This window comes from Pontibacillus sp. HN14 (assembly GCF_021129245.1).
GTDB lineage: Bacteria > Bacillota > Bacilli > Bacillales > BH030062 > Pontibacillus.
The window spans coordinates 1-230,686 of record NZ_JAJOLR010000005.1 but is presented as its reverse complement, the minus strand read 5'-3'; the positions used below and the strand labels follow the sequence as shown (position 1 = coordinate 230,686).

The following is a 230,686-nucleotide window of genomic DNA, read 5'->3' as shown; positions in this document are numbered from 1 at the left end:
TCTTCTCAAAAGAAAGGTCCGGTGCTTCCATACGATAGGCTTTCGCAATCGCGATACCGTTAGAAGCGGCAATACCTTTAATGCTGCTCATGAATTATTCCCCCAGGTTTTCTTTTTTCATTGCGTCAGCAACGCCATTAAGAGCTTCTTCTTCGTCAGAACCTTCTGCTGTCACTTTTACTTCAGCGCCAGATGGGATTCCTAAAGACATAATGCCCATAATGGATTTAAGGTTAACGGATTTACCATTGTACTCTAAGTTAACGTCAGCTTTATATTGACCAGCCGTCTGGACTAGAACAGTGGCAGGGCGTGCGTGAACGCCATCCTCTGATGTGATCGTCATAGTTTGTTCTACCATACAGATACCTCCTGATCTTTTTCTATAAATTTTAATATGAACACATTACTCTACTTTACCCTTTTTGCACAGGTTTTTTCAAGACACCTGCAAGAATTGCTGTAACAATTGAACCAATTAATACAGCTGCGATGTATAACGCACCGCCTAGAAGAGCATTTCCGGCTTCGCCACCAGTCTTAACCGCTCCCGTAAGAATTACGATAATACCGCCGTGAGGGGCAAGAAGGTGCAGGTTGAACAAGTACACAAGTCCACCTGTAATGGTCGAACCAACAACAGAAGCTGGGATAACACGTCCAGGGTCAGCTGCTGCGAATGGGATTACGCCTTCTGTAATGAACGTTGCGCCCATTGCGTAAGCTGTTTTACCTGTTTCTCTTTCTTGTGCAGAGAATTTATTTCTAAAGAACGTTGTAGCTAGAGCAAGACCTAACGGAGGAACCATACCGCCAGCCATAGCAGCTGCAATTGGCATTGTGTTTCCAGCGTCAAGCATGGCGATACCGAATGTGTAAGCCGCTTTGTTTACAGGGCCACCCATATCAACAGCCATCATACCACCAATAATTAATCCGACAACAATTCCGAATGAACCAAGACTATCTAATCCATCTCTTAATGCCGTATAAATGGATACAAGGAATGGATTGACTAGAAGCATAAGGATACCAGTTGAGAATAGACCAAGTACAGGATAGAGAAGTACAGGTTTTAATCCGTCTAATACATCTGGTAATACTTTTAAACCTTTTTGAATCAGTAGCATTAAATAACCAGCTAAGAAACCAGCAAGTAAACCGCCTAAGAAACCAGAACCACCATCAGCAGCGCCTGTAGTTGTGGCAATTAAACCACCAACCATACCAGGAGCAAGTCCAGGACGTCCAGCAATGCTTTGAGCGATGAAACCAGCTAGGACAGGAACAAGTAGGTAGAAGGCTTTCCCGCCACCAATGATGCTTAGCATTTCTGCAAAGCGATTGTACTGATCACTCTCTGGATCAGCTGCGTTAATACCGAATAAGAACGATAAGGCAATTAAGATACCGCCACCAACAACGAATGGAAGCATATTCGAAACACCGTTCATTAAGTGCTTATAAATCCCTGTTTTCTCTCCGCTTCCTTCGCCATCTTCACTTGATGACTGGCCGCTTCCTTGATACGTTGGAGCGTCGCCTTCTTTTGCTTTGGTGATTAATTCTTTCGGTTCGTGAATTCCTTTTGCAACGGGAACCATGACAACAGGTTTTCCTTTAAAGCGGTCCGTTTGCACCTCGATGTCTGCTGCAACAATGACTCCGCTAGCACGCTCGATATCTTGTGATGTTAGAGCATTCTTCACACCGCTAGAGCCGTTCGTTTCAACTTTGATTTTGACGCCCATTTCTTTAGCCGTTTCTTTTAGCTTATCAGCGGCCATATAGGTATGAGCGATACCAGTAGGACAAGCGGTAACAGCAATAACATAAGGCTCTTCATCAGATGAAGCATCTTGATTCTGGCTTTCATTTGCTGCTTCTTCTGCTTCCGCTTCTTCTTCGTCGCTGTTTGCTTTTTCTTTCGCATCAATAAGCTCAACAATTTCGTCTCTTGATTCTGCGTTTAAAAGCTTTTGACGGAACTCAGTATCCATTAATAATGATGATAGGCTTGAAAGCGTTTCTAAGTGAGCCTGGTTCGCTCCTTCAGAAGCTGCAATCATAAAGAATAAGTGCGTTGGTTGACCGTCTAGAGACTCATAGTCCGCGCCTTCTTGTGAGCGTGCGAATGCGATCGCTGGCTCTTTAACGGCTGCTGTTTTAGCGTGAGGAATGGCAACGCCTTCCCCGATTCCTGTCGTACTTTGCTCTTCACGAGCTAAGATAGCTTGCTTAAATTCTTCCTTATCATTTAACCGGCCAGCTTCATCTAGTTTCGAAACCAGCTCGTCAATGACATCAGCTTTTGAACTTGATTCAAGCTCTAAAATCATCGTGTCTTGTTTTAACAAGTCTGTAATTTTCACGTTGATGCCCTCCCTCTAGTTTAAATCCTCAATCGTAATCTCTTTTCTAAGTTGTTCCACAAATTCACGTGTGGCTAAGTCGTCACTAAATGCTGTTGCGCTTCCACAAGCTACGCCATTGGCAAAAGCTTCTGTTAAGCTGTTTGTTTTGACATATTCGGCTAAAAATCCTGATACAACCGAGTCACCTGCTCCAACAGAGTTTTTCACTTCTCCTTTTGGAACGTTTGCGTAATAAGCATGGTCTTTATTTACTAAGATTGCACCATCTCCGCCCATTGAAACAATGACGTTCGTAGCTCCCTCAGCTACTAGTTGTTTAGCGAAGGTGATAGCTTTTAGTGGAGAATCAATGGTTGTATCAAATAATTCACCTAGTTCATGATGGTTTGGCTTCAGCAAGAAGGTAGGTGTGCCAACTAGTTCTTCTAGAGCTTTTCCAGAAGTATCAGCGATGAAATGAGCTCCTTTATCAGCACATCTCTTAGCCATTTCATTGTAGAAGTTAGCTGGTATTGTTTTTGGAATGCTACCTGCAACAACTAGATAGTCATCTTTCTCTAATCTGTTGACCTGGTCTAGCAGTTGCTGTTGCTGTGCTTCTGTAATAGAAGGTCCTGGGCCATTGATTTCAGATTCTTGGTTGGATTTTAGTTTCACGTTAATACGTGTATATTGATCCGTATCAATGAACTGGTGTTTAACCTCTTCTGATTCAAGGAAATTCTGAATGAATTGCCCTGTGAAACCACCGATAAATCCAAGTGCCGTGTTCGTGATGTCCAGTCGTTTTAGTACACGGGAAACATTGATGCCTTTTCCACCAGGGTAGTAGTACGTCGTTGTCGCACGGTTCAAATCACCTTCATTAAATTCATCAACGTGCATGATGTAATCTATAGAAGGGTTTAAGGTGACGGTATAAATCATGATGACACAACCTTTACGTTTGTTTTCGCTTGATAAGGTGATAATCGTTCTGGGTCTTTCTCATCTGTGATCAGGGTTGCTTCTTGGAGTGAAGCAATGCTTGCAAATGATAGTTCATTTAATTTAGAAGCATCGCCTAGAACAAATCTTTCTTGAGACAACGTTAATACGGTTTGCTTAACGAGTGCTTCTTCTGGGTCAGGAGTTGTATACCCGTGAGAAGGATGAACCCCGTTTACGCCTAGAAAGCACTTATCAAACCTGTATTGTTGAAGGCTATGCGTCGCGCCTCGTCCGATCAATGCTCTCGTTTTATGTTTTACAAATCCGCCAGTTAAATACGTGAGGACCTGATTTTCCGTTAGTTCTTCTAGTAAGGTAACACCGTTTGTCACAACGGTGAGTTTACGCCCTTTTAAAAAGGGAATCATTTGGTATGTTGTTGTACCGGCATCTAGAAAAATACAATCACCGTCTCTTATGAGAGAAGCTGCTTCCTGAGCGATCGCCACCTTTTCATCTAGATTTTGAGCTGCCTTTTCGCGTATGCTTAACTCCTCACTTGCTTGATTCAGGCAAGAGGCACCGCCGTGAACCCTTTTGAGCTTGTTCGCATTCTCTAGCTGACTTAAGTCACGCCGAATGGTTGACTCAGAAGCACCTGTTTCGTGAACCAGGTCTTGGATCTTTACTGTCTGATAACGCTCAAGCTGTTCTAATATGATTTCATGACGTGTTGGTGTAAGCATGGTGTGACCTCCGAAACGAATGTAAAATGAGTTCTTACTATTAATATAAAGGAAGCCCTTTCATAAACGCAATCAAAAACATTCAAAATCAATCAAAATATATCAAAAACGATCAGAACCTTCAATGGAAAAGTTATGGAATCTCCGAAAAATCTTCAAAACGAGATACTTTAGGGGAGTAAAGGGTGTCTGGCACCCTTTACTCCCCTAAAGTGTTTCTGTTAATAAAAGGTTGCTGTGGGTAGGGTTTTATGCTACATTATCCTTAGGTATTAGAGCGTTTTAGGAGGTGGATCAGATGTACATGGTAACGTTGGTATTACTTGCGATTGATGCACTCGCAATGATCGTGTTAGTTCTTCTTCAATCAGGTAAAAGCGCTGGTCTTTCAGGGGCGATCTCTGGGGGAGCTGAACAATTATTTGGTAAGCAAAAAGCACGCGGTATCGATGCTTTTATGCATAAAGCAACAATTGTAACGGCTGTTCTGTTTTTTGTCCTTACATTTTTACTTGGGTATATTCTTAACCAATAAGCAACGGGCTTCCCGTTGCTTATTTTTTTATGGTTTTGGGAAGATGGACTGTGGAAAGAGGGTGTGCACTGTCTAAAGAGATGGCGGGCTGTAGAAAGAGGGTTTGCACTGTCTGAAGAGCGGACGCACTGTCTAAAGAGAGATCGGTCTGTAGAAAGGCGTGGAGGCAGTGAAGAAAAAGTAGATAGAACTGAAGAAAGAGGGTGCGCACTGTCTAAAGAGAAGGTGGATTGAAGAAAGAGCAGGAGCACTGTTTAAAGAGAGATCGGTCTCTAGAAAGGCGTGGAGGCAGTGAAGAAAAAGTAGATAGAACTGTAGAAAGAGGGTTTGGACTGTCTAAAGAGAGGGCGGACTGAAGAAAGACGGTGCGCACTGTCTAAAGAGAGGGCGCACTGAAGAAAGAGCCCGAGCACTGTCTAAAGCGAAGACGCACTGTAGAAAGGTGTAATTGCAATGAAGAAAAGTGGTTCGCACTGAAGAAAGAGCCCGAGCACTGTCTAAAGGAGAATCGGAATGTAGAAACCACAGTCCGCAGTGAAGAAAAAGCTGCTCTCACTGGAGAAAGAACCACAAGCTTTGTAGAAAGAGTGATCGCAGTGAATAAACAGACACCGGAGTGTCGAATAGATCCAGTCTCACTTCTCAAAGATCGCACCTCACTTAAATGAAATGGAATGGTTTTCACGAAAAAATTTAAGGGAATTGAGTTTTAGGGTTCCTGACATGTGGACTTTGTTTATGCTAAATGATTCATTTCGTGGTACCATGAAATCATTCTCATTCCCACTAACTATTTCCTCTGTTGAATCAGAACAACGGGTAAAACTAAACAGACTACAACATGAGCCAGAAGGAGCTGTCTTTAAGATGCAAATCAAACTACCAGAACCATTCACGTTTGAAGCGGGAAATCGCGCGGTATTATTATTACATGGATTTACGGGTCATTCTGCGGATGTACGCATGCTTGGCCGTTATTTGGAGAAGAAAGGGTATACCACCCATGCACCTATTTATAAAGGTCATGGCCAGCCTCCGGAGGAGTTGGTGAAAACGACTCCTGAAGACTGGTGGAAAAGTGCTAAAGAAGGTTTTGAGCACCTTCGTGACCTGGGATATGAAGAAATTGCAATTGCTGGATTATCTCTCGGTGGAGCCCTCGGTCTTAAACTGACGTATACGAATCAGGTGAAGGGGATTACCACGATGTGTACACCGATGTTCTTTGACAATGAAGAACAACTAACGAAGAGCTTCAAGCAGTTCGTAAGAGAATTTAAACAGTTAGAGAAGAAATCAGAAGAAACAATTGAACAGGAAATGAATGAGTTATTAGATGATTCCACACAAACTTTTAAAGAGTTAGGCAAGTTGATTAAAGAAGTTCACGATGAAGTGGACACGATTTACGCTCCGACATTAGTCATTCAGGCTGAACAAGACGAAGTGATTAACACAGATAGTGCCAACTATATTTATGATCAAGTGGAAACGGATCATAAGGATATTAAATGGTATAAAGAATCTGGACATGCTATTACGCTGGACAAAGAGCGTGATCAACTTCACGAAGATATTTACAACTTCTTAGAATCACTTGATTGGACAGTGGAATAATAGATAACACTATAAGAATAAGGATTCCTAGAAGGACGGTGGATATAGTGAGTGACCAGTTAAAGAAACAGGTACTCGAATACTTCCATGAACATGACTCTAAGCCTCTATCCGTACAGGAGATTGAAGAGTTGGTCGAGCATGGAAGTGCAGAAGATTTTACAACATTAATGAAGGCTTTAAATCAATTAGAAGAAGAAGGAGAGCTTGTACGAACACGTAAGAATCGTTATGGGCTTCCTGAAAAGATGAATTTAGTTCGCGGTAAGATTCAGATGCATGCAAAAGGATTCGCGTTTTTAATACCTGATGAAGATGATAAGGATGATGTGTACATACACCATTCTGATCTTCAATCTGCGATGAATAATGACCGGGTTCTTGTGCGCGTGGATTCAAAAGGTGACGAAGGAAAACGCCCTGAAGGAATTGTGATTCGTATTTTAGAACGAAGCACACAAGAAATCGTGGGTACGTATGATGACAATGGTTATTTCGGATTCGTAATTGCAGATGACAAACGTATTCCGAATGATATCTTTATTCCGAAGACAGCCACAAATGGAGCGGTTGATGGGCATAAGGTTATTGTTCGTTTAACGAAGTATCCAGAAGGTCGAATGAGCGCCGAAGGAGAAGTGATCCAGATTCTTGGCCATAAGAATGACCCAGGGATTGATATCCTGGCGATTATTCATAAACACGGGATTCAGTCAGATTTCCCTCAAGAAGTTCTGGAGCAGGCAACGAATACCCCTGATGAAATTGATCCTTCAGAGATCAAAAATCGCCGTGACTTACGTGATGAACAAATTGTAACGATAGACGGCGCGGATGCGAAAGACTTAGATGACGCGATTTCTTGCCGTAAGCTGGATAACGGTAACTATCACCTTGGTGTTCACATCGCAGACGTAAGTTACTATGTAGAAGAAGGTTCACCGATTGATAAAGAGGCTCGTGACAGAGGGACAAGTACGTACCTTGTGGACCGAGTGATTCCGATGATTCCTCATCGTTTATCAAACGGCATTTGTTCTTTAAACCCACAAGTTGATCGCCTTACCCTTTCTTGTGAGATGGAGATCGACTCAAATGGTGAGGTTGTTAATCACGAGATCTTTCAGAGTGTGATTAAAACGAACGAACGTATGACGTATGCTGATGTAAAAAGCATCTTAGTGGATGACGATGAAGAACTGAAAGAGCGTTATGAAACCCTTGTGCCGATGTTTAAAGATATGGAGAACCTAGCGTCGATCCTACGTAAAAAGCGTATGGAGCGCGGCGCGATTGACTTCGATTTCAAAGAAGCGAAAGTTCTGGTTGATGATGAAGGCACAGCACAAGATGTTATTTTACGTGAGCGTTCTGTAGCTGAACGTTTAATTGAAGAATTTATGCTAGCGGCAAACGAAACGGTTGATGAGCACTTCCACTGGATGGATGTTCCGTTTATTCACCGTGTTCACGAAGAGCCGGATGAATCAAAGCTACAGCATTTCTTTGAGTTTATTACAAACTTCGGTTACTCCGTTAAAGGGGTTTCCAATGATGTTCATCCGAAAGCATTGCAGGAACTACTTGAAGCGGTGAAAGGCACGCATGAAGATATGGTGATCTCTAAACTGATGCTTCGCTCCATGCAGCAAGCTCGTTATGATGAGAACAACCTTGGCCACTTTGGTCTTTCTTCACCATTCTACACTCACTTCACATCACCGATTCGACGCTATCCTGACTTAATTGTACACCGCTTAATTCGCACGTACATTATTGAAGGAAAGCTCGATCAGCAGACGAGAAAGCATTGGAAGGAAGAAATTCCGGAAATCGCTCGTCATTCATCTGATCGTGAGCGTCGTTCCGTAGATGCAGAACGGGAAACGGATGATCTTAAGAAAGCAGAGTTCATGCAAGATAAGATTGGTCAGGAATTTGAAGGTGTTGTAAGTTCTGTAACTGGGTTTGGGTTATTTGTTGAATTGCCAAATACCGTAGAAGGACTTGTGCACGTTAGTTATCTGACGGATGATTATTATCATTTTGATGAACGCTCTTATGCAATGATCGGAGAGAAAACCGGTAAGGTCTTCCGAATTGGTGATGAAGTAACCGTTCGTGTTGAGAAAGTAGACCTTGAAGAACGGGTCGTTGACTTTGAACTGGTTGGTATGGCTCCGCCAGAAAAGAATCGATCTTCAAGACCCGATCGTCCGAAAGTTATTCATGCAAAACGTAAAGACAAACCGAACGGTCCTAAAAAGGATAAGCGCCAGGGTGAAGGTCGTGGCCAAAAAGATCAGAAGGGCTCAAAAGGGAAGAAAGGCAGTAAGCCATTCTACCAGAATAAAGGGGTCCCTAAAGGTAAGAAAAAAGGCAAGAAAAAATAACAAAAAGACAGGTAACTGCTCTATTGGCAGTTACCTGTCTTATGTTCATGAAGCTTAAACCCATATAAGAGCCAAGGGTCTTGTGTTTCAAAAGCATCGATTGAAAACGTATCTGCAGCTTCTTTCGAAACATCTATCCAAGCTCCGTAAATCTCTTCGTGTTTTGACCATTCATGAAGAATCGTTTCAAAGAGTCCTGGTTGCTGGAAGTGATCATTCCAGAAATACTTTGTATTAAGGTAGAGGTTTCCTTTTTGATCTATTTTACAGAAAAGGAAACGGGTTTGATCTTCATTTACGTAAAACGTGCCATCTTGAAGGTATTCATCTGTTAACAATGAATCATCAAATGGCAGAGGATAATAGGCTTCGTAAGGGAATGCCCCTAGCGCATTCTCTTTTAATGATTGAAGAAATTGTCGCTTTTCTTGAACGGACTCAATCGTGTCCCATACCTTCCCCTTAGTCCCTTTTACGAGTGAAGGATCTTTAAGGATGAAAGGGTGAAGAGTCGTGATGTGGGGCAGATCAAGTTTCGTTAAGGCCTTCCGCGCAGAGAAGTTATGGAGCTGAGTATTGGCGCTGATAAATTCAATTGAAGGAATCGTTCTCAGCTCTTCAATTATCGCCCGTAGAATTTCGGTTCCGTATCCTTTGCCCCGATATCGGATGTCGGTTCGTAAGCGTCCGAGCATGGCAAATTTATTAGAAAAGATCGTGTAACCTGATATGGCAATCATTTGATCCTGATCAAAAAGTCCATACATAACGTTATTTTCACGTTCAAGGAGGTTATGGAAGATGCGTACAACATAGTCATCTTCCATGCCAGTCTGCATGTTTTGTAGAGCGTTATAGTCGTCTGCTGTTAACTTTCGAAGCGTTACTAATTCTGTTTCCATAGGGTCACCCACTTCCGATGTTCATTTTTCCCAATTTAAATAGTCGCACAATGACAACTTATTTGTCTATTAGAAAGTCTGATGCGCCCATTATAATTGGAATTGAGGCCATTTTTTGATACAATATTGTTTACGCAAAATGAGGAGGATATACGCTTATGCCTAAAGGTAAAGGAAATGCAATCGCACAAAATAAAAAAGCCAGTCATGATTTCTTTATAGAGGATACATTCGAAGCCGGCATTGTTCTGAAAGGGACGGAGATTAAGTCTATTCGAGCTGGCAGAGTGAATATGAAAGACAGCTTCGCACGTGTGAATAAGGGGGAAGTGTTCCTTCATAATATGCATATCTCTCCTTATGAACAGGGAAATCAGTTTAACCACGAACCTACAAGAATGCGGAAGCTTCTTCTTCATCGTAAAGAGATCAACCGCTTAATTGGTGAAACACAACAGCAAGGGTATTCCTTAGTTCCATTAAAAATGTATATAAAAAATGGAGTTGCAAAAGTTTTGCTTGGTCTTGGTAAGGGTAAGAAGAAATATGATAAGCGTGAAGACTTGAAACGTAAACAAGCAAAACGCGATATTGACCGCGCGATAAAAAATAGCGGATATTAACTTACAAAAGATACCAATTCATATCCGTTGCTAAAATCGCATTTTATGTTATACTAAGTATTGTCGTTGAAACGATACGGCATATAAATGGTGAGCCATTCAGAGCTCATCTTCCGTTAAAGGAACCATTTACATGGGGACGTTACGGATTCGACAGGGATAGGTCGTGCTCTAGTAGCGGGCCGATTGGCGACTCGTAAAGCGCCATGCCAATAATAACTGGCAAAGAAAACAATTTCTCTCTAGCAGCTGCATAAGCTGATCTAGAGGATCCTTCCTGCCATCGCCCATGTGGTAGATTGAAGGGTCTCAAACTTAAGTGGGCTACGCGTTCATTCGCCACCTTAGGATGAACGAAGAGACCAATAAGGTTAGCTGCAAGGAAGCCTGTCAGTAGGTCGAATTGTTAGCGAAATATAATATGCTGACTACGCTCGTAGAAGCTATTGTAACGATATCTCTGGACGTGGGTTCGACTCCCACCGTCTCCACCAATACATAATTGGTGGTTTTTTTATGTCTTATAATTTGGTTATGTCGTTTATTGGAATGAAATTCTTCGCAATCGAATAAATGTTAAGGTCCAGCACAAGTTTTCCATTTAGGAAGCTTGTGCTTTTTTGTGTTTGTAAGAACATCTCTTTTACTACCAATAAGGGATTTATCGAAAAGGGGAACGATCAATTTAGGGACAGTCCTCTTCCCGGAAAGCGCGCAAAGGTGAAAGTCTCAATATATTCCTTTAAAATGGAGGTAGGAAAAAAATCGGGATTTTATACTTATATCCTATAGGTATCTTCCAAAGGGAGGCTAAACATGACGAACGTCAGCGATAAGGGAACATTATCAACAGAACAAAGAGAGCAACTACTCGGTGTATTGCAAGAACGCTTCGAAAAGAATATGAACCGCCATAGTGAACTGAGCTGGAGTGAAGTTCAAGCAAAACTTGAAGCTCATCATGACAAGTTATGGGTGATCCATGAGATGGAGAGGACGGGCGGTGAACCAGATGTTGTCGGCTATGATCATGACCAACAAGTGTACGTTTTCTTTGATTGTTCACTGGAGAGTCCTAAGGGTCGAAGAAGTGTTTGTTATGATCGTCAAGCATTGGAATCGAGAAAGAAACATAAGCCTGAAACCAGTGCGATGGAATTGGCAGCTTCTATAGGGATTGAAATTTTAGACGAAGAACAATATCGGGCCTTACAGGAGCTTGGAGATTTTGACAAGAAGACTTCAAGCTGGATTAGAACACCTGATGATATAAGAGACCGCGGTGGCGCGTTATTTTGTGATTTTCGTTATGGGCATGTGTTCGTTTACCATAACGGAGCTGAGTCTTATTATGCTTCTAGGGGCTTCAGGGGAGTAGTAAAGGTTTAAGCTTAAATAGAGTCTATTTTAAAACGAAACATTGACACCATGGTCATTCTTCTATAAGATACTAACATAATAAGGATACATTCATGGAAGAGAAGAGTAGGCTGTTGATTTCGTCTTTAGAGAGTCACTGGGTGGTGGAAAGTGATGACGAATAATAGTTGAAGATCATCTCTGAGAAATTCTGCTGAAACGTAAGAGTAGGCAGAATCGGTTACAAGCCGTTATGTTGAAACAAAGTGTCACGCTTTTTTGGCGTGAAATTTGGGTGGTACCACGGATAGATCCGTCCCTGTTTATGACAGGGGCGGATTTTTTTGTTTAGGTAAAAAATCAGGTAGTCATAAATTGAAAGAGGTGTAGATATGCGGAGTGTAAACACGAAGGAAGTGGCAGTTGAGCGCGAGAATCGCGTGAAGCATTATTGGAACACAAAAAATGTGTTCAGACGATCTATGGAAGAACGAGCTGGCGCTGAGACGTTTGTCTTTTATGAAGGGCCGCCTACTGCGAATGGATTGCCTCATGCGGGACACGTTCTAGGTCGTGTGATTAAGGACTTTGTGGGACGCTATAAAACGATGCAGGGCTATCAGGTTCTCCGTAAAGGGGGATGGGACACACATGGACTTCCAGTTGAACTCGAAGTGGAGAAGCAGCTTGGGATCTCAGGTAAACAAGAGATCGAAGAATATGGTGTAGAGAAATTTATTGAGAAATGTAAGGAAAGTGTCTTCAACTATGAGAAAGAGTGGCGGGAGTTTACAGAATCCATTGGGTACTGGCTCGATATGGATGATCCGTATGTCACGCTACAGGACCGTTATATTGAGAGCGTTTGGTACATTTTGAGTGACCTTCATAAGCGGAACTTGCTTTCGAAGGGCCATAGGGTGACTCCGTATTGTCCGAGTTGCCAAACTACGTTAAGTTCTCACGAAGTGGCTCAAGGGTATGAAGATGTGAAAGATTTATCTGCTACCGCTAAGTTCAAAATAAAAGGAACTGATCATGAATTCTTCCTTGGATGGACTACCACTCCTTGGACATTACCAGCCAATGTAGCTTTAGCCGTCTCTAAAGATTTGGATTATGTAAAAGTCCGAAGCGGAGAAGAAATTTATATTGTGGCAGAAGCGCTAGCTGAGAAACATTTTGGTGAAGATTATGAAGTAGTTTCTACCCATAAAGGTAGCGAATTTAATGGAATGGAATACATAGCTCCTTTCCCATTCGTGAAACCTGAGCGTGGTCATTTTGTAGTGGAAGCTGATTTCGTTAATGCCGAAAGCGGAACGGGAATTGTTCACATCGCTCCTGCTTATGGTGAAGATGACTATAATCTCGTTAAAGAACATAACCTTTCGTTCTTTAATGTTGTAGATGGTCAGGGGCGTTATACCTCCGATATTCCTCCATTCGAAGGACGTTTTGTGAAAGATTGTGATGTTGATATTGTGAAATACCTGGCTGGAGAAGGGCTTCTTTTCCATAAGGAGAAATATGAGCACAGCTATCCTCATTGTTGGCGTTGTGATTCTCCGTTGCTGTACTACGCAATCGAGAGTTGGTTCATTAAAACAACGGAATTGAAAGATAAATTCCTAGAGAACAATCAAACGGTTGAGTGGTACCCAAATCACATTAAGGATGGACGATTTGGTAATTTCCTTGAGAATATGGTGGACTGGAATATTGGACGTAACCGTTTCTGGGGAACTCCTCTCCCGATTTGGATGTGTCAAGACTGTGATCATCAGTATGCTCCAAGCAGTAAGAAAGATCTGCAGGATAAAGCCATTGGTGATATTGGGGATGTTGAGCTTCATAAACCTTATGTCGACCGTGTAGAGGTGAAATGTGAGAAGTGTGAGGGAACGATGAAGCGTGTTCCTGAAGTGATTGATGTGTGGTTTGATTCAGGTTCCATGCCATTTGCTCAGCAACATTATCCATTTGAAAATGAGGAGCAATTTGAGAAACAATTCCCGGCAGATGTGATTTGTGAAGGAATTGACCAGACGCGTGGATGGTTCTATAGTCTTCTTGCTGTATCAACGTTGTTTACAGGAAGGGCTCCGTATAAGCGTGTTCTCTCAACTGGTCATATCTTGGATGAAGAGGGACGTAAAATGTCCAAGAGTAAAGGTAACGCACTGAATCCTACTGACGTCGTCCATAAGTTTGGAGCTGACTCGTTTAGGTGGGCATTACTTGCAGATAGTGCGCCATGGAATAACAAACGTTTCTCAGAACGAGTTGTGCTTGAGGCAAAGTCTAAGGTTATTGACACCCTAGTTAACATCCATGGGTTCTACACGCTTTATGCGACGATCGATCACTACACCTATGATAAGAATGATCAAGGAGAGGCTACTCTTTTAGATCACTGGGTGCTTTCAAGGTTACAAACGGTCACGAAGGCTGTTGAGGAAGCTCTTGAGGACTATGACTTTACGAAAGCAGCTAAGCAATTGGAGAAGTATGTGGATGAAGTAAGTAACTGGTATATCCGTCGTTCCAGAGATCGTTTCTGGGAAGAAGGGATGTCAGAATCTAAAAAGGCAGCTTACCATACGCTTCATAAAGTACTGAGCCAGTTAAGTCAGTTAATGGCGCCGTTTATACCATTCTTGGCTGAGGATATTTATGAGAACCTAACGGGTGAGAGTGTTCACTTATCCGATTTCCCTGAAGTGGATACGGCCTTACGTAACCCTAAGCTTGAAGAGGATATGGCCTCTGTTCTTCAGGTCGTTGAACTGGCAAGGGGAGTTCGGAACACGGAAGCCATTAAGACGAAACAACCTTTAGCTGAACTTGTGGTGATTCCTGTTAATCCAGACCAGGGAGAAGCTTTAGACAAATACAGTGATATCATTCGTGACGAGATTAATGTGAAAGAAGTTGTCATTAAACAATCGTCTATGGAATTTGTTCGTTATGAAGTGAAGTTGAACTTCCGTCAAGCAGGTCCTGTACTAGGGAAAAACGTCGGAAGCGTGAAGAAATACCTCGAATCCCTTACGGATGAACAAGCAGCTAAGGTCGTTGAAGACGGTAAAGTCCTTGTGCCTGTAGGTGAGGAAGAGGTTGAGGTACCTATTGACCTTCTTAACGTTGAGCGCGTAGCTGATGCAGGACTTTCTATGGCATCTAATCAAGATTTCCACGTCTTATTAGATACGGCAATCACTGAAGAGCTTCGACTTGAAGGACTTGCTCGAGAAGTCATTCGCGCGATTCAGGATGAGCGGAAGCAACTTGATCTTCCTATTGAGCTGCGAGTGAATCTTTCTCTTAATGGGGACGAAGATGTGCAGAAAGCCATTAAGGAAAACGAAGAGTTAATTCGTGAAAATGTACTTGTAAAGAACTTAACGCTTGGAGAAGTTGATGAGATGAAAGAGGTTACTCTTGGAGATCATCAGCTTAAACTGGCACTAGAGAAGTAATACGGTTTCCATAATAAAGACCCTCTCCTTTTGTTAGGAGAGGGTCTTTTCCATTTAACTGAAAAAACGCTTCATCTTAGCCAAAGTATTCCCTGATGAAGTGCTGGTTTCATGGAAAGCAACGTGGCCATCTGGACGGATGAAAAGCGTATGACCTTTGCGCATGCCTACGTGCTTTTGGAGATCATGATGAACATCATAAATAATAGGAAGTTCATGGTCAGGATTTGATGAAACCGTCCCTCCCCTTGCTACTAGATAAACGGTGACTAGATCTTGATACGTTTCTTTGACCTTTGAAGCGAAGTCATAGGCATAATCAATAACGGCTTCGTCTTGCGCGTCGTCAATGTAGATTAGGCACAGATGACCATGTCTTCGTATGAAAGGATACAATCGTTCATCTGTTGTTCCATCAAAGAAGAGTAAATAGTCCGGGACCCGGTCCCCAGCTTGCAGGGCCTTTTTAGAAAGAGAAGGGTCTCTTAAGGAACGATTTTGCGTAGTTTTATCATAATCGTTATAAACATGAGACATGTGATTCGCTACTCTTTGTTGGACCCAGTTTTGGGTTAACGCCCATTTTCCGGCCCAATTTCGAATCTTGCCTATCGTTCCTTCTAATAAGACAACTCTAAGCATAGCGGACGTTTCCCACAGAACATCCTTTCCTATAGGATACCGTTCGTGATGATAACTATTTAAAAAGGAGTCATGGGCATGCCCCTCAAGGACTGCTCTAATTTTCCAACCCAAATTTACCGCGTCCTGAAGGCCTAGGTTCATTCCTTGCCCTCCGATAGGGTTGTGGATATGAGCGGCATCTCCAACAAAGAAGATTCTTTCCTTTCGATAAGTAGTGACTTGTCTATGAGCTGTCCCGAAATAGGTGAGCCATTTTGGATTTTCGACTTGTAGCGGTTCAGGTAAGATCGTGTCCAGGCTCTCTTGGAGGTCATGTAATGAAAGGTGGTCTTGCCGGGGCTCACCCTGTTTGGAGCGGTCCAGTCCTACCACCCTGTAACTACCGTCTTTATAGGGAAAGAAAGCAGCTGCGCCCCTGTCATTTAAGAATACATTTATATAGATATCGTTAAAGGCAGGAACATCTACATCCCCGAGGAAGAAGGTGAAGCCGTCGTCTTGTCCTTCGAACTCAACATCGAGCACTTCACGAACTTTACTATGTGCCCCGTCGCAAGCCATGAGGTACTTTGCGTGGTATTCGCGAGTTTCTCCATTATGTTCTGCTTTCACATAAACGCCATCTGAATGTTGGGTGACTTCAATGACCTCATGTTCTCTCTTAATTGACTTCCCTGACCGGTTTAGGTGCTTTTCCAGAATTTCTTCGGTTTCACTTTGAGGGATAATCAGAATGTAAGGGTAGCGGCTTTGTATATGATAGAGTTCTTCCACGGAGGGAGTTGTATCTCCAAGATGTAGCTTCGTCCCAGGGCCAGGGTACCCTCGTTCTAAGAAAGGTTTGTGGACGTTTAATAGTTCGAACATTTCAAGTGTGCGAGCTTGGATACCTAAAGCTTTTGAAAGAGTTGAAGGCTCAGACCTTTTCTCTAAACAGATCCAATCCACGCCTTCTTTCTCTAACGCGTTTGCTGCCATTAGTCCCGCTGGTCCAGCTCCGATGATCAGAACATCTGTATGCGTAATAGAAGTCATGAAAGTTTCTCCTTTCGTGAGAAGGTTATATAGTATAGTCTACCCGTTTGACAGAAGAAAAGTTACATACAATGGGCTCTGAAAAAGGAAGAGCTTTTAGATATCCAAAATAAAATCCTCAACCCTATCGCAGGATGAGGATTTTATTAACTGCTCAATAGGACTAATTCAAAGCATTTTTCGATCGTTTGGCTTCAGGAGGGCGATGTGTCACAAACTCCAAAAACGCTTCAGCTGCTAATGTAAAATGATGTTTCTTGTAAATAGCGTACAAGGAGCGTTTCAGATTAAGTTCTGGGAGATATAGTTGTTCAAGTGTACCAAGTCTTAGTTCTTTCTCAACAGCTGCTTTTGAAATAATGGATATCCCCATGCCGGATTCGACCGCAGATTTAATGGATTCTGTTGATTCGAGTTCCATCACAACTTGTAGTTTTGAGGGATTAAGTTGGTTCTGGCGTAGCGATTCTTCTATAACTTGCCTTGTCCCAGACCCCACCTCTCTTGAAATAAAAGGGAGGGAGAACAGCTCATTCGTTGAAAGAGAAGAACCAGAATAATAATTGGGTTTTGAAATGACGATTAATTCATCGCTTTGAAAAGCCTTTTGCAGAAATTCAGGATAAGCAATCATTGATTCGATGAAACCGATGTGCAATTCCCCGCCATTTAATTTGTCTATGATTTGCTCTGAATTATAGATCTTAAGGGTTATGTTAATTTGAGGATAGGCTTGTTGAAAGGCCCCAAACATGTAGGGGAGGATATGCTCACCAATAGTTAAACTAGCTCCTATAACCAGATTTCCATGTACGCTTCCTGAAAGGTGCTGAATGTCCCGTTTGATGTCATTCACTTGATTTAAGATGCTCTCAGCGGATTTGAATAACAACTCTCCCGCCGGAGTTAAGTAGACTTGTTTGGTCGTCCGCTTGAATAATTCGGTTTCAAGAGAATCCTCTAATTGGCGCACATGCAAACTTACGCTAGGTTGTGACATATGAAGGCTTTTTGCCGTTTCAGAAAAGTTCTTTTTTAAAGCGGCGGTGTAAAAAACTTTTAAATGCGAAAAATTCAATAAGACCCTCCCCCTTCTAGAACCTGTTTCCATAACCATTCGCTCTTACCTTAAAAAAACCTCCTTAAAATTACAAAGTGAAATAAGTAAGGATGGATAAGAGGACAGAAGTTATGAGCATAGCTATCAAAGGGCGTAAAGCTCTCGTTCTAATAGATTTGAAACTTACATTAAGTCCTAAACCAACCATGGCCATTGTCAAAATAAAAGTAGTAGCGTTGCCGATGAATGCAATCACTTTTTCACTAAGAGTGATATATTCTCCTACAATAAAGCTCCCAAACAAACTCATTCCAATAAAACCGATTAAAAACCACGGGAAGGGAACGTTTGAGTCTTCGCTAGATTGACTTGAACCCTTTTTCTTCATCCAAAACATTAGTAAGAAGCATAAAGGGACAAGAAGAAAAACTCTCCCTAGTTTAGATAATAAGGCCATAGCTAATCCTTCTTCACCGGCAGGAGCTCCTGCCAATGCAACGTGGGCGATTTCATGAAGACTGATCCCTGCCCATACCCCGTAGTCTGTCATGCTGATAGGCAACAAGGGGCGGACGAGTGTGTAAAGAATAGCGAAGATCGTTCCTGCAAGGGCGATCATCCCAACTCCAATCGCAGTATCTTCCTCTTTGGATTTTATAATGGGCGAAACAGCAGCAATGGCAGCTGCTCCACAAACCCCTGTACCTACTCCTAATAATAAAGCGACAGTCATGTCTGCTTTTATCCATTTCGCAATAAGCAAGGTAAGTGCAATGGCAAATACAATGGTAGCTGTTCCTCTTAACAATAAAGGCAAGCCTTCGCTCATGATGACGCCAATATTCAACTTTAATCCGTATAAAATGATTGCTAGCCTTAGGAGTTTCTTAGCTGAAAATTCAATCCCAACTCGTAAATGTTCGGGGTAATCCCATATTTGCCTACATGCTATAGCTATAAGAATTGAGCAAGCGAGGGGGCCAACAAGAGAGAACCCTCGTAGTTCGGATAAACCATAACCCAGGACGGCGATAAAGAACGTAAACAGAACCCCTCCAAGCATTGATGTTGAAAATAAGCCTTTTTTAGGTAGTGCATGAACGGCCGTAGTCTTTTGTGTGGCGTGTTCCATTAATGAGTTCCTCCTTATAATATTTTAAGCGCTTACAATTACATTAGCATAGAATTTAGCTGTCACTTATACAGATTCTATATGTCACTTATAGAGGAGAATGATAACCGTACACTCAAATACACCCGTTTGATCAGGTGACAAAGAAACAAAATCAGAAACTATTGAATAATTAGAAAATTAATGGTTTAATAAGTGTAATTGGTTGGGTCACTAAACCATTATGAATATAAGAGGGGGATGGGTATGAGGGTTTTAGTTAGTGAAGTAATTTGGCAGGAGGGAATAGATGAATTAAAGGACCAGGGGTTTGAGGTTGTGTACGATGAGGAGCTTTGGACTGATCGGGAACGCTTGGTAAGGTCTGTTAAAGAATTTGATGGTTTAATTGTTCGAAACCAAACGAAAGTAGATGAAGAATTACTTCAGTCAGGAGAGAAGTTGAAGGTAATCGGAAGACTGGGAGTCGGGCTTGATAATATAAATATAAAAGCAGCGAAAGAAAAGGGCATAGATGTGGTATTCGCTAAAAACGCCAATGCAACATCAGTGGCCGAATATGTGATGAGTGCAATACTTAGTTCTAACCGATCCCTTTTTACAGCCTCGCAGGATGTTTTAAAAGGTACATGGGATAGAAGAAGGCATACAGGTGGAGAAATATATGAGAAAACAATAGGGCTGATCGGTCTTGGTGAAATAGCCCACCGTGTGGCTAAAAGGGCGAAAGTATTTGGTATGGATGTAGTGGGGTATGACCCTTTCATTACAGAGTATGAACATATTGTTGCCGAGACCGGAGTCAATGTTAAGAATTCCTTAGAAGAAGTTCTTGCTATTTCTGATTTTGTTTCTATTCATGTTCCATTAAATCCGTCGACTACCTATCTTTTAAATTCAAAAACCCTAAAAGAAATGAAACCGAATGCTTTCCTTATTAATACGTCAAGGGGTGGTATAGTCGATGAAGAAGCTTTAGCAAAAGCCTTACGGGAAAAGCATATCGGAGGGGCTTTTTTGGATGTGCTTGAAAAAGAGCCCATTGATTCAGAGCATCCTTTATTGTTACAGCCAGATGCCATCATTACCCCGCATATTGCAGGCCTCACGAATGAATCACAAGTTAGGACATCAGTGTTAGTTGCTAAAGAAGTATCTAAAATATTAAAGGGTAGTCCTTCCTTGTGTGTCGTATAATTTAAATAGGGAGAGATACACATGGAACCAGTGGAGTTTAAGAGAAAAGGAATTTCCGAACAAGTAGCAGACCATATAAAAAAAAGGATTATGAATAAAGAATATCAACCTGGCGATAAAATTCCAGGGGAGAGAGAAATGGCTACCCAATTAGAAGTAAGTAGAAATACAGTACGGGAAGCGTATAAGATATTAGAAGCTTATGGATACTTGGTCATTAAACACGGTACAGGAATATTTATTGCAGCAGAAGACGAACAAATTAGAAAGATGACTTCTTTTTTCTTTGTGTCAGAAGACCATATAAAAGACTTGTTTGCTATTCGCAATATTTTAGAAATCAATGCGGTCGAATGGGCTGTTAACCGTGCTAGTGAAGAGCAAATGAGTCAACTGGAGAGAATAGTAGAAAGGGCGGAATCAGTTATAACGGAAGAGACAGACTATGATGAGCTGTCTAATCTTGATCATGAATTTCATTTAAATTTAGCTACTATTTCAGATAATATCGTTTTGGTAAGGGTCATGCACAACTTAATAGATCTGTTGCATGAGACTCGTTTTCAGTCGAATAAGATTGAAGGCCGCGCCCGTAAGTCAGTTAAAGAGCATCGGGAAATCGTTCAAGCGATGAAAGATAAGGATCCATCAAAGGCTCGGGACAAGATGAAATACCATTTAGAAAGTGTGGAGAACTCAATTACAAGTCATTTAACCGAAGAGGAGAGGTAAGATGCGAATATTTTCTTCTGAAAGGCTTCACATGTTCTCGAGACAAGTATTATCAGAACTTGGCGTAAGAGAAGATCACGGCGATGTCGTAGCTGAGGCACTCGTTCGAGCAAATTTAGAGGGCGTGGATAGTCATGGTGTTAGTCGCTTGTCTGTTTATTGTAAACGTCTCAAGGATGGACGGATTAAAGCTTCACCATCCATAAGAGCTGATCAGAGCGGTGCTTCTGTCTTGATGGTGGACGGTGACAATGGACTTGGTCATGTGGTGAGTTATGAAGGGCTTCACAGAGGAATGGAGATGGCGAAAGAAACTGGGCTAGCCGGTGTTGCTATTAAAAATAGTAACCATTTCGGAACGGCCTCCTTCTATTGCCAGAAAGCAATTGAAGAGGGGCTAGCAGCCATTGCCTTTACAAATTCTCCTCCTGGGATTGCACCTTGGGGAGGTAGGGCCGCTTTTTTTGGGACAAATCCAATTGGTTTTGGATTTCCGACAGGGAATGAATCCCCTATTGTGATCGATTTATCTACTAGTGTGGTAGCTCGAGGGAAGATTATCTTGGCAAACAAGGAGCATGAGGAAATTCCTGAGGGATGGGCGGTTAATGAGTTGGGTGAGAATACCACGGACCCTGCAGAAGCGCTAAAAGGAGCGGTCTTACCCCTCGGTGGAGCTAAGGGGTCTGCTTTGGCTCTTGCTGTTGAAGTTTTAACGGGTGTTCTTTCCGGAGCAGCCTTTGGACCGAACGTAAACAGTATGTATAATAACTCAAATGAGCAACCCTCTAATATCGGACACTTCTTTATCTTGATGGACATAGAAAAATTTATGACTCTTGAAACATTTGAAGAAACGATTAATGAATTGCTTCTAGAAATGAAAGCTACACCGAAGGCCCCGGGGGTAGAGGATATTCGATACCCTGGAGAAAGAAGGAGAAAAGAGTACTTAAAAAGGTCTCTGGAAGGAATCCCCTTATCTGAGGATGTAATCGAAGAGTTAACGAGTCTTGGAAAGGAATTTGGGGTTTCTTTTCCGGATGAACTTAAGTGTATTCAATAAAAGGAGCATTAGCTCCTTTTTTAGTTTCGTATATGCCAACAGAAAAAAGCTGCCTTCTCTTATGGGAGAAGACAGCTTTTTTCTGTGTTTTTAAGCACTTCTGTATAATTTCGTCATAACAAATTCACGATGACCGAGCGCTTCAGCACTTGTGAGTCGGCCGTTTACAGTACGATAAAGATAGTCCATTAGGCTATCACCTGCGTCGGTTAAAGACAGCTCTCTAGTTAATAGTCCTTTAACGTCGACGTCAATATGTTCACTCATAGTCCCCGCTGTATAAGGGTTGGCTGTTACTTTAATGACCGGCTCAATGGGATTCCCAATAATATTCCCTTGTCCAGTTGGGAAGAAATGAACGACTGCACCAGCTGCAGCCATAAGGGTGATACACTCCGCAGCGGCTGAAGATGTATCCATAAAGTAAAGGCCAGCCCCATTAGATGGCGCTTCTGCAGGGTCTAAGACGCCAACTACTTCTTTTGTACCGGTTTTGGCAATGTTCCCAAGCGCTTTTTCCTCGATGGTTGATAGACCACCAGCAATATTCCCTTGAGTGGGTTGAGAACCAAGAAGGTCAACACCTTTTGATTCAATTTCTCCCACATAGTCATTGTAAACCGCCATAAATTTCTCTTTAAGTTCAGGAGTTGCCATGCGATCTGCTATTAAATGCTCTCCACCTGTTAACTCTGATGTCTCTCCGAAGAATACGGTCGCTCCTGCGTCCACAAGTCGATCAACGGCTTGGGATACAGTTGGGCATGATCCCATCCCTGTTGTTGTATCAGATTCACCACATTTAATACTTACCGTTAAATCACTTAGCTCGATTGGTTCACGTTGCAATTCGGATGCCCACTGCACGTATTCTTTCGCTTTCCAAGAAGCGTTCTTCACCGTTTCGAGATCGCCATTTCCTTCGATAGAGAAGTAAGAAACTGGCTTCCCTGTCTCAGCTATTCCTTCGGCAATCTTTTTTGACCAATTTTCTTCAATACCAATCACGACAACAGCAGCTACATTCGGATTTGCCCCAACCCCAATCATTGTACGGAAATGAAGATCTAGATCTTCACCGTATTGAAGTCTTCCATATGCGTGCGGAAGGGCTAACGTACCTTTGACATTATTCGCAACGGCTTCGCAAGCTGCGTTTGAGATATCATCCACAGGTAAAAGAATGACATGATTTCTAATTCCGACTTTCCCGTTTTCTCTTCTGTAACCGTATAAGGGTTGATTCATCTTACCACCTCGCCGTTTTCATATTATGAGTGTGTACATAATCGCCTACTTGCCAATCAGTAGTTGTAAGACCGATGGGCACTCCATATTTGACGACTTCTTCTCCAGTAGATAATGGTTGTAGGGCTATTTTGTGCCCTAAAGGGATGGTACCTTTTGAAGTGACTTCTACTGTTGAGTCATCCTCCATGTAAACGCCGATTACTTTTTCCCCTTCTTGGATTTCGTTTGTGGCTACACCTACGTGATCCCCTTTATGGTGGATTAGAAATTTGTGAGTTTGTACATGTTGACTGGATGATTCTTTTTCGCTCGTTGCAACTCCAGAATTATAACTTTTCCCCATGATTTCAGCTCCTTAAAAGTAAGTAAAAGGAAATATCCTTATTGTTGGTTAGGTGACCCAACCAATTTATGATTCAATTAAATTAAACCACCAATACTATGAAAAATCAATAAGTTATCTGATTTTTTTTAAAATTCAACATTTTTAACTAAAGACTGATTTTTTTCTTCATTAATAGTCATTACATTTCCTCATATATATAGTTTTTTAATAACTTGTATTACAAAAATGTATACAGATAATTGTTAGATAATATTGAATAATCTAACAACTAGTGGTTTAATAAACGTTAATGAATGGTTGAGCCACTGAAAAGTAATTTGTAAGCGATTACATCGCACCGCTCATCGTTTGGTCTTGTAGTAAGTATTCAGATGCAATAGTCGAAGGGGATTTAAAAAGGGGAGGTAATATAAATGAAAGTCAACGTACTGAGTTTAATGATGGTTTTAATGGTAACTATTTTGATTACAGGGTGCAGTGCAGGTTCCGCGGTTTCTAAGTATCCATCTAAACAAATTACCTATAGTATTCCTTTCAATCCTGGTGGACAATCAGACATTGAAGCAAGAAGACAACAGCCAATGCTTGAGGAGATATTAGATCAAAAAGTAGTTATTACGTATAAGGATGGGGGCGGAGGTGCTATTGGATGGTCAGAACTAGTCGGGAAGCGTCCAGATGGTTATTTCATAACAGGGATTAACATACCTCATATCGTGTTACAACCTCTAGCAAGGGATAGTGCTGGTTACGAAACTGAGGAAATTAATCCTGTAGCGATTTTCCAAGCCACACCAATCGCGCTCGCCGTTTCAAAAGATAGTAGTATTGAAAGCTTAAGTGACTTTATAGATCAAGCGAAAAAAAATCCTGGAGGGCTAACGGTGGCAGGTTCCGGAACGTATTCGGGGCATCATATCACTCTTATGCAATTGCAGGACTTGGCTGATTTTAAAGCTGAATATGTTCCTTTCAGCGGGGCTGCACCATCCATTCAAGCATTTTTAGGTGGGAATACGGATGCTGTCTTAGTTAATTCAAGTGATTTAGTGAAATACCAAGATGACATGAAAGTGTTAGGGATTGGATCTGAAGGTACATTTGAACCAATGCCAGATATCCCTACATTTAAAGACCTTGGCTATAACATGACTGCTTCGATTGATCGTGGAGTAGCGGTTCCACCAAAGACGGATGAGGAGATCATTAAAAAATTAGAAGATGCATTTCTCGAAATTGCCAATGATGAAAAGGTGAAGAAAGAAATGATTAAAGAAGGATTTATCCCAAAATCCATGGGTGCTGATGAATCTCAAGAGTATATCAATCAAAAAGTAGAAGAAATGAAACCTTTAGTAGAGAAATATAGTGAATAATCATAAGAGAAAGGGGGGGCATGAATGTTCGAATTTCTTCCGCAAATCATAAATGCTTTGCTTCAACCAATTAATATCCTGCTTATGATTGCAGGTGTAGTAGGGGGAATCGTTGTTGGAGCTTTGCCTGGACTAACGACTACGATGGCATTAGCTTTATTGTTACCTTTTACATTCACAATGTCTGCAGAAACAGCGTTAATTACATTAGGGGGATTGTATATAGGGGGGATTTATGGAGGATGTATATCAGCTATCTTAATCAACACGCCAGGTACACCTTCTGCTATAGCAACAACCTTTGATGGGTATCCGTTAACCAAGAAGGGTATGGCGGAAAAAGCCCTCAAAACAGCAGCCATTAGTTCGGGGATCGGCGGGGTGCTTGGTGGTATCGCTTTATTATTTCTGACAGGCCCTCTTGCAACTTTGGCATTACGTTTTGGCCCTCCGGAGTACTTTTGGATCGCTATTTTGGGTCTTACTATGATAGCTACCCTTTCAAGTGGCTCCCTATTAAAAGGCTTAATAGGGGGTGGAATAGGGTTGATGCTTAGTACAATTGGTCTTGCACCAGTTGGAGGAGAGGCACGATATTCATTTGGGTTTGCCCCACTACAAGCAGGTTTGGAACTGATTGTAGTGCTTATCGCCTTTTTTTGTTTGCCTGAAGTAATCGGAATGGTTGAAAAGGCGGTCTCAAAAAAAGCGAGTGAAGGAAATGAAAATCACCAATCTAGTATGAAATCTATGTTTCTATATATTATAAAGCGCCCCATTCTAGTTTTACGTTCTTCTATTATCGGTTTTTTTACTGGGATTATCCCCGGTGCAGGAGGGAATGTAGCAGCTCTCCTTTCTTATGATTCTGCTGTTCGTTTCTCAAAGAACAAAAATGAGTTTGGGAAAGGAAACGTAGATGGGGTAGTGGCTTCTGAATCCTCCAATAATTCAGAAGTTGGCGGATCTCTTGTACCTCTGCTCGCTCTAGGGATTCCCGGAGCTCCCCCTGCGGCTATTATGTTGGGGGCGCTTATGATCCAAGGTATTAGACCTGGGCCTAATCTTTTTGTAGAACACGGAGCTCTTATTTACACTTTTTTAATATCTTTTATCATTGCTAACGTTGTTATGTTATTTTCTGGAATTATTGGAGCGCGCTATATTGGGAAGGTATTAAATTTGCCTACATTTTATCTTGCACCAAGCATTCTGTTTCTAACAATTATTGGAGCATATGCTATACGAAATAACGTACTAGATGTATTTTTTATGCTTGGCTTTGGTATACTCGCTTACTATTTAAAGAAGGTTGGTTTTAACCCTGCTCCAATTGTACTTGGTTTAATTTTGGGGCCTATTGCTGAAGAGGGGCTAGCCCAATCAATCATGATTGGTGGTGCGCAAGGAAACATTTGGGGGATGTTCTTTGGACGTCCGATTTCCTTAATCTTAATCATTATGTGTATAATTTCGTTATTATCTCCTTTATATAGCTATTTTAAAGGAACAAAGGACCAAAATGAATCTGATAGCAGGAAGGAGAGTCGAAATGAGGCGATTTAATAAAGAGACAGTTATAGCCTCTGTACTGGTGTTCATCTTTTCATATGCTTATTATGAAGCAAGGCAGCTAAGTGAAATGAGTGGTATCTTTCCTGAAGTGATAAGTTTGATCTCCTTAATACTAAGTATTTTATACCTTGTTAAGAGTTTCTGGATACCAGTGACAAATCGACCATTTGAAGGGGTGGATAAGGAGAAGATCTATGCAGTCATAGGCGGAATGGTCCTCTACGGGATTGGATTATGGTATGTAGGCTTCCTTATTACCAGCCTGTTTATTGTGACAATGCTAGTCTTTCTATTGCAAGATGAGGGGTCAAAGAAACAAAAGTGGGTAAAGGCAGGGACTAGTTCAACACTTATATGTGGAGGGTTTTATTTGCTCTTTCGCTTTGTGTTTTTGGTACCTTTGCCTAATGGACAAATTTTTTATAATTTATTTGGAATATAATACGAAAAGCACTCATACCTCAAAGGATGAGTGCTTTTTTATATTCACGGTAAGTTAGCTTATTGGAAAACCTTAAGAATTCTCATTAAAGTTTAAAAAGTTTACAATGAAGAAAGGAGCATATTTTATATACGAACGACAAAGGAGCAGATAGTATGAACTCAATTGCCTCTGCCATTGTGAAAGCAAATAAAGGTTTGCTTTTCTTTTGGTTAGCTATTGTTATTGTGTTTGGTTATTTTGCATTAGACCTTCCATCAAAGCTTGAGGGGGATGGCTTCCGTACGGCTGGGGAGTATGAAGAGGTGGAGGAGACGCTGAATGAACAGTTTGGCTTCCCGAAATCTTCTATTCTTCTCTTATTTGAGGAAGAAGGAAGTGCGTTTCAGGAAACAATCCAAGGTGTTCTTGATGAGGCGCAGGATATCCCTGCTATTTCGTCCGTCACTTCTCCATTAAAGGATGAGACCATGATGGAAGAGGATACTGCCTATGCCTCTTTAAATATGGATGAAGATCCTGAAGATATGAAGAAGGTCATTGAAGACGTACGTTCTATTGCAGATGAATACAAGGGTGTTTCTGTTACTGGAGCGCCAGTTATATCTGAAGACATTAATAAAGCGAGTCAGGAAGATTTAAAAACAGCTGAACTAATTGGTCTTCCAGTGGCTTTACTTGTTTTACTTTTGGCGTTTGGTAGTGTAGTAGCTTCCATTGTACCGGTTATCGTAGGTGGTATGACGGTCGTAATAGCATTTGGTGTTCTAACTGTGCTTGGAGATAGTGTGAATTTATCTGTCTTCCTTCTCAATGTTGTGCCCATGATCGGTCTAGCTTTAAGTATAGATTTTGCGTTGTTATTTATTAACCGCTACCGTGAAGAACTACTAGATAACGAGCCTGCTGCCGCTATACGCACAACAATTCTGACAGCAGGACGATCGATTCTCTTCTCAGCGATGTGTGTGTTCATTGGACTTGGTGCGATGATGGTTATCCAGATTGATATCTTTCAAACGATTGCTCTTGGTGGAATGGTCGTTGTGCTGATTGCTGTGTTGACGGCCCTTACGCTGTTGCCCTCCATCTTATTCTTATTAGGGCACCATATAAATAAGTGGAAAGTGATTCGGGTGGATCAGTCTTCTGTAGGGCGTTGGCGTACGTTTGCTCGTTGGGTGATGAAGAGACCAATTCTTATTACACTTGTTGCTTTGGCCATTCTTATCGTAGGGATCGTTCCATTAAAGAATATGAACCTTTCGATCCCGACGATTGAGTCCCTACCTGAAAGCTATGAATCAAGAGCAGCCTATGAAGATATTGAAGATACTTTCCTGTCGCCTGATCAAAGTCAAGTTTATATAGTGGCTGAACGCGACGGGGATTGGCTAAGTCAAGAAGGATTAGAAGACTGGAAGACTCTAGAGGAAGAGGCTAGTGGGGAAGATCTTGTAGATTCTGTAGCTACTTTATTTAAAGTAAGTGAAATAGATTCAAGTGAGGAGTTATATCAAGCTCTTCAACAAGAACAAACAAAAGAGCAGCTTCAGCCTGCTATTGATCGTTTTGTGAAAGGGGATCAACTCTTACTTCCGGTAACAATCGATGCTAAAGCTGATGCTGACAAAGCTCAAGCGTTAATGAGAGATTGGATTGATCAAGATTGGGCGGTCGATGTTAGTATAGGAGGTCAACCGAAGTTCAACCAGGAAATTTATGACGAGATTTACGACAAAGTAGGAATCAGTATTGCGATTATTCTTATCTCTACCTTTACGATATTAATGCTTGCCTTTAAGTCCATTTTGATTCCACTTAAGGCGATTTTAATGAATATTGTCGGGCTGACGTCTACATTTGGAATTCTCGTTCTCCTGTTCCAAAATGGTTTGTTTGGATTAGAGGAAACTGATATTGCGCTCGTCCTGCCTGTCCTTGTCTTTAGTCTTGTGTTTGGATTAAGCATGGATTACGAAGTCTTTCTTATTTCGCGAATTCATGAATTTTACCAAGAGACAAAAGACAATCATCATTCCACAGTGGAAGGGCTCGCTAATACGAGTAAGATTATTACCTCAGCTGCCCTCATTATGATTGTGATCACAGGAGCCTTCGCGTTTACAAACGTAATGCCAGTGAAACAAATCGGTATAGGAATTGCCATAGCCATCTTTATTGATGCGACCATCATCCGGCTACTCCTTGTGCCGAGTCTGATGAAGCTATTGGGTGATTTAAACTGGTGGTTTCCCTTTCAGAAAAAGCAACGGTCGAAGGTAAAAGATAATTCCCATTCAGGGTAAAAAAAGCACAAGTCCTTTAAAGGACTTGTGCTTTTTATGGATTTATTCAGTACTCGAAGAAGAGTGAATGTTTCTGTAGCTTTAGGCTGAGTGCAAGGTGGAGCGGAAACCTGACATATCTGGACTCTAGAAACTGTTTAACCCTTCCTGACAAGGAAATGGGGTAACCCCCGAGCAACCCTCAAGCACTCATCAAGGCCCCGTGGATCGGAAAAAGGAGTGTTTCTGTTTAACGAGGGTATGATAAGAAAGCAAACCTTTTGAAATGAAGAACTTTTATTTCTAAGCATTTAGATTTATCTTTCCGATCGGAGTTGGTACACTAACTAATGCTCTAGAAAGAGATTTGGAAAAAACAAGTCTTTGACATAGAGAATAAAATCTTATAAGTTATAAACATCAAAGCCGATTAAAATGATAGGAATAATTATAAATAAAAAAGGAGGCATACAAATGGGTCGTTTATTTCGTGGTTATATTAATACTTCACTCATTGTGAAGATTACGATTGCACTTATATTAGGTATTATTACCGGCCTTGTCTTTGGAGAGGGTACGTCTGTTCTTTCTCCATTAGGCGACTTATTAATGCGTTTATTACAATTCATCATCATCCCGCTTATTTTCTTTACATTAATTGTGGGTGTTAACCAGACCAAGTTAGGTAACCTTGGGCGCATGGGAGGGAAGATGTTCCTTTACTATGCTGTTACCTCTGCTTTGGCGATCGTGGTTGGGCTTCTGGTAGCTAATCTATTTGAACCGGGTTCTGGTATTACTGTTGAGACATCAGAAACGGTGGAAGCAAATGATTATCCTGGTGTGGCCAGCGTGCTCTTAAACATTATTCCAAGTAATATCGTAACAGCCTTTTCTGAGATGAATTTATTAGGTATTATCTTTACCTCTTTAGTATTTGGTATTGCGATTTCTGCTATTCGGAATTCTGATGAACATGGAGAACTAGGGGAGCATGTTTATAAGCTCTTTAACGGATTAAATGAAGCTACCTTTAAAGTGATGAACGTGATTCTTCAAATTATTCCAATAGGGATCTTTGCTATTATTGCTCAAACCGTTGGAAATCAAGGAATAAACACGATTCTTGAACTTGGAAACATGGTGCTTGTCCTTTATGTGGCTATTCTTGTTCAGATTGTGCTTTATACGATTCTGATGATTACGTTTAAAATGAGTCCACGGGAATTCTTCTCCCAAGCGAGAACGCCTATGATTACGGCGTTTGTTACACAGAGTAGCTCAGGAACATTACCTGTGACGCTAAATGCAGCGAATCGCTTAGGGTTATCAAAGAGTCTGTACGGATTTAGTCTGCCACTTGGAGCAACGATGAACATGGACGGAGCAGCGATTCGTATTGCTGTATCCGCCGTGTTTGCGGCAAACTACACAGATACGACTCTTGGTTTTACAGGAATGCTTATGATTGTAATTGTTGGTACATTGGCTTCAATCGGCACAGCAGGTGTGCCTGGCGCCGGCATCGTCATGATCGCTACAGTATTTACTCAAGTTGGGTTACCAATGGAAGCTGTTGCGGTTCTAACGTCTATTGATGTTCTTGTTGGAATGGGTGCGACTGCACTGAACGTAACTGGCGACTTAGTTGGAACATCCATTGTTAACCAATCAGAGAAAAAGCATCAAACCGAAGCATCTGCGTAAAAGAAAAAACGAGGCTCTCGATATCGAGAGCCTCGTTTTTTTATGATTGTCTTTCTAACGGGAGAGTCATGCAGCGTATCCCGCCTCCTCCTTTTTCGAGTTCGTCAACTTCTACCTCAATGAGCTTTTTCTTCTTTAATTTTGGATGATTACGAATGATCTTTTTATTGGCCTTCGTACTGATTAAAAGTGTTTCAGGGTCTAGGTTTAAGAAATTAATATCAGCTACGGTGTGCTTAATGTCATTCGTCCATTCCACCTCAAATCCATGTCTGAATAAGAATTCTTCCATCATTAGATAACGGTCATGTGTTTCTGTAAGGATGCGAACCGGTAAATATCTCATATAACTTTTGGCAATCAATACATCTGCTGCGGCTACATTTGCATTCATATCCATGTGCAATGTGTCAGGGCGGCGTGGTAAGTCAATCACACCAATTTCAGAGAATCCAGCTTGAAAGATCTGGTCTTTCATTCTTTCCACTGCTTCATAACTTGATCGAAGACCGGTATTCAAAAAGACCGCATCTTTGTTTAGGACCATAACATCACCAAACTCTAATGCATTTCCGTTATTATTTGCTGTGACTTTAAAGCGCTCAGGCCCAAACCAATCGAGAAATAGAAAGTGAGATTGTATATATTCAGGGCGACGCATGGAGGTCCCCGGTTCGCCTGGGACAAGTGTATTCCCAAAGACACAGGCCAAATCACGAGTAAAGACACGATTAATTAATTGGTGGCTTAGGTGTGCATCTTGTCTTGATAAATGTTTGGAATAGTCAATAACGTGAATCCCGTGTTCCTTCATAGCATCCACCATGTTATGAAAGTGTTCTTGAGCTTTCTTTTGACTTACGGGTTTCTCCCACTGCACGTCAGTAGCCGTTTGAGCGTCAGGGACATCTAAGGTTGACGGGGAACAAACGAGTACAGACTTCAGTTGATCGTACTCATTCCAACAGTTGAGTGATATGTTCATAATAAACCTCCAAATGTTGATTTTGCTCCTTACTATTGCCCGAATTAGCGAATCCATTCCTTCGTTACATAATCCCAATGGTTTATCAAACACTAATACGACTAACGGTTTGGGAGGAGGAGGCAGATGTCAGAAAAGGATAAAGAAGGTCATTTATCGTGGTGGCAAATGTCCCTCATTGGTATTGGGTGTATTATTGGAACAGGGTATTTCCTTGGAGCGAGTATTAGTATCCAAAAAGCAGGATGGTCTGTTTTAATAGCATATTTATTAGCAGGGATGGGGACATGGATTGTGTTTAATTGTTTAGCTAAAATGACGGCTCATCATCCGGAGAAAGGGTCTTTTCGTACATATGCCAAGCAGGCCTATGGAAATTGGGCAGGGTTTAGTAATGGATGGGTCTACTGGTCGTCTGAAATGCTTATTATGGGGAGTCAGTTAACGGCCCTTGGAATCTTTGCTCAATTCTGGTTTCCATCGGTTCCCCTATGGGTTTTTTCAGCCGTCTTTTCTGGGATCGGACTTTTTGTCATTCTTCTTGGAGTAGAAAAGGTAGAAAAAATGGAGAATCTGTTTGGTGTTATGAAAGCAGCTGCGATCATTATGTTTATTCTAATAGCTGGTGCAGCATTGGTTGGTTTCATTGATATAACAGAGGAGATAAATGGGGGAGAAAAGAGGGCTCAATGGTTTGCCAATGGACCTAAAGGGCTATGGATCGCTTTGTTATATGCCTTCTATGCATTTGGAGGAATAGAGGTGATGGGGCTTATGGCAAGAGAGCTGAAGGAGCCGAAAGAAGCCCCGAAATCAGGACAGATTATGCTGGTTGCCTTAACGACTCTATATGTCCTTTCAATCTTTCTCGTGCTGAAACTGACTCCACTTGCTTCTATAAATGGAGATGAAAGTCCATTTTTAACAGCGCTAGCTCAATACAACATTCCTTTTGTAGCCCATTTGTTTACTGCTGTTCTTATCATTGCCGGTTTCTCTACTATGGTAGCTTCTTTATATGCAGTCACAACGATGCTTGTCACGTTAGCTGAAGAGGGTGATGCGCCAAAACGCTTTGCTAAAGAAGGGAAGTGGCGTGTCCCAATCCCTGCCTTTCTTTTGGTGACGTTCTTTGTGGTCATATCCATCATTATTGCCTTGTTGTTACCGGAGAAGCTGTTTGAGTACATCACAACAGCAGCAGGGTTAATGCTTCTTTACACATGGGTATTTATTTTATTTTCTTATAAGAAGCTGATGGGAGAGGGAAGGAAGGATCGTTTGTTGTTTATGGGTTCTCTTCTTTTAATCTTCTTTGCTATAACCGGTACCTTTTGGGATGATGTCAGCCGAAAAGGATTCTTTGTAAGCTTACTATTCCTTTTGGTGATCGCCGGTGCTACTTGGATTAGAAGCAAAAAGGGTAAAAGGCAGAACAGTCTTACTCCACCCGGAAATGGGGATGAATGAGATCCATCCCCTCGGGAGGTTAAGAACGTAAACTTTTCCATTTACTCTTCATTCTCATAAAGGGACATTTCGATAGAGTTGAATCATCATCATGCAGGAAATACTGTTTCCATTCGTAATTCTCTTCCTGCCCATACCACATGAGGCTTGGATGGGCTTTTATTCCATCATAATCCACAAGACGTTTTCGGATCACTTTTTTAAGCTTCTGTCCTAAAGAAGTAGAAGCATTAATTTCATCAAAGACCCACCTAGGTTGAAAGGCGATTAAGAAATTTGAGGAGTACCGGCTTTTTCTCGAGACATGGGCTGGTGTAGCACAAAAAGCAAAATAGGGCTCGCCATCAAAACAGAACTCCCATGAAGGGTCATGGGGGTCTTGTGGAATGTGTTCTGGCCAAGGTGCATCGTCAAGCTGATGGACAACGCTTAGCACCTTCCAGAAACATTGTTCATACTCATAAACAGATGTATGGGTCTCTAGAAGTTCCCTTGTATCACACAGTAACACTAAAGATGCATACATCCCTGTGTCCCGTGATATCGTTCCGTATTCTTTAAGGAGTGACGCAATGACTCTGGCCGCATCTTCATCTTTTGGAGAAGGACAAAATCCAAATCGAAGCATGTCTCCAACAAACCCTTGTTTACCTGGGACGCAAGGGTAAGGATGTTCCGTGCTCAGCATCATAGAGGTGAAGTCATGATAAGCCTCCCGTTGCCATTCCTCTAATTCTGTAAACTGTTCTTCAATCAAACTCTTGGTATACAAACTCACTTCTGTTAACAACCTCTCCTAAAGGATTTACACGGTTATCCTATTAAAGTAAGGAGAGATGGGTGTCTGTCTATCCGCCAACTATAAGCCTGAAAGCCTGTATTCCAAAGTAAAGACCAAAGCCGATTAAAACCAAACCAGATAGGATAGAAATGATTTGTTGAATGGTAGGTGTCACGAGCCTTCTCGTGCCTGTTGCAAGAGCAGCCATTGTGATATCCCATATGGTAATACCGAGGAAAATACCTGAACTGTAGATCAGGATTTGTATAGCACCATATTGATCTGTGGTTTGAGCTAGTATTGATCCATAGATGCCGAGCCAGAACAGAATACTTAACGGATTTGAGATAGCCATTAAAAAGCCTGTCCGAAAAGATTTTCCCAGTGTTTCTCCTCTAGTTTCTGTTCTTTCTAGTGTAGGAGCTTTAGATTTAGCAATACTTTCTACCCCTGTATAACAAAGGACAAAGAATCCAAAGGACCACAAAAATGCTCTTAGAATAGGGGTATCAATAAACTGAGCTACTCCGAAATAAATGAGGAGCATAAACACGCCATCTGCAACCATCCCGCCTACGCCTATTAGCCATGCATGCCAGAAGCCAAACCGGATCCCCTTATCGAGTTGGGCAGCATTAATTGGTCCCATCGGTGCAGAAAGAGACAGTCCGAGTAATAGGTAACTAACAAAGATATTCATAAAGACCCACCTTGTCCATTTCTTACTAATTAGTCTATTCGACAATCATTGATTTATATCCCTCTTTGAGAAAACACCTTATTTGTAACCAGTCCTTCTTCACTTCGTATACAATGAGGTGAAGGAGGTGACAATCTTGAAGGTTATGCAATGGTTAAAACGGATCGCAGGTTGGGGCATCCTTATCTTATCTTTCATAACAGGCCTGACAATTGTGATTAACGAAGGCCAGACGATTGGGATGAAGATCATCCAATATGTTTTCTTTAGTGCGCTCCCTGTATCGCTAGGGTTTCTTTTAGCGAAGGGACGAGAGCGTCTGAAGGATTCGTGGTTTATGTACTTAAGAGTGTATACGTTTGTTACATTACTCTTTCCTGCTTATATGTTTATCATTGAATATGGTTTCATTGATTATAAAGCCGCCCTTAAAACATCTAATGATATTCATTTTGACACCAATTCTGCTCAGTGGATCATAAGTGTGAAGATTCTACTACTTTCAGGGTTAGCGATCCTTTTCTCCGTTCTGTATATAAAAGGTTTCAAATCACTGAAAGGATATGAAATCGGATTGTTCTTTCTCTTATTTGTTTTAAATCCTTTTGTTATGTTTCTCACCAAGGATGATTACCGAGCGATTCGCGATGAGCAGATTGTGTTCTCCCAATTTGGTAATAAAGAAATAATCGGTTGGGATGAGGTTGAAAAAGCTGAACTAGACCCGTATGTCTCAGGTGGGATAGGAGAAGGTAGTGAAGAGTCATTTAAATGGGAGTTTAGTTTTCAAACAAAGAATGGCAAGGTCTATACGTTTGATAATTTCTATTACAATGAGCGTGATGTGAAACAAAGCTTCCAATTGCAAAAGAAGATTGACCAAGAAGGAATCCAACTTACAATTGTTATGTTAGATGAGAATGAATGGGAGCAGTTGAACTCAGAAGATCGTGACGATTCTTCTCTTAGAGATCAGTTTTATGATTTGATCTTTTATGACCCTGTGCAAGATGAATATTCTATTTAGGAGGACATGAAGATGAAGGTGTTAGGGTATCGCTATGGGGAAGTATCGGAACACAGCGAGGCAATGGTGGATTTTCTGCAGAATAAGCTTGGCTTGAAGAATTCCTGGGAGGATACAGAAGACTACCGGGGCGGGATCTTTAAGGCTGGCGAGAGCTGGCTTGAATTCTGGCATAAGAATGAATGCATGAACGCTTTAACGATGCTCCAGATCGTTGTTGATGAAGGAGATGACTTTGCGTCTTTTGCAAAAGAACAAGGTGTCGAAATACATGGACCAATTGAGGAGAACGGGGAGAAGATCTATTCGGTACAAGCTCCAAATGGCATGCCCGTTACCATTGTATCGTCACAAACATAGAAAAGCCCCTCTTTCATTAGGCTCTTTTATAGTTTAGTGTTATTATTTTAAAGGCTTGTTCAATACCAAGAGCTGAGACATTTAAGTGTAGATGGGGCCGTCTTTATTGACTAGTGCTTGGGGTGTCTGGGGAACGACTCGCTTTCCGCGGGCGAGCTGTCGAGCCTCCTCGGGCAAAAATCGTGCCCTGCGGGGTCTCGTCGACCTCTTTCTCCCGCAGGAGTCTCCCCGTTCCCCAGACACCCCTTATCTAAGTTTGATGAGACGGCCCTCCAGCTGTGGGTGGTCGCGTAGATTCAACTCTATTTTCTAATATGGCATGTTTTCCGTTCTTCTAAATATGGCAAAGGTGGTTCGGGAAATTGCGAGACTCCTGCGGCAGAAGGAGCCAGTCCAGTTCCAGCGTGGAGGACCTAGCGAGACAAGTCATCTTTTTTCCAAAGGCTTATCGCCTTTTCCAAAAAGCTGTCTTGTCCGTACGGTCCTAGGCACCACGCTTGCACATTTCTATCTAGGGGAGACCCCACAGAGAGCGCAAGCGAACGAGGAGGCTTTTAAGGGAATAATGAAGTTCGACTAAGACCGTCACGTCAATCGCCAACGTCGAACGACCCCACCTCGTGTGGGGCCGCGGAAAGCGAGTGATTTCCCGAACCACCTTACGCGCAGACTAACGCTAGAAACATTCTCACTTTCCGGTACTCCATATTAGGGACTTATATATAACGTGTAAAAAATCAACAACCAACTTTAGCAGAGCCTTCATTTAAGAGGGGCTTTTCGTTTTCTAGGATTGTGAAGTTTCCAGGGCGTCTAATTCCTGCTTAATAAATGTCATGAGGTCCTGAATCGTTTCTGCAGAGAAATCAAAACGGATGCCAGCTGTCTGATAGACTTCAGGCAGTGATTTAGTGTTTCCAAGGGATAAGGCATTCTTATAATTTTCTAAAGCTTGTTTCGGATTCTCTTTGTATTGCTTATACATTTGAACGGCTCCAAGCTGAGCAATCACATATTCAACATAGTAAAATGGCACTTCAAAAATGTGGAGCACCTTTAACCAACTGTTCTCAAGCGTCTCTTCATGCTCAGACCAATCGACTCTCTCTGTGCCAAAATTTTGTTTTAATTCTTTAAATTTAGCATTTCGCTCCACGGCTGTATGGTTTGGGTGTTCATACATCCAGTGTTGTAGTTGATCAATCACGATACCACCAGGAAGGAAATGGATAATTCCTTCTAACTGTTCCCGCTTGGCACGCAACAGATCTTCCTCATCGTCATAGAAGTGATCCCAATAGTCCATTGTAAGAAGTTCCATCGTCATACTGGCAAGTTCAGCACTTTCCATTGGTGCCTCACGATAGGAAGGGAGCTTGATATCCTCGCTTCGATGGTTATGAATGCAGTGTCCCATTTCGTGAAGAAGGGTGATCATATCGTCATGGGAAGTGTCAGCATTCATGAAAATAAACGACGACTGGGATAGTGGTAGAAAGTCGCAAAATCCTCCAGGTGCTTTTCCTTTTCGAGTATCAAGATCGAGTGTGCCCTTCTTCTGCATATCTGTTAATAAACTTGCGAAGGAAGCATCCAATTTGGTGAAAATGGATGAGGACTTCTCAATTAGCTCTTCCGTTGTATGAAATGGTTTAAGTGGACTTTGCCCTGCAGGAGATGCACTTAAGTCCCACGGTTTCAATGTATCTACTTGAAGTCTTTCTTTCTCTTTCTCCATTAGTTCATTTTTTAGAGGGACCACATGCTCACGAATGGACTCAGCTAGCTGTTTACAGTCTTCCGGGGTGTAATCAAATCGTTCATATTCTTTAAACATATAGTCTGTAAACGTGTTTAGTCCTGCGTTCGTTGTCTTCTTCTGACGTAACGCTATGAGCTCATCCATAATGGATTGAAGAGAATCTTTATGCTTTAATCGCACGTCATTTATACTTGTAAAAGCTTGTTTTCTTACGTCACGGTTGGAGTCTTGTAGATAAGAGCTCATCAGACTAAGTGTTTTCTCCTCACCGTACCAATCTACTGTTAAACTTCCTGTAATTTCGAAATACTGGTTCGTCAATCGATCTTCTTCTACTTCTAGATCGATATTTTCTTCTCGGAATAAATCCAATGCATTTTCTTTCATTTTCATAAATCGCCCATATGTATCCTGGTCTAATTCATCTTTATAAGGTGTATCGATAAATTTCTGATCTAATAACGCCTGATATCGCTTTAGAAGTGGTTCAATCTTCTCCTGATCGCGCTCGACCTTTTCTTTGGCCACTTGGCTATCGCTATGACTTTGAAAGTCGATGTAGTGTCCCCTTAATCCTTCATTAATGGCATCAAAAATTTGAGCCTGATCGAGGATCCACGACTCTAGTTTTTCCACAGAATCTATAGGTTCCTGTACGAGGCGCTCGAATTCTGTTTCGATGGTTTCTGGTTTTGAGAAATCAAAGCGTTCTTGATAAAAAGTAGACATTCTATATTTCCCCCTTTATAAGTACTTCTGCATTTTATCATAAAACAGAAAATTCCAAAATCAAACTTGTAAAATACTCCTTGAAATAGGAAAACTCCTATTTAAAGGGATGTGTATCGCTTACATAGTTGAAGAGATCGCTAGCCTCTTTTTATGAGAATGAATAGGATATACAAAACTTTGTATAAAAATTTAAATAAAGGTATTCACAATGATTATTTATGTGTTATTATACATTATATCTAATAAACATACATTCACAGGGGGACTAACAATGAAGAAACTTGCACTTATTCTATCAATAGTAGCAACGATGGCTGTACTCTCAGCTTGCGGGAGTTCTGAAGCAGCAAATGGAGAAGGAGAGAACGGAAAGAAGACAATCGTTATGGGTACATCAGCTGATTATAAACCATTTGAATTCATAGATACGGCAAACAGTGATGAAATTGTAGGGTTTGACATTGATATTGCTAAACATATAACAGACGAACTGGGTTATGAATTGAAGATTGAAAACATGGACTTTAGCGGATTGATTGCAGCACTTAATAGTAACAAAGTAGATTTTGTCTTTGCCGGAATGTCGCCGAATGAAAAACGCGAAAAGCAAGTAGATTTCTCTGATATCTATTACGAAGCACACAATGCTGTGATTTCTATGGAGGATGCTTCTATTAAAGAGTTAGGAGATTTGGAAGGGAAGAAGATCGGGGTACAGCTCGGTTCGATTCAAGAAGATAAAGCCAAAGAACTTCAAGAAGAATATGATGGAATTGAAGTGATTCAGCGTGACCTGATCCCTCAACTCGTAGAGGAGCTAAAGACAGGACGCATTGATGCAGCCATCATTGAAGATAGTGTCACTAGCGGTTATTTAGAGAAGAATGAAAAGCTAACTCAGTTTATTATGGATCCAAATGCATCAAAAGGTTCAGCAGCTGCTTTCCCAGAGGATAGTGAGCTTGTAGAAGAGTTTAATAAAGAAATTGAGAAAATGAAAGAAAGCGGAAAAATGGATGAGTTAATCAAGAAGTGGTTTGAAAACGGAGGAAAGTCCGAATAAGGCAAGGAGCTGAGTGATATGGAAGAGATCATCCCATCCATTCCCTTTATTTTAGAGGGAATTCTAATAACATTAAAATTTGTACTACTATCTGCTGTAATAGGATTCATTCTAGGAATTGGAGTGGCTCTTGCGAAGCTTGGTAACAACAAATTCTTAGGCAAACTGGCAGGTGCTTATACAGCTTTCTTCAGAGGGACTCCTCTGATCCTGCAGCTTGTTTATATCTATTATGTCATTCCACAATTGACACCATGGAATATTGAGCCGTTTGTAGCAGGGGTGATTGCTTTCTCCCTAAACTCAGCTGCATACATTTCTGAAATCATAAGAGCAGGTATCCAATCTGTTGATAAAGGCCAATTTGAAGCAGCTAAAGCTCTGAATATCCCTTATTTTAAAGCGATGCGTAAAATCATACTGCCTCAGGCAATCAAACACATCTTACCTGCTTTAATGAATGAAGGAATCATGTTACTAAAAGAGTCAGCTGTTATTTCTGTCATTGGGGTTTCAGATATTATGCGCAGAGGGCAAATTGTAGCAGCGGACACATACAACTATATTGGTGCCTTAACCATCCCATTAATCTTGTACTTCCTTATGGTTCGGGTATTAGAAATGTACGGATCCAGAGTAGAAAGAAGGTTGAGTTACAGTGATTAAAGTTAATCAATTATCGAAAACATTTAAAAAGACGCCTGTTTTAAATTCTATTACGACTGAGATTAATAAGAAAGAAGTCGTGGCTGTCATTGGACCTTCTGGGTCTGGTAAATCAACGTTTCTTCGTTGTTTAAATGGATTAGAACAGCCAACAGAAGGACAAGTCTATATTGATGGAACCCAGCTAAATGAGCAAAATGTGACTCAAATTCGCGAGAAGACAGGAATGGTGTTTCAGCATTTTCACCTCTTTCCTCATATGACTGTACTTCAAAATATTACGTTCGCTCCTATGGAGACACATGGGAAGAGCAAGAAAGAAGCTGAAGAGAATGCCATGAAGCTTCTTAACACGGTTGGGTTATCAGATAAAGCACACAGTTATCCGAATCAACTATCAGGTGGGCAAAAACAAAGAGTAGCGATCGCTAGAGCTCTTGCCATGCACCCTGAGATTATGCTGTTTGATGAGCCAACTTCAGCGCTTGACCCAGAGATGGTAAAAGAAGTCTTAGATGTGATGAAACAACTCGCAAGCACTGGAATGACGATGGTTATTGTGACACACGAAATGGCATTTGCCCGTGAAGTAGCCGATCGTATTATCTTCCTTGATCAGGGAGCGGTCGTAGAAGAAACAACCCCCCTCCAGTTCTTTAATCATCCTTCTACTGAAAGAGCACAATCTTTCTTACAGAAAGTATTGTAAGCATAAGAAAAGCCCTCTATTAAGAAATAGAGGGCTTTTTCGTGTTATCCCATACAAAGGCTTTTGTATTCTTAGAATTAGTTAGCGCTTTGTAGTGCTTCTTCAAGCTGATATGTGCGAACTTTGCGTGGAAGGAAGCTGCGAATTTCATCTTCGTTGAAGCCAACTTGCATACGCTTCTCATCAAGCATAATCGGGCGCTTTAAGATGCTTGGATTTTGCTCGATCAGTTCATAAAGTTCACGCATAGAAAGATCATCTAAATCGACATCTAATTCTTTAAAGACCTTAGAACGTTCAGAGATAATCTCTTTTGTTCCATCCTCTGTCATACGAACAATTTCTTTCACTTCGTCTGCAGATAAAGGCTCAGAAAAGATGTTGCGTTCTGTGTACTCTAAGTTATGCTCTTCAAACCAAGCTTTCGCTTTACGGCAAGATGTGCAACTTGGAGATAAATAAAGTGTAATCATGCAATGAACCTCCTATTGGTCATTTGAATGTTACCTTACTTTCTAACAATACATTATATGGATTTAAAAAATGTAAGCTGACTTACATTCCCTAGTATACCACTTGGTATGGAACTGTTCAAAATGATATTCTTCCCAAAAAGAAGGGAATTTGTTCCTCAACTATTAATGTAATTGTAGAAGAAAGGCATAGGCTATATTTCATGTATATGCTTGTCCTATACCCGTTTTTTCACCAAGGTATGCACTGATGGCACACCCGGCTGTTTCAGTTACAAATTGATTATAACATAATACCTTTAGTTTGAGATAGTTAAATTCATACTATTTTACATTGGCATGGGTACTTTAAGTCATTGTGCTTTACTGGATGAATCTATATAAACGGAAGGATGGAAAAGATTTGTAAATACAGGTTTATACAAGTGGATTCAGGGTACACATAATGCGTGGTGAAGCGCTTTCAGTGGTAGTTGTGTATAAACCACAAAATTTGCGAGTGAAGTTTGTTACTCGGCCACGTTGTGGTATAGGTCGTATAGAAGTTATAATTTTCTTAATAGAAAAACATTTAGCACAATAAATGTATTCCTTTAATCAAAAGAAAACGTTACATCAACGGTGAAGGGGTGTGGTGGTCGTGGAAGCGTTAAGTAAGAATTTCTTCTTATTATTATCCAATAGTTCAGTGCTTGATAAGATGGCCAAGAAATGGGGGCCGCGTTTGGGTGCGGATAAGATTGTGGGGGGAGAGTCGTTTGACCAGGCCATTCCATTAATCCAACAGTTGAATAGTCAGGGGCTGCACGTAACGGTGGATCACCTCGGAGAGTACGTTAACTCTAAGGCGGAAGCCAGAGAGCGTACAGAGGAATGTATAAGTACAATCCAGGCTATTCATAATCATCAGTTGAATACGCAGCTCAGTTTAAAATTGACCTCTCTTGGACTTGATATCAGTCACGATCTCGTCTATGAAAATATGACGCGCATATTAGAAGCAGCTAAACAATATGATGTGGTTGTAACAATCGATATGGAGGATTCCTCACGAACAGAGAAGACGTTGGAATTGTATAAACACTTCAAGACAGAGTATGACAACTTGGGTACAGTCATTCAATCGTATCTGTTCCGTTCAAACCAAGATGTTGAGGAATTAAGTGATTACAATGCTTATCTCCGCCTGGTAAAAGGGGCTTATAAAGAATCAGGAAAAGTTGCTTTTACAGAAAAATCAATGGTGGATGACAATCTGAAGAAGTTGATTGCTAAGCATTTATTAAATGGGAATTATACCGCTATCGCTTCACATGATGAGGCAATGATTGAGTTTACAAAAGAATTTGTAGAGAAGAACAACATTCCTAAAGATCAATTTGAGTTCCAAATGCTTTATGGCATGAGAAATCAAATGCAACTTGATCTTTTGAAGGAAGGTTACAAAGTTCGGGTCTATCTCCCATATGGAGAAGACTGGTATGGATACTTTATGAGAAGGTTAGCAGAGCGCCCAGCGAACATCGCTTTTGCGGTGAAAGGGCTCTTTAGTAAATAAATTAGCTACTGCTTGAATAACGAAGAGAAAGGGGAAATGATTGATGGTACAACCGTACAAACACGAACCATTCACAGATTTCACAGTTAAAGAAAATAAGAAAGCTTTTGAGGATGCGCTACAGCAGGTGAAAAGCCAACTAGGTCAGGATCACCATTTGCTAGTGGACGGAGAACGCATCTTAACGGATGATAGAATCGTTTCCACAAATCCAGCGAACACTGAACAAGTTGTTGGACGTGTATCAAAGGCTACACAAGAACTTGCAGAAAAAGCCATGCAAGCAGCTTCTAACTCGTTTGAGTCTTGGAGAAAATGGTCTGCTGAAGCTCGTGCAGGACTTTTACTTCGCGCCTCAGCTATTATGCGTCGACGTAAACATGAACTTTCCGCTTATCTCGTTTATGAAGTAGGTAAGCCTTGGAAAGAGGCGGATGCAGATACAGCTGAAGCTATTGACTTCTTAGAATATTATGCGCGTCAAATGCTTGAAATTGATAAAGGAAAGCATGTAGAAAGCCGTCCTGGTGAGCGCAACCGTTATGTTTACCAACCAATTGGGGTAACGGTCGTTATTCCACCATGGAATCTTGCACTTGCTATTATGGCAGGAACAACAGTGGCACCTCTTGTAGCAGGTAACACAGTGGTTATGAAACCAGCAAGTAATAGCCCGGTAATCGCGGCGAAATTTGTTGAAATTTTAGAAGAAGCCGGACTTCCTAAAGGTGTTCTAAACTTCGTACCAGGCAGCGGCGGCGAAGTTGGGGACTATCTGATTGAGCATCCAAAGACGGCTTTAATTTCCTTTACAGGTTCTAGAGATGTAGGCCTTCGTATTATGGAAAAAGCTTCTGTCCGACAGAATGGCCAAAACCACCTTAAGCAAGTTATTGCTGAAATGGGTGGTAAGGACACCGTTGTGGTTGACAAAGAAGCAAACATCGAAACGGCTGTTGAGGCAATCGTTGTTTCAGCGTTCGGATTCTCAGGTCAGAAATGTTCTTCTGGTTCCCGTGCTGTCGTACACCAAGATGTATACGATGAAGTACTAGAACGTGTTGTAGCTCGTACGAAAGAACTTTCTGTAGGTAACGCAGCAGAGTCAAATGTGTATATGGGACCAGTTGTAGACCAATCAGCATATGAGAAGATCATGTCTTATATGGAAGTTGGTAAAGAAGAAGGACGTCTCATGACAGGTGGTAAAGGCGACGATTCCAAAGGTTACTTTATTGAGCCGACGGTATTCGCTGACCTTGCTCCAGAGTCACGTATGCAACAAGAAGAGATCTTCGGTCCTGTTGTTTGCTTTACCAAAGCTAAAGATTTCGATGACGCGATCGAGATTGCAAACAATACAGAATACGGTTTAACAGGAGCGGTTATTTCTGATAATCGCCAGCATTTAGAAATTGCTGCTCGCGACTTCCATGTTGGTAACCTTTACTTTAATCGTAATTGTACTGGAGCTATTGTTGGGTATCAGCCATTCGGTGGTTTCAAGATGTCAGGTACTGACTCTAAAGCAGGAGGACCTGATTATATCGCTCTTCACATGCAAGCTAAAACAATTTCCGAAATGTATTAATAGAAAAAAGCTTCTCACTTTGGTGAGAAGCTTTTTTTTCATTAGTGATGTTTATTGGCTAGGATAGTCGCAATATTCCACGATCGTTCCTTCTGTATCTGCTGGGTTTACATATATTAATCTTCTTCCGTGCTTATTCGTACGCAAGCTTCCTTCTAGTATGCGGATGCCTTTTTCTTCTAGTTCTTTTATGGCTTCATCCAGATCATCTACTTGATAAGCCACATGGTGAACGCCTTTTCCTTTTTGTTTGATGAACCGTGCAATAGGTGAAGTTGTATTATTCGTTGGCATTAAGAGCTCGGTGCGGAATCCATTTACATCCATTATGGCGATTTCACTTTCAACTCCAGTGGCTTCACTACGGTAATGGTCAATCATCGTTGCGCCCAATACATTTTCATAAAAATGAATACTTTCTTCTATATTTCGAACGGCTACGCCGATATGGTCCAAATGTTTCTCCATGTTCATTCTCCTCGTTTTATTAGTGGAACCATTGTATCATACTGTCTTTGTCTACTGTTTATAGAGCTTCTTTATTCATCACAATATCAGAAATTATAAACAGAATATTAAAAAGACTAGTAATACTCTGCAACATTGCCTTTCCCTTTTATGAGAAAAGTCGCTATAATGAACATTAGGTTTTCTTGTTCGACTCTGCTGTTGAAAGGTAAGGGATTAACTATGGATCAAAAGGAGCTCATTCTTCAAACAGAAGATATACACAAAGCGACTGAGTTTATTAGTTCGAAGCTTGATAAACCAGTCATTGTCGAAAATAAAAATTTTGAATTAATTGCCTACAGTTCCTCATTCGAAGAGTTTGATCAAACGCAACAAAAAACGATTCTATCTAAGAAGTGTCCTGTCTTTATTATTGATCGGCTGAAGAAAGAGGGGATTGTTCAAAAGTTAGAAAGTAAACCTGAGCCTATTCGCATTGAACCTATTGAAGAGCTAGGGTTCTATCAGAGAATTGTAATTGCTGCGAAACATCTTGGTCATACTATGGGGTATATTTGGGTGCAGGAATCTACGTCTTTGTTAAAAGAGGAAGATTTGATCTTTTTAGAAGAAATTACGTCCCATATCGGAAAACTCATTTATGATGCTTATTCGAGAGTCAATGTTAAAGAGGGACGTAAGGATGAACTGTTATGGAAATTAATCCATCATGAATATGGGAGTGAAACTCAGTTTAGACACGATGCGAAACTAGTGAAGCTTCGTCTCCCGGAGCGTTGTGTGGTTTTAATCTTCTCCATAACGGATCCCCAATACAATGATTTGCTAGGTACGTTAAAAGAACTAGTAATCCACTCTCCACTGCGAAAAGACATTCAGTTTCTAAAGACGGAGTTTCAAATTGTCATGTTTGTTCACGGGCGAGCAGGGGCTCCTTTTAGTGCCACCGATACGGCAAGGACTTTTATTGACGAGGTTAAGCAGAACTTGGACGGGGAGTCTTTTTATTACTTTATGATTGGGCTTGGGAAAGAGTATACGAAGTTAATTGATATCCGAAAGAGTTTTCTAGAAGCACTTGAGGTTATTGAAACGGCTAACTTTATTGAGCCTCGGCCAGAAACGATGCCAAGAGAGTTTGCAAAATTAGGTGTTTACAGATACCTGGCCACACTTTACGAAAAGAATAGCTCGGAAGATTATTTCAGTGAAGATCTGCTAGAACTGATGAAAAAGGATACAGAAGGACAAACGAACCTTTTACAAACCCTCGAAGTGTACTTAGCCAATAATGGGAAAGCAAAGCAGACCGCTGCTGAACTGTTTATTCACCCCAACACATTGAACTATAGGCTGAAACAAATATTAGACTTAACCAATATTAATTTACAGGACTTTAATATGAAAAGTTATTTATATACAGAGTTGCTTTTGCTCAATAATGTGCCAGGCTATTATAAGCGTTACCAGGAAGCCATATCGGTTCATTTGAAGAAATAGAAAGCGGATGCCCATAAGCATCCGCTTTTTTCATTGCTATAAATCCAGATCTTCTGTAATCTTATCAATCATTTCTTTGAGTCGATCTGCCTCATCGAAAATTTCTTTATCCTTCTCGTCGTAGATAGCTGAGGTATATTCCGTAATGGCCTCTTTTCGTTTCTTAAGAAGATCCTGGATCTCCCCTTTTTGTTCAAACGTAATGATTTCTTTTTCTAATAATCGGTCAAGAGTATTATTAATCCGCCAAAATTCTTGGTCTTTTACACTTTGGAAATTGGCATATAAATTACGAAGGTCTGTGGACATTCCTACAGAATCCCAGTTTAAGTTGTTATGATTTCCTGCTGACCAAAAGCGCCATGTTGTTTTCGAGATGGTTTCCTTCCAGGATTTCATCACTTCCTCGTCTAATTGTTGAGGGTTGTCCACTGATGTGTAGGCCCCACCACCAGCTTCGGCGACTTCTTTAAGTTGTTGATTCGCTTCTGTGTCTACCTGGAAACCGATGATATGGACTTCAACATCCATTCCTTGATTCGTAGCTCCTTTGGCAGCCTCCACAGGATTTCCTCCACAAGTTTCTTTTCCATCACTCACAATATAGATGAAGTTTTTGGTTTCGTCTGTGCTATTTTCTTTTAAGTCAGAAGTAGCCTGCTGAATGGCACCAGCTAAAGGAGTCCAACCTTTAGCGGAGAAAGAATCCATGGAATCTGTGAATGTATCGTTGTTGTAGGTCGATAAGGGATAGACGGATTCAATACTTTTACATGACACGTCTTTATCTTGTTCCTTTTCAGATCCTTTGTGTCCAAATACGTAGAGAGAAGCCTGTACATCTTCTGGAAGTTCGCTAGCAAAAGATTGAACGGCTTCTTTCGCTGCAGTCATTTTCTTCTCGCTATTAATTTCTTTCTTCATACTTCCGCTAGAATCAATCAGCATAGCAACATTCACCTTGTCGGGGCGATTGTTTAATTCCTCTTCGGTTACGTCTTGAAGAAGGCGACCGTCTGGGAGTTTTAAAGATTCATAGGTGACTTTAAAATCCTGGACGGGAGAAAAAGCTTGATCGTAATTGGCTCTTAGACCGTTTAGAAGGGAGGTAGCCCATTGTTCGGCCGTCCATTCTTCTGTGTCCTTCGTTTGAACTTCCTCTATGTAATCCGATATTGCTAGTTCCGTGGCCTGTTCAGAATCATCTTGGTCAGCTGATTCTGATTCTGGCACATACGATTTATACATTTCACCTGCTTCATTATGAATGAAGGCTTCTCCATCCTTCTCAAAAGAAATGGCTTCTGCTGTCTGAGCTTCATTAGAAGATGATTCTGCTTGTGTATTGGTTGTCTGTTCCTGTTCCTGTTCTTCTGGGGTGGAAGAGGAATCAGATTGGCAGGCTGTAAGAAGGAAACATAAGCATGCCAGGGAACGTAAAATTTTCAAAAAACCACTCCTCTCTTCGTCACTTATTCCATACCCTATGCAAGGAAGAATATTCTATTATTTTACAAGATTCCCTAATAGTATGCCTGAACGTTCGTCATCCATAAAGGGGTAAGAGTCCTAAAATGACTTATATTATATACATGTTTCTCCATATCAATAACATGGGAAAAGTATCCATATAGCGTTACATATTAGGATAGAAAGAAGGGGAAGCATGACAAACAAGAATCATGAGAATGAGAAGAATGAACAGTTAGAGCAGCATAAGGTGGATGATCATGGAAAGGATATGACAACGAACCAGGGGACAAAGGTTTCTGAAGATGAATTTTCTTTAAAAGCGGGAGCACGTGGTCCGACATTAATGGAAGACTTTCATTTTAGAGAGAAAATGACTCACTTTGATCATGAGCGTATTCCTGAGCGAGCTGTACACGCACGAGGATATGCTGCACACGGAGAATTTGAAGTATACGAATCGATGAAAGAACTCACAAGTGCTCACTTCCTGCAAGATCCTTCTGTGAAAACTCCAGTCTTTGTACGCTTCTCGACAGTTGCAGGTTCCAAAGGGTCATCTGAAACGGTTCGAGACGTAAGAGGCTTTTCGACAAAGTTTTATACCCAGGAAGGGAACTTTGATCTGGTTGGTAACAATATTCCTGTCTTCTTTATTCAGGACGCCATTAAATTTCCTGATTTAGTTCATGCTCTTAAGCCTGAACCCCATAATGGGATGCCACAAGCTGCTTCTGCCCATGATACGTTCTGGGATTTTATTGCGAACAATCAAGAATCGGCTCATATGGCTATGTGGGCGATGTCTGATCGTTCGATTCCTCGTAGTTTTCGCATGATGGAAGGGTTCGGAGTTCACACGTTCCGGTTTGTGAACGAGGAAGGAAAAGCCCGTTTCATTAAGTTCCATTGGAAGCCAAAGCTTGGTGTGCACTCATTAGTATGGGACGAAGCCCAGAAGATTTCTGGTAAGGATGCAGACTTTCATCGTGGTGATTTATACATGGCGATCGAAAACGGTGATTATCCTGAGTGGGAATTAGGTGTTCAGGTCATCGAGGAAGAAGATGAATTTAAGTTTGATTTTGATGTACTCGATCCTACAAAAGTGTGGCCTGAGGAAGAAGTTCCTGTAAAGATTATTGGGAAGATGACGTTAAATCGTAACGTTGATAATGTTTTTGCGGAGACCGAACAAGTCGCGTTTCATCCTGGGCATGTAGTGCCTGGCATTGATTTCTCTAACGATCCATTGCTTCAAGGGCGACTATTCTCTTACACGGATACTCAGTTAACTCGTTTAGGTGGGCCGAACTTCCACGAGTTACCGATCAACAAGCCGGTTTGTCCATTTCATAACAATCAGCGAGACGGGATGCACCGTCAAACGATTAACCGGGGCCAAGTAGCCTATCACAAGAATTCACTTGCTCAAAATACTCCGACTCCTGCAGCGCCAGAAGCTGGGGGGTACAAGCATTATGAAGAAAAAGTAGAAGGTCGTAAAGTTCGTTCAAGAAGTGAAAGTTTTAAAGACCACTTCTCCCAAGCCACAATGTTTTGGAATAGTATGAGTGAGCCTGAAAAAGGTCATATCACACAAGCCTTTAGCTTTGAGCTGGGTAAAGTGGGAGATGAATCTGTTAGGCAGCAAGTTGTTGATATGTTAGCCAATATAAATCTGTCTTTAGCACAAGAGGTAGCTAATAATATTGGGGTGAAATCACCTGAAGAAGGTGGTTCAAATGTTACGAAATCTTCGCCGGCATTAAGTCAAATGCAAAGTAATTATAAACCTGATACGCGCAAAATTGCTGTCTTAGTAGGGGAAGATTTTGATGGGGGAGAACTTGAACAAATTCTTGAAAGTCTTAAATCTGATGGCATTCAATCTGCGATCATCGGGGAAACGTTTGGAGAGCAGAAAGGGAAAGATGGTAAATCGTTTGAAGTACAGCATACCTTCTTAACCGCTGACTCTGTATTATTTGATGGCATCTTCGTTGTAGGTGGCGAAAGCGTAAGCAAAAAGTTCCGTAGCGATGCTAATGCGTTTATGCATGAGGCCTTCTCTCATTTTAAACCAATTGGAGCTAGTCAGAAAGGAACTGAATGGTTGAAAGAAGAAGGGTTAGCAGGGCATGCCGGTGTCATTACAGGGGAAGACTCAACCCAGTTTGCGAAAGAGTTCAGCAAGGCTATTGCTGCTCACCGCCATTGGGATCGACAAATCCTATAAGGAAAAAGCTTGAAAGGAATTCGTCTTTTTTGACGGATTCCTTTTTCAAGTGAAATAAAGGAAACCTTTATTATTAGGATTTCCAAGTACCGGGAATAGGTGGTTGTTCGATTACCGAGGTTCTGATCTATTTAAGTGCGATATGATTCTAGTGTTTCTAATGCCCACTGGCACCATTCTACATACATTTTAGCGTATCGTTTCCCAAATTCAGAAGTCAGATAGCTACCAATATGAAGGTAATTCGGAGGACCGTCTTCTCCGTAATGTTCCTGTTGCCATTTCGAGGTGCCATCTAATATAGCTTTTTCCCTTGCTAAAATTCTTTCAAGCAAAGCGATAGCTTCATCAATAGTGATTGCTTGAAATGCTGAAACGCGAAGCAGAAACTCGTCTTTTATCTTGGCAGGTTTGATGGCTTCTTCCATCATCCATTCAATCAAACGTTTTTCCCCTTTTGGGGTGATTGTATATAACTTCTTATTTGGGCTTCCTTCTTGGACGATTGTTTCAAATGTGACAAGCTCTTCATCTCGCATTTTGTTCAACTCTTGATACACTTGTGAATGAGTAGAATTCCAAAAATAGATGTGCTGTGTCTTAAATGTGCTATGTAAGTCATAGCCAGAATGAGGTTCTTTCGTCAACAATCCGAGAAGGGCATATCTTATGGCCACAGTCTACCTCTCCCTTTACTCAACTTGCTACATCTATTATACGCTAGATTAAGTAAAGGGAAAATAGAGGCATGTGTTCCTTATGTTTATTCTTCCCAGGAAACAGGGAAAGTGAGTACTAAGAATTAATATTAGGAGGCTAACCATGTCTGAGAAACGATTAAGTGAACTTGTACAAGGGGAGAATTATTCTGCACAAGAACTAGACAGTTTTGTTTCTACAACAGATGCTGTGCTTCTATCTAGTAATGAGAACCAACTCTTTACAGAGCCTGATCGGGAGTATAAAGTAACAGGCGAATTTGCAGGTTTCTTTGAGCACTCTTCTGATAATGGCGAGAAATATTATCGGAATAAAAAAGCTTATATTGTGGAGAAAGTATAAAGAACATAAGGAAAACAAATGATAAAAAGGACTTAATCTGTTGGGATTAAGTCCTTTTTTAGGTATAATAGGTCTTTCGATTATACAAGCAAGGGAGGGGAAGGGTATGACCCAACGCCAAAATCGCGTGCCTTACTATCTTCAAGTAAAACACAGCATTATTGAAAACATTAAAAATCAGAGCTGGAAGCCCGGTGAAAAAATACCTTCTGAAAATCAGCTTATGCAGGAATATCAAGTGAGTCGTTCTACCATCAGGCAAGCGATTACTCAATTAGCTCAAGAAGGGATACTCGAAACAAAACGAGGGAAATCTACGACCGTTAAGAAGAAGCCATCGGATCATGTGAAAAATCCAGGCGTTATTCAACGAGAAAAAGGAACTGAATTCAGTGTCCAAATCATACGAAACGTTCATGGGAAGAAAATGGACTATGCAAAAAAGATGTTAGGTCTTTCGGAAGAACAAGCCGTCTACATGTATGAGCGTTTGCGCTTGGCAGATGGAGTCCCGATCGCCTTTCAACAACTTTTTATACCTGAACACATCGTAGAGAGTTTGACGGACGAGGATTTGCTCGTTTTTGATTTCCATGCTCATCTAGAAGAGAAGGGAATGCAGCCAAACTATTCTAAAGAATATGTTTCAGCCTCTCTTGCGAATACATATGAAGCTGACTTCCTCGGCATCGTAGCAGGGGACCCGTTAGTTGATATGACAAGAATTACACTAGGGATCGACCAGTCTCCTCTGGAATATTGCAGAACCAAATATTTGCCAACTTTCTTTGATTTTACTGTAGAAACACGAGGATAACGCTTTAGTCTTTAGGCTAAAGCGTTTTTTTATGAGCGATGTGAGGGGGAGCGGAAGTTATGGATAAGAATCGAGCGGAGGGGAGTGGCTCAAGTGGGCGGGCGCGGCTCAAGTTAGCTAGAATTGGCTCGTGCGGGGGAGCAACGGCTCAAGCTTGTGGGGAACGGCTTAAGAAAATCGCATAACGGCTCAAGAGGAAAAAATAACGACTTAAGTCAGGGGAGAGAGGCTTAAGTGGGGCGGAAGCGGCTTAAGTTAGGCAGAATTGGCTCGAATCAGTTGGTAGCGGCCCAAGTTCAAGGAAGGGAGCGAGAGCCACATTAGCACCCTATTCAATGAAATATAACCTAAGAATTCTATAAGATTCTCAGAAAAGGAAATGTAAGGAATGAAACTTGCGAACACATATCATACATGTTAGTATAAGTTTTGTGCTTATTCGGACATGTTAGTTACATAGATAAGCATGAAACTTATGAAACTACTACAATACTTTGGGGGAATATACGCATGAAAGCACTAAAAAGAATACTCCCGGCACTTTTTATCGGAATGTTACTTGTGCTGGCAGCTTGTGGAAATGATTCCAGTTCAGGAGATGGGGATGGATCTGATAAGGAAGATAAAACCATCGAAATTGGCTTGAATAACTGGGCAGAGAACGTGGCAGTTTCGAATATGTGGAAGATTATTTTAGAAGATGAAGGATATTCAGTTAAATTAAATATGACAGAAAAAGGGCCTTTATATCAGGCGCTTGAATCAGATGATTTAGACCTTGCATTAGAAGTATGGTTACCACACACAGATGAAGCTTTCTATGAAGATTACAAAGAAGATGTGGATTTCCATAAAGATCAACCTTGGTTTAATGGTACGACTCTAGGACTTGCAGTACCTAGTTATGTAGATGTAAATAGCATTGAAGAATTAAACGACAATAAAGATTTGTTTGAAGATGGTAAGATTTATGGGATCGACCCAGGCTCAAGTCTTATGGGCTTAACGGATGAAGCTCTTGATGAATATGGTTTAGATTACACTACGGCTTCTTCTTCAGGACCGGCTATGACGACTCAACTTGGAGAATCGATTCGTAAAGAAGAACCAATCCTAGTAACGCTTTGGAAGCCTCACTGGGTGTTTGCGGAATACGAGCTTAAGTTCTTAGAAGATCCAAAGAATGTATATGGCGATGAAGAAAATATTATTTGGATGTCCCGTCAAGGTTTCACAGACGACTTTCCTGAAGTGACAGAGTATATCAACACTTGGGAAATGGACGATCAACAGCTAGGAAGCTTAATGAACATGGTAAAAGAAGCTGATGAGCCAGCTGAAGGGGCTCAGAAATGGGTAGATGAGAACGAAGAACTGATTAACGAATGGTTAGGAAAATAACAAATGCACACAAAAAAGGACTTTTCCCTTAAGGAAAAGTCCTTTTTTCTATTTATCCAACTGTTCCGTACTTTTTGGCACGCTGATCATCTTTGTGGTCTTTAACCACAAGGACAGCGTGGATGGCACCAGGAATAACCCCTAAAATGGTAAGTATTAAGTTGATGATGGCTTGAACGGGTTTTCCTACAAACAAGACCGCAATGGGTGGTAATAGAATAGCAAGTAGGTATAACATGTTTTCCCTCCCGATGGAATGTCTTCTTGCGATTTATTTCTATATTACCCGCTGTTCACAAAGTTAATCTGACTTCATTTCATAATAGACTTACTAGATTATAGGTTTTAACCCTCTTTTTTACGGTTACATAGATAGTACGCAGAAACTCAATAGCCCGATAAGGAGTGGAGTTTAATTATGACATTACAAAAAGACTTAAAGAAACTAGAAAATTTCTATGCAGAAAAACCTGAACGAGTACTTACAATGTACTTAAATACAGATTTAGCTGACCCTGAACAACAGGGCGGTGAATGGAAGATCCATTTCAAAAATGGAATGAATAACTTTGAACATTACTTGCAAGAGAGCGGAGACAAGGATGAATTAAAAAACTTCCGTAATCTAAAAGAACAATTAGAAACATATGTGACAGACTATGAACGTGATCTTTCTAAAAGTTTAATTGTTTTTGCGTCAACAGACGGTTCCCTATGGCACGCTCAGCCCGTGCAAATGCCGGTTAAAACAGAGTTCTTCTGGGAAGAAGCACCTGTATTGGATCAAATGCATGAGCTTCATAAAGAGTTCCCTAAAACCGGGGTTGTGCTTGTTCAGCAGAACGACGTGAAGGTCATTGAAGCTGAATTAGGTGCAGTAGATGACATCAAATATTATGAATTAGATCTTAATACAGAAGATTGGCGCTTACACACTGGTCCTCACCATGCCCAACCTTCTATGGGTTCAGGTGGGAAAAACCCAGGTAAAGAAAAATTTGAAGACCGCTACCGTGCTAATCAGCAGCGCTGGTATAAGAGCCTTGCGCCTACATTAGACAAATTAGCAAAAGATGGACAGTGGGAACGTATTTATCTGGTAGGTAACCAGGACGAAACGGATGAAATCCAAGCTCATATGAATAAGCCTATTGATGAGCATGTTCCAAAGAACCTTCTTGAGCATGAAGAAACTCACGTGCTTAACGAAGTGGTATTGTAATAAAGAAAGAAAAAACTCTGCAACAGTGAGTTGCAGAGTTTTTTCTTGTTTTCCTACATAGATGAAGTGACAGATTTTTCTAAAGCGTGCCACCAGCACCTTTCTTAAAAAAATCTTGAAAATATGATAAAATAATAATTATTAAAAATGAGCTTGAAGGAGAAATAAGATGTATATCGTTGACTCTACTGTGGTGGTTCCAGAGGAAAAAGCAGATGAATTAATAGAGATTTATCAAAACCGATCAAAGAGCGTTGATCAATGGGAAGGTTTTCGCTCTTTTCAACTTCTTCAAAACGACAAAAAGCCTGGGGAATTAACTGTTCATATGGAATGGGAATCCAAGGCTCATTATATGAAATGGGCAACAAGTGAGGAGTTCCAGAAAATACACGAACTGGAGAAGAATTATCCTGACAAAGCGCTTGCTAACATTCCTCCGAAAGTTAAAAAGTTTAAAGTGGTGGCGGAATGAAAGCTTCAGAACGAGAACACATTGTTGATCAAATCGTGAACGAAATCTATGAGGCGTATCCTTTTTTATGGGAACGTTTCGGTGAAAATGGTCGAAAACGAACAAAAGAGGATAATTATCACCATTTAGACCATCTCTCAACAACATACGAAATGGGAGAAGAGCAGTTTTTTATGGATTATACGAAGTGGTTGCAAACGGTATTAACAAGCCGCGATGTAGGCACGGAATTAATTATTGATAATTATGAGCGGTTGTATCGACACCTTGAGGGGCTTGAAGATCATGATGAACAAAAAGCCTATCAGTCCTATCTAAAGAATGGTATTGAATTTTTGAGAGCAACAAATGAGTAAGGGGTGAGGAGATGGACGATTTTTCTAAGCTTGCAAAGTTATTTCTTGAAGGAAATGAAGATGATGCCGTTCACTATTTGTCCCAAATGGGGACAACACCAAATCGGCTTCATCTGTACGAGCAATTCCTTACTCCGACTATGTATCACATTGGGGATCTTTGGGAGCGCAATGAGATTTCCGTAGCGGATGAGCACTTAGCTACAGCTGTATGTGATTTTGTCCTTTCTCAGCTTGATAGTATGAAGAAGCGTGCATCCGAACAGAATGCTAGTAAGGTATTGTTATTTGGCATTGAAGAAGAACAACATTATCTGGGGTTAAAAATGGTCGCTTCTACTTTTAGAGAGTATGGGTGGAATGTCAGGTATCTTGGACCGAACCTGCCCCTTGATCACGCACTGAAACAAGTGAATCGATATAAACCAGATGTGGTTGGAGTATCAGCTGCTTTGTCTTATCGACTCCCAGTTCTAAAAGAAGTGATTGAACATTTAACTCGCCTTGAGTGGTCGCCGACAGTGTTAATAGGAGGCCGAATGGCGAAAGAATATGATTTAAGTTCATTTGCTTCTGAACGGGTTGTTGTGATGAAAGATTTACATCAATTAGAAACATGGATAGAGGGGAATGAAGAAGACATTAATGCGACAAGTTAACAATCACTTTCCAGTTCCCTCCCTAACCATTAATAAAAAATATACGATTCTTGAATACACGCAAGAAGCGAGTGAGATGTTTCATCTGACTCCTTCTTTATGGGAAATCATAGAAGAAGCTAGTCATAAGAAAGTAAAGGATTGGATTGTTCCCACTCTGCCTAAAGTTAAAGTGGAGGTTAATGTCATTACCGCCTCTAAACAAGTCGAACTTGTGGATCTTTATGTGAAATGGGCAAATGATCTACAGGCTGAAATTATGATCATTCCTAAAGAAGGGCAGAACCAGCACGTAAGTAAGATGCTGGACCGATTGCAAAATCGTTTAAATGAAACAAATTTCGAGCTGTTAGAAGAAAAAGAAAAGCTAGAAGATGCGATTCATCAAAATAATTTGTTATCTGCTCCCTTCATTCAGCTTACTTCAGAAATCTCCTTGATTCCTTTGTTTGGTGATATTTCAGAAGAGAAGCTATTTACGATTAAAGATCAAGTACTTTTGAAGGCCCATACGCATGAAACAGATTGTTTATTGTTTGATTTTACAGCTGTAGGAGAAATGCACCAAGACGGGGTATCTGTGCTGAAAGACATCTTCACGAGTTTACTTTACATGGGTAAGAAGATTGTGATTGTAGGGATTAAACCATCTCAAGCCCAACGGCTCCATCATTTACAAATTCGTTTTAACTTATCATTTGTTACTTCATTACAAGAAGCCCTCCATCGATATGGAGCATAAGAGAAGCCTTTTTTCTATCGAAGAAAAAAGGCTTATTTTTATGCCTTTACTATAATAAATGGCTCTATTAAAGTTATAGTTTTTCCTTATAAGACTGCTTAACAGAACAAATACTAAAAAAATCCGCACAAATATGTTTTACTACTATACTAAAATGGAAATATATATGTAATTCGATTAACAATACGCGTTTACGACCTAATAATGGAATTTCCACTATCGTTTGAAAATGTTTTTGTCTCATGTAGCTTTTGGTAAGTTCATATACTTGCATAAAGGAGGGAAATTCCATGGGGAGCAAAGCGATTTATATTTATACCCGGTCCGGATGCGATGAAAGCCAGTCATTGAAAGAATACCTATCAGCTGATCAAATACCATATCATGAGATTGATATTAGTCATTCCAATGATTTAGAAAGTGAATTACTTGGGATCACAGGCACAAACATTACACCGGCCATCATCGTGGACAAAAAGAGTATGTTTGGGAAAAAGAAGCGTGCCGTGTTTTCGGGATATGTCACGAATAAATCTACTATTAACCGGGTTATTCATTAATAAAGCGCCCTTTCCTAAAAGAGCTAATTAGGAAAGGGCGCTTTTACCATTCATTTTATAAACAGGGAGAAGGTGAGCCATACAACACTCAGGCTTATGATCAGACTAGACGCTACATAGAGTAGGGCTTCCTTTATTCTGTTGGTTTGCAAGAGCTGAATGGTCTCCTTTCCAAAAGTCGAAAAGGTTGTAAAAGCTCCGCAAAACCCTACACCTGCGAGTTGCCAGATGGACTCTGGAAGAACCTCTTTTGTTCTAAGTACAATGAATCCAGCTAAGAGCAACGAACCAACTATATTGGCTAGCCAAGTTCCATAAGGAATCGAACCCTTTGAATTAAAGAAGTCACTTAAAAAGAATCGACAAAGAGCACCGAGTCCGCCTCCTAGCGCTACATAGGCAAACATCATTTTACATGCTCCTTTCGACTGTGAGCAGTAAAGAATCCTAGCCAGCTTAAGGTTAATCCTCCTGCAAGGCTAATAAGCACATACATCAATGCTAGAATGTGCGAAGTATGGAGCCATAGCTGTAAGGTTTCGGTGGAGAAAGTTGAAAAGGTTGTAAATGATCCAATCAGTCCTGTACTGATTCCAACCTTAACAGAAGAAGAAAACTTGCTCATAAGAGTTGGGTGAGTGCTTAGATAAGTAAGGATAAAGCAGCCAATGAGGTTAACAAGAAGCGTCTCGTATGGAAACACAGACGCCTCTTCAATCCACAAAGAGACGATGAATCGTAAAGAAGACCCCACAGCACCTCCTATAAAAATCGCAAGGTACATAAACATGGTTTTATCGTTCACTCCCTTTTATAGAGAAGAGAGTCGAATCCCTTCTTATTTACATGCCGGACATTTTCCATAAATCTCAAATTTATGATTTTCTACATCATAGTCTTTTAGTTCACCTGAGACCTGTTGCATCGGGCAAGTGTGAATTTCTTTTGTTTTCCCGCAATCTAGACAAATGAAATGATGGTGGTGCTTGGACTCACATTTCATACGGAAGTGCTTTTCACCCTCAAGATCTGTTACCTCTAACAATTCTAACTCAACGAACAAGTGTAGATTGCGGTAGATCGTATCGAAACTAATACCTGGGTATTTATCTTCCATCATTGCTTTCACATCACGAGCTGTTCGGTAACCATTTTGTTCATAGAAAAAGCGTAACAGATCTTCCCGTTTATCTGTATACTTATGACCTTTTTCTTTTAATTCTTCAAGTGCTTGATTTAAATTCACGTTTTCACCCTCTTTGTACGTGTACGTTGGATTCCTTTCTTCACAAGGATGGTCACTACTAAGATTAAGATAGACGTTAAAACGATGGTGCCACCGGGAGGAATTTCGAAATAATAGCCGAAGATGAGCCCGCTAATCACCGAAATTTCACCAAATACAATCGATAAAAGAATGGCTTGCTTAAATCCGCGGGCAATCCGAATACTCGCAGCTACAGGTAAGGTCATGAGAGCTGATACCAGTAAGACCCCAACAATTCGGATAGAAGCAGCAATAACCAGAGCTGTTAAGACGATAAAAAGGAAATGAATGCGTCTTGCATGAATACCTGAAACAACAGCGTGTTCTTCGTCAAACGAGAGCATAAACAATTCTTTATAGAATAAACCAATGAGCGCCGTAACCACAACAGCTACAATAAGAATTGTCCATAAATCTTGACGACTGACAGCTGTCACAGAACCGAATAAATAATTGAATAAATCTGTATTAAAACCATTGGCAAGAGAGATAAAGATAACACTTAAGCCAACCCCGCCTGATAATATAATTGGAATCGCTAATTCTTGATAGGCTTTGTACACGCGTCTGAGTTGTTCAATGAAGACAGAGCCGATAACGGAGAAACTCATTCCGGCATAGAAGGGACTAATCCCAACACCGAATTTCTTATCAAGCATAAGACCAAAGGCAATGCCAGATAAGGTCACATGGGAAAGGGCATCCGCAATTAAAGAAAGTCTCCTAACAACAACGAACGTTCCTAAGAGCGGTCCAATGAACCCGATCAGTAACCCTGTATATAGTGCGTTTCTTAAAAATTCATATTGTAAAAAGCTTGATAACATAAAGATTCCTCCACTAATGGTCGTGGGTCACAGCGTGAACGGGGTGACCGTATATATTTGATAGATCTTGATCATTTAAATCATTAAATGACTCTGGATCACCGTGAAAATGGATTTGTTTGTTCAGGCAGGCTATATCGCTTGCGTATGAAGTCATTGTACCGATGTCATGAGTAACAAGAAGTAAGGTAATCCCTTTATTTCTGTTTAAATCAGCGAGCATTTTATAAAAGCGATGCACATTTTCTGTGTCTACTCCGACCGTCGGCTCATCTAAGATTAAGAAATCAGGCTCGCTGACAAGAGCTCTGGCGATAAAGATACGCTGCTGTTGTCCACCTGATAGGTCGCCAATATTCTGATAAAGGTAGTCACTCATACCAACCAACTCTACGGCTTCTTTAATCTTTTCCTCGTGTTTTTTCTTAAAGAATCGAAAATAACCAACTTTAGATGTTAAACCCATTGATACAACTTCATAGACAGTTGCTGGGAAACCACTATTAAAACTGTTGGCCTTCTGAGAGACAAAGCCAATTCGGTCCCATTCTTTAAATTTATCTATAGGCTTTCCGAATAAGTTAATCTCTCCTCGTTTTTGGTGCATGAGTCCAAGGATCAGTTTAATTAACGTGGTTTTTCCTGAGCCGTTTGGGCCAACTAGGCCAACAAAGCTACCTGGCTGAATGGTAAAGTCAATGTGCTCTAGTACATCTCTTTGTTCATAGGAATAACTGACATCTTTAATATCTAATACGGGTGTAGGCAATGTGATGGAACCTCCTTCTATTTGCTATTTAACGCGGTTTTAAGCACATCAAGATTATCGCGCATTAAGTCAAAGTAATTGTCCCCTTCATCAATATCTTCCTGGGTTCGTACCGAAAGATTATGAATGGATAAAGCCTTGGCGCCGATTTCGTTCTGGATAATGGTTGCCACCTGATTGGAAACATTTTGTTCAAAGATCATATAGTTCATATTTTCCTTCTTACCTAATTCAATTAAATGCTCAATGTCTTGTTGTGACGGCTCACTGCTTGGGGAAATACCGTTTACAGAGATTTGTTCAACCCCGTATCGTTCCTCCCAATACCCATAAGCTCCGTGCGCTACGAGAAATTGCTTCTTATCTGCCTGAGCAACGGCTTTTTGAAAGTCTTCGTTAAGCTGGGTGAGTTGTTGGTTCAAATGTTTAAAGTTTTGTTCATATACTTCTTTATCTTCTGGATTTAATTCTATTAATTCTTCTTTAATATACTGAGCCAGTTCTTGAGCACGAACAGGATCAAGCCAAATATGTGGATCTTTATCTCCGTGGGTGTGTCCTTCATGAGCGGATTTTTCTTCATGACCTTCTCCGTGAGCAAATAGAGATTCATGAGTTCCTAGTTCTGCAAGCGTTACATCTTCTCCCTCTAGCGCATCCGCAGCGCTTTCTGCAAACCCCTCAAGCCCAGCACCTAAATAGAAGAAAGCATCACTCTCAGCTAAATGGGCCATCGTTTTAGCGGTGGGTTCGAATGTATGAGCGTCTGCTCCTGGTGGATAGATGGTTTCTACGTCAACTGTATTACCACCTATCTCTTCTGTGAAATATTCAATGGGATAAATTGATGTATAGATCGTTAAATCTTCTATAGATGATTCATTATGATTATTAGATGAACAAGCAGTGACTAGAAGCAAGACACTTCCCATAACTAAACTTGTAATCATTTTCTTCATTCTCTTATTCTCTCCTTTAAAAGGTTCCTTAACACAAAACCTTAGTTATTGTATCGTAACGATTCCGATTTGTAAATAAGAATGATTCCGATTTAATAGGGAGGGATAAAAAAACCACCTCTATGACTGAGAGGTGGTAGTAAAATCATGTGTTATGAGCTCATTTTCCGTAACTTACGTAGACGTAATGTTCCCAAAAGAGCAAGCAGACTAATGCAAAAGGAAGAGAGAAACAATCCGTTGTAGCCGCTTCCTACAACTTGATGAAGACCAGAAAGCATAGATTGTCTTATCTCTTCATCTTGTATAACTTCAAATGTACTCTTAATGGATTGGTAATCTTTTTCTTGAAGACCTTCTCCCTCAGGCATATAAAAGGTGACGCCTGCTTGAGCTGGTACAGCTTCATTAGGTAAATGATTGTACACCTTCTCTTCTACGTTCGTGAGTGACCTGGCTAGAAAGCCTGCATACATGGTTGGTCCAATCGTCATGCCGAGCTGACGAAACAAAGAGGTGGTGCCAAGAGCGATCCCTTTCCGCTCTGAAGTATTCTCTGTAGCTAGTACATTAATCGGAGCACCGAGCATCATACCAAACCCTGCACCAACAAATGAACTGGCGACCGCCATTTGCCACAAGGATTCAACCCATAGAGGGAATAGTAAAAATCCTGTTAAAGCAAGTAAACTTGCAGTGACTAATGTATAAATAGGTCCTTTTTTATCGACTAACGTCCCGCCTCCGCCAGCACCTATACCGGATGCAAGAGCAAGAGGAGTAAACCAATACCCGGCTTGTTCACGGGGGATATTCAAATATTGCTCGATGAAACCTGGAATAAAGATCACTGAAGCGAGAATCATCCCTGAGAAGGAGGCCAATAACAATGTCCACCGGAAAGTAGGAGTCTTCATTAAGGTCATGGGCAGGATGGGTTCGCGAGTTGCTCCTACACGCTTTTCTACTTGGAAAAGCACAGCGAACAACACGATAGCTAATAGAAAGAAGGTAAAGAAAGTCGGCTTTAAAAGGCTTTTAAAAAGGTCCTCTCCTTCTAATAAAGTCAAACTATACATAAGAGACAGGACGGCTGTAGTAAGGAAAACGATACCCGCCCAATCCATTTTTTCTTTAACAAGTTCTTGTTCTTCTTTGATAAAACGTCCACCAATAATTAAGAGAAGAACGGATATAGGAATGTTAATCAAGAACAGCCAATGCCAGTTTCCTGTCGCTTGGAGAATAATAGCTCCAAGGTTTGGTCCTAAAATGGCAGCAATCCCATTCATCCCGCCGATTAGTCCAAGGGCACGCCCTTGTTTATCTTTTGGAAATGTATTTAATACATAGGAGCTCGCTATAATAAAGATGCCCCCGCCCCCTAATGATTGCAAGAACCGAGAGGCTAGGAAGAGAGGGAAGGTAGGGCTTAAAGCGACACATAAAGACCCTATACCAAATAGAGCTACCTCAATCATAAATAAACGTTTACGCCCAAACTGATCGGATAACTTTCCTACAATGGGAACGGATATGGCTAATCCTAATGTATATAATGTTATGGTCCATGAACCCCAGGTCGCACTAACGTCAAAGGCGTAAATGAGAGTAGTGAGTGAAGCAGTAATGATGCCGTTATCTAATGCAGCCATAAAGACGCCAATGGCAAATACGAAAAGCGCTCCTTTTAGTTGACGGTTCATGTGGTCCCTCCTAGAAAAAATAGTGTGAAAACGTTTCATTGAACTATAGCAAATAGTAGCAATAAATGATGCCAAAATCAATGTACTCTCATAAGCGGATGGAGACAGGAAGCATAAAATCTCCTGTTTAGGATATACCAATAAGGGTATATTTTGAGTGGATCATATTTTATGAAGGAGGCATTACCATGTTCCATTATACAGTAGAAACATCTAAAAGCTTAGATGAAGCGGTGGACGCGCTTCAGACACAGTTGAAGGAAGAAAAGTTCGGTGTACTCTGGGATTTTAATGTGAAGGATACATTACAGAGTAAAGGTTTTGATTTTAATACAACCTATAGAATCCTAGAAGTATGTAACCCTGGGGAAGCGAAGAACATTCTTGAGAAGAATGCTTTAGCGAGTTATTTCCTTCCTTGTAAGGTGGTTGTATACGAACAAGATGGAAGTACGAAAATGGGTATGCCAAAACCTACTTCTTTAATTGGATTCTTAGAAGATGAAGAACTGAATGATCAAGCAAAGGATATTGAAGAGCGAATGGCTGCTTGTATGGATAAGGCAGCACAGTAATAAATACCCCTAACAAGTATTAAAAAGGAAACGAATAATGAGAGGTCAGCAATCTTATGGTTGCTGATCTTTTTTAATGTTTAAAGTTTGACTAAAATACTTAACGGGGGTATAGTAATATATAAATTAAGCAAAATAAGGAAGTGAACCGATGGATCACTCTATGTTACCTGAAGATAGCGGGAAACAACCTGTAACCCCCCGTACTGATGAAGAAAAACAAAAAGTACTAAATCGTTTGAAACGAATTGAGGGGCAAGTTCGTGGAATTCAAAAAATGATCGAAGAAGATCGGTATTGTGTCGATGTTCTCGTACAAATATCAGCGATTAACGCTGCACTCAAGAAAGTTGGCTTTTCTTTAATGGAGAGACACACAAACCACTGTGTAGCGGATGCCATTCATAAAGGAAATGGTGATGAAGCCATTCAAGAACTCATTAAAGTAATGGAGCAGTTCTCGAAGTCCTAAGGAGGGTCTTCTATGAGTAGTGAAGAAAAACAAATGAATGTAGGTATTACAGGTATGACCTGTGCAGCCTGCTCTACGCGCATAGAAAAGGTATTAAATAAAATGGACGGCGTCGAGGCAAGGGTAAATCTTGCTATGGAAACCGCTCAAATTGAGTACAATCCAGATGAAGTTAACACCTCAGATATTACTGCCCGAATTGAAAAGCTAGGTTACGGTGTCCAGATGGAAAAAGTAGAATTAGATATTTACGGTATGACGTGTGCAGCTTGTTCATCACGTATTGAGAAAGTACTCAATAAAATGAATGGGATTCAAACGGCGACAGTGAATCTGGCTAATGAAACGGGCGTTGTGGAATATCAATCAGGAGTGCAAGACCTAAGTTCAATTATAGCTAAGATCCAAAAGCTTGGTTATGATGCAGAGCCTCGTGTAGATGCTGATGAAAAGTCATCTCAGAAAGAACAAGAGTTGAAGATGAAAAGAGTGAAACTTCTTATATCGGCTCTCTTATCTCTTCCTCTTCTCTATACGATGTTTGAGCATTTATTCGGCTTACCTGTCCCATCCTTACTCATGAATCCGTGGGTGCAGTTTGCACTAGCAACTCCGGTTCAGTTTATTATCGGATGGCAGTTTTATGAAGGGGCTTATAAGAACCTGAAGAATAAGACGGCAAATATGGATGTGCTCGTTGCCCTTGGAACAAGCGCTGCTTATTTTTATAGTTTATCAGAAGCGATTCAGGCAACGATCGGGGCAACAAATACCCCTCACTTGTATTTTGAAACAAGCGCCGTCCTTATAACGCTCATCCTTTTAGGTAAATACTTTGAAGCCATCGCTAAAGGACGTACGACGCAAGCTATTTCATCTCTCCTCAATCTACAAGCGAAAGAGGCTACGGTCATTCGGAACGGAGAAGAAATGAAGCTTCCGATTGAACAAGTCGTTGTAGGAGATCACATACGGGTACGTCCAGGTGAGAAGGTTCCTGTAGATGGAACCGTGATAGAGGGCCAAACGTCAATAGATGAATCAATGATTACGGGGGAATCCATACCTGTTGAAAAAGGGACTGGAGAAGCCGTCATTGGTTCTACCATAAATAAGAACGGAACCATTACACTAGAGGCAACGAAAGTTGGGAAAGATACAGCTCTGGCTGGAATCATTAAAGTAGTGGAAGAGGCTCAAGGCTCAAAAGCTCCCATTCAACGCATGGCTGATGTGATTTCAAGTTATTTCGTTCCGATTGTGGTAGGGATAGCCCTTGTGACTTTTATCGTCTGGATAGCCATAGTGGATCCTGGTAATTTGCCAGCAGCTCTTGAGGCATCTATAGCTGTCCTAGTAATTGCTTGCCCTTGTGCGCTTGGATTGGCTACACCAACTTCCATTATGGTTGGAACGGGGAAAGCAGCTGAACAGGGAATCTTATTTAAAGGCGGGGAGCACTTAGAATCCACTCACCACGTCCAGACAATTGTATTCGATAAAACGGGCACCATAACAAATGGTAAGCCTGTGGTTACAGATTTCGATGGAAATAAAGATGCATTACGATTAGTAGCAGCTGCTGAGAATAGTTCAGAGCACCCGTTAGCTCAAGCCATTGTTCAATATGTGAAAGATAAAGGCGTTCATATTCCAAAAGCAGAATCCTTTGAGGCCATTCCAGGACATGGTATAAAAGCTGTAGTGGAAGGCAAACGTGTATTAATTGGAACAAGGAAGTTATTTGAGGAAGAAAATGTGGAATATAGCTCATACAAGGAGAAAATGGTTGAGCTTGAACATGACGGAAAGACAGCCATGCTCCTGAGTGTGGATGGGAAGTCAAGTGGGATTATTGCCGTAGCTGATACAGTGAAGGATTCAGCGGCTCGAGCTTTAGCTGAGTTAAAAGAGCAAGGGATCGAACTTGTTATGTTAACAGGTGATAACGAAAGAACCGCTCAAGCGATCGCCTCACAGGTAGGAATTGATCGCGTAATTGCCGAAGTTGTTCCAGAGCGAAAGGCAGAAGAAGTGCGTAAGCTTCAGGAGAGCGGTAAATCTGTAGCGATGGTCGGGGATGGTATTAATGATGCACCAGCTCTTGTGGTAGCCGATATAGGGATTGCAATCGGAACAGGGACTGATGTAGCGATTGAAGCTGCCGATGTAACGATCCTTGGAGGAGAACTTTCTCTTATACCAAAGGCCATTCGTATTAGTCATCAAACGATGAAGAATATAAAACAGAATCTTTTCTGGGCTTTAGCTTATAATACTGCCGGAATTCCTGTAGCAGCCTTAGGGTTATTAGCTCCATGGATCGCAGGTGCTGCGATGGCATTTAGTTCAGTGAGTGTTGTTTCTAACTCCCTTCGATTGAAGAGAGTTAAAATATAAATATATTTTAGGAAGGATGAGTAGCATGCAAATTACATTAGCCGTTCATGGCATGACTTGTGGCCATTGCGAAAAAGCAGTTAAGGGAGCCGTTGAGGAACTTAACGGGATCCAAGGTGTAGAGGTTCATTTAGATACAAACAAAGTAGACGTTACGTACGATGATGTTTATGTATCAAAAGAACAAATCGAATCAGCAATTGAAGAACAAGGGTACGACGTTGTTTCGTAAGGTTACTATAAAATGAATACTCTTAAAGAGTAATGAAGCGGAATCGTTGATGATTCCGCTTTTTTTATTGGACCGCTTAATTACAACTGATTATAAGAGTATTTTTTTAATAATTAATATAATTTATTGTTGTAATGAGGTTTCTTATTGGATGGGGGTGGGAATAAGGAAAGTAGAATAGGGAGACCCCCGTACAAAAGGAGAGGATACATAGTGAGTGAGAAGAGAAAGACACTGACGACTGAAGGTGGCGTTCCTGTAGGCGATAATCAGAATTCAATGACAGCAGGTTACCGTGGTCCTACCATTATTCAAGATGTTCACTTATTTGAGAAGCTTGCCCATTTTAACCGTGAGCGTATTCCTGAGCGCGTTGTGCATGCGAATGGTGCAGGTGCATTTGGTTATTTTGAAGTAACAAATGATCTTTCTAAGTATACAAAAGCAGATTTCTTATCTGAAGTAGGCAAGAGAACTGACATGCTTGCGCGCTTCTCTACAGTAGGTGGAGAGAAAGGGTCTGCTGATACAGCACGTGACCCGCGTGGTTTTTCTCTTAAGTTTTATACAGAAGAGGGGAACTACGATCTTGTTGGGAACAATACACCGGTCTTCTTTATCCGTGACGCGATTAAATTCCCAGATTTCATTCATACTCAAAAACGTGATCCTCAAACGAACTTGAAAGACCCTGATATGGCTTGGGATTTCTGGTCTCTATCACCAGAATCTCTACACCAGGTTACCATTCTTTATTCCGATCGCGGTGTACCTGCGACGTTCCGTCATATGCATGGGTATGGAAGCCATACGTTTAAATGGACGAATGCAGAAGGCGAATCTGTTTGGGTGAAGTACCACATTCGTACAGACCAAGGATATAAAACGTTAGATGAAGACACTGCTGTCAAAATTGCAGGTGAAAACCCTGATTACAAAACAGAGGATCTATTTACTTCGATTGAAAAAGAAGATTATCCTTCATGGACGATGTATGTACAAATTATGCCTCTAGAAGATGCAGATACGTATGGAATTGATCCATTTGATGTGACCAAAGTGTGGCCTCACGATGACTATCCATTAATCGAAGTAGGGAAAATGGTTCTGAATCGTAATCCGAAGAACTACTTTACAGACATTGAACAAGCTGCATTCAGCCCTGGTAACTTTGTTCCAGGAATCGACGTGTCACCGGATAAAATGCTTCAAGGCCGTATATTTGCTTATGCTGATGCCCATCGCTATCGTTTAGGGGCGAATTATGAAACATTGCCTGTAAACCGACCAAAAGTTGAAGTGAATAACTATCAACGTGACGGAGCCATGCGCTTTGATGATAATGGCGGAGGTTCTAAAAACTATGAGCCAAATAGTTACGATGGACCTGTGGAAGACCCGAGTGTGAAGCAGGCTACTTATCCTGTTTCAGGCCTAGCGGATAGCACTCCATATGATCATGCCGACCATTATACTCAACCAGGTAACTTATATCGCCTGATGAGTGAAGATGAGAAACAACGCCTTGTTTCTAATATTGTTGGTTCCATGAAAGAAGTGCGTAAAGAAGAAATCCAGCTACGCCAAATTAAACATTTTTATAAGGCTGATCCTGATTATGGTGAACGTGTTGCCAATGCTTTAGGATTAAAAGTACCTGAAGAAGTAAAATAAATGGCTCTTACCTAAAAAGGTGCCCCTACGGGGCACCTTTTTTTATGCGTTTGCGTAATGTTGCATGACTTTAGGCACATAGGCCTTTGTTTCTTCAAAAGGAGGAATGCCGCCATACCGATCCACATTCCCAGGCCCCGCGTTATAAGCTGCGAGTGCTAGTTCCGTATCCTCGTCGTAACGATCAAGCATTTGTCGAAGATACTTGGCCCCACCTTGGATGTTCTGCTGTGGGTCAAAAGCATTTTGAATGCCCAATCCTTTCGCTGTCGAAGGCATAAGTTGCATTAACCCTTGTGCCCCGGCCTGACTCTGTGCAGTTGGGTTATAGTTAGATTCTTGTTTAATAACGGCATGAAGTAGCTTTGGATCTAGATTATATTGCTTTGATGCCTCATCAATATAAGATTGATAGTTTTCCGAGCTCCCTTTAATAGGGAGAGAGCTATAGGGTGCGGAAGCCATGGGAGGAGGCCCGCTCACTTTTTCAGTTGAAGGCATTATAGCCGAAGACTTAGACATCTCACTCTCGAGTAATTGAGTAAATAGTGATGAAGTCGAAAAAGTAGAGGAGGACCCACTACCTAGCGTCCGGATGGCTTGCAACTGGGCGAATTGTTGCCACATTTTTATGTTCAAAGAACCACCTCTTGCATGTATATTGGTATCTCTATTATAAAGGATTTTTAGAAGTATGTGGAAAATAATTTGAGGTTGAATGAAAATAGAGCTATCCCAAAGATTACGGTCATTTGAGATAGCCCTGTGGCTCCAAACTAGGAGGGGGCGTTCGACGTTGGCACAGGAAGTGGCGGTATTAGTTGAACTTCCACTTGGTCTATGGCCTGCCTGCGCTTTTCTGGTGTCCAGCTCCAGCTCCTAGCCCCTAGCGTCATAAGCAAGCTGACTGCAGTCCGCTGCGCGAACTTTCGTCAGCTTGCTTATGCGTACGGGGCTAAACAGTCGCCTGCGCTTTTCTAGTTATAAGGCAATTGATTCGTATATCCACTAAATTGTTGATAGGTTTGTTGCATTTTTTGTTGGTCGGCGGCTTCGATGCTGTACCAGCCGTTTTTGAACATGAGGTTGTATAGGTTTCTTTGGCAGTCTTGGGATTCGTTGAAGATGGTTGAGACGTCTTGGTAAAGGTGGTCGCAACTTGCTTCGTTCATGGCTGTGCAGTAAGAATCCGTCATGTATTTTTCTGTTGCTAACATATCGTTGATAAAGTCACGTTCATTCATTTGAGCATTTTTTGGAACAGATGTTTCAGGGTTTTGTACTTTTTGGCTTGGTTGTTGGTTCATGACTTTGGTCCTCCTTTCTAGTTTAAAGGCTGGTTGTTTTGGGTTGGGGCTGGGTTTTCGTTTAGGTGCTTCAAAAGCGTTTCATAGTGACGTTGGTGCATTTGTCCAGCTTGGTCCAGCGCTGCTTTTAGTTCAGGATTTTGGCAGAATCCTGCGAAAAAGTGAGCTTTCTTAGAAGCCATCAGGTTCCATGAAAGCATGTCAGAAATATAAAGTTGATCCTTGGTGCTCACCATTGTTGGCGGTTGAGGCATAATGTTCATTTGATTTTGTGCGTTGGTTTGGTTTTGTTGCATAAGTGGTACCTCCTTACATAAGACATATTTTTCAAACTTAGATTTCCACAGTTTTAAAGTCTTATCCATGAATTCTGGGATATCTATAGATGCACATGTCAGAATTGGGCGAAAATTATACACGATTTAAATTTTGAATGGTAAAATAGAAGTAGGCATAAAGTGTAACGACTTCATGAGTTTGAATAGGTAGGAGGTCATCATGTGGAACAGGTATTGCGTAATTTCTTTTTGTTCCTTTCTAAAAATAAAGCATTTACGAAAATGGCTAGAAAATACGGTCTCAGATTCGGAGCAGCTCGTTTCGTAGCCGGGGAGACGATGAGTAATACGGCAAAAGTAATTCAAGAGTTAAACGCTAAAGGGATGGACGTTACCATCGATCATCTTGGAGAATTTGTAGACAACGAGGCAGAAGCCAAGCAGCGAACGGAGGAATGTATTGAAGCTATTCGAGTCATTTCAGAGCAACAATTGCATTCTCAGCTGTCTTTGAAAATGACTTCAATGGGGCTCGATGTGTCTGAAGAATTAGTGCTTAAAAATATGCGCAGGATCCTGGATGCGGGTAAGGAATACAATGTTTTTGTCACAATTGACATGGAGGATTACGAACGGTGTGGGAAGACGCTTGAAATCTTTAAACAATTAAAATCCGAGTATGATGGAATCGGTACTGTTCTGCAAGCTTATTTGTATAGAACGGTTGAGGATATCGAAGAATTGAATGCTTATAATCCGAATTTGCGATTAGTAAAGGGAGCTTATAAGGAATCCCCGAAAGTTGCTTTTCCTGCGAAGCAAGATGTGGATCTTAACTTTAAGAAGATTATTAAGATGCATATGTTAAACGGAAATTATACGGCAGTGGCTACACATGATGATCAAATGATTGAATACACGAAACATATTGAAAAAGAATACAATATCCCAAGAGACCAGTTCGAGTTCCAAATGTTGTATGGAATCCGTACGGAGAGACAGGAAGAGCTTGTAGCTGAAGGGTATCGAATGAGAGTCTATGTCCCTTATGGAGACGATTGGTATGGTTATTTCATGAGACGCTTAGCAGAGAGGCCTGCTAACGTTGCCTTTGTCGTAAAAGGTGTCATTGGGAAATAACTTAAGAAAGGACCGGTTTTGAAAGACCGGTCCAAAGCTTTGTAAAAGAATAGAAAATTGTCTGCAAAAAGGATTGCGAAATGTCTGAAAATAATTTATAGTAAAAGTAGAATTAGATCGAATGAGGATCTATTTATTTTTTCGCCGTAAAATGAATGAGTATTCATTCAAATGATAGGGGGAGCTGAAATGAATCGAACAATCAGGCGTGCAGCTGTATTAGGCTCGGGTGTAATGGGAGCTGGTATTGCTGCTCACTTGGCAAACGTAGGAATATCAACCATTATGCTCGATATTGTACCTCGGGAGCTGACAGCGAAAGAGGCGAATGCAGGGCTTACATTAGAAGATCGACAAGTACGAAATCGAATCAGTCAAGCTGGCAAACAAGGACTATTAAAGCAAAAGCCATCTCCTTTAACGAGTAAAAACAATTTAGATCTTATAGAGGTGGGGAACCTTGAGGATGATCTAGAACGTTTAGGTGAAGTTGACTGGATTATTGAAGTTGTAGTTGAGAATTTAGAAGTGAAACAAAAGGTATTTGCTTCTGTTGACGAGTACCGTAAACAAGGAGCAATTGTAAGTTCAAATACATCAGGGATATCTGTTGAGGCTATGGCTGAAGGTCGTTCAGAAGATTTCCAGAAACATTTCCTCGGCACTCATTTCTTTAACCCGCCTCGTTACTTGAAACTATTAGAGGTCATTCCTACCAAGAATACGGATTCAGATGTGCTTCAATTCATGAAGTCATTTGGTGAAGATGTATTAGGGAAAGGTGTGGTTGAAGCAAAAGATACGCCTAACTTTATTGCAAACCGAATCGGCACATATGGACTGCTTGTTACAGTAAGAGAAATGATGAGCGGTGGATATAGTGTAGGGGAAGTGGATTCTGTTACCGGACCGATGATCGGCCGTCCAAAAAGCGCTACGTTCCGCACGCTTGATGTGGTTGGCCTTGATACTTTCCTTCATGTCGCAAAGAACGTGTACGACAAAGTAGAAGGTGAAGAAAAGGATGTATTTGATCCTCCTGCCTTTATGAAAACAATGCAAGAAAAAGGGTGGATCGGAGCGAAAGCAGGCCAAGGATTTTTCGTGAAGAAAAAAGGGGAAAAAGGTAGCGTTATTTATGAATTAAACCCTGAAACCCTAGAATATGAAGATCGCAAGAAATTAAAGACAAAAGCAACTGAAATGGTAAAGCAAGAGAAAGGCCCTAAACGAAAGTTGAAAGCACTTGTTTCAGCCAAAGGTGATCGTGCAGGAGACTTGGTATGGAACGTTGTGAAGCCTGTTTTAATTTACTCTGCTCAACTGGCTGGTGAAATTGCTGATGACCTCCCTAGTATTGATGATGCCATGAAGTGGGGATTCGGCTGGGAACTAGGCCCATTTGAAATGTGGGATGCCATTGGTGTTGAGAAGTCCGTGGCTCGCATGAAAGAAGAAGGAGAAGAAGTTCCTCAATGGGTGGAAGAGATGCTCGCTAAAGGCATTTCATCATTCTATAAGAAAGAAAATGGAAACGTTTACTTTTACCATAATGGGGAGTACAAACAACAATCCTTTAATGATAAAGAAATTCACCTGAAACGTCATAAAGAAGTTCATGGCGTCATTAAGAGCAATAAAGGAGCTAGTTTAATTGATATTGGAGATGATGTTGCTTTACTTGAGTTCCACTCCCAGAGTAACGCAATTGGTTTAGATATTATCCAAATGATTAACTATGCTGTAGAAGAAGTGGGTCGAAATTATAAAGGTCTTGTGATTGGAAACCAGGCAAAGAATTTCTGCGTTGGTGCTAATCTAGGCATGATTTTAATGGAGGCACAGGATTATAACTTCATTGAAATTGAAATGGTTGTGAAGCAATTCCAGCAGGCTATGATGAATATTAAGTATTCAGACAAACCTGTTGTTGCTGCGCCATTTGGCATGACACTTGGTGGAGGAACAGAGGTTACGTTACCAGCAAGTGCCGTTCAAGCATCACAAGAAACCTATATGGGGCTTGTTGAACCAGGAGTTGGTCTCATACCTGGTGGTGGTGGAAACAAAGAACTTTACATTAAGCATTTGCGAGGCATCCCGAAATCAGTTGATTTTGACTTGCAAAAAGTCGCAAACGAAGTGTTCGAAAAGATCGCTACTGCCAAAGTCTCTACATCGGGAGAAGAGGCAAAAGATCTTGGTTTCTTAGATCAACGAGATGCCATTAGCGTGAATGGAGATCACCTAATCCATGATGCAAAACAAAAGGTTCTAGGTCTTGCCAAGGCAGGCTATAAAGCACCGAAACGTGAGAAAATCCCTGTAGTGGGCGAGGCAGGTTATGCAACGATGCTACTTGGAGCTAAAACGATGGGCTTTGGTGGATACGCCTCAGAACACGATATCAAAATTGCTCAAAAGCTCGCTTATGTGTTGGCTGGAGGCCAAGTCGCTCAAGGGACGCTTGTTGATGAACAGTACTTATTAGATTTGGAAAGAGAAGCATTCTTAAGTTTAGTTGGGGAACCGAAATCTCAGCAACGAATGCAACAAATGTTAGTTAAAGGAAAACCACTACGCAACTAAACAGATAGGGGGAAGTATTGTGAAGGAAGCTGTAATCGTTGCAGGTGCCAGGACGCCTGTTGGAAAAGCTAAAAAAGGAACGCTTGCAAATACGCGTCCAGATGATCTTGCCGCTCTGACCATTCAAGAGACATTAAGGCGGGCAGAAGGGTATGACGGTAATATCGATGACGTTATTATCGGCTGTGCCATACCGGAAGCGGAGCAGGGCACAAATATGGCCCGAAATATTGCCGGATTAGCAGGTTTACCGAATGATGTACCTGGTATAACCATTAATCGTTACTGCTCAAGCGGACTTCAAAGCATAGCTTATGCATCTGAACGTATTATGTTAGGACATAGCGATTCAATCATTGCTGGTGGTGCAGAGTCTATGAGTCTAGTACCTGTCCCTGGGCATGTGGTAAAGCCTAACGTAAAACTTGTTGAGAATGCGCCAGGTTACTACATGGGCATGGGATACACGGCAGAAGAAGTTGCGAAGCGCTTTGGTATAACACGAGAAGAGCAGGATGCATTTGCGGTGAGGAGTCATGAACGGGCTGCTCGTGCCATTAAAGAAGGAAAATTTGAAGACGAAATTGTACCAGTCGATGTTATGCACCGCTTTGTAGGGGCTGATAACAAACAGCACGAAAAGCAATTAACGTTTAGTGTGGATGAAGGCGTCAGAAGCGGCACGAATATGGAAGCACTCGCTAAACTGCGACCTGCCTTTTCAGTAGGTGGTTCCGTAACAGCGGGGAACTCGTCTCAAATGAGTGATGGAGCAGCATCTGTATTAGTCATGGAAAGAGGAAAAGCAGAAGCAGAAGGCTTAACACCTCTTGTTAAATTCCGTTCATTCGCCGTTGCTGGTGTAGAACCAGAAATTATGGGTGTAGGGCCTGTGAAAGCCATTCCAAAAGCGTTAAAGCTTGCTGGTTTGAGCCAATCAGATATTGGACTATTTGAGTTAAACGAAGCATTCGCATCACAGTCTATACAAGTCATTCGTGAACTTGGACTTGATGAAGAAAAAGTAAATGTTAACGGTGGAGCCATTGCTTTAGGTCATCCACTTGGGTGTTCAGGTACTAAACTGACTTTAAGCTTGATTCATGAAATGAAGCGTCGAAATGAACAGTTTGGTGTTGTCACAATGTGTATCGGTGGCGGAATGGGTGCTGCCGGAGTCTTTGAACTTATATAAGGGGGAAACCATAATGAGTGAAACAAAGGAAAGAGTATTTAAAGGTGGAAGCTTTTTAGTTGAAGATTTACAGGCAGAAGATATTATTACGCCAGAAGACTTTACAGATGAGCATAAAATGATTGCTAAGACTGCAGAGGATTTTGTTTTAGGTGAAGTGGTTCCAAAGATTGAGAACCTTGAAAATCATGAATTTGAGCATTCTGTTGCCTTACTTAAGAAAGCGGGAGAACTAGGCTTACTAGGAGTAGATGTACCAGAAGAATATGGTGGTCTTAACCTTGATAAGATTAGTTCATCTCTTATTACTGAGAAATTCTCAAGAGCTGGTGGCTTCTCCGTTACACACGGTGCTCACGTAGGTATTGGTTCACTTCCGATCGTATTCTTTGGTAATGAAGAACAAAAGAAAAAGTACCTTCCTCTCCTTGCTACAGGTGAAAAAATTGCTGCCTACGCTCTAACTGAACCAGGCTCTGGATCGGATGCATTAGGAGCGAAAACGACAGCTAAATTAAATGAAGCGGGTACGCACTATGTGTTAAATGGAGAGAAACAGTGGATTACAAACTCAGCGTTCGCTGATGTATTCGTTGTTTACGCGAAAATCGATGGAGATAAATTCACAGCCTTTATCGTAGAACGAGACTATGGTGGCGTTTCTACAGGACCTGAAGAGAAGAAAATGGGGATTAAGAGTTCCAGTACTCGTACCCTGATCTTAGAAGATGCAGAAGTTCCAGTCGAAAATGTTTTAGGCGAAATTGGTCGAGGTCATGTGATTGCCTTTAACATTCTAAATGTTGGGCGTTATAAGCTAGCTATTGGTGGTGTTGGTAGTTCAAAACGCGCTCTTGAACTTGCCGTTAAATACGCGAATGAAAGAAAGCAGTTCAAAACGCCAATCTCTAGCTTCCCGCTTACACAGGAAAAGCTAGGCACCATGGCTGCTAATACGTATGCAAACGAAAGTGCGGTTTATCGAACTGTAGGTCTCTTTGAACAGCGAATGGGTAAACTAACTGATGAGCAATTGAAGGACGGAAAAGCAATCGCTGAAGCGATTGCTGAGTATGCAATTGAGTGTTCGTTAACGAAGGTATTTGGTACTGAACTGCTGGATTACGTTACGGATGAAGCGGTTCAAATCCATGGCGGATATGGATTTATGGCTGAATATGAGGTTGAGAGAATGTATCGTGACTCTCGAATTAACCGAATTTTCGAGGGTACAAATGAAATCAACCGCATGATCGTTCCAGGTACACTATTGAAGAAAGCTATGAAAGGTGAACTACCTCTTCTTCAAAAAGCTCAAACGTTACAAGAAGAGCTTATGATGATGATGCCAGAAGAGCCAGGTACAGAAACATTAGAACAAGAGAAATACTTGTTAAAGAACGCTAAGAAAATAGGCCTCTTAGCAGCAGGATTAGCAGCTCAGAAATTCGGTGAGAAACTTGAGCAAGAACAAGAACTTCTTGTTAACATCGCAGATATTGTAGGGGAGATCTACAATATGGAATCAGCAATCTTACGTACAGAGAAAGCTATTCAATCAAGCGGTGAAGAGAAAAACATGCAAAAGTTAGCTATGACTCAAGTTTATACACAAGAATCATTCAATCGCATTGAAGCACATGCGAAAGAAACGCTAATTGCAAGCGAAGAAGGAGATTCCCTGCGCATGATGCTATCAGCCCTTCGCAAACTAACGCGTCACACACCAACAAACGTTATCAAGAAAAAACGTGAAGTTGCAGCTAAAGTAATTCAAGAAGAGAAATACGTCCTATAATTGACCAACCCAAAACCCTCCCATTTGTTTGATCAAATGGGAGGGTTTGTTTTTCATATAAGCTTACTTAGCATAGGACTTGAAGCTGTGCTTTGTTAATTTGGATGAGGTCATAGCCTCTTAGCAATGGAATATGTCAATTGTGCATGTTTTTGTTAATCCCTATTTGGCAGAAGTGGTTCGGAAAATTGCGAGACTCCTGCGGCATGAGGAAGCTGTCTTGTCCGTACGGTCCTAGGCGCCACGCTTGCACATAATTTTACCCTATGGATTTGTTGTCTAATAATTAGGAAGCTACGGTAAAATATGATAAAATAATGGCACATATTATAAAAAAGGAGGTCCTTCTATGGCGTTAACGGTTTACTGGTACCCACAATGTGGTACGTGTAAAAAAGCGAAGAAATGGTTGGATGACCAAAACATCTCTTACGAAACGATACATATAGTTGAACATCCACCATCTGAAGATCAGCTAAAAACGTTAATTGAACAAAGTGGCTTACCAGCAAAGAAGTTTTTCAATACGAGTGGCAAGAAATATCGTGAACTCGGCATGAAGGACAAACTTCAAGATGCGACTGAAGCCGATATGAGATCTTGGCTAGCATATGATGGTATGTTGATCAAGCGGCCCATAGTTACAGATGGAAATCAAGTAACAGTTGGGTTTAAAGAAGAAACGTTTGAAAATACTTGGAAGTCTTGATGAAGTAAAACATCTGGCTCTTTGAGCCATGTTTAATACATTTAAAATGTAAAAGTAAAATGGAGGGTTATGAATGAGCGTACCAAAAGAGTTGTATTATTCAGAAGAACACGAATGGGTGAAAGTAGAAGGAGACAAAGTACGTATTGGTATTACAGACCATGCACAATCAGAACTAGGTGATATCGTATTCGTTGAACTACCTGAAGTAGGAGATACAATTGAAGCAGATGAACCTTTTGGTAGCGTTGAATCTGTAAAAACCGTTTCCGAACTTTATGCGCCGATCTCTGGTAAAGTTGTAGGCATCAATGGTGAGCTTGACGATAGTCCTGAGTTTGTAAACGAAGCGCCATATGATAAAGCTTGGATGGTTATTGTAGAACCATCTGACCAGTCGCAAATTGAGAAATTAATGTCAGCTGATAAATATCAAGAAATGATTGCTGAAGACTAATATTGGCATCATACTATCCTCAATCGTAGGACACCTTAAGCACAAGGGGTGAACTAAGATGGAGAATAATCGTCAGTCTTCCGCACCACGAACTCGGTCTGCAACAGTACCGGGAGCGAAGGTTACGAACACCACTAAGCACAAGCAACAGAAGCAATCGTGGAGAGGGACAAGTGATCCTTCTCGCGTTGATAAGTATGTAGATTGTGATGAAGAAAACGGTTGGTGTTAAGGGAAATGGCAGTGGGGCTCCACTGCCATTTCTTTATCTATATGTTCATCATCAGGAATTTTATTTATATCAATAGCGGCCTATTTTTTATTATTTTTGCGGTGAAGTGAGAATTTATAATCCAAATCACATATAGTAATAAGAAACACTTACGTTGGAAAAAAGACAGGTGGTTGCGATGAACGAAATCAGTGCACTTGAAAAAGTGATTATCGTAGAGGGCAAAACTGATAAACAGCAGATTCAAAAAGTAATTAATGAAGATGTTGAGATTATATGCACAAATGGAACATTAGGGGTAGAGCGGCTAGAACAGCTTATTTTGGACTATGACCTGGATCATAAAGACGTCTTTATACTAGTTGATGAAGACCATTCAGGTCACAAGTTACGAAAGCAACTCTCTTTCGAACTTCCTCATGCTGAGCATATTTATATAGATCGTTCATTTAGAGAAGTGGCTGCTACTCCAGAAGCAGAGTTAGCTTCAGCTTTAGTAAGCAGAAGTATATCGGTTGATCCTATTTTTTTAACATAGTTAGGTGGTTTTCTTTGCAAACAGTATCTGACCAACCTTTAAACCAGTTCACTCAAAGTGAAAATGATGTTGATTTTCTTTTTATTCATAGCCCCTTTTGTGGGACTTGTCATTTGGCAAGAAAGATGTTGGAGACAGTAGAGGCGATAAAAGAAGTCCCTCTCAGTGAATTGAATGCAGCCGTTCACCCAGATTTTATGTGGGAATACCAAATAGAAAGTGTCCCATGTCTTTTAATACTTCGCAAAGGAACGACGCTCGAGAAATTGTATGCATTTCACTCAGTGCCTTATCTCTATGAAAAAATGAATTATTATCAGCTATAATAAGAGGCTGTCCAATAGGACAGCCTCTTCTGTATGTCTGCAGTTATTGGCGAAAGATGATTTCCCGAGAAATAATTAGGCGAATCGTGTCTGTAGCTTCTGTAGAACTACAGTAATGTACCAATGGTTTTCATGACTTCCATTACGTCTGCTTTATCTCCAAAGGTTGCTTCAATCATCCCTTGCTGATTAATAACTACAGTTGTAGGGACGCCTGTACATCCGTAAAGGTCATAAATTTCACGTCCTCGATCAATCAAGGTAGGTTGAGACAGAAATTTATTAGCAAACGCAATACCTTCTTCAGCGTTTCTTTCTCTTCCGGTTACATTAATCGTCATCATTTTGACTTCATTTCGATTTAAGGACTGATAAAAGTGTTCTTTCTTTGGAAGGTCTCTTGAACAGTCTGGACACCACGAAGTAAAAAAAGTTAGAACGATTACTTTACCTAAATCTTGTTCCAACTCATATTGACTACCATCTGTAGCTGGAAGTGTGAAGTGAGGTGCTCTCATGTTGCTTGCCTCCTTAACCTATAAATATTGACTCATTAACTACCACCATGCTAACATATATCCTAACTTTATATCGATTTCAGATCTTATCTGGAGAGGTGGAGGGACTGGCCCTTTGAAACCCGGCAACCATCCTGTTTTTTAGGAACGGTGCTAATTCCTGCGAAGCGAAAGCTTTGGGTGATAAGAGAGTTGACGTGATTTGCGTTTCCCTCTCTTTGGGAAACGTTTTTTTATATTTATGTAGTAGAAAGTGATTATTGTGTAGGTTGACGCTCGCGTAAAGAGTTTAGTGGGTAAATTCTGAATGAAACGAATTGAGTGAAAGTTTTATATTGACTGAATGTTAAAGCGCATGCTAGAATTCTTTCTAGACTTAAAAGAGTTAAAGCGTTAATTGAATAAAGGATTTTACTCTTATCACGAGAGGTGGAGGGACTGGCCCTTTGAAGCCCGGCAACCATCAAACTTTGTTTGAAAGGTGCCAAATCCTGCTAAGCATAGCTTAGACAGATGAGAGGACGAATCGGTTTAGATAAACCTTTCTGTCCTCGTGTGGGATAGGAAGGTTTTTTTATTAGGGACCCATATTTGAAGAGGGTAGGGTCTGGGCGTTATTGCTTTTGAAAAGGAGGAACAACCGTGATCTCAATCAAGAATTTACAGAAAGTTTTCAAATCTGGTACAAACCAAGTTCAAGCGGTTGATGATGTGAATTTGAACATCGAAAAAGGAGAAATTTACGGAGTAATCGGATATAGCGGTGCTGGTAAAAGTACTTTTATTCGCTTGCTTAACCGACTAGAGGATCCAACAAGCGGTGAGATTGTAATAGACGGGGAAGACATAGCCAACCTTAGAGCAGGACAGTTACGGAAAGCAAGGCAGGAAATTGGAATGGTATTTCAGCACTTTAACCTTCTTTGGTCTCGCACTGTCAGAGAGAATATTGCTTTTCCTTTAGAAATAGCAGGTACACCAAAACAGGAGCGTCAAGAGCGTGTAGATGAGTTGATTAAACTCGTCGGTTTAACAGGAAGAGAAGATGCTTATCCTTCACAACTAAGCGGGGGTCAAAAGCAACGTGTCGGTATTGCCAGGGCGCTGGCTAACAGGCCAAAAGTTCTCTTATGTGATGAAGCAACCTCTGCCTTAGATCCTGAGACAACGGATCAAATCTTAGATCTGTTAGTAAACATTAACGAACAGTTAGATTTAACGATTATCCTCATTACTCATGAAATGCACGTTATTCGTAAAATTTCACATAGGGTCGCGGTCATGGAAGAAGGAAAGGTTGTGGAAGAAGGGGATGTATTAGACGTCTTCCTTCATCCTAAAGAGAAAGTTACGAAACGCTTCGTAGAGCAAATAATGGGTGACCAGGAGCAAGATGACACCATGGAAACGATGCTAGCTGAGTATCAAACTGGGCAAGTCGTTCGTTTGCACTTTGTGGGTGAGAAAACCAATCAGGCTCTCATTAGTGAAGTATCGAGGGAGTTTCCTTCCGTAAGCTTTAATATCTTGCAAGGGAAGATCACTCAGACTAAAAAGGGTGCTTATGGAACTCTGTTTGTTCACATCGATGGAACAGATGAAGATATCAAGAAAGCCATCCAGTATATATCAGAAACGTCTGTCGAAGTTGAGGTGAATCATAATGTTTCATGAGTTATTTCCAAACGCTAATATAGAAGATCTTGTCACTGCTACGAAAGAAACCTTATATATGACTGCTCTCTCAGTAGTAGGGACCTTTATATTAGGACTGCTACTTGGTCTTCTGCTTTACTTAACATCAAAGCAGAACATATGGGCAAATAAACCATTGAACTTTATCGTCGCTACGATTGTAAACGTGTTTCGAGCGATTCCGTTCATTATATTAATTTTACTCTTATTCCCTTTCACTGAGTTTTTAATTGGGACAATTAGAGGGCCGAATGCGGCGCTTCCAGCTTTAATTATTGGTGCAGCTCCTTTCTACGGTCGTCTCGTAGAAATAGCTCTTAAAGAAGTAGATAAGGGAGTGATCGAAGCTGCTAAATCGATGGGAGCTAAGACATCGACGATTATATTTAAAGTGTTGCTTCCGGAATCGATGCCAGCCCTTGTTTCGGGGATTACGGTAACATCTATTAATTTAATTAGCTATTCAGCCATGGCCGGAGTTATTGGAGCCGGTGGCCTTGGAGACCTGGCTTACCTTAAAGGGTTCCAGCGCTGGGATTTCGATGTTGTCTTCTTAGCAACGATATTAATTGTCATTATTGTATTCCTATTCCAATTTGTTGGAGATTTTATATCAAATAAATTAGATAAACGATAAAAAGGAGAGAAAAAGAATGAAGAAGTTTTTAACGTTATTCCTTAGTGCTTTATTTATTTTCGCACTTGCAGCTTGTGGATCAGCTGAAGAGGACTCAAGTAGCAATGGCTCAGAAGATTCTGGCTCAGAAGATTTGGAAAAAGTGGTTATTGGTGCTTCAAGTACACCGCACGCAGAAATCTTAGAGAAAGCTAAGCCGATTTTAAAAGATAAGGGAATTGACCTTCAGATCGATACCTATACGGAATATATCCTTCCGAATAAAGATTTGGCTAGTGGGGCAATTGATGCGAACTATTTCCAACACACGCCTTATTTAAAAGAACAGAAAGAAGAATTTGACTACGATTTCACAAGCCTTGGACCTGTTCACAATGAACCAATGGGCGTATATTCAAAGAACATTACGGATATAGATGAGATTCCAGAAGGCACTGAAGTGATTATGCGTCGTTCTGAATCTGAGCATGGTCGTATTCTTTCATTATTCGAAAAGCAGGGTCTAATTACGTTGAAGGAAGGCGTAGAGAAGAAATCAGCTAAAATTGATGATATTGCAGAAAACCCTAAAAATCTGAAATTCAGTCCCGATGTTGATGCCGGTCTTCTACCGCAGAACTATGAGAGAGAAGAAGATGCACTTGTAGCCATTAATACAAACTATGCAATCGAAGCAGGTTTAAACCCGACTGAAGATTCCTTGTTTATTGAAGGGGACGACTCCCCATACGCGAACCTTCTTGTGACTAGAACAGAAAACAAAGATAGTGAAGCTTTACAAACTGTTTTAGAAGTTCTTCAATCAGAAGAAATTCGTACATTCATTAAAGAAGAATATAATGGAGCTATTGTACCTGTGAAATAATTAAAACCATCTACTCCCTCCTTGGATAGAATGTAAACTCATCGCTCATAATAGTGGTAGTTACTTTTATCCTGGGAGGGATTTTTTATGGAACAACATCAAGCACAGAACTCAACGGAAAAAGCGTTACTTACGTACAAGCATGGTATGGGATTATTCCAAAAAGAAATGCCAGACTTGGCTCATCATTTTAGTGAATTTTCGGAGGCTTGCTTTAAAGAAGGCAAGATCTCAAAAAAAGATAAACAATTGATGGCTTTAGCTATTGCAGTTGTAGCTCAAGATGAATATTGCATGATCTATCATTCTAAGGGTTGTCTTGATAATGGAGCCACAAAAGAAGAGATGATGGAAGCGTGCGGTGTGGCAGCAGCTTTTGGAGGAGGAGCAGCTTTAAGTCAAGCTGTAACTCTGGTAAATGAGAGTATTCAGGAACTGCATTAATATCTGAAAATTGCATAAATGAGAGTAAGTAAGAGCAATTTCGATGTATTTTAGGGTACGAAAAGGTATCGCTTTTAGGTTTTGTAAATTGTCAAACCACCCTTTAAATCGCGTTTATATGGACTTTGTTCTGGGAATAAGGTTTATGCTAAACTAAATTGGAAAACAATTGAAGGGATGGATTCACTATTAGTGACCAATTGAACTTAAACTACACAAGTGAGATGGAAAAGGCGATGCATCAGTCTCACGGAATAGGCTATCAAGAGTATAGTCGCCGAATCGACCAACGTTTAAAGGTAGAGCAGCGTAGGGAAGCAGAGTACCAAGCAAGTCGGCAAATTGTAGCAGAAGTTGATCGGCAAATCCATCGATAAATATTGTTTATAAAAGGCTTTACTTATAAATTGTAGCAGGCGAACGTTTTCGCCTGTTTATTTTTTTTGGCCTAAGTGTAGCATTTTAGCTAAATCAGCCAGGGGCAGGTGGTTTTCAATCTGATGGTTTTGTTGTTACTATATTATATAGGAAGTTTATAGGCGAAAATCACGTTTTAAACCCCTCATAAGTTTCCACTACCTTGATAGGGATAACTTATAATACCGCGTGGTAAAAAGTTGATATTACTTTCGAAATGATTTAAAATTATAATGAGAATAGATTGAGAATCGATACATTTTTCGTATCCTTAATTTACGATAGTTAGAAACCATATTGGAGGTATCAAAATGGCAGGATCAACACTAGAAATTAAAGATCTTCATGTAGAAATTGAAGGTAAACAAATCTTAAAGGGTGTAAACCTTACAATAAATGGTGGCGAATTCCATGCTGTCATGGGTCCAAACGGAACAGGTAAATCCACGCTTGCATCTGCAGTCATGGGTCATCCTAAGTACGAGATCACGGGTGGAAGCATTCACCTAGACGGCAAAGACGTACTAGAAATGGAAGTAGACGAGCGTGCTCAAGCTGGCCTTTTCTTAGCTATGCAGTACCCAAGTGAAATTAGTGGTGTAACAAACTCTGATTTCCTTCGTTCTTCTATTAATGCTCGCCGTGAGGAAGGCGACGAAATCAACCTTATGAAGTTCATCAAAGAAATGGACGGAAATATGGATGAACTTGAAATGGATAAAAACATGGCACAGCGTTACCTGAATGAAGGTTTCTCTGGCGGTGAGAAGAAACGTAATGAGATTCTTCAGCTTATGATGCTTAAGCCAGCTATCGCAATCCTTGATGAGATTGACTCTGGTCTTGATATCGACGCACTTAAAGTGGTTTCTAAAGGTATTAACAAAATGCGTGATGAAGCATTCGGTTGCCTAATCATTACTCACTATCAGCGTCTGTTAGACTACATCACACCAGATAAAGTACACGTAATGATGCAAGGTCGCGTAGTGAAATCAGGTGGTCCTGAATTAGCTAAGCGACTAGAAGAAGAAGGCTATGACTGGATCAAGCAAGAACTAGGCATTGAAGACGAAACAGTAGGTCAAGAAGCGTAATCAGTTAGGAGGGATATCATGACTGTTGAAACACAACAACTTCCATTCGATAAACAATATGTCAGCCAATTTTCAGAGAAACGAAATGAACCTAAATGGATGACAGACCTTCGTGTAAACGCGTTGGAACAAGCTGATACGCTCCCAATGCCGAAGCCTGATAAAACGAAAATTGATAAATGGAACTTTTCTCGTTTTAAACATGAGGCACAAGGTCAAACGATTTCTTCACTAGAAGAATTACCGCAAAAGATTCAAAGTTTCCTTGATGTAGAGAAGAAAGAGCAGAACCTTGTGATTCAGCGTAACCATACGGTGGCTTACTCTTCTTTATCTCAGGATTTAAAAGATAAAGGTGTCGTGTTCACGGACATCTTCACTGCATTATCGGAACACAGTGAGCTTGTTCAAAAGTATTACATGACAGATGGTGTTATGGTAGATGAGAATCGCCTTACAGCGCTGCATGCAGCACTTATGAACGGCGGGGTATTTGTTTATGTACCTAAAAATGTTGTAATTGAAGAACCAATTCAGTCTATTTTCTGGCAAGAAGATGATGAGGCGGCGCTTTATAACCATATCCTTGTGGTAGCTGAAGAAGGAAGTTCCCTAACGTATGTTGAGAACTATATCAGCGATAATGAAGCACAAGAAACGGTAGCCAATATCGTTACAGAAGTCATTGCAAAAGGAAATTCTAAGGTTTCCTTCGGTGCAGTTGATAACTTTGCAAAAGGTACAACAACTTATGTGAACCGTCGTGGTGTAGCTGAACGTGATGCTCAGATTCAGTGGGCGCTTGGTCAGATGAACGATGGGAACACCGTATCTGAAAACGTTACGTATTTAATGGGCGATGGCGCTCATGCTAATGCGAAGACGGTAACAGTGGGCCGAGGAGAACAAAAGCAGAACTTCACTGCGAAAATCGTTCACTATGGCAAAGACACAGATGGGTATATCCTTCAGCACGGCGTTATGAAAGAAAGTGCTAGCTCAATCTTTAACGGAATCGGTAAGATTGAAAATGGCGCTTCTAAATCGAACGCAGAACAAGAATCTCGTGTTCTTATGCTAAGTGATAAGGCTCGTGGTGATGCAAACCCAATCCTTCTTATCGAAGAAGATGATGTAACAGCAGGTCACGCAGCATCTGTTGGTCGCGTTGATCCAGTACAGCTTTACTATCTAATGAGTCGTGGTATTCCACAACATGAAGCAGAACGTCTTGTTATTCACGGTTTCCTTGCACCTGTTGTAAACCAACTTCCAATCGAAGCGGTGAAGAATCAACTACGTGATGTGATTGAAAGGAAAGTATACTAATGGATATTAACCAGGTTCGTAAGCAGTTCCCGATCTTAGATCAGGAAGTAAACGGACATCCATTGGTTTATTTAGATAGTGCAGCAACATCCCAAAAGCCTCAATCAGTGATTGAGGCAGTGGATGAGTACTATCGAGGCTACAACTCTAACGTACACCGAGGTGTTCACACTCTTGGTACGCGAGCTACAGATGGTTACGAGGGTGCCCGAGAAAAGGTTCGTAAATTTATTAATGCAAACAGTACGGAAGAAGTGATCTTCACTCGAGGAACAACGACTTCCATTAACACGGTTGCTTATAGTTACGGACGAAATAACCTCCAAGAGGGTGATGAAATTGTCATCACTCCGATGGAGCATCATAGTAATATCATTCCTTGGCAACAAACAGCAAAGGCTACTGGAGCTACTCTTAAGTACATTCCTCTTCAGGAAGATGGAACGATTTCTCTAGAAGATGTAAAAGAGACGATTACAGCTAATACGAAGATCGTAGCCATGATGCATGTATCAAATGTGCTTGGTACGATTAACCCTATTAAAGAGATCGCGGAAATTGCACATGAAAATGGAGCAGTTATGTTGGTGGATGGAGCTCAAAGTGCACCGCATATGCGTATTGATGTGCAAGAATTAGATTGCGATTTCTTCGCCTTTTCTGGTCATAAGATGGGAGGCCCAACAGGCATTGGTGTACTTTATGGGAAGAAATCTCTTCTTCAAGACATGGAACCTGTTGAGTTTGGTGGCGAAATGATCGATTTCGTAGGACTGTATGATTCTACGTGGAAAGAGCTTCCTTGGAAGTTTGAAGGGGGTACACCGATAATTGCAGGAGCAATTGGATTAGGTGCTTCCATTGATTTCTTAGAAGAAGTGGGACTTGATGAAATTGAAGCCCATGAGAAGCGGTTAGCTCAATACGCTATGGATCGACTGCAAACCATTGAAGGTGTTACCATTTATGGACCAGAAGATCGTGCTGGGCTGATTACATTTAATTTAGATGATGTTCACCCACATGATGTTGCTACTGTATTGGATGCGGAAGGCATTGCCGTACGTGCTGGGCACCACTGTGCTCAACCGTTAATGAAATGGTTAAATGTCTCAGCGACAGCTCGTGCTAGCTTCTATGTATACAATACAGAGGAAGACATCGATGCATTTGTCGATGGATTACAAAAGACAAAGGAGTTTTTCGGAGATGTCTTTTAATAATCTCGACCAATTATACAGACAAGTGATTATGGACCACTACAAGAATCCTCGTAATAAGGGAGCTCTTGAAGGGGACCATTTAACTGTAGATATGAATAACCCTACTTGCGGTGATCGCATTCAGCTACAGCTGCAAGTAGAGGATGGCATTGTTCAAGAAGCGAAGTTTGACGGTGAAGGTTGTTCGATCTCTATGTCTTCAGCTTCAATGATGACCCAAGCCATTAAAGGCAAAAGCGTTGATGAAGCTGTAAAGATGTCTCACGTTTTCTCTGATATTATGCAAGGGAAAGAAATTAGTGAAGACATGGAAGATGAGTTAGGTGACATTCAAGCGTTACAAGGCGTTTCTAAATTCCCTGCACGTATTAAATGTGCAACCTTAGCGTGGAAAGCAATGGAAAAAGGTGTAGACGAAAAGGAATAAGTTTTTGTGATATACCACCTAAAGGAGGTTTTGACCGATGGCTAAAAAAGCACCTGAGGTCGGCGAGTATAAGTACGGGTTTCATGACAAAGACGTTTCGATTTTCCGCACAGAGCGTGGACTGACTGAAGAAATTGTACGTGAGATCTCTAGACAGAAAGATGAGCCAGAGTGGATGCTTGATTTCCGCTTAAAAGCTCTTAAACAATTCTATAAGATGCCAATGCCACAATGGGGCGGCGACTTAAACGAATTAGACTTTGATGAGATTACGTATTACGTAAAACCATCTGAGAAGTCTGAACGTTCTTGGGATGAGGTACCTGATGAGATTAAGCAAACGTTTGATAAATTAGGTATTCCTGAGGCAGAACAAAAGTATCTTGCAGGTGTATCCGCTCAGTATGAATCTGAAGTTGTATACCACAACATGCAGGAAGACTTAGAAGAACAAGGAATCATATTCAAAGACACGGATACAGCTCTTAAAGAAGATGAAGAGATCTTCCGTGAGCACTTTGGTAAAGTGATTCCACCTGCAGATAACAAGTTCTCGGCACTAAACTCTGCAGTATGGTCTGGTGGTTCTTTCATTTACGTACCAAAAGGCGTAAAAGTTGAAACACCACTACAAGCCTACTTCCGTATTAACTCGGAAAATATGGGTCAGTTTGAGCGTACGTTAATTATTGTGGATGAAGGTGCTTCTGTACACTATGTAGAAGGTTGTACAGCACCTGTGTATACAACAAACTCTCTTCACAGTGCAGTTGTTGAGATTAATGTCAAAAAAGGCGGTTACTGCCGTTATACAACTATCCAAAACTGGGCAAACAACGTTTATAACTTGGTTACAAAACGTGCGGTTGCTGAAGAGAATGCAACAATGGAATGGATCGACGGTAACTTAGGTTCTAAGTTAACGATGAAATATCCGTCTGTTGTTCTTAAAGGCGAAGGCGCACGCGGTATGACTCTTTCAATTGCCCTTGCTGGTAAGGGACAACACCAAGATGCTGGTGCGAAAATGATTCACTTAGCACCAAATACGTCTTCTACAATCGTATCCAAATCCATCTCTAAACAAGGTGGTAACGTAACGTATCGTGGTATTGTTCAATTCGGTCGTAAAGCGGAAGGTGCCCGTTCTAACGTTGAATGTGACACGCTGATTATGGATAACAAATCTAAATCAGATACAATCCCTTACAACGAGATTATGAACGAAAACATCTCTCTTGAGCACGAAGCGAAAGTTTCTAAAGTTTCTGAAGAGCAGCTGTTCTATCTAATGAGCCGCGGACTTTCTGAAGAAGAAGCGACAGAAATGATCGTAATGGGCTTCATCGAGCCATTCACGAAAGAACTTCCAATGGAATACGCAGTCGAAATGAACCGTCTGATCAAATTCGAAATGGAAGGTTCAATCGGTTAAGCTGTATTCGTTATAAACGAATAGACTTTATAAGAGGACGAAATCAACCCGATTTCGTCCTCTTTTTGTATGGCTCTGTTTGATATTGGGATCTCTATGCTGAGGTAGTTGAGTGGAAATCGGGCCGTTACTACATTTGATGAGTGCTTGGGCTTGCCCGGGGACAACTCGCTTTCCTGCGGGGAGCTCGGAAGCCTCCTCAGACGGCAGGCCGCCTTCCGAGGTCTTCCCTAGGCTCTTTACCCCGCGGGAATCTCGTCGTCCCCGGGCAAGCCCTGCCTTCATTTGAATAACGGCCCCGCAGCTTAAGTGAGAGTCACCATTCCATTATTAATTTGGAGTGTTGGTTCGGGAAATCGCGAGACTCCTGCGGCAAGTGGAGCCAGCCTAGTTCCAGCGTGGAGGGCCTAGCGAGACAAGCTATCTTTTTTCCAAAGGCTTATCACCTTTTCCAAACCTCGTGTGGGGCCGCGGAAACCGAACCACCTTACACCCAGACTAAAGCTAACGGAAACATTCTCTCAACTTAAGGAGGACCATATATGATGGCTTATGTGGAACACGTGGCTTTCCTCATGTTTTTAAACTGAAAAAGGTGGTAAGATAATGATAGAATGAGTAATTGTTTATGGAAAGGAATTGTGTGTGTTGGTTGCTCTTATCATGTTGATTATAGGTTTTTTCACAGCTTTTGTTGGCAGTATTGCAGGCATTGGCGGAGGTACCATTTTAGTCCCGTCTATGCTGTTTTTACACAATATATCTGATGCATTTGAGTGGGCGACCCCACAGAAGATTGTAGGGATCTCAGTAGTCGTGATGATCTTTACTGGACTTTCTTCAACGATTGCGTACTGGAAAAGTAGGCGCATTGACTATAAGACCGGATTGATTTTTTTAGTTGGATGTTTGCCTGGTGGTGTGTTTGGATCTTGGTTTAATCAATTTGTTGAGAAGGATTTGTTCTCCATAGCTTTTGGAGCTCTTATGATTGTTATATCCCTGTTATTCTTCTTACCAAGACCTAAACGATCAGAACCATCTACAGAAGAGAAGAAGCTTCATATTCAGCGTTCTTTCACGTTGAATGAAACCACCTATCATTATCAGATTCCTGTCATTGGTGGGTTTTTTATGGCATTCTTTGTGGGATCCTTGTCGGGCTTATTTGGTATTGGCGGCGGTTCTCTTATGGTGCCTGCTATGATACTTCTGTTTGGTTTGCCAGCTCATGTGGCAACAGCAACTTCCATGTTTATTATATTCTTTCTTAGTATTTCAAGCTCAAGTACCCACATTCTTTTGGGGCATGTTCCGTGGATTTATACGTTATGTTTTATACCTGGTGCCTGGATTGGTGGGACAATGGGGGCAAAGGTAAACCAAAGAATGAATGGGAAAACGGTGGAATGGATTTTACGAATCATTCTCATTTTAATCGGTATTCGCTTAATTTGGGATGGAATTAGGTAAGGAGTCGATTAGATGAAGGAAAACATTTATCTTTATTATACAAACGATTTACATAGCCATTTTGAGAATTGGCCTCGTATTGTGGGGCATTGGAAAGATCGGAAGAATCATCATAAGAAAATGGATGAAGATATGTTTCTATTAGATGTAGGAGACCATGTTGATCGGTTTCATCCTATTTCAGAAGCGATGATGGGGAAAGCAAATATTGATTTATTGAATAAAGCAGGTTATAACTGGGTTACTTTAGGGAATAACGAAGGGATTACTTTAAGACACGAGGATTTATACTCGTTATATGATGAAGCTCAATTTGACGTAATCTGTGCAAACTTATCAGCAACCCATAACCTTGATCCAGCGTGGTTAAAGCCTTATACCATTCAGACGACTTCACAAGGCACAAGAATTGCCGTCATTGGTTTAACAGCGCCTTTTTACTCCTTTTACAAGCAGTTAGGGTGGGAAGTGGTTTCTCCATTTGATAAGCTTGACGCCTTAATAGAAGAGGTGGAAGAGGAGTCGGATATTATAGTGTTATTGTCGCACCTTGGTATTAATGATGATGAAGAGATTGCAAATCGTTACCCTGCCATAGACGTGATTATTGGGGGTCATACCCACCATTTATTTAAAGATGGTGAATTTATTAATGGAACGCTTTTATCCGCAGCGGGTAAGCACGGAATGTACGTGGGTCAAGTTGCTTTAGTATGGGATCAGGATAATAAAGAAGTAGCTCGTAAGTCTGCCAGTGCTTATTCTCTAGAAACGCAAAGTGAAGATCAGGAAACGAAGCAGATAATTGAAGATTACGCAAATAAAGCTTCTGGCATGTTACATGAAACGGTGACCCATTTAAGCCAAGATCAAAATGCCAATTGGTTTCAAACGTCTGAGCTAATGAAACGTTTTGTAGAGACACTGCAAAAGTGGACAGACGCAGATGTTGCGATGTTAAATGCTGGTGTCTTGCTAGAAGGGTTTCCTCAAGGGCCTGTTACAAGAGGAGCGATCCATCAGAAATGTCCTCATCCCATGAATCCTTGTAAAGTTGAGCTACGAGGAGATCAGCTTATGGAAGTTATTCGTCAGGCTCATGCTAAACGTTTTATGGAACTGAAACTAAAAGGCTTTGGGTTTCGGGGTGAAGTAATTGGGCGTATGGTCTTTGCAGGAATAGAAGTGCAAAGCGAAAAGGCTCAAGACGGCCAGGAATACGTAACAAGTGTCATGATTGAAGGGGAGAAGATTGATCCGACCCACACGTATTCGGTGGCTACTGGTGATACGTTTACGTTTGGACGTCTTTTGCCGGAGATCGCGAATAGCCCGAAAAAAGAATACTTTATGCCAGAGTTACTGCGTGATCTATTACGAGAAACACTAAAGCAAATGCCTTAAATCATGCACTTTCTTTTGCTGCTTTCATAAATTGTAGCAGAAGGGAGTGGATTACAATGGTTACGGTCGAACCGATATGGATTGAGGGAGTGCCATTTACAGCTGTTTCTGTTGTTTTGCCAAAGACGAATTTATTAGTCGTTACTCATGATAAAGGCTACATCATGTGCGGAGCTTTAGATGTGGATTTATTAAATGAAAAGCTGTCTGATCGAAATATTGTAGCGGGAAGAGCGGTAGGAGTACGCACAATACAAGATCTTTTGGAAGCTCCTTTAGAGAAAATCACAATAGGCTCAAAAGCTTTCGGTTGGGAAGAGGGAATGATTGGGAAAGAGGCTATGTTAAAGTTGGCGAAAGATGACGACTAATCAAGGCCTGTCCGGGGGAGTTTGAGGTTCAGGTTCTCTCGGTTTACATAAGTGGAAGAATACTGAGATAAGCTTTATATAAGGTTGGGGTGTTATGAGATTACTATCAACGTTTTCTTTAGAAGCAGGTCATGAACTCGCTAAGCCGATTCATAATGACAAAGGGAAGGTTCTGATCCATTCGGGTGTATTATTAACAAATAAGATGATTGAACGGCTAAATGATTACGGAGTTACCTATGTTTACATAGAAGATGAGGCCACAAATGATATTGTGACGGAGTTCCCCATTTCAGATCAGGTCCGTAATCAAGCGATTGACCGCATTACGGATACGTTTGATAAGATTAAGTCATCAAATATTAAAGATTCATTTATCTTCGATCGTACAGGGGAAAAGATGAAAGATGTAGTCCGGAAGATCCTATCAGATATTCAGGGTCACAAGAAGGCTGTCTCGTTGCTTTCAGATGTATTTACATACGATGACTATATTTTCACTCATTCTCTTAATGTAACAATTTATACATTAGCGTTAGGCACGGAACTTGGGTTACCTTCTAAGAAGTTAGAAGAGCTTGGGTTTGGCGCGATTTTGCATGATGTTGGGAAGGTGAAAGTTCCAAGAGAAGTTTTGCTCAAACCTGGAAAGTTGAATGATGAAGAATTTAAACTTATTAAAGAGCATTCAGAGGCCGGCTTTAATATCCTCCGGGCGGCCCCGAGTGTGTCCTTGGTCGCTGCACACTGTGCTTATCAACATCATGAAAGACTTGATGGTTCTGGTTATCCACGGGGGTTGTGCGATAAAGATATTCATTACTATGCTAAGATTTTGGCAATCGCAGATGTCTTTGATGCCGTCACAAGTAACCGAGTCTACAGAAGAGCTATGCTTCCTCATGAAGGTCTAGAGATTTTATATGCCGGTTCTGGCACGAAGTTTGATTTACATATGATTCAAGCATTTAGGAGAAGTGTAGCGGTTTATCCGAACGGATTAAGTGTCACATTAAGTGATGGGCGAAAAGGGGTAGTTTCTAGACAAAACACTGAAGTTAGTGACCGGCCTCACATAAGGATATTAGAAGAGAACGGAAAAGCTGTCGTTCCTTATTATGAGGTAGATTTAGGAAAGGAACTCAATCTCATGATTACGGAATGTGATACGACGTTGGTTGGAAAAACAAAATAAACAGTCAATCCCTGTCCTCATCTTGCATAAGAATGAGGAGAGGGGGTTTTTAATATGGGGAGAAATAGGCGAAAGGGAACAATGGCACCACCTCCAGCCAGACAAATCTTTATCATTACATTTATGTTTTTTCTCATAAGCACATTTGTTAGCTTATGGATTATAAATAAAGGAATTGAACCTAAGATTATGGAAATCGCAGAAGCCAGAACAGAACAATTTGCCAAAGAAGCCATTGCAGAAACCGTCAGTAAAAAGATGGCTGAGGATTTGAATGTTAATGATCTCGTTCAATATACGTATGATGATCAAGGGAATGTTGTTTCAGCCGGATTTAATTCGGCTGCCATTAACAAAGTCACTCGAGATACCCTATTTCGCGTTAATCAATACTTAACAAGGTTAGGAGAGGGAGAAGATCCTGATCCTGGCATTTCCTATGACGTGGACTATGATCAACCAGAAGAAACAAATTCAGAAATTGTGCAAGACAAGCGGACGATTGCACGCATTCCTTTAGGGCAAGCCACAGGGAACACGCTATTATCAAATTTAGGACCAGAAATTCCTGTTCATTTTACGTATATCGGAAATGTAAAGGCGGATGCGGTGAAAGAAGAAAAAGAATACGGAATCAATATGCTTGTTGTGGATATAGATCTGAAAGTTGAAGTCAACTTACAGGTTTTATTACCGTTTTCGACTAAATTAATTACGGTAGATACAGAAGTTCCTATTGCTCATAACGTCATTATTGGAAAGGTACCTGATTTTTATAATGGCGGTGGCGGTGGGATGAATCCTTCTATCGAAGTTCCAACAAACCCCTTGCCAGGACCTTAAAATCTTGTTATGATAATACATGTCTTACACAAAAATTAAATTTCATCTACCCTTATCATATCGATGAGGTAGAGGTGCATTTAGCATAAGTAACCAGTTTGAGGATGACAACAATGAGAACTGGCGAAAGGGCTACTTGCCGAAGCGTAACGAAGCGTCAATCTTTCTTACGCTGGTGCATTCCCGAATAGAGAATGTACTGTCATGCAAACCGGACGTTGGATTGCATGATGCGCTACTGATCGAGATGGAGGATAACAATATTATTTGCTATAAAACAGCAGGTAATGATAGGTTATTTTCTCTATCATTATTTGCTGTTTTTTTATTTCCTCTTACTCTTCTGCATTTTAAAGCCAGATTACCACACCAATCTGAGCTCGACAGTACTTGCGTCGTCATGTCCATCGTTCCTTTCCTTCAAGAGACATCAGGCCTGTAACACGAAGGAGACGAATAACTCAACAACACGGAGGGAACGAAAAGATGGAAGGAACGATTTACTCACTTATTCCACCACTAGTTATGCTTGTCTTAGTTCTTGTGACAAGACGAGTACTCATTTCATTAGGAGTTGGCATTTTACTAGGTGCTTTTATGCTCCACGACTTTTCCTTGTCCGCAACCTTATCTGAAGTATGGAAGCAATTCTATACCATTTTCTATGTGGACGGTGCCCTTAATTTAGGGAATTTATTCTTACTCAGCTTTTTACTATTACTAGGGATTACCACAGCGTTTATGACAGCTTCTGGTGGTAGTCGTGCTTTCGGAGAATGGGCCATCCAACGTGTGAAAACACGAAAAGGTGCTCAAGCCATGCCAGCTGTACTAGGTATTATTATTTTCATTGATGACTACTTCAATAGTTTGGCCATTGGTTCTGTAGCACGACCTTTAACGGACCGTTATAAAGTATCAAGAGCAAAGCTTGCTTATTTGATTGACTCTACTTCAGCACCGATTACGGTTATTTCTCCGATTTCAAGCTGGGGTGCTTATATTATTGGAACCATTGGAACTATTATTGCTACCAATGAGCTAACCCAATTTAGTGGCTTAGAAGCCTTTGTTAAAATGATTCCAATGAACCTATATGTATTCGCTGCTATTTTACTTGTGTTCTTAACGATCTATCGCAAATTCGATATCGGCGCTATGAAGAAGCATGAGCAAAAAGCAGAATATAATGGGGAATTGGTTGACCAATCAAAAGATGTTCCTGGTGATTTAAACAATGAATTTAAAGACGTTCAAAGCGGACGCGTTTACCATCTTATTGTACCCATTATCGTATTAATTCTAGCTACGATTGTCGCAATGGTGATTACAGGCATTCAAGGGACAGAGGGGAACGTAACGATTCTTGAAATCTTCAAGAATACAAATGTGAACCGTTCATTGTTTGCTGGCGGCCTATTTGCAGCTCTTAGTGGATTTGTTCTGTATGTTGCTCAACCTGGAGATAAATCATCTCTTGGAAAAGTGGGATTAGAAGGTTCTAAAGCAATGCTGCCTGCTATTTATATTTTGGTCTTTGCTTGGATGATCGGAGCGATTATTGGTGAACTTGAAACAGGGGAGTTTTTAGCGAATCAATTTGAATCCTTAAATATTAATCCGTCTTACTTGCCATTGCTTGTTTTCTTAGTATCTGGTGGTATGGCCTTCTCAACAGGAACTTCTTGGGGAACATTTGGGATTATGCTTCCGATAGCAGGTAATATTGCAGCAAACACAGATGTCAGCATGTTCTTGCCTGCTTTAGCAGCCGTGTTAGCCGGAAGTGTGTTTGGGGATCACTGTTCACCGATCTCAGATACATCCATCCTATCTTCTACAGGTGCAGGGTCGAACCACATTGATCACGTTATGACGCAGTTGCCATATGCACTAATTAGTGCCGGAGCCACTGCTGTTGGATACATGGTTTATGGCATGACATCTAGCGCATTCCTATCCCTTGTGATTACCCTTCTACTTGTAGTGCTTATAGTATTTGCTGTTAATCCAAAAGGGAAACCTTCAGAAGTAAACGAATCGAAAACTGCTTAAAGATCAAAAAGTCCGTTATGTATCATACATAACGGACTTTTTTTATGGAATTTAGGAGATGACATACCTGTTGCAAATCCTTGGAGGATCACCGAAAAGATGACGTAATGGTAATGAATGTATTTAGAGAAAAAGTGTAGGACAAAAAGCCTAAATGTAAATATCTGAAAATTTTAAATATTACTTTACAAGCTGTGATGGGGTGGTTAAAATAAAGACAGCTATTAGTTAGAAAAGTCTGAAAAAAGAAAAAGATTACACATTCTCCTGGGTCAATATGCATAAGCTTGTAACGCAGGAGATGACTGTAGAAGGGGAGGGCTATTCATGGAAAAACGTGCTCAATGGGGAACACGCGTTGGATTTTTGCTAGCAGCAATGGGTTCAGCGATTGGACTCGGTAATATTTGGAGATTCCCGGCGACAGCTTACGAAAACGGCGGAGGTGCTTTCTTCTTACCTTATTTATTTGCACTTCTAACGGCCGGAATTCCACTATTAATCATGGAGTACACAATCGGTCATAAATACCGTGGTTCTGCACCTAAATCTTTAGGGAGAATGCGGAAAGGGTTTGAATGGATTGGTTGGTGGCAAGTTGCGATCTCATTTGTTATTTCTACTTATTATGCTGTTATTATCGCCTGGGCGGTTCTTTACGCAGGCTATGCTTTAAATGGTGCATGGGGGGATGATACGACATCATTCTTCGGAGGAGACTTTCTAAATGCCACAGAACCTGGTGTTATGGGTGGCATGAATATGAAAGTTCTTATCCCACTTGCGATCGTGTGGATTATTACATTAACGTTTCTTGGTATGGGAGTTAAGAAAGGTATTGAACTGGCGAACAAGATTTTCATTCCAACACTTGTGGTCTTATTCTTAATTATTGTTGTACGTGCTTTAACACTTGATGGAGCGGTCGATGGTCTACAGGCTTTCTTCCAACCAAATTGGGACGCGATTGGGGATCCTGCTGTTTGGGTTGCTGCATATGGACAGATTTTCTTCAGTCTATCCATCGCTTTTGCAATTATGATTACGTATTCTTCTTATTTACCAAAGAAATCTGATATCACAAACAACGCCTTTATTACCGGTTTTGCGAACTCATCTTTTGAATTATTAGCTGGTATTGGTGTATTTGCAGCTCTTGGATTTATGGCTATGCAAACAGGTCAGGAAGTTACGGATGTTGTAGATGGTGGTATTGGTCTAGCGTTTATGGTCTTCCCACAAATTATTAATGAAATGCCTGTATTATCAGGGTTCTTCGGTTTCTTATTCTTTGCTTCTCTTGTGTTAGCAGGGTTGTCTTCATTAATTTCGATTACGGAAACCTATGTAGCTGGTGTTCAGGAGAAGTTCAACTTATCCCGTGGAACAGCTGTTGCGATCGGTGGGGGATTATCAGCCGTTATTTCTCTTCTATACGCAACTAAGGGAGGTCTATTCTACCTAGACACGGTTGACCACTTTATTAACAGTTACGGCGTAGCACTTGCTGGATTGTTTGAAGTTGTCGCTGTTGCCTGGTTTGCGAAAGAACTTAAGAATCTCCAAGCCCATGCGAATAGTCTGTCCGATATTATGTTAGGGTACTGGTGGAGATTTTGCCTAAGTATCATTACTCCGGTTGTATTAGGTTATATGTTATTACAAAACCTACGTGTGGAACTTATGAAAAACTACGCGGATTATCCAATTGAATTCTTGTTCTACTTTGGATGGGTGGTTGCCATTGGGGCTATGTTCGTTGGTGCCTTAATGACGGTACGGAAATGGCCAAACAATGAACTGGCTATGCCAACAGAATCAAAAGATGAGAAGGAGGTTGGCTAAACATGAGCTGGATTATCATGTTTGTAATTGGTGCAGTTGTGATCTGGGGAGGTTTAATTGCCAGCATTGTTCGCGCTGTAAAAGCATCTAAATAAAATAAAGGAAATCCCTCTACGCACAAGCGTTAGAGGGATTTGTTATTTTTTCAATTGGCGTGTTTGGCGCTCCCACAGTTTCAAATGAGGGTAGGGGTCAAAAGACCACTCTGAATGGCCATTATCTTTATACATACCATAGTGAAGATGAGGAGGGAACTTCCCGGATGTTCCAGGCGGTCCGTATCCCGATGCACCTACATATCCAATGACATCTCCTGGTTTAACCACTTGCCCGACGTTTACATTTTTCTCAAATCCGTTTAAATGGGCAAAATAATGGTATATATTATGGATATCTCGTACACCGATTCTCCATCCCCCGAATTTGTTCCATCCTTTCATCTCAATTACCCCGTACGAGGTAGCGCGAACAGGGACTCCATAATTCGCAAAAATATCTGTCCCTTCATGAATGCGTCGACCTCCAAAACCTCTAGGGTCCCCCCATGTGTTTTTGTAACTGTAATTGTGATTCAGTGGGACGGGAAAGATGTGTTGGCCTAAATCGATGGTTTTCTCTGTCTTAAATACTTTTGCTGTATTCATAATCGTTTGTACGGATAAATCTCTTTCATAATAATTCCATAGCGCAATCTTTATGTCTTGCTTAGATGTACCAAATCCACTCATCCATTGTGAGAAGGAAACGAGGATATCGGCATCATTAGTTCGGTCAGCAAGGTCATCCCCATTTCCGTCTTGCCCTATTCCTTGGAATAGTTCGATTTCTGAGATAGGAAGGGCATCTTTTTGACTTGGATTTGTGGCACCATTCCACATTTCTCTAGGAATGGTAATGGCGATTACACCTTCAGATGCTGGTTCTTTTTGAATGTTGCGCTCATATTGGTCGACCGCAGCAAGATAGTACCATGGAATTTGAGTAAGGGACTCCATTGTTTTATATAAGTTCATACGTTGTGCTTTAACATCTGGCTTTTGCTCTTCAGCCCATGTTTGGTGAGGGAGAAGGGTTAGCAATAAGACCAATGCTACAATGCGTTTCATGATAATTCACCTCCAAGTGAAGGGTTATAACAGTAGTTTGCGAAAGCTTGAGGGTAAACATAAGTGGTAAATGTTAATAATAGAAGAGGGTTAAAAGCGTGATAAAGGGACTGTTTGTGATAAACAGTCCCTTCTTGAAACATATTCAAACTCGATAAGTTACTGATTCATTCCCTGTCCTTGAGGGACGTCACGCTTATCTTTTTTAGATTTTGTTTCATCATTGTACATCGCTTCACCTTGTGGTGACTTACGCATTTCTTTAATTGTTGATTCAAGCATGTTACGGTAGTTCTTATCGCTTGTTTTCATATTACTTAAAGATGCTAAATCCTTATACATGTTCTTCTGGTCGGTTACATACACTTCGAAGTACCGTGGTACAGTCGAAATTGCTGTTTTCTTCGCAATATCAGCTGCACGATCGCGGTCTACATCGTCTTCTTTCGTGTAGGCGATGAGTACTTCTGAATCCGTAACTAACGTAGCTGCATCTTTAAATGCGTTAGACTGAAGCATGTAACGAGTGATTAAGTCACTAACAGCTTCGCGGTTCATAATACCATAACGTACTTCGCCGAGCTTATCGACTTCACCACGTGAGTAGCGATTGTAACCAAGGCGTTGGGATGAGTTGTTGTTGGTACCCATGTTCTCAACTGATTGATAATTGTAGTTCTTGTTCTTGTTGAGCTCGGGACTATCATAGCCTACGTTCGTGCCGTACCCATCGTTATTTCTATCCATTGCACCCTGGTCTGTGTTGTCAGCACCACAACCTGTTACAACTAAAGTAGTTGCAAGGGCTGATGCTGCAATCCATGATTTGTAATTCAATGGAAACCCTCCTCTAGCATAATGTTGTCTCTCCCTCATCTATAGCTTTAGTCATTATGAAAAGTTCATGCTAGAAAATATTGAGTAAACAAGAAAAGTAAAAGTCAAAATATCCAAAATATGATACACTATAAGCACTATTAAGAGGTGATCGACGTGGTAGAAATTCAAGGAAAGAATTATCAGGTTGTTCTGGACGAAAAAGAGGGCTTCCAAGAAGAAGCGGTTAAGGAAAGATTTAGCGATATTTTAAGTAAATATGATTTTATCGTTGGAGATTGGGGATATGGACAGCTTCGTTTGAAAGGTTTTTATGACGATCAAAATCCTAAGTCTACATTTGATACAAAAATCAGCACGCTAGACGATTATATGTACGAATACTGTAACTTTGGTTGCGCTCATTTCGTTTTAAAGAAAACAGATAAGTAAAAAGGATATGGAAAAAAGCAGGGCAAGCGTATTCGCCCTGCTTTTTTTATTGTTCTTGCGATGGTTTTACTTCTTCGCCTGGGTGGTCATGTGTTGGGTGAGAGCCTGGATCTAAGCGCTGTAAATCTTTATGCAACGATTTATTCTCATAGTTAAAGGCGCTATAATACCTCTGACCAGGCCGCCAGGGTGTGCTTTTATTTTCAACAGGTTGATCTTTATTTCGTGGCGCGCCGTAAGGCCCTTCTGGCATTTGCTCAGGAATTAAATAATTTCGCATGGCTTCTACATTAGCGAAATCGGAGTACTTCTCTTTGTCTTCTTTAGACATAAAAATCCCCCTCCTATGGAATGTAGTGTTCCAAAGAGAGGGGGATTTTACTCGTTTACACGACTTCCCGTAAGAAGTCTCTTAATTCTTCTGCTTCCACTTCTGTTAAATTGAAGGCATGCTCCAGGTGTCCATCTTCCTCAACCTCTGACTGACTTAAAAGAGCGTAATGGTTGCTTTGTAAATTGATCACCATTTTCTTATCTTCATACTTCTTCGAAGAGGTAATGGCTAAATCGTATCGATGGCTCTCTCCCATAAAGCTTACAAAGCGTGTAGAAGTGCTTTCTTCTTGATCGGTAAGAATAAGTCGATCTTCTTTCATGCTTGTGCTCCTTCCTTAACAAATCTTATTATTCGTTAACTAATAAGTGTGGCTTGCGGTCTAAGTGGTGGTTGGCTTTAATGAAGCGGACCGTTCCGGTTTTAGCGCGCATCACAATGGAATCTGTCTCAGAAAGATCATTTCCTAAGAATTTAACCCCTTTTAGTAATTCTCCTTCTGTAACACCCGTAGCTGCAAAGATTGCGTCGTCACTTTTTACAAGGTCATCAAGAGTAAGAAGCTGACGTGGGTCACTAAGTCCCATTTCAATACAGCGATTTGTTTCTTCATCATTCTGAGGAACTAAACGAGCTTGCATGTCTCCATCTAAGCATTTTACAGCAGCAGCTGAAATAACACCCTCCGGTGCACCGCCTGTTCCAACAAAGATATCTACTCCCGTGTGAGGCAAGCAAGTAGCGATGGATGCCCCTACGTCACCGTCTCCGAATAGTTTTACGCGTGCTCCTTTAGCACGAACGCGTTCGACGAGCTCTTCGTGACGTGGACGTTCTTGGATAATGACTGTTAAATCGTGAATACGTTTATTATTGGCTTTTGCCACAATATCAATCGTTTTTTCGATTGGATCATCTAAACTAATTTTTCCTTTTGCATTCTTTCCGACTGCAATTTTCTCCATATACATATCCGGAGCGTGAAGAAGAGCACCGCGATCAGCAGCTGCAATGACTGCCATAGCGTTATTATGTCCTTTTGCTACGATATTTGTACCTTCTAATGGGTCAACAGCAATATCTACAGCAGGACCTTGCCCATTTCCTAATTCTTCGCCAATGTATAACATAGGGGCTTCATCTAGTTCCCCTTCCCCTATTACGACTGTTCCTTGCATCGTAATGGAATCAAACATGGCTCTCATGGCAGAAGTGGCAGCATCATCTGCTTCATTCTTCTTACCTCTTCCCATCCATTGAGCTGAGCTCACTGCTGCGGCTTCGGTTACACGTACAAGTTCTAGAGCTAATTCGCGATCCATTTCATTTCCTCCGATACTTTAAATTCCTTCTATATCATAGCAAAATAACAGCACAATTTAAATGGAATTTGTATTTTGTCGATTTGTGATATCATGAAATAAGATTGTATGGGAAGTTTGCAAGGGAGGGCATATCCATGTATTTTGTTGATCGAAGTAAAATAGAAGAAACATTACAGCATCTGGATTTCTTGATAGGAGTTTATGAAAGACAAAGCTTTGAAGGGGAAACTGGCGCATTAGCGCTTGAACGTCTTGCCCAGATGAGTATAGAATCGGTAATTGATGTAGGGAATATGATGATCGATGGCTTCATTATGCGGGACCCAGGAAGCTATAATGATATTATTGACATCTTAATGGATGAAAAGGTGATTCCTAAAGAGGATGAAGACTGTTATAAGACACTTATAGCTCTACGGAAGCCACTTATTCAAGACTACGTAAACATTGAACCAGAAACGATTCACCAAACGCTTGAAAAAAGTAAAGCAGCAATCGGTCACTACAGTGAACATGTTCGTTACTATTTAAATAACGAATTAGGTCCTGTTTCTGCATTTTCGAACTCCTAATGATTAAAGAGGTGATACAGCAATGGACAAAACATACAAAGGATATTTAATCGACTTAGATGGAACTATGTACAGAGGAACAGAACGAGTGGAAGCAGCATCTGATTTCGTGAAGGCTTTACGTGAAAAGGGGATTCCTCATTTATTTGTAACCAACAATTCTTCTCGTCGGCCTGATCAAGTAGCGGATAAATTAAATACGTTTGATATTCCTGCCGAAGCAGAACAAATTTATACGACTAGTATGGCTACAGCATCCTATATTCGTGCCGAGAAGCCAGATGCAAAGGTGTATGCAATGGGGGAAGTAGGATTGATGCATGCTTTAGAAAATGAGGGCCTTACAATAGCCGATGAAGATTGCGACTATGTTGTGATGGGAATGGACCGAGAGCTGAGTTATGAGAAGTTTGCTAAGGCTTGCTTAAATGTAAGAGCAGGGGCTACCTTCTTATCTACGAATGGGGATATTGCGATTCCGACGGAGAGAGGGATGCTTCCGGGAAATGGTTCTATAACTTCTGTTGTGACTGTATCTACTGGAGTAGAGCCGACCTTTATCGGTAAGCCGGAGTCTATTATTATGGAACAAGCTATGCAAGCGATCAACCTAAAACGTGAAGAGACACTAATGGTTGGAGATAACTATCATACCGATATTTTAGCTGGTATTAATGCTGGCATGGATACGCTTCATGTCCAGACAGGGGTAACCACGAAGGAGCAGTTATCTCAATATGACCAGCAACCTACGTACACCATTCAAACGTTAGATGAATGGATACCACATTTATAAAAAAGAAGCTTTCCGGATATCCGGAAAGCTTCTTTTTTTACTTTATATGACTTATTAATATTCTTCGTTGGCATCGCTATGAGCTAGGCGGCTTGAGGCTGCAGCTGCAATAGCTCCCACGATGTCATCTAAAAAGGTATGACACCCATTCGATTTATCATTTAATTTTTCAAGAATTCCCGGTTTTTGTTTATCAATATAGCCGTAGTTTGTGAATCCGATTGATCCGTACACGTTTACTATGGATAATGCAATCACTTCATCAATACCATATAAGCTCTCATCTGTTTCAATTGTTTCCTGAAGAGGGGATTGAAGCATCTTTTTCTCAGCAAGAATATCAAGTTCAATACCAGTTAAGATGGCATTCTGAACCTCTCGTTTCGCAATGACGCGGTTTACGTTGTGTAAGCATTCTTCCATCTCCAGATTATCGTGATACTTAGATTGAAGATAGTGTACGAGCTCTGCAATGTCATCTAATGTTACGCCGCGTTCTTTTAATAGTTCACGTGCTTTCTGTTCTAATTGTGTCATTTTTTCTTTTGCCATGATTATCACCTATTTCTTAAGTATCGAGTATATCCATACTATTACCTATATCGTATGGTATGAAACTAATTGAAAAACGTGCATGAGATCCAATCATGCTTATCGTTATCATACATATCTATATAGATAAGAGCAACTAAAAGGGTGGTAGGTTATATGAGAGACCAACTTCATCAACAATATCAGGTATACCTCGGTAAAGAGATACAAGAAAATGGGCTGTTTGGTTATGAAGGAAACGACGGATATTATTTCTTAATTCCTTATGAAGAAGGAATGGATGACGAGGTATTTGAGCAACGTTCGATTAGTGAATTTATAAGGAATCAAGGAACGCCTCAGATTGGACTCCCTCTTTTTACAACAGAGGGAAAATTATATACAAATGTGGATGGTCAAAACTATATGTTTGTCCAGGTCCCTTGGGGGGCCACGAGTGACTCAAATGGTCGGTGGCTTACGACTCTTCATGAAGCCGGGAATCAATATCCTTATCAACCCCAACACATTTCAAGATATGGCCAATGGAAATCCTTATGGGAAGACAAAGTTGATGCTTGGTTTGAGCAGTATAAGGTTCAATGGAACGAACGCCCCTGTTCATCTATGAGAAGGCTATTTATTGAAACGTTTCCGTACGTGGAGGGGTTATCAGAATGTGCAATCCAATACTTGCAAGAAAGTGAACAAGATTGGAGATATGAATCGAACGACCAGGGCACCTTCACCTTTCAACGCCTTCATCCTTCCATGATGTCCCAAACCATTTGGCCTCATACATTAGTATATGATCACCCGGCGAGGGATCTTGCTGAATGGATCCGCTACTCTTTGTTAGAGAACGGGAACCAGGCTTACCCTCCTATTCGATCAATGCTTGATGAATATGAAAGTACTCGTCCTTTATCCGTATTTAGCTGGCGTTTAATTTATGCAAGGCTTATTTATCCCGTTCATCTCTTTGATGTCTTAGAACGTACACTAAGTGCGGGAGAAAGGGAGCAGAATGACCTTGAACAAGAATATCGTGGATTGCTTCAGAAGCAAGATCAATATGAGAAACAATTGAAAGAATTCTTTAATGGTGTGCATATTGATTATAAACGTCTTCGGATTCCTATTCTGGATTGGTGAGTAAGAGGAGAGGGTGGAATTGTCCAAGGTACGGATAGGAGCATTTCATCCCATTTATACAGCCTTCTGAAAAAGAAATGATAAGACTCTTCATGCTATAATGGCAACTACTATAGCAATAGAGGAGGATCTAGATGTCAAAACCATTTGTTTATATTACTAGGAAGCTGCCTGAATCGGTGATTGAAGCTTTTGAGTCTGTTTTTAAGATTGAAATGTGGCCAGAAGAAGAAGTACCTGTTGAAAGAGGTGTGCTATTAGAGAAGGTTCAACATGCTGATGCGTTAATTACTATGTTAAGTGACCAGGTTAATCACGAGATATTTGAAAAACAAACCAATCTAAAAGTGGTTGCAAACCTTGCTGTTGGATATGACAATATTGATTTAAACGCTGCCAAGGAAGCAGGAGTTGTGGTAACAAACACACCGGACGTATTAACAGATACAACAGCGGATTTAACATTTGGATTACTTCTAGCTACAGCAAGACGCTTAATGGAAGCAGAACGATATGTAAAAAATAACTCTTGGGAAAACTGGGCTCCTCTCTTAATGGCGGGGCAAGATGTTCATCATAAAACCATTGGTATCGTAGGGATGGGACGAATTGGAGAAACGGTTGCTAAACGAGCTACTGGTTTTGAAATGGAGATCCTCTATCATAACCGCAGTCGTAAAAGGGAAGCGGAAGAAAAAATCGGGGCTACTTATGTAGGATTTGAAGAGCTGCTGAAACGATCTGATTTTGTGGTATGTTTAGCACCATTAACTGAGGAAACGAAGGGGATGTTTAATAAAGAAGCGTTTGAACGAATGAAAAGTCGAGCTATATTCATTAATGCTTCTCGTGGAGCTTTGGTTGATGAAGAAGCACTGTACGATGCTATTCACCAAAACGTGATAGCAGGTGCGGGCTTAGATGTCTTCAAGAATGAACCCATCTCTGCGGATCATCCCCTGTTAACTTTAGAGCAAGTTGTAGCTACCCCTCACATTGGCTCAGCTTCTGAAGAGACAAGGAAAACGATGATGACGCTTTGCCTTGATAATATTCAACACGTCCTGAATGGAAAAGAGGCAAAAACTCCAGTAGGAGCAGGTTAAGGTTGGCGCCTCATTCATAATACTAATTGTATATACATTCAGATGTGAATAGTTTATTGGATGATAAGAAATTTAGATACATGTGACCTAAAACGGCAGGGATATAGCAGGCTGGTGATAAATGGGTGTATTAGATTTTTCGAACTATTATTGAATTACTTGAACTCTCTCTTTTATAATGGTGTTTATATATACAATAGTATACCAGCATGAGGGGGAGGAAAGAGATGTCATTAACGAAAAAAATCTTACTTGGAATGGGACTAGGTGTATTAGTAGGATTACTGCTAAACAGCTTAGACCCTTCCATTTATGATAACACTCAAAAATACCTACTTTATCCAGTAGGTCAACTATTTGTAAGCCTGATTAAGATGCTTGTTGTACCGATTGTCGTTGTTTCATTAATTCTTGGGACTTCAGGAATTAGTGATCCGAAAAAGTTAGGGAGAATCGGAATCAAAACGGTTTTATTCTTCCTTGTCACTACAGCGATTGCCCTCACCTTAGCCTTAGGGTTGGGCTCGTTCTTTCAACCAGGTGCTGGTGGGTCAGCGATGCAAGGTGGGGACTTTGAAGCAAGTGAAGCTCCGCCAGTTGTAGATACGCTCATTAATATCATCCCTTCGAACCCACTTGACGCTATGGTGAAAGGGGACATGCTTCAGGTTATAGCCTTTTCAATCTTTATTGGTATTGGATTATCACGAATCGGAACTCGAGGCAAAGACTTATATAGATTAGTGGAGCAAGCGAATGAAGTCTTAATGTATCTTGTTCAACTCGTTATGAAGTTTGCTCCTTATGGTGCATTTGCTTTAATTGCTGATGCAATTGGTTCACAAGGCAGTGACTCGTTATTGAAGATGGTGAAATATCTGGCCGTAGTCTTACTAGCCCTACTGATTCACCTTGTAGTCACATATGGATCTGCTATTGCGTTACTAGGTAAGATGAATCCAATTCAATTCTTCAAGAACTTCTCGCCAGCAATGGTGGTTGCTTTTAGTACATCAAGTAGTTCAGGTACATTACCAGTATCTATGAAAACTGTTCAAAATAAGCTGAATGTGCCAAAACCGATAAGCAGTTTCGTCCAGCCGCTTGGGGCAACGATTAACATGGACGGTACAGCCATTATGCAAGGTGTAGCAACTATGTTCATCGCTCAGATGTATGGTGTTGACCTTGCCTTTAGTGATCTGGTAACAGTTGTTCTGACAGCAACGCTTGCAAGTATCGGAACAGCAGGTGCCCCAGGAGTTGGTTTAATCATGCTTTCCATGGTTCTAACTTCAGTTGGCCTCCCTGTAGAAGCGATCTCACTTGTTCTTGCAGTTGACCGTCTGATCGATATGTGTCGTACAGCCGTAAACGTAACAGGCGATGCAACAGCAGCGGTCATTATCGCACGCTCCGAAGCAGGCCGCGAAGACGAAATTCCAGTAGTACAAGAGCAACAACAGGCATAATAAAAGCTGTTCTCCCCTGTTGGGAGAACAGCTTTTTTCTACCCTTTGCTCCTAATCCCACAAGTTTTCGTTAGCTTAGAATGAGCGTAAGGTGGGCCTGGAAACCACCCGCTTTCCTGTGGCTCACCTAGGCTCTTCCGCCCAAGAGAGTCTCGCAGTTTCCAGGCCCACCTTTGCCATAATAGGGTGAACTGAAACATTCTCTCAGTTCTCGAGTGTTAGACAGTCCTCCCCCTATAAGGGAACAAATATTAAAAGGCCTTTAATAAACCAACTATAGAAGAAAAGAAAAACATAAAAAAAGCTTGTAGAATCATCTACAAGCTCGTTCATATAGTGAATAGCCAAATACTTGCTACAAATTAAAAGACTTGTTCTACTTCGTGAATTCCAGGTACCTCTTCTACGAGTGCACGTTCAATCCCGGCTTTTAGGGTGATTGTTGAACTTGGGCAGCTTCCGCATGCACCCATAAGACGAAGGCGAACAATTCCCTCATCTACATCTACTAATTCAACGTCTCCACCATCACGTAGTAAGAAGGGACGAAGTTTATTCAATACTTCTTGTACTTCATTTTCCATCATCCATCTTCTCCTTTCCTATATCTCTATTATAAAGTGTGTAAGCAAAAAAATCTATTGTGCGAACTGAATTTCTCGTAGTGTGAAATCGAATTATTTCCGAAGTTTATATAATCCCTCTGCTCACTTTATACGATTCCAAAAATGATTTTATATTTTACAAAAGATTTTGTAAAATGGGAAGTAGGTCATATTTTCTGAGGGGTGAGTGGATGGGGCAAATCGAAATAACGGTCTATGGAGCGGAAGAGCGCTGTGCGAGTTGTGTAAATGCTCCGGGTTCTAAGGAAACATTTGAATGGTTGCAAGCAGCAATTGGGCGCAAGTATCCTGGTGAGCACTTTCAATTTCAATATGTGGATATTTCAACTCCAGCGGTTGAAGAGGAGCATGCGGATTATATAAAGCGAATTGAGGATGAAGAATTTTTTTATCCGCTAATCGTTATGGACGGTAAAGTCATAGGAGAAGGAGACCCTCGTTTAAAAACCGTTTTTTCTGCCATTGAAGAAAAGGGAGTTCAAACGAATGGGTAAGAAAAAGCAGGACTCCTTTCCTGTCTTATAACAGTATATCGGATTTTTAGTTATACAGATTAAAAAACAATGAGTAAGTCCGTTGTCGAATTTGGCTAGAATATGGTAGCATGTATCTTTGAAGAGGGGATTCACCATACTAGTAAAGCAGAGGTGGATCTTGTGAACCCAATAATTGAATTTTGTATAAATAATTTAGCGAGCGGATCTCAAAAAGCTCTAGAGGAGCTTGAAAAAGATCTTGAGCTTGATGTGATAGAATATGGATGTCTAAGCCATTGTGGCTTGTGTTCCCAAAGTTTATTTGCACTCGTCAACGGAGATCGAGTGACAGGTGAAACGCCAGAAGAGTTAGTTGAAAATGTGTATAAACACATCGAAGAGAATCCCCTGTTCTAACTTCACGACCAAAAAGAAAACGCGGGCTTTATTACCTGCGTTTTTCTTTTATTTCCTTACATAGAAGATGCAGGGGGTTTTACAAGTATTAGGTAGCTTGTTAGAATATACTTTGTTGTTTTACCTTGGTAAAGGATTTCTTTAGTATAGAAAAGAGGCTCAAGCATGACAGAGAAATGGTATTATGTAGATTCGGGTTATGCCTCCCCTGCTTATAACATGGCGCTTGATGAAGCGTTGTTAAAATGGCATAGTCAGGGTGAGATTCCCCCAGTTATTCGTTTTTATGGTTGGGAACCTGCTGCTGTTTCAGTCGGTTATTTTCAAAAGATAGATGGAAAGATTGACGTTGATTCTGTTAAGGAACATGGGTTTGAAATTGTGCGCCGTCCAACAGGCGGAAGAGCGGTCCTTCATGATAATGAGCTGACATATAGTGTGATTGTTTCAGAAAACCATACTTCCATGCCTCCAACGGTAACAGAAGCGTATCGGGTTATTTCTGAAGGTTTATTGCAAGGATTCAGAAATTTGGGAGTAGACGCGGAATTCTCAATACCAGAAGGGAAGCTAAAACAAACAGGTTCCGCAGTTTGCTTTGACGAACCTTCTTGGTATGAACTGATTGTCGGAGGACGAAAAGTTGCAGGAAGTGCCCAAACGAGACAAAAAGGCGTTATTCTCCAACATGGCTCCTTACCAATTGCAATGGATGATGTAACATTGTTTGATATGTTTATCTATCCAAATGAGCGTGTGAAAGAAAGAGCTCGTAAAGCATTTGGGGGTAAAGCAGTTGCAATCAACGAGGTTGCGGAGCGAGAAGTGCCGATAGAAGAAGTGAAATCGGCTTTTAAAGCTGGCTTTGAACAAGGTCTCGATGTAGAATTAGTACCATACGAACTATCGGAAGAACAAAAACAAGTAGTAGATGAGCTTGTACGCACTCGGTATGGGACGGATGAATGGACGTATTATCGTTAACAATTTTTGCTTTAAATAAAAGTATAAGGATGTGTAAACATGGCGAAAAAAGAAGAACACGTACGCAAGCCCGAATGGCTGAAGATTAACATCAAGACTAATAAATCTTACAATCGCTTGAAGAAAATTATGCGTGAACGCGGCCTACATACAGTTTGTGAAGAGGCAAGATGTCCAAACATACACGAGTGCTGGAGTGAACGTAAAACAGCTACCTTTATGATTCTTGGTGATACATGTACGCGTGGTTGCCGTTTCTGTGCCGTTAAAACAGGTCTACCAAACGAGTTGGATATGCAAGAGCCAGAAAAAGTGGCGGAGTCCGTAGAGCTTATGGATCTTAAGCACGCGGTTGTAACAGCTGTAGCACGCGATGACTTAAAAGATGGTGGAGCTTATGTATTCGCCGAAACAGTTAAAGCCATCCACCGCCGCCAGCCTGGTTGTACCGTTGAGGTTCTTCCGTCCGATATGGCTGGGGACTATGAGAGCCTCCGTATGCTAATGGATGCTGGACCAGACATCTTCAACCACAATATTGAAACGGTTCGTCGTCTAACGCCAAGAGTTCGTTCAAAAGCAACGTATGATCGTTCTCTTGAACTGCTACAACGCGTAAAAGAAGTAGCTCCAAACACACCAACGAAGTCTAGTATCATGGTTGGTCTTGGGGAGACAAAAGAAGAAATCATGCAGGCAATGGATGATCTACTTGCTCATGACGTCGATATTATGACGATCGGGCAGTACCTTCAACCTACGAAGAAACACTTGAAAGTAGAAAGATATTACCATCCAGATGAATTTGAAGAGCTTCGCCAAATTGCTATGGAGAAAGGCTTCCAACACTGCCAAGCTGGACCGTTGGTTCGTTCCTCTTACCATGCTGATGAGCAAGTTAACGAAACATCTCTTCAACGCCGCATTAAGTACATGAAGGGTTATGAAGAAACTTCAAACGATAAATTAGATACACTTAACTTCTAATGTATTAAATAGAAAAGACCTGCAGATGTCATCTGCAGGTCTTTTAATTTCCGGTTGTGGAAAGGTTTAAAGAGGAACTTTTTTGATCTTCTCTAATTTGAAACCATGCGTCTCTGGCCATCGTAATAATTTTAGGGTCAGATGCTAATTGCTTCTTCTGAACCACTAGAGAAAAATATCGAATAGCTTCTTCATTAAGCCCCAAACGTCGGTTTAATTCTCCAATAAGATAAAGCACACGAAGGGCGTTCATATCGGTATAAGTTAGATCATCCTCTTCATAAGCCCTTTTATACATCTTCAAAGCGAGTCTCATGAATCTGGCCTCTTCCTGAGGTTCCTTCCTTTTTCGATACAACCAAACGACTCTTAGGTATAATCCTGCCAAAACAATAGCTTTCTCTTTCTTTAATTGGGCTGTGTAGATCGCTAACTTATATGCGTTGAGGGCTTCTACTTCGGTTCGTTCCTTGCAATAGTTTTGAGGAGTCCAACGTTTGGCAATGCGATTGGATATCTCTTCTCGGGATTGATCAGACATTAGGTTGGAGAACTGATCTGTGAACGTGTACCCACATTGCTGACATACAATGGGGACGTAAAGGAGAGGGCTATTCTGTTCGTCTTTGTACATAGTACAAAAGTCTGTATCTGTATGAATAGGGCGAGTGAATCGAGACCGGACCTTTTTGGTTTGGAATGAATGAGTACAGAATGGACATTGAACGTGTTTGTCGTATAAAGGATGCATCGATTCGCTCATATGTACCCTCCTTCGCTAATGGTTAGTTCAAATGTACTAAAATATTTAGGTCGCCACAAGTCTTTTTGCTCATGCTTGCAAAGTAGGTACTTGATCTGGTTTGAAAAATTGAAGAGTTTGGGATTTGTTAGTATACTGGAGATAAGAAAGACGTAAGGAGGTACTTGTATGACAATTAACATTACGGATAATGCTAGCCAGCAGATTCAGGAAATGATGAAAGACGAAGAGACTGAAAATGTTCGCCTACGTTTCGGAGTCAAAGGCGGCGGTTGTAGTGGACTATCTTATGCCATGGGTTTTGAGAGTGAAATTAACGAAGAACTTGATACTACATTTGACGTAAACGACATTCCCTTAGTCATAAATAAGCAAGATTTAGCTATTGTGGAAGGAACCACAATCGATTTCAAACAGAACATGATGGGAGGCGGGTTTACCATTGATAACCCGAACGCGATCGCAAACTGCGGTTGTGGCTCTTCCTTCCGTACTGCAACAAACGCTGGTGCACCAAACAAAGATTGCTAATACCCTACCGGATTCAATCCCGTAAGCCTTTAAAAGGCTTGCGGGATTTTTTATTTCTTTTCCCTTTTAAAGAACCAACGCGTGTCAGACACCCTTTACCATTTTACAGTGAAGAAGCGTGTCAGACACGCGTTAGTATTGTAACGGGATAAAGGGTGTGCTCTGTACGTTTAAGTGTGTGGAAATGGGTTAATGGTTTAGTAAGGTCAATATTAGTAGGAGGGTAAGGATGAGGTATTGGAAAGGATTTTTAATGGTTTTGGGTATGTTAGGTTTTATACTTAGTGCTTGTGGTCAAACAGAAGATGATTCAGGGTCTGGAGATTCAACGGGAGAAGACACTGAAATGAATGAGTCCGAAGAAACTTCTTCTGAGAATGGTGAGGGAAGCAATAGCAATCAATCTTCGAGTGATTTTACGAAGGAAGATGCTACGAGTAAATTAACGAATTTAGGCTCTCTTCTTCAACCAGAAACGACTGAAGAGGGGAAGGTTGAAGATTTTGAGACGAAAGATGAACTTGTTGAGAACTTAAATCAAGTTGTGGTGGAAGATGTAGGAGAGCAGTTGGTAGAGGGCATGTTTGAAGAAAAAGAAGATGGTTTGTATGTGAAAACAGGGGAGTATGCTCCATTCTTATTGCCTGAACAAACCTATACATTTGAACAGGTCGAAGAACAGAGTTATCAAATTGTCCAAAAGAACAAGACCGAAATATATGGAGAGTATAAGCTTACAGCTACCTTCGCACCAAAGGATGGTACGTACTTAATTAATCAATATGATGTTGAATATAAAGATCAACCTAAGGAAGATGTAACGACAGAACAAACAAAAGAGGGAGATCAAGAGGAAGATGGAGAGTAACAGAAAAAAGATAGCCCCCTTAGAGGAGGCTATCTTAGGAATTAAGAACCGAATAAGCTTGTAGAGTGCATTGGTTGCACTTTTGCTTTTGGATCCATATATGCTTTTGCATTGTTGACAGCTGTAGGACCTTCACCAAATCCGGAAGCAATAAGTTTTACTTTACCTGGATATGTACAAATATCACCAGCTGCGTAAATGCCTTTGATGTTTGTTTCCATTCGAGAGTTAACGACAATGTTGTTCTTCTCGATGTCTAAACTCCAATCCTTAATAGGGCCAAGGGAAGAAATGAAGCCGTAGTTCACAATCAAGGAATCGATATCAAGGGTTTCTGTACCTTCACCTTTAGATTCTTTCAGTACGACCTGATCAATTGATCCACCAGAACCAACTAATTCTTCTGGATTATATGGAGTCATAATGTTCACACTAGAATTATGAAGTTGTTCTACAGTATGCTCGTGGGCACGGAATTTATCTCTTCGGTGAACAAGTGTGACTTGCTTAGCAATAGGCTCAAGCATAAGCGCCCAATCGACAGCGGAATCCCCGCCACCACAGACCATTACATTCTGACCTGCAAAACGTTCCATGTTATCGACATGATAGAACAAGTTCGATTCTTCGAATTGCTCACAGTTATCGATTTTTAAACGACGTGGAGAGAAGGCGCCGTTTCCGGCTGTTATAATGATGGTTTTTGTGTAGTGTACGCCTTTATTTGTGGTGAGTTTAAAGGTTTCATCCTCTAGTTTCTCAACTTCTTGTACCGCTTCATTAAGCGCAATTGATGGATCAAATTGGTTCGCCTGTTCAATTAAGTTGTCCACAAGTTCCTGCGCACGTACTTTTGGGAAGCCGGCAACATCGTAGATATACTTTTCAGGGTAAAGAGCGGAGAGTTGTCCACCAAGTTGAGGAAGACTTTCGATAATTTTTACACTAGCTTGTCTCATCCCACCATAGAAAGCGGTGAAGAGACCAACTGGGCCACCACCAATAATGGTAATGTCATACACTTTTTCTGACACAATAAATTCCCCCATTCTAAGAGTTTCATTCCAGTTTCTATTTTATCATACTTATGATTGCCTTCTCTTTATCATATCAAAAATCGGCTCGCGGGGAAAAATATTTGAAATGTCTGAATGTCGTTGATTTGTCAATTAAGGGTTGAAAATTGTAGAAAAAAGGACTATGATGATTTTTAGAAAATATTTTACGAAATTATGACAATTCTATTATCATAGGTGTCTTTTTTTATGCCGTAATTCGTGAAGGAAGTCACAATTACGGATGTAAAGATATGCAGTGTATTTTGAAAAATTTATGTAAATGGAAGTGATATGTATGAACAGACCAAACATTGTTGTACTTGGTGCTGGGTATGGCGGAATGATCACTACTGCTAAACTGCAAAAGATGTTGGGCTCAAATGAGGCGAACATTACGTTAGTGAACAAACATAATTACCATTATCAAACGACTTGGCTTCACGAAAACGCGGCTGGTACGCTTCACCACGATCGTACTCGCATCAAGATCAGTGACGTCATTAACTTTAACCGTGTGAATTTCGTACAAGATACGGTAGTAGGTCTTGATCCTTCAAGCAAGAAGATTCAACTTGAGAACGGTGAATTAACGTATGACTATCTTGTGGTAGGACTTGGATTTGAAGCTGCAACATTTGGAATTCAAGGCTTGAAAGAGCACGCATTCACAATCAGTAACATCAACGCAGCTCGTCTAATTCGCGAGCACATCGAGTACAACTTTGCTCGTTATAACAATGAAAAAGAAGAACGTCAAGATCTTCTAAACATTGTTGTAGGTGGTGCTGGTTTCACAGGTATCGAATTTGTGGGTGAAATTGCAAATAAAGTACCTGAACTATGTAAAGAATACGATATCCCTCGTGAGAAAGTTCGTATTATTAACGTAGAGGCTGCTCCAACTGTTCTTCCAGGTTTCGATGAAGAGCTTGTAGAGTACGCTATGAACCTTCTTGAAGGTAAAGGTGTTGAATTTAAAGTAGGCACAATGATTAAAGAGGTAGAAGAACACAAAATTCTTGTTGAGAAAGATGAGCAGCAAGAAGAGATCCCAACGAATACAGTCGTTTGGGCAGCTGGTGTTCGCGGTAACTCTCTAGTTGAAGAAGCTGGATTTGAAACAAACCGTGGCCGTGTACCAGTTCGTGACGATCTTCGTCCTAATGGATACGACGATGTCTTCATCGTAGGGGATTGTGCTTTAATCATGAACCCTGAAAATGACCGTCCATATCCTCCGACAGCTCAAATTGCGATCCAAGAAGCAGAGACAACAGCACGCAACGTTAAGAAGATTGTGAACGGAGAAGACAATCTAGAAAGTTTCAAACCAGACCTAAAAGGTACTGTTGCTTCCCTTGGTGAAGGTCAGGCAATCGGTGTTGTATTTGGTGACAAGAAGCTATTCGGTTGGACAGCTTCTGTTATGAAGAAGATTATCGATAACCGCTACCTTCTTAAATTAGGTGGAATTGGATTACTTCTTAAAAAAGGTAAATTTAATATCTTCACGAAATAAATACGTGAAAAGCAAGGGAGGATATCTTCCTTGCTTTTTTTATGCCAAAAAGCCTTATATGGATTAGCTTCGAGATTTTTAACACGTTTGATCTGCTGGTTTTTGTTGATGACTTCTTTCTGCTAATATAGCTTGTTTTTCTATTTAGAACATAATAAAATATGGTAAGAAACCGTTTTACTATGTGGTCAATGGGGTATTAGGACAGATTGATCAGACAGGAGGAAGCATCGGTGTTTATTTTTCAGGCTATTGTTTCTGTGTTACTATTTTTTGTCTTGTTCTTTGGGATTTCATTTCTCGTTAATATGTTGTTGCGAAAGACATGGCTGATTGCCTTTTTATATCCGATTATTATAATCTTTATTGTTGATAACATATCGACATTTGATTATTTCACAGCCTTTAGTGATTCCCTAGAAACAGCAATGACCCATTTGGTAAATCTCCAAGTGATTGATGTAGTCATCTTGTCTTCAGGGCTAGCTGGTGCTATTTGCTCAGGGATCGTTATTCGCATGCTTCGAGTTAGAGGGTATCAAATGTTCTAAATAAGCAGGAGAGCTCCTGCTTATTTTTTATGGATTCCTTTAGCGGAGTGAAGGGTGTCTGACACCCTTCACTCCGCTAAAGGAATCTAAAAAGCTCTATTCTATTGAATAATTACTGAATTGTTTGGAAAAGATGACACCTAGTGAGGTGTTTACAAACAATGAAAAAAACAATGAAACGTATGTTGATGGTAGTTTTATTTCTGGGTGCGTTAAGCACGACCTTTACGTCCATTACGAATGTTTCGGCGAAAGAGATTTCAGGCTGGATCCAGCAACAAACGAACTCGTTATTCCATTATCAATCGGATTCAAGTGAAGAAAGTTTTCGTTCTATTCGTTTAGCGAAAAAAGGAATGAACCATTTTGCTGCCAAGACTAGGTACATTTCAAGCCAGCAAGTAGAAGGACCGTCTACTATAGAAGAGGCCATGGACCTTTCTCAGTATCCAAGAGAAACGGTGTTGGCTACAGGATACACAGCTGGGGTTGAATCAACTGGTAAAGATGCATCCCACCCTATGTACGGAATTACTTATTCTGGCGTAAAAGTAAAGCGTGACCTTTATTCCACCATTGCTGCTGACCTATCTGTATATCCTCTTGGGACCATCCTTTATATCCCAGATTACGGATTTGGTGTTGTAGCTGATAAAGGATCAGCCATCACAGGAAACAAAATTGACTTATATTATGAAACGGTAGAAGACGTGTATGAAGAGTGGGGTAAAAAACACGTTGAAGTATATGTCGTTAAACGCGGTGAAGGTAAATTGAGTGAGGAAACACTATCGACACTCAATAATAATGAGGCCCTACAAGTATTTAGACAAGATTATAAAGGGTAACGATGTTTTAAAACAGCAGACGAAGAGCTTGGAGTAATATGCACTCCAGGCTCTTTTTGGGTTTTAACATAAGGGTACGAAAAGATTAAAGCATAAAAATACTCTACCGCACGTGCGGTAGAGTATGGATGGATTCTTTAGAACAATAATGTATGTAGAACAATGGTCAACAATACACCTGTTACTCCGCCGAAAAAGACTTCAATAGGCTGGTGTCCGAGCAGTTCTTTTAATTCTTCACGCTTTTGGTATTCTGCCTTTGAGTTCCAAAGACGCGCTTCTTCAACGAAATGGGAAAAATCCTTTAACAGTTGGTTCAGCATAATGGCCTGCTCACCAGCTTGGCGTCTGACGCCAGTTGAGTCAAACATCACGATAATAGCGAATACGCAAGACAGGGCAAAGATATTTGAACCAAGACCTTCTTGGATACCGATACCAGTAGCGAGGGCGGTAACAGCAGCTGAGTGACTGCTTGGCATTCCTCCTGTTGCAAAAGCGAGACCTGGATTAAACTCTCTCATTGCGATGAATTGTATTGGAATTTTTACGAGTTGGGCGAAGACAATCGCAAATAGCGATGCCCATAGAGGAAAGTTGCTGAAGATCTCCATGTGTGTATAATCCTTCCTTTCTGCATGTTGAAACATTCGTACACTGTAGTCCTATTAGTTTAACATGAGTGTAACCGTTACTTGGTGCTCATGATTGTAAAAATTGTGTGAAAGTTAAGTAAGGGGATCGAGAGAAAAGATGAAAAACCGCTTCTCTTCCATTTGTGAATGTTTCAACATTATACCATAATCCTCCTCTAAAAGTCTTGTTCAACGAGGTGTCGGATTTATTGAGGAATAGGATGGATAAACAAAACCAGAATTTACTCAATTGTCGATATTTTTTGTATAATGGAGGTGGAGGTGAATGGATTGTTTACAATACAACCAACTACTGCATTATTTACAGAAACAGATTCCCTTGTATTTGGGCTCTATCATGAAAACAAACAGCATCAACCTGTGTATGGACAGCTCAACGAAGCCCTTGGTGGAGCTTTAGATCAGTACATACAAGATGGGGATCTATCCAATGATTATAAGAAGATCTCTAAAGTGTTTACGTTGAATCAAACGACTGCAAAGCGTATTTACGTGGTGGGACTTGGGAAGAAGAAAGAACTAACTTCTCAAAAGCTGAAGAAAGCGTTTGGCCGTCTCTTCAAGCAATTGCAAGCGGATGGGCAATCAGAATCGACTTTTGTTTTAAATAGCTTCCAGACGGATCAAATTTCCGAGCTGGCTGCAGCAGAAGCTTTATCAGAAGCAATGGTTATGGGCCCATATCAATTTGATAATTATAAGACAAACAATGAGAAACCTGTGACTCAAATGGATCGCGTGACCGTTTTATCGGATCAGGAACAGTCTGAATTACAGAAGAGCCTTGAAAAGGGATCAGCTCTAGGGCACGGCGCGAATACAGCGCGGCACCTTGTTCAATTGCCTGGTAATTTATTAACGGCAACAGATCTAGCTGAATATGCTAGCTCCTTAGCTGAAGATTTTGGTTTTGAAAAAGAAATCTTAGAGAAAGAAGATATGGAACGTCTCGGGATGGGAGCGCTTTTAGCTGTCAATCAAGGCTCAACCGAACCTCCTAAAATGATCGTTCTAAAGTATCAAGGTAAAGAAACCTGGGACGATGTTGTAGGACTTGTCGGAAAAGGGATTACATTTGATACAGGTGGATATTCCATTAAGTCAAAAGATGGCATTGTAGGTATGAAAGGAGATATGGGTGGTGCTGCCGCCGTGTTAGGGGCTATGGAAATTGTCGGTCGCTTGAAGCCTAAACAAAATGTTGTAGCAGTCATTCCTTCTACTGACAATATGATTAGTGGAAGTGCCTTTAAACCTGACGATGTGATTACTTCCTTAAGTGGAAAAACCATCGAAGTACTAAACACGGACGCAGAAGGCCGTTTAGCTCTGGCGGACGGAATCACCTATGCCAAACATCATAAAGCGGATCGAATTATTGATGTAGCCACTCTGACTGGTGGCGTTGTCGTTGCATTAGGGGATTGGATGACAGGCGCTATGACGAATAACGATGAGTTATATGCTAAAGTGGATGCTGCTTCAAAAGAAACGGATGAACTGATCTGGCAGCTTCCTTATAACGAAATCTACAAAAAGCGCGTTCGCTCAAGTGAACTAGCAGATGTAAACAATTCACCAGGGCGTAAAGGACATGCCATTATGGCTGGTTCCTTCCTTGCAGAGTTTGCAGAATCTACTCCTTGGGTTCATTTGGATATTGCAGGTACTTCCCAGGCTGAAGCAGCATATGACCTTGGTCCAAAAGGTCCAACAGGAGTTATGGCTCGTACGCTAGCTACTTATATTATGAATTTATAATGGAATAGAATTTGTACCTACTATTGATCAAGCAACGACCTCGTGAAAAGTGCCGGCTCTCCCCTTAGTGGAGGCTGGCACTTTTGTATTGTGGTGATCGTGTATCCTCTCTGCCACTCCCTGCTATCATACATAAAGAAAGAAACTCACCTTTACCAATGAAAAGCGAGTTCCATTTTACAACAGTCTTGATTTTGGGATTGAGCAGTTAGGGTAAGATGAAGACCGTCCGGATTGTAGCGGATCTTAATTGGGTGCTTGATGCCAGTCCCTTCTAACAACTGTTTCACTTTTTCTTTATTGGACTGTTGAGCAGCTTCCATGACTTGTTGTGAGAAACTTGGGGAAGTGGCGAATTTCTCGATAATAATATGAGCATCTGACATGAGCGACTGAAAGGCTTTGGCCGAGTCTGTTAAGGTGGAAGGATCAACTTCTGGGTAAGAGGGGCGTGATGGTGGCATAGGGTAAGGACCATACGCTTGAGGGGCGCAGGGAATCCACACTGGATAATAATACATACAAAACCCTCCTTCTTCACATAACACTATATGAAGAGGAGGGAAGTTCTGTGCGCTTCCTCTATGCAAATTGTTCGTAAAGCGGTTCTGCTTTCACCATAAAAGCATTTTGGTATTGTTTATAAGTATCTGATGCTCGTTTGAACTGGGAATTGTCTTTCGTATTAAACTCCTCGCTTCTTAGCTCAGATTGTGCCTGTAAAATAGCTTGAGAAGCTTTGGAAGCTACCTGCATGTCCTGGGAAGAAGGGTTTGCGGGAGCTAGTGCTGCGTTACGAACCTGCTCCATTGTTGTTATAGTATCTTCTGGATGATTGCTATCAGGCATTTGAATCGGAACTTCTCCGCCGACGATGTATTGTTGACCGTCTGGCCCTTTTTGTAGATCGTAGCTAATTCCACCTGCAAACTTTCCTCCTACAGATTGATGGGCTTGCTCATGGGCCTTTACTTCTTGTTCCCGAGACTTTAGTTCAGCTAGTTGGTCTTTCTGTTCAGGGGATAATAGATGGCCATAGTGAAGGTCGCTTTTCTCTAGAGAGGTTGTGACGTGTTGAGTATATCCGGCGTGTTGTTCTTTTTGGGTCTGGGTTATTTCTTGGTTGTCTTGGACGGGATGGTTCTTTATTAGAGTGGATTTCGGTGTTTGAATTCTGGAGTATTCGGCTTGAATTCCAATCAATATACTCACCTCCTCATGCTTGGGGATGATTTATTATAGGTCTTAGAGGTATGTCGCTTTGCTTAAGTATAGCATGGTTTGGGGAAGCTGTCTTACAGGAAGTACAACAAAACCTGAATCCATCAGGACCCAGGTTAAGTAAAGTTATTGAATAGCTGCTTCTAAAGCCACTTCAATCATTTCATTAAATGTCGTTTGGCGTTCTTCTGATGTTGTTTCTTCACCAGTAAGGATGTGGTCACTAACCGTTAATACGGAAAGGGCCTCGCGGTTGTATTTTGCAGCAAGAGTATAAAGGGCTGTTGTTTCCATTTCAACTGCTAATACGTTATAAGATGCAAGTTGGTCGAATAGTTCCATAGCGTTATCGCGATAGAAGCTGTCGCTTGTAAAGACGTTCCCAACACGTAGTTTAAGTCCCTGTTTTTCACCTGTATCGTAGGCAGCTTTTAATAAACCAAAGTCAGCTGTTGGCGCGTAGTCAATGCCGCCGAACGTCATGCGGTTCATCTGAGAGTCTGTGGATGAAGTAGATGCTAAGATAACATCACGTACTTTCACGTCTTTTTGAAGCGCTCCACAAGATCCAACACGAATTAATTTCTGCACATCATATTCTTGAATGAGTTCATTAACGTAGATGGAGATCGACGGAACTCCCATGCCTGTCCCTTGAACAGAAATGCGTTCTCCTTTATACGTTCCTGTGTAACCATACATGCCACGTACTTCATTGTAGCAAGTTACATCTTCTAGAAAGTTTTCTGCGATGTATTTCGCGCGAAGGGGGTCACCCGGTAATAGAATTTTATCAGCTATATCTCCTTTGTTTGCACCAATATGTACACTCATCGGAACATACCTCCTTAATTTTCAAGCTTACGTTTCAAAGGTACCACAAGAGTGGTTACAAAACAAATGGTAACGATTTCAGCAGAAATTCGTACGTGGCTAGGTTTTCCATACATCTCTTGGTACAATAAAGAGTAAATGGAAAAACTGATGAAAGAGCCCTTCTTTTTCACGAAAGAGAAAGGGCTCTAATAAACTATGCTTATACTTCTCATCCGACGTAGGAAAGATGTGGAGGAAGGAAAGGGGCTTTTGGGGTAATGAACATATCTATTTCTAAATTACCAGGAATTGGTCAAAAAATCTCTCTTACGACAGCTGAAGACAGTCAACTTGTATTGATTGTGCATCACACTGGTAAGCGGGAACTGTACTTCTTTGAAGATGCTGACAGTGACGAAGCGGATTTCGGCATGGACTTAACAGCGGATGAAACGAGAGAGCTGGGTGCGCAACTTCTCGGCGCAACCTATCAGCCTGTAGATGCCGATAAACTGAAGATGTTCAATAATCAGATTGTGATGGACTGGATCGAGATCAAAGCGGCTTCTTCTCTTACGCAGAAATCAATTGAAGAATCAGAGATTCGCAACAAGACAGGTGCCACCATCATTGGACTAGTAAAAGGAGACGATATCATCGCGATCCCAGAAGCGTATACGACGCTTCAAGCAGGGGATGTGCTGATGGCCATTGGAAAGAAAGATCAAATTTCTTCGCTAACTGCTTTGTGTAAAGGGGAGGAATGATTCCCGTGCATGTTGAAGTGCCCACGTTGTTAGGAGCCGGGCTCGTTCTTTTGCTCATTTTTTGGCTTGGCTTTTTAAGTATCAAGATCAAATTTCCGAATGTAATTTTATATATTTTGTTAGGTATTGTCCTGGCTGACGCCATACATGGAAATGAAATATTGCATTTTGCGAGTGAGATTGGAATTGTGTTGCTGTTCTTTCTTCTGGGGCTTGAGTTCAACATCAAACGATTAGGTGGAATTGCGAAGAAAATCTGGCCTGCGGGATTGCTGGATGTTGCGTTTAGTTTAGGAATCTCGTTTGTAATCTGCTTAGGGTTTGGGCTGGATCTTCTGACATCTTTCCTAATAGGGGGCGTTACATATGCAACAAGTTCCTCCATAACAGCGAAATTGCTTGATGACACAAGCCGAATGGCGAACTCGGAAACAGAGTTTATCCTCGCTCTTTTGATCTTTGAAGATCTAGTTGCTCCCATTATTGTCGCAGTCTTAATGGGTGTGACAAGTGGCGGGGAATTCCAAACGGTGGACTTATTGATTCTTATCGGGAAGATTATAGGTCTGACCGTAGGAGCCATTCTCTTAGGGAAGACCCTGTTCAAACGCTTTGAAGAGTTGCTTGAGAAGATTGATGATGAGGACTTTAAAATTGCCCTTTTAATCGGGATTTCTCTATCCTATGGTGGACTGGCTCTCTATTTAGGTCTTTCAGAAGTATTGGGAGCGTTTCTTGCAGGAATGATGCTTGCTGAAATCGGAAAAATCGAACGGGTGGAACAGACTGTGCTACCTGTAAAAGATTTAATGCTTCCTCTATTCTTTGTTTATTTTGGAACGACAATCGAATTTGGAGACGGTGTTCCGAAAGTTGGGTTGTTAATTACACTCCTTGGTTGGTCATTAGTAGCGAAGATTTTAGTTGGTATGATCGGGGGAAGGCTTTATGGTCTTTCGAAAAGGGTGTCTTTTCGGGCTGGTTTATCCATTTGCTCGAGGGGAGAGTTTTCGGTTGTTATTGCTGCTCTAGCAACAGGTGTTATTAAAGTGTTTAGTGGGATCTACATTGTTATTGCGGCCTTTGTGGGGATGATGTTATTCGAACGTGCCCCGCAAATTACGAATTTAATTTACGGGAAACCAAAGAAGAAGAAAAAGAATTTAAAGGTTCCTGGTTAAAAATAAACGGCTCTCCAGTGGAGAGCCGTTTTCATGTCATTGTTCACGAGAAGTACTGGTGTTCTAACTCATCTACTCGTTGTAGGGCAAGTTTCGAGAAGTCATTATCTTTCTTGTTGAGTTTCTCTCTTAATCCATTTAGTGCATCCTTTAATGATTCTTCATAGGATGGGACCTCATCAGAATAAAAGTGTACAGCTGATTTAGCTACATTTGCTTTTTCAAACTGGCTTAGTGCTTTACGCTGATGGAAAAAGACATTTTCCGTTTGCCCAGGATTATGTAGATCACCTTGTTGGGGGTGTTTTAATACGGCTAGTACTTTGACTAAGTACATAGCACCCCGATCCTCAACAATTTCACCTGCGTAAATCCCTGTTTTATAGTGCGCCTTTACGATTGTTCCAACTTCTAGTTCCGCCATCTCCATTCCCTCCTGATTGGAATCTATTTTCTTTATATCGTATCAAATCTGGAAGGGAAAAGGAATTGTCACAGATTAGCTATTGCCATTGGTTTTGGAAATCGTTATCATCAATAGTAATGAATGGACTTCTGAAAGAGTAAAGGGCGTGGATGCATCATGATGGAATTTCTTTACTTCCCGGAGGACAAGACGGAATACATTCCCGCTGTCATCTCTCTATTAATCTTTGCTATTGGTGCTGTCATTGTCATGAGGTGGATTATAAGCGTAAACAAAAAGCAAGAACAGCGGGCGGAAGAAGAGTTTGGTCAAACCGGTGAACATTCTGTATCTCAAGAAGATTCAAAGGATAAAGAAGAGTTCAAGTAGATGAACGTTAAAGAGGGACATAATAAAGAAATCGAGCATGGGTCTTTAGCGCCTGTGCTCGATTTTTTTTGTTCTAGGCTTCTGTTATGAAACGGGAGGCGTTGGGGTCGGGGGAGCATATCCTTCTTTATATGCCTCATCAATCATATGACGTATGTCTTTAACGGACTGCCCTTTACTGTATTCAATCATTGCTTTAGCGGCAATTTCTAAACATACATTACATTTCGTGCCGTGATCATCCCATACAACAGATTGGTTATCCTGGTCATGAATAAAGCAGTCATAGTTGTTCATATGTCCTACGCTATCTCCGCATCCGCAGTAACAAGGCATTTGTTCAAGCAATTCCTTATGTTGAGCTGCCCCTTGATAAATCGTTTGAATGTCTTCGTGTTTGTTGTCTAAAAAAGAAGGGAGAGCTTCTTTGCTTGCTGTAGTTTCCTGAAGGTCCCCCATTACCTGCTGTTGATCATCATGGTTGTCGTGCTTACTTTCCTCACTTCCGCACCCCGTTAATCCTGTAACCAAGAGCAGCAGTCCAATAAAAAATATGGACATCTTACGCATCTGTCATTCTCCTTTATCAAGCATTTACACTTAGTGTACCGCTTTCATATGAGAAGTTCAATTTGGTTCACAGAATTGAAAAGATTACCCTTAGAAATAAAGACCAAGGGGTTAAAAGAATTGGAACTGGTCAACACTGTAGGGTAAGTATGGTGGAAGGGAAGAGAGTAAATGAGAGTAAGAAAACTTGGTGTCATTTTAGCCCTAACTTTATGGGTGGCAGGGTGTTCTAGTCAAAATCGAGCCGCCTTTGAAATAGAAATGTACAATCCTGCTGGTGATGCACTTGGAACAGCTAAATTCTCAGAAGAGAATGATTCAGTAGCGATTAAACTGTCATTAACAGGCCTTTCGCCAGGACTTCATGGTATTCACGTACATGAGTATCCTGTGTGTGAAGGCCCGGATTTTAAATCTGCAGGAAATCATCTGAATCCAGATAAAAAGGAGCATGGAGCCATGAATCCAAAAGGAACTCATTTAGGGGACATGCCAAATGTGGAAGCAGACTCGTCTGGGAAAGTCAATGCAGAATTAGCAGTCCAGGGAGCGACGTTAATGGATGGAAAGATGTCTTTACTGAAAGATGAAGGGACGTCGTTAGTCATTCATGAAGGTGTCGATGATGGTTTGACTCAGCCTGCGGGAGATTCAGGAGATCGAATAGCTTGTGGTGTCATACAGCTCGAAGAGGCTTCTAAAAAGGACACGCCTTCAGACCCTTCTGAAGATGGAGGACAAGAAGAGAAGAAAGAATAGAAAAAAGCTGCCCATGTTGGGCAGCTTTTTTAGTCATCTTGTTCTGTTAGAACGACTGGTCCTTCTTTTGTAATGGCGATTGTATGCTCAAACTGTGCGGATAATCCTTTGTCCGTTGTTCGAGCCGTCCATCCGTTTTCATCCATTTGAGAATGCCAAGTGCCTGTGTTCACCATCGGTTCGACAGTAATGACCATACCTTCTTTAAGGCGCTGTCCTTTTCCTGCTTCTCCGTAGTGAAGAATATTTGGTTCTTCGTGAATGGAATTACCGATTCCGTGTCCTGTGAAATCACGAACAACAGAGTAGCCTTCTCCTTCAACATACGATTGAATCGCATGGCCAATGTCACCTAAACGTTTTCCGACCTGGCATTGCTCAATTGATTTATATAGAGCTGTTTTCGTCACATCGACGAGACGCTGTGTTTCTTCTGAGACGTCCCCGACTGTATAGGTCCACGCAGAGTCAGCTAGCGCGCCGTTTAAGTTCACAACCATATCAATGGTTACAATGTCGCCATTTTTAAGGGCCTCTTTACGAGGGAAACCATGGCAGATTTCATCATTGATTGAAGCGCACGTGGCAAATTCATAGCCTTGATAACCTTTTTGTTCTGGTGTAGCGCCGTGTTTAGCTAAATAACGATCAACGAAATTTTCAATCTCCATCGTTGTAACACCAGGTTTAATCATTTTTGCGATTTCTTTGTGTGTAGAGGCTAGAAGTTTTCCTGCTTCATGCATCAACTCAATTTCTCGCTTACTTTTACGATTAATCATGTTTCTCACCTTACCTTCTAGAACTGAAAGGGTCTTGGTATTTTCTTTATAGCCCTACCCATTACGATACCATGGATTGTGAATTAATTCGAACCGTTGCCTCGATGGTTATTAGCGGCTTCGACAATACGGTCGATGCCTTCGTTCAATGTTTGAGGAGGTGTAGCAATATTAATACGCATGAATCCTTCGCCTTCTTTTCCGAAGGAAGCCCCGTCGTTTAGGCCGACTTTAGCCTTTGTTCTCATAAACTCTTTTAGTTCATTATGAGATAAGCCTAGTCCCCGGCAATCCATCCATACGAGGTAAGTACCTTCAGGTTCAATAATCTGAATGTGGTCCGTTTCCTCGTGCATGCGTTTCATGAGTAATTCCTTATTGGAATCTAACACTTCAACTAATTCATCAAGCCATTCCTCGCCATGAGCGTAGGAAGATTCAATGGCTGTTACCCCCATGGTGTTAAGCATGTTAATTCCCTGAAGGCCGAATTGAGCATCAATTTTCTTTTTCATTTCAGACTCAGGCGTCACAATATAAGATGCTTGTAATCCTGCAATGTTGAAAGTCTTCGTTGGTGACAAGCACGTAGTCGTTCTGTTTGCAACCTTATCTGATAAGGATGCCATTGGAACATGTTTATGTCCAGCATAGATAAGATCAGCATGAATTTCATCGGAGAATATAAGGACATCGTGCTTCGTGCATAAATCAGCCATACGCTGTAACTCTTCTTTTGTCCACACTCGTCCAACCGGATTGTGAGGATTACACAGAATGAAAGCCTTCACGTTTTGGATCTTTTCCTCGAAATCTTCAAAGTCAATTTCATAGCGACCCTCTTGCAAATAAAGAGAGCTTGTGACAATGCTTCTGTCATGTTTCTTAATGACATCATAAAAAGGTGGATAAACAGGTGTTTGAATGAGAATGGAGTCTCCAGGCTCTGTTAAGGCCTCAACAATGGTATGAAGTGAAGGCACAACCCCTGGACTATAGGTAAGCCAATCCGTTTGGATCTCCCAGTCATGCCTTTTCGATAGCCATTCTTTAATAATGGAATGAATGGCTTCGTCTGTTACTGTATATCCAAAAATTCCGTGGCTTGCACGATCTACTAGGGCATCGATAACAGGCTTTGGCGTCTGAAAGTCCATGTCAGCCACCCACATAGGCAGGATTTCTTTATCTTTAAAAAGTTGCTCTGTAAGGTCCCATTTGACAGAGCGTGTGTTACGTCGATCTACAACTTCGTTAAATGTCATATCGTTTCCCTCCTTGAGTAGTTCCATTTCTATTAGTATGATACAAAAAAATCGTGGAAAAACGAAACAATCCGTATGAGAAAAAAGGGAGAAAAAGAACAAGCGACCTGTTAAGGGGTCGCTTGCTTGGTGGGTAAACAGAATTGCTTAATCTTGTCGGTTATGACAGCAGGGATCTCTTCTGGTAACAAATGACCACTTCGATCAAAAACCTCTAGTTCTGCTGAAGGTAAATCTTGTACTAATCGATATCCAAGTGAAACAGGCAGGACTTTATCTTCTTTACCCCAAAATATTAAACAATTGGCTCGAATATCTCGTAAATGCCTTGCTGGCAGATCCCCTTCACGGTCTCGTATCATTTTAGACAAACATCTGAAGATCTCTTCTTTAAAGAAAGGTTGCATATATCCTTGAATCATCTCTTTATTAATCATGTGCGGGTCATGTACACAATCAAGTAGAGAATGGTACACCCCCCTCTTATATAAATAACGTTTTAAAAGTAATGGGAAAATGGGCAATCGGCTGGCATGCTGTAGCCAAAAGCCAAGCTTTTTCATATAAGTGGAAGGGGCCATTAAGATCAGCTTCTCAATTCGTTCAGGGAAAAGGTGACTGCAGATGAGAGCCACTTGCCCTCCCATAGAATGGCCGGCAATGGAAGCTTTTTGAATATGATGCTGATCCATTAATTCAATGATAATATGGGCAAAATTCTTATATGAGAATTCATAAGCGTCATTCTTATCGCTGTTGCCAAAAGGTGGGTAATCGAAGGAATAGAGATCAAATTGATCGAGCAATTCAGGAATCATATAACGGTAGCAAAACTTAGAAGATAAAAATCCGTGCACAAAGATCAACGCAGGTTTTGTACCTGTAGGAGGAGATGTGTAACGCTGGTAGGCGATGTTAACGCCGTTGTGTTCGAGCCACTCGTCTTCGACATGGATGTTTGTTACGCTCACAGTGCTTTAACCTCCAAAATTAGATTGGATAAGAGAAAAAGATCGTAATAATGTTTATCCTTTTTAAGGAAAAAATAAACGTTTGAATCGGTTGGAATGATTGGGCATAAGGTTATCGTTTACGAAGAGAGGATTTTCATGCAGAAGGCAAAAAAAAAGCAAAGCGCCGAGTACGCTTTGCCTCACAGGGGGAATACGAGAAAGTCTTACATTAGTCAATATTACCGTATTTTATATAGGTTAAACCTCTTTTTTTAATTTTTATATTTAATTTCTTTTAGCATCTCCATAACCTTCAACACATCATCTTCTGAAAATTCTTTAACGTGACGGAGGAACAGTTTCGTTCGTTTGACGCCAACTTCCATAATTAAATTCTTCAACTCCTCATCAACTTCTGATTCAGTGGTTGTGCTCTCTAATAATTCAGAAGCTGGCATATCAAGGACGGTGGATATTCTTAAGATCGTTTGTAATTCAGGGATGTGTTCATCCTTTTCGATTCTTTCAATGGTTTGTTGTCCGGTCCGGACGCGAACAGCGAATTCCTCTAAAGAGAGCCCTAATCGCTCCCGTTGCTTACGAATCTGCTTACCTAAACTCATCAGAATGCCTCCTTATCCATTTCTTGAAACGCTACTACGTTTATCTTATCATACATAAAGGACGATTTAATCTGAATTTGTCACAACATTTTGAACCTCTTTGGGTCACATTCTGTGAAGGGGTAAATAAGGAGAAATCCTAGGGGATGGGGAGAAGCTGTTTATGCCTATGCAATAGGATTTTTGTCCGGTTTCCTTTTGCGAAAAATGAGGTCTTGTGATATAATCATTAATTGCGTGAAAATAAAACGAATATAAACAGATCGGGAGTTGTATAGCAATGGCAAAGTTCGAACAAGGTCAAGTATTGGAAGGTAAAGTAACAGGCATCCAACCTTATGGTGCATTCGTTGCTTTAGACGAAGAAGTACAAGGTTTAGTACACATTTCTGAGGTTACTCATGGCTTCGTTAAAGACATTAACGAGCACCTAAATGTTGGTGACAAAGTAAATGTTAAAATCCTTAATATTGATGAAGAAAAAGGTAAATATTCTTTATCAATCCGTGCGACTCAAGAAGCTCCTAAGCAAGAGAAGCAACCACAGCGTAAGCCTCAACAGCAAAAGCAACAAGCTGCTGCTCAGCAAGAAGAAGGTACACCAGCTGGCTTCAACACGCTTAAAGATAAGCTTGATGAGTGGATTAACCAGTCCAAAGAGCGCGAAAATACTTTCCGTAAGTAATAAAGAAAAAAGGCTGTCCCATAGGGACGGCCTTTTTTTATGGTGATGTGGTCAGAGGAAAGATCCCCATATAACCATACTCGTTTTATTCGGTTTCTGGTTCTGTGCGATCAGCCATTTCTTCACTTGGCTTAAATAGCAAGCTTAGGCTGATTAGACCACTGATGCCCACAAGTGTGTAAATAACACGAGCAAATGCACCGCTTTGTTCTCCGCCTCCGAATAGGGCTGCTACTAAATCGAACTGAAACAATCCAATAAGTCCCCAGTTAACAGCTCCGATAATCACTAACAATAAAGCAATACGTTGTAGAGTACTCATGATCTATTCCTCCTTCATTATTTGAATATGATTCTGTAGTAGCTTTTGTAGTTTTTAAGGAAGTATACAAAAATGTTAAGCCAATGCCTGGAGTGTGTGTGCTGACATTCGTGCCTATATGTTCCCCTTCTTAAGCTGATTTTTTGATCTTTGATTTCATTTTGGACATAATAGACACTGGACTTAATTCTGAAAGGGGAATTTACCAACATGGAACAGTTTGTTTTTCATAATCCAACGAAGTTAATCTTTGGTAAAGATCAGCTAGAGAAATTATCAGAGGAAATCCCTTCCGATGTAAAAAATGTGCTGCTAGTATATGGTGGCGGAAGCATTAAAAAGAATGGCTTATATGACCAAGTTGTCAATAAGTTAAATAATATGAATGTAACGATTACAGAGTTAGCAGGTGTAGAGCCTAACCCACGTTTAGCGACAGTGAAAAAAGGTGTAGAGCTTGCTAAAGAAAATAATATTGACTTTATGCTTGCAGTAGGTGGCGGTAGTGTTATTGATGCTACTAAAACCATTGCAACAGGAGCTAAATACGACGGAGATCCTTGGGACCTTGTAACTCGTAAAGCGACTCCTGAAGATGCCGTTGAATTTGGTACAGTTCTGACACTGGCAGCGACTGGTTCAGAAATGAACGCAGGTTCTGTTATTACGAACTGGGAAACAAATGAGAAATACGGATGGGGTGCACCACCGTTTACAAATCCTAAGTTCTCGATTTTAGATCCAACGAACACATTAACCGTTCCTCGTGATCAAACTATCTATGGAATGGTGGACATGATGAGTCATATCTTCGAACAGTACTTCCACCAGCCAACAAATGCACCCGTTCAAGATCGTATGGCTGAAGGTGTTTTAAAAACTGTTATTGAAACAGCGCCTAAATTGCTTGAAGACCTTGAGTCTTATGAGCATCGTGAAACGATCCTTTACGCAGGTACAATTGCATTAAATGGTATGCTTCAAATGGGCTACCGTGGAGACTGGGCAACGCATAACATCGAGCATGCTGTTTCAGCTGTTTACGATATTCCGCACGCAGGCGGACTTGCTATTCTCTTCCCGAACTGGATGAAGCACAACTTAGATCACAACGTAGATCGTTTCAAACAGCTCGCAGTTCGCGTCTTTGACGTCGACCCTGAAGGAAAAGACGACCGCACAGTTGCTCTTGAAGGTATCGATAAACTTCGTGCATTCTGGACTTCCCTAGGTGCTCCAGAGCGATTAGCTGATTATGACATCGGTAATGATCAACTTGATCTGATCGTAGACCGTGCAATGAAACGCGGACCTTTCGGTAACTTCAAAGAACTTCATGACGAAGATGTAAAAGCAATTTTAGAAATGTCTCTATAATTCACAAGGCAGGCTGTTCGCAGCCTGCCTTTCTGTTTCTTTAGAACGATTTTTGGAGAAAATCTATACTGTATTCGCTTACATCTTTAAGATCGCTTGATTTGCTGTAAGCGTTTCGATAAAGTGAAGTTTAGAAAGATAAGTTGGAGGGATACATAATGACTCACATTCGATTTGAATATGAAAAAGCGTTGCCGTTTTTCGGTGAACACGAATTAACGAATATAAAAGAAACTGTAAAGCTTGCACATCATTCTTTACACAATAAAACGGGAGCAGGAAATGACTTCTTAGGTTGGTTAGACCTTCCTGAACAGTACGACCAGGAAGAATTCTCTCGTATCCAAAAAGCTGCAGAAAAAATTAAATCAGACTCTGATGTTCTTTTAGTAGTAGGAATCGGAGGTTCTTATCTTGGCGCTCGCGCGGCATTAGAAATGTTAAACCACTCGTTCTACAATGAACTTTCTAAAGACCAGCGTGATACGCCTCAAGTATTCTTCGTTGGTAATAGCATTAGTGCACCATATGTGAATGATCTGTTTGATGCAATTAAGGACAAAGATGTTTCGATTAACGTCATCTCTAAAAGTGGTACTACAACAGAGCCGGCTATTGCCTTCCGCATTTTCCGTGAATTCTTAGAGAATAAGTACGGGAAGGAAGAAGCTCGTAAACGTATTTACGCGACTACAGATAAACAAAAAGGCGCTCTTAAAACACTTGCTACAGAAGAAGGATATGAAAGCTTCGTAATCCCTGATGATGTGGGTGGACGTTTCTCTGTTCTAACAGCAGTTGGACTACTTCCAATTGCGGCAAGTGGCATCGATATCCAATCTATGATGGATGGAGCTCAGCTTGCTCAGCAACAATTAAGCGAAGAAGACCTTGAGAAGAACCCTGCTTACCAGTATGCTGCCGTTCGAAATGCCTTATATAGCAAAGGGAAGACCATTGAAATGCTTGTCAATTACGAACCTTCTCTTCAGTATTTTGCTGAATGGTGGAAACAGTTATTTGGCGAAAGTGAAGGCAAAGACCAAAAAGGAATTTTCCCTTCTTCTGCTAACTTCTCAACTGATCTTCATTCAATGGGACAGTATATACAAGATGGACGTCGTGACTTGTTCGAAACGGTTCTTCATGTTGAAGAACCTAAGAGCGATGTAACGATTAAGGAAGATGAACAAAACTTAGATGGTCTGAATTATCTTTCAGGAGAAACGGTTGATTTCGTAAACCAGAAAGCATACGAAGGGACTATGCTTGCTCATACAGATGGTGAGGTACCAAACCTAATCGTCCACGTTCCGAAATTAGATGCTTACACATTCGGTTACATGGTGTACTTCTTTGAGAAAGCATGTGCCATCAGCGGCTATCTTCTAGGTGTGAATCCATTTGATCAACCTGGAGTAGAAGCTTATAAGAAAAACATGTTCGCTTTACTTGGAAAGCCTGGCTTTGAGGCGCAGAAAGCAGAACTTGAACAACGTTTAAATAAATAAGTGTTAGAGCGAGCACCTGGTGAGGGTGCTCGCTTTTTTTGTTGTTCTGGGTAGGGTGGGGAGGACGGCTCGAGTGAGGTGAAGGCGGCTCAAGTGAGGTGAGGCGACTCAAGTGAGGCGAGGGCGGCTCGAGTGAGGTGAGGCGGCTCAAGTGAGGCGAAGGCGGCTCGAGTGAGGTGAAGGCGGCTCAAGTATGGAAATGAAGGCTCAAGTGAGGGGAGAAGCGGCTTGAGAAAGCTCAAAAACGGCTCAAGAGGCCAAAATAACGGCTCGAGAATGAGGAGAGTGGCTTAAGAGGAGAAGGAGCGGCTTAAGAAGGGGAAGAGTGGCTCAAGATGAGACCGAGATGGCTCAAGCGGAATCTCTGTTGGCATAGTGCGGGGTTGCGGCTCAAGTAAGGAGAGTGGGGCTCAAGTGAGGGGAGAAGCGGCTTGAGATAGTTCAAAAACGGCTCAAGGCGCCAAAATAACGGCTCGAGAAAGCAAAGAATGGTTTAAGAGGAGAAGGAATGGCTTAAAGAGAAGTAGAATGGCTCAAGTTCAGGACAAAACGGCTCAAGCCCGGCCCCTAGCCTCAGCCTCACCCTCAACCCCCTGCTACATCTTCACAACCCCTAGCCCCCAATCCAACACAAAAAAGAGGACCCAAAGATGGGTCCTCTTTTTTTATGAAAAATTGAATTATTGAGCGGTATATCCGCCGTCGATGACAATCGCTTGTCCTGTTACGCTTTTCGCTTTTTCGCTAGATAAGAACATAGCGTAGTCGGCGATTTCTTCTACTTGAAGAAGACGTTTTTGAGGTACAAGTGGATAGATCACTTCTTCTAATACTTTTTCTAGCTCAACACCGCGAGATTTCGCAAGGTCTTCCATTTGACCTCTTACAAGTGGTGTGTCTACATAACCAGGTGCAATAGCGTTAACTGTGATGCCGTGCTCGGCACCTTCAAGTGCTGATACTTTTGTTAAGCCGATTACACCATGCTTCGCGCTGTTGTATGCAGCTTTCCCGGCGAAACCAATTAATCCATTGATTGAGGCCATGTTTAGAATGCGGCCATAGCCTTGTTCTTTCATGATAGGGAATACTTTTTTAGTTGCGATAAATGGTGCTGTAAGCATGATATCTTGCATCAGGCGGAATTTCTCTGTTGGAAATTCTTCGATTGGAGATACGTGTTGAAGACCTGCGTTATTGATTAAAACGTCAATTCGGCCGTATGTTTCTACAGCTTGATCAATTGCAGCTTCGATCTCTTCTTCGCTTGTTACATCCGCTTTAACACCGATAGCGTTTAGGCCTTTGTCTGTAAGAGCTTTAGCAGCTTCTTGAACGCCTTCATCGTTTACGTCGGATAGAACTACTTTTGCACCATTCTCTGCAAAAGTCTCTCCGATTTCATAACCAATTCCGCGTGCGGCTCCTGTAATAAATACTACTTGATTTTCGACCATACTATTTTTCCTCCCCAACTTATGTGGTTTTATTTGTTTAGATCATCATTGCGTACCTAAGAAATTATAAGTCAGTTATAGGTTTAACTCAAAAATTTTGATTAACAATGGAATACGCATAATTTTCTTTATTTTAGCAAGAAAAAGAATGTTTGAGATTGAAGCATATTATTGGATTGTGGTTTTTAAAGAAGATAGGATTATTCTGTTGTCCTATAAAGTATGTCTTTTTAGGAACTTAATTGAAATTATATCTAAAGAATTTAACAACAAAAATTAGGAGGTACAAACATGATAGCAATCATTGTAGGTTTAATTGCTTTAATGGTCATGGCGTACTTAGGGTGGTCGATCTTGTGGATTGCTCCAGTCGCTGCGGCTATCGTTGCTTTGCTATCTGGCATGGATATTTTCGATGCTTTTACATCTGATTTCATGACCGGCTTTGCATCATTTGCTAGAGATTTCTTCCCGGTGTTCCTTTTTGGTGCCGTATTCGGGAAATTAATGGAGGTTACAGGGAGTGCCAGAACAGTAGCTTCTTTCTTATCGAAGATTGTCGGTAAAGAAAGGGCGATCTTGGGTGTGCTATTAGGTGCTGCGATTCTTACATACGGCGGAGTGAGTTTGTTCGTTGTGGTATTCGTTATGTATCCTTTAGCTTTAAACCTGTTCAGGCAAGCTGACATCAGTCGTAAAGTGATACCTGGAACAATTGTACTAGGGGCCTTTACGTTCACGATGACAGCCTTACCAGGTACTGCTCAAGTACAGAACTACATTCCAACGGAGTTCTTTAATACGACGATGATGGCGGCTCCGATTATGGGGATTGTAACGGGTCTTATTATGGCGGTGGGAGGCTATTTTTACCTCTCCTATCGTGCAAACAAATTAACGAAAGCTGGTGAAGGATTTACTGAACCAGGTGGAGAAGAGGCCAAAGAAGAAGAGGGGCAAGATCCAAATGTAATCCTTTCTTTCTTACCACTTCTTGCTGTTGTAATTTCCATCAATGTACTAAACCTAGAAATGCTAAGTGCGTTATTAATTGGGATCGTTCTCACATTTGTTCTGAACTTTAAGTCCTTTAAGAAGTTTACAGGTGCCATGAACGATGGTGCTAAGGGTGCGGTTACAGCTGTTGTCAATACTGGTGCGGCTGTTGGTTTTGGTGCAGTTGTGAAGAATGCGCCTGCTTTCCCAGCTATTAAAGAAGCATTACTGAATATTAAAGGTGGCCTAACCATCTCTGATGCTTTATCAACTCAGGTTCTGGCAATGATTACAGGGTCAGCGTCAGGTGGTATGAATATTACCCTTAATGCTCTTGGATCAGAGTATTATCAACAAGCATTAGATATGGGGTTAAATCCTGAGATTTTACACCGTGTTACTGCTTTAGCTTCAGGTGCTTCGATATTGCCCCACAACGGAGCATTGCTAACAGTGTTTGCGATTACGGGAATGACTCACAAAGATTCTTATAAAGATATTTTCTTTGTAGGATTACTTATTCCGTTTATCGCGACTGTAGTGGGAATTTTAATGTCTTATATTGGACTGGTATAAAGCATAGGAAAACGGCACCTCGCTATAGGGTGCCGTTTTTTTATTCGATCTTGGGTGAATACCGATTGTTTGGGTTGGGGTAAGCTAAGAAAAAAGAAAGGCGGGATAACATGATTCCGATTCCTTCTGGGATACAAGGGCAAGTGTTTTCATTGTTTGATCTCGAGCAGAAGCTAAAACCCCGTGGCTACGATATTGGAGGCAACTGGGATTATGACCATGGCTCCTTTGATTATAAAATCTCTGATGAAGTGGGGTATCAGTTTTTGCGAGTGCCCTTTTCTGTGGTGAATGGTCAGCTAGATGATAAAGAAGTAACCGTAAGACTCGGTGAACCATACCTTTTATCACATAAGTATCAGCGAGGATTAGACGACAATGTACATGTTGGAAATCTTAGTGCCTCCTTTGACCAGTTTTCAGAGCCTCAGGACCCTGATGCAGAATTTCCTGAAGAATATATTGAAACTGGGAAGGAACTCGTAGAAGAATTAGAACGGATTTTACTCACTTAGGTTGGAGAGCACAATCAGGTGATCATCTTCTTTAATAATGGATTGAGACGGAGGGTTTATGAATAACTCTCCGTTTTGTTCCATTCCTAACAGCAATTCTTCTTGCTTTAAAAACGCTAAGGCACATTCCTTGAAGGTTTCTCCTACTAAGTCTTTCGGTACTTTCATTTGTTTATATTGCTGTGAAGAAAGCTGAGCGACTAGGGTATCAAACGGTTTAATGTGTGCTTCCCGGTATAACTCGTGGAAAAACAGTGTACTCATGAAATCATTCGAACGAATCACCGTATCAGCACCGGCGCGCCTTGCGTTTGTCACTTGATTCTTTAATAAGATTTCTGTAATGATGAACATATCGGAATTCATTCCTCTAGCGGCTACAGTTGTAAGGATGCTGACTTGGTCCGCCTGATGTTCCTGTTTGGATGGGTCTGATGTGATGATCATGCAACGTGCTTCTGAAATTCGTGCCTTCAAAAGGGTGCTATCTTCAGATGCATCTCCGTTTATATAATGAAGTTTGTATTCTTGATAGCCAATTTGATCGAGTGATTTATCGATTAAGACGATATTTTCTTCTTCTATATAATCCGTAATCATATTAAGTAGTTGTTTCGTCCGTTCATTCCAACCGATGATAATGATGTGATTACTTCCTCTATACTCAACCTTCCCCTCAGATAAGTTTCGTTCGTATTTTACGGTAGAGGAAGAGACAGTCGCCATATAAAATGTAACAAGGCCTCCTCCTGCAATAATCAGGAATATACCAATGATTCTTCCTACTATCGTTAAAGGCACGTAATCCCCATATCCTACAGTGGAGCCAGTAATGACTGCCCACCAAATCCCATCAAAGACTGTAGGAAATGCCTCCGGCTCCACCCAATGCACGAGGGCTCCGAAGAAAATCATAAAAAAGGCTACAGTTAGAAGTAGCCGTAGAAAGACGGGTGTTCGAAAATACCACTGGATGGCTTGATGTAAATGGACCTTCATGCGAAACCTCCGCTTTTTTCTACAAGTATGCCCATACCTGAAACGCATTATAATAAAAAAAAGAACCTATTCAAAATAGGTTCTTTTTCTTTAACACTCCATTGTTTCATTGCCCTGTTTCTTAACTTCAGCAAGTTCGTGGACGTTTCCAAATGGATCATTGAAAGCAATGCGTTCACCGTCTGGGAACCACACAGGTTCTTCGTTATAAAAGCGCACACCCCGTTCTTTTAAATCTTTCATAGTGGCGCGAATGTTTTCGACTTCAAATGTAATTATAGTAGAGGCTTCTTTCCAGATTTCGATCTCCGTATCGCGTTCCGTTTTGTGAAGCGTTAAACGTATGTTACGATCATGGATTAAATCAATGCAAGTAGGGTAGTTATCATGATCGTCTGATCTCTTGAGGTCAAGTACTTCGCTGTACCATTGGATCGCGAAATCTAAGTCGCTTACATAAATATTTATCTTACATATATTCAAAATGAATCGCCTCCTGAATGTAGTTAGATGGTTAGATAAGTAAATGCTAGATATCTTGGTGTATAGTGTATAGACTTCCCTTTATAGAAATTTCAAAACTCCTCTTAGAAACACGAACGTTTATGATGTTTTAGTATTCTATATTCGTTATTTTCCAGAATTGGGTTGAATTCTTTTGGTTAGTCTCCTATAATTAATCTCAACAAAATATTTCGGACGTACTCATATAAGGGCGAGGATAAGGCTCGCAAGTTTCTACCAGGCTACCGTAAATGGCCTGACTATGAGTATTGCACACATTTGTGGATGCTAGGTTAAAGACTAGCTCTATTTTCATTATTTGTAGAAGGAAACCTCACAGATGGCGCGATACTCGTGCCTTTTGTGAGGTTTTTCTTTTGTTGAGTGCGTCTTTGTAGGGGGAGTACTATATGGAACTATTAAAGAAAAGAATTGAAGAAGAAGGCAAAGTTATAAACGACCAAGTACTTAAAGTGGACTCATTTCTAAATCACCAGGTGGATCCTCTCTTCATGATGGAGATAGGTGAAGCTTTTAGGGAGCGTTTTCGACAAGATGGCATAACGAAGATTGTCACCCTTGAATCTTCAGGCATCGCGCCTTCTGTGACAGCGGGTTTAGCGATGGGGGTAAAGGTTTTGTTCGCAAGGAAAAGGAAATCTTTAACGCTTAAAGAAGGGCTAGTTTCCTCTAAGGTCTATTCCTTTACCAAACAAGAATGGAGCGAAATCTCTTTGTCCTCTGAATATTTAACATCAGATGATCGTGTTCTGATCATTGATGATTTTCTTGCAAATGGACAAGCTGCTCAAGGCTTGATCGATATGGTGAAACAGACTGGTGCAACAGTAGGTGGTATTGGAATTGTAATCGAAAAAGGCTTTCAAACGGGAGGAGATACACTGCGCGAGCAAGGAATAAAAGTCGAATCATTGGCTCGTATACAGTCCCTTCAAGATGGACGTGTCACATTCTTTGAAGAAGAGGAGGTTCACGTATGAAAAATATAACGATCGGCCTTCAACATGTGCTGGCCATGTACGCAGGAGCGGTCATTGTTCCTTTAATAGTCGGGAGTGCTCTTGAGTTAAATGCAGAGGAATTAGCTTATCTCGTCTCCATTGATTTATTGATGTGCGGAGTGGCTACCATTCTGCAGGCTGTCAGTAATCGATTCTTTGGTATAGGTTTGCCGGTTGTTTTAGGATGTACGTTTACAGCAGTAGCTCCTATGATTTCTATAGGAAGCAGTGCTGGGATTACGGCCATCTATGGAGCCATTATTGCTGCTGGTTTGTTTGTTCTCTTGTGTGCACCGATCTTTGGTAAACTCGTTTCCTTCTTTCCGCCCGTGGTCACGGGCTCTGTCGTAACAATCATTGGCATTACACTTATTCCTGTGGCTATGGATAATATAGCAGGCGGTGCGGGGAGTGAAGATTATGGAAGTGCCTCGAATCTACTCCTTGCTTTTGGCGTTCTTCTATTAATCATTGTGCTTCAACGCGCGTTTACAGGTTTCATTCGTTCAGTTTCCATTCTAATAGGGTTAGTAGCAGGGAGTGTGGTGGCCATCTTTATGGGGAAGATCGATGTCTCTTCCTTGGCAGATGCTGCGTTCTTTAGAATACCAACACCTTTTTATTTCGGAGCTCCTACGTTTGAATTAGCGCCCGTGTTAACGATGATTCTAGTGGCGATCGTAAGTTTGGTTGAATCAACGGGTGTCTATTTCGCTCTTAGTGACATTACGAACAAAAAGATTACGGAAAAGGAAATTACGAAAGGGTACCGTGCAGAGGGCCTAGCAATTTTATTCGGTGGTTTTATGAATGCTTTCCCGTACACAACTTATTCGCAGAATGTAGGGCTTGTCCAACTTTCAGGTGTGAAATCACGCAACGTCATATACATAGCAGGAGCTATGCTGATTGGTATTGGATTATTTCCGGTAATAGGCGCGATTACCACGTTAATACCAGAACCTGTTCTTGGAGGCGCTATGATCCCGATGTTTGGGATGGTTATTGCATATGGGATTAAAATGTTGAGTCAGGTTGATTTAAAAGAGCAAGAGAACCTGTTAATTATCGCTTGTTCCATTGGGATGGGGCTTGGTGTTACCGTTGCTCCTGACTTATTTGCGAAACTTCCTGAACAAGTTCAGATTCTCACAGATAATGGCATTGTGGCAGGAAGCCTAACAGCGATCCTGTTGAATTTGTTCCTCAATGTTATTCCAGGAAAGATGAAGAAAGAACAGCCCAAAACAACCGAATCCATTGCTTCGTAAATAGAAAGGAAAGGCCCAATCAATCAATTGACTGGGCCTTTTTTGTGGTGATTCTGGTCAGGTGCGCGGTGCATGAGAGGGCCGTGGGGGGGCAAGATAGTTGACAAAGGTACGTGAGGGGGATAAGATACGAACGTTTGCAACGATCAAGACCACCTTGTTGGAGGAATAACATGAGCAACATGAATAAAGGAATTTTACTATTATTAAGCGCTGCCTTCGGTTTTGCGATGATGTCGACGTTCGTTAAACTTTCGGGGGACCTACCAGCGGTTCAAAAGACGATGTTTCGCAACATTGTCTCTGCTTTTATAGCATTTGGGTTCGTTCTCTATCATAAAGAACGCTTCTTCGGGAAGAAAGAGAACCAGAAGTACTTGCTATTACGATCATCACTTGGAACGCTAGGAATGGTGCTGTATTTTTATTCTATTGACCATCTTGTGCTGTCGGATGCCGATATGTTGAATAAACTAAGCCCGTTTCTTTTAATTATTTTTTCCGCTTTATTTTTAAATGAGAAAGCGCGTAAGTTTCAAATTGTTGCGATCGTGATTGCGTTTTTAGGCACATTGCTCATTATTAAACCTGAGTTTTCTGTAGAGACCATTCCATATATGGCGGGTGTTTCTTCTGCAGTCTTTGCTGCCCTTGCCTATACGGTTCTTCGTTTCTTAGGTGATAAAGAAGAATACTACACAATTGTATTTTACTTTTCTTTCTTCTCGACGGTTGTGTTGTTGCCGTTCACGGCCCTTCTTTATGAACCGATGTCTCTTCAGCAAACTCTATATTTATTGTTGGCGGGAGTCTTTGCAACAATAGGTCAGTTTGGGATCACGCTTGCCTATAAATTTGCGCCGGCCAAGGAAATTTCAATCTTTTTCTACACCAATATTTTGTTCTCAGCGGTAATCAGTATCGTCGTGTTTAATCAAGTTCCAGACACTTTAAGCTTCCTCGGTTATGCTATTATTTTCGGGGCTTCGTTTTATATGTTTTGGAAGAATAAAAAGGTTGGAACAGCCTAGCATTGGTGTAAAGTCAAGGAAATTGATAAGATGAAGGAAACGATTAGGGAGGAATAGTGGATGGAACAAAATGAACAGAAATTTTTGTTAGAGATGCTACAGACTCCATCACCATCGAGTATGGAAATGGAGATTCAGAAGAAATGGATAGAATACGTCAAGCCTTTTGCGGATGAGATTCGAACAGATAATGCTGGAAACGTGATAGGGGTATTAAATCCTGAAGCAGATTTTAAAATTCTCTTGGCTGGTCATAGTGACGAGATTGCTCTAGTAGTGAATCGTGTAGATGATCATGGCTTCTTGCACTTTGATAAAATGGGAGGCATTAATCCAAAAGCGGCTGTAGGAATGAAAGTAACCGTTCTTGGGCAAGGCGGAACTCTCACTGGTGTCATTGGTGTGAATGCTCAACATCACGGGGGGCTAAAGGGTGATTTTGGCCTTGATGATTTATTTATCGATTGTGGAGCAAAATCGAAAGAAGAGATGGAAAAGTTCGTTCAAATTGGAGACCTTGCTGTATATAAACGTGAACCAGAAATCATGATGGACCGATACATATCCGGGCGTGGTTTAGATAACCGTACAGGTTCCTTCATTGTAGCAGAAGTATTGAGAAAACTCTCAGAGAAAGATATTAATGTTGGAGTATATGCTGCGAGTACAGTAAATGAAGAAACAAACATGGGCGGAGCTTATTTTGCAGCTGCTGGTCTGGAACCGACGATGGCCATTGCTGTAGATGTTACATTTGCAACGGATTATCCATATGTAAATAAGAACAAGCACGGAGACATTAAGCTAGATGGTGGACCTGTTCTAGCGAAAGGTGCTCCTATTAACATTAAGATTAATCGCTTGTTAGAAGAAGCAGCTCGTTCTAAGGGGATGCGTGTTCAGTATGAATTAACGCCGCGTATGACAGGGACGGATGCGGATAAGATGCGTCTGACAGGAAAAGGAGTTCCGATTAGCCTTGTTTCCTTGCCATTACGCTACATGCATTCACCAGTCGAAACGGCAAGTATCAAGGACATTGATGAAGAAATCGATTTACTTGTGACGATGATTGAGAAAATGTCCGGAGAAGAAAGCCTTAATCCGCTAGAAGATTAACATAAAGATCTCCCTCTCAGTGTAAATGCTGAGGGGGATTTTTAATATTGTTTTGTTGAGAAGGAATGTGGATGGGTTATTTGTTGTCATTTAGTTCCGAAGATGAGATCGGCTGCATAATATAGCGAGTTAGGACAACAATTTTAACAAAAATGAATGAATGTTCATTTTGTGAAACATTTTACTGTTCAAATTCTCAATTAGACGTTATAATGAGAATTGTACTCAATAAAATACGATTCCATCTTCGGGGCAGGGTGAAATTCCCGACCGACGGTGAGGGGCCCACTTGGTGTCCTAAGTCCGTGACCCGCTTGGTACTTATGTGCCGATCGGTGGACCTGGTGAGAATCCGGGACCGACAGTTACAGTCTGGATGGGAGAAGATGTAGAGCGAAAAATAGGTATATATGATACCTTTATTTCCCTATGGTCTTTTATCACCCCTGAAGCGATTTTTAATGCTTGAGGGATTTTTTGATGGAACGAACGATAGGATTATTCGCTCACCTTCATCTGGGATGTGAATCGAGAGTAAAGATGAAGGAGGAGATCGATGATGAAACCAAGAGGTCAATCATCCAAATTATTCAAGCTCATTACGCTCTCGTTAATGAGCACCATTTCACTATTATTAATGCTGTTGGACTTTCCACTGCCGCTTTTACCAGGTTTTCTAAAAGTGGACTTTAGTGATGTTCCAGCTTTATTTGCAGCATTAATCTTTTCACCGGTAGCCGGTATTATTGTAGAGGCTATGAAAAATGGCCTTCACTTCATGCTAGGAAGTGGAGATCCTATTGGAGCAAGCGCAAACTTCATAGCGGGAATCATGTTTATCCTGCCCGTTTCCTTGCTATATCACCGTTTCAAAAGTGTAAAAGGTGTTGTATCTGGCCTTGTTACAGGTACCATCGTAATGACACTTGGTATGTCTGTTTTAAACTACCTTGTTATTCTACCAGCCTACACATGGTTGATGGGCTTTGAGGTAGAAGGGACAAAGATGGCCTACGTAACAGCCTTCATTATGCCGTTTAATGCGATGAAAGGAATCATTGTAGGAATGCTCTTTGTGCCGTTGTTTATTAAAATGAGGCCTTGGTTTGAACAGAAACGAACAAAAACCATCAACGCTGCTTAGCAATAGATATAAACCAAGTCCCCTGCACCTATGTGTGGGGGGCTTTTTTTATGAAAGCACATAGTTAAGGCATTTTAGTGTGGATGAAGGCCGTTCTGTTTAATGAGTGCTAGGGGGAAAGCGAGTGATTTCTCGGGCCACCTTACACTTAGACTAAGGCTAACGGAAACTTTCTCCCAAATTCGTAAGGAGGCTTATAAAGAAAAGAGCATCGCACTCTAAGTAGAGTGCGATGCTCTTTTATGCATAGGAACTGTCCGCTTACACGTCGCGACGTTTCTTAATGCTGTATTTCGTATGAGCCACAACAGTTTTCTCAAAATCTAAGTTTCGCTCGTTGAAGTCATCCATAATGGTCATATCCACAACCACAGAGTTTTCTAACTTCGAGGAAGTTACGATTCCTTCAAGTTGTTGTCCATCTCGTTGGAAGGTAATGATATCACCTTCGGTTGCTTTATCTTCTTCCTTTATTTTTTCATCTTCTACAGGTTCTTCTGCATTTTTCTTTTCAAACGCAGCATTGATTAAGTCTTTACTCATATTTTCGTCAGCCATGAGAGGATCCCCTTCCTAGTAAATGTATTGGCATTTTAAATTCTGATTGATTAATGGGGGCGAGAGGTTTTTCTTAACTATACCCTAAATGGATCGCCCTCATTCTTCCTAGAGTATTACTCTAACATGATTCTTTTTTCTATTTAAACAAGAAGTTCACATAGAATCAATAACTTCTTTCTACATTTTAATGGAATTGTGAAACGTTTACAAAGAGAAAGAAGGTTTGGTTCTTACATAAAGAAGGTTTCGGTTGGGTTTAACCTATAGAATGTAAAAGCCAAATAGGTCGCAAATGATGTCCATAAAAAGTATGGGACGAGAAGCCAAGGGCTAACTTTATTGTATTTGCGGATCATGATGATTAATAAAGCAGTCGTAACAGCAACAATAAACGTATCGACTGTCGCTAGCATTAATGCCTTTAGTTCAAATTGGAAGAAGCTAAATAGTTGGTTCGTTACATAATTAATAATTAGGACTGTCCACAGTGTAGGAGAGAAAGATCCTTTAGAAGCCCATGCTAAGACTAATGAAAGAGCAATAAAAGCAAACAATACTGCCCATATAAGCCCAATTACAGACCCTGATGGAGTCCAAGAAGGTTTTTCTAAGCTGTTATACCATTCTTGGTCGATTGGAAATAAGAACCCTGCAATGCTGAACAAGCCATATATAAGTAGAAAAAGAAGGATACCTTTAACTATTTTGTTCAATTGTTCGCACTCCTTTCACATGGATTAGACAAAGACGAAGGCAAGCTAGCGTAACATCTATGTTACGTAGCTTGCCTCATATATGCCTTTTCCATTAAGAGGATTCTTCTTGCTCCTCCACCAAGTAGCGAGCTGTTGGCATAGCTTGTAAACGTTCAAATGGGATTGGTTTACCTGAATGTTCGGAATATCCATATGTCCCTTTTTCTATGCGTTCTAAAGCAGCATTAATTTCATCGAGCTGTTCTTCCGCATGTTCACTTAATGTATAGGCCTTCTCCCGTTCAAATTTCTCTGTACCAAGATCGCCAGGGTGGCTATTTACGTTGGATAACTCACCAACAGAATTGCCCTGGTCCTCTTCGTTATTTAAGTAGCCATCATGGTTATGGTGTTCTTTTTCAGCATCTTCTTTCATTTCTAATAGCTGCTTTTTTAATTCTTTTAATTGATCCTCTGTTAACATGGTGAATACTCCTTTCACTTGTAGGGAGAGGGAGGGCTATTTCTTTCTTGGCACGACGCCAACGGTACAACGAGACAGACAAATGAGTTCATCTTCTTCATCTACTACTTTTATTTCCCATACCATCGTACTTTTCCCGATGTGTGTTGGGGTAGCAATCCCATACACGGTGCCACTTCGTTTCGCTTTAATATGGTTTGCATTAATTTCAATGCCAAATACGTTGTATTGTTCCATATCCACATGAAGAATTGAACCAATGCTTGCCGCTGTTTCTGCGAGGGCGACGCTTGCACCTCCGTGTAAAAATCCTAGAGGTTGGTGCGTGCGTTCATCTACAGGCATAGACAACACAACACGTTCTTTTGTCATTTCAACCTCTTCAATTCCTAAAGCTCCCAGTAATGTATTTTTAGCAGTTAAATTCATATAATCGATCCTTTCTTTTTTATTTCCTTTTCAATCTGGAGTCAAACATAACAAGTCTCTATATCTTAATTCCGCTTTGAAGGAATGCATTCCTCCCTTAAACCAATATCTCTTATCTTTTGTTTTGTTGGATGGGAAACTTAACGATTATAGTCGTCCCCTTCTGTAGTTTAGAAGACACGGAAATAGAGCCGTGATGAGCGTGGACTATTGCTTTAGCAATACTCATTCCCAGACCGCTTCCATCACTCTCTTCTTCACTATTCGTGCCGCGGAAATAGCGAGTAAATAAATTCTTTTGTGTATGCTCGTCCATACCGATGCCGTTGTCTTGAATGGAAAGAAAGATCCAATCTTTCTCAACCTTAGAGGTAATCGTTACGGATGTTCCTGTTGGATTGTGTTTTAAGGCATTAATGATTAAATTATCAAGCAGCCGCTCAATCCATTTTGGGTTTGCCTCTAATCTAGTATTGGGTTCAACGTTGACGCTAATCGTATCATATTCCTGATATTTATTGAGGCTCCGTTCTACTGTCTTTTTCAAATCAATTATCTCATACTCAATAGGCAAGCCTTGCTGTTTCAGTTTAGAAATAAGGGAAAAGTCCTGGATCAACTCGAGCATGTAATCCCCTTTCTTCCGAATTGTTTCCCCCATGTCTTTCAATTCTTCTTTCTCCCACTCATAGTAGCCTGTCTCTAGCATATGACCATATCCCTGAATGGTTGTCAGGGGAGTACGAAGGTCGTGAGAAATGCCGCTCATCCACTCTTCACGTTGTTGATCGAGTAGGAGACGTTCTTTCTCCGCATGATCTAATTGTTCGGCCATGTCATAGAATTCCTGAATCACTTCTTTATACAGGCGATAACGAAGGCGAATCTTGTTCTTTTTGTTAAATAATTTTTTGCGTTCCCGTTCTGTGAACACCTCTTCATAATTTCCATTGCGCATTCTTTCAAGCCAACTGATAAAGAGTAAGAGGGGTTGCCCGTACCGAATGCCATGCCAAATAGATAGAGCAATCAATAGAAGAAGTGTTGCTGACCCTATGCTAATCAGTACAATTAAAATTTGTTGAATCGAAGAGAACTTCCATTTTCCTTCTTCTGTTGGTGTGTGAAGGATCCACGTAGTTTCGGGAAGTCGCTTCGTCATAATTTTTGTATCATAATTTTGAGGTTCAGAAAGCCTTGCTGGAATTTCAATCGTTGTATAACGTTCAGGGGAAGGGCCAGAACCAATCCGCTGTAGAACTTCTCCTTCAGAGTTTACAACATCTAAGTAAACATCTGTTTCTTCCATCTGTTGTTTGATTTGAGAAACCCCTTCTTCAGAAACCCGTCCTTTCTCCTCAAAAGACTGAACCCATTCGTCTAGCTGTTCTTGCTTTTGGTTCTGGTACCCTAAAATATAGAGGTAGGGTTGGTCGTAAAATAAGGAATCGATATAAGTAACAATTTCATAAGTTTGGATCGATTCTCGTTCTTGAATGGCCAGAATCTCATCCATTGTATATGTATGCTGAATGGAGGAAGGCACATTGGCAGAATACAGGGCTTCCCCGCTTCCATCTATAATTTGCATCCACATGTCTTTTTCTTCTAATTCGTTGATCCACATTTCTGGTATATCTACTTTACCTTCCTCAATCCAAGCCTCAGTTGCAATTGTCTCCAAAGCCCCTTTAGGGTAATTTCGGTTTACATCTTCATTCATTAGGAAGTTGACTAGCATAAAAAAGACAATGAGTAAGACTGTAATAATGAATACGCTTAAAAAGACAAATTGAATGGAGAAGTGGAAACCGATTCTTCGTTTAATGGATTTCATATTGAAGAATCCTTTACCAATTTATAACCAAGACCTCGAACAGTAATTAAGAATTGAGGATGGCTTGGGTTTGGTTCGATTCTTTCACGTATGCGTCTGATATGAACCATGATGGTATTGTCATCAGCGATATGGTCCATTCCCCATACAGCATCGAACAAATCAGCTTTCGTAAAGACTCGATTTGGATTTTTAGCTAAATAAAGAAGAAGTTTATAAACCATAGCTGGACAAGGCACAGTCTTGCCATTAACGGTTAACTCTTTCGTTATTTCATTTATGGAGAAGTAACCAAAGTCATGGACGAGTGTTGGTTTATTGTCTGAAGCTTGTGTATGGTGTATTCGCCTCTCTACCGCTTTCATACGCGCTACAATTTCAAGTGGATTGAAGGGCTTCGTGACATAGTCATCTCCTCCCATAGCAAAGCCAGTTAGCACATCTAGGTCTGAGGTTTTGGCTGTTAAATACAAAAGGTAGGCATTCGTTTTCTCGCGTATCTTTGGTCCTAAATCAAATCCTGATCCATCTGGCAACATAACATCGAGCAAAATGACATCATAGGATAAATGGTTAATTTCCTGCATAGCTTCTTCGGCTGAAGCAGCGGTTTGTATCGATGTGTATCCTTCTTTTCTTAAGACTTTCTCCATCATGGTTAGAATGGAAGGTTCATCATCAACTAGTAAAATATTCATGTATTTCCACCCCCGAACTATCCTATCATAGCTACCTTACGAAAACCTTAACAATGAGCGTCGATTTGTTTGATATAAGTAAGGTCGTGTTCCTTTTTTAGTAAGGAAAACGTTGTACAATGAATGTATAAAAATGGATGGCGGGAGTGTTTTTGATGATGGTAAGTAAGAATATAGGGATTTATGTCATGATTTTAGGTGCGATTGGGCTTATATTGTCTGTTGTGGTGTTCAATCATTATGAACATATAAGATATGTGCGTTATGGGTTTGGGGCTATATTTTTTCTAGGGACAATTATAACCCCATCCTATGTAGGGGATGAATCCTATGGAGGGAAAGGGTGAGATGGAGAATAGAATTGGAGTTGTCGATCGGTTAAGGGGATTGTGTTTATTCGGAATTCTGATGGCAAACATGCTAATCTTTCAATATGGAATATACGGGAAGGATCAACTAAGTGTGTATTCTGTATCCAGTATGGACCAAGTGGTACATGGGGTGCTGAAGGTTTTCGTGGAGACCAGTTTTATGCCTATCTTTGCCTTTTTATTTGGATATGGGCTTATCAAGATGACAGAGTCTTTAGATCGAAAAGGGTTACCAAGGAAACGTTTCTTGGTCAGACGCTTTATTGGCTTAATAATAATCGGTATCTTTCATGGGACTCTTCTGTGGGAAGGGGATATTTTACTTTCCTATGGGATGACCGGTTTCGTGTTACTTCTGTTTATGGGACGCAGGAGTAAAACATTAAAGATCTGGGCGCTGCTTCTATTCGTTATCATAGGTGGATTAGGCCTTGGCGGAACGAGCTTGGTCACTTCCGAGGAGGAGCAGCTGGTGATGGATGAATATGTGAAACAAACGGAGATCATTTATGGAAGCGGGACATTTGGTGAAATAATGGATCACCGCTTAAATGAAGATCCTCTGATGATGACAGGGGGAGAGTTGGTCGTACTTCTTATTTTGTCCCCTATATTGACATTGCCGATGTTTTTATTCGGTATGGTAGCGGCGAAAGAACGTTGGTTTTATGAAGTTCGTACCAGGACAACAAAATGGCGCCGTAAAGCAGTTCTGTTTGTAGGATTAGGCATTGCCCTAAAAGCAATGAATGAAATATGGCCTGACTTTATTGGGAGTGGGGTTGGATATGCGTTAGGCGGACCGGTATTAGCGTTTGGGTATATTTTTGGGTTTACTCTATGGCTTTCCTCTCGTCATTCGATCTTCACTAAAGGATTAGAAAGGGTTGGGAGGCTCTCGTTGAGCAACTATATCCTTCAGACAATAATTTGTGTCAGTGTATTTTATGGGTTTGGCTTTGGATGGTTTGGAGAACTTGGTATGCTAACGGGTGTAGCGCTCTCAGTGCTCATCTTCTCGGCACAGTGGTTCATAAGCCTGCTTTATCTATCGAAGTTTCAAACAGGGCCCCTTGAAAAGCCGTTGCGTATGTGGACGTATTTCTCCTGGAAAGGGAAAGCCAAGCCTAACGTAGGGAAGAGGGAAGATCGGACCTTTACGGCTTGATGAAGAATGTAAATGGAATTTGGTTTCATGTTCGTCTTATTAGGTATTGGATTATAAATACAAACGAAAGAGGCACAGATCATTAAGATCTGTGCCTCTTTAGAGGGGTCAACCCTTTTAACACCAAACGTTAGCTTCCTTTTACCATGATACGGGTATAATAAACTGGAATAATAGCGATAGTCCAAGTAAGAATCCAAAAATTGTATTGGTTTGAGCCGTGTATTTCATAGCGGGCATCATAGTAAGAGGTGTGGAATTGTTTGAGAAGGTCTGAACTGCCCCTTTTGGTTTAGCTAAGCTGATCAATACTAATAAGGACCATAACGGGAGTAACCCGATTGCGATATACACAATTGTTAAAACGTAGGCTATACCGAATAAGGAGGCAAGAAAGCGGATGGCTCCTTTTCGTCCGAATAGGATTGCTAGTGTTTTGCGTCCATTCTCCTGATCCCCTTCCAAGTCGCGAATATTGTTCGCAAGAAGGATCGCTCCAATTAAAATGGCAACAGGGATAGAGATGAGAACGACTTGAGACGTCAGGGTATTGGTTTGGATATAATAACTGATTCCGATGATGACTGTTCCCATAAAGAAGCCAGAAACGAGTTCACCAAATGGTGTATAGGCAATTGGGTATGGACCGCCTGTATATAAATAACCACATAGCATCGATACGATTCCAATTGCAGCAATCCACCAAGTTGTTAAGAGGCAGATATAAATCCCAAGGACCATTGCGACACCGAAGAAACTTAGAGCAAGTCCCAATACTTTCTTGGCTGGGATATTATCGCGGACAATAGCTCCGCCGATCCCTATGGATTGCTCTGTATCTAAACCACGCACATAGTCATAGTACTCATTAAACATGTTTGTAGCTGCTTGAATGAGGATGGAAGCCAAAAGCATGGCAAGGAATAAACCTATATGAAACGAACCATCTAGCCCCGCCAACATTGTACCGATAAAAACAGGTACAAACGCTGCAGTCAACGTGTGGGGTCGCAACAATCGCCACCATACTTGCCAACCTTTGCGCTCATTCAAGGCTGTTTGTATATCTTTTTTGTTCATGCTTTGCATCTTCTTCTCTCCTTAATCATGACCATTTCATCATAGTCCTATTTCAGTTTAGGCAAACTGTATGACACTGTCAACATAGAAAAAGCCTTGATTACCTACCATTGAAGAGCTTGCAGGGTGCGAAAGCCCACATGAAGTGGGATGGTTAAAAGTTGTTTATTGTCGGGACGGTTGTAGTCAAACTCCGGCTTATCCTGCCTGCGCTTTTCTTTTGATCCATCTCCGGCTCCTAGCCCCTAGTGTCATAAGCAAGAGAACTGCAGTCCGCTTTGCGAACTTCCGTTCTTTTGCTTATGCATACGGGGCTAAACAGTCGCCTGCGCTTTTCTTTAGTGTCCAGCTCCGGCGGTTAGGACCTAGCGTGATAAGTCAACCCACCTGCGCTTTTCTTTTTACTTGAGCTATGTTGAAAAAGGGAATAAAATAAAGGTGGGATTTTTATGATTTGTAATGATTTTTTCGATATAATAGTACTGTTGTGCCAAAATATATAGTGACAAAGTCCCTGATGATTGGAGGGCATTTATTTGATTGAAACAACTTCGTATTATCATGAAAAGCTTTATAAAGCTCTTTCAAATAGAAAGCATATTGAGAAACCTCAGCTTGTAAGTGTCACCACTAAGCTGGATTCGGTTGATTCCCTTGGTTTTTTTCAGGCTGGGAAGGTTTATCAGGGAGAGCGGGTTTATTGGACAAGTGCTGATACGACGTTCACCCTCGTAGGCGTTGGTTCAGCCTATACATTTGAGGCGGATCGAAACCGTTTCTTCTCAACTCGCCAAATGTGGAATGATCTCTTAGGGGATGCTGTTGTTCTGAACCCATATGAAATACCAGGTACAGGGCCTGTAGCTTTGGGCGGTTTTTCGTTTGATCCGCTAAAGGAAGGTGACGGAACTTGGGAAGATTTTCCGAATAGCAAAGTCTTTATTCCAATGTACCTTTTAACAGAGTGGGGAGAGGATACGTATCTAACCCTTAACCTTATGATTCATCCTAATGACAATGAAGAGGAATTATACAACATTGTTACGAAAGAATATCAGAACCTGATTTCAGGCCGTTATAAAGAAGAAGAGCGTGTAGAGGTTACAGGACAAGAAGAAATCCTACCTGCTGAATTTAAACAAATTGTCTCAAAAGCGACCGATCATATTAAGACCGATCAAATCGGAAAAGTTGTATTAGCCAGAGAGATGGTTGTTTCCTTTTCTGATGATCGAAAAGCTGCGTCAGTTGTTCGAAAGCTGAAAGAAGAACAAACACAAAGTTATATATTCGCCTTTGAAAGCGGAGATTCTTGTTTTGTAGGAGCCACACCTGAACGTCTTGTTAAGGTAGAGAATAACGAGCTATTATCTACTTGCTTAGCAGGGACTGTTCCGCGAGGGAAGACTCCGAGTGAGGATGAAGCTTTAGGAGAAGCGCTTTTGAATGATGAGAAAAACTTACAGGAACATGATTTCGTGGTTCAAATGATTAAAGAAGCTGTAACAGGTTGTTGTGAAAATGTTCACGTTCCGGACGCACCTGTCTTGTACCCGCTTCGCAATCTTCAACATCTCTATACTCCTGTAAGTGGAACTCTTAAGGATGGGGTTTCATTACTAGATGTGGTCGAGAGGCTTCATCCGACACCAGCATTAGGAGGTTACCCAAGAGAGGACTCTTTACAGTTCATTCGTGAATATGAGCCCTTTCACAGGGGTTGGTATGCTTCTCCTGTAGGTTGGTTTGATAGCTATCAAAATGGTGAATTTGCAGTTGCTATCCGCTCAGCCCTATTGAAAAAAGATGAGGCAGTTCTTTTCTCTGGGTGTGGGGTTGTAGAAGATTCCGATCCGGAAGAAGAATATCAGGAAACAGCAGTTAAATTCTTACCTATGATCCACGCCCTAGGAGGAAAAGAATGACACACACAGAAACTTTGACCAGATACGTGGCCAACTTTGTAGATGAACTTGTTCACACGGGATTAACAGATGTTGTTCTTTCTCCTGGATCAAGGTCGACACCATTATCAATGACATTCGCTGAGCATGAAGACGTTCATCATTGGATTCACGTTGATGAACGTTCTGCTGCTTTTTTTGCCTTAGGAATCGCAAAAGAACAACAACGTCCGGTAGCACTTGTGTGTACATCTGGAACAGCTGCGGCAAATTATTATCCTGCTATTGTGGAAGCTTTTTATAGTCGAGTCCCACTCATCGTTTTAACAGCGGATCGTCCACACGAACTCCGCAATGTAGGGGCTCCCCAAGCTATTGATCAAATTCATATGTTTGGTCAATACGTAAAATGGTTCGAAGAGATGGCGCTTCCTGAGAGCAGTGAACAGATGCTTCGTTACGTACGAAGTAAAGCAGCTAGAGCCTTTCATACAGCTCTTGATCATAACGCGGGTCCGGTTCATCTGAATTTCCCGTTTCGCTCACCGCTTATCCCTGACTTCACTCTTGACCATTTATGGGGCCAACGTACTGAACGATCGTTTCATTATGCCTATAAAGGGGAAAGAAAGCTTCAACATGAGGCCGTTGAAGAGATTAAACAACGCGTAGAAAAGCATCAAAAAGGGTTGATTGTATGTGGTCCTCAAACTGATCCGGGACTACCAGAAGCTGTTACACAGCTTGCCCGGTATTTACAGCTACCTGTCTTAGCGGATCCTCTGTCCCAAGTGCGGGCTGGGCAGCATGAGAAAGACCATGTCATTGAAGCTTATGATGCGATTTTGAAAAGCCCGGGAGTCCGAGAGCAATTTGTTCCTGATTTCATTATCCGGTTTGGTGCTATGCCTGTTTCTAAGCCTTATTGGCTTATGCTTCAAGACCACCCAGAAATTGAACAATATGTGGTTGAATCCTATGAGGGATTTAGGGATCCAAGTGGAAATGAAGCTTCCTTGATCCTAGCTGACGGAAAGCAATTCTGTGAGACGTGGGTCAACCATCTAGAGTCTTCGTTCTTTGACGTTGGTTGGTTAAAGAAATGGCAGGAAGCGAATCAAAAAGCAAAAGCTATTCTGACAGAGGTTGAAGGTCATAACTTGTCAGAAGGTCATGTATTTACAGAGATTTTAAAGAGCTTCTCTGAAAAAGGGACCCTATTTGTAGGAAATAGCATGCCTATTCGTGATTTAGATACATTTATGTTGACCACTCCTAAATCAGTCAGAACTATGGCTAATCGGGGGGCCAACGGGATCGATGGCGTTGTTTCAAGTGCACTCGGTGCAGCTGCTCATGGAGAAGACGTTACCTTAGTGTTAGGAGATTTATCGTTCTTTCACGATCTAAATGGTCTCTTTGCGGCGAAGCAATTTGGTTTGAACCTTCGGATTGTGGTTATCAACAACGAAGGAGGAGGCATTTTCTCTTTCTTACCTCAAGCTGAGCATAAGGACCACTTTGAACCACTGTTTGGAACCCCTTTGTCTCTTGATTTTAGTAAAGTTATTGAGATGTATGGTGGTTCGTTTACACAGGTGAATTCAAGGAATGAATTTCAGGAATTAACGTCTAGTCTCGTTGAAACAAAAGGGCTTTCCGTCATAGAAGTAAAAACAGATCGTGAAGAAAATGCTACTTGGCATCGTCAGAAGTGGAAGCAGATCGAACAAGCCTTATTAGAAGGGTAATGGTGGACGATGTATATAACGATACACGAACAAGACTATTGGGTGGAAAGCGTAGGGCAAGGGATACCTGTATTACTTTTACATGGTTTTACAGGTACTCACTCTACGTGGGATAACCTGGTTGAAAACGATCAAAACCGTATACAATGGATACGGATTGACCTTCCTGGCCACGGGAAGACAGAAGCATCAGCTGGGTTTACCATGGAATCGGTATGTAAAGATATCAGTGAACTTCTAGAGCACCTTTCCTTGCCCTCTGTTCATGTAGTAGGCTATTCTATGGGAGGGAGAACAGCTCTCTCCTTTGCAATGGCATACCCTGAAATGGTGAGGAGTCTTACGCTTGAAAGCGCAAGTCCAGGACTTCATTCCACACAAGATCAACTGGCCAGGCAAACAAAAGACGAAGGATTAGCCCAATCTTTAGAGAAAGATGGTATTGAAGCTTTTGTGGAAAAGTGGGAGAATCTTGATATGTTTCAAAGTCAAAAGAACTTACCACAAGAGATTCAAAGTGAGATACGTAGAGAGCGTATGAAACAATCTCCAAAAGGTCTAGCTGCCTCATTAAGAGGTATGGGGACAGGGGTTCAGCCATCATGGTGGGACCGCTTATCAACATTTACAAGCCCTGTCCTGCTCCTAACAGGAGAATGGGATGAGAAGTTTACAGCCATTGCAAATCAAATGGAAGATCACTTCTTGCATGCCTCTCATCACAACATTCCACAAACTGGTCATGCAATTCACGTGGAACAAGCGCAAACTTTTGCTAAAATAGTAAGTGAATTCATCTTTTCTAGTGAGACTAGATGAAAGCGCTATAATTAAAAGGAGGAATATACATATGTCAGCAGTAGAATGGATTAATGAACGTCACTATGATGACATCCTTTATCAAACTAATGATGGAATCGCGAAAATTACGATTAACCGCCCAGAGGTACGTAATGCTTTCCGTCCTCATACCGTTAAAGAATTGTTAGATGCGTTTTCTTACGCTCGTGATGATTCTAAAATTGGTGTTATTGTTCTTGCAGGTGCAGGAGACGATGCATTCTGTGCAGGTGGAGACCAAAAAGTTCGCGGTCATGGAGGCTATGTAGGGGACGATGAAGTTCCACGCCTTAACGTTTTAGACTTACAACGTTTAATCCGTGTGATTCCAAAACCGGTTGTTGCCATGGTTTCAGGTTATGCGATTGGTGGAGGCCACGTTCTTCACGTTGTATGTGACCTTACAATTGCAGCTGATAATGCAATCTTTGGACAAACAGGACCAAAAGTCGGCAGCTTCGACGCAGGTTATGGAGCTGGATTATTAGCCCGTATGGTTGGCCATAAGAAAGCTCGTGAAATTTGGTACCTGTGCCGTCAATATTCTGCTAAAGAAGCAGAGGACATGGGCATGGTCAATACCGTTGTTCCATTAGAAAAGCTTGAAGAAGAAACGGTACAATGGTGTCAGGAAATGCTTGAGAAATCACCTACAGCGCTACGCTTCTTGAAAGCGTCCTTTAATGCTGATACAGATGGCCTTGCAGGTCTTCAACAAATGGGTGGCGACGCAACGCTTCTTTATTACACAACAGATGAAGCAAAAGAAGGTCGCGATGCGTTCAAAGAAAAACGCAAGCCAGACTTCAAACAGTTCCCGCGTTTCCCATAAATCGAACGATAATCAGAGGGTGCCTGTGATGAGCTCTTCTCCTACGGGAGAGCCTCATGGGCACCCTCTTTTCTTTGACTATGCCAAAGGCAACTGTTCAGTAATCGGGCAAAATTGCTGTACACTCGAAGCTGAGAGAATGTTTCCGTTAGCTATAATTGAGTGTAAGGTGGTTCGGGAAATCACTCGCTTTCCGCGGCGAGCTGGGAAGCCTCCTCAATCGCTACGCGCTTTCCGGGGTCTTCCCTAGGCTCCTACTGCCGCAGGAGTCTCGCAATTTCCCGCCCCACCTTTGCTATACATGGTGTAACGGAAACATGCCATATGCGAAACCCCTTCAACCGTTGGCGCCTTTAGAATGCGGGGCTGTTTCTAGAACAATAGCCAGGGCTTGCTCGAGGACATCGAGACTCCCGCGGGGGAAGGAGCCTAGGGGAGACCCCACAGAGAGCGATAGCGAACGAGGAGGCTCCCCAGCTCCCCGCAGGAAAGCTAGTTGTCCCCGAGCAAGCCCAAGCACTCATCAAACGTAACGGGCCCATTTAAATCAAAATAAACCATAGATTTTATGAGAATCTTATAACAAACAAGTTCTGGATGGAATTGTAGAAAGGGTGAGGAACATGAGCGAACAAACAATGCCCAATTGGTTAGATCAACGTGCATTTTTAACACCTGAGCGCACGGCTCTTGTGACGGATGAAGAGAGCTTGACGTTTGCTGAGCTTCAGCATCGAGCAAAGGATAGGGCTTCTCGATTATCCACTCTTGGAATCCATAAGGGAGATCATATTGCAGTTTATGCGAAGAGCTCTGTTGAAATGGTTCAGATCGTGCACGCACTCTCCTATTTGGGAGTTGTTGGGGTGTTATTAAATACCCGTTTAACCATTGATGAGCTAGTCTTTCAGGTTACGGATGCAGGGTGTGTGTATGTAGTGGGGGAAGACGGATTTAAAGATACGCTCCATGAACTTACACAAAAAACAGACATTCCTTCTCTTTCCTTTGGAGAGCTGATGAGTTCTGAAGCTCGTTCTGTTGATTTTCTGAAAGAGGTCACAATGGAAGATCCTTACACAATTTTATATACGTCTGGCACAACCGGTTCTCCCAAAGGGGTTCTCTTATCCTATAGTAATCACTGGTGGAGTGCAGTGAGTTCTGCATTGAACCTTGGCATTACGGAAAAAGACCAATGGCTGGCTGCTTTACCCCTTTTCCATGTAGGAGGACTATCAATCCTTATGAAAAGTGTTATTTATGGCATGCCTGTCCACCTCCATACTTCCTTTGATGTCGAGAAGGTCCATGATGCCATTATGAATAAAGGCGTTACGACGGTATCAGTCGTAACGGTTATGCTAGATGGTCTGATGGACCGACTGGGTACTGAACGGTATCCTGATGAATTTCGTGGGATGCTCTTAGGGGGCGGTCCTGCACCTGAACCATTATTATATAAAGCAAAAGAGAAATCTGTTCCCGTGTTCCAATCGTATGGAATGACGGAAACATCTTCACAAATTGTAACGCTAAGTCCGGACTATGCATTAAACAAAATCGGATCGGCAGGGAAACCCTTATTCCCAGCGCAACTTTCAATTGAAGTAGACGGGAAACGAGCAGCTTCTGATGAAATAGGAGAAATCGTTGTTAAAGGCCCGATGGTGACGAAGGGCTACTATCGAAGACCCGAAACGAATGAAGACACCATCCAAAAAGAATGGCTACGAACAGGAGATCTTGGCTATGTCGATGAAGATGGCTTCTTATATGTAGTGGACCGCCGGAAGGATTTAATTATTTCAGGTGGTGAAAATATTTACCCAGCGGAGATTGAAGGGGTTTTAAGCGGAATGGATCAAGTAAAAGAAGTGGGTGTGGTTGGTAAAGAAGATCAAAAATGGGGGAGTGTGCCCGTAGCTTTTATTGTCAGAAGGGAAGGCACGTCTCTAACAAAAGAAGATGTTCTAACCTTTTGTAACGATCGTCTTGCTTCTTATAAACAACCAAAAGAACTCTACTTCGTCGATCATTTACCGCGTAATGCCACCAATAAGTTGTTACGCAGAGAACTGGCTAACTGGCTGAAACAGAGGAGAAATGTTCAATGAACCTCGCTTCTGTGAAACTTTATCGGTACACAATGGAACTTGTAACACCTTTTACGACACATGCAGGAACCGTGAAAGAACGAGAAGGCATCCTAGTCGAAGCAATGGATGCTGATGGGTGTTCAGGCTGGGGAGAGGGGGTTGCGTTTTCGACTCCTTTTTATACAGCTGAAACGGTAGAAACGTGTTGGGTGATGTTGAGGGATCATTTTCTTCCTGTACTGGAAGAAGGAAAGGTCCAACATCCCTCTGAGCTACCGGAACTTTTGAAGAAAGAAAAAGGCCATCAAATGGCAAAAGCAGCCCTTGAAGGGGCTCTTTGGGATTTGTATGCTAAACAAAATAACCAATCCTTTCCTTCTCTTATTGGTGGAACACAACCTTCTATCCCTGTGGGTGTCGTGATAAGCTTATCCGAGAATCTGAATGAACTCGTCCCTCTATATGAATCACTAGGTTATAAGCGAATAAAAGTGAAGGTGCGAAAGGGGCATGAGCGTGAAGATATCGAAGCGGTTAAGGGTCTTTCCTCAGACCTCTCTATTATGTTTGATGGAAATGGAGCCTACGAAGAAGAGGACTTAGATCACCTGGCTTCATTAGACGACCTCGGGCTTCTGATGATCGAACAGCCTTTCGCCGCTGGTGATTTCTATTTACACCGAGAACTACAAGGACGTATGAATACGCCGATTTGCTTAGATGAAAGTATAGAAAGCTATCATGATGCCTACCAGGCTATTCAATTTGGTAGTTGTAAAACGATCAATATTAAGATTAGTCGTGTAGGTGGGCTTACGGAGGCTATGAAGATTTATAACCTATGCGAATCATCTGGAGTAGATGCGTGGTGTGGAGGGATGCTTGAAACTGGAATTTCTAGAGCTCATAACCTTGCATTTGCCTCCCTCCCTGGCATGACCATTCCGGGAGATTTATCTGCTTCTAAGCGTTATTGGCATGAAGACGTAATCATCCCAGAAGTCGAGTTACAAAACGGTCAGGTAGAAGTCCCACATGATAAGGCCGGGATTGGTTTTGAAATTAACCAGAGACGCATCGAACAAATTACAGAACACACATTTACCTATCACTTTAAAGAGCATTCGTCCTAACGAATGCTCTTATGTTCCCTATAAGCGGCCTTATATGGAACGTTCGAAGTTGTTTCCAATGCTCACCTTACGCGCCATCCACAATTAACGGGAATACTCCATCAAACCTACCCTATTATGGAATAAGAATAGGGCAGGGTAGGTGGTCCTAAAGACACCTTATGTAAGCGGATTAGCGATATGGACCTATGAGTAAAACCGATCATTATTGCCTTCATAGGTTTGTTCACCTCTAAAAACGGTTATTTCTTCACTATCTAATCGTATTGGAGGCTAAAAGGTATGAATCGTTTTACAATTCCAAGAGATATTTACTTCGGAGAAGGGGCGTTAGAGACGCTCGAATCCTTAGATGGGAAGAAAGCTATCCTTGTAATCGGTGGTGGATCGGTTAAGGAGAATGGAAACTTAGATAAAATTGAAAGCCATCTGGCTAAGGCTAATATAGAAACGAAAGTGATTGAGGGCATCACAGAAGAGCCTTCGACTAATTTAGTTCAAGAGCATCTTGGCACGCTAAATGATTTTGAACCTGATTGGATTATCGGCATTGGTGGTGGCTCCCCAATGGACGCTGCTAAGGCAATGTGGATTTTCTATGAACGCCCGAATCTTTCATTTAAAGATGCAATGGAACCATTTAACTTGCCAGGTCTTCGCACAAAAGCGAAATTTATTGGCATTCCAACAACAAGTGGTACGGCATCTGAAATTTCAAACTTATCCGTTATTACGGATTCAGAAACAGGGGTTAAACACCCGTTAGCTGACTTTGAATTAACTCCAGACTTAGCTGTTATCGATCCCGTTATGGTCGAATCGATGCCGCAAAAAGTGATTGCTTATAGTGGTATGGATGCTGTAACACACAGTATTGAAGCTTATGTGGCTAAACCACGTACGACGTTTACGGATTCTCTGGCTATTGAAGCTGCTGAAATCCTAAATGAACATCTGCTTAGTTCCTATAAAGGCAACCAAGATTCGAGAGAAAAAGTTCACTATGCTCAAGCAATGGCTGGTATGGCATTTGCGAATGCAGTGCTAGGTAATGTGCATAGCATGGCGCATAAGAGTGGACCAACATTTGAAGTGCCACACGGCTGTGCGAACGGTATTTACCTTCCGTATGTGATTCAATTTAACCGCAGTGTCGTAGGAGATCGTTTTGCTAAAATGGCAAAACGTCTTGAGTTACAAGGCGATACACAAGAGCAGCTTGTGGATTCCTTGATTGAATGGGTTCGTGAATTAAACCGTGAAATGGGTGTACCGAACACACTTAAAGAATTTGGCGTTTCAGAAGATCTGTTTAAAGAACATGTGGATCAAATGGCGAAAAACGCGATGGATGATCCTTGTACGGGTACAAATCCACGCGAGACTTCTGAAGAAGAAATGAAGAAGCTATTTGAATCAGCTTATTATGGGAAAGATGTAACATTCTAATAGAATCATTGCTTGCACCGCCTCCATAAGAGGCGGTGTTTTTTGTTTTGCATTCCACCCGTGTTATAGCTAGCGGTCACACTTTTTTAGTTTCCATTTACATAAAAAGAATGAAAGAATCGCGTGCATAGTTCGTTGTATATTTGGAAAAAGTAAGCACCGAGACCAGCAAAAGGAGACGATGGAATAATGAAACGAATCTATTGGATAGTACCATGCTTAGTGCTCGCACTGAATATTGTCATGACCCCTGTCATGAATCAGGCTTCAGCAGAGGAAGAGGAACGTGGGGTGTCAGTATCGGAAGGAATCGATCAAGTACTTGCAGCTATTGATACGTTACAAATGGCTGTACAAAATAATGCAAAGTTATCTGAACTTAACAAAGCGGGAAAAAAGCTTGATGAAGCATGGGATGTAATTGAAGATCAAGTGGAAGAAAAGAGCCCGAAAGATTATAAAATCATTGAAGAGAGCCTTTATCCTTTGATTGGGGAAGCTCAAAAACCTTCTCCAGATGTGAATAAGATTGAGCAGTTAATCGTTGAAACGAATGAAAAACTAAAGAGTTACCAAGCGACTTTGGAGCAATAAAAAAAGATCACCTGAAAACAGGTGATCTTTTTTATTTAAGCAGCGTCATCTACACTAGTTAATCGTCTTTTTCTCATTGCTACAATAAAGTAGCCAATTGTTATAATCACAGATCCTAGTAAGAAGATAGCTAATATGCTACTATCTTGCCACATTAGACTGTAATCACCTTCAGAAATGACGGCTTTCAACCCTTCTACAGAGTATGTCATTGGTAGAACTGGGTTAAAGATCTGTAGTGGCTCTGGAATTAATTCTAATGGGAATGTTCCAGCGCTTGTTGTTAATTGCATGATTAAAATTAAAATCGCGATAAAACGACCTGGGTCTCCAAGGGTTGTAACAAGGACTTGAATCATGGCCATGAACGTTAGGCTAGTTAATATACTAAACAAGTAGAAGTAAGGAACACTTTCTACTTCTAACCCTAACCCATACAAGATCACACTAGCGGCAATGACCGCTTGAATAAGTCCAGCACTCACGAGTACACCAAATTTAGCAAAGAACCAGCTGAATGCATTTCGTGGTGCAGCGGAAGGTTCTCTGACTGGGTAAACGATTGTAATGATTAGCGCACCTACAAATAGTCCAAGAGATAAGAAATATGGAGTAAATCCAGTTCCGTAGTTAGGGACTTCATTAACGCTATTCTTATCTAAATCTACTGGTTTGGCAAGCATCTCTTCAGTTTTCATGCTCGTTTGGACGTCTTGTGCTTTTGAGCTAGCTTCTGAGAGGTTGCTTTCGAACTCGCTTGTGCCTGAAGTTAACTCATTTGTTCCTGAAGAAAGGTCATTAGCGCCTTTTGCAAGCTTTTGAGACCCGTCAGCTAACTGAGATGAGCCGTTAAAGAGTTCGTTTGCTCCCTGGTTTACTTGAGCAGCACCATCAGCTAATTGAGCAGCACCTGTGTTAGCGCTAGTCAATTTATCATTAAACGTTTGGACGCCTGCTGCAAACTTCTCTTGTCCTTGAACGAGTGCAGAAGCACCGTTATATAATTCGTTCTGACCTGCAGAGAGAGCAGTTGCCCCTTGTTGAAGCTTGGAGTGAGCTTCTGAAAGAGAGGCCATCTGGTTCGGAAGAGAAGCTGTTTTTTCGACCACTTGCTGTGAACCGGTAGCTAGCTGGCTCGTGGCCCCTGATAGCTGCTTGGCACCTTGGTTTAATTGTTCAAGTTGCGCTAGAATTTTCTGTTGTTGTTCTTCAGGCATTTGTGCAATCACGGGTGCCAATCCTTCTTTTAGCCCCCCTACTTTTTCAGATAGGGTAGCAGCTGATTGGTTTACCTGCTGAGCACCGCCATTCAGGCTTTTTAGAGAATTTGAGAGTTCCTGAGATGACTGTTCTAATCCACCTGATTGTTGAACGAGTTGTGCTAACCCTTGTTCGAGTTGAGCAGCTCCATCTTTAGATTGGGATAGTCCGTTTCGTAATTGAATGGCTCCATCTTTTGATGAATTGGCCCCTGAAACGATTTGTCCATATCCGTTTTGAAGAGCTGAAAGTCCTTGGTTAAGTTCATTGGCTCCTGTAGCTACTTCAGAAGTACCTTGGCGCAATTCTTGCGTTCCATCTGTAAATTGAAGTTGTTTATCGGAGAACGTTCTTAGTTTTTCCTTTAATTCTTTAGCTCCAGAGTCAAGGTCTTTGGCACCGTTATTCAAATCACCTGCTTTTGTACTAGCATCGGCAAGACCTGTTTTCAATTCATTAAATTGCGCGAACATCGCATTGGCATACGTTTCAGACATCTCATCAGCTAACTTTGCTTTCATTTGCTCTGTTGCTGACTCACCAATTTGAGCAGAGAGGAAGTTAAATCCTTCGTTTGGTACATATTTTAACTGAAGTTTCTCTGGATTCTCGTCTAAGATCGTGGTAGCGGAAGATGAGAAGTTTTCCGGAATTTCGACAAGCATATAATACTCATGATTGCTTAATCCATCGTAACCTTCTTCCTTAGAAACCACTTCATATTTGAAGTCTCCGCTATCCTCTAAATTATCAACAAATTCTTTTCCGACTGTAAGGGGTTCATCGTTAAATTCGGCCCCTTCGTCTGAGTTGACAATAGCGACTGGAAGTTGATCCATACTGCCATATGGATTCCAGAACGCCCATAAGAACATTCCACTATAAATAAGCGGAATCATTAATACCGCAATAAATGGTATAAGTACTTTTTTGTTGCTACCGATGTGTTTTAATTCGGATAGCCATAATTTAAAACCATTCATGTAGTTACCCTCCTAAGTAATAAATGACTAAATCGTTCATTTGGTCATAATGCGGCAAAAGAAAAGGATCATCAATCATCAAGATGGTGATAACCCTTTAAATACATATTCATCAAACAAATGCATGATGTCTTCTTTTTCGAGTGGTTGATGACGTTCTTCCCAGTCTATGATAAATGCTGTATAGAGTTTGAACATCATAAAGGCCGTCATTTCTGGGTTGCAAGATCGGATATCTCCCCGTTCAATTGCTTGTTCAATCTTTTCGCGAAGATAAGCAGTGATTAACCCTTCAACATTAGCAAGAGCTTCCTGAACCGCAGCAGTCCCCATTTCTTTGGCTTCTTGTACCATCTGAATGGTTAGTTGATGGCTGCGCCGATATTGAAGGAGCTCGTATAAAGCTAGATGGACATTCTCCTTCAATGGCTTCTGATCATCAATGACGGACTCTGCTTGTGTTTTCATCTCTGACAAGAGGTTAGAGATGATTTCCTGGAAAAGTTGTTCTTTGTTTTTGAAAAAGTTATAAATCGTTCCTTTTCCCACATTAGCTGCTTTTGCAACATGATCCATTGTCGTTGCTTTATACCCGAATGTGGCGAACGATTGATTAGCCGCTTGAATGATTTGTTGTTTTCTGTCGTTGGACATTTTTCATCACCTGACCATTTGAACGATTTAGTCATTTCGTCTAAATTTGATTATACACCTTTCATTTTATCGTGCAACCTTTTTTTATCATTCATTTTCTTGAAATTTTACCATATGTGGAATCATAAGAAAGGATGAGCAATTCGTTAGGCACACGAAAGAAATCTTGTTACACTGTCTCATACTAGGTAAGAGAAATAGCTCTTACCATCATCATACTTTAAAGAAAGAAGATGAAACAATGAGTGATAACAATCAAACGAATATACTTCAGTCGATCCCTTTCTCCGTGTTGGATTTAGCTCCTATACGAGAAGATGGCGGTCCGGCTGATTCTTTTAAGAGAACTGTAGATCTGGCTCAGCATACGGAGAGCCTTGGATATAACCGCTACTGGCTAGCGGAGCATCATAATATGCCTTTTATCGCAAGTTCTGCTACTTCAGTCTTAATTGGACACGTGGCTTCACAAACGTCTACGATCAAAGTGGGATCAGGAGGAGTCATGCTTCCGAACCATGCGCCACTAGTCATCGCTGAACAGTTTGGAACACTGGAATCCTTATTCCCTGGGCGTATTGATTTAGGGCTTGGTCGTGCGCCTGGTACTGACCAGTTGACAGCGCACGCGTTAAGGCGTGGAGGTCAGAGCGGTCCCCATGACTTCCCTGATCAACTTGAAGAGCTCAGAAGCTACTTTGATCCTTCACGTGGTCCAGCCAATCCACATGTACGTGCTTACCCTGGTGAAGGATTAGATATACCGATTTGGTTGCTGGGCTCAAGTGGATATAGTGCTCAATTGGCAGGAGAAGAGGGGCTACCGTTTGCGTTTGCCAGTCACTTCTCTCCTCGAGACACTGTTCCGGCACTTGATTTATACAAGCGAACATTTACGCCATCTGATTCTTTATCAAAACCTCATGCAATGGTGGGAGTAAATGTGATTGCTGCAGAAACGGATGAAGAAGCGGAGCGATTAGCTACGACCCTCCAACAGCAGTTCTTAAACTTGATAAGGAAGAATGAATCACCTTTACCGCCACCTGTTGATTCTATGGAAGGGATCTGGACAGAACGGGAGAAGCAAGCCTTAAAACAGCAATTAGGTTCTTCCATTATTGGTAGTAAAGAAACCGTGAAACATCAGCTAGAATCCTTTATTGAAAAAACAGGCGCTGATGAAGTGATGGTCATCTCCCAAATTTATGACCATGAAGCTCGTCGTCACTCTTATGAACTCGTAGCTGAACTGTTTAAAGGAGAATAGCATCTAAAGAGCAGGCTGATGTCTGCTCTTTTTTTAACAAAGTAAAGGAGTAAAGGGTGTCAGGCACCCTTTACTCCTTTACTTTGTTAAACTATATTTATTTTGGTTTCTCTGATGGAATTTTAGAAAGTTGGGCAAAGTAATCTAGAGTACATTTAAAGGAGGAAGCATGTATGCTTGAAGGAAAATCTGCTCTTATTACTGGCTCTGGTCAGGGAATTGGCTTTGAAATTGCAACAGAGTTTGCTAAAGCTGGCGCAAAGGTTATGCTAAACGATATTAATGAGGAAACATTAAATAAATCCATAGAGGAACTAAGATCTCAAGGTCACACAGTAGATGGCGTAGTGGCGAATGTTGCGAAAGAAGAAGATGTGAAGAACGCGATTGAGAAGACGGTCGAGAAGTTTGGTTCGATTGATATCTTAGTCAATAATGCAGGTATTCAACATGTTGCCCCTGTCGAAGAATTCCCTAGTGAGAAGTTTGAGTTAATCTTAGATATTATGCTCAAAGGGCCTTTCTTTGGAATTAAATATGCCTTCCCGCATATGAAAAAGCAAGGATATGGTCGTATTCTAAATATGGCATCGATTAACGGTTTAATCGGTTTTGCAGGCAAAGCTGGTTACAATAGTGCCAAACATGGTGTAATAGGTCTGACAAAGGTTACAGCTCTAGAAGGTGCTGACCACGGAATTACGGTGAACGCTATTTGTCCAGGATACGTAGACACACCACTTGTGCAGAATCAATTAGAAGACTTGGCGAAGACACGAAATATCGATAAAGAAAAAGCTTTAGAAGAGGTTATTTACCCACTTGTTCCTCAGAAGCGCTTGCTACAAGTTCAGGAAATTGCTGATTACTCGATCTTCTTAGTGAGTGACAAAGCGAAAAGTATAACTGGCCAAGCGGCTGTTATTGATGGTGGATATACCGTTCAGTAATGGATGAAGATACTCTAAGAGTACAATGCTCTTAGGGTATTTTTTTTACTATGAGAAATGGTTCCGTTAACTTTAACATGAGCGTACGGTCCTCCACGCTGGAACAAGACTGGCTCTTCTGCCCACGGGAGTCTCGCAGTTTCCAGGCCCACCTTTGCCATGCAAGGATGAATGGAAGCATCTTAATCAGATACGGCAATATGGCGGCCCCATCTTGGAAAACTTTTTTACATCAATTGTTCCATATAAGGCCTTTTTTGTGGAACACCGTAGAAATCAACAAAGCCCATTAATAAGAGTGCTATTCTTGCACAAAAAACAAGAGCCTGGATTCCAAGCTCTTGTTTGGCTTTTCTAATGGATTAATTAATTCCCATCATAGCTAAGAAGATAATCGCTATGGTGGCGACCATTGGTATGAGGAGACCGACGACGAATACGTCTTTATAAGAGTCTTTATGTGTTAAACCTGTAACGGTGAAAAGCGTCAATAAAGCCCCGTTATGCGGCAGGATTGAGGCACCTGAGGCTACGGATGTAATTCTGTGAAAGGCTTCAAGACTTAATCCTTGATCAACTGCAATATTGTAATACTCCTCACCAAGGGCTTCAAGGGCAATTCCCATACCACCAGAAGCTGAACCTGTAATCATAGCAAGAAGTTGCACAGCGAAGGCTTCGGAGAAATAAGGGCTTAATGGAATATCAAAAATTAATTCTTTAACCGTTTCAAACCCAGGGGAAGCTGTTACAACTGATCCGAAACCGACAGCCGCACTCGTGTTAATGGTGGCCATAACAGAACCTGATGCGCCTCCATTAATCGCAGGGATGAAGTCTTTGTAATCCTTAAAGTTAAAGAGCATGATAAGAATAATCCCGATTAAGAGGGCAATTAAAATACTAAGGTCTTTAAATACGTTCAACGTGACAACTACAGCAATAAGAGGGATGACAGATAAAATCCAATTTGGAAGTTCATCCTCATTGATTTCCTTCACCTGGTTATCACCTTCAGGTTCTGTAAATTTGTCATCTTTTGAATCAAGTTGTTTTTGTCTGAACTTTAGGTATGCATAACCACCTACAGCCATAATTAGTCCTGCCACAATACCTAGGATCGGAGCTGCCATTGTATCTGTTTTAAAGGTATTGATTGGAATAATATTTTGAATTTGCGGTGTTCCAGGGATCGCTGTCATTGTAAAGGTGAAAGCTCCTAAAACAAACGTAGAAGGAATTAATTTACGTGATACGTTTGCTTCTCTGAACATCGCTACAGCAAGTGGATAGACTGCGAATACGACTACAAATAAACTAACACCACCGTAAGTAAGGATGGCTGCTGAAAGAAGCATTCCTAGAATAGCGCGTTTCTTTCCGATAACGCTAGAGATTTTATAAGCAACGGATTGAGCTGCACCTGTATCTTCCATCAGTTTCCCAAAGATTGCACCGAATAAGAAGATCGGGAAGTAATCCTTCGCAAACCCTACAAAGCCTTCCATATATGTTCCTGTATAGGCATCGAGAATGTTCATACCACTTAATAGAGCCACGATTCCTGATACTAGGGGGGCAATCCATATAATGGACCAACCAAGGTAAGCCAAAGCCATTAAGAGGATAAGACCGATAATAATACTGAGCATAGTGAACCTCCTGATGTTTTAAGTTATCGGTTTTACTATGTCCCATTCGACTGTATTTTATCGATTCCAATATTCGATTCCGCCTAAAATGGTTGTTTCTATGAAAGAGTTTGTCATCTTAAAATAGCTACCTAAAAAACCATGAACCGAGTCGGTTCATGGTTTTTGGTTAGGAAAAGATGCGATCAATTTTGTCGATATCTTCTTGTGTTAACTCTACATCTAAAGTTTGTAAAGTGTTGACGACTTGTTCAGAGCGTTTGGCACCTGGAATAATGGTGTCAATTCCATCACGAGTGAGGTACCAGGCAAGCACAATATGTGCTACTTCGGCATTATGGCGATCAGCGATGGACCTGACTTGATCCACTTTTTCTAAGTTCTTTTCAAATTGTTCCCCTTGGAAATGAGGCATGTTCGCACGTATATCATTAAACGTTGTGTTTTTATCATATTTACCAGCAAGAAGACCTGATGCTAAAGGAAAGTAAGGGACAAAGGACAGATTGTTTTCTGCGATATATGGAAGCAAGTCCTTCTCAGCATCGCGGTTTAACAAATTGTATTCACTTTGTACCACATCAACGTACCCATCTTTGTTTGCTTCTTTTAACTGGGATAAAGAGAAATTCGAAACCCCAATCGCTCTGATCTTCCCTTCATCTTTCAGTTCTTTAAGAGTTCTTACGGCTTCATCCTTAGGAGTCTGTTCATCAGGGAAATGGATATAGAACAAATCGATATAGTCCGTCTGGAGACGCTTAAGACTATCTTCAACAGCTTGCTTTAGGAACTCAGGAGAATTATCAAACACGACATCTTCTCCGACAAATTTATGAGCACCCTTTGTAGCTAACACCACTTCTTCACGTTTACCAGTCTCTTTAAGCACTTCACCAACAAGCTCTTCAGAGCGCTTAGGACCATAAATGAAGGCTGTGTCTAAAAAGTTAATGCCATGGTCTAAGGCAGTCTTAACTAAATCTTTTCCGACTTGCTCATCAAGATTAGGGTAGATATTATGACCTCCAACAGCGTTTGTACCTAAGCCAATTGGATTGACATGGAGGTCTGTGTTACCTATTCTCGTTTGTTTTTCCATTGTTTGTCGCTCCTTTTTATTGAGTTGGAAGGACCTTTGTTTTCTCTAAGTAATCAGCGATGCCCATAGCGGAGACCTCGAAATCAAGCTCTAGTACGCCATAGATCGCATGGTCTCTTGGCACTCCTTTAGAGTCTAAATAAACCGCTACTTTCTCATAAAGACGTTCTTTCAATTGAGTGAGGTCTTCATCATTACGTGCAGCTTCATGGCCTGCTTCCATAAAAATAGGTAACCATTTTGCGACCGATTTAAACACTTCGTTTGGCTGGTCGGACATACTAAAATGACCAAAGTAGATTCGGTTTATAGGCAACAGGCTTACTTTTTTAATGGTTTCTAGCATGACGAATGGGTCGAATTGATTGGGAGATGTGGATGGTAAATATAAAGACAAGTCATGATCTTCCGTATGTGGATAACGGATGCCGCATGCATCGCCTGTAAACAGACCTTGGCTTTCTGAGTCGTAAATTGAAATATGATGGTTAGCATGACCTGGTGTATGGTAAAACGTTAGTGTAGCAGAAGGTCCGATTTGAAGTTCCTCTTGGTCTTCAACGACTTTGATTTGATCTTCCGTAATAGGGAGAATCGGATCAAATAACGGTTCAAATTGGTCTCCGTAAACTTGTTTGGCACCCGCAATCAATTTAGTAGGATTAACTAGGTGACGTTTTCCTTTTGGATGGACATAGATGGTAGCTTGAGGACACTCTTGTACGAATAATCCTGCACCACCAGCATGATCGAGATGGATGTGGGTCAGGATAATATTTTTTACATCCGATAATTTGAATCCTAGATCTTTAAGACCTTTCTTTATGTAAGGGACTGAAGGACTTGGACCTGTTTCGACTATGGTGAGATCCTTATCGTCAATCACATAAATCCCTGTGCGGTTTGGCATCCCCAGATCAAATCCATCAATTACATACGTTCGGTGGCCAAGATAGATTGGAGCTTTTTCTTCCATATATATCACCTCTCCTTGAATAGTACCTCTATTTTACAAAACATTCAGATTATTGAACAGTGTAACGCTTTCAAAGAGAGGTGAGGTTGTAGTGAACTTAATACCCTTTACCTAAAAATCCGTCCCGGTCAAATGTTTTCCGATCTGTTTTTTTAGCTTGGTCGATAAATTGCTCGTGGAGAGAGGAATGCTCTTCTTTATCTTTTCTTTTCAATGTTTCTGTTTCTTTTTTGCCATCCATAAGATCACCTCCGTTGTGGGATTAGATTTTGTTGTTTTGTAAAAAGTATGAAGGGAAATGATGTTTGGAAGTCTGAAAAATTGTTATGATAAAGAAACGAACGGATATTAGAGAAGGAGTGAATGGAATGAGAGCTATTATACATAAAGAAATTGAAGGATTAGATGGTTTACATCACGAAGAGTGTGACGCACCAGGAGTCGAAAAAGGGAAGGTGAAGGTCCAGTTGAAAACAGCTGGCTTAAATAGACGCGATCTTGCTGTGACAAATCGACATAAGGTGGAGCAGCCTCCCCTTATTTTAGGCTCAGATGGAGCTGGCATCATTGCAGAGGTAGGCGAAGGTGTCACAGGCTGGAACGTTGGGGATGAGGTTGTCATCAATCCTGGTTTAGGATGGAAGCATAACAGCGATGCGCCACCCCAAGGCTTTGAAATACTGGGTTTACCTGATGATGGTACGTTTGCAGAGTATATCGTTTTACAAGAAGAGAACATTGAGAAGAAGCCATCTCACTTAACTTGGGAACAAGCTGGTGTCCTACCTCTCGCTGCACTAACCGCTTATCGCGTATTGTTTACAAGAGCGAAGATTAAAGAAGGAGATACCATTTTACTTCCGGGGATTGGGAGCGGCGTTTTAACGTTTGCATTGAAATTCGCAAAAGCAGCTGGTGCAAAGGTAATTGTCACTTCACGCAGTGAGGAAAAGCTCGAGACGGCAAAAGAGCTAGGGGCTGATCTGGCTATTCCGACTCTTTCTGATTGGGAAGAAGAACTCGCAGAAGAACAAGTCGATGTCGTTGTAGAGAGTATTGGTCAAGCAACGTTTGAGAAATCCCTTGGTGTCGTAAGAAGAGGGGGGACGGTTGTGACATTTGGTGCAACGACAGAAGATAAAGTAGAAATTGATATTCGTAAATTCTTCTATGGCCAATACAATCTTCTAGGCTCTACAATGGGAAGCCGTGAAGAATTTCAAGACATGCTTTCTTTCATAACGGACCATAGCATAACACCTGAAGTAGATAAAATGTTCGCCCTTTCCGATTACCAAGATGCATTTGCTTACATTAGAGATTCGAAAAACTTCGGAAAGATCGGTTTTACAATTAGCTAATAGAACAAGAGGAGGTTCGTATACCTTCTGAATAAGAGCATGGAATGGACACTCATTTCATGCTCTTTATTTGTGTACGTGATTCTTCTGGTAGAAGGTTTGACCCAAAAGACTGTTGTCGCGTAAACTGAATGTAAAGCAGGCTTAACCACAAAGGTGATGACATGAAAAATTTAATAAGAGAAAAACGGACGGAAAAGAAAATCACACAAGAAGATCTATCTATTCAACTCCAGGTCTCAAGACAGACGGTCATTTCTTTAGAGAAAGGGAAATATAAACCTTCTCTCATCCTGGCTCATAAGTTAGCTCAAGTATTTGACTGTTCTATTGAAGACTTATTTATATTTGAAGGAGAAGAGAATATTCAATCAACATAAATGCAGGAGTTATTCTTGCTTTAGCAAGGTAAAGGGTGTCTGGCACCCTTTACCTTACTAAAGTGATTTTATCCCTATCTTCACTTCTTTTGTTATCGAATGAATAGTTCATGTGCCGTTAATAAACACTAATGGAACAATAAGACTATTTTTACTATAAAAATAGGCAAAATTCATGCATAAAGATGATATTTCTTTTATAATACAGATAACTATATGTGAAATCATTCACAATCATCCTAAATGGAAAGCTTTAAGGAGACAGGATCGCTATGAATGTATTAAAACAACATGCCAGGAAACAAAAAGCTACCAGATTTCTGCTTATTGTTTCTTCTCTTCTATTAGGGGTCACGGTCATTGCACAAGCATTGCTGTTTGTATCCATTGTAGACCATATATTTCTTAAGGGAGCACAATTTGAAGAAGTTATCCCTGATCTAATAAGCTTATTGTTCGTGTTGGTTGCTCGTTCAGCTTTGACGTATTGGAATGGGCGAGCAGGGGTCAAAATGGCTTCGAGGGTAAAAGAGCATTTCAGGTCACAACTTGTTTCTAAGTTTTCAAAGAATCCTCTACAAGCATCTATGAGGGGCCAGTCGGGGCATAAAGTAAGCACTGTAATGGACGCTGTTGATGAGATTGATGGCTATTTCAGCCAATATATTCCTCAGGTTATTCAAACGTCTATTGTACCGATTATGATTCTTGTTGTTGTATCAATGGAGCATTTCTATTCGGGCCTGATTATGATGATTACTGCACCATTTATTCCCTTGTTCTATATCATTATTGGGATTATGACAAAGAAGAAGTCAGAAGAGCAGTTGGACAAAATGGCGATCTTCTCAGGACGCTTTCTCGATACACTCCAAGGTCTGACTACCTTGAAACTTTTCGGTCGAGCTCGTTATCAAAAAGAGCTGATTGAGGGTAGCAGTTTAGATTTCAGGGACGCGACCATGGAAGTGCTAAAGATCGCATTTGTTTCTTCTCTAATGTTAGAACTGATTTCAATGTTAAGTATAGGGTTGATTGCACTTGAAATAGGTTTGAGACTCGTCTTGTTTCAATCTATTACTTTCTCCACGGCCTTTTTTGTTCTTATATTGGCGCCCGAGTTTTATCTGTTTCTTAAAAACTTAGGCCAGGCCTTTCATACAGGAAGAGGGAGTGCCGGAGCAGCCCAGAAGATTTCAGACGTCTTAAATACAGAAGACCATCCTGTTCAATGGGGGAATGATTCTATCCAGAATCAAGAGGAACCTCCTTCTATTCGATTAGAAGGTGTTCACTTTTCATATGAAGCAGAAGGGTTTGCATTAAAGGATATTAACATAACCTTACCTCCTTATAGTCAGACTGCTATTGTAGGAAAAAGCGGATCAGGAAAGACGACTCTTCTTCATGTACTAGCAGGGCTCGTGCCGGTCTCTGAAGGGTCCATTTTAGTGGATGGCCATAAACGCTCAGAACTAAAAGAAGAGGAGTGGTTTGATCAGATTAGTTATATATCTCAGAGTCCTTACCTCTTTTCCGGTACAATTGCAGACAATATAGCTGTTGGTAAGAAGGAAGAGGTTTCAAGGGAAGCTATCGAGAAAGCTGCTGAAAAAGCAGGCATTGCTCCCCTTGTGAAATCACTCGAACATGGATATGATACCCCGGTTGGAGAAGGTGGTCGGGGGTTGTCAGGAGGAGAGAAACAACGTCTGGCTATTGCTCGAGCTTTCTTAAAACAACCCACTATCATTTTATTTGATGAACCTACAACTGGATTAGATTTGCAGACGGAGAAAATTTTACAAACCTCCATACAGGAACTTAGCCAAAACGCCACAGTCATTACGGTTGCTCATCGCCTCCATACGATTAAGCATGCGGATCAGATCTTGTATATGGAAGACGGAAGGGTTCTAGAGCAAGGAACTCATACAAATCTCATCGAAGCAAATCCTCACTACCGGAACATGGTGAGGACGCAACAAGGAGGTATGGCAACGTGAATGAACTGAGAGCGGTTGTGAAGGATATGATGGTAGAGAAGAGGGATATCTATTTATCGGTGTTGTTTGGCTTTTTAGCAGGCATTACAGCTGTTGCTTTATTTGCCTCAAGCGGTTACTTGATTTCGAAAGCTGCCTTGCTGCCACCGATCTATACGTTATCTCTCATGATTGCTTTTTTGAAAATTATGGGGTTTGCTCGTGCCTTTGGGCGTTATTTGGAACGTCTCTATTCCCACAGAGCTACATTCACCATGCTAAGTCAGCTGCGGGTCAATTTTTATGAGAAACTAGAGCCATTGGCGCCAAAGATTTTTCATAAATATCGATCAGGAGACCTTTTATCAAGGATTGTTAGCGATATTGACCGGTTGCAAAATTTCTTTTTACGGGTTTATTATCCACCAATTGTGCTCGGATTGATTTTCTTCGCAACGATTCTTTTTACAGTCTTTTACTCCATCACCGTGGCGTTATTATTGCTGTTTGGCTTGTTTCTGACAGGGGTCATTCTCCCGGCATGGTTTGCTTTTAAGCAACGAAGAATCGAAGTCCGATTACGTGAAGAACGAGGTGCTTTGTCTAGTGAAGTGACCGAATTCTTATATGGATTTATGGATTTAAAGCTTTATCAGCAACTCGATGCGAAAGAGAAGGAGTTAGAAGAAGCATCTGTTCGTTATATTGATGAGCAGGAGAAAGAAGGCAAGATGGCCTCGTATCATCAGTCATTAAATAGTATGGTGACACTCCTGGTATCATGGCTTGTTATTGCATTTGGAGCTTATCTGGTGGCAAATAATCAATTAGATGGCGTATTCTTAGCAATGCTCATCATGATTTCATTAACGGTATTTGAAAATGCTGTACCAATGGCATTAGTTCCTGCTCACTTTGAAGATAGTCGTAGGGCAGCCAAGCGCCTTCACGAAGTTGTCCAGGATGAGGAAGAACAAGTAGAGGTAACGAGTAGTTTGCCTGTAGACCAAGCATTTTCAATCGACTTAAAAGGCGTATCGTTCTCTTTCCCTGGAGAGGAAAGAGATTCTTTGAAGGATGTGACCCTTCACATTCCAGCAGGTTCAAAGACGGCGATCGTGGGTGCTAGTGGATCTGGGAAATCTACTCTATTTCAATTGCTGTTGAAGTTTTACAACCCTGCAAGTGGATCGATTTTATTTAATGAGACCCCACAACATGAAGTTAGTCAAGAAGACATCTGGGCACGTACCAATGTGGTTCAGCAAGAGAATCACTACTTTTACGGAACCATACGGGATAACCTTCAGATCGCAGACGAGCATGCTGGAGATGATAGACTTTATGAAGTTCTGACCCATGTGGACTTGAGTCATTTTGACTTGGATCAGTCAGTTCTTGAAAAGGGAGAGAACTTATCTGGCGGGGAAAAACAGCGTCTGGCAATTGCGAGAGCGTTGTTAAAAGACGAATCGTTATGGTTGCTCGACGAACCGACTTCCTCTCTTGACGCTGTTACTGAACAACATATATATGAGCACGTATTCCAAAGAGCAAAGCACGATACCCTCATTCTTATTAGTCACAGACTAATGGGGCTTGAGAAGATGGATCAAATTATTGTGCTTGACCAAGGCGAAGTCGTAGAATCAGGTTCTTACCAGGAATTAATGAGGCATGAGGGGTATTTTTATAGAATGAAACAAATCGAAAAAGAAGTGCTTGTATAAACTTTTGGAGCAGCTTGAGCATCTTATTAGGGATCTTAAGCTGCTTTTTCTATGCGTTAAGAGTCGTGCTACAATGAGTTTATTAAACAACGGGGAGGAGGGGGAGCGTGCTTGAGTTATTTCTGCCAATGTTAGAAAGATTGGGCATTATTGTTACAGTAGCCTTTGTGATTACGAGGTTTCGCTTTTTTAGAGAGTTGGTTGATAAGAAGACTCTTACCTCGAAGCAGCGGTATGTTGCTATTGGTTTTTTTGGTCTATTTGGCATTATTGGAACTTATACAGGGATTACCTATGATACGTTATCGTTTGAGTACGGTTCGTTTGCTTATAAATTAAGTGGGGAAGAAGCGATTGCCAACTCCAGGGTAATCGGTATTGTCGCCGCTGGATTATTTGGTGGATATCGAATTGGAGTTGGAGCAGGTTTAATTGCGGGTCTTCACCGATTTTCATTAGGCGGATTTACAGGATTGGCATGTGGTATTTCAGCTGTTATAGCAGGTTTACTTGCGGGAGCTTTTCATAAGAAGGATAAATCTCTCCGTTTGAAAACAGCTTTATTCGTAGGCGCATTAGCTGAGACTGTTCAAATGGTTGTTATTTTAGTGATGTCAAAGCCATTTACCCAGGCATTTGAACTGGTTCAAGAAATTGGTGTGCCTATGATAGTTGCCAATGGGGTAGGCTCAGCCCTTTTCTTACTCATTATAAGAAATGTTTTACATGAAGAAGAAAAAGTGGGGGCGCTTCAGGCTCAGAAGGCCTTGACCCTAGCTGAGTCAACCATTGCCTATATGCGAAGGGGGTTAAATGAAACGTCTGCTAAACGTACGTGTGAAATCATCTTTAAGGAAGTGGATGTTAGTGCCATATCAATGACAAATCATGAAGTGATCTTGGCCCATGTAGGACTGGCTGATGATCATCATAAATCGGGGGAAGTTATTCAGACATCAGCTACGAGGGAAGTGATTCATACGGGTACGAGACTGATTGTGAAGCATGAAGATATCCATTGCACAAAAGCCAACTGTCCTCTTGGGGCTGCTATTATTGCTCCTTTAAAGAGAAAGAATGAAGTGGTAGGCACACTTAAATTCTACGTAAGATCGGAGAAAGAAATTTCCAATGTGATACTTGAGTTAATTCAAGGTCTTAGTGCTCTACTTGGGCAACAGTTAGAAATTGCAGAGGCTGAGAAAGCTCAGGAATTGGCCCGAGAGGCTGAGGTCAAAGCATTACAAGCTCAAGTAAATCCTCATTTTTTATTTAACTCGTTAAATGTAATTGTTTCGCTAATAAGAACAGAACCTAAAAGGGCTCGTGCAGTCTTAATTGCTTTATCGAAATATTTCAGACAGAATTTGAGTGCTACAACTCGGAAGTGGATTACATTAGAAGAAGAGATTCACCATGTGAAAGCCTACTTATTAGTTGAGGAAACACGTTTTGTGGATCATCTTCACGTGGAGTATGAGGTAGATGAGGAAGCACTAAAGGAACGGATCGCCCCTTTGACCTTACAGCCATTAGTTGAAAACTGTATGAAACATGGAGTGAAAGAACAAGACGGACAAACGGAAATACGTGTAGCCGTTCAGAAGAAATCACAGGGGGTCCTTGTTTCTGTAACAGATAATGGACCAGGAATTGCTCCTGAAAGGCTGAAGAGTCTTGGTAAGATTCAAGTGGAGTCTGAAAAAGGAACTGGGCTTGGTTTATATAATGTGAATGAGCGACTCGTCCATATGCACGGGGAAGCAGCTTGCTTACACATCGAGAGTGTACTAGGAGAAGGAACAACGATTTCTTTTTTACTTCCTAGGAAGGAGGAAGCGAATTGGGTAAACGTATAACGGCTGTAGTTGTAGATGATGAACGGTTTAGCCGCGAGGAACTGATTTATTTATTAAAAGAGCATGAACGTATTGAAATTATTGGAGAGGCTGATTCAGGCGAAGATGCGGTGATGAAAGCTCTTCAGTTGCAGCCTGACGTATTGTTTTTGGATATTGAAATGCCGAAAATGAATGGACTTGAGGTAGCTGAGTCACTCCAGGAATTAAAGAAAGTACCGGATATTGTATTTGCTACAGCTTATCCGGATTTTGCTGTTGAAGCCTTTCGACATGAAGCGGTTGATTATATACTGAAACCATTTGAAGAGGAACCAATTCGTGAGACAGTCGATCGTCTAGAACGAAGGCTCTTAAATGAAGGCAGTGCAGAAAAAGGAACAATTCCATCAAAGCTCGCTGTGGAGGAAGAAGAAGAAATTACGTACCTAACACCGTCTGAAATTATGTATGTGTACCGGGATGGACGTGTAACCAAAATTGTAGACCAAACCCGTACTTATGAAACGAAGCGTTCTTTAAAAGAAGTGGAACAAAGACTTGAACCATTTTCGTTCTTTCGGATCCATAAGAGCTATCTCGTTAACCTACAGTATGTTAAACGACTAGTGCCCTGGTTTAATGGTGCCTATCATCTTGAGCTAAGAGGGAGAGATGAACAACTGTCTGTAAGCCGAAATTATGTTAAAGAATTAAGGAAACAACTTGAGCTTTAAGAATGGGGAATACAAAATCCCCATTCAATTATTCTGTAGTGGTGAGCCTTTGTGAAACTACCTCTATCATTCTTATCAATTTAAAAGGCATCCACTACACCTTAGTTTCTATTTAGAACATCTTAACGTAAGAAATGAACATGTTGAACAGATTCCTCTATATTGTAAGCGGTTACTTGGTATGATGTTTGTAAGCGATTACAGAAGAGGGAGGACTCCTATCATGATTACATTTCTAGTGAGTATTGTTTTATTGATTGTTGGGTATTTAACTTACGGTAAATATGTAGAGAAAGTTTTTGGGGTAAACACTGAACGTCAAACACCAGCTTATACAAACGGTGATGGTGTTGACTATTTGCCGATGGGGGAGAAGAGAAATTCATTAATACAGCTACTCAACATTGCTGGTGTGGGTCCCATCTTTGGTCCTATTCTAGGAGCTTTATACGGACCGGTGGCCTTTCTTTGGATCGTATTTGGCGCCATCTTTGCTGGGGCCGTACATGACTATTTAACAGGGATGATTTCGATTCGTAACCGAGGAGCTCATTTGCCTGAACTTGCAGGGAAATTTCTCGGTAAAGTGATGAAACACGTTGTGAATGCGTTTACGATATTACTACTCATTCTGGTGGGGACGGTTTTTGTTACAGCTCCTGCTGATTTAATTCATAATATGGCAAGTAGCTGGCTTTCACTTCCTGTTATTCTACTAGCCATTTTCGCTTATTATTTACTAGCGACTATGTTGCCAATTGATAAAATCATTGGACGTTTCTACCCTATTTTTGGGGCGTTCTTAGTGATTAGTGCAGTTGGAGTAGGACTTTCCTTAGTATTTACGGGAGCTCCTATCCCAGAAATTGAGTTAACCAATATGCACCCTGATGATGCACCGATCTTTCCGCTATTATTCTTAACGATTTCTTGTGGTGCTCTATCAGGTTTCCATGCTACTCAAACACCGATTATTTCTCGTACCACACAGAAGGAGAAGCAAGGTCGACGTATTTTCTACGGTATGATGATTGCTGAGGGGATTATTGCCATGATCTGGGCTGCTGCAGCTATGAGTCTATTTAACGGTTCGGAAGGACTAAATGAGATTCTTGCTAATGGTGGACCAGCAGCTGTGGTAAGCGAAGTGTCTGTTAAAATGCTTGGGGCTGTAGGAGGTACGTTAGCTGTACTTGGTGTGATTGTGCTTCCGATCACGTCTGGTGATACAGCGTTCCGTAGTGCTCGTATGATTATTGCGGATTATATCAACGTTTCTCAAAAGAAAATTGTAAGCAGAATGTGGATTGCTATTCCTTTATTTGTTATATCTTTTGCACTGACAAAAGTTGATTTCACCCTTCTATGGAGATACTTCTCCTGGGCGAACCAATCGACAGCGGTCATCGCGTTATGGGTAGGGGCCATGTATTTATTCTTATCTCGTAAGAATTACTGGATTGCAGCGGTTCCGGCTACCTTTATGACCATGGCGACATTCACGTATATCTTAAACGCACAGATTGGATTTGGTCTATCGATTAATATCTCTTATATTCTAGCAGCTATCATTACGATTGGGGTTGTCATCTCTTTCTCTATAGCAGCTCGTAAAGGATTGAATAAAGAAATCCCATTAGAAGAAGAATGGAAGACGACTGCTTAGCGGCTGTACTTCCTCATTAAAAGCCCGCAACCTTTAAAGGTTGCGGGCTTTATTTAATTAGAGTGGGCAGGGACTCTAGCTTGTTCAATGATCTTTTCGATATGCTTTCTGAAGAGATACATTACAACTAAATGCGCCTTCGCTTGGGTATATTTATATATAAACCAAGGCAAGGAAGGCATATAGTCATGGATCGCCACAATGCATTCTTGTTTATCCGGGATTTTTCGGAACTCAAGCCTTCCTCTAACATTTCTCTTAGAATTTTGAAAGGAACCTCCCGTAATGTAGAAAAGAGCTCGATCCGACGTGCTTCGTTCCTGTGAATAACTTAGCTCTAATAAAGGTGTACGAATTAACTTAAGGCAAATTTGTGTGTTATCTTGTTGGTCTGTCTCTGTATGGACAAGTGGGTTCAAAGTGTCGGACAACCACTTTACATAATAGCTAGCAGCCCAATCAGCACTTTTACCTGCTGGTAAAGGAATGCGTTGAACGGACCTCACATCGTGTTGAATATCAGGAACCTTTAGTCCTTGAGAGTTGGGTTGTTGTTTAGCAGCTTGCTGTTCCTCTTCTTTCTCATCTTCAATAGCTGTTTGAACAGCTTCTTTAAAGGTCACCTTCCCATAACTAACTTCAGAATCCATATTCTCCTCTTTAGCAGTCATCGGATGGACAAGACTTTCTACTAATGGATAGACCATTTCTTTTGGTGTTCCAGTCGTCAGACTCACCCAAAGCCTGGACAGTTTAACAGTCATGAAAGGAACCGGGAAAAGTCTTGGTTTCTTACCTAACGATTCAGCTGTTTGAACCATCATATCTTGATAGCTCATAATCTCAGGGCCACCCACATCAATGGCTTTATTAGATAAATGATTGTTTCCGATGCTTTTATTAAGAGCATGGAGAACTTCTTTAAGGGCAATAGGGTGTGTCTTTGTTCTTGTCCATTTAGGTAAAGCCATCACCGGCAGCCTCTTAACAAGCTTCTTAAGGATCGGAAATGAGGAGCCCTTAGGTCCTACAATTAACCCTGCACGAATGGTCGTAACAGGCACTCCATAAGCTCTTAATATCTCCTCTACCTCTAGTCGGCTTCTTAAATGTCTTGATAACTGTTCCGATTCAGGGATGATTCCACTTAAGTAAACGATCTGACGTACGCCTTGTCTTTTGGCAGCTTGAGCGAAATTATCTGCTAGGATGACATCCATATCTTCAAAGGATCCTTGGCTAAGTTTCGCTGAGGGAAGCATGGAATGAACTAGATAAACTGCAAAATCAGCTCCTTCTAATCCTTTATCCGCATCCGTCATGGAATACAGATCGCAAGAACGCCATGTGATATGCTCGGTATCTTGTTTGTTATCTCCATTTCTTGACAGAGCGATTACATCAGCGTATTTCGTTAATTTCTTCAATAAATTCTGGCCGATGTATCCACTGGCTCCAGTTAAAGCAACGACTGGGCGTCGTTTCGTTTCATTCATATGAATTCCTCCTACTGAAAATCGGACTTCAGGGTTTGTTCCTACATGAGAACAGAACGCTTATGTTGAAAAAGCTTCTGAGATGGACATTTTATCTGCTTGTGTCGTATTTGCTGAAAGGGAGCGCTCCATAATTCTTATTGCGTTCTCATTATCTTCCTCATATTCAGAAGCCACACAGTCTGCAGGAATCCAAATATTATATTCCCTCATATAAGCATCATTAGCTGTAAAGAGGACACAGATGTCTCCGGCGATCCCAGTTAAAATTAAATTGTTTACTCCAAGTTGATCCAATAGAATGCTTAACTGAGTTCCAAAGAAACCAGAATGCTTGGGTTTAATGATAAAGTAATCATCATCTTCAGGTAAAATCTGACGGATGACGGGTTCTCCTCTCCCATCTCTGCATTCTTCAATGAGGTCTGAAACATTTTCTTGCCATAACCCAAAATTATCATTTACATAAATAACTGGAATCCCTTGTGCTTTGGCTTGTTGCTTCAGTTTCTGGATGGATGGGATGATTTCTAGTGTATTGTCTAACAAGTGTTCACCACCATCGAAATCCATTTTATTGACCATGTCAATTAGAAGCAAAGCCGTATCATGTTGCGACATGTTATTACTCTCCTTTATATGGTTCAGGCCCGGCCGGGATTTGTCGCTTATGCTCTGTTTGTTTATGGAGTTCTTCAATTCTTTTAGCGTCTTTATCAGAAACTGTTTCTCCGCGAAGGTAGGCATCAATTGTATCGTATGAAACCCCTAATTCGTCCTCGTCAGATTGTCCTTCCCACAGCTCTGCACTAGGCTTTTTATGAACAATTGACTCTGGGACTTCTAGATACTCTGCCAATTCCCGAACTTCTTCTTTACGTAAATGAATCAAAGGAACCAGGTCTACACCGCCATCTCCGTATTTTGTGAAATAACCAGTATAATCTTCAGCAGCATTATCTGTTCCAACTACTAAATAACCGTAGTGATGGGCAACAGCATACAGTGTACTCATTCGGAGACGTGCTTGTAAGTTTGCCCCTCCTAATTGGGAACGGTCTTCCTGCCAATCTCCCTTTTCTTTAAGTTTTTCTCGTATCGTAGCATGTGTTGTTTGGTATGGGTCCGTTAGGTTTATACCAATGTAATTTAGGCCAATTTGTTCTACAAGCGTTACAGCATCTTCTTGATCTTCTACTTCTTGATCTATCGGAAGGATCACTCCTAGTGATTGTTCGGGGAAGGCACGTTTAACAAGGCAAGATACTACTGCGGAATCAATGCCACCACTAATTCCTACAAGTGCTCCCTTAGCCCCTGCCTCTTCTACTTTTTCCTGAATCCAATGTGTTAAGTACTCTACTTTTTTTTCCACTGTTTATCGATCCCTTCTGTTAAATTGATTTCTAATTAGCTAAGTTCCTTCTTTTGGTAAAGAATAAACGTTTGTTCCCTTCTTAAGTGTCCCTGTGACAGAAGAACTGAGTCCTAAGGATCGAATCGTGTCGAAATAACTAGTAATTTTAGCACATTAAATAGTAAAAAAAGCTTAATCTTTCTGAACTATGTACGATATTAATAGAGAACTGAGTATAAAATCACATTTATTTATTAGGAGATTAGGCTATGAAACCAATAAAAACAATGACAAAAGTAATGGTAGCACTCACATTCCTCCTTGTATTTCTTCCTAGTAATCTAGTCGAAGGAGAGGAAGTAAACACCACAACGTATTGTGAAGTAAGTTGTTGGGAACTACTTTTAAACCAAAAAGATTCCAATAAATGGCTTAGTGAAGGTGGGGCAGGAGAGGAATTTATGCAAGCCACATCTTTACTTGTAGAAGAAATAGCAGGAACCACAGAGAATTATTACTCCATGAACCGAGAATTGGGCGCGCGCTCTGAATTGTTCATACAACCCAATACCTCCAACATCTTTGAACTCGATCGTACTCCTTCAACTAGAATCTCCATCCAAGGAAATAAAGGCTCTACTCCAATGACCACTTTATCTGGTGTGAATGAAAAATTGAAAGGCTTAGTAAATAAGCATTTGAAGAGGTTAGGATTCCCTGTCAGCAAAGCTGTAGCTTCTTTACCAAACGCATCTTTTCTTCAATCATCTGAACCAGGAATGAACCTACTCATCTCAGATGCACAATGGTCGGCGTTTTATGAAGGGGAAGACTATACTAATCCTGATTTCAAAGAACAGGCGATTAAGTCCGAATCTTTTTATCAATATGTATCAGCTATTCAGGATGCCATTAATGAATACCATGCACAAAAAAGTGTATGGATGTGGAAGTCAGAACCAGTTACTAAAAATCCAGATGAGACAATTGAATTTCTCGCGAACCAACAAGTAGATCAACTATATATGCGTTTTTATCCAAAAGTGGACAAAGAAAACTACCAATACTTTATTGAAAAAGCAGGAAACCAGGGGATTAAGGTACATGCTTTAATAGGTAGCCCATTGTGGGGGCAAAAAGCTTATACAAAAGATGCAGTGAAACGAGTAGATCTCATTCACGCTTATAATCAGAAAGTAGAAGAAGAACAACGGTTTGTAGGCATTCATTTCGATGTGGAACCATACTCACTTGAATTGTGGGACAATAACCGAAAGAAAGCGGTTAAGGAATGGAAGCAATCAGCAGAAACGTATGTAGAGCATGCCAAGGATTATGGTTTTATCGTTGGAAGTGCCTTGCCATTTTGGACTGACAATCGTTCTGTAAATGATTATGAAGAGAATTTTTATCAACAGTTCATTGATATGCAGGATTACGTTTCCATCATGAGTTATCGAAATACAGCGGTTGGACCGAATAGCATTACAACTTTAGCGGAAAATGAAGTTTTATATGCAAAAGCCCCTAAAGTGGAAGTGGGTGTTGAATTAAACCCCTATAAGATTGATTACGTTTCATTTGATGGGAAGTCTTTACGGTATACAGAAGGTGAAATAGCGAAAGTAAGAACGCATTTTATGAATGAAGACTACCCTGGTTTTAAAGGGATCGCGATCCATAACTATACAGCTTGGAAAAAGAATCAGTAATGTTAAATCGATAGAGGTTGTCTCTCAAGGGGCAGCCTCTTTTTTTAGTCCATCAAAGATATGTAACAATATGGAATATTAATTTCTGGTAAATATTCTAAATATTTTGTAAAATTAATCATATCAACGTAACGATTTCTTCATATATATAAATATGGAGGGATTTGCATGAAACAGTTTTTTTTGTTTTGTGTCTTTCTTATAACTGGTTTTTTTATTTATATAGAGCTTGCTGAATTTGATACGAAAGAAACGATTGTAGCGGTCGTTGATACAGGAATTGATGCATCACATCCTATGCTTGAGGGCCGTGTCGAAAATGGATATGACTTCTACAACTGGGACCTAGATCCGATGGATGATCATGGTCACGGCACGCACGTTGCGAGTATTATTCACTCAGTCGCTCCACATGCAGTGTTGTTACCGGTTAAAACGTTAGGAGAGAACGGTAAAGGAGTTGGGACTTCGTTTCTTGGTATCTTCTACAGTGTCGTTAAAGGTGCGGACATTGTAAATTTAAGTATATCTGAAGTTGAGAATCCTCTTACATCATGGGTGATACGGTTTGGAGAACGTAAAGGAGTCGTTTTCGTTGGGGCAAGTGGTAATGATGGGTTGACCAATCGCATTAGTTTCCCTGCAAGACTGGATGAAGTAATTGCAATTGGTGGTTATAATACGTACAGTGATCATCTTTATGAGAATGGGAATCGAAGCCCGGATTTGGATTTCTTAGCCCCGGGTGTACTGATTGAAGGAGCTAGTCCTGGTGGTGAAGTTGTTCGTAAGACGGGGACTAGTTTTGCGGCGGGTTCAGTGTCTGGGATGCTTGCATATTTTAAAGAAATCCAACCTAAAATGACAACGGATGATGCTCGTTTGTTGCTGCGTCTTACTTCTTTTTATGAGAAGGATGGATACAGGGTATTAGAACTTGACCGATTCTTAGCTACTCAATAGAAGGGGGCATAAGTCCCCTTATGGGGAACACTTGAAGCTGAGACATTTTAATCTGGGGGTGCCGTTACGTTTAATGAGTGCTAGGGGGGTGTTGGGGACGACTCGCCCGCGGAAGGCGAGTCGTTTCCAACACCACTTAGCTATAGCTTTACGAACGGCCACGCATTATAGCAACGGGCCTGCCAACGAGGTCTCGAATATGGTATGTTTCCATTACTTTATATAGCAAGGTGTATCGATTCCCATAAAAGGAAAAAGAGTGTAAAAATTATGGATATAAAGATGTTAGAAGAATCTTCTTGTAGTAAAATAATCATAGGGCACATGTTTTAGTGATTGTGGGCTCATATTAGAATACATATACTATTACTGAACATAAGGGAGGGTTTTTATGGAAGGGAAACCATTGCATTATGATGGAAGTGCTCCTGTGAGTGGGGAGTTATCGGAGTATCAACCGGTTGAGTTTACAGATGAAATGAGAAAGCAGATTTCGGCAAATCCATATACTCATCACGTTAATGAGACTGAATGATAAAAAGACGAAAATCAATTTTTGATTTTCGTCTTTTTATGTTTTAAGAGTGAAGAAACGGATATAAATTAAGGGAGGGTAATGGTAAGGGAAATATTTGATAGTGCGAATATCTTATATTCTGAAGCTTTTGGAGCAATTTAAAAATAAATAAGCATAATACTTGATAATAAGAATATTAGGTACTATAATTAATCTCGAAATAAAGATAATTTAATTCGAGATAAATACTAGGGATGTAGAAATAGCGCAAACTATTTTTACGAAAAGATTAGAAAGGTGAGATAACAATGGCTAAAGTATTATATATTACAGCGCATCCGCATGATGAGGCAACTTCTTACAGTATGAGTGTCGGGAAAGCATTCATTGATGCTTATAAAGAAGCGAACCCTGGCGATGAGGTCGTTCATGTTGATTTATATAAGGAGGATATCCCGCAAATTGATGCAGATATCTTTAGCGGTTGGGGGAAACTTCAATCTGGTGATCAGCTAACAGAATCTGAACAAGGCAAAGTGAATCGTTTGGGTGAACTGAGTGATCAATTTGTGAATGCTGATAAATATGTTTTTGTTAATCCGATGTGGAACTTCTCGTTCCCTCCTGTTATGAAAGCGTATATTGATTCAGTAGCGGTAGCAGGGAAAACGTTCAAATATACAGAACACGGTCCTGTTGGCCTTCTAACAGATAAGAAAGCCTTTCATATTCAAGCTAATGGAGGTTTCTACTCTGAAGGGCCGGCTGCTGGTTTAGAAATGGGTCACCGTTATTTAAATGCCATCATGCAGTTATTTGGTGTTCCTACATTTGAAGGACTATTCGTAGAAGGACAAGCGGCGATGCCAGAGAAAGCAGAAGAAATTAAATCAGACGCTATTGCTAGAGCTAAGGATGCAGCGCAAACATTTTAATAAAGATAAAAAGGAGCCGATCAAGAGATCGGCTCCTTTTTTTATTGCACTCAGTCCAGTCTATACGTTGCTAAGCGGGTGCTTGTGCTTTTGTTTACATCTAGCTCCAGCACCCAGCAACTAGTAGGCTTCCCTCACCTCCGGTCGATAAGTCAACATCGATTCGCTCACGCTCATCGTGTTTCCTTTATCTCACTGCGGTTCAGTCCAGCCTATACGTTGCTAAGCAGGTGCTTATGCTTTTGTTTACATCTAGCTCCAGCACCCAGCAACTAGTAGGCTTCCCTCACCTCCGGTCGATAAGTCAACATCGATTCGCTTACGCTCATCGTGTTTCCTTTATCTCACTGCGGTTAAGTCCAGCCTATACGTTGCTAAGCGGGCGCTTGTGCTTTTGTTTACTTATTCATATATTTGTCTGTTTCCCACTGGCTTACTTGTAGGGAGTATTCTGTCCACTCTTCTTCTTTTTCATCAAGATAGATGTTTGAAGTGTGATCACCTAAAGCGTTCATAAGGACCTTGTCTTTACGAAGGGCTGTTAGCGCTTCTTTTAGGTTTGTTGGAAGTGTTGGTACTGTGTCATCGTGTACTTCGTAAAGGTTACGTGTTTCAGCTGCGCCTGGGTCGACTTTGTTGCGAATACCTTCAAGTCCAGCCTGGATTGTTACGGCTAAGGCAAGGTATGGGTTTGCAGTTGGGTCTGGGTTACGAACTTCAAAACGAGTTCCTTTACCGCGTGTAGACGGTACGCGGATCATACAACTGCGGTTTGAGTGAGACCATGCAATGCTTACAGGTGCTTCATAACCAGGAACTAAACGCTTATAAGAGTTAACATTTGGATTTGTGATGGCTGCAATACCAGGAGCATGTTTCAGGATTCCGCCCATGAAATGCTTCATTGTAACAGAGATACCATCTTCATCTTTCTCATCGCAGAAGACGCTCTCGCCATCTTTGAATAAAGAAAGGTGGCAGTGCATACCAGAACCATTTTCGCCTGCAATTGGTTTAGGCATGAACGTTGCATGGTAGTCGTGGTTCGTTGCTACGTCTTTAACAACGCTCTTGAATGTTTGGATGTTATCAGCTGCGCGTAGCATATCATCAAAACGGAAGTTAATTTCGTGCTGTCCCATAGCTACTTCGTGGTGAGAAGCTTCCATTTCAAATCCGAATTTCTTAAGTGTGCGTACGATATCACGGCGTACTTTATCCCCTTTATCAATTGGAGAAGCGTCGAAATATCCACCGCGGTCATTCATTTTCTTAATTGGGTAACCTTCATCATTCAATTTGAACAAGAAGAATTCTGGTTCTGGACCAACGTTAACGGTATAGCCCATCTCAGCAGCTTCTTTCATTGCTCGTTTTAAAATATATCGCGGGTCACCTTCGAAAGGAGTTCCGTCCGTTGTATAAATGTCGCAAATGAAACGTGCAACGGGATCTTCATCTACTGTTGAAGGTAATACTTTAAACGTGCTTAAGTCTGGATATAGATACATATCACTTTCTTGAATATCAGAGAAACCAGAAATAGAAGAACTGTCGAACATAGCTTCGTTTTCTAGAACACTTTCAAGCTCTTCAATAGGGAGCTCAACGTTTTTTGTGTCTCCAAGCATGTCTGTGAATTCAAGTCGAATAAATTCTACGCCTTTGTCGTGAACTTCTTGCTTAATGGATTCTTTAGTAAAAGTCATTTAATACCCTCGCCTTAATAGTTTGTAGTAGATTACTAGCATTCAAAGTCAGGAATGCATAACCTTTTATTTATCATGTAAGGAATTCTAACATAAAGTTTCATGTTAGGAAAGCTGACATGATGTATTTTTGTAGGGTCAATTTCAAGAAAGCCTGCTGTATTCGCTGTTAGAAAATGAAAAATAGATCTTTTTGACTATTCAGATACTATCCTGTGATAACATCGATCATTACCGCGATAATTAGGATCGGAGCAACATAGCGTAATAAGGCATACCATACGTTAAAGACCGATCGTTTTAATGTACTTCCTCTCTTTAACTCTTCATAAAGGTCAGATTTCTTCATTTTTAATGGAACAAAAATAGAGATTAATAATGCTCCTGTAGGCATCAATATATTGCTTACTGCATAATCAGCTAAGTCGAAAATCGTTTTATTCCATAATGTTAGATCACCTAAAATTCCAAATGATAGAGCAGATGGGATTCCTACTGCAAAGATTGCCAAACCGATTATCCATGCATATTTCTGGCGTAACTTTTCGTTTCCTTTTGATAAAACAGATACGATAATTTCTAGCATCGAAAATGCAGAAGTTAACGCTGCGAATAGGAATAAAAGCAAAAAGGCTGTGAAAAACACCATTCCAAGTGGCATCTGGTTAAATACGGTAGGGAGGACATTGAATAAAAGTACGGGTCCTGACCCTGGCTCAAGTCCAAAGGAGAAAACAGCAGGGAAAATCGCTAGACCTGCTAGAAAGACAATCAGTATATTAATTCCTACGATTGAAGAAGCGGCCTTTGGTAAGCTTTGACTCTTCGGTAAATAGGAGCTGTATGTGACCATCACCGAAACCCCTACACTTAATGTGAAGAAGGACTGTCCCATTGCTTCAAGGATTGTTTGAGAAGTTAGCTTTGAGAAATCTGGTTGAAGGAGAAATAAGATTCCCTCTGAAGCCCCTTCTAACGTTAAAGATCTTATAACTAATATTAAGAATAATACAAATAAAGCAGGCATCATGATTCGACTAGCTTTCTCAATTCCCTTTTGAATCCCTCGTGAAACAACAAAAATAGTAATCAGAATAAATAAGAACTGAACGCTTATGCTTAACAGAGGGTTCGATATGGTTTGGCCAAATACGGTTCCGTATTGGGTTGAGGTTAAACCTGACATTCCACCTGTTATTGTCTTTATTAAATAAATGACAATCCATCCTCCGACGACGCTGTAAAAGGATAGGAGAATGAAGGAAGTGACCATACCTAATATTCCGACATAATGCCACTTTGTCCCTTTTGCAATCGTTCGGTAAGAATCTACTGCATTGCTCTGAGCTGTACGTCCGATGGAAAATTCGGCTAACAATAGCGGTAAGCCTAGTAAGATTGTGAAGGCGATAAAGGTGATGAAGAAAGCCCCACCCCCGTTCTCTCCTGCAATATATGGGAATTTCCATATAGCGCCGAGTCCTATAGCGGATCCGGCTGCTGCTAAAATAAATCCGATCTTTGAAGACCACTGTTCTTGCTGACTCATACTCATCTTCCTCTCAAGCTTATTGTTCTCTACAAAAAAAGTCGCCCCTACAAAAATGTAGGGGCGACTTTTATCGCGGTACCACCCTAGTTATGAAACAGTTGTTTCATGACTCAATACGTGTAACGGTCGTCACCGTCTCCATGCCATTGCAGAAGAAGCTCCAGAAATGAAATTCACTCTGTCTGTTTGTACCGATTTCGCACCAATCCTCGGTTCTCTGTGGCAGGGACATAAGAGTTACTTGCTTTCCTTCAAAGCTATTCGTTCATATGAAGTTATTCAATTTTTATCATGAACAGGGAGGGGTGTCAATAACTAGTTTAGTGTATTTGGTTTATGGGAAAAATATCAAGTTGCTTGCGCGGTTCTGATGTGTTTAGAGTTAGATAGAATCTTGACCCACATTTGTATAAATGGTCCTAGTAAAAAGACACTAACCGCTGTGCCGGCTCCAATCGGCCCTCCTAGTAAATAAGCTAATACTGTTATGGTGGCTGCGATGATGGATTGGGAGAAACCGAGTGACAAATGAAACCTCTCGCTCACAGTTACAAATAATTGATCGACAGGGGAGCGAGGGAGTTTTGTGTAAAGATACAAACTTATGCCAAAACTGGCTATCGTTAAAGCGCAAATAAAGGTTCCTATTCTAAAGACTAAAGGTAAATCAGAAAGGGAAACATGATGTAAGGCAAAAGTTAGCCAGAAGTCAAAGAAAACACTTTCAATCAGGATAGGTATGAAAGCTAACCATACAGGTTTTCTTTTAGCTAAAAAAGCATTTAAAAATATGATTATGACTTGTGAAAGGGCAAACCAAATTCCGGGAGTCATACCAATTGAGTGGCTTGCCCCGACGAAGAAAGCTGACCAAAACCCGGCTCCGATGGTAGACTTAACTGAAAGAGCAGTTCCTAGATGTGTGATCAGCATACCGAATAAATAAAGACTAACGCGTTTTATCCTCATTGAATGAACTCCTTTGGGTGTAAACTTTTAGTAGATTGGAGGTGAGTAAGTGAACTTACAAAAGCTTCAGTACTTTATTGAAATGGCGAAACAACAAAGTTTTACAAAAGCTAGTGAAAAACTATATATATCCCAACCCGCTTTAAGTAAGCAAATTAAATTGCTAGAAGAGGAGTTGGGGTTCGCTCTATTTATGCGTTCTTCAAAAGGGGTAAAATTGACTCCTAAGGGATACGCTCTTTACCAGGAATTGCAACCCTTATTCTTTGCTATTGATCAAAAGGTTTATCAACATATGAATCATGATCAAATCAGATTCGGTTCGACGCCAATATTAAGTTCCTACTATCTTCATGAGCATTACGAGAAGATTCAACACTCTAATATTTTTGTGACAGCTATTCAAGACGATAACCGCGACCTTTTACCAATGCTGCACCAGGGTGAAATTGATGCTGCTATTGTCCAAGATGTTTCGAGCGCGGAGGGACTATATTCCCAATTCTTATTTGAGGACGTCTTTGTTGCGGCGATCCCCCAGTACAACCCCCTAGCGTCTAAGGATGAAGTGACTTTAAGGGAGTGCTTTCATTACCCTCAAATCGCAACGCCGAAAGGGACACCCTTTTCAGAGAAAATACATAAAAGAATGGAAGAAGAAGGGTTGAAACCAGATGTTTTTGAAACGCATTATCATGCGATGGCGGGTTTTGTTTCTGTTGGTGTGGGAATCGCCTACCTTCCTGAAATGATGAGCAAGCACATTGAATATAAAGGATTAGTTTTCGTGCCTATTAAAGATACTCCATTAAAAAGAGACATGTATCTTTTCGCTTCTACTCAGCCTTTGCTCGATTTATTATTGGATCTTTTCCAACGTTCTTATCTTTAAGTTTAACGAAGGATGTTTTATGAGCGGAAATACCAATTAGTCATGGCGCTATAACCTCAGGTTATAGCGTGGGCCACATAAGTCAGATGGGATGTGATCCTTGTGCTTCTTTTGATTGGTATCGCTATGGGTTCTTTCACAATACGATAAGAATCTCAATCGGGATGAAATTACCCGGGAAATATGTCGACTTATGGGAAATTGAGTCTAGAGCTAATATCTTGTAGAATGTCACCATAAAGTTTGAGAGGAAAATAGGTGTTAACATGAAATCATATATCGTTGTCGGCTCTGGTATTTTAGGAGCTTCCACAGCCTATCATTTAGCTAAACAAGGGGCTCGGGTTACATTGGTTGATCGCCAAGATTCTGGACAAGCTACCGATGCCGCGGCTGGTATGGTCTGTCCTTGGCTTTCTCAGCGCAGGAATAAAGCTTGGTATCAGCTCGTGAAAAATGGAGCCAGGTATTACCCTGAGTTAGTTCGAGATTTAGAACAAGATGGACAATCTGATACAGGATATAAGCGTGTAGGAGCTCTTAAGCTTCATACAGAAGAGGCGAAACTGGATAAAATCGTCACATTAGCGAAGAAACGACGTGAAGATGCACCGGAAATAGGTGAGATTACGAAGTTGAGTCGGGAAGAAACGAAATCTATGTTTCCTCCGCTTTCTGATGAATATGGAGCGGTTTATGTGAGTGGCGGCGCACGAGTGGACGGTAGAGCGCTTCGAAATGCGTTAGTTAAGGCCGCTGAGAAAAGAGGAGCACGTATTCAATATGGGGATGCTACCCTTTCTTATGAAGGGGCGACCGTGACGGGTGTTACCGTAAATGATGAATTCCTATCTGGGGAAAAGGTGATGGTTACCGGAGGAGCTTGGTCCAAAGAGATGTTAGAACCTTTAGGGGTTCGCTTCCTTGTCTCATCTCAAAAGGCTCAAATTGCTCATGTCGGTCTGCCGGTTAAAGAAACGGGCGATTGGCCCGTGGTTATGCCTCCTACGAATAAATATATACTTCCATTTGATCAGGGGAGAATTGTGATGGGGGCTACACATGAGGAAAATGAGGATTTTAATGATCAGGTCACAGCCGGAGGTCTTCATGATATTTTCTCACAAGTATTACCCATTGCTCCTGGTTTAAAAGAAGGAGTATTTGTTGAGAGTCGCGTTGGCTTTCGTCCATACACACCTGGATTTCTGCCCGTTATAGGTGCTGTACCTGGAGTGAACAATCTCTTGGTAGCAAACGGGCTTGGAGCCTCTGGGCTCACGAGCGGTCCTTATCTAGGGTTTGAATTAGCTAATTTAGCTTTAGGTTATTCTTCAGGAATTGATTTAACCCCATATGATGTTTCAGGTGCAATTGAATAAGACATGCATGCAGATGCACAACTCATGAATAAGACGAAGAGTTGTGCATCTATCTGTGTAGAAAAGAGGGTACGATATGCTGAGGTATATGTTGGCCGTCTTCATCGGCTCTTGTTCCTACGGGGTATTATCGACAATCGTCAAACTTGCTTATCAAGCAGGTGCAAAGACTTCGGTGGTGACTGTTGGACAATTTCTGATAGGATGGTTTATTTTATTCGTTTGTTACTTCTTCTCAAGAAGAAAAGAAAAGATTTCGTATCAAGATAAAGGAAAGTTAATGCTTGCTGGAATTCCAACAGGCCTCGTCGGGGTGTTCTATTATTTGGCGCTTGTAAAGGTCGAAGCTTCTCTTGGGATCATTTTACTTTTTCAGTTTGTGTGGATTGGAATTGTTTTAGACTATTTGTTCTTTAAGAGAACGCCTGATAAAGGGAAAGCCATGAGCGTGATGATTTTATTTGTTGGGACCCTTATGGCGAGTGGGATCATTCATGGAGGTCTAATCGGTGCTGATCTGATAGGGATCGTCTATGGCCTGCTAGCGGCGGTGTCCTTTTCTTTATTTATTTTTACGAACGCTAGCATTCTTCCGGCCCTTCCCCCTGTTCAAAGAAGCTATTATATGGTGACTGGGAGTACCCTTGCAGTTCTCGTCATTTTCCTTCCTTCTCTTATGAATTTGAATGGGGGGGATTCACTCCTATCGCTAGGGACGTACGGAATTATGCTTGGATTGTTTGGGGTGGTGATTCCACCATTTCTTTTTGCTTATGGTATGCCAAAAATAGGAGCAACCCTTGGAAGTATACTAGGCTCAGCAGAACTGCCTGTAGCAGTAGGGTTATCAATGTTTGTCTTGGGTGAAAGGGTAACGGTTATACAGTGGATCGGAGTGGTTATTATTTTTATAGGGATTATTTTCCCTAATCTTTACAAGAGAAGGTAATCGGATCGTAGGAGCACTTTCATGTTGTTTTCTAGGTACTTCACTTATACTGATTTTGGAGGTGATTTTCATGGGAACAAACATGCAGAAACAGTATGATGAGTATATTGCTAAATTTAAAGCGAATGCTTCAATCGAGACTCAAGGTAAAATGCAACAAGCTATTGATGAGCTTGAGGCGTCTGACCTGGGTAAGGGTTTGAAAGTTGGAGAAAACGCTCCAGCCTTTACACTGCCTGACGCCAAGGGAGAATCTGTTGATTTATACAAAGAGTTACAGTCCGGGCCTGTAATCATTACCTTCTATCGCGGTGGCTGGTGCCCTTACTGTAATATGGAACTTCGCGCATACCAACAACTAATGAAAGAGATCCATAACCAAGGTGCAAAATTGATTGCCATTAGCCCTCAAACTCCTGACCAATCTTTAACCACTGCAGAGAAAAATGAACTAAACTATCATGTTCTTAGCGATGTAGGTAATAAAGTAGCTGATCAATTTAACTTAGTTTATCCGTTGCCTGACTACCTCGTAGATGTGTATAAAGAAAAAGGTCTAGAAGTAGATAAGCATAATGGTGATGATACATGGACGTTGCCTGTTGCAGCTACCTATATTATTAATCAGGATGGAACGATTGCTTATGAATATACAAAAGCAGATTACAAAGATCGAGTAGAACCATCTGAAGTTGTAGAAAAGCTAAAATCATTATAACGAAAGCCCCGGGCCATAGGCCTGGGCTTTTATTTTATATGTGGAGAGACCTTATTTTTTGTTGAGTGAGATGTTCCAGAATAAGTCTTCCGTGTCAGGGTTTCTGGGATATGGCTTACTCAAACTTTCCTACTTCCAAAAGTAATAGGTAGAGAATGTTTTCGTGAAAAAGTAAAAATATAGGTTTTACTCTAAGGAGCAAGGGTAAATGAGGACTATTGAACTAGAAATGGGAGTGATTAGGTGCATAGCGAGTATACCTTTGAACTTTTGCACGAGATTAGAAGCTTTAAAATATGGGCAATTGACCGGGGACCATACGGGGAATGGGAATCAGAATATGAACAATGGCTGGATATATGGAATGCCGCTGACATGATGATTCATCGTTTACCTGCTGAAAAATGGAGCCCTAAAGTCACTACCGATGTATTATATATATTAGCGAGAGATCATAAAGAGGGGCACATCATACAAGAATTAATCAATCATCCTGACCAACTCTTGCATCTTGCCTATAGGGCATTAACGTTTCCTGCTTACCCTGACTATGAAGCAAGATGGCAAATTTCTTATGGATTAGGGAAGATGGAGGTTTATAAAGAACAAGCTCAAAATTTATTGCATCAGGTGGCGGTAAATGATCCCCATTCTTATGTGAGACGAAAGGCCATTATGGGGTACGAGAATAAAATCAAATCACCTGTAACATGAAGCGTTTTTCTTGATTAGAAGAAAAGCGCTTTTTTATGGCTACATTACACTGGTTCATTACTAAACGCTTGAACCTAACGCTAACAGAACAACTCTCCAGGCGATAAGTGATTCGGATAAGTACCTTCAATCTGGCCTTTTATCACAGCAGCGTCTTCATTATAAGCCTTCCTTGCCAGTTCAATAGAGTTATAGGAAAATATAGAGAATAGAATTCAATATCTGATAATAGGAGCGAATGCAATGGAAGGTAAAGATCTGCTAAAGGTTAACAATAAGAATTTCGTAGTAATGGGAGTGGCAAATGAGCGTAGTATCGCTTGGGGGGTAGCGAAATCCCTCTTTGATGCAGGGGCTAATGTTATCTTTACTTATCGTAAGGAACGATCATTTAAGAAGCTTACAAAGATTCTTGAGAATGAACAGCTAGAGGCGACACATATCGTGCAGTGTGACATTAATGAGGATGAAAGTATTCAAGGAGCGTTTCAGAGTATTGGTGATCAGGTTGGTACAATCCATGGAATTGTTCATTCCATCGCCTTCGCCCACTCCGAAGATTTAAAAGGAGATTTTATTGAGACAAGTCGAAGCGGATATGCTTTCGCACAAGATACAAGTGCTTATTCCTTAATAGCTGTAGCGAAAGCGAGTCGCCCTTTTATGACGGAAGGTGGCTCTATTATAGCTATGAGTTACTTAGGGGCAGAGCGTGTTGTCGAAGGGTACAATGTGATGGGGATTGCCAAAGCTTCTCTCGAGGCAACGGTGAAATACTTAGCCTCAGACTTAGGCGAGGATCAAATACGGGTGAATGCTGTATCGGCGGGTGCGATCCGGACACTTGCTGCTAAAGGAGTACCCTCTTTCAATGAAATTCTTCGGCATATCGAAGAAAAAGCACCACTTAAGAAGAACGTAACTCAAGAAGAAGTAGGGGATATGACCCTTTCTCTCCTTAGTCATTTATCTAGAGGCGTAACAGGAGAAGTGATTTACGTCGACTCGGGGTATCACATAATGGGATAAAGAAATAAGAGGTTCCTTTATAAGGAGCCTCTTTTCATTTATTTGCGTTGTTCTTCTTTCGATCGGTTCATTGTGTAATAGAAAAGAAAAATACCCGTCAAATAGCATAAAGCCGTAAAAAAGAATAAGGAGCAGGTGATTGGTTCAAATAATGTCAGCATTCCGAAGACCAACTGAATAATTGCAGCAATGATTAGAAATGTATAGGTTCTGGACACATGCTGCCCAATTCGCATGTAATGGACTGTAAGAAACGATAATACGTTTGTTGTTAAACTTATAACAAGAAAGATGCCAGCAAAAATCATAAATAAGATGGCCATTGTACTAATGAATTGCAAGAATTCATTGGTTTCTGTGTCTGGTAACCATTGGGTGTCAGTTGAGAGGAAAAAAGAAGAGCCTCCTAAAAAGAATGCAAACCAAAACCCGATAACGGTCCACACCATTATATATAGATTTAACAAGGCCTGTGCAATAGCTCCAATTAACACCGGGAGAACAGCAGGATTTTTCATAACGAATTCCTCCTTAACGGTAAACGCTATTATTGAAGGAAGTATATGCGAGTTATACCTGCTAACATGTTTGTTTTGTGAAACGAATCGGTGGTTTCAATCGTATTTATTTATTGAAAGGGAGTGGGATTGTGGATATACAAGGGATTAACCATATTACGTTTTCTGTATCTGATTTACCTATGTCTATTAAATTTTATGAACAGGTTCTGGGGGCAACTCTGTTGGTAGAAGGAGAAAAAACGGCTTACTTTGATTTAAATGGGTTGTGGATTGCGCTTAATATGGAGAAGGAAATTCCTCGGCGTGAGATAGAAGAATCATATACGCATATCGCATTTACTGTAGCAGAAGAGTCATTTCAAGATGTGGTAGCTCATTTAAAATCATTAGATGTTCGGATGTTAAAAGGGCGGAAACGGGATGAGCTTGATAAAAAATCAATCTATTTCACAGATCCTGATGGGCATAAATTTGAGTTTCATACGGGGACATTGGAGGATCGCTTGTCCTATTATCGACAAGAAAAGGAGAATATGAGATTCTATACATAGAAAGCGGATTCAATTTACAGATTGTTTGGAAAAAGAGGATGAAAGTTTGATGGACAATCTAAAAGATCGTGATAAAATATAAAGAAATTGAAAGTACATATAAGGGAGTTTGGGTAATATGAAACGTTGGGTTAGGAAGACCTTTACGATATTAACCGCCATCGTGACGCTAGGGTTATATGTACCACCTACAACACTTGATGCCGATACAACAGAAAAGAATAAAACCTTTACACCAAAAGAAAATATAGAAGAAAATAAAGCCTCATCGATTCATTCAGCCAATTCTGATCATTTCTTGGACTTACCTGATCTGTCAGATGACGACCATCATTTGGATCCGGAACAACACCTGACTAATCTTGGGGAAGTCGCGAAGGAACAAACGATGACCAAATTAGGGTCTCGCATTTTGGGTCAAATCGATCCGGTTTTTATGGATGATATTCTTGTAACAATTGAAAGTGAAGTAAAACAATTGGTTGAACAAGCGGATGAGAGCAATGTGTTGCAGTATGACATCTCGCTTGATCCTGCTCCAGGTTATGGAGAGAAGATCTTTCATGTGTATAACACCCTTTCTAATGCTGAACTTGCAAGGTTTGATGTGAGAAGAGAAAATCGTCCTGGAGAAGGGTATTGGTTTAATTTTCACTATCACGTAAGTCAAGACCAGTTTGAGAACCATCATGCGGTAGCTGATTTATACTGGGATAAAAACACCCCTCCTAAATGGATGGCATGAATAAAGATCTGTATAGGTCCATATCTCGAATACTCTAGATAATAAAGAGCCCAGACTTCAAGGTCTGGGCTCTTTTATATCCACCGAATCATTCCTTTAAAAAGGGGTTTAACCTTTTGATCTTTCGCATAAACTCATCAAACTGAAAGGCATTTCCTTTGGTTTGGTTATACCACTTCCTGGAGGTTTCGAGCACCCAAAGGGGAATTGCTTTTCCTTTAATGAGTGGATAATATTCTTCGTATCCTTGCTTTAATAGCTCCCATCTAAGGTCGTTCCCTTCATGCACATATTCAGAAACATCAATAACCTTGGCATGCCCGTGCTGCAAAAGAATATTCTTTAAATGGATATCTCTAGGGTTCAATCCCTTCATTTGTACAAATCTTCGTGCTTGTTCCACATCTTCAACAACCTCTGGCGGGATGAGAACGCCTTGTAATAAGCAATCGTAAAGAGATAATCCTTCTTCGAAACTCAGAACAATGTAGTGAGGTCCGGAACCATAAAACGTAGAGAAATAAGGGGAAGGACCAAGGGATCTGTAAACAAACTCCTCATTATCTTTTTTCTCTAGTTTGTCTTGTGCATAGACTTTATAAGCCATATGCGGTTGATTCACATGCCTGAAGACGGCAGCGTCTGTTCCCACCCCTATGCACTCAAAGTATGGGGGGATCTCTTTTATAGTCACCGGTTCATTGTAGGGGTTAGAGCTGACATGTATTTCATCAATCCTGGCAGGTACGTCAAGCTTATTCATAGCACAACGCCTTTCTATAAGGGGGTTGGTTAATCTATGTGGATCGTTCCTATAATATTCCCATAGCTTTGTGTATTTAGGGCTGTTCTTGTTTTATAAGAAAAGGGCAACTGTCCGGGAAAAGCGAGATATAAGAAAACCGCCCAAGACTTTGTTCGTAAAGACAAGCCTTAGGGCGGTTCTTAATCGTTATTGATTTAAAATGATTTCTTCAAGATCATCTACCATTTCGTTAGCAGCCAGGTAACCACCTGCTGTATTCCAGATCGCATCACTTACTTCGTGAACATTTCCCTCTTTTACAACCTCAAGGTTTTGGAACAATGGATCGTTCATCCATTCTTCTGCTAGCTCCGTAGCAGCACCATCTCCGGTTTCATAGGTGAAGTAGAATAGAATGTCACCATCCATGGCCGGAATTCTCTCTTTCGTTGCTTTCTCCATAAAGCCATTTACATCTTGTGGTTCTGGGCGCTCGAACCCAATTTGTTCTAAAATAACTCCAGAGAAGGAATCTTTCTGGTAAATACGTGCGTGATCTGGAAGGAAGCGGACAACAGAAACTTTCTGATCAAGTTTGTCCCCTGCTTTCTCAGCAAAATCGTCTAAACGTTCTTGATATTTAGTAAGAAGTTCTTCACCTTTGTCTTCCATATTTAATGCTTTTGCGTAGGTCTTAAAGTTATCTTGCCATTCTCCTTTAAGCGTTTCAGAGAAGATCGTTGGAGCAACTTCACTTAGTTGGTCATAAATTTTTTCTTGGCGTAGTTTATTTCCGATAATTAAGTCAGGGTCTAGAGAAATGATTTTTTCGATATTTACTTCTGACTCGGTTCCGACTACTTCTACATCTTTCATGCGATCACTAATATGATCGTACCAAGGGTCTCCTGTCCAAGACTTTACAGCTCCGACTGGTGTTACGCCTAGGGCTAGTAAAGCTTCTGTTCCTTCGTTTGTTAAGATGACTACTTTTTCAGGTTTTTCTTCAACAGTTGTTGTACCCATTGCATGTTCAACTGTGTAAGGTTCAAAATCACTCGTATCTTTCTTAGTTTCGTCATCTGATGAAGTGTCTTCAGAAGATGAGCCACAAGCGGCTAGGAATCCTACCGTGAATAGTAACATAAGACTAAGTATGAAATGCTTTTGCTTCATTATGTTATGTCCTCCTAATTGATTATGATTATCATTTACATCTAAGTTGATAATAGCTGTAAACGGATAAAGAGTCAAGAGTAAATGACAATGATTCTCATAATCGTTGACAGCGTTTAAAAGAATCCATACACTTGTAAGTAAGAGTAGTATGTAAGTCACGTTAGGTAGGGGAAGAATATGGTTTTACAGTCCAATCGAACAAGAGGATTCGGCTTTTTGGCAGCCTTGATCATACTCATGATTTGTATGGGATTAAGTTTAGTACTCGGGTATACCGATGTTACATTTCAAGATGCCTGGAGAGCCTTTACAACAGAAGAACAATCAAACACTTTAATTGTTATTCGATCATTACGTTTACCAAGAGTTCTAATTGCCGCGAGTGTAGGAGCATCGTTAGCTTTAGCAGGTGCTTTGCTCCAAGCGCTAACAAGAAATCCTCTTGCTTCTCCTCAAATATTTGGGGTCAATGCAGGGGCTTCATTCTTTGTTGTGATGGCGATCGCTGTCTTCCAATCCCTTCCCCTAGGAATGATGGCGTGGGTTTCATTTATCGGAGCGGCTGTGGCGGCAACGATTGTATATGCCATAGGATCCATTGGGAAAGAAGGGTTGACTCCAGTTCGATTAACATTAGCTGGAGCAGCTATAGCGGCGCTTTTCTCTTCTTTAACCCAAGGCATTCTTGTCTTAAATGAGAAAGCTTTAGATGAAGTACTGTTTTGGTTAGCTGGTAGTGTGCAAGGCAGAAGTCTAGAATACTTACAGCAACTGCTTCCTTATCTCCTTGTGGGGTGGGTTGGAACATTCTTCATCGGGAAGCATTTGAATATTTTAACAATGGGCGAAGATTTAGCGAAAGGTCTTGGCCAGAAGACAGCTTATATTAAGCTTTCAGCAGGAATACTCACTGTCCTGTTATCAGGCGGTGCGGTAGCGATTGCAGGTCCAATTGGATTTATCGGAATTGTGGTACCTCACTTTGCCAGGTACATCGTTGGCTATGATCATCGATGGATTTTACCTTATTCCGCGATATTAGGTGGTATTCTTTTGCTTTTAGCCGATATCAGTGCGAGATTTATTATTATGCCTGAAGAAGTACCTGTCGGTGTCATGACGGCAATTATTGGTACTCCATTCTTTATTTATATTGCCCGAAAAGGATTGAAATCAACATGAGTAGATACGTAAAGATACGCTCCAGAAAAGATCGCATATCCTTTTTTCTAGAAAAACGGGCTTTGATGTATTTTAGCCTCTTTTTTGGCTTGTTATGCTTCTTATTTGTATTAGCAGCTTCCCTCGGAGAAACCTTTATCCCTCCACTTGATGCTATAAAGGTGTTCTTCGGAGGAGGGACCGACGTGCAGAACTTAATTATTGAAACGTTGAGGCTCCCTAGAATGATTGTTGCGTTATTTGTTGGAGTAGGGCTAGCTTTAAGTGGGGCCATCCTCCAGGGGATGATCCGAAATCCTTTAGCGTCACCAGATATCATCGGGATATCGGGAGGGGGAGCGGTTGCGGTTGTTTTATTTTTAACACTATTTAGTGATGAAACGGACTCCTTAACCGTAAGTATTCATTGGATGCCAGTAGCCGCTTTTATCGGAGCTAGTTTAGTTGGGATTTTTGTTTATCTCTTAGCGTATAAAAATGGGGTCTCCCCCATGAGAATTATCTTGATTGGTATCGGTTTGTCGGCTTTAACTCAGGCCGTAACCAATACCTTAATGATTGTAGGGCCCATCTATAGAGCTTCTCAAGCTAATGTGTGGCTAACGGGAAGTGTCTACGGGGCTAACTGGGCCCAGGTGAAAATTATTGTTCCTTCCATACTGATCCTTGTACTGGTATCTCTATTAATTTCAAGAAGGATAAACGTACAAGAGCTTGGAGAGGAATTAGCGGCAGGTGTTGGTTCACACCTCCAACGGGACCGCTTCTTATTCTTATTAGTAAGTACAGCTTTAGCTGGTATTGCTGTCTCGTTTGCTGGTGGTGTTGGGTTCGTAGGATTAATGGCTCCTCATATTGCAAGGAGGCTCGTTGGTTCTTCTTATGGCGCTTTACTGCCTCTATCTGGTTTAATTGGAGCGATCCTTGTAATAGGCGCAGACTTAATCGGTCGTACATTGTTCTTGCCAAACATTGTTCCTGCAGGTGTATTTACCGCAACAATCGGGGCGCCTTACTTTATCTTTTTACTATTTTCAAAAAAGCAGGCTTAAAGGAGAGGTACACATGAATAATTTTAAAACAGATCATGTAACGCTTGGCTATGGGGAAAAGACCATTCTGAATGAATTAAATATAGAGATTCCAAAAGGAGAAATCACAGTCTTTGTAGGAGGAAATGGTTGTGGGAAATCGACTCTTCTTCGTTCAATGGCTCGGTTATTAAAGCCTCAGAGTGGTCATGTCGTACTTGATGGCAAAGCCATCTCAAAAATGTCTACTAAATCTGTGGCACAACAGCTTGCGATTCTTCCTCAAAGCCCAGTCACTCCAGAAGGATTAACCGTTCTTCAGCTTGTTAAGCAAGGGCGCTATCCTTATCAAAATTGGTTTAAACAATGGTCACAAGAAGATGAAGATGCTGTAGAGCAGGCGCTTCGAGACACTAATTTAGAAGAGTTGAAAGAGCGTACAGTTGATTCGTTATCAGGGGGACAACGTCAACGAGCCTGGATTGCCATGACGCTGGCACAGGATACGGATATTATCTTACTGGATGAGCCAACAACCTACTTGGATATGACCTATCAGATCGAAATATTGGATCTCTTATTTGAACTAAATGAACGTGAGGGCAGAACTGTTGTGATGGTTCTTCATGATTTGAACCTCGCTTCAAGATATGCGCACAATATCGTGGCATTAAAAGACCAGACTGTTTATGCACAAGGGAAACCTGAAGAAGTCGTAACGTGTCAATTCGTTCAAGACGTATTTAGTATGACGTGTAACGTCACGAGTGATCCGATTTTCGGTACGCCAATGTGTATTCCTTATGGACGTGGGCGTTGTTTAATAAAGGAAAGTGTGATGGCTAGTGAACCTAACGCTGGCTGAAATCGAGACATTAGATGATCATTTCAGATACTATCACCCGTCTTATTACGACAAGAAACAACGTTTAGAAGAGATCCGTTTAGATGCCTTTACAGATGAGGAACTATTTACGGCTGTGCTCAAACAAGTTAGGTCCTTTCTGTCATCTGAATCCGAAATGGCGACGGCCTCTTTGCTCTCAAAAAGGTTAGGGTATTATTTTGTGACCGGAATGCTTGCTCCAATGAGCCTCTACTCTAAAATGCCTGTTATGGAATTAGAGGATAAGAAGTTGATCCGGATAGATGATACAAAGATGTGGTTTCCTAAATGGAGTAATGAGTCCCGTGAAGTTCTTCTAATTGAAAATAGAGATAGGGAAAAGGCTGTTTCCAACCATTTCAAACAGTTAATTGAAAAGATGATCTATCCCATATTCAATACCATTAACCAGGTGACGCGCCTGCCTATGAAAACAATGTGGGAAAGCTTTGCTACGTATGTGTATTGGTTTTATGAGCAGTTTGCTCATGAAATTGCTGACGAAAAACAAGCAGATACGGTTCGCCGTGACTTTAGAGTCCTGCGTGAAGTAGAGGCGCAAGTTTTCAGGCAAAAGCAGAATCCGATTGATTCTTTCACGTTGCGTAAGGAAGAAGGGAAGGAGAAGCGGAAGTTCTGTTGTCTGACTTACCAATTAAATAATGAGCACTCCTATTGCAAAGTTTGTCCGCTTCTTAAAAATTAAGAAGCGGCTTTTTTGTTTTGCTCTGTTAAAGTTGGTTGTTGATTTTTTACACGTTACATTTTAGTCCCTAATATGGAGCACCTGAAAGTGAGAATGTTTCCGCTAGCGTTAGTCTGAGCGTAAGGTGGTTCGGGAAATCACTCGCTTTCCGCGGCCCCACACGAGGAGGCTCGACAGCTCGCCCGCGGAAAGCGAGTCGTTCCCCAGACACCCCCAGCACTAGTCAATAAAGACGGCCCCATCTACACTTAAATGTCTCAGCTTTGGGTATTGAACAAGCCTATAAAATAACAACACTAAACTATAACAGAGCCTTGTGTTCAAGCAGCACTTAAATCGCCTGCTTTGTGTAAATGAACTTAAAACAAGGAGTTTCACATGGAAGGTTGGTTATTTAGTCATGAGGGATTTCTTCCGTTTTGCGCCCCACGATTGTTGGGGCGCAGGGGGAAGTGGGTAATGAGAGAAGCAAATGGGGGTGGTAGCATTCGTGTGTTTCTAAAACATTGTTTAAAAAAGAGGCACTGAGCTTTGGGCTAAAGGTCGTGTTCATTTACATACCTATAATGCTTTTTGTTGTTCACTGCTATTAGAATATGTTGTAGGAGGGGTAATAGGCTTTGCAGGGGTGTGTTGGATTTGATCAATAATGTAATTCGCAACAAATTCTTGTAGTTGCTCTTCTTGGCAATGCTTAACGATTTGGAGTAAATCTTTGTGATCCATTTGCTCAATAATAGAATGAACAAATAGAGGTAAGTAATCATCCGTTTCGAAATATTTCTTGTATAGCTCGGCTAAACTATCGGCTATTTTCATAATCAACTTCCTTTCCCTCATTCTCAAAAGTCTATCTTTGTTCATTACCTTATGCGGCTTTTTTAAAATGTTGTTCATAATTCGATAAATAAGTGCAAAAAGTATAGGATAGGAGGGTGAAGTTTATGGAAAATAAAAAAAGAACGTTTTATATCAACCTGGGCTCTCGAGAAATTTCTCAAATTAGAGATGGCAATAACGATGTCTTTACCATCCAAGCAACAGAGGAAGAAATGTTTAGGTTGCGGCAAGTTCTAAACGAGGTGTTTGGGGCAGATGAGCGGTCGTTTTGGCGATCTCATATTCCATTTCGCCATTACTCCGAGGATTCGGAGAATGATGATTATGATTATTCCATGCGAGAGGCTTATAAAATGATTTATGAACTGGGAGACGACAAAACGAAGGAATTTATTAAGTCGATTGGTATGGATCATGATGAAGACTCGGCCAGAATTTATGGAGAACACGATCCCCTAGCATAAAAGAAGAGGTCACTCAACGAGTGACCTCTTCTTGAGGATTGCGTACCTCAACGGTTTGTGATGCTAGTAAGTTATTCAAGAATAGGATGGGGTGAAGGCTCGAGGCTGAGACCCTTCAGTGTGGAAGGGGCCTTTATGTATAAAGGGCTAGGGGTGTCTGGGGAACGACTCGCTTTCCGCAGGCGAGCTGTCGAGCCTCCTCCTTCACTTCGTTCAGTCCGTGGTCTCGTCAACCTCTTCCTCTTGCAGGAGTCTCCTCGTCCCCCAGACACTCCTTGCCAAAATTGGTTTAACGGCCCCACAGCTAATTCCTGGGGTAGACTCAGCATTTTGCTTTGTAATTTGGTATGTTTCCGTTATCTACATATGGCAAGGTTGTGCGAGAAATTGCGAGCCCCCTGCAAAATGAAGCAAAGTTGTGCAGTCTTTCTCATTTTCTTCTCCTCCTCGGAATCAAATTGTTTGATTTCGAGTTTATTTCATGCTGTAAAAGGAAAAAAGGTTAGTAACACATCATAAGAAACAGGGGGCAACAGTTATGAACCTAGGTAAGTCTATTGCAATCATTCCTATTATTTTGGTAGCGTTACTAATAGTGATATCAAATCAACAGCCTTCATCACTAAGTGCCGAGAACCAATTATCAGGAAGTGATCACACCGGTCATACAGACATTACGTTCCACCAAAAACAAGAAGAAAAACCTGTACTTACATCTTCTGTAAACGAAGTGGAGGAGAAAACTGTTTTAACAGAAGAAACCATAATATCTCTTACCAATCAATTTATGGATCAACTCATACAAGAGTCCAATCAAGGCTATAGAGTCGCTGCATATGATAGTAAAGAAGCGTTAATTGAGTCGTTCTCATCCATAGCAAAAAAATCAGTTGCTAAGGAATATGTTGATTTTTATTATAAAGAATATAATAATGGACTGTATATCCTTCCAACTGATACACCACCTTGGTTTAAAGAAAATGAGTCGTATACCACCGAAACAGTAAAAGGTGACCGTATTAAAGTGACTCAAGAGAACACAAGCGAACTATACGGACAGTACACTGTTTCATTTTTCTTTATGCACACAGATGAAGGTTGGGTTATTGATGGCATAAACCATTCATAGTGAATAGGAAATGAAGCAATAAAGGCAGTTGATCGTTATTGATTACGTTTTATGATTATTACCATAATGAAGTGAAGCTTTCTTTTACCGATCATCCTTTTTCTGAATACCCGAAACATGTGTGGGTCATTAGCCGTTACAATGGAAAATGGCTTCTTACAGAACACAAAGACCGGGGAATTGAGTTTCCTGGTGGGAAAGTGGAAGAAGGAGAGACTCCAGAACAAGCGGCGATTCGCGAAGTGATGGAGGAAACCGGTGGAGAGGTAGAAGCTTTATCCTATATCGGTCAGTATCATGTAGACGGAAAAGGTGGATGTATAATAAAAAACATTTATTTTGCAACCATCTCTAATCTGACTAAACAGGAATCTTATTTCGAAACGAAAGGACCTGTTTGCTTAGATTCGTTACCGAAAGGGTTAGAGCGAAACTCTCAATTTAGTTTCATGATGAAAGATGAGGTATTGCCTCACAGCTTAGACTACATTAAGAAAACTCAGCTCTTGGATTAACTTCCGAGAAGCTGAGTTTTTTTCTTTTTCATTCTTTATTCTCTAATGAGTTTTCGTTCTAGCCGTTCAACAAGTTGATACATAATGGCAGCAAAGATCGCAATGATCATAAGGCTTGAAAGGACTAATGTGAAATCAAAAACTTGGAATCCGTAAATGATTAAGTAGCCTAATCCTTTCTGAGAAACAAGAAATTCTCCCACAATAACCCCAACCCATGAGAGTCCGACGTTCACTTTGAAGGTCGATATAATGGTAGGTGAAGACGCGGGAAGGATGGCTTCTTTAAAAATCTGAAATCGATTTGCCCCAAAGCTTGAGAGCACCTTAACATAATTTCGGTCGACACCTTGAAAAGCCGAATAGACCACAATGGTGGTAATGATTACCGATATTATTGCACCCATCGCTATGATCGAGAAATACCCAGGTCCAAGGGCTACGATAATAATAGGCCCAAGCGCTACTTTAGGCATTGCATTTAATATTACAAGATAAGGGTCAATGACTTTCGAGAGCTTAGGGAACCACCACAAGGCGGCCGCTAGAACGATTCCTAAGAGTGTGCCAAGGACGAAGCCCGCTATCGTTTCGAGCAGGGTTACACGCATATGAAGGAAGATTGATCCATCTGTTATTTTCGTTACTAATAAATCGCCAATTTTAGCTGGTGAGCTAAAGAGGAGGGGATCTACCCATCTTAATCGACTGCTCACTTCCCATAAACTAAAAAAACTGATGAAGATCAACAATTGCCATAGAAATATAGAACGTTTTTCTTTTTGAAGATGCTTTAAATACTGTTTAAAACGAGCTTCATCTTGCGTTTGATTCGGATTCAAGCTGATCTAACTCCTTCCAAATAGTTTGGAACAAATCATTAAAGTCAGCGTGTTGTCTTGCTTCAAATGGAGTGAGATTGCGTAAATGGTCAGGAACTTGAAACGTTTTTGCAATCCTCCCAGGGCGAGCTTTAAGCACATACACAGTGTCACTCATCGCGATTGCTTCCCCAATATCATGAGTGACTAATACTGAGGTTTTCTTGTATTGTTTCAAGGTATCTGATACGAGATTCTCAAGTTTTAGTTTGGTCTGATAGTCAAGTGCGGAGAAAGGTTCATCAAGTAGCAGGAGCTTCGGGTCTGTCATGAGGGTTCTTGCTAAAGCAGCGCGTTGTCGCATCCCTCCTGAAAGTTGGCTTGGATAAGAAGATATAACACTCTCAAGGCCGATTTCTTTTAAGATTTGAAGAGCTTTCTCTTTTTTCATTTCCGTGACCGTCCCTTGAATATGAGGACCAAGTAGAACGTTTTCTTGTATGGTCTTCCATGGGAACAAATAATCTTGCTGCAACATGTAACCAATATTATTGTGGTCACTTGGCTGCTGTTGAATGGTTACGGTTCCTTCTGTTGGAGTCAGTAATCCGGCTATGATGGATAGTAGTGTCGTCTTTCCGCAGCCGCTAGGGCCGAGGAAGGAAATAAAGTGTCCTTCCTCAACAGAAAGCGAGATGTCTTCAATGGCTTTCGTGAACCCTTGTTTTGAGAAGTAATGGTGAGTGATCTGATCAAGGCTGAGGAAAGTCATTGTGTTCACTCCTTATTCATTACGTCTTCTGCAATGTCCGTGTTAACGAGCGTCTCATGATCTACATCTTCTGGGAGTTCTCCCGCTTCTTCCATAATTGCCTTTAGGTTGTTCCATTCTTCTTTATCAAGAACAGGGTTTTCAGCATAGGACCCTTGACTTTTATAACGATCGACAACCGTTTCGATTAATTCCAGTTCCGTGTCTTCAAAATAGGGTTGAATAACATCGGCGATTTCTCCCGCTGAGTGGTTTTGCACCCACTGCTGAGCTTTATATATAGCACGCGTGAACTTTTTCATTTCTTCTGGGTTCTCTTCTAAGAAACTGTTCTTAGCCATGAAAACTGTATAAGGGACATGACCCGACTCTTCACCAAAGGAGGCAACAATGTGACCTTTTCCTTCACGCTCAAAGATACTAGCAGTTGGTTCAAACAGTTGTACGTAATCTCCTGTACCAGAAGCAAAGGCATTTGGGATATTGGCAAAGTCTACATTCTGAATCAATGTAAGGTCCTCTTTAGGGTTAATTCCTTTCTCTTTTAACACATATTCTCCGACCATTTGTGGCATTCCGCCCTTCCGCTGTCCAAGGAAGGTACTTCCCTTTAAATCCTCCCATTTAAAATCGGGCTGTTCCTCTCGGGCAACCAGGAAAGTACCGTCTGTTTGGGTAAGCTGAGCTACGTTAATGACAGGGTCTGAAGCTCCTCTTGCATAGACATAAATGGACGTTTCAGAGCCAACTAGAGCAATATCTGCCCCATCAGATAGAAGAGTGGTCATTGTTTTGTCTCCACCCCAAGTAGTGGCTAATTCAACCTCAAGGCCTTCATCTTCGAAAAAACCTTTCTCTAAAGCTACGTATTGTGGAGCATAGAAGATCGAGCGCGTTACTTCAGCTACTTTAATCGTTGTAGGCGATTGAGAACATGCAGCTAAGGGGAATGTAAGTAAAGCAAGCAGCGAAACATATAAAAGAAAGCGAATCTTTTTCATTACGGGTAATCCTCCTGTAAGATCATTATCATTAGCTACGTTATCGTATGTCGCTGCTAAAAATTGTGTGAATGCCTACAAAGGAGTTTTCTTATGCAAGATGGTACGATCCTATCAAGTCAACGATATCCTTCCCCTCATCCAGATTTAAACGTGTTCCTAGTGACGTACTGGAGTGATGGACTCAGAGTAAAAGGTTTCTTAGTTGAGCCGAAAGAAGAGGGAGAATACCCGGGATTTTTATACTTACGTGGAGGCATTAAGGGTGTTGGTAAGGTTCGAATCGGTAGAATTGTTCAATTTGCTGCACAAGGGTTTGTTGTGTTCGCACCTTGTTATCGTGGAAATATGGGCGGAGAGGGACGAGAGGATTTTGCCTTAAAGGACCGTGAAGATGGCCATAATGGAGCAAGGTTATTATTTAATCATCCAAAAGTGAACGGAGAAGTAAACGTATTTGGTTTCTCCCGCGGTGGAGTAATGGGACTATGGACAGCCCTTGAGGTACCTGGGATTCATAAGGTTGTATGCTGGGGAGGAGTTACAGATGTAGGTTTAACCTATGAAGAGAGGGTCGATCTAAGGAGAATGCTAAAACGTGTCGTCGGTGGAGGGCCTAACAAATATCCTGAACGTTTTGAAGCCAGGACTCCGCTAGGTAAAATAGGGGAATTGCGTACCCCGGTCTGCATCATTCACGGGGCTAAAGACCAAAATGTATCTGTTGAACACGCTCGTCTTCTTGAACAAAAATTAAGGGAGTTTGACATACCGCATACGAGTTGGATCTATCATGATTTGGATCATTACTTTCCACCTCAAATTAACAGAAGAACTGTGCAGCAATTAACAGATTGGCTCAAGCAATAGGCTTTTTGGTTGATTTACAGTGTTCCATGTAATCCCCCCTCTAAAAGGAGTACTTGAAAGTGAGGAAATGTTTCCGTTAGCGCTAATTAAGCGTAAGGTGGTTCGGGAAATCACTCGCTTTCCGCGGCGAGCTGGGAAGCCTCCTCGTTCGCTAACGCTCTCTGTGGGGTCTTCCCTAGGCTCCTCTTGCCACAGGAGTCTCGCAATTTCCCGAACCACCTTTGCCAAATGTTGAAGGAACGGAAACAAGCCGAATTAGGAGGGGGAATGGTGAATCTGTGCCAACAATTAAGTTGCGGGGCCGTTTCGCATATTTTAATAAGGGGTGACTGGGGAACGGGGAGACTCCTACGGGAGAAAGAGGTAGACGAGACCCCGGAATGAGCGTAGCGATTGAGGAGGCTCGACAGCTCGCCCGTGGAAAGCGAGTCGTTCCCCAGTCACCCCTTACTCTCATCAACATAACGGCCCCATCTAAACTTAAATGTCCCAGCATCGAGTTTTAAGTAACCCTATCCTATTCTGGAATAAGCTTATACACAGCACTAAATTTTAACAGAGCCAAACAATAAAAACGGCTATCCTTTAGAGGATAGCCGTTTATTTATATATTTGGAGATGTGGGAGCGAAATTTACGTTCTGAACGTTGGGCCTGATTTGCGGATTTCTTCGCTGACCCCGTCAAATTTCTTGAAGTTCTCATGGAACTTGGTAGCAAGTTCATGAGCTTTCTCTTCATATTCGTTTTCATCTTTCCAAGTGCGCTTTGGAATTAATACATCATCTGGAACTCCAGGACAATGAACAGGGATCTCTAGTCCGAAGATTGGATCGACAACTGTTTCAGTAGAATTGAGTTCTCCTTCTAGAGCTGCATGAATCATAGCGCGGGTGTGGCCAAGCTTCATGCGATGACCTTCCCCATATGCGCCGCCAGTCCATCCTGTATTTACAAGGAATACGTTTGAGTTGAACTGATCAATCTTCTCTCCAAGCATTTCCGCATAGGTTGATGCATGCCTAGGTAGGAATGGAGAGCCGAAACACGTGGAGAATGTTGCTTCTGGACTTGTCACTCCTCGTTCTGTTCCTGCTAGTTTGCTCGTATATCCACTTAAGAAATGGTACATCGCTTGTTCCTTAGTCAGCTTGCTAATCGGTGGTAAGACGCCGAAAGCATCCGCTGTAAGAAAGATAATGGTATTTGGATGACCAGCGATACTTGGCTCAACGATATTATGGATGTTCTGGATTGGGTAAGCGACTCTTGTATTCTCTGTTAAAGTTGTATCATCGTAGTCAGGTTCTCTGGTACCTGGGTGCAAGATGACATTCTCAAGAACAGACCCGAACCGAATAGCTTTATAGATTTGAGGCTCGTTTTCTTCAGATAGATTAATGCATTTTGCATAACATCCACCTTCGATATTGAATACGCCACGATTTGACCATCCATGCTCGTCATCACCAATTAAACGACGCTCTGGATCGGCGGATAAGGTCGTTTTCCCAGTACCGGAAAGTCCGAAGAATAACGCTACATCTCCCTCTTTTCCAACGTTAGCAGAACAGTGCATTGGGAGTACATCTTGTTCAGGTAGAAGGTAGTTCATAACGGAGAAGATCGACTTTTTAATTTCTCCAGCATATTCTGTACCACCGATTAGGACGACGCGGTGTTTGAATGAGACCATTATGAAGGCTTCTGAATTCGTGCCATCTTGGGCTGGATCTGCTTTAAAGGAAGGGGCAGATATTACAGTGAATTCGCTTACATGTTCGGCGAGTTCATCTTCTGTTGGACGAATAAATAGTTGGTGAGCAAAAAGATTATGCCATGCACGTTCGTTGATAATTTGGATTGGTAAACGGTAGCGTTCGTCTGCTCCAGCAAAACCATTAAATACAAATACCTCTTCTTTTTCCTTTAAGAAATCAACTACTTTATGGTAAAGGTTTTCAAAAATCTCCTCTGAAATTGGTTGGTTTACACTTCCCCAGTCTACAGTGTCTTTTGAAACTTCGTCTTTCACGGTAAACTTATCTTGAGGCGAACGGCCAGTATAACGTCCTGTTTCGGCTCTGATCGCTCCTGTTGCTGTTAATGTACCTTCGTTCCGCTGAAGAACTTTTTCAACGAGTTCTCCCACACATAAATTGGTTAATACGTTAGGTTGTGTAATTAATTCTTTGATTATGGACGCTTGATTCACCGTATTCATGCTCAAGAACCTGCCTTTATTTTAAATTTTGAACTTTGGATCTTTGCCAAAGCCATTTTAAATTACGTAAATGCCTATGCATTCTATTATCCAATCCGGGGTTTTAAATAGCGGATCAGATGCAATTTGTAATTAGTATAACACATTCATTTTATTAGTCCATACTATTTTATAATGAAATTACGGCGAATTTGTGACTATAAATGTAAAATAAATTAAAAAGATAGGAGATGGTAGCAAGGATGTGAGCTAGAAAATGATCGGTGCTATATAAAGGTTATTAGAGAACAGAACAAATAGCTACCGATTTGATTCCTTAATTTACTTCGATGTTCGAGTAGCTTTTTCCTTTTTAAGAGTTATCTTTATGAAAAAGCTTATAGAACGGGTTACAAAATGAACAGAAATAATGGTACATGTAGCGTCAAAGAGCATTGATAACGCTCTCTACTTAGTTGACAGAAGGGGGCGAAAACGTTATGATAAGTCGCGAACGGAAACTATCTTATCCAGAGAAGGTGGAGGGACAGGCCCTATGAAACCCAGCAACCGTCATTTATACATGAAAAGGTGCTAACCTGATGCAGGGAGAGATCCTTGAACGATAAGAGCGAATGGACCCTTTCCCTTTGCTCGTTATGGGAAGGGATTTTTTATACTTTCAAAAGTTTCTAAAGCTTTAAAGGTATAATGGTAAATCATCGGCATTTGCTATATTTAGCGGATTTCGAGGTTTTCTCATGTAGATTTTTCATTCGTTTATAATATATGAATAAATACCGGTATGTTGGTTTGAAGTGATGCTATTTCCTGTAATTAAGGAGTGCACAACCTGCTGGTTTATTTTACTGAGATAGATAGCTGGGTGATGAGTTCCGTCTCAAAGATAAGAGTATTTTAAAGGAGGAGTTTGAGGGAATGGCTGCAAATCGCCGCTTGTTTACATCAGAATCAGTTACAGGAGGGCATCCGGATAAAATCTGTGACCAAATTTCTGATGCTATACTAGATGAAATCTTAAAAAATGATCCTAACGCTCGCGTAGCATGTGAAACAACTGTTACAACAGGGTTAGTTCTTGTATCAGGGGAAATCTCAACAAATACGTACGTGGATATTCAATCAATTGTCCGTAATACGATTAAGGATATTGGCTACACGCGTGCGAAATATGGTTTCGATGCAGAAACGTGTGCTGTATTAACAGCAATTGATGAACAATCACCTGATATTGCTGCAGGAGTAAATGAAGCGCTTGAAGCACGAGAAGGTCAAATGACTGATCGTGAAATTGAGAATATTGGTGCGGGAGACCAGGGGTTAATGTTTGGTTATGCAAATAACGAAACTCCTGAACTAATGCCACTTCCAATCTCTTTAGCTCATAAACTGGCGAAACGTTTGTCTGACGTGCGCAATGATGAAACCGTTCCTTACCTTCGTCCTGATGGTAAAACTCAGGTTACCGTAGAGTATGACGAACATGATCAACCTGTTCGTATTGACACGATTGTCATCTCCACTCAGCATCACCCAGAAATAACACTAGAACAAATTCAAAAGGATTTAAAAGAACATGTCATTGCTCCGATTGTTCCGACAGAACTACTTGATGAGCAAACTAAATATTTCATTAATCCGACTGGTCGCTTTGTAATCGGCGGACCTCAAGGGGATGCTGGTTTAACAGGCCGTAAGATTATCGTGGATACCTACGGCGGATATGCCCGTCACGGTGGTGGAGCATTTAGTGGTAAAGATGCAACGAAAGTTGACCGTTCAGCAGCTTATGCTGCCAGATATGTAGCGAAGAATATAGTCGCTGCAGGATTAGCAGATTCTTGTGAAGTTCAGTTAGCTTACGCAATTGGCGTGGCTCAACCTGTTTCCATTTCTATTAACACATTTGGTACAGGGAAAGTTTCAGAAGAGACGTTAGTTGAAGCGGTTCGTGAGAAATTCGATCTTCGTCCAGCTGGCATCATTAAAATGTTAGACCTACGCCGTCCAATTTATCGTGATACAGCAGCTTATGGTCACTTCGGTCGTACAGACGTTGAGTTCCCATGGGAGCAAACGGATAAAGCAGAGGACCTAAAACAATTATTGACTTCTAAATAACGTAAGAGCATGGAATTGCCTGGCAGTTCCATGCTTTTTTTGTTCTGAACGATAATCTCATGTCCTTTGTCCGGTGAAAACATGATAAAATGTGAGAGTCTGTCGGAATCATGGTATAATTTTAACTTAAGCGTTACCGACGATAAATTTACGGGTAAAACGAATAATTGTGAAGCATGCATGTAGTTTTGTATGGAAACCAGCTCGGTGAGAAGGATATCGAGTGGTCTCTGACAATTACAACCATTTTGTGATAAACTGAAACATCAAAGTGTGAATGAAAGTGAGGATCTTCGTATGTGCGGTTTTATTGGTGTCATTCGAGACGTTCCATCTCCAGTAGATGAAGAACAAAAACAGTCTTTTAAGCGAAGAAACGACATTATTACTCATCGTGGCCCAGATGATGAAGGGTATTATCATGATGATTACATATCTTTTGGTTTTCGTCGTTTAAGTATTATTGATATAGAAAGCGGTCATCAACCACTAAGTTATGATGACGAAAAGATTTGGATGGTGTTTAACGGGGAGATCTATAACTATGTAGAGCTTCGTGAAGACCTTCAAAAGCAAGGGTATACATTTGAAACAGAATCGGATACAGAGGTAATAGCGGCCTTATTTAAAGCTAAACAAGAAGAAGCTTTTTCGTACCTTCGTGGTATGTTCGCTATTTTAATATGGGATAAGGAAGAGCAAACCTTTTACGGTGCACGTGACCCATTTGGCATTAAACCATTGTTCTATAGTGAACAAAGTGATGGCACTTATTTCGCTTCTGAGAAGAAAAGCATCACCCTCCTTCAGGAGAATGAGCTCGTTAACACAGAAGCATTGCAACATTATTTAAGTTATCAGTATGTTCCGGAACCTCTTACACTGACAGATGGAATATCTAAAGTAGAGCCTGGTCATTATTTCGTGAAAAAGCCAGGGAAAACGATCAAGTTCCACCGTTATTGGCATGCTACTTTTACTCAGGTGGCAGGAAGCGAGAGTGAATGGATTAAACGTATTCAGGACGTGATGTACGATTCAGTCAACAAGCATATGCGAAGTGATGTGCCTGTTGGATCGTTCTTATCCGGAGGAATCGATTCTTCAATTATTGTTGCTATGGCGCGCGAGTTCAACCCGAACTTAAAAACGTTCTCCGTTGGGTTTGAGCGTGAAGGCTTTTCTGAAGTGGATGTGGCCAAAGAAACAGCTGAGAAACTTGGTGTAGAGAATCATTCTTACATCATTACACCAGAAGAATACGTTCAAAAGCTTCCAAAAATCATGTGGCATATGGATGATCCTTTAGCGGATCCAGCTTGTGTTCCGCTTTATTTTGTAGCACGTGAGGCGAGAAAGCATGTGACCGTTGTACTTTCTGGTGAAGGGTCTGATGAATTATTCGGAGGATATAACATTTACCGAGAACCTGAATCCTTGAAGATGTTTGACTCAATGCCAGGTATGGCAAAGAGCTTGCTTTCTCGTGTTGCTAAGGTTATGCCAGAAGGCGTAAAAGGGAAAAGTTTCTTAGAAAGAGGCACGACCCCGTTGCGTGAGCGCTATATTGGGAATGCGAAGATGTTTGAAGAAGCGGAGAAGCAGCAGCTTCTTAAAGATTATCATAAACATGCGAACTACCAATCCCTTACACGCTCGCTATATCAAAACGCAGATGCTTATCACCCTGTAAACCAGATGCAGTATGTGGATATTCACACATGGATGCGCGGTGATATCTTACTAAAGGCTGATAAGATGACAATGGCTCATTCCCTTGAGCTTCGTGTTCCATTCCTTGATAAAGAAGTCTTTAATGTAGCACGTGAAATTCCGGTTGATATGAAGATTGCTGATGGAACGACAAAGTCCATTTTACGTAAAGCTTCACGTGGAATTGTTCCTGACCATGTCCTTGACCGTAAGAAGTTAGGATTCCCTGTTCCAATGCGTCACTGGTTAAAGAACGAATTGAACGGATGGGCAAAAACCCTTATTCAGGAAAGTGAGACAGATCATTTGATTGATAAGCAGGCTGTCTCTAAGTTGCTTGAAGACCACGTTCAAGGAAAGGGAGATTATTCTCGTAAAATATGGACGGTATTGATGTTTATGCTCTGGCATCAAATCTTCGTTGAACGGAAATTTCCCATCGAAGAATTAATTAGTGAAGACCAAACAAAAAGCAAGCTTACCATTACTTAATGGTAATTGCTTGCTTTCCCATTTGCACCCAGGCTTCTTTAAAGTCGTCTTTGGGTGCTTTTTTCTTTTTACCTGTTAAGGGATCATTGAAATACATAAAGTCTTGATCATAACCTGTTATTACAACGGAGTGCTCTTTCATGGTAATCCGTTTGGTTCCGTTGGGAGTTATCCACTGTTCAAAATAAGAATCAGGTAGTGATTGGTAAAGGGTGTTCGTAATGATCCAAACGGGATGTCCGTCATCTAGATGCTCGAGGATCTCATAGAAACTTCCTCCTGAGAAATCAATTACACGGTCTCCTGCATACTGGCGTGTAAGTTTGGCAATCGGTTTATGATAAACGCCAAATCCAGGTTCACTTAAGTTGTACATGTTACCAACGAACCCTTCATTAGGATCACCGAAATGAATTTGACCGTCGATATTCTGATAGGCTTGTTCAGACTTTTGAACTTTTTTGGCTAACGTCATTTTATCTACGTCGTAATCGTGATGTTGTAAAAGCATGCTTAAAGAGGTGACTTCGCATCCCCTTGGTAGTTCAGGGTACTGATTGACCGCTTCGACATCGATATGCACTTCTGATTTAAGATGGTATTGTTCAATTAGAGGGTTCTTTATCGTTCCATCTTCTGTGTTCTTTTGATTAGCTGATACGTGTTGAACCTTGGAGGTTTCTTTCCACAAGCCTTGGACAGATTCTCTTATGTCATCTTTATGTTTCTGAACGGTGAATGTCCCTAGAGTTAAGGAGCAGATCACAAAAAGGGCACTATACCATTTTAATAAACGTTTATAAGAGGTTTGTTTTTGGCTGACTGTCCAAAGGAGTACAGCTAGAACCACAGAAGTGGAAAATAGCAGAACATACATAAAAGCAAACGCCTCCTAATAAATGAGACTTTCAAAGGTTGGTTTTAGAGATTTGGACGACTGGGGGTGGTCGTTTTATAGTACTGTCCTTTTTCCACATATTCTCTTCTAATTCGTTCCATATCCCTAATGTCTTCATCGGTTAATTCTCGAATAACTTTAGCAGGGCGTCCAAATGCAAGGGTGTTTGAAGGGATTTTTTTGTTAGGCGGGACTAAACTTCCTGCACCGATAAAGGCACCTTCTCCGATTTCAGCCCCATCGAGAACAATCGATCCCATACCGATTAGGGCGTTTTGTCTAATGATGCTTGAGTGTAACATGACTTGGTGACCAATGGTGACATCGTCTTCAATGAGTAACGGTTTCCCGGGGCTTTGGTGGAGCATGCTTTGGTCTTGGATGTTTGAACGCTTGCCAATATGCACCCGATCGACGTCACCTCTTATAACGGTCTTAAACCAGATGCTTGCTTCTTCTTCTATTGTGACATCTCCAGTAATGATGACGTCATCAGCAATATAGGCCGTTTCATGAATGGTTGGCATATGTCCTTTATAAGGGTAGATCATTTGAATCCTCCGTTCGATTGTGTTGATATTATAAGTATAACAAATGACAGCACCCTATAGGGGAGAGGATGATTGGATGAAGCATATTACCGTAGAAGATGCTAAAGGGATTATAGTCATCGTTCATGGAGCCTTCGAACATTCAGGTAGGTATAATGACTTGGCGAACCGCTGGGTGAGCGAGGGATATGAGGTGGTTTATGGTGACCTTCCGGCTCATGGGAATCATGAAGGGATCAAAGGGCACATCGACCACTTTGAAGAGTATTTAGAAGAGATTGCTAGCTGGATCAACGAGGCGATGAAATCAAATTTACCTATCTTCTTGCTAGCGCATAGTATGGGTGGACTTGCTGCAATCCGGCTGCTGGAGGAAAACGAGTTGCCCTTGAAAGCCGTCGTTCTTTCATCACCGGGGCTAGGCATAAAAAACCCACCTCCAAAACCTCTTCAGGTCGTAGCTAAGGGATTGAATGTTGTGGTGCCTAAGTTACAATTAAACGGCAATTTGAATCCAGAACACGTAACGAGGAATGTTGACGTTCTTAAAAGAGACCAGGGAGACCGCTTAATGTTAAAAAAGGTTTCTGTACGCTGGTATAAGGAGTTTGAAAAAGGGATCGAGCGTGCTTTTAACAAAATTGACACCTATCAAGATGTTCCTACGCTTGTGATGCAAGCTGGGGATGATAAAATAGTAAATAAAGAGGCGACATTGAAATGGTTTAATTCACTCCACATTCATGAAAAATTTTATAAAGAATGGGAAGGATTATATCATGAGATCTTTAATGACCCTGAAAAAGAAGATGTATTTCACTATGCGAAATCGTTTGTAGAAATGCATCTTTAGAATAGTTGTATAAAAAGGAGGTTGCTTCCTTTGGCTTCCATACCAAAACGTGCCGTTCCATTAATGGCTACGATCTATCGGAAGATATTCCCTCAGGTCCACAGGGAATTAAGTTATTGGAAAAATCGAGCTGAACAGATTCCGAATGAGGAGCTTCGTAAACAAGCACTCGACTCAATTGAAGACAAAACATTCCACTGTGAGGGTGGCTCGATTTATGCAATTTTAGCAGGAGACAATCGAAACAATGCCATTCAATTTGTGGTGGCGTATCAAACCATATCGGATTACTTAGACAACCTCTGTGACCGGAGTACCTCCCTTGATCCTGAGGATTTCAGAGCACTCCACTTCTCGATGAGGGATGCCCTGACGCCCGGGAATCCGATACGTGACTACTATAAAGAGCGTGAAGAGAAGGATGATGGAGGATACTTACAAGATCTTGTGAAGACTTGCCAGAACCTTCTTGGACAGTTATCAAATTATCAACAGATTCAATCTTATTTATATGAATTAGCGGATTTGTATTGTGATTTGCAAGTTCATAAACATGTGAAGATGGATGAACGTGTCCCTCGTTTGAAAAGGTGGTTTGATGACTATCAGAACCGATGGGAGGACTTAAGTTGGTATGAATTTTCGGCTTGTTCAGGCTCCACGCTAGGCATCTTCTGCCTGGTATCCTATGCGCATGGTGAACATTTAACGCCAGAGGTGGCTTCACAAGTCTACGATGGATACTTCCCGTATATGCAGGGGCTTCATATCTTATTGGATTACTACATTGATCAACAGGAAGACCTCGAAGAAGGGGACTTGAATTTCTGTACATATTATGATCATGAAGATCATATGAAGGAACGTTTCCTGTATTTTATTGATCAAACGAAACAGCATGTAAACCCGCTTCCTCATTCCTCTTTCCACCATATGGTGCAAAAAGGTCTTGTTGGACTTTATCTGGCTGATTCTAAGGTCCAGAAACTCCAAGGAGCTCGCCCATTAGTAAAAGAGCTATTAAATGTAAGCGGGACAAAAGCTAAATTTTTCTATATGAATTCTAAGCTCTATCACAAAATAAAGCCCGGTCTCGCATAAGAGCCGGTTTTTATTTTTGCTTTACTATAATAAAGCGTGCCAGACACCCTTTACCTTACTAAAGGGTGTCTGGCACGCTTTTGTGTTTTATTTTTTCTCGATGGCCAGAATGAATGGCGGCGTATTGACTTGATTTAAAAATCCGTACCGCAGGACATTGTATTGTTTTTGGTCTAATTTTGAGAGGGATTTAAGAAGAGCTTCTTTTTCCTGTTGTCCACCTTCATGCCCGTGGTAGACGACAAGTACTAATATCCCTTTCTTTTTGAGTCTTTCAAGAATCCCTTGGACGGCCTCAAGAGTGGAAACAGCTTCAGTTACGACTGATTTATCACTCCCGGGTAGATAACCAAGGTTGAAAATTGCCCCACCTAGGACGGCGTCTTCGTCTATATACTTCTTAAAATGAGCATGGTTATCCATAATAAGATTAACGTTGTAAATATTGTGTTCCACTAAGCGGTCATGAGTGGATTCTATGGCTTGTTCCTGGATGTCAAATGACAGCACATTCCCTTTTTCACCAACCAGCTTGCTTAAAAAGACAGTATCGTGTCCATTTCCGGCTGTACCATCAAGAGCGGTTTCGCCGGGCTCGATTGATTGTTCTAACAAGTAATGAGCATAATCTAAAATACGGTACAACATACATAAGATCTCCTTCTTCTGATGTTCTTCGAAGCTTTTCCTATCATGAATTGTAGCACGTATATATAAATAGCAAAAGCGAATTGAAATGCATAGGAATAGCCCTCTTGCACAATATAGGAATGAGGTGATGATGATGGCGACACGTGATTCCATAGAAAATATGGTAGAAGTGGCAAAGAGAAAAATGGAAGCTGCCAGAGAACAATTAGAACAAGCAAACCAAGTCGGTTATCAACCAAGTGACGAATATAGCCAGGTGCAACTTGGCTTAGAAGAAGCAGAAACTGAAATTCAAAAGCTGATGCATAGTGCGAACCATCAGCAAAAAGATCAACTTCACCGTTTGCATCTGCAAGTTACACAAGTATTAAATGATATGATCTTAGATCATGAAGATTTAGGGGAATACAAACAGCAATAGGTCAAGGATCCTGCACATGAGTGCAGGATCTTTTTTATTCAAAAAGTTTCCAAAAAAGGATTGACGGGTCATTATGAATTAGTGTACTATTCAACTAGTACACTAATTCATAATGAGAGGAAGTTAACTATGACTGCATTTCAAGGGCTTTGGAAAAAGGAGTGGAAATTATCTTGGCTGTTTCATACTCTGTTAATTTCACTAGGAGTATTGATCACGGCCGTAGTCTATTTGTGGCTCAAAGCAAAAGGTCAGGAGCCGTTCATTAGTATTCCGCTTGTCATTATCCTTACATTGCATATCTTTTATCTGGCTGGTTACTTATTGTTTTCGTTAAATAAAGAAGGGTCAAACCTACACATTTGGCTTCATTCTCCTCAATCAATTCACAAGATGCTCGGAGCTAAGTTCTTAAATGGGGCTTTGTTTATGGTAGTGTCCATGATTATTTTTAGCGCTCTTTTACTTTTTCTCTTCTTCTCTTCTGGGGAATTGAGTTTCATCTTTAGCGATTTGGTAAAAGGTGCTTTGATCGCTAATGGGTACATCTTTTATCAAGCTGTAGTATTAGGGGTTTTTGTTTTGCTGCTTTGGTCCGTGTATCGGTTGGTGAATCAATATACAGGGAAATGGGGACTCCTCCTTGTCTTGATTTTAGCTATTGGACTTATGTTGGTGGAGTCTTGGATTTTGGATTCGGGATTAATGATGACGTTCAATTCCTGGACAGAAGTCAAAGTTGATCCAAGTCAGCTCTTCCCTTCTATATATGATTTTTTCAATAACAATTATAACGTCAATGAATTAGAAACAGTTCCTTTTAGTTACGGAGAAAACATAGTGAATATATTGTTCAGCGTTTTCTATTACTTTGTCGCTGCATATATTCTTGATCGAAAAGTTGAGGTGTAACCGATGCCGATTGATTTTCAACAAGACAGACCAATTTATCAGCAACTTATGGATCGCTTATCAAATGAAATCGTAAGGGGAGATCGTATGCCTGGGGACAAATTACCTTCTGTTCGAGAATATGCGGTTGATACGGGGGTTAATCCGAACACGGTATCGCGCGTATACCGGGAGTTGGAACAATTAACGATTGTGGAGTCAAGAAGAGGGCAAGGAACATTTGTAACAGAGGATCAGAAGCGTCTAAATCAGCTGCGTGAAGAGCTGAAAGAACGTCAAATCGATCGGTTCATAACAGAAATGAAGCAACTAGGTTTTTCAGAAAACGAAATGATACAAGGTCTTCAAGCGAAGGCGAAAGGGGAGGGAAATTAAATGATCTCATTTCAACATGTATCAAAGCGGTATATAAAACATAAAGCGCTCCGTGACGTGACGTTTAACTTAGAGAAGGGCAAGGTGATAGGAGTAGTCGGTGAGAATGGAAGTGGGAAGTCGACCACTCTGAAACTTATAGCTGGTTTACTCCGCCCGACAAGTGGCGAGGTTACAGTGGATGACCAAAAAGTGGACCGAGGCATTAGTCGTATGGTCGCCTATATGTCAGAGCTTGATCATGTCTATCCATTCTTTACAGTAGGAGAAGCGGTTGACTATTTTGCTTCTCAATTTAATGATTTAGACCGAGAGAAAGCAGAAGAAATCCTGTCATTTATGAAGTTAAGGAAGGACCAAAAGGTAAAGACGTTATCCAAAGGGAATAAAGGACGCTTAAAGATGACGATTACCTTGGCACGTAAAGTTCCTTATATCTTATTGGATGAACCTTTCTCTGGCTTAGATCCTATGGTAAGGAATGCGATTGTAAAAGGCTTGATCCGCTTTGTGGACCTTGACGCACAATCCTTGATTATTACAACTCATGAAATCAGAGAAATTGAACCTGTTCTAGACGAAGTTCTTGTGATTAGAGAGGGCCAAGTACTTGGACATGAACTAGTGGACGATATTCGATCAAATGGAAGAGACATTGTGGGATGGATGGAACATTTATACGAAGGAGGGCACATCGATGGCTGATTCTGTGGTGCAATTAAAGGGCTTGCGAAAAGATATTAAAAATAAGACCATCATTCATAATTTAGACCTTGATCTGTATGAAGGTGAAGTATTTGGTTTTCTAGGTCCTAACGGCGCTGGTAAAACCACCACCATCCGGATGATGGTAGGTCTTATGAAGCCGACTGGCGGAAATGTCGTAATCGGAGGAACTTCTTTACTTGAAGATTATGAGGAAGCAATCAGTCAGGTCGGTGCCATTGTTGAGAATCCGGAGTTATATAATTACATGTCAGGGTACAAGAATCTGGTTCACTTTTCTCGTATGCATAAAGGAGTCACCAAAGATCGAATTCAAGAAGTGGTTGATCAGGTTGGGCTCGCTTCACGTATTCATGAAAAAGTGAAGACGTATTCCCTGGGGATGAGACAGCGCCTGGGCTTAGCGCAAGCGATTCTTCATAAACCTAAATTCTTAATCCTAGATGAACCAACAAATGGTTTAGATCCTGCGGGGATTCGTGAATTTCGCACCTATTTAAGGAAAATTGCTCGCGATGAAGGAGTTAGTATACTAGTGTCTAGTCACCTTCTTTCTGAAATTGAGCTTATGTGTGATCGTGTAGGAATTATACAAAAAGGTAAACTGATTGACGTTCGAACAGTAAAAGAGGAAACGGACACGTCTAATTGGACATTTACGGTTGACCAACCGCTTCGTGCCAAGGAGGTCCTCGAGGAAGTGTTTGAGAATGTGGAGGGAGAGGTTAACGAACGTTCTCTTTTATTATCAATCCCCGAGAGTGAAGTGCCTCAGTATAATAAAGCCCTCGTAGAAGAAGGGGTTCTGGTTTATGGCATAGCGAAAACGAAATCGACCTTAGAAGATGAGTTTCTTAAAGTGACCGGAGGTGAGCAGGTTGGGTAACTTTTTTAATTTAATTCGTAATGAATGGATGAAATTACTCCAGCGGAAAAGTACGTGGATTATGGCCATTATATTGGTGGTAGCTGTGTTTGGAATCGTTGGACTCTTAAGGTGGGATTATAGCAATAACGACAACCCTGCCCAATCCCCTACATGGGAAGAGCAACTTCAACAACAGATTAGTGCATACGAAACACGTAAAGAGGGAGTGGCGCCTTCTTCAAATCAGTATAAAGATGCTGTAGAGCAAATAGAATTAGCGCAGTATCGAATCGATCATGAATTAGCCCCGCTTGAAGGGGGGACTTATTGGTCTACTGTTAACAATTCTGTATTATTCTTTTCTTTCTTAGTGCTATTCGTCATTATTGTTGCCTCCGGAATTATTGCGAATGAATTTTCGAAAGGAACCATTAAACTTCTAGCCATACGCCCGGCAACTCGAGGGAAGCTTCTTTATAGTAAATATGTGACTGTGCTGCTGTTTTCCGTAGCGATTACAGGATTGTTATTGGTATGTGCACTAGTTTCAGGACTTTTCTTCCCATTTGATTCTTATACGTATTTAACATGGAACGGGGAGACTGTGTCAGAGTGGCCAGCTATTGTTGAAGTTCTCCAAGCGTATGTATATTCTATGGTGAATTTAGTAGTAATGGGGACGGTTGCTTTTATGATCGCAACTCTTTTTAGGTCAAATGGACTCGCAATTGGGTTAAGTATGTTTTTATCATTTGCCACTTATCCGGCCATGAATTTATTGCAAGGGTATGAATGGGCCAAATATCTTTTGTTCGCTCACAATGAATTTGCACAGCACCTGACGCAGCCGCTGTTTGACGTTACGCCTGCCTTTTCATTATTTATCATAATAAGTTATTTGATTATCTTCCATGTGCTTACGTACATTTCGTTCAAGAAGCGGGATATAGCGGTTTAGTCAGGCTGCCTTGACATTGGTGGAAGAATTGCTTACAATTTATTATCATAACAAACGGTCTGAATAACTGTGATAAGGACTAGTAGTAAATGTGTCAAGAACGTAGAGAGGTAGCGGTTGGTGGAAGCTATCCTTGGCCTTTATGAACTCCCCTTTGATGTTGCGATCCTGAACGAATGAGTAGGGTTCGCCGTACTCCGCGTTAAGGATTCGAGTGAGCGTCAGTTGGCGCTAATTTGGGTGGTACCACGGGTATTGTAAACCTCTCGTCCCAGAGTTTGGGGCGAGAGGTTTATTTTTTTATAACCGAAAATCACATTATTCAGTACAAGTTCTAGGAGGTCACAGGAATGGCATACGATCATAAATCGATCGAGAAGAAATGGCAAGACTACTGGGTTGGGGAGAAAATTTTTAAAGCTGACAGCAGTAGTGATAAAGACAAATTCTATGCACTAGATATGTTCCCTTATCCATCAGGAGCTGGTCTGCACGTTGGGCACCCTGAAGGAATGACAGCTACAGATATTGTTTCTCGTATGAAACGTATGCAAGGATATGAAGTTCTTCATCCAATGGGGTGGGACGCATTTGGTCTTCCGGCTGAACAATATGCCCTTGATACAGGGAATGATCCTGCTGTATTTACCAAGCAGAATATTGATAACTTCCGTCGCCAAATTCAAGCACTTGGCTTTTCTTATGATTGGGACCGTGAAGTAAATACAACAGATCCCAATTACTATAAGTGGACTCAATGGATCTTCACGAAACTATATGAAAAAGGCCTAGCTTACGTAGATGAAGTGGCTGTTAACTGGTGTCCTGCACTTGGGACCGTTCTTGCCAACGAAGAAGTAGTAGACGGCGTGAGTGAACGTGGCGGGCATCCTGTTATTCGTAAACCGATGAAGCAGTGGATGCTTAAGATTACAGCCTATGCCGATCGTTTACTTGAAGATCTTGAAGAGCTTGACTGGCCTGAAAGCATTAAAGATATGCAACGTAACTGGATCGGGAAATCAGAAGGAGCGGACGTTCACTTCGATGTGGATGGACACGATGAAACGTTCACTGTATTCACTACTCGCCCGGACACTCTATTCGGTGCTACGTATGCGGTGTTGGCTCCAGAACATCCTTTTGTAGAACAAATCGTTACGGCTGAACAGAAAGAAGCAGTTCAAAGCTATCTTAATGAAGTGACGAAGAAGAGTGACTTAGAGCGTACAGATCTTGCTAAGGAGAAAACGGGTGTCTTCACAGGTGCATATGCCGTGAACCCTGTAAATGGAGAACGCATCCAAATCTGGGTAGCGGATTATGTGCTAATGTCTTATGGATCTGGTGCTATTATGGCCGTTCCAGCTCATGATGAGCGTGACTATGAATTTGCTAAAACGTTTGATCTTCCAATCCGTGCTGTAGTAGAAGGTGGGAATGTTGAAGAGGAGGCTTACACGGAAGACGGTAAGCACATCAACTCAGACTTTCTGAATGGATTAGATAAGGAAGAAGCCATTCAAAAAGCAATTGACTGGCTTGAAGCAGAAGGGAAAGGGGAAAAGAAAACCTCTTATCGCCTTCGAGACTGGTTATTTAGTCGCCAACGTTACTGGGGTGAACCAATCCCTGTCATTCACTGGGAAGACGGTTCAGTTACGGCGGAAAAAGTAGAAAATCTTCCACTAGAACTACCGAAAACGGAAAATATCAAACCTTCAGGAACAGGAGAATCCCCTCTTGCCAATATTGAAGATTGGGTAAATGTAGTTGATCCTGATACAGGCATGAAAGGTCGTCGTGAAACGAATACAATGCCTCAGTGGGCTGGTAGTTGCTGGTACTTCCTTCGTTATATTGATCCTGATAACAGTGAGCAACTAGCTGATCCTGAAAAACTTAAAGAGTGGTTACCGGTTGATATGTATATCGGCGGGGCGGAACATGCGGTTCTTCACCTTCTATATGCTCGTTTCTGGCACAAATTCCTTTACGATATTGGTGTGGTACCGACAAAAGAACCATTCCAACGTCTATTCAATCAGGGTATGATTCTTGGGGAAAATAATGAAAAGATGAGTAAGTCTAAAGGGAATGTTGTAAATCCTGATGATATCGTCGAAACGCATGGCGCGGACACACTACGTCTGTATGAAATGTTTATGGGACCTCTTGAAGCCTCTGTAGCCTGGTCTACAAATGGATTAGACGGAGCTCGTCGATTCTTGGATCGTGTCTACCGTTTATTTGCTACTGACGATGGTCGTCTCTCTGAAAAAGTTGTTAAGGAAAGCCAAAGCACAGACCTTGAACGCTCTTATCACGAGACGGTGAAAAAGGTAACGGAAAACTTTGAGGCTCTTCGCTTCAACACAGCTATTTCTCAGATGATGGTCTTCATTAATGATGCTTATAAAGCTAACGAAATCCCCGCACAGTATGCTGAAGGGTTTATGAAGTTGCTATCACCAGTAGCCCCTCACCTTGCAGAAGAGCTGTGGAGCATTCTGGGACATGAAGGAACGATTAGCTATGAAGCATGGCCTGTACACGATGAAGCGAAATTAATCGATGACGAAGTAGAGATTGTCCTTCAAGTCATGGGGAAAGTACGCTCTAAAGTGAATGCCCCTAAAGATGCTTCTAAAGAAGAATTAGAAAAACTAGCAATGGCAGATGAGACGATCCAGGAATGGATTGAAGGTAAAACCGTTCGTAAAGTCATAGCGGTACCAGGGAAACTTGTTAATATCGTTGCAAACTAGAATGAGAAAGAGGCTGCTAAAAAAGCAGTCTCTTTTTTATCTATTCAAGCGCTTCTATGGAGAGGTGCTTTTTTAATTTTGTCTTAAAAACCCCTTAAAACAAAGTATTCTTATCGGGATAAATACCCATAAACGTATCTCTTGACTTCAAGAAAAAATGATATAAAATTAGGCAGTGCATAAGAAAAAAGGGGGGCTAGCAGTGTATGAAGTGCAAGAATTAACTGCATCAGAATTAGAAGTTATGCTAAAAAATAATGTCCGTACACATATAATAGATGTACGCGAATATGAGGAAGTTGCACAAGGAATGATTCCATCTGCTAAGCATATTCCTCTTCAACAAATTCCTGATTCATTAAATTATTTTCATAAAGATCAAGAATATATTATTGTCTGTCGAGCTGGAGTAAGAAGTATGAATGCGTGTTTATACTTAGCTCAACATGGTTTCACTGCCACTAATCTTGCTGGCGGAATGCTCGATTGGAATGGAGAAGTTATATGAGAAATAGCAAGGGGGTAACAGCATGGAAACGTTAGGTCTTACGGCGCTTTTTATTTTATTGGCTTTTTTCATTACTAAACAATTTATTTCACCCCTACTCTATATGAAGAAGATCGATCAACATTCTATCTCTGATGATTATTGTGTAATAGATGTAAGAGACTATGTGTCTGCTCATCGCAGCCCTTATCCAAAAGCAGAGAATATTCCTCTTTCTTATTTACCTAGAGCATTAAAGGAACAATTTGAATGCTCTAAGGAGATTGTTCTTGTTAGTGACGATCTAAGAGGAGTCAGAATGGCTGCTAAAATGATTCGAAAAAAGAAACAACAATCGGTTTATTATATTCAACCTATGTAAAGAGAGTCGCCGCTATCCTTTGTGGATGGCGGCTATTATTTTGGATGAAGCAGTCGGAGGATGATTTTTATCTCTGGCGTGTTGACGGGGAAATGTAAAGCTTTCGATTCTGTGGTATAAAATACTGCTAAGACGATCTAGGAGATCTATTATTTCTAAGCATTATAAGTCTACTATTAATAAAATCTTAAAAAATATTAAAAATGCGTTGACGTTTTTCGGTCTATGCTGCAATATTGTTTTTGCTGTCGCGATAACGCACAGCACAGTCAACATTGAGCAAAAGAAAACATTAAGAAAATGTTAATTTTTCATTGACTCCATGTTAAGACATGTGATAACATATAATTACTTTCCTCGACAAGAGGACAAGTTACATTTGATCTTTGAAAACTGAACGAAACAACATGTAACGTCAATGTCTTTAAATTGATTTTTAAAGCCAGTAATCATTTATTTTGATGCTAGGCAGACTCACATTTTATGGAGAGTTTGATCTTGGCT

At 41.1% G+C, this 230,686-nt stretch carries 232 protein-coding genes, 1 other RNA gene, 6 riboswitches and 3 other annotated features (1 of these 242 cut by a window edge); of the genes, 149 read left to right on the top strand and 84 right to left on the bottom strand.

The annotated features are described in order from the left end of the window. The 5 genes in view from ptsP to LQ226_RS16065 are tightly spaced (at most 55 nt apart) and all read right to left on the bottom strand, a layout consistent with a single transcriptional unit that may run on beyond the window. A protein-coding gene (gene ptsP / locus LQ226_RS16085; RefSeq protein ID WP_231418977.1) for a phosphoenolpyruvate--protein phosphotransferase crosses the window boundary here: on the bottom strand, positions 1-91 show its start. The gene continues 1,631 nt to the left of window position 1, outside the view; the window shows 91 of its 1,722 coding nt (coding positions 1-91); the start codon lies at positions 89-91; its stop codon lies off the left edge, out of view. Between the two features lie 3 nt (positions 92-94). Continuing rightward, complete coding sequence (locus tag LQ226_RS16080) at positions 95-361, bottom strand: phosphocarrier protein HPr (RefSeq protein ID WP_231418976.1); 267 nt, start codon at positions 359-361, stop codon at positions 95-97. A 55-nt stretch (positions 362-416) separates the two neighbouring features. Beyond that, entirely contained in the window at positions 417-2,372 is a 1,956-nt protein-coding gene (locus tag LQ226_RS16075; RefSeq protein WP_231418975.1) for a PTS fructose transporter subunit IIABC, read from the bottom strand. 15 nt (positions 2,373-2,387) lie between these two features. After that, positions 2,388-3,302: a 1-phosphofructokinase gene (gene pfkB, locus LQ226_RS16070; RefSeq protein WP_231418974.1), complete on the bottom strand. Its 915-nt coding sequence runs from the start codon at positions 3,300-3,302 to the stop codon at positions 2,388-2,390. Further along, on the bottom strand, positions 3,299-4,051 hold the full coding sequence (locus tag LQ226_RS16065; protein WP_231418973.1) for a DeoR/GlpR family DNA-binding transcription regulator: 753 nt from the start codon (positions 4,049-4,051) through the stop codon (positions 3,299-3,301). The genes pfkB and LQ226_RS16065 overlap by 4 nt, the downstream gene beginning before the upstream one ends. 298 nt (positions 4,052-4,349) lie before the next feature. Between LQ226_RS16065 and secG the strand changes: the two genes are divergently transcribed. From secG to rnr, 3 genes are all read left to right on the top strand, one after another. After that, positions 4,350-4,586, top strand: coding sequence for a preprotein translocase subunit SecG (gene secG, locus LQ226_RS16060; protein ID WP_231418972.1), 237 nt, complete (start codon positions 4,350-4,352; stop codon positions 4,584-4,586). Positions 4,587-5,453: 867 nt separating this feature from the next. Continuing rightward, on the top strand, positions 5,454-6,203 hold the full coding sequence (locus tag LQ226_RS16055; RefSeq protein WP_231419054.1) for an alpha/beta hydrolase: 750 nt from the start codon (positions 5,454-5,456) through the stop codon (positions 6,201-6,203). Between the two features lie 47 nt (positions 6,204-6,250). Beyond that, positions 6,251-8,596 (top strand): ribonuclease R, encoded by a 2,346-nt coding sequence (gene rnr / locus LQ226_RS16050; RefSeq protein WP_231419053.1) that lies wholly within the window; start codon positions 6,251-6,253, stop codon positions 8,594-8,596. 20 nt (positions 8,597-8,616) lie between these two features. Here rnr and LQ226_RS16045 read toward each other — a convergent pair whose 3' ends face one another. Then, the gene (locus LQ226_RS16045) at positions 8,617-9,498 is read right to left on the bottom strand and encodes a GNAT family N-acetyltransferase (protein ID WP_231418971.1); all 882 of its coding nucleotides are present in this window, start codon (positions 9,496-9,498) and stop codon (positions 8,617-8,619) included. Between the two features lie 158 nt (positions 9,499-9,656). Here LQ226_RS16045 and smpB point away from each other — a divergent pair, with 158 nt between their 5' ends. The 4 genes from smpB (at position 9,657) to ileS (ending at position 14,962) form a co-directional block, all read left to right on the top strand. Further along, on the top strand, positions 9,657-10,121 hold the full coding sequence (smpB, locus tag LQ226_RS16040; RefSeq protein ID WP_231418970.1) for an SsrA-binding protein SmpB: 465 nt from the start codon (positions 9,657-9,659) through the stop codon (positions 10,119-10,121). Positions 10,122-10,256: 135 nt separating this feature from the next. After that, positions 10,257-10,615, top strand: a transfer-messenger RNA (tmRNA) gene (ssrA, locus tag LQ226_RS16035). A gap of 322 nt (positions 10,616-10,937) precedes the next feature. Then, positions 10,938-11,510 carry a DUF4256 domain-containing protein gene (locus tag LQ226_RS16030; RefSeq protein WP_231418969.1) on the top strand — a complete coding sequence of 191 codons (573 nt, stop codon included), beginning with the start codon at positions 10,938-10,940 and terminating at the stop codon, positions 11,508-11,510. A gap of 75 nt (positions 11,511-11,585) precedes the next feature. Beyond that, positions 11,586-11,804, top strand: a binding site (T-box leader). Positions 11,805-11,872: 68 nt separating this feature from the next. Then, positions 11,873-14,962, top strand: a complete 3,090-nt coding sequence (gene ileS, locus LQ226_RS16025; protein ID WP_231418968.1) for an isoleucine--tRNA ligase — start codon at positions 11,873-11,875, stop codon at positions 14,960-14,962. Between the two features lie 54 nt (positions 14,963-15,016). Here ileS and LQ226_RS16020 read toward each other — a convergent pair whose 3' ends face one another. From LQ226_RS16020 to LQ226_RS16010, 3 genes are all read right to left on the bottom strand, one after another. Next, positions 15,017-16,642 (bottom strand): FAD-dependent monooxygenase, encoded by a 1,626-nt coding sequence (locus LQ226_RS16020; protein ID WP_231418967.1) that lies wholly within the window; start codon positions 16,640-16,642, stop codon positions 15,017-15,019. Positions 16,643-16,805: 163 nt separating this feature from the next. After that, on the bottom strand, positions 16,806-17,753 hold the full coding sequence (locus tag LQ226_RS16015) for a selenium metabolism-associated LysR family transcriptional regulator (RefSeq protein WP_231418966.1): 948 nt from the start codon (positions 17,751-17,753) through the stop codon (positions 16,806-16,808). A 37-nt stretch (positions 17,754-17,790) separates the two neighbouring features. Further along, a complete protein-coding gene (locus tag LQ226_RS16010; protein ID WP_231419052.1) occupies positions 17,791-18,765 on the bottom strand; it encodes a YeiH family protein in 975 nt (324 codons plus the stop codon). A gap of 315 nt (positions 18,766-19,080) precedes the next feature. On the opposite strand from LQ226_RS16010, the gene LQ226_RS16005 reads away from it, so the two are divergent. Genes LQ226_RS16005 through LQ226_RS15995 form a run of 3 tightly spaced genes read left to right on the top strand, consistent with a single transcriptional unit; the run spans position 19,081 to position 21,829 of the window. After that, positions 19,081-20,031, top strand: a complete 951-nt coding sequence (locus LQ226_RS16005) for a hydroxyacid dehydrogenase (RefSeq protein WP_231418965.1) — start codon at positions 19,081-19,083, stop codon at positions 20,029-20,031. Between the two features lie 21 nt (positions 20,032-20,052). Next, complete coding sequence (locus LQ226_RS16000) at positions 20,053-20,763, top strand: FadR/GntR family transcriptional regulator (RefSeq protein WP_231418964.1); 711 nt, start codon at positions 20,053-20,055, stop codon at positions 20,761-20,763. Between the two features lies 1 nt (position 20,764). Continuing rightward, positions 20,765-21,829 carry an Ldh family oxidoreductase gene (locus LQ226_RS15995; RefSeq protein WP_231418963.1) on the top strand — a complete coding sequence of 355 codons (1,065 nt, stop codon included), beginning with the start codon at positions 20,765-20,767 and terminating at the stop codon, positions 21,827-21,829. 90 nt (positions 21,830-21,919) lie between these two features. Here the strand turns inward: LQ226_RS15995 and LQ226_RS15990 are convergent, their stop codons facing one another. Together LQ226_RS15990 and LQ226_RS15985 are read right to left on the bottom strand one after the other, a co-directional pair. Beyond that, positions 21,920-23,077, bottom strand: coding sequence for a UxaA family hydrolase (locus LQ226_RS15990; protein ID WP_231418962.1), 1,158 nt, complete (start codon positions 23,075-23,077; stop codon positions 21,920-21,922). A 1-nt stretch (position 23,078) separates the two neighbouring features. Beyond that, positions 23,079-23,423: a UxaA family hydrolase gene (locus LQ226_RS15985; RefSeq protein WP_231418961.1), complete on the bottom strand. Its 345-nt coding sequence runs from the start codon at positions 23,421-23,423 to the stop codon at positions 23,079-23,081. Positions 23,424-23,839: 416 nt separating this feature from the next. Here LQ226_RS15985 and LQ226_RS15980 point away from each other — a divergent pair, with 416 nt between their 5' ends. From LQ226_RS15980 to LQ226_RS15960, 5 genes are all read left to right on the top strand, one after another. Then, the gene (locus tag LQ226_RS15980; RefSeq protein WP_231418960.1) at positions 23,840-24,802 is read left to right on the top strand and encodes a tripartite tricarboxylate transporter substrate binding protein; all 963 of its coding nucleotides are present in this window, start codon (positions 23,840-23,842) and stop codon (positions 24,800-24,802) included. 24 nt (positions 24,803-24,826) lie between these two features. After that, the gene (locus LQ226_RS15975) at positions 24,827-26,368 is read left to right on the top strand and encodes a tripartite tricarboxylate transporter permease (protein ID WP_231418959.1); all 1,542 of its coding nucleotides are present in this window, start codon (positions 24,827-24,829) and stop codon (positions 26,366-26,368) included. Continuing rightward, entirely contained in the window at positions 26,355-26,819 is a 465-nt protein-coding gene (locus LQ226_RS15970) for a tripartite tricarboxylate transporter TctB family protein (RefSeq protein WP_231418958.1), read from the top strand. Before LQ226_RS15975 ends, LQ226_RS15970 begins: the two co-directional genes overlap by 14 nt. A gap of 155 nt (positions 26,820-26,974) precedes the next feature. After that, on the top strand, positions 26,975-29,128 hold the full coding sequence (locus tag LQ226_RS15965) for an MMPL family transporter (RefSeq protein WP_231418957.1): 2,154 nt from the start codon (positions 26,975-26,977) through the stop codon (positions 29,126-29,128). 453 nt (positions 29,129-29,581) lie between these two features. Further along, a complete protein-coding gene (locus LQ226_RS15960; RefSeq protein WP_231418956.1) occupies positions 29,582-30,814 on the top strand; it encodes a dicarboxylate/amino acid:cation symporter in 1,233 nt (410 codons plus the stop codon). 40 nt (positions 30,815-30,854) lie between these two features. Here the strand turns inward: LQ226_RS15960 and LQ226_RS15955 are convergent, their stop codons facing one another. After that, the gene (locus LQ226_RS15955) at positions 30,855-31,799 is read right to left on the bottom strand and encodes an arginine deiminase family protein (protein ID WP_231418955.1); all 945 of its coding nucleotides are present in this window, start codon (positions 31,797-31,799) and stop codon (positions 30,855-30,857) included. A gap of 126 nt (positions 31,800-31,925) precedes the next feature. On the opposite strand from LQ226_RS15955, the gene LQ226_RS15950 reads away from it, so the two are divergent. Next, positions 31,926-33,269, top strand: coding sequence for an amino acid permease (locus tag LQ226_RS15950; RefSeq protein WP_231418954.1), 1,344 nt, complete (start codon positions 31,926-31,928; stop codon positions 33,267-33,269). Between the two features lie 19 nt (positions 33,270-33,288). Here LQ226_RS15950 and LQ226_RS15945 read toward each other — a convergent pair whose 3' ends face one another. Further along, positions 33,289-34,047, bottom strand: a complete 759-nt coding sequence (locus tag LQ226_RS15945; RefSeq protein WP_231418953.1) for a YqcI/YcgG family protein — start codon at positions 34,045-34,047, stop codon at positions 33,289-33,291. Between the two features lie 70 nt (positions 34,048-34,117). Further along, positions 34,118-34,750, bottom strand: coding sequence for a LysE family translocator (locus LQ226_RS15940; RefSeq protein WP_231418952.1), 633 nt, complete (start codon positions 34,748-34,750; stop codon positions 34,118-34,120). Between the two features lie 136 nt (positions 34,751-34,886). Here LQ226_RS15940 and LQ226_RS15935 point away from each other — a divergent pair, with 136 nt between their 5' ends. Then, positions 34,887-35,777: a hypothetical protein gene (locus LQ226_RS15935; RefSeq protein ID WP_231418951.1), complete on the top strand. Its 891-nt coding sequence runs from the start codon at positions 34,887-34,889 to the stop codon at positions 35,775-35,777. A 12-nt stretch (positions 35,778-35,789) separates the two neighbouring features. Then, positions 35,790-36,137 (top strand): VOC family protein, encoded by a 348-nt coding sequence (locus tag LQ226_RS15930; RefSeq protein ID WP_231418950.1) that lies wholly within the window; start codon positions 35,790-35,792, stop codon positions 36,135-36,137. Positions 36,138-36,924: 787 nt separating this feature from the next. Here the strand turns inward: LQ226_RS15930 and LQ226_RS15925 are convergent. Continuing rightward, positions 36,925-38,628, bottom strand: coding sequence for a M3 family oligoendopeptidase (locus LQ226_RS15925; protein ID WP_231418949.1), 1,704 nt, complete (start codon positions 38,626-38,628; stop codon positions 36,925-36,927). 274 nt (positions 38,629-38,902) lie between these two features. On the opposite strand from LQ226_RS15925, the gene LQ226_RS15920 reads away from it, so the two are divergent. Genes LQ226_RS15920 through LQ226_RS15910 form a run of 3 tightly spaced genes read left to right on the top strand, consistent with a single transcriptional unit; the run spans position 38,903 to position 41,069 of the window. Further along, positions 38,903-39,694 (top strand): transporter substrate-binding domain-containing protein, encoded by a 792-nt coding sequence (locus tag LQ226_RS15920; protein WP_231418948.1) that lies wholly within the window; start codon positions 38,903-38,905, stop codon positions 39,692-39,694. Between the two features lie 18 nt (positions 39,695-39,712). Continuing rightward, entirely contained in the window at positions 39,713-40,360 is a 648-nt protein-coding gene (locus LQ226_RS15915; protein ID WP_231418947.1) for an amino acid ABC transporter permease, read from the top strand. Next, positions 40,353-41,069: an amino acid ABC transporter ATP-binding protein gene (locus tag LQ226_RS15910; RefSeq protein WP_231418946.1), complete on the top strand. Its 717-nt coding sequence runs from the start codon at positions 40,353-40,355 to the stop codon at positions 41,067-41,069. Before LQ226_RS15915 ends, LQ226_RS15910 begins: the two co-directional genes overlap by 8 nt. Positions 41,070-41,146: 77 nt before the next feature. Here the strand turns inward: LQ226_RS15910 and spxA are convergent, their stop codons facing one another. Continuing rightward, positions 41,147-41,542, bottom strand: a complete 396-nt coding sequence (spxA, locus tag LQ226_RS15905) for a transcriptional regulator SpxA (RefSeq protein WP_231418945.1) — start codon at positions 41,540-41,542, stop codon at positions 41,147-41,149. A 640-nt stretch (positions 41,543-42,182) separates the two neighbouring features. Here spxA and LQ226_RS15900 point away from each other — a divergent pair. Together LQ226_RS15900 and pruA are read left to right on the top strand one after the other, a co-directional pair. Next, positions 42,183-43,100, top strand: a complete 918-nt coding sequence (locus tag LQ226_RS15900; protein ID WP_284526576.1) for a proline dehydrogenase family protein — start codon at positions 42,183-42,185, stop codon at positions 43,098-43,100. A 43-nt stretch (positions 43,101-43,143) separates the two neighbouring features. Then, a complete protein-coding gene (gene pruA, locus LQ226_RS15895) occupies positions 43,144-44,691 on the top strand; it encodes an L-glutamate gamma-semialdehyde dehydrogenase (RefSeq protein ID WP_231418944.1) in 1,548 nt (515 codons plus the stop codon). 51 nt (positions 44,692-44,742) lie between these two features. Here pruA and LQ226_RS15890 read toward each other — a convergent pair whose 3' ends face one another. After that, positions 44,743-45,159, bottom strand: coding sequence for a VOC family protein (locus LQ226_RS15890; protein WP_231418943.1), 417 nt, complete (start codon positions 45,157-45,159; stop codon positions 44,743-44,745). A gap of 222 nt (positions 45,160-45,381) precedes the next feature. On the opposite strand from LQ226_RS15890, the gene LQ226_RS15885 reads away from it, so the two are divergent. Then, the gene (locus LQ226_RS15885) at positions 45,382-46,662 is read left to right on the top strand and encodes a PucR family transcriptional regulator (RefSeq protein ID WP_231418942.1); all 1,281 of its coding nucleotides are present in this window, start codon (positions 45,382-45,384) and stop codon (positions 46,660-46,662) included. A 36-nt stretch (positions 46,663-46,698) separates the two neighbouring features. On the opposite strand, the gene LQ226_RS15880 is transcribed toward LQ226_RS15885, so the two are convergent. Beyond that, positions 46,699-48,111, bottom strand: a complete 1,413-nt coding sequence (locus tag LQ226_RS15880) for a vWA domain-containing protein (protein WP_231418941.1) — start codon at positions 48,109-48,111, stop codon at positions 46,699-46,701. A 217-nt stretch (positions 48,112-48,328) separates the two neighbouring features. On the opposite strand from LQ226_RS15880, the gene LQ226_RS15875 reads away from it, so the two are divergent. Continuing rightward, positions 48,329-50,371 (top strand): catalase, encoded by a 2,043-nt coding sequence (locus LQ226_RS15875; protein ID WP_231418940.1) that lies wholly within the window; start codon positions 48,329-48,331, stop codon positions 50,369-50,371. A gap of 131 nt (positions 50,372-50,502) precedes the next feature. Here the strand turns inward: LQ226_RS15875 and LQ226_RS15870 are convergent, their stop codons facing one another. Further along, positions 50,503-51,048, bottom strand: a complete 546-nt coding sequence (locus LQ226_RS15870) for a PadR family transcriptional regulator (RefSeq protein WP_231418939.1) — start codon at positions 51,046-51,048, stop codon at positions 50,503-50,505. 145 nt (positions 51,049-51,193) lie between these two features. Between LQ226_RS15870 and LQ226_RS15865 the strand changes: the two genes are divergently transcribed. The 4 genes from LQ226_RS15865 (at position 51,194) to LQ226_RS15855 (ending at position 53,651) form a co-directional block, all read left to right on the top strand. Continuing rightward, positions 51,194-51,433 carry a hypothetical protein gene (locus LQ226_RS15865; RefSeq protein WP_231418938.1) on the top strand — a complete coding sequence of 80 codons (240 nt, stop codon included), beginning with the start codon at positions 51,194-51,196 and terminating at the stop codon, positions 51,431-51,433. A gap of 106 nt (positions 51,434-51,539) precedes the next feature. Then, positions 51,540-52,250, top strand: a complete 711-nt coding sequence (locus tag LQ226_RS15860; RefSeq protein ID WP_231418937.1) for a GntR family transcriptional regulator — start codon at positions 51,540-51,542, stop codon at positions 52,248-52,250. A 59-nt stretch (positions 52,251-52,309) separates the two neighbouring features. Further along, on the top strand, positions 52,310-52,435 hold the full coding sequence (locus tag LQ226_RS21030; protein WP_255688724.1) for a hypothetical protein: 126 nt from the start codon (positions 52,310-52,312) through the stop codon (positions 52,433-52,435). 367 nt (positions 52,436-52,802) lie between these two features. Further along, positions 52,803-53,651: a glycine betaine ABC transporter substrate-binding protein gene (locus LQ226_RS15855; protein ID WP_231418936.1), complete on the top strand. Its 849-nt coding sequence runs from the start codon at positions 52,803-52,805 to the stop codon at positions 53,649-53,651. Positions 53,652-53,703: 52 nt separating this feature from the next. On the opposite strand, the gene LQ226_RS15850 is transcribed toward LQ226_RS15855, so the two are convergent. After that, the gene (locus LQ226_RS15850; RefSeq protein WP_231418935.1) at positions 53,704-53,889 is read right to left on the bottom strand and encodes a YqaE/Pmp3 family membrane protein; all 186 of its coding nucleotides are present in this window, start codon (positions 53,887-53,889) and stop codon (positions 53,704-53,706) included. A 180-nt stretch (positions 53,890-54,069) separates the two neighbouring features. Here LQ226_RS15850 and LQ226_RS15845 point away from each other — a divergent pair, with 180 nt between their 5' ends. The 6 genes from LQ226_RS15845 to LQ226_RS15820 all read left to right on the top strand — a co-directional run bounded on the left by LQ226_RS15845 (position 54,070) and on the right by LQ226_RS15820 (position 57,665). Beyond that, the gene (locus LQ226_RS15845) at positions 54,070-54,873 is read left to right on the top strand and encodes a VLRF1 family aeRF1-type release factor (protein WP_231418934.1); all 804 of its coding nucleotides are present in this window, start codon (positions 54,070-54,072) and stop codon (positions 54,871-54,873) included. Between the two features lie 169 nt (positions 54,874-55,042). Next, a complete protein-coding gene (locus LQ226_RS15840) occupies positions 55,043-55,348 on the top strand; it encodes an antibiotic biosynthesis monooxygenase family protein (protein WP_231418933.1) in 306 nt (101 codons plus the stop codon). Continuing rightward, complete coding sequence (locus tag LQ226_RS15835; RefSeq protein ID WP_231418932.1) at positions 55,345-55,704, top strand: hypothetical protein; 360 nt, start codon at positions 55,345-55,347, stop codon at positions 55,702-55,704. The genes LQ226_RS15840 and LQ226_RS15835 overlap by 4 nt, the downstream gene beginning before the upstream one ends. A gap of 11 nt (positions 55,705-55,715) precedes the next feature. Next, positions 55,716-56,363: a cobalamin B12-binding domain-containing protein gene (locus tag LQ226_RS15830; protein WP_231418931.1), complete on the top strand. Its 648-nt coding sequence runs from the start codon at positions 55,716-55,718 to the stop codon at positions 56,361-56,363. Then, positions 56,335-57,105: an STAS domain-containing protein gene (locus tag LQ226_RS15825; RefSeq protein ID WP_231418930.1), complete on the top strand. Its 771-nt coding sequence runs from the start codon at positions 56,335-56,337 to the stop codon at positions 57,103-57,105. Before LQ226_RS15830 ends, LQ226_RS15825 begins: the two co-directional genes overlap by 29 nt. 290 nt (positions 57,106-57,395) lie before the next feature. Next, complete coding sequence (locus LQ226_RS15820) at positions 57,396-57,665, top strand: glutaredoxin family protein (protein WP_231418929.1); 270 nt, start codon at positions 57,396-57,398, stop codon at positions 57,663-57,665. Between the two features lie 50 nt (positions 57,666-57,715). Here LQ226_RS15820 and crcB (LQ226_RS15815) read toward each other — a convergent pair whose 3' ends face one another. The 7 genes from crcB (LQ226_RS15815) to LQ226_RS15785 form a co-directional block, all read right to left on the bottom strand. Further along, the gene (gene crcB, locus LQ226_RS15815) at positions 57,716-58,075 is read right to left on the bottom strand and encodes a fluoride efflux transporter CrcB (RefSeq protein WP_231418928.1); all 360 of its coding nucleotides are present in this window, start codon (positions 58,073-58,075) and stop codon (positions 57,716-57,718) included. Continuing rightward, a complete protein-coding gene (gene crcB, locus LQ226_RS15810) occupies positions 58,072-58,470 on the bottom strand; it encodes a fluoride efflux transporter CrcB (RefSeq protein WP_231418927.1) in 399 nt (132 codons plus the stop codon). Before crcB (LQ226_RS15810) ends, crcB (LQ226_RS15815) begins: the two co-directional genes overlap by 4 nt. 33 nt (positions 58,471-58,503) lie before the next feature. Then, positions 58,504-58,911, bottom strand: a complete 408-nt coding sequence (locus LQ226_RS15805) for a Fur family transcriptional regulator (RefSeq protein ID WP_231418926.1) — start codon at positions 58,909-58,911, stop codon at positions 58,504-58,506. Next, positions 58,908-59,759, bottom strand: a complete 852-nt coding sequence (locus LQ226_RS15800) for a metal ABC transporter permease (protein ID WP_231418925.1) — start codon at positions 59,757-59,759, stop codon at positions 58,908-58,910. Before LQ226_RS15800 ends, LQ226_RS15805 begins: the two co-directional genes overlap by 4 nt. A gap of 13 nt (positions 59,760-59,772) precedes the next feature. After that, positions 59,773-60,528, bottom strand: a complete 756-nt coding sequence (locus tag LQ226_RS15795) for a metal ABC transporter ATP-binding protein (protein WP_231418924.1) — start codon at positions 60,526-60,528, stop codon at positions 59,773-59,775. Between the two features lie 17 nt (positions 60,529-60,545). After that, a complete protein-coding gene (locus LQ226_RS15790; protein ID WP_231418923.1) occupies positions 60,546-61,487 on the bottom strand; it encodes a metal ABC transporter solute-binding protein, Zn/Mn family in 942 nt (313 codons plus the stop codon). Positions 61,488-61,639: 152 nt separating this feature from the next. Further along, positions 61,640-63,193: an MFS transporter gene (locus LQ226_RS15785; RefSeq protein ID WP_231418922.1), complete on the bottom strand. Its 1,554-nt coding sequence runs from the start codon at positions 63,191-63,193 to the stop codon at positions 61,640-61,642. A gap of 188 nt (positions 63,194-63,381) precedes the next feature. Between LQ226_RS15785 and LQ226_RS15780 the strand changes: the two genes are divergently transcribed. The 5 genes from LQ226_RS15780 (at position 63,382) to LQ226_RS15760 (ending at position 68,546) form a co-directional block, all read left to right on the top strand. Beyond that, the gene (locus tag LQ226_RS15780; RefSeq protein WP_231418921.1) at positions 63,382-63,768 is read left to right on the top strand and encodes a DUF302 domain-containing protein; all 387 of its coding nucleotides are present in this window, start codon (positions 63,382-63,384) and stop codon (positions 63,766-63,768) included. A 151-nt stretch (positions 63,769-63,919) separates the two neighbouring features. Further along, on the top strand, positions 63,920-64,240 hold the full coding sequence (locus LQ226_RS15775; RefSeq protein ID WP_231418920.1) for a metal-sensing transcriptional repressor: 321 nt from the start codon (positions 63,920-63,922) through the stop codon (positions 64,238-64,240). Between the two features lie 12 nt (positions 64,241-64,252). After that, entirely contained in the window at positions 64,253-66,640 is a 2,388-nt protein-coding gene (locus tag LQ226_RS15770) for a heavy metal translocating P-type ATPase (protein ID WP_231418919.1), read from the top strand. A gap of 25 nt (positions 66,641-66,665) precedes the next feature. Then, a complete protein-coding gene (copZ, locus tag LQ226_RS15765; protein WP_036782491.1) occupies positions 66,666-66,872 on the top strand; it encodes a copper chaperone CopZ in 207 nt (68 codons plus the stop codon). 234 nt (positions 66,873-67,106) lie between these two features. Beyond that, complete coding sequence (locus tag LQ226_RS15760) at positions 67,107-68,546, top strand: catalase (protein ID WP_255688753.1); 1,440 nt, start codon at positions 67,107-67,109, stop codon at positions 68,544-68,546. 42 nt (positions 68,547-68,588) lie between these two features. Here LQ226_RS15760 and LQ226_RS15755 read toward each other — a convergent pair whose 3' ends face one another. The 3 genes from LQ226_RS15755 to LQ226_RS15745 all read right to left on the bottom strand — a co-directional run bounded on the left by LQ226_RS15755 (position 68,589) and on the right by LQ226_RS15745 (position 70,149). Beyond that, positions 68,589-69,185 (bottom strand): lytic transglycosylase domain-containing protein, encoded by a 597-nt coding sequence (locus tag LQ226_RS15755; protein ID WP_231418918.1) that lies wholly within the window; start codon positions 69,183-69,185, stop codon positions 68,589-68,591. 338 nt (positions 69,186-69,523) lie between these two features. Further along, positions 69,524-69,853, bottom strand: a complete 330-nt coding sequence (locus LQ226_RS15750) for a spore coat protein (RefSeq protein WP_231418917.1) — start codon at positions 69,851-69,853, stop codon at positions 69,524-69,526. Positions 69,854-69,870: 17 nt separating this feature from the next. Next, on the bottom strand, positions 69,871-70,149 hold the full coding sequence (locus tag LQ226_RS15745; RefSeq protein WP_231418916.1) for a hypothetical protein: 279 nt from the start codon (positions 70,147-70,149) through the stop codon (positions 69,871-69,873). A gap of 204 nt (positions 70,150-70,353) precedes the next feature. Here LQ226_RS15745 and LQ226_RS15740 point away from each other — a divergent pair, with 204 nt between their 5' ends. The 9 genes from LQ226_RS15740 (at position 70,354) to LQ226_RS15700 (ending at position 79,115) form a co-directional block, all read left to right on the top strand. Continuing rightward, a complete protein-coding gene (locus LQ226_RS15740) occupies positions 70,354-71,271 on the top strand; it encodes a proline dehydrogenase (protein ID WP_284526575.1) in 918 nt (305 codons plus the stop codon). A 189-nt stretch (positions 71,272-71,460) separates the two neighbouring features. Continuing rightward, positions 71,461-73,860 (top strand): 3-hydroxyacyl-CoA dehydrogenase/enoyl-CoA hydratase family protein, encoded by a 2,400-nt coding sequence (locus LQ226_RS15735; RefSeq protein WP_231418915.1) that lies wholly within the window; start codon positions 71,461-71,463, stop codon positions 73,858-73,860. Positions 73,861-73,879: 19 nt separating this feature from the next. After that, a complete protein-coding gene (locus LQ226_RS15730; RefSeq protein WP_231418914.1) occupies positions 73,880-75,055 on the top strand; it encodes an acetyl-CoA C-acetyltransferase in 1,176 nt (391 codons plus the stop codon). A gap of 13 nt (positions 75,056-75,068) precedes the next feature. After that, positions 75,069-76,853, top strand: coding sequence for an acyl-CoA dehydrogenase family protein (locus LQ226_RS15725; RefSeq protein WP_231418913.1), 1,785 nt, complete (start codon positions 75,069-75,071; stop codon positions 76,851-76,853). 349 nt (positions 76,854-77,202) lie between these two features. Next, positions 77,203-77,562 (top strand): arsenate reductase family protein, encoded by a 360-nt coding sequence (locus LQ226_RS15720; RefSeq protein ID WP_231418912.1) that lies wholly within the window; start codon positions 77,203-77,205, stop codon positions 77,560-77,562. Between the two features lie 73 nt (positions 77,563-77,635). After that, entirely contained in the window at positions 77,636-78,019 is a 384-nt protein-coding gene (gcvH, locus tag LQ226_RS15715) for a glycine cleavage system protein GcvH (RefSeq protein WP_231418911.1), read from the top strand. A 58-nt stretch (positions 78,020-78,077) separates the two neighbouring features. Then, a complete protein-coding gene (locus LQ226_RS15710) occupies positions 78,078-78,251 on the top strand; it encodes a DUF2553 family protein (RefSeq protein ID WP_231418910.1) in 174 nt (57 codons plus the stop codon). Between the two features lie 178 nt (positions 78,252-78,429). Further along, a complete protein-coding gene (locus LQ226_RS15705) occupies positions 78,430-78,789 on the top strand; it encodes a ribonuclease M5 (protein WP_231418909.1) in 360 nt (119 codons plus the stop codon). A gap of 14 nt (positions 78,790-78,803) precedes the next feature. Then, on the top strand, positions 78,804-79,115 hold the full coding sequence (locus tag LQ226_RS15700) for a thioredoxin family protein (RefSeq protein ID WP_231418908.1): 312 nt from the start codon (positions 78,804-78,806) through the stop codon (positions 79,113-79,115). 107 nt (positions 79,116-79,222) lie between these two features. On the opposite strand, the gene LQ226_RS15695 is transcribed toward LQ226_RS15700, so the two are convergent. Next, positions 79,223-79,633 carry a TlpA disulfide reductase family protein gene (locus tag LQ226_RS15695; RefSeq protein WP_231418907.1) on the bottom strand — a complete coding sequence of 137 codons (411 nt, stop codon included), beginning with the start codon at positions 79,631-79,633 and terminating at the stop codon, positions 79,223-79,225. An 83-nt stretch (positions 79,634-79,716) separates the two neighbouring features. Beyond that, positions 79,717-79,823: riboswitch (SAM riboswitch) on the top strand. Positions 79,824-80,047: 224 nt separating this feature from the next. Next, a riboswitch (SAM riboswitch) is annotated at positions 80,048-80,153 on the top strand. Positions 80,154-80,275: 122 nt separating this feature from the next. Here LQ226_RS15695 and LQ226_RS15690 point away from each other — a divergent pair. The 18 genes from LQ226_RS15690 (at position 80,276) to LQ226_RS15605 (ending at position 98,483) form a co-directional block, all read left to right on the top strand. Continuing rightward, positions 80,276-81,307: a methionine ABC transporter ATP-binding protein gene (locus tag LQ226_RS15690; RefSeq protein ID WP_231418906.1), complete on the top strand. Its 1,032-nt coding sequence runs from the start codon at positions 80,276-80,278 to the stop codon at positions 81,305-81,307. Next, complete coding sequence (locus tag LQ226_RS15685) at positions 81,297-81,965, top strand: methionine ABC transporter permease (RefSeq protein WP_231418905.1); 669 nt, start codon at positions 81,297-81,299, stop codon at positions 81,963-81,965. The genes LQ226_RS15690 and LQ226_RS15685 overlap by 11 nt, the downstream gene beginning before the upstream one ends. A 16-nt stretch (positions 81,966-81,981) precedes the next feature. Next, the gene (locus LQ226_RS15680; RefSeq protein ID WP_231418904.1) at positions 81,982-82,830 is read left to right on the top strand and encodes a MetQ/NlpA family ABC transporter substrate-binding protein; all 849 of its coding nucleotides are present in this window, start codon (positions 81,982-81,984) and stop codon (positions 82,828-82,830) included. Between the two features lie 87 nt (positions 82,831-82,917). After that, complete coding sequence (locus LQ226_RS15675) at positions 82,918-83,274, top strand: carboxymuconolactone decarboxylase family protein (protein WP_231418903.1); 357 nt, start codon at positions 82,918-82,920, stop codon at positions 83,272-83,274. A 200-nt stretch (positions 83,275-83,474) separates the two neighbouring features. Then, entirely contained in the window at positions 83,475-83,651 is a 177-nt protein-coding gene (locus tag LQ226_RS15670) for a YuzK family famiily protein (protein ID WP_231418902.1), read from the top strand. Between the two features lie 351 nt (positions 83,652-84,002). Next, positions 84,003-84,788 carry a Fe-S cluster assembly ATPase SufC gene (gene sufC, locus LQ226_RS15665; protein WP_231418901.1) on the top strand — a complete coding sequence of 262 codons (786 nt, stop codon included), beginning with the start codon at positions 84,003-84,005 and terminating at the stop codon, positions 84,786-84,788. 18 nt (positions 84,789-84,806) lie between these two features. After that, on the top strand, positions 84,807-86,117 hold the full coding sequence (sufD, locus tag LQ226_RS15660; protein WP_231418900.1) for a Fe-S cluster assembly protein SufD: 1,311 nt from the start codon (positions 84,807-84,809) through the stop codon (positions 86,115-86,117). Continuing rightward, positions 86,117-87,337 carry a cysteine desulfurase gene (locus LQ226_RS15655; protein ID WP_231418899.1) on the top strand — a complete coding sequence of 407 codons (1,221 nt, stop codon included), beginning with the start codon at positions 86,117-86,119 and terminating at the stop codon, positions 87,335-87,337. The genes sufD and LQ226_RS15655 overlap by 1 nt, the downstream gene beginning before the upstream one ends. Continuing rightward, positions 87,327-87,767: a Fe-S cluster assembly sulfur transfer protein SufU gene (sufU, locus tag LQ226_RS15650; RefSeq protein WP_231418898.1), complete on the top strand. Its 441-nt coding sequence runs from the start codon at positions 87,327-87,329 to the stop codon at positions 87,765-87,767. Before LQ226_RS15655 ends, sufU begins: the two co-directional genes overlap by 11 nt. Before the next feature lie 37 nt (positions 87,768-87,804). Continuing rightward, a complete protein-coding gene (gene sufB, locus LQ226_RS15645) occupies positions 87,805-89,202 on the top strand; it encodes a Fe-S cluster assembly protein SufB (RefSeq protein ID WP_231418897.1) in 1,398 nt (465 codons plus the stop codon). 663 nt (positions 89,203-89,865) lie between these two features. Next, complete coding sequence (locus LQ226_RS15640; RefSeq protein WP_231418896.1) at positions 89,866-90,675, top strand: sulfite exporter TauE/SafE family protein; 810 nt, start codon at positions 89,866-89,868, stop codon at positions 90,673-90,675. Positions 90,676-90,687: 12 nt separating this feature from the next. Continuing rightward, the gene (locus tag LQ226_RS15635) at positions 90,688-92,079 is read left to right on the top strand and encodes a bifunctional metallophosphatase/5'-nucleotidase (protein WP_231418895.1); all 1,392 of its coding nucleotides are present in this window, start codon (positions 90,688-90,690) and stop codon (positions 92,077-92,079) included. Positions 92,080-92,135: 56 nt separating this feature from the next. Beyond that, positions 92,136-92,450, top strand: a complete 315-nt coding sequence (locus LQ226_RS15630) for a YunC family protein (protein ID WP_231418894.1) — start codon at positions 92,136-92,138, stop codon at positions 92,448-92,450. A gap of 94 nt (positions 92,451-92,544) precedes the next feature. Further along, entirely contained in the window at positions 92,545-93,645 is a 1,101-nt protein-coding gene (locus tag LQ226_RS15625) for an HD-GYP domain-containing protein (protein ID WP_231418893.1), read from the top strand. Between the two features lie 54 nt (positions 93,646-93,699). Next, a complete protein-coding gene (yunB, locus tag LQ226_RS15620; protein WP_231418892.1) occupies positions 93,700-94,488 on the top strand; it encodes a sporulation protein YunB in 789 nt (262 codons plus the stop codon). Positions 94,489-94,549: 61 nt separating this feature from the next. Beyond that, positions 94,550-94,734, top strand: a riboswitch (Lysine riboswitch). 240 nt (positions 94,735-94,974) lie between these two features. Continuing rightward, entirely contained in the window at positions 94,975-96,543 is a 1,569-nt protein-coding gene (locus LQ226_RS15615; protein WP_231418891.1) for a Na+/H+ antiporter NhaC family protein, read from the top strand. 327 nt (positions 96,544-96,870) lie between these two features. After that, positions 96,871-98,388 (top strand): sodium-dependent transporter, encoded by a 1,518-nt coding sequence (locus tag LQ226_RS15610; RefSeq protein WP_231418890.1) that lies wholly within the window; start codon positions 96,871-96,873, stop codon positions 98,386-98,388. A gap of 2 nt (positions 98,389-98,390) precedes the next feature. After that, positions 98,391-98,483, top strand: coding sequence for a MetS family NSS transporter small subunit (locus LQ226_RS15605; protein WP_231418889.1), 93 nt, complete (start codon positions 98,391-98,393; stop codon positions 98,481-98,483). A gap of 42 nt (positions 98,484-98,525) precedes the next feature. Here LQ226_RS15605 and LQ226_RS15600 read toward each other — a convergent pair whose 3' ends face one another. Both LQ226_RS15600 and LQ226_RS15595 read right to left on the bottom strand, forming a co-directional pair. Then, complete coding sequence (locus LQ226_RS15600; protein ID WP_231418888.1) at positions 98,526-99,494, bottom strand: M23 family metallopeptidase; 969 nt, start codon at positions 99,492-99,494, stop codon at positions 98,526-98,528. Positions 99,495-99,653: 159 nt separating this feature from the next. Continuing rightward, positions 99,654-100,331, bottom strand: a complete 678-nt coding sequence (locus tag LQ226_RS15595; protein WP_231418887.1) for a YhcN/YlaJ family sporulation lipoprotein — start codon at positions 100,329-100,331, stop codon at positions 99,654-99,656. Positions 100,332-100,487: 156 nt separating this feature from the next. Between LQ226_RS15595 and LQ226_RS15590 the strand changes: the two genes are divergently transcribed. Beyond that, a complete protein-coding gene (locus LQ226_RS15590) occupies positions 100,488-100,763 on the top strand; it encodes a YutD family protein (protein WP_036782576.1) in 276 nt (91 codons plus the stop codon). A 46-nt stretch (positions 100,764-100,809) separates the two neighbouring features. Here the strand turns inward: LQ226_RS15590 and LQ226_RS15585 are convergent, their stop codons facing one another. The 3 genes from LQ226_RS15585 to glpX are packed head-to-tail and all read right to left on the bottom strand — an operon-like array spanning position 100,810 to position 102,419. Next, positions 100,810-101,094 carry a cytosolic protein gene (locus LQ226_RS15585; RefSeq protein ID WP_231418886.1) on the bottom strand — a complete coding sequence of 95 codons (285 nt, stop codon included), beginning with the start codon at positions 101,092-101,094 and terminating at the stop codon, positions 100,810-100,812. Positions 101,095-101,149: 55 nt separating this feature from the next. Beyond that, positions 101,150-101,419 (bottom strand): DUF3055 domain-containing protein, encoded by a 270-nt coding sequence (locus LQ226_RS15580; RefSeq protein WP_231418885.1) that lies wholly within the window; start codon positions 101,417-101,419, stop codon positions 101,150-101,152. Positions 101,420-101,447: 28 nt separating this feature from the next. Continuing rightward, positions 101,448-102,419, bottom strand: a complete 972-nt coding sequence (glpX, locus tag LQ226_RS15575) for a class II fructose-bisphosphatase (protein WP_231418884.1) — start codon at positions 102,417-102,419, stop codon at positions 101,448-101,450. 137 nt (positions 102,420-102,556) lie between these two features. Here glpX and LQ226_RS15570 point away from each other — a divergent pair, with 137 nt between their 5' ends. Continuing rightward, on the top strand, positions 102,557-102,994 hold the full coding sequence (locus tag LQ226_RS15570) for a DUF86 domain-containing protein (protein WP_231418883.1): 438 nt from the start codon (positions 102,557-102,559) through the stop codon (positions 102,992-102,994). 22 nt (positions 102,995-103,016) lie between these two features. Beyond that, positions 103,017-103,790: a TIGR01457 family HAD-type hydrolase gene (locus tag LQ226_RS15565; protein ID WP_231418882.1), complete on the top strand. Its 774-nt coding sequence runs from the start codon at positions 103,017-103,019 to the stop codon at positions 103,788-103,790. A gap of 54 nt (positions 103,791-103,844) precedes the next feature. On the opposite strand, the gene LQ226_RS15560 is transcribed toward LQ226_RS15565, so the two are convergent. Beyond that, positions 103,845-104,342: a phosphatidylglycerophosphatase A family protein gene (locus LQ226_RS15560; protein WP_231418881.1), complete on the bottom strand. Its 498-nt coding sequence runs from the start codon at positions 104,340-104,342 to the stop codon at positions 103,845-103,847. Positions 104,343-104,498: 156 nt separating this feature from the next. Here LQ226_RS15560 and yutH point away from each other — a divergent pair, with 156 nt between their 5' ends. The 3 genes from yutH to LQ226_RS15545 all read left to right on the top strand — a co-directional run bounded on the left by yutH (position 104,499) and on the right by LQ226_RS15545 (position 108,054). Further along, positions 104,499-105,476, top strand: coding sequence for a spore coat putative kinase YutH (yutH, locus tag LQ226_RS15555; protein ID WP_231418880.1), 978 nt, complete (start codon positions 104,499-104,501; stop codon positions 105,474-105,476). 134 nt (positions 105,477-105,610) lie between these two features. Further along, positions 105,611-106,582, top strand: a complete 972-nt coding sequence (locus LQ226_RS15550) for a 2-hydroxyacid dehydrogenase (protein WP_231418879.1) — start codon at positions 105,611-105,613, stop codon at positions 106,580-106,582. A gap of 227 nt (positions 106,583-106,809) precedes the next feature. Further along, on the top strand, positions 106,810-108,054 hold the full coding sequence (locus tag LQ226_RS15545; protein WP_231418878.1) for a dicarboxylate/amino acid:cation symporter: 1,245 nt from the start codon (positions 106,810-106,812) through the stop codon (positions 108,052-108,054). 362 nt (positions 108,055-108,416) lie between these two features. Here the strand turns inward: LQ226_RS15545 and LQ226_RS15540 are convergent, their stop codons facing one another. After that, a complete protein-coding gene (locus LQ226_RS15540; RefSeq protein ID WP_231419048.1) occupies positions 108,417-108,638 on the bottom strand; it encodes a NifU family protein in 222 nt (73 codons plus the stop codon). 212 nt (positions 108,639-108,850) lie between these two features. Between LQ226_RS15540 and LQ226_RS15535 the strand changes: the two genes are divergently transcribed. The 4 genes from LQ226_RS15535 to lipA all read left to right on the top strand — a co-directional run bounded on the left by LQ226_RS15535 (position 108,851) and on the right by lipA (position 111,544). Further along, entirely contained in the window at positions 108,851-109,174 is a 324-nt protein-coding gene (locus LQ226_RS15535) for a YuzD family protein (protein ID WP_231418877.1), read from the top strand. Between the two features lie 102 nt (positions 109,175-109,276). After that, positions 109,277-109,573: a YuzB family protein gene (locus tag LQ226_RS15530; RefSeq protein ID WP_231418876.1), complete on the top strand. Its 297-nt coding sequence runs from the start codon at positions 109,277-109,279 to the stop codon at positions 109,571-109,573. Between the two features lie 165 nt (positions 109,574-109,738). Next, a complete protein-coding gene (locus LQ226_RS15525; RefSeq protein ID WP_231418875.1) occupies positions 109,739-110,557 on the top strand; it encodes a lipoate--protein ligase family protein in 819 nt (272 codons plus the stop codon). Positions 110,558-110,596: 39 nt separating this feature from the next. After that, on the top strand, positions 110,597-111,544 hold the full coding sequence (gene lipA, locus LQ226_RS15520; RefSeq protein WP_231418874.1) for a lipoyl synthase: 948 nt from the start codon (positions 110,597-110,599) through the stop codon (positions 111,542-111,544). A 43-nt stretch (positions 111,545-111,587) separates the two neighbouring features. Here the strand turns inward: lipA and LQ226_RS15515 are convergent, their stop codons facing one another. Further along, complete coding sequence (locus LQ226_RS15515) at positions 111,588-112,307, bottom strand: DUF2225 domain-containing protein (RefSeq protein WP_231418873.1); 720 nt, start codon at positions 112,305-112,307, stop codon at positions 111,588-111,590. Positions 112,308-112,475: 168 nt separating this feature from the next. On the opposite strand from LQ226_RS15515, the gene LQ226_RS15510 reads away from it, so the two are divergent. Both LQ226_RS15510 and LQ226_RS15505 read left to right on the top strand, forming a co-directional pair. After that, the gene (locus LQ226_RS15510) at positions 112,476-112,838 is read left to right on the top strand and encodes a HesB/IscA family protein (protein WP_231418872.1); all 363 of its coding nucleotides are present in this window, start codon (positions 112,476-112,478) and stop codon (positions 112,836-112,838) included. A gap of 229 nt (positions 112,839-113,067) precedes the next feature. After that, positions 113,068-113,706, top strand: a complete 639-nt coding sequence (locus tag LQ226_RS15505; protein ID WP_231418871.1) for a hypothetical protein — start codon at positions 113,068-113,070, stop codon at positions 113,704-113,706. Positions 113,707-113,747: 41 nt separating this feature from the next. Here the strand turns inward: LQ226_RS15505 and LQ226_RS15500 are convergent, their stop codons facing one another. Beyond that, on the bottom strand, positions 113,748-114,740 hold the full coding sequence (locus LQ226_RS15500; RefSeq protein WP_231418870.1) for an NAD(P)/FAD-dependent oxidoreductase: 993 nt from the start codon (positions 114,738-114,740) through the stop codon (positions 113,748-113,750). Positions 114,741-115,059: 319 nt separating this feature from the next. Here LQ226_RS15500 and LQ226_RS15495 point away from each other — a divergent pair, with 319 nt between their 5' ends. The 3 genes from LQ226_RS15495 to LQ226_RS15485 all read left to right on the top strand — a co-directional run bounded on the left by LQ226_RS15495 (position 115,060) and on the right by LQ226_RS15485 (position 117,682). Continuing rightward, positions 115,060-116,283: an NAD(P)/FAD-dependent oxidoreductase gene (locus LQ226_RS15495; protein WP_231418869.1), complete on the top strand. Its 1,224-nt coding sequence runs from the start codon at positions 115,060-115,062 to the stop codon at positions 116,281-116,283. A 233-nt stretch (positions 116,284-116,516) separates the two neighbouring features. Further along, on the top strand, positions 116,517-116,834 hold the full coding sequence (locus LQ226_RS15490) for a YuiB family protein (RefSeq protein ID WP_231418868.1): 318 nt from the start codon (positions 116,517-116,519) through the stop codon (positions 116,832-116,834). 161 nt (positions 116,835-116,995) lie between these two features. Beyond that, on the top strand, positions 116,996-117,682 hold the full coding sequence (locus tag LQ226_RS15485) for a 3D domain-containing protein (RefSeq protein ID WP_231418867.1): 687 nt from the start codon (positions 116,996-116,998) through the stop codon (positions 117,680-117,682). A gap of 137 nt (positions 117,683-117,819) precedes the next feature. On the opposite strand, the gene LQ226_RS15480 is transcribed toward LQ226_RS15485, so the two are convergent. Further along, positions 117,820-118,296 (bottom strand): divergent PAP2 family protein, encoded by a 477-nt coding sequence (locus tag LQ226_RS15480; protein WP_231418866.1) that lies wholly within the window; start codon positions 118,294-118,296, stop codon positions 117,820-117,822. A 312-nt stretch (positions 118,297-118,608) separates the two neighbouring features. Between LQ226_RS15480 and LQ226_RS15475 the strand changes: the two genes are divergently transcribed. Next, positions 118,609-120,099 (top strand): leucyl aminopeptidase, encoded by a 1,491-nt coding sequence (locus LQ226_RS15475; protein WP_231418865.1) that lies wholly within the window; start codon positions 118,609-118,611, stop codon positions 120,097-120,099. Positions 120,100-120,251: 152 nt separating this feature from the next. On the opposite strand, the gene LQ226_RS15470 is transcribed toward LQ226_RS15475, so the two are convergent. From LQ226_RS15470 to deoD, 3 genes are all read right to left on the bottom strand, one after another. Then, positions 120,252-120,620 carry a YuzC family spore coat inner layer protein gene (locus tag LQ226_RS15470; protein WP_231418864.1) on the bottom strand — a complete coding sequence of 123 codons (369 nt, stop codon included), beginning with the start codon at positions 120,618-120,620 and terminating at the stop codon, positions 120,252-120,254. Between the two features lie 61 nt (positions 120,621-120,681). Beyond that, complete coding sequence (locus LQ226_RS15465; protein WP_231418863.1) at positions 120,682-121,302, bottom strand: putative metalloprotease CJM1_0395 family protein; 621 nt, start codon at positions 121,300-121,302, stop codon at positions 120,682-120,684. Between the two features lie 144 nt (positions 121,303-121,446). Beyond that, complete coding sequence (gene deoD, locus LQ226_RS15460) at positions 121,447-122,154, bottom strand: purine-nucleoside phosphorylase (protein ID WP_231418862.1); 708 nt, start codon at positions 122,152-122,154, stop codon at positions 121,447-121,449. 260 nt (positions 122,155-122,414) lie between these two features. Between deoD and LQ226_RS15455 the strand changes: the two genes are divergently transcribed. Together LQ226_RS15455 and LQ226_RS15450 are read left to right on the top strand one after the other, a co-directional pair. Beyond that, positions 122,415-122,903: a cation:proton antiporter regulatory subunit gene (locus tag LQ226_RS15455; protein WP_231418861.1), complete on the top strand. Its 489-nt coding sequence runs from the start codon at positions 122,415-122,417 to the stop codon at positions 122,901-122,903. 5 nt (positions 122,904-122,908) lie between these two features. Continuing rightward, positions 122,909-124,084 (top strand): cation:proton antiporter, encoded by a 1,176-nt coding sequence (locus LQ226_RS15450; protein WP_231418860.1) that lies wholly within the window; start codon positions 122,909-122,911, stop codon positions 124,082-124,084. 43 nt (positions 124,085-124,127) lie between these two features. On the opposite strand, the gene kapB is transcribed toward LQ226_RS15450, so the two are convergent. After that, complete coding sequence (gene kapB / locus LQ226_RS15445; RefSeq protein WP_231418859.1) at positions 124,128-124,508, bottom strand: kinase-associated lipoprotein KapB; 381 nt, start codon at positions 124,506-124,508, stop codon at positions 124,128-124,130. A 159-nt stretch (positions 124,509-124,667) separates the two neighbouring features. Between kapB and LQ226_RS15440 the strand changes: the two genes are divergently transcribed. After that, a complete protein-coding gene (locus tag LQ226_RS15440) occupies positions 124,668-124,880 on the top strand; it encodes a hypothetical protein (protein ID WP_231418858.1) in 213 nt (70 codons plus the stop codon). 84 nt (positions 124,881-124,964) lie between these two features. Here the strand turns inward: LQ226_RS15440 and LQ226_RS15435 are convergent, their stop codons facing one another. Beyond that, positions 124,965-125,450, bottom strand: coding sequence for a PCYCGC domain-containing protein (locus LQ226_RS15435; protein ID WP_231418857.1), 486 nt, complete (start codon positions 125,448-125,450; stop codon positions 124,965-124,967). Positions 125,451-125,621: 171 nt separating this feature from the next. Between LQ226_RS15435 and LQ226_RS15430 the strand changes: the two genes are divergently transcribed. After that, complete coding sequence (locus LQ226_RS15430) at positions 125,622-126,209, top strand: superoxide dismutase family protein (RefSeq protein WP_231418856.1); 588 nt, start codon at positions 125,622-125,624, stop codon at positions 126,207-126,209. Between the two features lie 29 nt (positions 126,210-126,238). On the opposite strand, the gene map is transcribed toward LQ226_RS15430, so the two are convergent. The 4 genes from map to LQ226_RS15410 form a co-directional block, all read right to left on the bottom strand. Continuing rightward, positions 126,239-126,991: a type I methionyl aminopeptidase gene (gene map, locus LQ226_RS15425; RefSeq protein WP_231418855.1), complete on the bottom strand. Its 753-nt coding sequence runs from the start codon at positions 126,989-126,991 to the stop codon at positions 126,239-126,241. A gap of 83 nt (positions 126,992-127,074) precedes the next feature. Next, entirely contained in the window at positions 127,075-128,256 is a 1,182-nt protein-coding gene (locus LQ226_RS15420) for a MalY/PatB family protein (protein ID WP_231418854.1), read from the bottom strand. Between the two features lie 110 nt (positions 128,257-128,366). Further along, positions 128,367-129,227: an alpha/beta fold hydrolase gene (locus LQ226_RS15415; RefSeq protein WP_231418853.1), complete on the bottom strand. Its 861-nt coding sequence runs from the start codon at positions 129,225-129,227 to the stop codon at positions 128,367-128,369. A 254-nt stretch (positions 129,228-129,481) separates the two neighbouring features. Beyond that, positions 129,482-129,832, bottom strand: a complete 351-nt coding sequence (locus LQ226_RS15410; RefSeq protein WP_231418852.1) for a helix-turn-helix domain-containing protein — start codon at positions 129,830-129,832, stop codon at positions 129,482-129,484. 280 nt (positions 129,833-130,112) lie between these two features. On the opposite strand from LQ226_RS15410, the gene yugI reads away from it, so the two are divergent. Next, positions 130,113-130,517: a S1 domain-containing post-transcriptional regulator GSP13 gene (gene yugI, locus LQ226_RS15405; protein ID WP_231418851.1), complete on the top strand. Its 405-nt coding sequence runs from the start codon at positions 130,113-130,115 to the stop codon at positions 130,515-130,517. 85 nt (positions 130,518-130,602) lie between these two features. Here yugI and LQ226_RS15400 read toward each other — a convergent pair whose 3' ends face one another. After that, a complete protein-coding gene (locus LQ226_RS15400) occupies positions 130,603-130,839 on the bottom strand; it encodes a DUF378 domain-containing protein (protein ID WP_188651914.1) in 237 nt (78 codons plus the stop codon). 210 nt (positions 130,840-131,049) lie between these two features. Here LQ226_RS15400 and LQ226_RS15395 point away from each other — a divergent pair, with 210 nt between their 5' ends. Next, positions 131,050-132,216: an iron-containing alcohol dehydrogenase gene (locus LQ226_RS15395; protein WP_231418850.1), complete on the top strand. Its 1,167-nt coding sequence runs from the start codon at positions 131,050-131,052 to the stop codon at positions 132,214-132,216. Between the two features lie 158 nt (positions 132,217-132,374). Next, entirely contained in the window at positions 132,375-133,727 is a 1,353-nt protein-coding gene (locus LQ226_RS15390) for a glucose-6-phosphate isomerase (RefSeq protein ID WP_231418849.1), read from the top strand. A 680-nt stretch (positions 133,728-134,407) separates the two neighbouring features. Here LQ226_RS15390 and LQ226_RS15385 read toward each other — a convergent pair. Beyond that, a complete protein-coding gene (locus LQ226_RS15385; protein ID WP_231418848.1) occupies positions 134,408-135,184 on the bottom strand; it encodes a 3-hydroxybutyrate dehydrogenase in 777 nt (258 codons plus the stop codon). A 291-nt stretch (positions 135,185-135,475) separates the two neighbouring features. Here LQ226_RS15385 and LQ226_RS15380 point away from each other — a divergent pair, with 291 nt between their 5' ends. Both LQ226_RS15380 and LQ226_RS15375 read left to right on the top strand, forming a co-directional pair. Continuing rightward, entirely contained in the window at positions 135,476-136,756 is a 1,281-nt protein-coding gene (locus tag LQ226_RS15380; protein WP_231418847.1) for a GntP family permease, read from the top strand. 110 nt (positions 136,757-136,866) lie between these two features. Beyond that, positions 136,867-137,271, top strand: coding sequence for a YugN-like family protein (locus LQ226_RS15375; RefSeq protein ID WP_231418846.1), 405 nt, complete (start codon positions 136,867-136,869; stop codon positions 137,269-137,271). Here LQ226_RS15375 and LQ226_RS15370 read toward each other — a convergent pair. Together LQ226_RS15370 and LQ226_RS15365 are read right to left on the bottom strand one after the other, a co-directional pair. Beyond that, positions 137,260-138,270: a potassium channel family protein gene (locus LQ226_RS15370; protein ID WP_231418845.1), complete on the bottom strand. Its 1,011-nt coding sequence runs from the start codon at positions 138,268-138,270 to the stop codon at positions 137,260-137,262. The genes LQ226_RS15375 and LQ226_RS15370 overlap by 12 nt on opposite strands. A gap of 90 nt (positions 138,271-138,360) precedes the next feature. After that, the gene (locus LQ226_RS15365; protein WP_231418844.1) at positions 138,361-138,753 is read right to left on the bottom strand and encodes a VOC family protein; all 393 of its coding nucleotides are present in this window, start codon (positions 138,751-138,753) and stop codon (positions 138,361-138,363) included. Positions 138,754-138,955: 202 nt separating this feature from the next. Next, a riboswitch (purine riboswitch) is annotated at positions 138,956-139,057 on the top strand. A 127-nt stretch (positions 139,058-139,184) separates the two neighbouring features. Between LQ226_RS15365 and LQ226_RS15360 the strand changes: the two genes are divergently transcribed. From LQ226_RS15360 to LQ226_RS15340, 5 genes are all read left to right on the top strand, one after another. Next, a complete protein-coding gene (locus LQ226_RS15360) occupies positions 139,185-139,775 on the top strand; it encodes a xanthine phosphoribosyltransferase (protein WP_231418843.1) in 591 nt (196 codons plus the stop codon). Further along, entirely contained in the window at positions 139,772-141,067 is a 1,296-nt protein-coding gene (locus LQ226_RS15355; protein WP_231418842.1) for a nucleobase:cation symporter-2 family protein, read from the top strand. Before LQ226_RS15360 ends, LQ226_RS15355 begins: the two co-directional genes overlap by 4 nt. 173 nt (positions 141,068-141,240) lie before the next feature. Further along, positions 141,241-142,098: a DMT family transporter gene (locus tag LQ226_RS15350; protein ID WP_231418841.1), complete on the top strand. Its 858-nt coding sequence runs from the start codon at positions 141,241-141,243 to the stop codon at positions 142,096-142,098. A gap of 60 nt (positions 142,099-142,158) precedes the next feature. Beyond that, positions 142,159-143,217 (top strand): M20/M25/M40 family metallo-hydrolase, encoded by a 1,059-nt coding sequence (locus tag LQ226_RS15345; RefSeq protein ID WP_231418840.1) that lies wholly within the window; start codon positions 142,159-142,161, stop codon positions 143,215-143,217. A 239-nt stretch (positions 143,218-143,456) separates the two neighbouring features. Beyond that, a riboswitch (FMN riboswitch) is annotated at positions 143,457-143,609 on the top strand. Positions 143,610-143,773: 164 nt separating this feature from the next. Further along, positions 143,774-144,361 (top strand): ECF transporter S component, encoded by a 588-nt coding sequence (locus LQ226_RS15340; protein WP_231418839.1) that lies wholly within the window; start codon positions 143,774-143,776, stop codon positions 144,359-144,361. Between the two features lie 261 nt (positions 144,362-144,622). On the opposite strand, the gene LQ226_RS15335 is transcribed toward LQ226_RS15340, so the two are convergent. The 6 genes from LQ226_RS15335 to LQ226_RS15310 all read right to left on the bottom strand — a co-directional run bounded on the left by LQ226_RS15335 (position 144,623) and on the right by LQ226_RS15310 (position 149,065). Then, positions 144,623-144,919 (bottom strand): YkvS family protein, encoded by a 297-nt coding sequence (locus LQ226_RS15335; RefSeq protein WP_231418838.1) that lies wholly within the window; start codon positions 144,917-144,919, stop codon positions 144,623-144,625. Positions 144,920-145,152: 233 nt separating this feature from the next. Further along, complete coding sequence (locus LQ226_RS15330) at positions 145,153-145,635, bottom strand: TspO/MBR family protein (RefSeq protein WP_231418837.1); 483 nt, start codon at positions 145,633-145,635, stop codon at positions 145,153-145,155. Positions 145,636-145,729: 94 nt separating this feature from the next. Further along, on the bottom strand, positions 145,730-146,101 hold the full coding sequence (locus LQ226_RS15325; protein ID WP_231418836.1) for a TraR/DksA C4-type zinc finger protein: 372 nt from the start codon (positions 146,099-146,101) through the stop codon (positions 145,730-145,732). A gap of 36 nt (positions 146,102-146,137) precedes the next feature. Beyond that, a complete protein-coding gene (locus LQ226_RS15320) occupies positions 146,138-146,530 on the bottom strand; it encodes a hotdog fold thioesterase (protein WP_231418835.1) in 393 nt (130 codons plus the stop codon). Positions 146,531-146,642: 112 nt separating this feature from the next. After that, complete coding sequence (locus LQ226_RS15315) at positions 146,643-148,367, bottom strand: sensor histidine kinase (protein WP_231418834.1); 1,725 nt, start codon at positions 148,365-148,367, stop codon at positions 146,643-146,645. After that, positions 148,364-149,065 (bottom strand): response regulator transcription factor, encoded by a 702-nt coding sequence (locus LQ226_RS15310; RefSeq protein ID WP_231418833.1) that lies wholly within the window; start codon positions 149,063-149,065, stop codon positions 148,364-148,366. The genes LQ226_RS15315 and LQ226_RS15310 overlap by 4 nt, the downstream gene beginning before the upstream one ends. Positions 149,066-149,220: 155 nt before the next feature. On the opposite strand from LQ226_RS15310, the gene LQ226_RS15305 reads away from it, so the two are divergent. Both LQ226_RS15305 and LQ226_RS15300 read left to right on the top strand, forming a co-directional pair. Further along, positions 149,221-149,412, top strand: a complete 192-nt coding sequence (locus LQ226_RS15305) for a hypothetical protein (RefSeq protein WP_231418832.1) — start codon at positions 149,221-149,223, stop codon at positions 149,410-149,412. Next, the gene (locus LQ226_RS15300; RefSeq protein WP_231418831.1) at positions 149,396-150,604 is read left to right on the top strand and encodes a DUF418 domain-containing protein; all 1,209 of its coding nucleotides are present in this window, start codon (positions 149,396-149,398) and stop codon (positions 150,602-150,604) included. The genes LQ226_RS15305 and LQ226_RS15300 overlap by 17 nt, the downstream gene beginning before the upstream one ends. Positions 150,605-150,745: 141 nt before the next feature. Here LQ226_RS15300 and LQ226_RS15295 read toward each other — a convergent pair whose 3' ends face one another. Further along, positions 150,746-151,693 (bottom strand): 1,4-dihydroxy-2-naphthoate polyprenyltransferase, encoded by a 948-nt coding sequence (locus tag LQ226_RS15295; protein ID WP_231418830.1) that lies wholly within the window; start codon positions 151,691-151,693, stop codon positions 150,746-150,748. A 527-nt stretch (positions 151,694-152,220) separates the two neighbouring features. Between LQ226_RS15295 and LQ226_RS15290 the strand changes: the two genes are divergently transcribed. The 8 genes from LQ226_RS15290 (at position 152,221) to LQ226_RS15255 (ending at position 162,286) form a co-directional block, all read left to right on the top strand. Next, complete coding sequence (locus LQ226_RS15290) at positions 152,221-153,609, top strand: isochorismate synthase (protein ID WP_231418829.1); 1,389 nt, start codon at positions 152,221-152,223, stop codon at positions 153,607-153,609. Further along, positions 153,606-155,339 (top strand): 2-succinyl-5-enolpyruvyl-6-hydroxy-3-cyclohexene-1-carboxylic-acid synthase, encoded by a 1,734-nt coding sequence (menD, locus tag LQ226_RS15285; protein ID WP_231418828.1) that lies wholly within the window; start codon positions 153,606-153,608, stop codon positions 155,337-155,339. Before LQ226_RS15290 ends, menD begins: the two co-directional genes overlap by 4 nt. 9 nt (positions 155,340-155,348) lie before the next feature. Continuing rightward, positions 155,349-156,158, top strand: a complete 810-nt coding sequence (gene menH, locus LQ226_RS15280; protein WP_231418827.1) for a 2-succinyl-6-hydroxy-2,4-cyclohexadiene-1-carboxylate synthase — start codon at positions 155,349-155,351, stop codon at positions 156,156-156,158. Positions 156,159-156,189: 31 nt separating this feature from the next. Next, positions 156,190-157,011, top strand: a complete 822-nt coding sequence (menB, locus tag LQ226_RS15275; protein ID WP_231418826.1) for a 1,4-dihydroxy-2-naphthoyl-CoA synthase — start codon at positions 156,190-156,192, stop codon at positions 157,009-157,011. A 623-nt stretch (positions 157,012-157,634) separates the two neighbouring features. Continuing rightward, entirely contained in the window at positions 157,635-159,128 is a 1,494-nt protein-coding gene (locus LQ226_RS15270) for an o-succinylbenzoate--CoA ligase (protein WP_231418825.1), read from the top strand. Continuing rightward, positions 159,125-160,243, top strand: a complete 1,119-nt coding sequence (gene menC / locus LQ226_RS15265; RefSeq protein ID WP_231418824.1) for an o-succinylbenzoate synthase — start codon at positions 159,125-159,127, stop codon at positions 160,241-160,243. Before LQ226_RS15270 ends, menC begins: the two co-directional genes overlap by 4 nt. Positions 160,244-160,525: 282 nt before the next feature. Next, the gene (locus LQ226_RS15260) at positions 160,526-161,692 is read left to right on the top strand and encodes an iron-containing alcohol dehydrogenase (protein WP_231418823.1); all 1,167 of its coding nucleotides are present in this window, start codon (positions 160,526-160,528) and stop codon (positions 161,690-161,692) included. 189 nt (positions 161,693-161,881) lie between these two features. Next, positions 161,882-162,286, top strand: a complete 405-nt coding sequence (locus LQ226_RS15255) for a hypothetical protein (protein ID WP_231418822.1) — start codon at positions 161,882-161,884, stop codon at positions 162,284-162,286. A gap of 35 nt (positions 162,287-162,321) precedes the next feature. On the opposite strand, the gene LQ226_RS15250 is transcribed toward LQ226_RS15255, so the two are convergent. Then, positions 162,322-164,529: a YhgE/Pip domain-containing protein gene (locus LQ226_RS15250; RefSeq protein WP_231418821.1), complete on the bottom strand. Its 2,208-nt coding sequence runs from the start codon at positions 164,527-164,529 to the stop codon at positions 162,322-162,324. A gap of 78 nt (positions 164,530-164,607) precedes the next feature. Beyond that, entirely contained in the window at positions 164,608-165,183 is a 576-nt protein-coding gene (locus LQ226_RS15245; RefSeq protein ID WP_231418820.1) for a TetR/AcrR family transcriptional regulator, read from the bottom strand. A 241-nt stretch (positions 165,184-165,424) separates the two neighbouring features. Between LQ226_RS15245 and LQ226_RS15240 the strand changes: the two genes are divergently transcribed. Together LQ226_RS15240 and LQ226_RS15235 are read left to right on the top strand one after the other, a co-directional pair. After that, on the top strand, positions 165,425-166,453 hold the full coding sequence (locus tag LQ226_RS15240) for an LLM class flavin-dependent oxidoreductase (RefSeq protein ID WP_231418819.1): 1,029 nt from the start codon (positions 165,425-165,427) through the stop codon (positions 166,451-166,453). A 173-nt stretch (positions 166,454-166,626) separates the two neighbouring features. After that, positions 166,627-167,403, top strand: a complete 777-nt coding sequence (locus LQ226_RS15235) for a 3-hydroxybutyrate dehydrogenase (protein ID WP_231418818.1) — start codon at positions 166,627-166,629, stop codon at positions 167,401-167,403. A gap of 362 nt (positions 167,404-167,765) precedes the next feature. Here LQ226_RS15235 and LQ226_RS15230 read toward each other — a convergent pair whose 3' ends face one another. The 4 genes from LQ226_RS15230 to LQ226_RS15215 form a co-directional block, all read right to left on the bottom strand. Next, positions 167,766-169,055 (bottom strand): GntP family permease, encoded by a 1,290-nt coding sequence (locus tag LQ226_RS15230; protein WP_231418817.1) that lies wholly within the window; start codon positions 169,053-169,055, stop codon positions 167,766-167,768. Between the two features lie 169 nt (positions 169,056-169,224). Then, positions 169,225-170,157: an aldo/keto reductase gene (locus LQ226_RS15225; protein ID WP_231418816.1), complete on the bottom strand. Its 933-nt coding sequence runs from the start codon at positions 170,155-170,157 to the stop codon at positions 169,225-169,227. Between the two features lie 16 nt (positions 170,158-170,173). Next, on the bottom strand, positions 170,174-171,133 hold the full coding sequence (locus tag LQ226_RS15220; RefSeq protein WP_231418815.1) for an MBL fold metallo-hydrolase: 960 nt from the start codon (positions 171,131-171,133) through the stop codon (positions 170,174-170,176). Between the two features lie 97 nt (positions 171,134-171,230). Next, entirely contained in the window at positions 171,231-171,374 is a 144-nt protein-coding gene (locus tag LQ226_RS15215) for a hypothetical protein (protein ID WP_231418814.1), read from the bottom strand. Between the two features lie 127 nt (positions 171,375-171,501). Here LQ226_RS15215 and LQ226_RS15210 point away from each other — a divergent pair, with 127 nt between their 5' ends. The 7 genes from LQ226_RS15210 (at position 171,502) to LQ226_RS15180 (ending at position 180,830) form a co-directional block, all read left to right on the top strand. Continuing rightward, the gene (locus LQ226_RS15210) at positions 171,502-172,494 is read left to right on the top strand and encodes a zinc-binding dehydrogenase (RefSeq protein WP_231419047.1); all 993 of its coding nucleotides are present in this window, start codon (positions 171,502-171,504) and stop codon (positions 172,492-172,494) included. Positions 172,495-172,658: 164 nt separating this feature from the next. Then, on the top strand, positions 172,659-172,874 hold the full coding sequence (locus LQ226_RS15205) for a helix-turn-helix transcriptional regulator (RefSeq protein ID WP_231418813.1): 216 nt from the start codon (positions 172,659-172,661) through the stop codon (positions 172,872-172,874). A 272-nt stretch (positions 172,875-173,146) separates the two neighbouring features. After that, entirely contained in the window at positions 173,147-174,880 is a 1,734-nt protein-coding gene (gene cydD / locus LQ226_RS15200) for a thiol reductant ABC exporter subunit CydD (protein ID WP_231418812.1), read from the top strand. After that, positions 174,877-176,589: a thiol reductant ABC exporter subunit CydC gene (gene cydC, locus LQ226_RS15195; protein WP_231418811.1), complete on the top strand. Its 1,713-nt coding sequence runs from the start codon at positions 174,877-174,879 to the stop codon at positions 176,587-176,589. Before cydD ends, cydC begins: the two co-directional genes overlap by 4 nt. A 107-nt stretch (positions 176,590-176,696) precedes the next feature. Continuing rightward, entirely contained in the window at positions 176,697-178,448 is a 1,752-nt protein-coding gene (locus LQ226_RS15190; protein ID WP_231418810.1) for a sensor histidine kinase, read from the top strand. Continuing rightward, positions 178,433-179,164, top strand: coding sequence for a LytR/AlgR family response regulator transcription factor (locus LQ226_RS15185; protein ID WP_231418809.1), 732 nt, complete (start codon positions 178,433-178,435; stop codon positions 179,162-179,164). The genes LQ226_RS15190 and LQ226_RS15185 overlap by 16 nt, the downstream gene beginning before the upstream one ends. A gap of 223 nt (positions 179,165-179,387) precedes the next feature. Continuing rightward, positions 179,388-180,830 carry a carbon starvation CstA family protein gene (locus LQ226_RS15180; protein WP_231418808.1) on the top strand — a complete coding sequence of 481 codons (1,443 nt, stop codon included), beginning with the start codon at positions 179,388-179,390 and terminating at the stop codon, positions 180,828-180,830. Positions 180,831-180,883: 53 nt separating this feature from the next. Here LQ226_RS15180 and LQ226_RS15175 read toward each other — a convergent pair whose 3' ends face one another. The 3 genes from LQ226_RS15175 to nadE are packed head-to-tail and all read right to left on the bottom strand — an operon-like array spanning position 180,884 to position 183,701. Further along, positions 180,884-182,326 (bottom strand): NAD(P)H-binding protein, encoded by a 1,443-nt coding sequence (locus LQ226_RS15175; protein WP_231418807.1) that lies wholly within the window; start codon positions 182,324-182,326, stop codon positions 180,884-180,886. A 60-nt stretch (positions 182,327-182,386) separates the two neighbouring features. Then, on the bottom strand, positions 182,387-182,947 hold the full coding sequence (locus LQ226_RS15170; RefSeq protein WP_231418806.1) for a cysteine hydrolase family protein: 561 nt from the start codon (positions 182,945-182,947) through the stop codon (positions 182,387-182,389). A gap of 4 nt (positions 182,948-182,951) precedes the next feature. After that, the gene (nadE, locus tag LQ226_RS15165; protein ID WP_231418805.1) at positions 182,952-183,701 is read right to left on the bottom strand and encodes an NAD(+) synthase; all 750 of its coding nucleotides are present in this window, start codon (positions 183,699-183,701) and stop codon (positions 182,952-182,954) included. 251 nt (positions 183,702-183,952) lie between these two features. On the opposite strand from nadE, the gene LQ226_RS15160 reads away from it, so the two are divergent. The 4 genes from LQ226_RS15160 (at position 183,953) to LQ226_RS15145 (ending at position 187,810) form a co-directional block, all read left to right on the top strand. After that, positions 183,953-185,395, top strand: coding sequence for a poly-gamma-glutamate hydrolase family protein (locus LQ226_RS15160; RefSeq protein ID WP_231418804.1), 1,443 nt, complete (start codon positions 183,953-183,955; stop codon positions 185,393-185,395). Positions 185,396-185,563: 168 nt separating this feature from the next. Further along, a complete protein-coding gene (locus tag LQ226_RS15155) occupies positions 185,564-186,358 on the top strand; it encodes a S8 family peptidase (protein ID WP_231418803.1) in 795 nt (264 codons plus the stop codon). A 391-nt stretch (positions 186,359-186,749) separates the two neighbouring features. Continuing rightward, positions 186,750-186,893, top strand: coding sequence for a hypothetical protein (locus LQ226_RS15150; protein WP_231418802.1), 144 nt, complete (start codon positions 186,750-186,752; stop codon positions 186,891-186,893). Between the two features lie 290 nt (positions 186,894-187,183). After that, positions 187,184-187,810: an FMN-dependent NADH-azoreductase gene (locus LQ226_RS15145; RefSeq protein ID WP_231418801.1), complete on the top strand. Its 627-nt coding sequence runs from the start codon at positions 187,184-187,186 to the stop codon at positions 187,808-187,810. Between the two features lie 398 nt (positions 187,811-188,208). Here the strand turns inward: LQ226_RS15145 and glnA are convergent, their stop codons facing one another. From glnA to LQ226_RS15130, 3 genes are all read right to left on the bottom strand, one after another. Then, positions 188,209-189,519, bottom strand: coding sequence for a type I glutamate--ammonia ligase (glnA, locus tag LQ226_RS15140; protein WP_231418800.1), 1,311 nt, complete (start codon positions 189,517-189,519; stop codon positions 188,209-188,211). 208 nt (positions 189,520-189,727) lie between these two features. Further along, positions 189,728-191,068 carry a sodium-dependent transporter gene (locus LQ226_RS15135; RefSeq protein ID WP_231418799.1) on the bottom strand — a complete coding sequence of 447 codons (1,341 nt, stop codon included), beginning with the start codon at positions 191,066-191,068 and terminating at the stop codon, positions 189,728-189,730. Between the two features lie 56 nt (positions 191,069-191,124). Beyond that, positions 191,125-191,335: a binding site (T-box leader), on the bottom strand. Positions 191,336-191,419: 84 nt separating this feature from the next. Further along, positions 191,420-192,040: a YczE/YyaS/YitT family protein gene (locus tag LQ226_RS15130; RefSeq protein WP_231418798.1), complete on the bottom strand. Its 621-nt coding sequence runs from the start codon at positions 192,038-192,040 to the stop codon at positions 191,420-191,422. A gap of 49 nt (positions 192,041-192,089) precedes the next feature. Between LQ226_RS15130 and LQ226_RS15125 the strand changes: the two genes are divergently transcribed. The 6 genes from LQ226_RS15125 (at position 192,090) to fabI (ending at position 197,724) form a co-directional block, all read left to right on the top strand. After that, positions 192,090-192,932, top strand: a complete 843-nt coding sequence (locus LQ226_RS15125) for a LysR family transcriptional regulator (RefSeq protein ID WP_231418797.1) — start codon at positions 192,090-192,092, stop codon at positions 192,930-192,932. 266 nt (positions 192,933-193,198) lie between these two features. After that, positions 193,199-194,314 carry an NAD(P)/FAD-dependent oxidoreductase gene (locus LQ226_RS15120; protein WP_231418796.1) on the top strand — a complete coding sequence of 372 codons (1,116 nt, stop codon included), beginning with the start codon at positions 193,199-193,201 and terminating at the stop codon, positions 194,312-194,314. Positions 194,315-194,390: 76 nt separating this feature from the next. Continuing rightward, on the top strand, positions 194,391-195,263 hold the full coding sequence (locus LQ226_RS15115; protein WP_231418795.1) for an EamA family transporter: 873 nt from the start codon (positions 194,391-194,393) through the stop codon (positions 195,261-195,263). A gap of 70 nt (positions 195,264-195,333) precedes the next feature. After that, complete coding sequence (locus LQ226_RS15110; protein ID WP_231418794.1) at positions 195,334-195,981, top strand: peroxiredoxin-like family protein; 648 nt, start codon at positions 195,334-195,336, stop codon at positions 195,979-195,981. A gap of 243 nt (positions 195,982-196,224) precedes the next feature. Continuing rightward, the gene (locus LQ226_RS15105) at positions 196,225-196,695 is read left to right on the top strand and encodes a hypothetical protein (RefSeq protein WP_231418793.1); all 471 of its coding nucleotides are present in this window, start codon (positions 196,225-196,227) and stop codon (positions 196,693-196,695) included. Between the two features lie 243 nt (positions 196,696-196,938). Next, positions 196,939-197,724: an enoyl-ACP reductase FabI gene (gene fabI, locus LQ226_RS15100; RefSeq protein ID WP_231418792.1), complete on the top strand. Its 786-nt coding sequence runs from the start codon at positions 196,939-196,941 to the stop codon at positions 197,722-197,724. A gap of 38 nt (positions 197,725-197,762) precedes the next feature. On the opposite strand, the gene LQ226_RS15095 is transcribed toward fabI, so the two are convergent. Then, positions 197,763-198,242, bottom strand: a complete 480-nt coding sequence (locus tag LQ226_RS15095; RefSeq protein ID WP_231418791.1) for a hypothetical protein — start codon at positions 198,240-198,242, stop codon at positions 197,763-197,765. Between the two features lie 131 nt (positions 198,243-198,373). Here LQ226_RS15095 and fosB point away from each other — a divergent pair, with 131 nt between their 5' ends. Then, entirely contained in the window at positions 198,374-198,796 is a 423-nt protein-coding gene (gene fosB / locus LQ226_RS15090; protein WP_231419046.1) for a metallothiol transferase FosB, read from the top strand. Between the two features lie 118 nt (positions 198,797-198,914). Next, the gene (locus LQ226_RS15085) at positions 198,915-199,541 is read left to right on the top strand and encodes a YpjP family protein (protein WP_231418790.1); all 627 of its coding nucleotides are present in this window, start codon (positions 198,915-198,917) and stop codon (positions 199,539-199,541) included. Between the two features lie 88 nt (positions 199,542-199,629). Here the strand turns inward: LQ226_RS15085 and LQ226_RS15080 are convergent, their stop codons facing one another. Both LQ226_RS15080 and LQ226_RS15075 read right to left on the bottom strand, forming a co-directional pair. Continuing rightward, positions 199,630-200,304 carry a protein kinase family protein gene (locus LQ226_RS15080; protein WP_231418789.1) on the bottom strand — a complete coding sequence of 225 codons (675 nt, stop codon included), beginning with the start codon at positions 200,302-200,304 and terminating at the stop codon, positions 199,630-199,632. 189 nt (positions 200,305-200,493) lie between these two features. Further along, a complete protein-coding gene (locus tag LQ226_RS15075) occupies positions 200,494-201,462 on the bottom strand; it encodes an ABC transporter substrate-binding protein (RefSeq protein WP_231418788.1) in 969 nt (322 codons plus the stop codon). A 180-nt stretch (positions 201,463-201,642) separates the two neighbouring features. Here LQ226_RS15075 and LQ226_RS15070 point away from each other — a divergent pair, with 180 nt between their 5' ends. The 4 genes from LQ226_RS15070 to LQ226_RS15055 are packed head-to-tail and all read left to right on the top strand — an operon-like array spanning position 201,643 to position 205,270. Next, a complete protein-coding gene (locus LQ226_RS15070; protein ID WP_231418787.1) occupies positions 201,643-202,647 on the top strand; it encodes a FecCD family ABC transporter permease in 1,005 nt (334 codons plus the stop codon). Then, a complete protein-coding gene (locus tag LQ226_RS15065; RefSeq protein ID WP_231418786.1) occupies positions 202,644-203,699 on the top strand; it encodes a FecCD family ABC transporter permease in 1,056 nt (351 codons plus the stop codon). The genes LQ226_RS15070 and LQ226_RS15065 overlap by 4 nt, the downstream gene beginning before the upstream one ends. Before the next feature lie 13 nt (positions 203,700-203,712). Further along, positions 203,713-204,543, top strand: a complete 831-nt coding sequence (locus LQ226_RS15060) for an ABC transporter ATP-binding protein (RefSeq protein WP_231418785.1) — start codon at positions 203,713-203,715, stop codon at positions 204,541-204,543. After that, a complete protein-coding gene (locus tag LQ226_RS15055; RefSeq protein ID WP_231418784.1) occupies positions 204,524-205,270 on the top strand; it encodes a hypothetical protein in 747 nt (248 codons plus the stop codon). Before LQ226_RS15060 ends, LQ226_RS15055 begins: the two co-directional genes overlap by 20 nt. Positions 205,271-205,831: 561 nt before the next feature. On the opposite strand, the gene LQ226_RS15050 is transcribed toward LQ226_RS15055, so the two are convergent. After that, positions 205,832-206,089, bottom strand: a complete 258-nt coding sequence (locus tag LQ226_RS15050; protein ID WP_231418783.1) for a DUF6154 family protein — start codon at positions 206,087-206,089, stop codon at positions 205,832-205,834. A gap of 125 nt (positions 206,090-206,214) precedes the next feature. Between LQ226_RS15050 and LQ226_RS15045 the strand changes: the two genes are divergently transcribed. The 3 genes from LQ226_RS15045 to ytkD all read left to right on the top strand — a co-directional run bounded on the left by LQ226_RS15045 (position 206,215) and on the right by ytkD (position 208,218). After that, positions 206,215-206,574, top strand: a complete 360-nt coding sequence (locus LQ226_RS15045; protein WP_231418782.1) for a hydrolase — start codon at positions 206,215-206,217, stop codon at positions 206,572-206,574. A gap of 538 nt (positions 206,575-207,112) precedes the next feature. Continuing rightward, positions 207,113-207,703, top strand: coding sequence for a hypothetical protein (locus LQ226_RS15040; protein WP_231418781.1), 591 nt, complete (start codon positions 207,113-207,115; stop codon positions 207,701-207,703). Positions 207,704-207,741: 38 nt separating this feature from the next. Continuing rightward, a complete protein-coding gene (gene ytkD / locus LQ226_RS15035; RefSeq protein ID WP_231418780.1) occupies positions 207,742-208,218 on the top strand; it encodes an RNA deprotection pyrophosphohydrolase in 477 nt (158 codons plus the stop codon). Between the two features lie 35 nt (positions 208,219-208,253). Here ytkD and LQ226_RS15030 read toward each other — a convergent pair whose 3' ends face one another. Genes LQ226_RS15030 through LQ226_RS15020 form a run of 3 tightly spaced genes read right to left on the bottom strand, consistent with a single transcriptional unit; the run spans position 208,254 to position 210,812 of the window. Further along, complete coding sequence (locus LQ226_RS15030) at positions 208,254-209,066, bottom strand: ABC transporter permease (RefSeq protein WP_231419045.1); 813 nt, start codon at positions 209,064-209,066, stop codon at positions 208,254-208,256. Then, entirely contained in the window at positions 209,035-209,811 is a 777-nt protein-coding gene (locus LQ226_RS15025; protein WP_231418779.1) for an ABC transporter ATP-binding protein, read from the bottom strand. The genes LQ226_RS15030 and LQ226_RS15025 overlap by 32 nt, the downstream gene beginning before the upstream one ends. Before the next feature lie 5 nt (positions 209,812-209,816). Then, the gene (locus LQ226_RS15020) at positions 209,817-210,812 is read right to left on the bottom strand and encodes an ABC transporter substrate-binding protein (RefSeq protein WP_231418778.1); all 996 of its coding nucleotides are present in this window, start codon (positions 210,810-210,812) and stop codon (positions 209,817-209,819) included. A 93-nt stretch (positions 210,813-210,905) separates the two neighbouring features. Between LQ226_RS15020 and LQ226_RS15015 the strand changes: the two genes are divergently transcribed. Beyond that, the gene (locus tag LQ226_RS15015; protein WP_231418777.1) at positions 210,906-211,682 is read left to right on the top strand and encodes an alpha/beta hydrolase family protein; all 777 of its coding nucleotides are present in this window, start codon (positions 210,906-210,908) and stop codon (positions 211,680-211,682) included. Between the two features lie 633 nt (positions 211,683-212,315). On the opposite strand, the gene pckA is transcribed toward LQ226_RS15015, so the two are convergent. Next, positions 212,316-213,905: a phosphoenolpyruvate carboxykinase (ATP) gene (gene pckA, locus LQ226_RS15010; protein WP_231418776.1), complete on the bottom strand. Its 1,590-nt coding sequence runs from the start codon at positions 213,903-213,905 to the stop codon at positions 212,316-212,318. 502 nt (positions 213,906-214,407) lie between these two features. Beyond that, a riboswitch (SAM riboswitch) is annotated at positions 214,408-214,516 on the top strand. A 307-nt stretch (positions 214,517-214,823) separates the two neighbouring features. Here pckA and metK point away from each other — a divergent pair. Together metK and asnB are read left to right on the top strand one after the other, a co-directional pair. Further along, positions 214,824-216,026, top strand: coding sequence for a methionine adenosyltransferase (gene metK / locus LQ226_RS15005; protein ID WP_231418775.1), 1,203 nt, complete (start codon positions 214,824-214,826; stop codon positions 216,024-216,026). A gap of 297 nt (positions 216,027-216,323) precedes the next feature. Continuing rightward, positions 216,324-218,231, top strand: a complete 1,908-nt coding sequence (asnB, locus tag LQ226_RS15000) for an asparagine synthase (glutamine-hydrolyzing) (protein WP_231418774.1) — start codon at positions 216,324-216,326, stop codon at positions 218,229-218,231. Here the strand turns inward: asnB and LQ226_RS14995 are convergent. Next, positions 218,224-219,108 (bottom strand): C39 family peptidase, encoded by an 885-nt coding sequence (locus LQ226_RS14995; RefSeq protein WP_231418773.1) that lies wholly within the window; start codon positions 219,106-219,108, stop codon positions 218,224-218,226. The genes asnB and LQ226_RS14995 overlap by 8 nt on opposite strands. A 44-nt stretch (positions 219,109-219,152) precedes the next feature. Next, on the bottom strand, positions 219,153-219,680 hold the full coding sequence (locus LQ226_RS14990) for a gamma carbonic anhydrase (RefSeq protein WP_231418772.1): 528 nt from the start codon (positions 219,678-219,680) through the stop codon (positions 219,153-219,155). 76 nt (positions 219,681-219,756) lie between these two features. On the opposite strand from LQ226_RS14990, the gene LQ226_RS14985 reads away from it, so the two are divergent. After that, positions 219,757-220,533: an alpha/beta hydrolase gene (locus tag LQ226_RS14985; RefSeq protein WP_231418771.1), complete on the top strand. Its 777-nt coding sequence runs from the start codon at positions 219,757-219,759 to the stop codon at positions 220,531-220,533. Between the two features lie 63 nt (positions 220,534-220,596). After that, positions 220,597-221,634 (top strand): tetraprenyl-beta-curcumene synthase family protein, encoded by a 1,038-nt coding sequence (locus LQ226_RS14980; RefSeq protein WP_231419044.1) that lies wholly within the window; start codon positions 220,597-220,599, stop codon positions 221,632-221,634. Between the two features lie 87 nt (positions 221,635-221,721). On the opposite strand, the gene mnmM is transcribed toward LQ226_RS14980, so the two are convergent. Next, complete coding sequence (gene mnmM, locus LQ226_RS14975) at positions 221,722-222,282, bottom strand: tRNA 5-(aminomethyl)-2-thiouridylate-methyltransferase MnmM (RefSeq protein ID WP_231418770.1); 561 nt, start codon at positions 222,280-222,282, stop codon at positions 221,722-221,724. 130 nt (positions 222,283-222,412) lie between these two features. Here mnmM and LQ226_RS14970 point away from each other — a divergent pair, with 130 nt between their 5' ends. The 9 genes from LQ226_RS14970 to LQ226_RS14930 all read left to right on the top strand — a co-directional run bounded on the left by LQ226_RS14970 (position 222,413) and on the right by LQ226_RS14930 (position 230,182). After that, positions 222,413-222,706 (top strand): DUF2524 family protein, encoded by a 294-nt coding sequence (locus tag LQ226_RS14970; protein ID WP_231418769.1) that lies wholly within the window; start codon positions 222,413-222,415, stop codon positions 222,704-222,706. Between the two features lie 129 nt (positions 222,707-222,835). After that, positions 222,836-223,618, top strand: a complete 783-nt coding sequence (locus tag LQ226_RS14965) for a hypothetical protein (protein ID WP_231418768.1) — start codon at positions 222,836-222,838, stop codon at positions 223,616-223,618. Positions 223,619-223,621: 3 nt separating this feature from the next. After that, positions 223,622-223,993 carry a GntR family transcriptional regulator gene (locus tag LQ226_RS14960; RefSeq protein ID WP_231418767.1) on the top strand — a complete coding sequence of 124 codons (372 nt, stop codon included), beginning with the start codon at positions 223,622-223,624 and terminating at the stop codon, positions 223,991-223,993. Beyond that, positions 223,994-224,698 carry an ABC transporter ATP-binding protein gene (locus LQ226_RS14955; RefSeq protein ID WP_231418766.1) on the top strand — a complete coding sequence of 235 codons (705 nt, stop codon included), beginning with the start codon at positions 223,994-223,996 and terminating at the stop codon, positions 224,696-224,698. Continuing rightward, positions 224,691-225,605 (top strand): ABC transporter ATP-binding protein, encoded by a 915-nt coding sequence (locus tag LQ226_RS14950; RefSeq protein WP_231418765.1) that lies wholly within the window; start codon positions 224,691-224,693, stop codon positions 225,603-225,605. The genes LQ226_RS14955 and LQ226_RS14950 overlap by 8 nt, the downstream gene beginning before the upstream one ends. Further along, complete coding sequence (locus LQ226_RS14945) at positions 225,598-226,545, top strand: DUF2705 family protein (RefSeq protein WP_231418764.1); 948 nt, start codon at positions 225,598-225,600, stop codon at positions 226,543-226,545. The genes LQ226_RS14950 and LQ226_RS14945 overlap by 8 nt, the downstream gene beginning before the upstream one ends. 60 nt (positions 226,546-226,605) lie before the next feature. Continuing rightward, positions 226,606-226,822 (top strand) — a binding site (T-box leader). Positions 226,823-226,895: 73 nt separating this feature from the next. Further along, the gene (gene leuS, locus LQ226_RS14940) at positions 226,896-229,313 is read left to right on the top strand and encodes a leucine--tRNA ligase (RefSeq protein ID WP_231418763.1); all 2,418 of its coding nucleotides are present in this window, start codon (positions 226,896-226,898) and stop codon (positions 229,311-229,313) included. A gap of 202 nt (positions 229,314-229,515) precedes the next feature. After that, positions 229,516-229,821, top strand: coding sequence for a rhodanese-like domain-containing protein (locus LQ226_RS14935; RefSeq protein ID WP_231418762.1), 306 nt, complete (start codon positions 229,516-229,518; stop codon positions 229,819-229,821). A 22-nt stretch (positions 229,822-229,843) separates the two neighbouring features. After that, a complete protein-coding gene (locus LQ226_RS14930; protein WP_231418761.1) occupies positions 229,844-230,182 on the top strand; it encodes a rhodanese-like domain-containing protein in 339 nt (112 codons plus the stop codon). Positions 230,183-230,686: the final 504 nt, after the last annotated feature.

What these genes read in the sequence shown, in the direction of transcription:
- LQ226_RS15040 (WP_231418781.1), top strand. Translation starts at nt 207,113, where the DNA reads ATGAACCTAGGTAAGTCTATTGCAATCATTCCTATTATTTTGGTAGCG.
- LQ226_RS15310 (WP_231418833.1), bottom strand. Translation starts at nt 149,065, where the DNA reads ATGAATATTTTACTAGTTGATGATGAACCTTCCATTCTAACCATGATG.
- LQ226_RS15225 (WP_231418816.1), bottom strand. Translation starts at nt 170,157, where the DNA reads ATGGAAAAACAAACGAGAATAGGTAACACAGACCTCCATGTCAATCCA.
- LQ226_RS15820 (WP_231418929.1), top strand. Translation starts at nt 57,396, where the DNA reads ATGGGGAGCAAAGCGATTTATATTTATACCCGGTCCGGATGCGATGAA.
- LQ226_RS15085 (WP_231418790.1), top strand. Translation starts at nt 198,915, where the DNA reads ATGAAACGTTGGGTTAGGAAGACCTTTACGATATTAACCGCCATCGTG.
- LQ226_RS15735 (WP_231418915.1), top strand. Translation starts at nt 71,461, where the DNA reads ATGAATCGAACAATCAGGCGTGCAGCTGTATTAGGCTCGGGTGTAATG.
- gcvH (WP_231418911.1), top strand. Translation starts at nt 77,636, where the DNA reads ATGAGCGTACCAAAAGAGTTGTATTATTCAGAAGAACACGAATGGGTG.
- smpB (WP_231418970.1), top strand. Translation starts at nt 9,657, where the DNA reads ATGCCTAAAGGTAAAGGAAATGCAATCGCACAAAATAAAAAAGCCAGT.
- LQ226_RS15410 (WP_231418852.1), bottom strand. Translation starts at nt 129,832, where the DNA reads ATGAGTTTAGGTAAGCAGATTCGTAAGCAACGGGAGCGATTAGGGCTC.
- LQ226_RS15610 (WP_231418890.1), top strand. Translation starts at nt 96,871, where the DNA reads ATGGAAAAACGTGCTCAATGGGGAACACGCGTTGGATTTTTGCTAGCA.
- LQ226_RS15570 (WP_231418883.1), top strand. Translation starts at nt 102,557, where the DNA reads ATGTATTTTGTTGATCGAAGTAAAATAGAAGAAACATTACAGCATCTG.
- LQ226_RS15315 (WP_231418834.1), bottom strand. Translation starts at nt 148,367, where the DNA reads ATGAAATCCATTAAACGAAGAATCGGTTTCCACTTCTCCATTCAATTT.
- LQ226_RS15145 (WP_231418801.1), top strand. Translation starts at nt 187,184, where the DNA reads ATGGCTAAAGTATTATATATTACAGCGCATCCGCATGATGAGGCAACT.
- LQ226_RS15340 (WP_231418839.1), top strand. Translation starts at nt 143,774, where the DNA reads ATGATGAAACCAAGAGGTCAATCATCCAAATTATTCAAGCTCATTACG.
- LQ226_RS15480 (WP_231418866.1), bottom strand. Translation starts at nt 118,296, where the DNA reads ATGGAGATCTTCAGCAACTTTCCTCTATGGGCATCGCTATTTGCGATT.
- kapB (WP_231418859.1), bottom strand. Translation starts at nt 124,508, where the DNA reads ATGGCGGAACTAGAAGTTGGAACAATCGTAAAGGCGCACTATAAAACA.
- LQ226_RS15345 (WP_231418840.1), top strand. Translation starts at nt 142,159, where the DNA reads ATGGAACAAAATGAACAGAAATTTTTGTTAGAGATGCTACAGACTCCA.
- LQ226_RS14970 (WP_231418769.1), top strand. Translation starts at nt 222,413, where the DNA reads ATGATGATGGCGACACGTGATTCCATAGAAAATATGGTAGAAGTGGCA.
- LQ226_RS15395 (WP_231418850.1), top strand. Translation starts at nt 131,050, where the DNA reads ATGGAACAGTTTGTTTTTCATAATCCAACGAAGTTAATCTTTGGTAAA.
- secG (WP_231418972.1), top strand. Translation starts at nt 4,350, where the DNA reads ATGTACATGGTAACGTTGGTATTACTTGCGATTGATGCACTCGCAATG.
- LQ226_RS15990 (WP_231418962.1), bottom strand. Translation starts at nt 23,077, where the DNA reads ATGAATCAACCCTTATACGGTTACAGAAGAGAAAACGGGAAAGTCGGA.
- LQ226_RS15515 (WP_231418873.1), bottom strand. Translation starts at nt 112,307, where the DNA reads ATGAGCGAATCGATGCATCCTTTATACGACAAACACGTTCAATGTCCA.
- mnmM (WP_231418770.1), bottom strand. Translation starts at nt 222,282, where the DNA reads ATGTTGTACCGTATTTTAGATTATGCTCATTACTTGTTAGAACAATCA.
- LQ226_RS15535 (WP_231418877.1), top strand. Translation starts at nt 108,851, where the DNA reads ATGGGGCAAATCGAAATAACGGTCTATGGAGCGGAAGAGCGCTGTGCG.
- LQ226_RS15375 (WP_231418846.1), top strand. Translation starts at nt 136,867, where the DNA reads ATGATTCCGATTCCTTCTGGGATACAAGGGCAAGTGTTTTCATTGTTT.
- LQ226_RS15830 (WP_231418931.1), top strand. Translation starts at nt 55,716, where the DNA reads ATGGACGATTTTTCTAAGCTTGCAAAGTTATTTCTTGAAGGAAATGAA.
- LQ226_RS15705 (WP_231418909.1), top strand. Translation starts at nt 78,430, where the DNA reads ATGAACGAAATCAGTGCACTTGAAAAAGTGATTATCGTAGAGGGCAAA.
- LQ226_RS15130 (WP_231418798.1), bottom strand. Translation starts at nt 192,040, where the DNA reads ATGAGGATAAAACGCGTTAGTCTTTATTTATTCGGTATGCTGATCACA.
- LQ226_RS16020 (WP_231418967.1), bottom strand. Translation starts at nt 16,642, where the DNA reads ATGACTTCTATTACGCATACAGATGTTCTGATCATCGGAGCTGGACCA.
- LQ226_RS15350 (WP_231418841.1), top strand. Translation starts at nt 141,241, where the DNA reads ATGAGCAACATGAATAAAGGAATTTTACTATTATTAAGCGCTGCCTTC.
- leuS (WP_231418763.1), top strand. Translation starts at nt 226,896, where the DNA reads ATGGCATACGATCATAAATCGATCGAGAAGAAATGGCAAGACTACTGG.
- LQ226_RS15545 (WP_231418878.1), top strand. Translation starts at nt 106,810, where the DNA reads ATGTCATTAACGAAAAAAATCTTACTTGGAATGGGACTAGGTGTATTA.
- LQ226_RS15865 (WP_231418938.1), top strand. Translation starts at nt 51,194, where the DNA reads ATGTCTGAGAAACGATTAAGTGAACTTGTACAAGGGGAGAATTATTCT.
- LQ226_RS15655 (WP_231418899.1), top strand. Translation starts at nt 86,117, where the DNA reads ATGGATATTAACCAGGTTCGTAAGCAGTTCCCGATCTTAGATCAGGAA.
- LQ226_RS15320 (WP_231418835.1), bottom strand. Translation starts at nt 146,530, where the DNA reads ATGAATTTAACTGCTAAAAATACATTACTGGGAGCTTTAGGAATTGAA.
- LQ226_RS14980 (WP_231419044.1), top strand. Translation starts at nt 220,597, where the DNA reads ATGGCTACGATCTATCGGAAGATATTCCCTCAGGTCCACAGGGAATTA.
- LQ226_RS15965 (WP_231418957.1), top strand. Translation starts at nt 26,975, where the DNA reads ATGAACTCAATTGCCTCTGCCATTGTGAAAGCAAATAAAGGTTTGCTT.
- LQ226_RS15300 (WP_231418831.1), top strand. Translation starts at nt 149,396, where the DNA reads ATGGAGGGAAAGGGTGAGATGGAGAATAGAATTGGAGTTGTCGATCGG.
- LQ226_RS15240 (WP_231418819.1), top strand. Translation starts at nt 165,425, where the DNA reads ATGAGTGATAACAATCAAACGAATATACTTCAGTCGATCCCTTTCTCC.
- LQ226_RS15110 (WP_231418794.1), top strand. Translation starts at nt 195,334, where the DNA reads ATGGGAACAAACATGCAGAAACAGTATGATGAGTATATTGCTAAATTT.
- LQ226_RS15095 (WP_231418791.1), bottom strand. Translation starts at nt 198,242, where the DNA reads ATGAAAAATCCTGCTGTTCTCCCGGTGTTAATTGGAGCTATTGCACAG.
- LQ226_RS15950 (WP_231418954.1), top strand. Translation starts at nt 31,926, where the DNA reads ATGTCAGAAAAGGATAAAGAAGGTCATTTATCGTGGTGGCAAATGTCC.
- LQ226_RS15875 (WP_231418940.1), top strand. Translation starts at nt 48,329, where the DNA reads ATGACAAACAAGAATCATGAGAATGAGAAGAATGAACAGTTAGAGCAG.
- LQ226_RS16055 (WP_231419054.1), top strand. Translation starts at nt 5,454, where the DNA reads ATGCAAATCAAACTACCAGAACCATTCACGTTTGAAGCGGGAAATCGC.
- LQ226_RS16010 (WP_231419052.1), bottom strand. Translation starts at nt 18,765, where the DNA reads ATGCTTGGAGGGGTTCTGTTTACGTTCTTTATCGCCGTCCTGGGTTAT.
- lipA (WP_231418874.1), top strand. Translation starts at nt 110,597, where the DNA reads ATGGCGAAAAAAGAAGAACACGTACGCAAGCCCGAATGGCTGAAGATT.
- LQ226_RS15390 (WP_231418849.1), top strand. Translation starts at nt 132,375, where the DNA reads ATGACTCACATTCGATTTGAATATGAAAAAGCGTTGCCGTTTTTCGGT.
- LQ226_RS14990 (WP_231418772.1), bottom strand. Translation starts at nt 219,680, where the DNA reads ATGATCTACCCTTATAAAGGACATATGCCAACCATTCATGAAACGGCC.
- LQ226_RS15840 (WP_231418933.1), top strand. Translation starts at nt 55,043, where the DNA reads ATGTATATCGTTGACTCTACTGTGGTGGTTCCAGAGGAAAAAGCAGAT.
- sufB (WP_231418897.1), top strand. Translation starts at nt 87,805, where the DNA reads ATGGCTAAAAAAGCACCTGAGGTCGGCGAGTATAAGTACGGGTTTCAT.
- LQ226_RS15430 (WP_231418856.1), top strand. Translation starts at nt 125,622, where the DNA reads ATGAGAGTAAGAAAACTTGGTGTCATTTTAGCCCTAACTTTATGGGTG.
- LQ226_RS15770 (WP_231418919.1), top strand. Translation starts at nt 64,253, where the DNA reads ATGAGTAGTGAAGAAAAACAAATGAATGTAGGTATTACAGGTATGACC.
- LQ226_RS15510 (WP_231418872.1), top strand. Translation starts at nt 112,476, where the DNA reads ATGACAATTAACATTACGGATAATGCTAGCCAGCAGATTCAGGAAATG.
- LQ226_RS15305 (WP_231418832.1), top strand. Translation starts at nt 149,221, where the DNA reads ATGATGGTAAGTAAGAATATAGGGATTTATGTCATGATTTTAGGTGCG.
- LQ226_RS15505 (WP_231418871.1), top strand. Translation starts at nt 113,068, where the DNA reads ATGAGGTATTGGAAAGGATTTTTAATGGTTTTGGGTATGTTAGGTTTT.
- LQ226_RS15065 (WP_231418786.1), top strand. Translation starts at nt 202,644, where the DNA reads ATGAGTAGATACGTAAAGATACGCTCCAGAAAAGATCGCATATCCTTT.
- LQ226_RS15400 (WP_188651914.1), bottom strand. Translation starts at nt 130,839, where the DNA reads ATGAGTACTCTACAACGTATTGCTTTATTGTTAGTGATTATCGGAGCT.
- LQ226_RS14930 (WP_231418761.1), top strand. Translation starts at nt 229,844, where the DNA reads ATGGAAACGTTAGGTCTTACGGCGCTTTTTATTTTATTGGCTTTTTTC.
- LQ226_RS15860 (WP_231418937.1), top strand. Translation starts at nt 51,540, where the DNA reads ATGACCCAACGCCAAAATCGCGTGCCTTACTATCTTCAAGTAAAACAC.
- LQ226_RS15155 (WP_231418803.1), top strand. Translation starts at nt 185,564, where the DNA reads ATGAAACAGTTTTTTTTGTTTTGTGTCTTTCTTATAACTGGTTTTTTT.
- LQ226_RS15675 (WP_231418903.1), top strand. Translation starts at nt 82,918, where the DNA reads ATGGAACAACATCAAGCACAGAACTCAACGGAAAAAGCGTTACTTACG.
- LQ226_RS15720 (WP_231418912.1), top strand. Translation starts at nt 77,203, where the DNA reads ATGGCGTTAACGGTTTACTGGTACCCACAATGTGGTACGTGTAAAAAA.
- LQ226_RS16015 (WP_231418966.1), bottom strand. Translation starts at nt 17,753, where the DNA reads ATGGAAACAGGTTCTAGAAGGGGGAGGGTCTTATTGAATTTTTCGCAT.
- crcB (WP_231418928.1), bottom strand. Translation starts at nt 58,075, where the DNA reads ATGATGTTTGCCTATGTAGCGCTAGGAGGCGGACTCGGTGCTCTTTGT.
- LQ226_RS15785 (WP_231418922.1), bottom strand. Translation starts at nt 63,193, where the DNA reads ATGAACCGTCAACTAAAAGGAGCGCTTTTCGTATTTGCCATTGGCGTC.
- cydD (WP_231418812.1), top strand. Translation starts at nt 173,147, where the DNA reads ATGAATGTATTAAAACAACATGCCAGGAAACAAAAAGCTACCAGATTT.
- LQ226_RS15640 (WP_231418896.1), top strand. Translation starts at nt 89,866, where the DNA reads ATGTTGATTATAGGTTTTTTCACAGCTTTTGTTGGCAGTATTGCAGGC.
- LQ226_RS15135 (WP_231418799.1), bottom strand. Translation starts at nt 191,068, where the DNA reads ATGAGTCAGCAAGAACAGTGGTCTTCAAAGATCGGATTTATTTTAGCA.
- LQ226_RS15995 (WP_231418963.1), top strand. Translation starts at nt 20,765, where the DNA reads ATGCGAATATTTTCTTCTGAAAGGCTTCACATGTTCTCGAGACAAGTA.
- LQ226_RS15150 (WP_231418802.1), top strand. Translation starts at nt 186,750, where the DNA reads ATGGAAGGGAAACCATTGCATTATGATGGAAGTGCTCCTGTGAGTGGG.
- LQ226_RS15915 (WP_231418947.1), top strand. Translation starts at nt 39,713, where the DNA reads ATGGAAGAGATCATCCCATCCATTCCCTTTATTTTAGAGGGAATTCTA.
- LQ226_RS16005 (WP_231418965.1), top strand. Translation starts at nt 19,081, where the DNA reads ATGAGGGTTTTAGTTAGTGAAGTAATTTGGCAGGAGGGAATAGATGAA.
- map (WP_231418855.1), bottom strand. Translation starts at nt 126,991, where the DNA reads ATGATTAATCGTAAAAGTAAGCGAGAAATTGAGTTGATGCATGAAGCA.
- LQ226_RS15710 (WP_231418910.1), top strand. Translation starts at nt 78,078, where the DNA reads ATGGAGAATAATCGTCAGTCTTCCGCACCACGAACTCGGTCTGCAACA.
- LQ226_RS15485 (WP_231418867.1), top strand. Translation starts at nt 116,996, where the DNA reads ATGAAAAAAACAATGAAACGTATGTTGATGGTAGTTTTATTTCTGGGT.
- LQ226_RS15580 (WP_231418885.1), bottom strand. Translation starts at nt 101,419, where the DNA reads ATGAAAGAAGATCGACTTATTCTTACCGATCAAGAAGAAAGCACTTCT.
- yugI (WP_231418851.1), top strand. Translation starts at nt 130,113, where the DNA reads ATGGCAAAGTTCGAACAAGGTCAAGTATTGGAAGGTAAAGTAACAGGC.
- metK (WP_231418775.1), top strand. Translation starts at nt 214,824, where the DNA reads ATGGCTGCAAATCGCCGCTTGTTTACATCAGAATCAGTTACAGGAGGG.
- LQ226_RS15325 (WP_231418836.1), bottom strand. Translation starts at nt 146,101, where the DNA reads ATGTTAACAGAGGATCAATTAAAAGAATTAAAAAAGCAGCTATTAGAA.
- LQ226_RS15205 (WP_231418813.1), top strand. Translation starts at nt 172,659, where the DNA reads ATGAAAAATTTAATAAGAGAAAAACGGACGGAAAAGAAAATCACACAA.
- LQ226_RS14995 (WP_231418773.1), bottom strand. Translation starts at nt 219,108, where the DNA reads ATGTATGTTCTGCTATTTTCCACTTCTGTGGTTCTAGCTGTACTCCTT.
- LQ226_RS15925 (WP_231418949.1), bottom strand. Translation starts at nt 38,628, where the DNA reads ATGTCTACTTTTTATCAAGAACGCTTTGATTTCTCAAAACCAGAAACC.
- LQ226_RS15850 (WP_231418935.1), bottom strand. Translation starts at nt 53,889, where the DNA reads ATGTTATACCTACTTGCTATTCTATTACCACCCATTGCGGTCTTGTTT.
- LQ226_RS15295 (WP_231418830.1), bottom strand. Translation starts at nt 151,693, where the DNA reads ATGCAAAGCATGAACAAAAAAGATATACAAACAGCCTTGAATGAGCGC.
- LQ226_RS15245 (WP_231418820.1), bottom strand. Translation starts at nt 165,183, where the DNA reads ATGTCCAACGACAGAAAACAACAAATCATTCAAGCGGCTAATCAATCG.
- spxA (WP_231418945.1), bottom strand. Translation starts at nt 41,542, where the DNA reads ATGATTACACTTTATTTATCTCCAAGTTGCACATCTTGCCGTAAAGCG.
- fabI (WP_231418792.1), top strand. Translation starts at nt 196,939, where the DNA reads ATGGAAGGTAAAGATCTGCTAAAGGTTAACAATAAGAATTTCGTAGTA.
- menB (WP_231418826.1), top strand. Translation starts at nt 156,190, where the DNA reads ATGTCAGCAGTAGAATGGATTAATGAACGTCACTATGATGACATCCTT.
- LQ226_RS15780 (WP_231418921.1), top strand. Translation starts at nt 63,382, where the DNA reads ATGTTCCATTATACAGTAGAAACATCTAAAAGCTTAGATGAAGCGGTG.
- LQ226_RS15790 (WP_231418923.1), bottom strand. Translation starts at nt 61,487, where the DNA reads ATGAAGAAAATGATTACAAGTTTAGTTATGGGAAGTGTCTTGCTTCTA.
- LQ226_RS15355 (WP_231418842.1), top strand. Translation starts at nt 139,772, where the DNA reads ATGAAAAATATAACGATCGGCCTTCAACATGTGCTGGCCATGTACGCA.
- glpX (WP_231418884.1), bottom strand. Translation starts at nt 102,419, where the DNA reads ATGGATCGCGAATTAGCTCTAGAACTTGTACGTGTAACCGAAGCCGCA.
- LQ226_RS15855 (WP_231418936.1), top strand. Translation starts at nt 52,803, where the DNA reads ATGTTACTTGTGCTGGCAGCTTGTGGAAATGATTCCAGTTCAGGAGAT.
- LQ226_RS15525 (WP_231418875.1), top strand. Translation starts at nt 109,739, where the DNA reads ATGACAGAGAAATGGTATTATGTAGATTCGGGTTATGCCTCCCCTGCT.
- LQ226_RS15530 (WP_231418876.1), top strand. Translation starts at nt 109,277, where the DNA reads ATGGTAGCATGTATCTTTGAAGAGGGGATTCACCATACTAGTAAAGCA.
- pckA (WP_231418776.1), bottom strand. Translation starts at nt 213,905, where the DNA reads ATGAATACGGTGAATCAAGCGTCCATAATCAAAGAATTAATTACACAA.
- LQ226_RS15075 (WP_231418788.1), bottom strand. Translation starts at nt 201,462, where the DNA reads ATGAAGCAAAAGCATTTCATACTTAGTCTTATGTTACTATTCACGGTA.
- LQ226_RS15250 (WP_231418821.1), bottom strand. Translation starts at nt 164,529, where the DNA reads ATGAATGGTTTTAAATTATGGCTATCCGAATTAAAACACATCGGTAGC.
- LQ226_RS15060 (WP_231418785.1), top strand. Translation starts at nt 203,713, where the DNA reads ATGAATAATTTTAAAACAGATCATGTAACGCTTGGCTATGGGGAAAAG.
- LQ226_RS15605 (WP_231418889.1), top strand. Translation starts at nt 98,391, where the DNA reads ATGAGCTGGATTATCATGTTTGTAATTGGTGCAGTTGTGATCTGGGGA.
- LQ226_RS15560 (WP_231418881.1), bottom strand. Translation starts at nt 104,342, where the DNA reads ATGGCAAAAGAAAAAATGACACAATTAGAACAGAAAGCACGTGAACTA.
- LQ226_RS16080 (WP_231418976.1), bottom strand. Translation starts at nt 361, where the DNA reads ATGGTAGAACAAACTATGACGATCACATCAGAGGATGGCGTTCACGCA.
- LQ226_RS15360 (WP_231418843.1), top strand. Translation starts at nt 139,185, where the DNA reads ATGGAACTATTAAAGAAAAGAATTGAAGAAGAAGGCAAAGTTATAAAC.
- LQ226_RS15625 (WP_231418893.1), top strand. Translation starts at nt 92,545, where the DNA reads ATGAGATTACTATCAACGTTTTCTTTAGAAGCAGGTCATGAACTCGCT.
- LQ226_RS15020 (WP_231418778.1), bottom strand. Translation starts at nt 210,812, where the DNA reads ATGAAAAAGATTCGCTTTCTTTTATATGTTTCGCTGCTTGCTTTACTT.
- LQ226_RS15015 (WP_231418777.1), top strand. Translation starts at nt 210,906, where the DNA reads ATGCAAGATGGTACGATCCTATCAAGTCAACGATATCCTTCCCCTCAT.
- glnA (WP_231418800.1), bottom strand. Translation starts at nt 189,519, where the DNA reads ATGACTTTTACTAAAGAATCCATTAAGCAAGAAGTTCACGACAAAGGC.
- LQ226_RS15370 (WP_231418845.1), bottom strand. Translation starts at nt 138,270, where the DNA reads ATGAAGGTCCATTTACATCAAGCCATCCAGTGGTATTTTCGAACACCC.
- LQ226_RS15890 (WP_231418943.1), bottom strand. Translation starts at nt 45,159, where the DNA reads ATGGAGAAACATTTGGACCATATCGGCGTAGCCGTTCGAAATATAGAA.
- LQ226_RS15745 (WP_231418916.1), bottom strand. Translation starts at nt 70,149, where the DNA reads ATGCAACAAAACCAAACCAACGCACAAAATCAAATGAACATTATGCCT.
- LQ226_RS14965 (WP_231418768.1), top strand. Translation starts at nt 222,836, where the DNA reads ATGACTGCATTTCAAGGGCTTTGGAAAAAGGAGTGGAAATTATCTTGG.
- LQ226_RS15985 (WP_231418961.1), bottom strand. Translation starts at nt 23,423, where the DNA reads ATGGGGAAAAGTTATAATTCTGGAGTTGCAACGAGCGAAAAAGAATCA.
- menD (WP_231418828.1), top strand. Translation starts at nt 153,606, where the DNA reads ATGACACACACAGAAACTTTGACCAGATACGTGGCCAACTTTGTAGAT.
- LQ226_RS15550 (WP_231418879.1), top strand. Translation starts at nt 105,611, where the DNA reads ATGTCAAAACCATTTGTTTATATTACTAGGAAGCTGCCTGAATCGGTG.
- LQ226_RS15440 (WP_231418858.1), top strand. Translation starts at nt 124,668, where the DNA reads ATGATGGAATTTCTTTACTTCCCGGAGGACAAGACGGAATACATTCCC.
- LQ226_RS15170 (WP_231418806.1), bottom strand. Translation starts at nt 182,947, where the DNA reads ATGTCGCAACATGATACGGCTTTGCTTCTAATTGACATGGTCAATAAA.
- LQ226_RS15270 (WP_231418825.1), top strand. Translation starts at nt 157,635, where the DNA reads ATGAGCGAACAAACAATGCCCAATTGGTTAGATCAACGTGCATTTTTA.
- yunB (WP_231418892.1), top strand. Translation starts at nt 93,700, where the DNA reads ATGGGGAGAAATAGGCGAAAGGGAACAATGGCACCACCTCCAGCCAGA.
- LQ226_RS15885 (WP_231418942.1), top strand. Translation starts at nt 45,382, where the DNA reads ATGGATCAAAAGGAGCTCATTCTTCAAACAGAAGATATACACAAAGCG.
- LQ226_RS15615 (WP_231418891.1), top strand. Translation starts at nt 94,975, where the DNA reads ATGGAAGGAACGATTTACTCACTTATTCCACCACTAGTTATGCTTGTC.
- LQ226_RS21030 (WP_255688724.1), top strand. Translation starts at nt 52,310, where the DNA reads ATGGATAAGAATCGAGCGGAGGGGAGTGGCTCAAGTGGGCGGGCGCGG.
- LQ226_RS15775 (WP_231418920.1), top strand. Translation starts at nt 63,920, where the DNA reads ATGGATCACTCTATGTTACCTGAAGATAGCGGGAAACAACCTGTAACC.
- LQ226_RS15800 (WP_231418925.1), bottom strand. Translation starts at nt 59,759, where the DNA reads ATGTTATCAAGCTTTTTACAATATGAATTTTTAAGAAACGCACTATAT.
- LQ226_RS16000 (WP_231418964.1), top strand. Translation starts at nt 20,053, where the DNA reads ATGGAACCAGTGGAGTTTAAGAGAAAAGGAATTTCCGAACAAGTAGCA.
- ileS (WP_231418968.1), top strand. Translation starts at nt 11,873, where the DNA reads ATGCGGAGTGTAAACACGAAGGAAGTGGCAGTTGAGCGCGAGAATCGC.
- LQ226_RS15960 (WP_231418956.1), top strand. Translation starts at nt 29,582, where the DNA reads ATGGGTCGTTTATTTCGTGGTTATATTAATACTTCACTCATTGTGAAG.
- LQ226_RS15115 (WP_231418795.1), top strand. Translation starts at nt 194,391, where the DNA reads ATGCTGAGGTATATGTTGGCCGTCTTCATCGGCTCTTGTTCCTACGGG.
- LQ226_RS15420 (WP_231418854.1), bottom strand. Translation starts at nt 128,256, where the DNA reads ATGACATTTAACGAAGTTGTAGATCGACGTAACACACGCTCTGTCAAA.
- LQ226_RS15380 (WP_231418847.1), top strand. Translation starts at nt 135,476, where the DNA reads ATGATAGCAATCATTGTAGGTTTAATTGCTTTAATGGTCATGGCGTAC.
- LQ226_RS15495 (WP_231418869.1), top strand. Translation starts at nt 115,060, where the DNA reads ATGAACAGACCAAACATTGTTGTACTTGGTGCTGGGTATGGCGGAATG.
- LQ226_RS15955 (WP_231418955.1), bottom strand. Translation starts at nt 31,799, where the DNA reads ATGAACATATCACTCAACTGTTGGAATGAGTACGATCAACTGAAGTCT.
- LQ226_RS16030 (WP_231418969.1), top strand. Translation starts at nt 10,938, where the DNA reads ATGACGAACGTCAGCGATAAGGGAACATTATCAACAGAACAAAGAGAG.
- LQ226_RS15255 (WP_231418822.1), top strand. Translation starts at nt 161,882, where the DNA reads ATGAAACGAATCTATTGGATAGTACCATGCTTAGTGCTCGCACTGAAT.
- LQ226_RS15180 (WP_231418808.1), top strand. Translation starts at nt 179,388, where the DNA reads ATGATTACATTTCTAGTGAGTATTGTTTTATTGATTGTTGGGTATTTA.
- LQ226_RS15970 (WP_231418958.1), top strand. Translation starts at nt 26,355, where the DNA reads ATGAGGCGATTTAATAAAGAGACAGTTATAGCCTCTGTACTGGTGTTC.
- LQ226_RS14960 (WP_231418767.1), top strand. Translation starts at nt 223,622, where the DNA reads ATGCCGATTGATTTTCAACAAGACAGACCAATTTATCAGCAACTTATG.
- pruA (WP_231418944.1), top strand. Translation starts at nt 43,144, where the DNA reads ATGGTACAACCGTACAAACACGAACCATTCACAGATTTCACAGTTAAA.
- LQ226_RS15385 (WP_231418848.1), bottom strand. Translation starts at nt 135,184, where the DNA reads ATGGTCGAAAATCAAGTAGTATTTATTACAGGAGCCGCACGCGGAATT.
- LQ226_RS14955 (WP_231418766.1), top strand. Translation starts at nt 223,994, where the DNA reads ATGATCTCATTTCAACATGTATCAAAGCGGTATATAAAACATAAAGCG.
- LQ226_RS15845 (WP_231418934.1), top strand. Translation starts at nt 54,070, where the DNA reads ATGACATTACAAAAAGACTTAAAGAAACTAGAAAATTTCTATGCAGAA.
- sufC (WP_231418901.1), top strand. Translation starts at nt 84,003, where the DNA reads ATGGCAGGATCAACACTAGAAATTAAAGATCTTCATGTAGAAATTGAA.
- LQ226_RS14950 (WP_231418765.1), top strand. Translation starts at nt 224,691, where the DNA reads ATGGCTGATTCTGTGGTGCAATTAAAGGGCTTGCGAAAAGATATTAAA.
- menH (WP_231418827.1), top strand. Translation starts at nt 155,349, where the DNA reads ATGTATATAACGATACACGAACAAGACTATTGGGTGGAAAGCGTAGGG.
- LQ226_RS15230 (WP_231418817.1), bottom strand. Translation starts at nt 169,055, where the DNA reads ATGCTCAGTATTATTATCGGTCTTATCCTCTTAATGGCTTTGGCTTAC.
- LQ226_RS15120 (WP_231418796.1), top strand. Translation starts at nt 193,199, where the DNA reads ATGAAATCATATATCGTTGTCGGCTCTGGTATTTTAGGAGCTTCCACA.
- LQ226_RS15470 (WP_231418864.1), bottom strand. Translation starts at nt 120,620, where the DNA reads ATGTATTATTATCCAGTGTGGATTCCCTGCGCCCCTCAAGCGTATGGT.
- copZ (WP_036782491.1), top strand. Translation starts at nt 66,666, where the DNA reads ATGCAAATTACATTAGCCGTTCATGGCATGACTTGTGGCCATTGCGAA.
- LQ226_RS15235 (WP_231418818.1), top strand. Translation starts at nt 166,627, where the DNA reads ATGCTTGAAGGAAAATCTGCTCTTATTACTGGCTCTGGTCAGGGAATT.
- LQ226_RS15540 (WP_231419048.1), bottom strand. Translation starts at nt 108,638, where the DNA reads ATGGAAAATGAAGTACAAGAAGTATTGAATAAACTTCGTCCCTTCTTA.
- yutH (WP_231418880.1), top strand. Translation starts at nt 104,499, where the DNA reads ATGAGAGACCAACTTCATCAACAATATCAGGTATACCTCGGTAAAGAG.
- LQ226_RS15980 (WP_231418960.1), top strand. Translation starts at nt 23,840, where the DNA reads ATGAAAGTCAACGTACTGAGTTTAATGATGGTTTTAATGGTAACTATT.
- LQ226_RS14985 (WP_231418771.1), top strand. Translation starts at nt 219,757, where the DNA reads ATGAAGCATATTACCGTAGAAGATGCTAAAGGGATTATAGTCATCGTT.
- deoD (WP_231418862.1), bottom strand. Translation starts at nt 122,154, where the DNA reads ATGAGTGTACATATTGGTGCAAACAAAGGAGATATAGCTGATAAAATT.
- LQ226_RS15565 (WP_231418882.1), top strand. Translation starts at nt 103,017, where the DNA reads ATGGACAAAACATACAAAGGATATTTAATCGACTTAGATGGAACTATG.
- LQ226_RS15070 (WP_231418787.1), top strand. Translation starts at nt 201,643, where the DNA reads ATGGTTTTACAGTCCAATCGAACAAGAGGATTCGGCTTTTTGGCAGCC.
- LQ226_RS15210 (WP_231419047.1), top strand. Translation starts at nt 171,502, where the DNA reads ATGAGAGCTATTATACATAAAGAAATTGAAGGATTAGATGGTTTACAT.
- LQ226_RS15930 (WP_231418950.1), top strand. Translation starts at nt 35,790, where the DNA reads ATGAAGGTGTTAGGGTATCGCTATGGGGAAGTATCGGAACACAGCGAG.
- asnB (WP_231418774.1), top strand. Translation starts at nt 216,324, where the DNA reads ATGTGCGGTTTTATTGGTGTCATTCGAGACGTTCCATCTCCAGTAGAT.
- LQ226_RS15045 (WP_231418782.1), top strand. Translation starts at nt 206,215, where the DNA reads ATGGAAAATAAAAAAAGAACGTTTTATATCAACCTGGGCTCTCGAGAA.
- LQ226_RS15455 (WP_231418861.1), top strand. Translation starts at nt 122,415, where the DNA reads ATGAACATATCTATTTCTAAATTACCAGGAATTGGTCAAAAAATCTCT.
- LQ226_RS15680 (WP_231418904.1), top strand. Translation starts at nt 81,982, where the DNA reads ATGAAGAAGTTTTTAACGTTATTCCTTAGTGCTTTATTTATTTTCGCA.
- LQ226_RS15220 (WP_231418815.1), bottom strand. Translation starts at nt 171,133, where the DNA reads ATGGAAGAAAAAGCTCCAATCTATCTTGGCCACCGAACGTATGTAATT.
- LQ226_RS15630 (WP_231418894.1), top strand. Translation starts at nt 92,136, where the DNA reads ATGGTTACGGTCGAACCGATATGGATTGAGGGAGTGCCATTTACAGCT.
- LQ226_RS15920 (WP_231418948.1), top strand. Translation starts at nt 38,903, where the DNA reads ATGAAGAAACTTGCACTTATTCTATCAATAGTAGCAACGATGGCTGTA.
- LQ226_RS16065 (WP_231418973.1), bottom strand. Translation starts at nt 4,051, where the DNA reads ATGCTTACACCAACACGTCATGAAATCATATTAGAACAGCTTGAGCGT.
- LQ226_RS16045 (WP_231418971.1), bottom strand. Translation starts at nt 9,498, where the DNA reads ATGGAAACAGAATTAGTAACGCTTCGAAAGTTAACAGCAGACGACTAT.
- pfkB (WP_231418974.1), bottom strand. Translation starts at nt 3,302, where the DNA reads ATGATTTATACCGTCACCTTAAACCCTTCTATAGATTACATCATGCAC.
- LQ226_RS15260 (WP_231418823.1), top strand. Translation starts at nt 160,526, where the DNA reads ATGAATCGTTTTACAATTCCAAGAGATATTTACTTCGGAGAAGGGGCG.
- LQ226_RS15435 (WP_231418857.1), bottom strand. Translation starts at nt 125,450, where the DNA reads ATGCGTAAGATGTCCATATTTTTTATTGGACTGCTGCTCTTGGTTACA.
- LQ226_RS15050 (WP_231418783.1), bottom strand. Translation starts at nt 206,089, where the DNA reads ATGAAAATAGCCGATAGTTTAGCCGAGCTATACAAGAAATATTTCGAA.
- LQ226_RS15975 (WP_231418959.1), top strand. Translation starts at nt 24,827, where the DNA reads ATGTTCGAATTTCTTCCGCAAATCATAAATGCTTTGCTTCAACCAATT.
- LQ226_RS15695 (WP_231418907.1), bottom strand. Translation starts at nt 79,633, where the DNA reads ATGAGAGCACCTCACTTCACACTTCCAGCTACAGATGGTAGTCAATAT.
- LQ226_RS15160 (WP_231418804.1), top strand. Translation starts at nt 183,953, where the DNA reads ATGAAACCAATAAAAACAATGACAAAAGTAATGGTAGCACTCACATTC.
- LQ226_RS15825 (WP_231418930.1), top strand. Translation starts at nt 56,335, where the DNA reads ATGAAGAAGACATTAATGCGACAAGTTAACAATCACTTTCCAGTTCCC.
- LQ226_RS15725 (WP_231418913.1), top strand. Translation starts at nt 75,069, where the DNA reads ATGAGTGAAACAAAGGAAAGAGTATTTAAAGGTGGAAGCTTTTTAGTT.
- LQ226_RS15940 (WP_231418952.1), bottom strand. Translation starts at nt 34,750, where the DNA reads ATGAATATCTTTGTTAGTTACCTATTACTCGGACTGTCTCTTTCTGCA.
- LQ226_RS15635 (WP_231418895.1), top strand. Translation starts at nt 90,688, where the DNA reads ATGAAGGAAAACATTTATCTTTATTATACAAACGATTTACATAGCCAT.
- LQ226_RS15685 (WP_231418905.1), top strand. Translation starts at nt 81,297, where the DNA reads ATGTTTCATGAGTTATTTCCAAACGCTAATATAGAAGATCTTGTCACT.
- LQ226_RS15080 (WP_231418789.1), bottom strand. Translation starts at nt 200,304, where the DNA reads ATGAATAAGCTTGACGTACCTGCCAGGATTGATGAAATACATGTCAGC.
- LQ226_RS15025 (WP_231418779.1), bottom strand. Translation starts at nt 209,811, where the DNA reads ATGACTTTCCTCAGCCTTGATCAGATCACTCACCATTACTTCTCAAAA.
- sufU (WP_231418898.1), top strand. Translation starts at nt 87,327, where the DNA reads ATGTCTTTTAATAATCTCGACCAATTATACAGACAAGTGATTATGGAC.
- LQ226_RS15835 (WP_231418932.1), top strand. Translation starts at nt 55,345, where the DNA reads ATGAAAGCTTCAGAACGAGAACACATTGTTGATCAAATCGTGAACGAA.
- LQ226_RS15175 (WP_231418807.1), bottom strand. Translation starts at nt 182,326, where the DNA reads ATGAATGAAACGAAACGACGCCCAGTCGTTGCTTTAACTGGAGCCAGT.
- LQ226_RS15215 (WP_231418814.1), bottom strand. Translation starts at nt 171,374, where the DNA reads ATGGATGGCAAAAAAGAAACAGAAACATTGAAAAGAAAAGATAAAGAA.
- LQ226_RS15585 (WP_231418886.1), bottom strand. Translation starts at nt 101,094, where the DNA reads ATGTCTAAAGAAGACAAAGAGAAGTACTCCGATTTCGCTAATGTAGAA.
- LQ226_RS15750 (WP_231418917.1), bottom strand. Translation starts at nt 69,853, where the DNA reads ATGAACCAACAACCAAGCCAAAAAGTACAAAACCCTGAAACATCTGTT.
- menC (WP_231418824.1), top strand. Translation starts at nt 159,125, where the DNA reads ATGAACCTCGCTTCTGTGAAACTTTATCGGTACACAATGGAACTTGTA.
- sufD (WP_231418900.1), top strand. Translation starts at nt 84,807, where the DNA reads ATGACTGTTGAAACACAACAACTTCCATTCGATAAACAATATGTCAGC.
- LQ226_RS15600 (WP_231418888.1), bottom strand. Translation starts at nt 99,494, where the DNA reads ATGAAACGCATTGTAGCATTGGTCTTATTGCTAACCCTTCTCCCTCAC.
- LQ226_RS15335 (WP_231418838.1), bottom strand. Translation starts at nt 144,919, where the DNA reads ATGGCTGACGAAAATATGAGTAAAGACTTAATCAATGCTGCGTTTGAA.